General features: G+C 72.5%; 218 protein-coding genes, 5 tRNA genes and 1 pseudogene (2 of these 224 cut by a window edge). 100 read left to right on the forward strand and 124 right to left on the reverse strand.

Annotated elements, in window-relative coordinates:
* Window positions 1-1018, reverse strand: partial view of an NAD-dependent DNA ligase LigA gene (gene ligA / locus ABUL08_RS17150; RefSeq protein WP_350930916.1) — the 5' end (the start) only. Its footprint begins 1118 nt before the window's first position; the window shows 1018 of its 2136 coding nt (coding positions 1-1018); the start codon lies at window positions 1016-1018; its stop codon lies off the left edge, out of view.
* A gap of 206 nt (window positions 1019-1224) precedes the next feature.
* On the opposite strand from ligA, the gene ABUL08_RS17155 reads away from it, so the two are divergent.
* On the forward strand, window positions 1225-1788 hold the full coding sequence (locus tag ABUL08_RS17155) for a type II toxin-antitoxin system PemK/MazF family toxin (RefSeq protein WP_350930917.1): 564 nt from the start codon (window positions 1225-1227) through the stop codon (window positions 1786-1788).
* Between the two features lie 19 nt (window positions 1789-1807).
* Here the strand turns inward: ABUL08_RS17155 and ABUL08_RS17160 are convergent, their stop codons facing one another.
* The 7 genes from ABUL08_RS17160 to ABUL08_RS17190 form a co-directional block, all read right to left on the reverse strand.
* On the reverse strand, window positions 1808-2821 hold the full coding sequence (locus ABUL08_RS17160; RefSeq protein WP_350930918.1) for an ADP-ribosylglycohydrolase family protein: 1014 nt from the start codon (window positions 2819-2821) through the stop codon (window positions 1808-1810).
* Window positions 2822-2852: 31 nt separating this feature from the next.
* Window positions 2853-3221: a VOC family protein gene (locus ABUL08_RS17165; RefSeq protein ID WP_350930919.1), complete on the reverse strand. Its 369-nt coding sequence runs from the start codon at window positions 3219-3221 to the stop codon at window positions 2853-2855.
* Window positions 3222-3256: 35 nt separating this feature from the next.
* Window positions 3257-4261, reverse strand: a complete 1005-nt coding sequence (locus ABUL08_RS17170) for a methionine synthase (RefSeq protein ID WP_350930920.1) — start codon at window positions 4259-4261, stop codon at window positions 3257-3259.
* A 704-nt stretch (window positions 4262-4965) separates the two neighbouring features.
* Window positions 4966-6039, reverse strand: a complete 1074-nt coding sequence (mnmA, locus tag ABUL08_RS17175) for a tRNA 2-thiouridine(34) synthase MnmA (protein ID WP_350930921.1) — start codon at window positions 6037-6039, stop codon at window positions 4966-4968.
* Window positions 6040-6075: 36 nt separating this feature from the next.
* Complete coding sequence (locus tag ABUL08_RS17180) at window positions 6076-7251, reverse strand: cysteine desulfurase family protein (protein ID WP_350930922.1); 1176 nt, start codon at window positions 7249-7251, stop codon at window positions 6076-6078.
* A gap of 112 nt (window positions 7252-7363) precedes the next feature.
* Window positions 7364-8035, reverse strand: coding sequence for a class F sortase (locus tag ABUL08_RS17185; RefSeq protein WP_350930923.1), 672 nt, complete (start codon window positions 8033-8035; stop codon window positions 7364-7366).
* Entirely contained in the window at window positions 8032-8862 is an 831-nt protein-coding gene (locus tag ABUL08_RS17190) for a DUF4397 domain-containing protein (RefSeq protein WP_350930924.1), read from the reverse strand. The genes ABUL08_RS17185 and ABUL08_RS17190 overlap by 4 nt, the downstream gene beginning before the upstream one ends.
* A gap of 241 nt (window positions 8863-9103) precedes the next feature.
* Here ABUL08_RS17190 and ABUL08_RS17195 point away from each other — a divergent pair, with 241 nt between their 5' ends.
* Both ABUL08_RS17195 and ABUL08_RS17200 read left to right on the forward strand, forming a co-directional pair.
* The gene (locus ABUL08_RS17195) at window positions 9104-9709 is read left to right on the forward strand and encodes an RNA polymerase sigma factor (RefSeq protein ID WP_350930925.1); all 606 of its coding nucleotides are present in this window, start codon (window positions 9104-9106) and stop codon (window positions 9707-9709) included.
* Window positions 9663-10439, forward strand: coding sequence for an anti-sigma factor (locus ABUL08_RS17200; RefSeq protein WP_350930926.1), 777 nt, complete (start codon window positions 9663-9665; stop codon window positions 10437-10439). Before ABUL08_RS17195 ends, ABUL08_RS17200 begins: the two co-directional genes overlap by 47 nt.
* A gap of 179 nt (window positions 10440-10618) precedes the next feature.
* Here ABUL08_RS17200 and ABUL08_RS17205 read toward each other — a convergent pair whose 3' ends face one another.
* From ABUL08_RS17205 to ABUL08_RS17220, 4 genes are all read right to left on the reverse strand, one after another.
* Window positions 10619-11578: an electron transfer flavoprotein subunit alpha/FixB family protein gene (locus tag ABUL08_RS17205; RefSeq protein ID WP_350930927.1), complete on the reverse strand. Its 960-nt coding sequence runs from the start codon at window positions 11576-11578 to the stop codon at window positions 10619-10621.
* A gap of 12 nt (window positions 11579-11590) precedes the next feature.
* On the reverse strand, window positions 11591-12370 hold the full coding sequence (locus ABUL08_RS17210; protein ID WP_350930928.1) for an electron transfer flavoprotein subunit beta/FixA family protein: 780 nt from the start codon (window positions 12368-12370) through the stop codon (window positions 11591-11593).
* Window positions 12371-12757: 387 nt separating this feature from the next.
* Window positions 12758-13162, reverse strand: coding sequence for a hypothetical protein (locus ABUL08_RS17215; protein ID WP_350930929.1), 405 nt, complete (start codon window positions 13160-13162; stop codon window positions 12758-12760).
* A gap of 2 nt (window positions 13163-13164) precedes the next feature.
* Complete coding sequence (locus tag ABUL08_RS17220; RefSeq protein ID WP_350930930.1) at window positions 13165-13962, reverse strand: GNAT family N-acetyltransferase; 798 nt, start codon at window positions 13960-13962, stop codon at window positions 13165-13167.
* Window positions 13963-14003: 41 nt separating this feature from the next.
* On the opposite strand from ABUL08_RS17220, the gene ABUL08_RS17225 reads away from it, so the two are divergent.
* The 3 genes from ABUL08_RS17225 (at window position 14004) to ABUL08_RS17235 (ending at window position 15212) form a co-directional block, all read left to right on the forward strand.
* Window positions 14004-14390 (forward strand): YidH family protein, encoded by a 387-nt coding sequence (locus ABUL08_RS17225; RefSeq protein WP_350930931.1) that lies wholly within the window; start codon window positions 14004-14006, stop codon window positions 14388-14390.
* Entirely contained in the window at window positions 14387-14686 is a 300-nt protein-coding gene (locus ABUL08_RS17230) for a DUF202 domain-containing protein (RefSeq protein WP_350930932.1), read from the forward strand. Before ABUL08_RS17225 ends, ABUL08_RS17230 begins: the two co-directional genes overlap by 4 nt.
* A gap of 118 nt (window positions 14687-14804) precedes the next feature.
* Window positions 14805-15212 carry a PLD nuclease N-terminal domain-containing protein gene (locus ABUL08_RS17235; protein ID WP_242797459.1) on the forward strand — a complete coding sequence of 136 codons (408 nt, stop codon included), beginning with the start codon at window positions 14805-14807 and terminating at the stop codon, window positions 15210-15212.
* Window positions 15213-15218: 6 nt separating this feature from the next.
* Here ABUL08_RS17235 and ABUL08_RS17240 read toward each other — a convergent pair whose 3' ends face one another.
* The 4 genes from ABUL08_RS17240 to ABUL08_RS17255 all read right to left on the reverse strand — a co-directional run bounded on the left by ABUL08_RS17240 (window position 15219) and on the right by ABUL08_RS17255 (window position 19670).
* Window positions 15219-16028, reverse strand: a complete 810-nt coding sequence (locus ABUL08_RS17240; RefSeq protein ID WP_350930933.1) for an ABC transporter permease — start codon at window positions 16026-16028, stop codon at window positions 15219-15221.
* The gene (locus tag ABUL08_RS17245) at window positions 16025-16999 is read right to left on the reverse strand and encodes an ATP-binding cassette domain-containing protein (protein WP_350930934.1); all 975 of its coding nucleotides are present in this window, start codon (window positions 16997-16999) and stop codon (window positions 16025-16027) included. Before ABUL08_RS17245 ends, ABUL08_RS17240 begins: the two co-directional genes overlap by 4 nt.
* A 153-nt stretch (window positions 17000-17152) precedes the next feature.
* Window positions 17153-18775 (reverse strand): acetolactate synthase, encoded by a 1623-nt coding sequence (locus tag ABUL08_RS17250; protein WP_350930935.1) that lies wholly within the window; start codon window positions 18773-18775, stop codon window positions 17153-17155.
* Window positions 18776-18896: 121 nt separating this feature from the next.
* The gene (locus tag ABUL08_RS17255) at window positions 18897-19670 is read right to left on the reverse strand and encodes an enoyl-CoA hydratase-related protein (RefSeq protein WP_350930936.1); all 774 of its coding nucleotides are present in this window, start codon (window positions 19668-19670) and stop codon (window positions 18897-18899) included.
* Between the two features lie 98 nt (window positions 19671-19768).
* Between ABUL08_RS17255 and ABUL08_RS17260 the strand changes: the two genes are divergently transcribed.
* From ABUL08_RS17260 to ABUL08_RS17280, 5 genes are all read left to right on the forward strand, one after another.
* Complete coding sequence (locus ABUL08_RS17260) at window positions 19769-20359, forward strand: DUF6232 family protein (RefSeq protein ID WP_350930937.1); 591 nt, start codon at window positions 19769-19771, stop codon at window positions 20357-20359.
* Window positions 20360-20919: 560 nt separating this feature from the next.
* Window positions 20920-21402, forward strand: coding sequence for a DUF6232 family protein (locus tag ABUL08_RS17265; RefSeq protein WP_350930938.1), 483 nt, complete (start codon window positions 20920-20922; stop codon window positions 21400-21402).
* Window positions 21399-21770, forward strand: coding sequence for a DoxX family protein (locus ABUL08_RS17270; protein WP_350930939.1), 372 nt, complete (start codon window positions 21399-21401; stop codon window positions 21768-21770). The genes ABUL08_RS17265 and ABUL08_RS17270 overlap by 4 nt, the downstream gene beginning before the upstream one ends.
* 92 nt (window positions 21771-21862) lie before the next feature.
* Window positions 21863-22798, forward strand: a complete 936-nt coding sequence (locus ABUL08_RS17275) for an alpha/beta hydrolase family protein (RefSeq protein ID WP_350930940.1) — start codon at window positions 21863-21865, stop codon at window positions 22796-22798.
* 81 nt (window positions 22799-22879) lie between these two features.
* Entirely contained in the window at window positions 22880-23641 is a 762-nt protein-coding gene (locus ABUL08_RS17280) for a hypothetical protein (RefSeq protein WP_350930941.1), read from the forward strand.
* Window positions 23642-23655: 14 nt separating this feature from the next.
* On the opposite strand, the gene ABUL08_RS17285 is transcribed toward ABUL08_RS17280, so the two are convergent.
* Entirely contained in the window at window positions 23656-24555 is a 900-nt protein-coding gene (locus ABUL08_RS17285) for a ribokinase (protein WP_350930942.1), read from the reverse strand.
* Between the two features lie 17 nt (window positions 24556-24572).
* Window positions 24573-25367: an ABC transporter ATP-binding protein gene (locus ABUL08_RS17290; protein WP_350930943.1), complete on the reverse strand. Its 795-nt coding sequence runs from the start codon at window positions 25365-25367 to the stop codon at window positions 24573-24575.
* Window positions 25368-25498: 131 nt separating this feature from the next.
* Between ABUL08_RS17290 and ABUL08_RS17295 the strand changes: the two genes are divergently transcribed.
* Together ABUL08_RS17295 and ABUL08_RS17300 are read left to right on the forward strand one after the other, a co-directional pair.
* A complete protein-coding gene (locus ABUL08_RS17295) occupies window positions 25499-26524 on the forward strand; it encodes an ABC transporter ATP-binding protein (RefSeq protein ID WP_350930944.1) in 1026 nt (341 codons plus the stop codon).
* Window positions 26521-27531: an ABC transporter permease subunit gene (locus tag ABUL08_RS17300; RefSeq protein ID WP_350930945.1), complete on the forward strand. Its 1011-nt coding sequence runs from the start codon at window positions 26521-26523 to the stop codon at window positions 27529-27531. The genes ABUL08_RS17295 and ABUL08_RS17300 overlap by 4 nt, the downstream gene beginning before the upstream one ends.
* A gap of 150 nt (window positions 27532-27681) precedes the next feature.
* On the opposite strand, the gene ABUL08_RS17305 is transcribed toward ABUL08_RS17300, so the two are convergent.
* A complete protein-coding gene (locus tag ABUL08_RS17305; RefSeq protein WP_350930946.1) occupies window positions 27682-28857 on the reverse strand; it encodes an ROK family transcriptional regulator in 1176 nt (391 codons plus the stop codon).
* A gap of 177 nt (window positions 28858-29034) precedes the next feature.
* On the opposite strand from ABUL08_RS17305, the gene ABUL08_RS17310 reads away from it, so the two are divergent.
* Window positions 29035-30486: a glycoside hydrolase family 3 protein gene (locus tag ABUL08_RS17310; protein WP_350930947.1), complete on the forward strand. Its 1452-nt coding sequence runs from the start codon at window positions 29035-29037 to the stop codon at window positions 30484-30486.
* A gap of 80 nt (window positions 30487-30566) precedes the next feature.
* On the opposite strand, the gene ABUL08_RS17315 is transcribed toward ABUL08_RS17310, so the two are convergent.
* Window positions 30567-30923 carry an STAS domain-containing protein gene (locus ABUL08_RS17315; protein ID WP_350930948.1) on the reverse strand — a complete coding sequence of 119 codons (357 nt, stop codon included), beginning with the start codon at window positions 30921-30923 and terminating at the stop codon, window positions 30567-30569.
* A gap of 168 nt (window positions 30924-31091) precedes the next feature.
* Here ABUL08_RS17315 and ABUL08_RS17320 point away from each other — a divergent pair, with 168 nt between their 5' ends.
* From ABUL08_RS17320 to ABUL08_RS17330, 3 genes are read left to right on the forward strand one after another with little or no spacing between them, the layout of a single operon-like run.
* Window positions 31092-31553, forward strand: coding sequence for a hypothetical protein (locus ABUL08_RS17320; RefSeq protein WP_350930949.1), 462 nt, complete (start codon window positions 31092-31094; stop codon window positions 31551-31553).
* Window positions 31550-32065, forward strand: a complete 516-nt coding sequence (locus ABUL08_RS17325; RefSeq protein ID WP_350930950.1) for a thiol-disulfide oxidoreductase DCC family protein — start codon at window positions 31550-31552, stop codon at window positions 32063-32065. Before ABUL08_RS17320 ends, ABUL08_RS17325 begins: the two co-directional genes overlap by 4 nt.
* Entirely contained in the window at window positions 31992-32705 is a 714-nt protein-coding gene (locus tag ABUL08_RS17330) for a TetR family transcriptional regulator (protein ID WP_350930951.1), read from the forward strand. Before ABUL08_RS17325 ends, ABUL08_RS17330 begins: the two co-directional genes overlap by 74 nt.
* 28 nt (window positions 32706-32733) lie before the next feature.
* Here ABUL08_RS17330 and ABUL08_RS17335 read toward each other — a convergent pair whose 3' ends face one another.
* From ABUL08_RS17335 to ABUL08_RS17360, 6 genes are read right to left on the reverse strand one after another with little or no spacing between them, the layout of a single operon-like run.
* Window positions 32734-34173, reverse strand: coding sequence for a cation:dicarboxylate symporter family transporter (locus ABUL08_RS17335; protein WP_350930952.1), 1440 nt, complete (start codon window positions 34171-34173; stop codon window positions 32734-32736).
* A 46-nt stretch (window positions 34174-34219) separates the two neighbouring features.
* Complete coding sequence (locus ABUL08_RS17340; protein ID WP_377521756.1) at window positions 34220-34909, reverse strand: GNAT family N-acetyltransferase; 690 nt, start codon at window positions 34907-34909, stop codon at window positions 34220-34222.
* Between the two features lie 41 nt (window positions 34910-34950).
* Window positions 34951-35481 (reverse strand): DUF4396 domain-containing protein, encoded by a 531-nt coding sequence (locus ABUL08_RS17345; RefSeq protein WP_350930953.1) that lies wholly within the window; start codon window positions 35479-35481, stop codon window positions 34951-34953.
* Window positions 35482-35539: 58 nt separating this feature from the next.
* Entirely contained in the window at window positions 35540-36211 is a 672-nt protein-coding gene (locus tag ABUL08_RS17350; protein WP_350930954.1) for a class I SAM-dependent methyltransferase, read from the reverse strand.
* Complete coding sequence (locus ABUL08_RS17355) at window positions 36208-36981, reverse strand: TIGR04282 family arsenosugar biosynthesis glycosyltransferase (protein WP_350930955.1); 774 nt, start codon at window positions 36979-36981, stop codon at window positions 36208-36210. The genes ABUL08_RS17350 and ABUL08_RS17355 overlap by 4 nt, the downstream gene beginning before the upstream one ends.
* Window positions 36978-37649 (reverse strand): glycosyltransferase family 2 protein, encoded by a 672-nt coding sequence (locus ABUL08_RS17360; RefSeq protein ID WP_350930956.1) that lies wholly within the window; start codon window positions 37647-37649, stop codon window positions 36978-36980. The genes ABUL08_RS17355 and ABUL08_RS17360 overlap by 4 nt, the downstream gene beginning before the upstream one ends.
* Before the next feature lie 146 nt (window positions 37650-37795).
* Between ABUL08_RS17360 and ABUL08_RS17365 the strand changes: the two genes are divergently transcribed.
* The 5 genes from ABUL08_RS17365 to ABUL08_RS17385 all read left to right on the forward strand — a co-directional run bounded on the left by ABUL08_RS17365 (window position 37796) and on the right by ABUL08_RS17385 (window position 41831).
* Window positions 37796-39154, forward strand: coding sequence for a hypothetical protein (locus ABUL08_RS17365; RefSeq protein ID WP_350930957.1), 1359 nt, complete (start codon window positions 37796-37798; stop codon window positions 39152-39154).
* 77 nt (window positions 39155-39231) lie between these two features.
* On the forward strand, window positions 39232-39927 hold the full coding sequence (locus ABUL08_RS17370) for a response regulator transcription factor (RefSeq protein WP_350930958.1): 696 nt from the start codon (window positions 39232-39234) through the stop codon (window positions 39925-39927).
* A complete protein-coding gene (locus ABUL08_RS17375) occupies window positions 39920-40948 on the forward strand; it encodes a sensor histidine kinase (RefSeq protein ID WP_350930959.1) in 1029 nt (342 codons plus the stop codon). The genes ABUL08_RS17370 and ABUL08_RS17375 overlap by 8 nt, the downstream gene beginning before the upstream one ends.
* A gap of 64 nt (window positions 40949-41012) precedes the next feature.
* Window positions 41013-41201: a DNA repair protein gene (locus ABUL08_RS17380; RefSeq protein WP_350930960.1), complete on the forward strand. Its 189-nt coding sequence runs from the start codon at window positions 41013-41015 to the stop codon at window positions 41199-41201.
* A gap of 111 nt (window positions 41202-41312) precedes the next feature.
* Window positions 41313-41831, forward strand: a complete 519-nt coding sequence (locus ABUL08_RS17385; RefSeq protein WP_350930961.1) for a hypothetical protein — start codon at window positions 41313-41315, stop codon at window positions 41829-41831.
* A 111-nt stretch (window positions 41832-41942) separates the two neighbouring features.
* Here ABUL08_RS17385 and ABUL08_RS17390 read toward each other — a convergent pair whose 3' ends face one another.
* From ABUL08_RS17390 to ABUL08_RS17405, 4 genes are all read right to left on the reverse strand, one after another.
* Window positions 41943-42665 carry a Clp protease N-terminal domain-containing protein gene (locus tag ABUL08_RS17390; RefSeq protein WP_350930962.1) on the reverse strand — a complete coding sequence of 241 codons (723 nt, stop codon included), beginning with the start codon at window positions 42663-42665 and terminating at the stop codon, window positions 41943-41945.
* A 112-nt stretch (window positions 42666-42777) separates the two neighbouring features.
* A complete protein-coding gene (locus ABUL08_RS17395) occupies window positions 42778-43326 on the reverse strand; it encodes a DUF305 domain-containing protein (protein ID WP_350930963.1) in 549 nt (182 codons plus the stop codon).
* A gap of 53 nt (window positions 43327-43379) precedes the next feature.
* Entirely contained in the window at window positions 43380-44132 is a 753-nt protein-coding gene (locus ABUL08_RS17400; protein ID WP_350930964.1) for a lytic polysaccharide monooxygenase, read from the reverse strand.
* A 101-nt stretch (window positions 44133-44233) separates the two neighbouring features.
* Entirely contained in the window at window positions 44234-47323 is a 3090-nt protein-coding gene (locus ABUL08_RS17405; RefSeq protein ID WP_350930965.1) for a VWD domain-containing protein, read from the reverse strand.
* A gap of 284 nt (window positions 47324-47607) precedes the next feature.
* Between ABUL08_RS17405 and ABUL08_RS17410 the strand changes: the two genes are divergently transcribed.
* The gene (locus ABUL08_RS17410; protein WP_350930966.1) at window positions 47608-48000 is read left to right on the forward strand and encodes a TIGR03618 family F420-dependent PPOX class oxidoreductase; all 393 of its coding nucleotides are present in this window, start codon (window positions 47608-47610) and stop codon (window positions 47998-48000) included.
* An 84-nt stretch (window positions 48001-48084) separates the two neighbouring features.
* On the opposite strand, the gene ABUL08_RS17415 is transcribed toward ABUL08_RS17410, so the two are convergent.
* The 3 genes from ABUL08_RS17415 to ABUL08_RS17425 form a co-directional block, all read right to left on the reverse strand.
* A tRNA-Thr gene (locus ABUL08_RS17415) sits at window positions 48085-48160 on the reverse strand.
* 89 nt (window positions 48161-48249) lie between these two features.
* Window positions 48250-49236: a GNAT family N-acetyltransferase gene (locus tag ABUL08_RS17420; RefSeq protein ID WP_350930967.1), complete on the reverse strand. Its 987-nt coding sequence runs from the start codon at window positions 49234-49236 to the stop codon at window positions 48250-48252.
* Between the two features lie 235 nt (window positions 49237-49471).
* Window positions 49472-49547: transfer RNA gene (locus ABUL08_RS17425), tRNA-Lys, on the reverse strand.
* A gap of 406 nt (window positions 49548-49953) precedes the next feature.
* Here ABUL08_RS17425 and ABUL08_RS17430 point away from each other — a divergent pair.
* The gene (locus ABUL08_RS17430) at window positions 49954-50763 is read left to right on the forward strand and encodes a YHYH protein (protein WP_350930968.1); all 810 of its coding nucleotides are present in this window, start codon (window positions 49954-49956) and stop codon (window positions 50761-50763) included.
* Between the two features lie 149 nt (window positions 50764-50912).
* Here ABUL08_RS17430 and ABUL08_RS17435 read toward each other — a convergent pair.
* Window positions 50913-50985: transfer RNA gene (locus ABUL08_RS17435), tRNA-Lys, on the reverse strand.
* 186 nt (window positions 50986-51171) lie between these two features.
* Here ABUL08_RS17435 and ABUL08_RS17440 point away from each other — a divergent pair.
* The gene (locus ABUL08_RS17440) at window positions 51172-52452 is read left to right on the forward strand and encodes a L,D-transpeptidase (RefSeq protein WP_350930969.1); all 1281 of its coding nucleotides are present in this window, start codon (window positions 51172-51174) and stop codon (window positions 52450-52452) included.
* Window positions 52453-52667: 215 nt separating this feature from the next.
* Complete coding sequence (locus tag ABUL08_RS17445; protein WP_350930970.1) at window positions 52668-53990, forward strand: L,D-transpeptidase; 1323 nt, start codon at window positions 52668-52670, stop codon at window positions 53988-53990.
* 109 nt (window positions 53991-54099) lie between these two features.
* Here the strand turns inward: ABUL08_RS17445 and ABUL08_RS17450 are convergent.
* Both ABUL08_RS17450 and orn read right to left on the reverse strand, forming a co-directional pair.
* Window positions 54100-54172: transfer RNA gene (locus ABUL08_RS17450), tRNA-His, on the reverse strand.
* A gap of 102 nt (window positions 54173-54274) precedes the next feature.
* On the reverse strand, window positions 54275-54865 hold the full coding sequence (orn, locus tag ABUL08_RS17455; protein WP_350930971.1) for an oligoribonuclease: 591 nt from the start codon (window positions 54863-54865) through the stop codon (window positions 54275-54277).
* 73 nt (window positions 54866-54938) lie between these two features.
* Here orn and ABUL08_RS17460 point away from each other — a divergent pair, with 73 nt between their 5' ends.
* Window positions 54939-56213 (forward strand): glycosyltransferase 87 family protein, encoded by a 1275-nt coding sequence (locus ABUL08_RS17460; protein WP_350930972.1) that lies wholly within the window; start codon window positions 54939-54941, stop codon window positions 56211-56213.
* A gap of 275 nt (window positions 56214-56488) precedes the next feature.
* On the opposite strand, the pseudogene ABUL08_RS17465 reads toward ABUL08_RS17460, so the two are convergent.
* The 4 genes and pseudogenes from ABUL08_RS17465 to ABUL08_RS17480 form a co-directional block, all read right to left on the reverse strand.
* Window positions 56489-56805 (reverse strand): annotated as a pseudogene (locus tag ABUL08_RS17465) (hypothetical protein); the annotation flags it as partial.
* Between the two features lie 672 nt (window positions 56806-57477).
* Window positions 57478-58203, reverse strand: coding sequence for a YcnI family copper-binding membrane protein (locus tag ABUL08_RS17470; protein WP_350930973.1), 726 nt, complete (start codon window positions 58201-58203; stop codon window positions 57478-57480).
* 18 nt (window positions 58204-58221) lie between these two features.
* Window positions 58222-59901 carry a copper resistance CopC/CopD family protein gene (locus ABUL08_RS17475; protein WP_350930974.1) on the reverse strand — a complete coding sequence of 560 codons (1680 nt, stop codon included), beginning with the start codon at window positions 59899-59901 and terminating at the stop codon, window positions 58222-58224.
* Window positions 59902-59936: 35 nt separating this feature from the next.
* Window positions 59937-60581: a zf-HC2 domain-containing protein gene (locus ABUL08_RS17480; protein ID WP_350930975.1), complete on the reverse strand. Its 645-nt coding sequence runs from the start codon at window positions 60579-60581 to the stop codon at window positions 59937-59939.
* Window positions 60582-60688: 107 nt separating this feature from the next.
* Between ABUL08_RS17480 and ABUL08_RS17485 the strand changes: the two genes are divergently transcribed.
* Genes ABUL08_RS17485 through ABUL08_RS17500 form a run of 4 tightly spaced genes read left to right on the forward strand, consistent with a single transcriptional unit; the run spans window position 60689 to window position 63623 of the window.
* Window positions 60689-61273, forward strand: coding sequence for a sigma-70 family RNA polymerase sigma factor (locus ABUL08_RS17485; RefSeq protein WP_350930976.1), 585 nt, complete (start codon window positions 60689-60691; stop codon window positions 61271-61273).
* Window positions 61274-61304: 31 nt separating this feature from the next.
* Entirely contained in the window at window positions 61305-61823 is a 519-nt protein-coding gene (locus ABUL08_RS17490) for a MauE/DoxX family redox-associated membrane protein (RefSeq protein WP_350930977.1), read from the forward strand.
* Complete coding sequence (locus tag ABUL08_RS17495; protein WP_350930978.1) at window positions 61816-62532, forward strand: DsbA family protein; 717 nt, start codon at window positions 61816-61818, stop codon at window positions 62530-62532. Before ABUL08_RS17490 ends, ABUL08_RS17495 begins: the two co-directional genes overlap by 8 nt.
* Window positions 62529-63623 (forward strand): hypothetical protein, encoded by a 1095-nt coding sequence (locus tag ABUL08_RS17500; RefSeq protein ID WP_350930979.1) that lies wholly within the window; start codon window positions 62529-62531, stop codon window positions 63621-63623. The genes ABUL08_RS17495 and ABUL08_RS17500 overlap by 4 nt, the downstream gene beginning before the upstream one ends.
* A gap of 12 nt (window positions 63624-63635) precedes the next feature.
* On the opposite strand, the gene ABUL08_RS17505 is transcribed toward ABUL08_RS17500, so the two are convergent.
* The 4 genes from ABUL08_RS17505 to ABUL08_RS17520 are packed head-to-tail and all read right to left on the reverse strand — an operon-like array spanning window position 63636 to window position 66283.
* Window positions 63636-64409, reverse strand: a complete 774-nt coding sequence (locus ABUL08_RS17505; protein ID WP_350930980.1) for an energy-coupling factor ABC transporter ATP-binding protein — start codon at window positions 64407-64409, stop codon at window positions 63636-63638.
* Complete coding sequence (cbiQ, locus tag ABUL08_RS17510; protein WP_350930981.1) at window positions 64406-65176, reverse strand: cobalt ECF transporter T component CbiQ; 771 nt, start codon at window positions 65174-65176, stop codon at window positions 64406-64408. Before cbiQ ends, ABUL08_RS17505 begins: the two co-directional genes overlap by 4 nt.
* 13 nt (window positions 65177-65189) lie before the next feature.
* Window positions 65190-65567, reverse strand: a complete 378-nt coding sequence (locus ABUL08_RS17515; RefSeq protein WP_350930983.1) for a PDGLE domain-containing protein — start codon at window positions 65565-65567, stop codon at window positions 65190-65192.
* Window positions 65564-66283: an energy-coupling factor ABC transporter permease gene (locus ABUL08_RS17520; protein WP_350930984.1), complete on the reverse strand. Its 720-nt coding sequence runs from the start codon at window positions 66281-66283 to the stop codon at window positions 65564-65566. The genes ABUL08_RS17515 and ABUL08_RS17520 overlap by 4 nt, the downstream gene beginning before the upstream one ends.
* 161 nt (window positions 66284-66444) lie before the next feature.
* On the opposite strand from ABUL08_RS17520, the gene bcp reads away from it, so the two are divergent.
* The 3 genes from bcp to ABUL08_RS17535 all read left to right on the forward strand — a co-directional run bounded on the left by bcp (window position 66445) and on the right by ABUL08_RS17535 (window position 67650).
* On the forward strand, window positions 66445-66915 hold the full coding sequence (bcp, locus tag ABUL08_RS17525; protein ID WP_350930985.1) for a thioredoxin-dependent thiol peroxidase: 471 nt from the start codon (window positions 66445-66447) through the stop codon (window positions 66913-66915).
* Between the two features lie 54 nt (window positions 66916-66969).
* Window positions 66970-67056: transfer RNA gene (locus ABUL08_RS17530), tRNA-Leu, on the forward strand.
* A gap of 63 nt (window positions 67057-67119) precedes the next feature.
* Window positions 67120-67650, forward strand: coding sequence for a GNAT family N-acetyltransferase (locus tag ABUL08_RS17535; protein WP_350930986.1), 531 nt, complete (start codon window positions 67120-67122; stop codon window positions 67648-67650).
* Between the two features lie 702 nt (window positions 67651-68352).
* On the opposite strand, the gene ABUL08_RS17540 is transcribed toward ABUL08_RS17535, so the two are convergent.
* The 4 genes from ABUL08_RS17540 to ABUL08_RS17555 form a co-directional block, all read right to left on the reverse strand.
* On the reverse strand, window positions 68353-69414 hold the full coding sequence (locus ABUL08_RS17540; protein WP_350930987.1) for an expansin EXLX1 family cellulose-binding protein: 1062 nt from the start codon (window positions 69412-69414) through the stop codon (window positions 68353-68355).
* 54 nt (window positions 69415-69468) lie between these two features.
* A complete protein-coding gene (locus ABUL08_RS17545) occupies window positions 69469-69786 on the reverse strand; it encodes a hypothetical protein (RefSeq protein ID WP_350930988.1) in 318 nt (105 codons plus the stop codon).
* Window positions 69787-69856: 70 nt separating this feature from the next.
* Complete coding sequence (locus ABUL08_RS17550; protein ID WP_350930989.1) at window positions 69857-70672, reverse strand: MOSC domain-containing protein; 816 nt, start codon at window positions 70670-70672, stop codon at window positions 69857-69859.
* Complete coding sequence (locus ABUL08_RS17555; protein WP_350930990.1) at window positions 70669-71502, reverse strand: O-methyltransferase; 834 nt, start codon at window positions 71500-71502, stop codon at window positions 70669-70671. Before ABUL08_RS17555 ends, ABUL08_RS17550 begins: the two co-directional genes overlap by 4 nt.
* A gap of 83 nt (window positions 71503-71585) precedes the next feature.
* On the opposite strand from ABUL08_RS17555, the gene ABUL08_RS17560 reads away from it, so the two are divergent.
* Genes ABUL08_RS17560 through hutH form a run of 6 tightly spaced genes read left to right on the forward strand, consistent with a single transcriptional unit; the run spans window position 71586 to window position 79438 of the window.
* Window positions 71586-72440: a MurR/RpiR family transcriptional regulator gene (locus ABUL08_RS17560; protein ID WP_350930991.1), complete on the forward strand. Its 855-nt coding sequence runs from the start codon at window positions 71586-71588 to the stop codon at window positions 72438-72440.
* A gap of 12 nt (window positions 72441-72452) precedes the next feature.
* Window positions 72453-74114 carry a urocanate hydratase gene (gene hutU / locus ABUL08_RS17565; protein WP_350930992.1) on the forward strand — a complete coding sequence of 554 codons (1662 nt, stop codon included), beginning with the start codon at window positions 72453-72455 and terminating at the stop codon, window positions 74112-74114.
* Window positions 74111-75310, forward strand: a complete 1200-nt coding sequence (locus ABUL08_RS17570) for an allantoate amidohydrolase (protein ID WP_350930993.1) — start codon at window positions 74111-74113, stop codon at window positions 75308-75310. Before hutU ends, ABUL08_RS17570 begins: the two co-directional genes overlap by 4 nt.
* Window positions 75301-76656: a formimidoylglutamate deiminase gene (locus tag ABUL08_RS17575; RefSeq protein WP_350930994.1), complete on the forward strand. Its 1356-nt coding sequence runs from the start codon at window positions 75301-75303 to the stop codon at window positions 76654-76656. The genes ABUL08_RS17570 and ABUL08_RS17575 overlap by 10 nt, the downstream gene beginning before the upstream one ends.
* Window positions 76657-76694: 38 nt before the next feature.
* Window positions 76695-77906, forward strand: a complete 1212-nt coding sequence (gene hutI / locus ABUL08_RS17580) for an imidazolonepropionase (RefSeq protein ID WP_350938684.1) — start codon at window positions 76695-76697, stop codon at window positions 77904-77906.
* Window positions 77903-79438, forward strand: a complete 1536-nt coding sequence (gene hutH, locus ABUL08_RS17585) for a histidine ammonia-lyase (protein WP_350930995.1) — start codon at window positions 77903-77905, stop codon at window positions 79436-79438. Before hutI ends, hutH begins: the two co-directional genes overlap by 4 nt.
* A gap of 245 nt (window positions 79439-79683) precedes the next feature.
* Here hutH and rdgB read toward each other — a convergent pair whose 3' ends face one another.
* From rdgB to ABUL08_RS17630, 9 genes are all read right to left on the reverse strand, one after another.
* On the reverse strand, window positions 79684-80301 hold the full coding sequence (gene rdgB, locus ABUL08_RS17590) for an RdgB/HAM1 family non-canonical purine NTP pyrophosphatase (RefSeq protein WP_350930996.1): 618 nt from the start codon (window positions 80299-80301) through the stop codon (window positions 79684-79686).
* Window positions 80302-80353: 52 nt separating this feature from the next.
* Window positions 80354-81079, reverse strand: coding sequence for a ribonuclease PH (gene rph, locus ABUL08_RS17595; protein WP_350930997.1), 726 nt, complete (start codon window positions 81077-81079; stop codon window positions 80354-80356).
* A 55-nt stretch (window positions 81080-81134) separates the two neighbouring features.
* The gene (locus ABUL08_RS17600) at window positions 81135-81881 is read right to left on the reverse strand and encodes an MBL fold metallo-hydrolase (protein ID WP_350930998.1); all 747 of its coding nucleotides are present in this window, start codon (window positions 81879-81881) and stop codon (window positions 81135-81137) included.
* A gap of 224 nt (window positions 81882-82105) precedes the next feature.
* A complete protein-coding gene (locus ABUL08_RS17605; RefSeq protein ID WP_350930999.1) occupies window positions 82106-83071 on the reverse strand; it encodes a PLP-dependent cysteine synthase family protein in 966 nt (321 codons plus the stop codon).
* A 10-nt stretch (window positions 83072-83081) separates the two neighbouring features.
* The gene (locus ABUL08_RS17610; RefSeq protein ID WP_350931000.1) at window positions 83082-83453 is read right to left on the reverse strand and encodes a MoaD family protein; all 372 of its coding nucleotides are present in this window, start codon (window positions 83451-83453) and stop codon (window positions 83082-83084) included.
* Window positions 83454-83521: 68 nt separating this feature from the next.
* Entirely contained in the window at window positions 83522-84010 is a 489-nt protein-coding gene (locus ABUL08_RS17615; protein ID WP_350931001.1) for a M67 family metallopeptidase, read from the reverse strand.
* Between the two features lie 55 nt (window positions 84011-84065).
* Window positions 84066-84575: a DUF2017 domain-containing protein gene (locus tag ABUL08_RS17620; protein ID WP_350931002.1), complete on the reverse strand. Its 510-nt coding sequence runs from the start codon at window positions 84573-84575 to the stop codon at window positions 84066-84068.
* Window positions 84572-84862: an ATP-dependent Clp protease adapter ClpS gene (gene clpS / locus ABUL08_RS17625; RefSeq protein ID WP_242797346.1), complete on the reverse strand. Its 291-nt coding sequence runs from the start codon at window positions 84860-84862 to the stop codon at window positions 84572-84574. Before clpS ends, ABUL08_RS17620 begins: the two co-directional genes overlap by 4 nt.
* Window positions 84863-84977: 115 nt before the next feature.
* Window positions 84978-86534 carry a P-loop NTPase family protein gene (locus ABUL08_RS17630; protein WP_350931003.1) on the reverse strand — a complete coding sequence of 519 codons (1557 nt, stop codon included), beginning with the start codon at window positions 86532-86534 and terminating at the stop codon, window positions 84978-84980.
* 200 nt (window positions 86535-86734) lie between these two features.
* Between ABUL08_RS17630 and ABUL08_RS17635 the strand changes: the two genes are divergently transcribed.
* From ABUL08_RS17635 to ABUL08_RS17650, 4 genes are read left to right on the forward strand one after another with little or no spacing between them, the layout of a single operon-like run.
* Window positions 86735-89413, forward strand: coding sequence for a LuxR C-terminal-related transcriptional regulator (locus tag ABUL08_RS17635; RefSeq protein WP_350931004.1), 2679 nt, complete (start codon window positions 86735-86737; stop codon window positions 89411-89413).
* Between the two features lie 16 nt (window positions 89414-89429).
* On the forward strand, window positions 89430-90716 hold the full coding sequence (locus tag ABUL08_RS17640) for a nicotinate phosphoribosyltransferase (RefSeq protein ID WP_350931005.1): 1287 nt from the start codon (window positions 89430-89432) through the stop codon (window positions 90714-90716).
* 16 nt (window positions 90717-90732) lie between these two features.
* Window positions 90733-91314 carry an isochorismatase family protein gene (locus tag ABUL08_RS17645; RefSeq protein WP_350931006.1) on the forward strand — a complete coding sequence of 194 codons (582 nt, stop codon included), beginning with the start codon at window positions 90733-90735 and terminating at the stop codon, window positions 91312-91314.
* A 41-nt stretch (window positions 91315-91355) separates the two neighbouring features.
* A complete protein-coding gene (locus ABUL08_RS17650; RefSeq protein ID WP_350931007.1) occupies window positions 91356-92603 on the forward strand; it encodes an MFS transporter in 1248 nt (415 codons plus the stop codon).
* A gap of 497 nt (window positions 92604-93100) precedes the next feature.
* Here ABUL08_RS17650 and ctaD read toward each other — a convergent pair whose 3' ends face one another.
* Window positions 93101-94858 carry an aa3-type cytochrome oxidase subunit I gene (gene ctaD, locus ABUL08_RS17655; RefSeq protein WP_350931008.1) on the reverse strand — a complete coding sequence of 586 codons (1758 nt, stop codon included), beginning with the start codon at window positions 94856-94858 and terminating at the stop codon, window positions 93101-93103.
* Window positions 94859-94997: 139 nt separating this feature from the next.
* Window positions 94998-96104: an FAD-dependent monooxygenase gene (locus ABUL08_RS17660; RefSeq protein WP_350931009.1), complete on the reverse strand. Its 1107-nt coding sequence runs from the start codon at window positions 96102-96104 to the stop codon at window positions 94998-95000.
* A 248-nt stretch (window positions 96105-96352) separates the two neighbouring features.
* Between ABUL08_RS17660 and ABUL08_RS17665 the strand changes: the two genes are divergently transcribed.
* The gene (locus ABUL08_RS17665; RefSeq protein WP_350931010.1) at window positions 96353-97531 is read left to right on the forward strand and encodes a GH12 family glycosyl hydrolase domain-containing protein; all 1179 of its coding nucleotides are present in this window, start codon (window positions 96353-96355) and stop codon (window positions 97529-97531) included.
* Between the two features lie 61 nt (window positions 97532-97592).
* Here ABUL08_RS17665 and ABUL08_RS17670 read toward each other — a convergent pair whose 3' ends face one another.
* Window positions 97593-98378, reverse strand: coding sequence for an aldo/keto reductase (locus ABUL08_RS17670; RefSeq protein WP_350931012.1), 786 nt, complete (start codon window positions 98376-98378; stop codon window positions 97593-97595).
* Window positions 98379-98474: 96 nt separating this feature from the next.
* On the opposite strand from ABUL08_RS17670, the gene ABUL08_RS17675 reads away from it, so the two are divergent.
* Both ABUL08_RS17675 and ABUL08_RS17680 read left to right on the forward strand, forming a co-directional pair.
* Window positions 98475-99515 carry a DNA polymerase ligase N-terminal domain-containing protein gene (locus tag ABUL08_RS17675; RefSeq protein WP_350931013.1) on the forward strand — a complete coding sequence of 347 codons (1041 nt, stop codon included), beginning with the start codon at window positions 98475-98477 and terminating at the stop codon, window positions 99513-99515.
* Window positions 99516-99523: 8 nt separating this feature from the next.
* A complete protein-coding gene (locus ABUL08_RS17680; RefSeq protein ID WP_350931014.1) occupies window positions 99524-100711 on the forward strand; it encodes a threonine synthase in 1188 nt (395 codons plus the stop codon).
* Between the two features lie 11 nt (window positions 100712-100722).
* Here ABUL08_RS17680 and ABUL08_RS17685 read toward each other — a convergent pair whose 3' ends face one another.
* The 4 genes from ABUL08_RS17685 to ABUL08_RS17700 all read right to left on the reverse strand — a co-directional run bounded on the left by ABUL08_RS17685 (window position 100723) and on the right by ABUL08_RS17700 (window position 105185).
* On the reverse strand, window positions 100723-102507 hold the full coding sequence (locus ABUL08_RS17685; protein WP_350931015.1) for a glycoside hydrolase family 15 protein: 1785 nt from the start codon (window positions 102505-102507) through the stop codon (window positions 100723-100725).
* Window positions 102508-102549: 42 nt separating this feature from the next.
* The gene (locus tag ABUL08_RS17690; protein WP_350931016.1) at window positions 102550-102942 is read right to left on the reverse strand and encodes a cupin domain-containing protein; all 393 of its coding nucleotides are present in this window, start codon (window positions 102940-102942) and stop codon (window positions 102550-102552) included.
* Window positions 102943-103213: 271 nt separating this feature from the next.
* Entirely contained in the window at window positions 103214-103618 is a 405-nt protein-coding gene (locus tag ABUL08_RS17695; protein ID WP_350931017.1) for a hypothetical protein, read from the reverse strand.
* 205 nt (window positions 103619-103823) lie between these two features.
* Complete coding sequence (locus ABUL08_RS17700) at window positions 103824-105185, reverse strand: cellulose binding domain-containing protein (RefSeq protein WP_350931018.1); 1362 nt, start codon at window positions 105183-105185, stop codon at window positions 103824-103826.
* Between the two features lie 223 nt (window positions 105186-105408).
* Between ABUL08_RS17700 and ABUL08_RS17705 the strand changes: the two genes are divergently transcribed.
* Window positions 105409-106488 (forward strand): beta family protein, encoded by a 1080-nt coding sequence (locus tag ABUL08_RS17705; protein ID WP_377521766.1) that lies wholly within the window; start codon window positions 105409-105411, stop codon window positions 106486-106488.
* A gap of 2 nt (window positions 106489-106490) precedes the next feature.
* Here ABUL08_RS17705 and ABUL08_RS17710 read toward each other — a convergent pair whose 3' ends face one another.
* On the reverse strand, window positions 106491-106772 hold the full coding sequence (locus ABUL08_RS17710; RefSeq protein WP_350931020.1) for an iron-sulfur cluster biosynthesis family protein: 282 nt from the start codon (window positions 106770-106772) through the stop codon (window positions 106491-106493).
* Between the two features lie 272 nt (window positions 106773-107044).
* Between ABUL08_RS17710 and ABUL08_RS17715 the strand changes: the two genes are divergently transcribed.
* Together ABUL08_RS17715 and dacB are read left to right on the forward strand one after the other, a co-directional pair.
* A complete protein-coding gene (locus ABUL08_RS17715) occupies window positions 107045-107761 on the forward strand; it encodes an MIP/aquaporin family protein (protein WP_350931021.1) in 717 nt (238 codons plus the stop codon).
* A 74-nt stretch (window positions 107762-107835) separates the two neighbouring features.
* Entirely contained in the window at window positions 107836-109419 is a 1584-nt protein-coding gene (gene dacB / locus ABUL08_RS17720; protein ID WP_350931023.1) for a D-alanyl-D-alanine carboxypeptidase/D-alanyl-D-alanine endopeptidase, read from the forward strand.
* Window positions 109420-109462: 43 nt separating this feature from the next.
* On the opposite strand, the gene ABUL08_RS17725 is transcribed toward dacB, so the two are convergent.
* From ABUL08_RS17725 to ABUL08_RS17750, 6 genes are all read right to left on the reverse strand, one after another.
* Window positions 109463-109789: a hypothetical protein gene (locus tag ABUL08_RS17725; RefSeq protein WP_350931024.1), complete on the reverse strand. Its 327-nt coding sequence runs from the start codon at window positions 109787-109789 to the stop codon at window positions 109463-109465.
* 89 nt (window positions 109790-109878) lie between these two features.
* The gene (locus ABUL08_RS17730) at window positions 109879-110856 is read right to left on the reverse strand and encodes a hypothetical protein (RefSeq protein ID WP_350931025.1); all 978 of its coding nucleotides are present in this window, start codon (window positions 110854-110856) and stop codon (window positions 109879-109881) included.
* 78 nt (window positions 110857-110934) lie between these two features.
* A complete protein-coding gene (locus ABUL08_RS17735) occupies window positions 110935-111279 on the reverse strand; it encodes a DUF1330 domain-containing protein (protein ID WP_350931026.1) in 345 nt (114 codons plus the stop codon).
* Between the two features lie 89 nt (window positions 111280-111368).
* Window positions 111369-111806, reverse strand: coding sequence for a nitroreductase family deazaflavin-dependent oxidoreductase (locus ABUL08_RS17740; protein WP_350931027.1), 438 nt, complete (start codon window positions 111804-111806; stop codon window positions 111369-111371).
* A gap of 92 nt (window positions 111807-111898) precedes the next feature.
* Window positions 111899-112783 carry a hypothetical protein gene (locus tag ABUL08_RS17745; protein WP_350931028.1) on the reverse strand — a complete coding sequence of 295 codons (885 nt, stop codon included), beginning with the start codon at window positions 112781-112783 and terminating at the stop codon, window positions 111899-111901.
* Between the two features lie 205 nt (window positions 112784-112988).
* Entirely contained in the window at window positions 112989-113441 is a 453-nt protein-coding gene (locus ABUL08_RS17750) for a pyridoxamine 5'-phosphate oxidase family protein (RefSeq protein WP_350931029.1), read from the reverse strand.
* Window positions 113442-113592: 151 nt separating this feature from the next.
* On the opposite strand from ABUL08_RS17750, the gene ABUL08_RS17755 reads away from it, so the two are divergent.
* Window positions 113593-116370, forward strand: a complete 2778-nt coding sequence (locus ABUL08_RS17755) for a tetratricopeptide repeat protein (RefSeq protein ID WP_350931030.1) — start codon at window positions 113593-113595, stop codon at window positions 116368-116370.
* Between the two features lie 6 nt (window positions 116371-116376).
* Here the strand turns inward: ABUL08_RS17755 and ABUL08_RS17760 are convergent, their stop codons facing one another.
* The gene (locus ABUL08_RS17760) at window positions 116377-116970 is read right to left on the reverse strand and encodes a pentapeptide repeat-containing protein (RefSeq protein WP_350931031.1); all 594 of its coding nucleotides are present in this window, start codon (window positions 116968-116970) and stop codon (window positions 116377-116379) included.
* Window positions 116971-117035: 65 nt separating this feature from the next.
* Here ABUL08_RS17760 and ABUL08_RS17765 point away from each other — a divergent pair, with 65 nt between their 5' ends.
* Together ABUL08_RS17765 and ABUL08_RS17770 are read left to right on the forward strand one after the other, a co-directional pair.
* A complete protein-coding gene (locus ABUL08_RS17765; RefSeq protein ID WP_350931032.1) occupies window positions 117036-118268 on the forward strand; it encodes a serine hydrolase domain-containing protein in 1233 nt (410 codons plus the stop codon).
* A gap of 66 nt (window positions 118269-118334) precedes the next feature.
* Entirely contained in the window at window positions 118335-118976 is a 642-nt protein-coding gene (locus ABUL08_RS17770) for an NAD(P)-dependent oxidoreductase (RefSeq protein WP_350931033.1), read from the forward strand.
* Window positions 118977-118979: 3 nt separating this feature from the next.
* On the opposite strand, the gene ABUL08_RS17775 is transcribed toward ABUL08_RS17770, so the two are convergent.
* Both ABUL08_RS17775 and ABUL08_RS17780 read right to left on the reverse strand, forming a co-directional pair.
* A complete protein-coding gene (locus ABUL08_RS17775; protein WP_350931034.1) occupies window positions 118980-119444 on the reverse strand; it encodes a PPOX class F420-dependent oxidoreductase in 465 nt (154 codons plus the stop codon).
* Between the two features lie 46 nt (window positions 119445-119490).
* Window positions 119491-120132, reverse strand: coding sequence for a DUF6642 family protein (locus ABUL08_RS17780; RefSeq protein WP_350931035.1), 642 nt, complete (start codon window positions 120130-120132; stop codon window positions 119491-119493).
* Between the two features lie 311 nt (window positions 120133-120443).
* Between ABUL08_RS17780 and ABUL08_RS17785 the strand changes: the two genes are divergently transcribed.
* Window positions 120444-121226: a D-Ala-D-Ala carboxypeptidase family metallohydrolase gene (locus tag ABUL08_RS17785; protein WP_350931036.1), complete on the forward strand. Its 783-nt coding sequence runs from the start codon at window positions 120444-120446 to the stop codon at window positions 121224-121226.
* A gap of 132 nt (window positions 121227-121358) precedes the next feature.
* Here ABUL08_RS17785 and ABUL08_RS17790 read toward each other — a convergent pair whose 3' ends face one another.
* Complete coding sequence (locus ABUL08_RS17790) at window positions 121359-121817, reverse strand: hypothetical protein (RefSeq protein ID WP_350931037.1); 459 nt, start codon at window positions 121815-121817, stop codon at window positions 121359-121361.
* A 182-nt stretch (window positions 121818-121999) separates the two neighbouring features.
* Between ABUL08_RS17790 and ABUL08_RS17795 the strand changes: the two genes are divergently transcribed.
* Entirely contained in the window at window positions 122000-122563 is a 564-nt protein-coding gene (locus ABUL08_RS17795; RefSeq protein ID WP_350931038.1) for an SOUL family heme-binding protein, read from the forward strand.
* Window positions 122564-122633: 70 nt separating this feature from the next.
* Window positions 122634-123605: a hypothetical protein gene (locus ABUL08_RS17800; protein WP_350931040.1), complete on the forward strand. Its 972-nt coding sequence runs from the start codon at window positions 122634-122636 to the stop codon at window positions 123603-123605.
* An 86-nt stretch (window positions 123606-123691) separates the two neighbouring features.
* Here the strand turns inward: ABUL08_RS17800 and ABUL08_RS17805 are convergent, their stop codons facing one another.
* The 5 genes from ABUL08_RS17805 to ABUL08_RS17825 are packed head-to-tail and all read right to left on the reverse strand — an operon-like array spanning window position 123692 to window position 127698.
* Window positions 123692-124369 carry a 4Fe-4S single cluster domain-containing protein gene (locus tag ABUL08_RS17805; RefSeq protein ID WP_350931041.1) on the reverse strand — a complete coding sequence of 226 codons (678 nt, stop codon included), beginning with the start codon at window positions 124367-124369 and terminating at the stop codon, window positions 123692-123694.
* On the reverse strand, window positions 124347-125396 hold the full coding sequence (locus ABUL08_RS17810) for a ComEA family DNA-binding protein (protein ID WP_350931042.1): 1050 nt from the start codon (window positions 125394-125396) through the stop codon (window positions 124347-124349). Before ABUL08_RS17810 ends, ABUL08_RS17805 begins: the two co-directional genes overlap by 23 nt.
* Window positions 125380-125592: a DUF2997 domain-containing protein gene (locus ABUL08_RS17815; protein ID WP_350931043.1), complete on the reverse strand. Its 213-nt coding sequence runs from the start codon at window positions 125590-125592 to the stop codon at window positions 125380-125382. The genes ABUL08_RS17810 and ABUL08_RS17815 overlap by 17 nt, the downstream gene beginning before the upstream one ends.
* Window positions 125589-126044: a hypothetical protein gene (locus ABUL08_RS17820; protein ID WP_350931044.1), complete on the reverse strand. Its 456-nt coding sequence runs from the start codon at window positions 126042-126044 to the stop codon at window positions 125589-125591. Before ABUL08_RS17820 ends, ABUL08_RS17815 begins: the two co-directional genes overlap by 4 nt.
* A gap of 31 nt (window positions 126045-126075) precedes the next feature.
* Window positions 126076-127698, reverse strand: coding sequence for an AAA family ATPase (locus ABUL08_RS17825; protein ID WP_350931045.1), 1623 nt, complete (start codon window positions 127696-127698; stop codon window positions 126076-126078).
* A gap of 122 nt (window positions 127699-127820) precedes the next feature.
* On the opposite strand from ABUL08_RS17825, the gene ABUL08_RS17830 reads away from it, so the two are divergent.
* The 12 genes from ABUL08_RS17830 to ABUL08_RS17885 all read left to right on the forward strand — a co-directional run bounded on the left by ABUL08_RS17830 (window position 127821) and on the right by ABUL08_RS17885 (window position 138967).
* The gene (locus tag ABUL08_RS17830; RefSeq protein ID WP_350931046.1) at window positions 127821-128753 is read left to right on the forward strand and encodes a ParA family protein; all 933 of its coding nucleotides are present in this window, start codon (window positions 127821-127823) and stop codon (window positions 128751-128753) included.
* A complete protein-coding gene (locus ABUL08_RS17835) occupies window positions 128750-129166 on the forward strand; it encodes a Rho termination factor N-terminal domain-containing protein (protein ID WP_350931047.1) in 417 nt (138 codons plus the stop codon). Before ABUL08_RS17830 ends, ABUL08_RS17835 begins: the two co-directional genes overlap by 4 nt.
* Before the next feature lie 472 nt (window positions 129167-129638).
* Window positions 129639-130205, forward strand: coding sequence for a DUF1697 domain-containing protein (locus ABUL08_RS17840; protein WP_350931048.1), 567 nt, complete (start codon window positions 129639-129641; stop codon window positions 130203-130205).
* Window positions 130206-130245: 40 nt separating this feature from the next.
* Window positions 130246-131430, forward strand: coding sequence for an endonuclease (locus tag ABUL08_RS17845; protein ID WP_350931050.1), 1185 nt, complete (start codon window positions 130246-130248; stop codon window positions 131428-131430).
* Window positions 131431-131493: 63 nt separating this feature from the next.
* Complete coding sequence (locus tag ABUL08_RS17850; protein WP_350931051.1) at window positions 131494-132348, forward strand: aldo/keto reductase; 855 nt, start codon at window positions 131494-131496, stop codon at window positions 132346-132348.
* 188 nt (window positions 132349-132536) lie between these two features.
* Window positions 132537-133103, forward strand: a complete 567-nt coding sequence (locus ABUL08_RS17855; protein ID WP_350931052.1) for a snapalysin family zinc-dependent metalloprotease — start codon at window positions 132537-132539, stop codon at window positions 133101-133103.
* A 141-nt stretch (window positions 133104-133244) separates the two neighbouring features.
* Window positions 133245-134132 (forward strand): cellulose binding domain-containing protein, encoded by an 888-nt coding sequence (locus tag ABUL08_RS17860; protein ID WP_350931053.1) that lies wholly within the window; start codon window positions 133245-133247, stop codon window positions 134130-134132.
* Window positions 134133-134178: 46 nt separating this feature from the next.
* The gene (locus ABUL08_RS17865; protein ID WP_350931054.1) at window positions 134179-134400 is read left to right on the forward strand and encodes a hypothetical protein; all 222 of its coding nucleotides are present in this window, start codon (window positions 134179-134181) and stop codon (window positions 134398-134400) included.
* A gap of 1 nt (window position 134401) precedes the next feature.
* Window positions 134402-134722 (forward strand): GYD domain-containing protein, encoded by a 321-nt coding sequence (locus ABUL08_RS17870; protein WP_350931055.1) that lies wholly within the window; start codon window positions 134402-134404, stop codon window positions 134720-134722.
* Window positions 134723-135614: 892 nt separating this feature from the next.
* Window positions 135615-136088, forward strand: a complete 474-nt coding sequence (locus tag ABUL08_RS17875; RefSeq protein ID WP_350931056.1) for a helix-turn-helix domain-containing protein — start codon at window positions 135615-135617, stop codon at window positions 136086-136088.
* Window positions 136085-138115, forward strand: a complete 2031-nt coding sequence (locus tag ABUL08_RS17880) for a DEAD/DEAH box helicase (RefSeq protein WP_350931057.1) — start codon at window positions 136085-136087, stop codon at window positions 138113-138115. Before ABUL08_RS17875 ends, ABUL08_RS17880 begins: the two co-directional genes overlap by 4 nt.
* Before the next feature lie 216 nt (window positions 138116-138331).
* Window positions 138332-138967, forward strand: coding sequence for a hypothetical protein (locus ABUL08_RS17885; RefSeq protein ID WP_350931058.1), 636 nt, complete (start codon window positions 138332-138334; stop codon window positions 138965-138967).
* A gap of 186 nt (window positions 138968-139153) precedes the next feature.
* Here ABUL08_RS17885 and ABUL08_RS17890 read toward each other — a convergent pair whose 3' ends face one another.
* A complete protein-coding gene (locus ABUL08_RS17890; protein WP_350931059.1) occupies window positions 139154-140464 on the reverse strand; it encodes an AAA domain-containing protein in 1311 nt (436 codons plus the stop codon).
* 236 nt (window positions 140465-140700) lie between these two features.
* Between ABUL08_RS17890 and darT the strand changes: the two genes are divergently transcribed.
* The gene (gene darT, locus ABUL08_RS17895) at window positions 140701-141351 is read left to right on the forward strand and encodes a type II toxin-antitoxin system toxin DNA ADP-ribosyl transferase DarT (RefSeq protein WP_350931060.1); all 651 of its coding nucleotides are present in this window, start codon (window positions 140701-140703) and stop codon (window positions 141349-141351) included.
* Window positions 141348-142433, forward strand: coding sequence for a type II toxin-antitoxin system antitoxin DNA ADP-ribosyl glycohydrolase DarG (darG, locus tag ABUL08_RS17900; protein ID WP_350931061.1), 1086 nt, complete (start codon window positions 141348-141350; stop codon window positions 142431-142433). The genes darT and darG overlap by 4 nt, the downstream gene beginning before the upstream one ends.
* Window positions 142434-142469: 36 nt before the next feature.
* On the opposite strand, the gene ABUL08_RS17905 is transcribed toward darG, so the two are convergent.
* Window positions 142470-143336, reverse strand: a complete 867-nt coding sequence (locus ABUL08_RS17905) for a helix-turn-helix transcriptional regulator (RefSeq protein WP_350931063.1) — start codon at window positions 143334-143336, stop codon at window positions 142470-142472.
* Window positions 143337-143436: 100 nt separating this feature from the next.
* On the opposite strand from ABUL08_RS17905, the gene ABUL08_RS17910 reads away from it, so the two are divergent.
* The gene (locus ABUL08_RS17910; RefSeq protein WP_350931064.1) at window positions 143437-144201 is read left to right on the forward strand and encodes an SDR family oxidoreductase; all 765 of its coding nucleotides are present in this window, start codon (window positions 143437-143439) and stop codon (window positions 144199-144201) included.
* Between the two features lie 6 nt (window positions 144202-144207).
* Here the strand turns inward: ABUL08_RS17910 and ABUL08_RS17915 are convergent, their stop codons facing one another.
* The gene (locus ABUL08_RS17915; RefSeq protein WP_350931065.1) at window positions 144208-144468 is read right to left on the reverse strand and encodes a DivIVA domain-containing protein; all 261 of its coding nucleotides are present in this window, start codon (window positions 144466-144468) and stop codon (window positions 144208-144210) included.
* Window positions 144465-145295, reverse strand: a complete 831-nt coding sequence (locus ABUL08_RS17920; protein WP_350931066.1) for an FAD-binding oxidoreductase — start codon at window positions 145293-145295, stop codon at window positions 144465-144467. Before ABUL08_RS17920 ends, ABUL08_RS17915 begins: the two co-directional genes overlap by 4 nt.
* A gap of 33 nt (window positions 145296-145328) precedes the next feature.
* Here ABUL08_RS17920 and ABUL08_RS17925 point away from each other — a divergent pair, with 33 nt between their 5' ends.
* From ABUL08_RS17925 to dbpB (ABUL08_RS17965), 9 genes are all read left to right on the forward strand, one after another.
* On the forward strand, window positions 145329-146516 hold the full coding sequence (locus ABUL08_RS17925; RefSeq protein WP_350938686.1) for a helix-turn-helix transcriptional regulator: 1188 nt from the start codon (window positions 145329-145331) through the stop codon (window positions 146514-146516).
* Window positions 146513-147022, forward strand: coding sequence for a flavoprotein (locus tag ABUL08_RS17930; protein WP_350931067.1), 510 nt, complete (start codon window positions 146513-146515; stop codon window positions 147020-147022). The genes ABUL08_RS17925 and ABUL08_RS17930 overlap by 4 nt, the downstream gene beginning before the upstream one ends.
* Before the next feature lie 218 nt (window positions 147023-147240).
* The gene (gene queC, locus ABUL08_RS17935; protein ID WP_350931068.1) at window positions 147241-147942 is read left to right on the forward strand and encodes a 7-cyano-7-deazaguanine synthase QueC; all 702 of its coding nucleotides are present in this window, start codon (window positions 147241-147243) and stop codon (window positions 147940-147942) included.
* A complete protein-coding gene (gene queE, locus ABUL08_RS17940; RefSeq protein WP_350931069.1) occupies window positions 147939-148586 on the forward strand; it encodes a 7-carboxy-7-deazaguanine synthase in 648 nt (215 codons plus the stop codon). Before queC ends, queE begins: the two co-directional genes overlap by 4 nt.
* Entirely contained in the window at window positions 148586-148945 is a 360-nt protein-coding gene (gene queD, locus ABUL08_RS17945) for a 6-carboxytetrahydropterin synthase QueD (RefSeq protein WP_313722841.1), read from the forward strand. The genes queE and queD overlap by 1 nt, the downstream gene beginning before the upstream one ends.
* Window positions 148942-149946 carry a hypothetical protein gene (locus ABUL08_RS17950; protein WP_350931070.1) on the forward strand — a complete coding sequence of 335 codons (1005 nt, stop codon included), beginning with the start codon at window positions 148942-148944 and terminating at the stop codon, window positions 149944-149946. Before queD ends, ABUL08_RS17950 begins: the two co-directional genes overlap by 4 nt.
* Window positions 149946-151088 (forward strand): DGQHR domain-containing protein DpdB, encoded by a 1143-nt coding sequence (gene dbpB / locus ABUL08_RS17955; RefSeq protein ID WP_350938687.1) that lies wholly within the window; start codon window positions 149946-149948, stop codon window positions 151086-151088. Before ABUL08_RS17950 ends, dbpB (ABUL08_RS17955) begins: the two co-directional genes overlap by 1 nt.
* The gene (gene dpdA, locus ABUL08_RS17960; protein WP_350931072.1) at window positions 151085-152326 is read left to right on the forward strand and encodes a tRNA-guanine transglycosylase DpdA; all 1242 of its coding nucleotides are present in this window, start codon (window positions 151085-151087) and stop codon (window positions 152324-152326) included. Before dbpB (ABUL08_RS17955) ends, dpdA begins: the two co-directional genes overlap by 4 nt.
* Entirely contained in the window at window positions 152310-153509 is a 1200-nt protein-coding gene (gene dbpB, locus ABUL08_RS17965; RefSeq protein WP_350931073.1) for a DGQHR domain-containing protein DpdB, read from the forward strand. The genes dpdA and dbpB (ABUL08_RS17965) overlap by 17 nt, the downstream gene beginning before the upstream one ends.
* Before the next feature lie 178 nt (window positions 153510-153687).
* Here dbpB (ABUL08_RS17965) and dpdD read toward each other — a convergent pair whose 3' ends face one another.
* Genes dpdD through dpdE form a run of 9 tightly spaced genes read right to left on the reverse strand, consistent with a single transcriptional unit; the run spans window position 153688 to window position 171147 of the window.
* A complete protein-coding gene (gene dpdD, locus ABUL08_RS17970) occupies window positions 153688-155832 on the reverse strand; it encodes a protein DpdD (protein WP_350931074.1) in 2145 nt (714 codons plus the stop codon).
* Window positions 155833-155834: 2 nt separating this feature from the next.
* Window positions 155835-156365, reverse strand: a complete 531-nt coding sequence (dpdK, locus tag ABUL08_RS17975) for a phospholipase D-like domain-containing protein DpdK (protein ID WP_350931075.1) — start codon at window positions 156363-156365, stop codon at window positions 155835-155837.
* On the reverse strand, window positions 156362-160789 hold the full coding sequence (gene dpdJ, locus ABUL08_RS17980) for a protein DpdJ (protein WP_350931076.1): 4428 nt from the start codon (window positions 160787-160789) through the stop codon (window positions 156362-156364). Before dpdJ ends, dpdK begins: the two co-directional genes overlap by 4 nt.
* Window positions 160782-161447, reverse strand: coding sequence for a hypothetical protein (locus tag ABUL08_RS17985; protein ID WP_350931077.1), 666 nt, complete (start codon window positions 161445-161447; stop codon window positions 160782-160784). The genes dpdJ and ABUL08_RS17985 overlap by 8 nt, the downstream gene beginning before the upstream one ends.
* Before the next feature lie 20 nt (window positions 161448-161467).
* The gene (locus ABUL08_RS17990) at window positions 161468-164131 is read right to left on the reverse strand and encodes a hypothetical protein (RefSeq protein ID WP_350931078.1); all 2664 of its coding nucleotides are present in this window, start codon (window positions 164129-164131) and stop codon (window positions 161468-161470) included.
* Window positions 164131-164541: an ATP-binding protein gene (locus ABUL08_RS17995; RefSeq protein ID WP_350931079.1), complete on the reverse strand. Its 411-nt coding sequence runs from the start codon at window positions 164539-164541 to the stop codon at window positions 164131-164133. Before ABUL08_RS17995 ends, ABUL08_RS17990 begins: the two co-directional genes overlap by 1 nt.
* Window positions 164538-165449: a protein DpdG gene (dpdG, locus tag ABUL08_RS18000; RefSeq protein WP_350931080.1), complete on the reverse strand. Its 912-nt coding sequence runs from the start codon at window positions 165447-165449 to the stop codon at window positions 164538-164540. Before dpdG ends, ABUL08_RS17995 begins: the two co-directional genes overlap by 4 nt.
* On the reverse strand, window positions 165437-167989 hold the full coding sequence (gene dpdF / locus ABUL08_RS18005) for a protein DpdF (protein ID WP_350931082.1): 2553 nt from the start codon (window positions 167987-167989) through the stop codon (window positions 165437-165439). Before dpdF ends, dpdG begins: the two co-directional genes overlap by 13 nt.
* Complete coding sequence (dpdE, locus tag ABUL08_RS18010) at window positions 167986-171147, reverse strand: protein DpdE (RefSeq protein WP_350931083.1); 3162 nt, start codon at window positions 171145-171147, stop codon at window positions 167986-167988. The genes dpdF and dpdE overlap by 4 nt, the downstream gene beginning before the upstream one ends.
* A 496-nt stretch (window positions 171148-171643) precedes the next feature.
* On the opposite strand from dpdE, the gene ABUL08_RS18015 reads away from it, so the two are divergent.
* Window positions 171644-171847: an FxLYD domain-containing protein gene (locus ABUL08_RS18015; RefSeq protein ID WP_350938688.1), complete on the forward strand. Its 204-nt coding sequence runs from the start codon at window positions 171644-171646 to the stop codon at window positions 171845-171847.
* Complete coding sequence (locus ABUL08_RS18020; RefSeq protein WP_350931084.1) at window positions 171825-172055, forward strand: hypothetical protein; 231 nt, start codon at window positions 171825-171827, stop codon at window positions 172053-172055. Before ABUL08_RS18015 ends, ABUL08_RS18020 begins: the two co-directional genes overlap by 23 nt.
* A 219-nt stretch (window positions 172056-172274) precedes the next feature.
* Here ABUL08_RS18020 and ABUL08_RS18025 read toward each other — a convergent pair whose 3' ends face one another.
* Genes ABUL08_RS18025 through ABUL08_RS18035 form a run of 3 tightly spaced genes read right to left on the reverse strand, consistent with a single transcriptional unit; the run spans window position 172275 to window position 175704 of the window.
* The gene (locus tag ABUL08_RS18025) at window positions 172275-174515 is read right to left on the reverse strand and encodes an ABC transporter permease (RefSeq protein ID WP_350931085.1); all 2241 of its coding nucleotides are present in this window, start codon (window positions 174513-174515) and stop codon (window positions 172275-172277) included.
* Entirely contained in the window at window positions 174512-175183 is a 672-nt protein-coding gene (locus ABUL08_RS18030) for an ABC transporter ATP-binding protein (protein ID WP_350931086.1), read from the reverse strand. The genes ABUL08_RS18025 and ABUL08_RS18030 overlap by 4 nt, the downstream gene beginning before the upstream one ends.
* Window positions 175180-175704: a PadR family transcriptional regulator gene (locus ABUL08_RS18035; protein WP_350931087.1), complete on the reverse strand. Its 525-nt coding sequence runs from the start codon at window positions 175702-175704 to the stop codon at window positions 175180-175182. The genes ABUL08_RS18030 and ABUL08_RS18035 overlap by 4 nt, the downstream gene beginning before the upstream one ends.
* A gap of 167 nt (window positions 175705-175871) precedes the next feature.
* Here ABUL08_RS18035 and ABUL08_RS18040 point away from each other — a divergent pair, with 167 nt between their 5' ends.
* From ABUL08_RS18040 to ABUL08_RS18065, 6 genes are all read left to right on the forward strand, one after another.
* Window positions 175872-176240 carry a VOC family protein gene (locus ABUL08_RS18040; RefSeq protein ID WP_350931088.1) on the forward strand — a complete coding sequence of 123 codons (369 nt, stop codon included), beginning with the start codon at window positions 175872-175874 and terminating at the stop codon, window positions 176238-176240.
* A gap of 87 nt (window positions 176241-176327) precedes the next feature.
* Entirely contained in the window at window positions 176328-176786 is a 459-nt protein-coding gene (locus ABUL08_RS18045; RefSeq protein WP_350931089.1) for a hypothetical protein, read from the forward strand.
* Entirely contained in the window at window positions 176780-177004 is a 225-nt protein-coding gene (locus tag ABUL08_RS18050; protein WP_377521774.1) for a helix-turn-helix transcriptional regulator, read from the forward strand. The genes ABUL08_RS18045 and ABUL08_RS18050 overlap by 7 nt, the downstream gene beginning before the upstream one ends.
* Window positions 177001-177966, forward strand: coding sequence for an NAD(P)-dependent alcohol dehydrogenase (locus tag ABUL08_RS18055; RefSeq protein WP_350931090.1), 966 nt, complete (start codon window positions 177001-177003; stop codon window positions 177964-177966). Before ABUL08_RS18050 ends, ABUL08_RS18055 begins: the two co-directional genes overlap by 4 nt.
* An 89-nt stretch (window positions 177967-178055) precedes the next feature.
* Entirely contained in the window at window positions 178056-180305 is a 2250-nt protein-coding gene (locus tag ABUL08_RS18060; RefSeq protein WP_350931092.1) for a catalase, read from the forward strand.
* A gap of 104 nt (window positions 180306-180409) precedes the next feature.
* The gene (locus ABUL08_RS18065; protein WP_350931093.1) at window positions 180410-181144 is read left to right on the forward strand and encodes a YqjF family protein; all 735 of its coding nucleotides are present in this window, start codon (window positions 180410-180412) and stop codon (window positions 181142-181144) included.
* Between the two features lie 4 nt (window positions 181145-181148).
* On the opposite strand, the gene yidD is transcribed toward ABUL08_RS18065, so the two are convergent.
* Complete coding sequence (gene yidD / locus ABUL08_RS18070) at window positions 181149-181541, reverse strand: membrane protein insertion efficiency factor YidD (RefSeq protein ID WP_350931094.1); 393 nt, start codon at window positions 181539-181541, stop codon at window positions 181149-181151.
* A 316-nt stretch (window positions 181542-181857) separates the two neighbouring features.
* Here yidD and ABUL08_RS18075 point away from each other — a divergent pair, with 316 nt between their 5' ends.
* Window positions 181858-182718 (forward strand): AraC family transcriptional regulator, encoded by an 861-nt coding sequence (locus ABUL08_RS18075; protein ID WP_350931095.1) that lies wholly within the window; start codon window positions 181858-181860, stop codon window positions 182716-182718.
* Between the two features lie 6 nt (window positions 182719-182724).
* Here the strand turns inward: ABUL08_RS18075 and ABUL08_RS18080 are convergent, their stop codons facing one another.
* The 3 genes from ABUL08_RS18080 to ABUL08_RS18090 form a co-directional block, all read right to left on the reverse strand.
* On the reverse strand, window positions 182725-183114 hold the full coding sequence (locus ABUL08_RS18080) for a GntR family transcriptional regulator (RefSeq protein WP_350931096.1): 390 nt from the start codon (window positions 183112-183114) through the stop codon (window positions 182725-182727).
* Window positions 183111-183974 carry a hypothetical protein gene (locus tag ABUL08_RS18085; protein ID WP_350931097.1) on the reverse strand — a complete coding sequence of 288 codons (864 nt, stop codon included), beginning with the start codon at window positions 183972-183974 and terminating at the stop codon, window positions 183111-183113. Before ABUL08_RS18085 ends, ABUL08_RS18080 begins: the two co-directional genes overlap by 4 nt.
* A gap of 64 nt (window positions 183975-184038) precedes the next feature.
* A complete protein-coding gene (locus ABUL08_RS18090) occupies window positions 184039-185214 on the reverse strand; it encodes an aminoglycoside phosphotransferase family protein (protein ID WP_350931098.1) in 1176 nt (391 codons plus the stop codon).
* Between the two features lie 75 nt (window positions 185215-185289).
* Between ABUL08_RS18090 and ABUL08_RS18095 the strand changes: the two genes are divergently transcribed.
* Complete coding sequence (locus ABUL08_RS18095) at window positions 185290-185721, forward strand: VOC family protein (protein WP_350931099.1); 432 nt, start codon at window positions 185290-185292, stop codon at window positions 185719-185721.
* A gap of 4 nt (window positions 185722-185725) precedes the next feature.
* Here ABUL08_RS18095 and ABUL08_RS18100 read toward each other — a convergent pair whose 3' ends face one another.
* Complete coding sequence (locus ABUL08_RS18100) at window positions 185726-186889, reverse strand: hypothetical protein (protein ID WP_350931100.1); 1164 nt, start codon at window positions 186887-186889, stop codon at window positions 185726-185728.
* A 265-nt stretch (window positions 186890-187154) separates the two neighbouring features.
* Between ABUL08_RS18100 and ABUL08_RS18105 the strand changes: the two genes are divergently transcribed.
* The gene (locus ABUL08_RS18105) at window positions 187155-188693 is read left to right on the forward strand and encodes a gluconokinase (RefSeq protein WP_350931101.1); all 1539 of its coding nucleotides are present in this window, start codon (window positions 187155-187157) and stop codon (window positions 188691-188693) included.
* Between the two features lie 46 nt (window positions 188694-188739).
* Complete coding sequence (locus ABUL08_RS18110) at window positions 188740-190257, forward strand: GntP family permease (RefSeq protein ID WP_350931103.1); 1518 nt, start codon at window positions 188740-188742, stop codon at window positions 190255-190257.
* Between the two features lie 970 nt (window positions 190258-191227).
* Here the strand turns inward: ABUL08_RS18110 and ABUL08_RS18115 are convergent.
* From ABUL08_RS18115 to ABUL08_RS18160, 10 genes are all read right to left on the reverse strand, one after another.
* Window positions 191228-191512 (reverse strand): putative quinol monooxygenase, encoded by a 285-nt coding sequence (locus ABUL08_RS18115; RefSeq protein WP_350931104.1) that lies wholly within the window; start codon window positions 191510-191512, stop codon window positions 191228-191230.
* A gap of 50 nt (window positions 191513-191562) precedes the next feature.
* On the reverse strand, window positions 191563-192321 hold the full coding sequence (locus ABUL08_RS18120) for a MerR family transcriptional regulator (protein ID WP_350931105.1): 759 nt from the start codon (window positions 192319-192321) through the stop codon (window positions 191563-191565).
* 141 nt (window positions 192322-192462) lie between these two features.
* Window positions 192463-193101: a hypothetical protein gene (locus ABUL08_RS18125; protein ID WP_350931106.1), complete on the reverse strand. Its 639-nt coding sequence runs from the start codon at window positions 193099-193101 to the stop codon at window positions 192463-192465.
* Window positions 193102-193227: 126 nt separating this feature from the next.
* On the reverse strand, window positions 193228-195519 hold the full coding sequence (locus ABUL08_RS18130) for a putative bifunctional diguanylate cyclase/phosphodiesterase (protein WP_350931107.1): 2292 nt from the start codon (window positions 195517-195519) through the stop codon (window positions 193228-193230).
* A 245-nt stretch (window positions 195520-195764) separates the two neighbouring features.
* The gene (locus ABUL08_RS18135) at window positions 195765-197324 is read right to left on the reverse strand and encodes a glycosyl hydrolase (RefSeq protein ID WP_350931108.1); all 1560 of its coding nucleotides are present in this window, start codon (window positions 197322-197324) and stop codon (window positions 195765-195767) included.
* Window positions 197325-197438: 114 nt separating this feature from the next.
* The gene (locus tag ABUL08_RS18140; RefSeq protein WP_350931109.1) at window positions 197439-198077 is read right to left on the reverse strand and encodes a class I SAM-dependent methyltransferase; all 639 of its coding nucleotides are present in this window, start codon (window positions 198075-198077) and stop codon (window positions 197439-197441) included.
* A gap of 29 nt (window positions 198078-198106) precedes the next feature.
* Window positions 198107-198727 (reverse strand): hypothetical protein, encoded by a 621-nt coding sequence (locus ABUL08_RS18145; RefSeq protein ID WP_350931111.1) that lies wholly within the window; start codon window positions 198725-198727, stop codon window positions 198107-198109.
* 86 nt (window positions 198728-198813) lie between these two features.
* On the reverse strand, window positions 198814-200289 hold the full coding sequence (locus ABUL08_RS18150; RefSeq protein ID WP_350931112.1) for a hypothetical protein: 1476 nt from the start codon (window positions 200287-200289) through the stop codon (window positions 198814-198816).
* On the reverse strand, window positions 200286-201362 hold the full coding sequence (locus ABUL08_RS18155; protein WP_350938692.1) for a hypothetical protein: 1077 nt from the start codon (window positions 201360-201362) through the stop codon (window positions 200286-200288). Before ABUL08_RS18155 ends, ABUL08_RS18150 begins: the two co-directional genes overlap by 4 nt.
* Before the next feature lie 249 nt (window positions 201363-201611).
* Window positions 201612-201845 carry a zinc-ribbon domain-containing protein gene (locus tag ABUL08_RS18160; protein WP_350931113.1) on the reverse strand — a complete coding sequence of 78 codons (234 nt, stop codon included), beginning with the start codon at window positions 201843-201845 and terminating at the stop codon, window positions 201612-201614.
* 122 nt (window positions 201846-201967) lie between these two features.
* On the opposite strand from ABUL08_RS18160, the gene ABUL08_RS18165 reads away from it, so the two are divergent.
* The 3 genes from ABUL08_RS18165 (at window position 201968) to ABUL08_RS18175 (ending at window position 204088) form a co-directional block, all read left to right on the forward strand.
* The gene (locus ABUL08_RS18165; protein ID WP_350931114.1) at window positions 201968-202297 is read left to right on the forward strand and encodes a YciI family protein; all 330 of its coding nucleotides are present in this window, start codon (window positions 201968-201970) and stop codon (window positions 202295-202297) included.
* Between the two features lie 5 nt (window positions 202298-202302).
* Entirely contained in the window at window positions 202303-203505 is a 1203-nt protein-coding gene (locus ABUL08_RS18170) for an RNA polymerase sigma factor (protein ID WP_350931115.1), read from the forward strand.
* Between the two features lie 208 nt (window positions 203506-203713).
* The gene (locus ABUL08_RS18175) at window positions 203714-204088 is read left to right on the forward strand and encodes a VOC family protein (RefSeq protein ID WP_350931116.1); all 375 of its coding nucleotides are present in this window, start codon (window positions 203714-203716) and stop codon (window positions 204086-204088) included.
* A 55-nt stretch (window positions 204089-204143) separates the two neighbouring features.
* Here the strand turns inward: ABUL08_RS18175 and ABUL08_RS18180 are convergent, their stop codons facing one another.
* The 4 genes from ABUL08_RS18180 to ABUL08_RS18195 form a co-directional block, all read right to left on the reverse strand.
* Window positions 204144-204995, reverse strand: a complete 852-nt coding sequence (locus ABUL08_RS18180) for an SRPBCC family protein (RefSeq protein ID WP_350931117.1) — start codon at window positions 204993-204995, stop codon at window positions 204144-204146.
* Window positions 204988-205548 (reverse strand): helix-turn-helix domain-containing protein, encoded by a 561-nt coding sequence (locus ABUL08_RS18185; protein ID WP_350931118.1) that lies wholly within the window; start codon window positions 205546-205548, stop codon window positions 204988-204990. The genes ABUL08_RS18180 and ABUL08_RS18185 overlap by 8 nt, the downstream gene beginning before the upstream one ends.
* Before the next feature lie 90 nt (window positions 205549-205638).
* Complete coding sequence (locus ABUL08_RS18190) at window positions 205639-206982, reverse strand: class I SAM-dependent methyltransferase (protein ID WP_350931119.1); 1344 nt, start codon at window positions 206980-206982, stop codon at window positions 205639-205641.
* Entirely contained in the window at window positions 206979-208361 is a 1383-nt protein-coding gene (locus ABUL08_RS18195) for an FAD-binding oxidoreductase (protein WP_350931120.1), read from the reverse strand. The genes ABUL08_RS18190 and ABUL08_RS18195 overlap by 4 nt, the downstream gene beginning before the upstream one ends.
* 95 nt (window positions 208362-208456) lie before the next feature.
* Here ABUL08_RS18195 and ABUL08_RS18200 point away from each other — a divergent pair, with 95 nt between their 5' ends.
* Entirely contained in the window at window positions 208457-208741 is a 285-nt protein-coding gene (locus ABUL08_RS18200) for a DUF427 domain-containing protein (RefSeq protein WP_350931121.1), read from the forward strand.
* Between the two features lie 58 nt (window positions 208742-208799).
* A complete protein-coding gene (locus ABUL08_RS18205) occupies window positions 208800-209525 on the forward strand; it encodes an RICIN domain-containing protein (protein WP_350931122.1) in 726 nt (241 codons plus the stop codon).
* Window positions 209526-209544: 19 nt separating this feature from the next.
* Here ABUL08_RS18205 and ABUL08_RS18210 read toward each other — a convergent pair whose 3' ends face one another.
* Window positions 209545-210903 (reverse strand): MFS transporter, encoded by a 1359-nt coding sequence (locus ABUL08_RS18210; RefSeq protein ID WP_377522305.1) that lies wholly within the window; start codon window positions 210901-210903, stop codon window positions 209545-209547.
* A gap of 19 nt (window positions 210904-210922) precedes the next feature.
* On the opposite strand from ABUL08_RS18210, the gene ABUL08_RS18215 reads away from it, so the two are divergent.
* A complete protein-coding gene (locus ABUL08_RS18215) occupies window positions 210923-211888 on the forward strand; it encodes a GlxA family transcriptional regulator (protein ID WP_350931124.1) in 966 nt (321 codons plus the stop codon).
* A 417-nt stretch (window positions 211889-212305) separates the two neighbouring features.
* Here the strand turns inward: ABUL08_RS18215 and ABUL08_RS18220 are convergent, their stop codons facing one another.
* From ABUL08_RS18220 to ABUL08_RS18250, 7 genes are all read right to left on the reverse strand, one after another.
* On the reverse strand, window positions 212306-212782 hold the full coding sequence (locus ABUL08_RS18220; protein ID WP_350931125.1) for a hypothetical protein: 477 nt from the start codon (window positions 212780-212782) through the stop codon (window positions 212306-212308).
* Between the two features lie 64 nt (window positions 212783-212846).
* Window positions 212847-214799, reverse strand: a complete 1953-nt coding sequence (locus ABUL08_RS18225; RefSeq protein WP_350931126.1) for a VWA domain-containing protein — start codon at window positions 214797-214799, stop codon at window positions 212847-212849.
* 2 nt (window positions 214800-214801) lie between these two features.
* Window positions 214802-216244, reverse strand: coding sequence for a sigma 54-interacting transcriptional regulator (locus ABUL08_RS18230; protein ID WP_350931127.1), 1443 nt, complete (start codon window positions 216242-216244; stop codon window positions 214802-214804).
* 50 nt (window positions 216245-216294) lie between these two features.
* Window positions 216295-216945, reverse strand: coding sequence for a response regulator transcription factor (locus tag ABUL08_RS18235; RefSeq protein ID WP_350931128.1), 651 nt, complete (start codon window positions 216943-216945; stop codon window positions 216295-216297).
* Window positions 216942-218219 carry a sensor histidine kinase gene (locus tag ABUL08_RS18240; RefSeq protein ID WP_350931129.1) on the reverse strand — a complete coding sequence of 426 codons (1278 nt, stop codon included), beginning with the start codon at window positions 218217-218219 and terminating at the stop codon, window positions 216942-216944. The genes ABUL08_RS18235 and ABUL08_RS18240 overlap by 4 nt, the downstream gene beginning before the upstream one ends.
* 149 nt (window positions 218220-218368) lie before the next feature.
* The gene (locus tag ABUL08_RS18245; protein WP_350931130.1) at window positions 218369-218866 is read right to left on the reverse strand and encodes a hemerythrin domain-containing protein; all 498 of its coding nucleotides are present in this window, start codon (window positions 218864-218866) and stop codon (window positions 218369-218371) included.
* A gap of 5 nt (window positions 218867-218871) precedes the next feature.
* The gene (locus tag ABUL08_RS18250; RefSeq protein ID WP_350931131.1) at window positions 218872-219894 is read right to left on the reverse strand and encodes an aldo/keto reductase; all 1023 of its coding nucleotides are present in this window, start codon (window positions 219892-219894) and stop codon (window positions 218872-218874) included.
* Between the two features lie 112 nt (window positions 219895-220006).
* On the opposite strand from ABUL08_RS18250, the gene mgrA reads away from it, so the two are divergent.
* Window positions 220007-220996, forward strand: a complete 990-nt coding sequence (gene mgrA, locus ABUL08_RS18255; protein ID WP_350931132.1) for an L-glyceraldehyde 3-phosphate reductase — start codon at window positions 220007-220009, stop codon at window positions 220994-220996.
* Between the two features lie 34 nt (window positions 220997-221030).
* On the opposite strand, the gene ABUL08_RS18260 is transcribed toward mgrA, so the two are convergent.
* On the reverse strand, window positions 221031-221954 hold the full coding sequence (locus tag ABUL08_RS18260; protein WP_350931133.1) for a lytic polysaccharide monooxygenase: 924 nt from the start codon (window positions 221952-221954) through the stop codon (window positions 221031-221033).
* A gap of 184 nt (window positions 221955-222138) precedes the next feature.
* On the opposite strand from ABUL08_RS18260, the gene ABUL08_RS18265 reads away from it, so the two are divergent.
* On the forward strand, window positions 222139-222176 hold the start of the coding sequence (locus ABUL08_RS18265; protein ID WP_350931134.1) for a DUF4153 domain-containing protein. Its footprint extends 2206 nt past the window's final position; only the first 38 of its 2244 coding nucleotides appear in the window; the start codon lies at window positions 222139-222141; the stop codon falls past the right edge of the window.

Below are 222176 nucleotides of genomic sequence, written 5' to 3' on the forward strand. Positions count from 1 at the left end.
GCGGATATTTGAAGGCGATCGCCCAGCGCGGGGCGCGGCTGGTCGAGCCGAGGCGGCCCTGGATGGAGACCGGGTCGACCTTGACCACCACACCGTCGATCTCGTGCTCGACGTCGTGCCGGTGCTTGCCGTAGTAGGCGATGTATTCCGCGACGCCGGCCAGGTCGGGCACCACCCGGACCCGGTCGCTGGTCGGCAGCCCCCACGCCTTGAGCGCCGCGTACGACTCGGACTGCGCCGCCGGCTGGAAGCCCTTGCGGGCACCGATGCCGTGCACCACCAGGCGCAGTGGCCGGGACGCGGTGATCCGCGGGTCCTTCTGCCGGAGGCTCCCCGCGGCGGCGTTGCGCGGGTTGGCGAACGGGGCCTTGCCCTGCTCGACCAGGCTGGCGTTGAGGTCGGCGAAGCCGGCGACCGGGAAGTAGATCTCGCCCCGGACCTCCAGCAGCTCGGGCAGGTCGGGGAAGTCGGCCGACGGGGTCAACCGGGCCGGGACGTCGCGGATGCTGCGGACGTTGGCGGTGACGTCCTCACCGGTGCGCCCGTCGCCCCGGGTGGCCGCCCGGACCAGCCGACCCTTCTCGTACGTCAGGTTGATGGCCAGGCCGTCGACCTTCAGCTCGCACAGGTAGGGCACCGGACCGCCGGCGTCCCGCTCGACCCGCTCGGCCCAGGCGGCCAGCTCCTCGTCGGCGAAGGCGTTGTCGAGCGACAGCATCCGCTCGGCGTGCGCGACCGGGGTGAAGTCGGTGGAGAAGGTGCCGCCGACCCGCTGCGTCGGCGAGTCGGGGGTGCGCAGCGCGGGGAACTCCGCCTCCAGCGCGGCCAGCTCACGCAGCTGCGTGTCGAACTCGGCGTCGGAGACGGTCGGCGCGTCGAGGACGTAGTAGCGGTACTGGTGTTCGGTGAGCTCCTGGCTCAGCGTGGCGTGCCGCTCCCGCGCCTCCGGGGTCGGCTCGGCACCCGCCGCCGCCTCCTGCGCGGGGCTGACCTGCTGGGGAACCGCTTCTTCGGACACCCTGCCGCCTTCGGACACCGCTGTCGACCTCCCGTGATCGTGCTACCCCCGCACCGTAGCGGTCGGGTGGGACAGCCGTCCGGGCACCCGCCTTGAGCAGGCACGCCGGGTGCCCGCCGCGCCACCGGGCGGACCGGCCGGGGCCGTGCGACGATCGCCGCACGGCGGCGACAGGTGCCCGCCACGGGCGAGAGGCAGGGGTACGGATGCCGGACTGGGTGCTCTGGGCGGTGGCGGTGGTGGCCGCCGTCGCGGCCGGCTGGCTGTGGAGCGAGTGGCGCCGCCGGGTGGCCGACCGTCGCTCCGGATCCCGCGACGGCACCCGCGATCGGGGCCCGGGAACCCGCCCCGGTCGCGGCGGCACCCGCCCGGGACGCTCCGGCACCCGCCCCGGCGGGCGGAGCACCACCGCCCCGCCCCGCCCCCGCGGGGCGGACCGACGGCCGGCCGGCACACCGCAACCCGGCGAGATCTGGTGGGCCGACGTGCCGTACGCCGACGGCACCGGCTCGAAGGTGCGCCCCTGCCTGGTGCTGCGCGCCGACGACCGGGGCGCGGAGGTCCTGAAGATCACCAGCCAGGACAAGTCCGACCGGGACGACCACGTCCGGATCCCCACCCGGAGCTGGGACGCCGACGCCGACCACGACAGCTTCCTCGACGTCAGCGAGCCGATCCACGTCGCCGCGGCTGCCTTCGCCGACCGCGCCGGCACCTGCGACCCCACCCTCTGGCGTCAGCTCCGCAAGCTCCCCCACCTGGCCGGCTGAGCGCCCTCGCGGGGGCGGGTCAGTCGGCCGCCCCCGCGAGGGCGGTGAGCTGGTCGGCGTACTCGATGCGGGCGGCCCATCCGGCGGGCCAGGCGGCCATGCCGTGGGCCGCGCCGACGAAGGCGCCCGCGAGCGCGGCGATGGAGTCGGAGTCGCCGGCGGTGGTGGCGCCCCGGGCCAGCGCCCCGACCGGGTCGTCGGGGTGCCGCAGTACGCAGAGCAGCGCCGTCGCCAGCGCCTCCTCGGCGATCCACCCCTCCCCGGTGTGCCGGCACGGGTCACCGCCGTCGTCGCCACGGTGAAGCGCGGCGTCGAGCCGGCCGAGGGCGTGCAGGCACTCGTCCCAGCCCCGGGCGATGAACTCCGCCGGCGTCGACACCCCCGGACGCTGCCAGAGGTCACCGAGCCAGTCGCCCCGGTAGACCCCGCGCTGCTCGTGGGCCCGGGCCGTGAGCAGGCCGGGCAGCTCCGCCGGTGCCGCGCCGTCGCGCAGCAGCCGGACGGCGTACGCGGTCAGCTCGCTGGCCGCCAGGCCGGTCGGGTGACCGTGGGTCAGCCCGGCCTGGAGCTGCGCCAACCCGGCCAGGGTGTCCAGGTCGACGTCGAGCAGCCCGACCGGGGTGACCCGCATGTTCGCGCCGCAGCCCTTCGAGCCGGCCACGGTGGCCGCCTGCCACCGGGTGCCCAGCGCCAGCTCGGCGCAGGCCCGCAGGCAGGTCATGCCGGGTGCGCGGTTGTTGTCCGGGCTGACCGACCAGGCGACGAAGCGCTGCCGCAGCAACGGCTCGACCGCCTCCGGCGAGTACGCGGGCGCGTCGTGCAGCGCCCACGCCACGGCGAGGGCCATCTGGGTGTCGTCGGTGACCAGGGCCGGGTCGCCGACCAGTTCCCGGGGACCGGTCGGGCCGTACCGACGGACGATCTCGGCGACGGTGAGGAACTCGGTGGGCTTGCCCAGGGCGTCACCGTAGGCGAGGCCGAAGAGCGAGCCGGCGGCGCGGCGCGGCGGAGAGTCGATCACGGTGGCGATCATGCACCCTGCCGGCAAGCGCTGTCCGCCCTGGTCAGTCCCAGCAGAGGCAGAACGGGTGGCCGGACGGGTCGGCGTAGACCCGCCAGCCCTCGCCCTGGCCGGGCAGTCGCCGGGCACCCAGGGCCAGCGCCGCCCGCTCCGCGGTCTCGATGTCGTCGACGGTGACGTCGAGGTGGAACTGCTGCGGCCGCTCCGGATCGGGCCAGGCCGGGGGTCGCAGGTCCGGCGCCTTCTGGAACGCGATCCGCGGTTGGTGCCCGGGCGGCCCGCCGAGCACCACCCAGTCGTCGCCGTCGGACTCGCTCTCGGCCACCGGCAGGCCCAGCAGCTCGGCGTAGAAGCCGGCCAGGGCGCGCGGGTCCGGGCAGTCGATCACCACTGAACGCAGCTGTCCCACCATGGCTACACCGTGCCCCACGGGTACGACGGAAAACGTCACTCCTCGACGAGTCGCCGACCGGCGTCGCGACAGGCGGCCAGCACCGCGCGGGCGTACGCCGGGGTGGCGCCGGCCAGACCGCAGGCCGGGGTGACCACCACCTGCTCGGCGAGGCGGCGGCGGGGGAAGCCGAGGCGGTCCCAGAGGGTGCGTACCCGGTCGGCGACCTGGGCCGAGGTCGGGGCGCGACCGCTCGACGGCGGCAGCGCCGGCGCGGCGCCGGCCAGCAGCCCGAACCCGGCGTCGACGGCCTCGCCCAGCGGGTCCAGGTCGGTGATCAGGCCGAGGTCCAGCGCGACACCGACCGCCCCGGCCGAGCGGATCAGCTCCAGCGGCACGTCGGGGGCGCAGCAGTGCACCAGGGTCGGCACCCCGGCGGCGTCGATCACGGTTCGCAGCAGCGCGCGGGCCACCTCGGGCTCCACCGGCCGGTGGGTGCCGAAGCCGCTCTCGGTGGGCACCCGGCCGGCCAGCACCGCCGGCAGGGACGGCTCGTCGAGCTGGAGCAGCACGGACGCCCCGGGCAGCCGCCGGGACACCGCCGCGACGTGGCCGCGCAGCCCCTCGGCCAGCGAGCCGGTGAGGTCCCGGACCGCGCCGGGGTCGCGCAGCAGCCGGCCACCGATCGGCAGCTCCAGCGAGGCGGCGAGGGTGAACGGGCCGGCCGCCTGGACCTTGACCGGCCCGGTGTACCCCTCGGCCTGCTCGGCGAGCTGGTCCAGGTCGCGCTCCATCAGGTCACGGGCCCGGCGCAGGTCCCGCCCCGGGCGCGGGGCGATCCGCCAGCGGGCCGCGTACAGCTCGACCGGCAGTTCGACCAGCAGGCCGCCGGTGCGCCCGATCAGGTCCGCGCCCGGGCCACGGTCGGGCAGTTCGGGCAGGTGCGGCAGGGCGGGCAGCTCACCGAGCACCACCCGCTGCGCCTCGGCGATGTCGGTGCCGGGAAGCGAACCGACACCGGTCGCCGCCCCGGCCGGCCATGGCCACGCCTGTTCAGTCACGGCCGAAGACTATCCGCCGCGCCACGCCCGCTCGCCCGGACGCCCCGCCCGGCGGACCCGGTCGGTCCGCCACGCCCGACCGACCGGCCCGGCCGCCGGCCGCACCCGACCGCCCCATGAGCCCGAGCGCCGGTCGCGCCCGGCCGCCATGCCCGCCCCACCAGCCCGAGCGCCGGTCGCGCCCGGCCGTCATCCCCGGCCACTACGTACAGGCTGGTCGACCGAGGCGACAGGTCTGCCCGGCAGGCCCGGCCGCTTCGGGCAGCATGGTCACGGCACGCTACGAACTTGATTACACAAATGGATCGGTGACGCCTCACGACGACTCCGCAGGGCGGCACCACCGTTGGTCGGGGCGAGGTCGGGCAGCGCGCCCAGAGGTTCTCTCCGTCCACCTCGACGGTGATTCATTCATGTAATCAAGTTCGTAGCGTCCGGAAGCACCCGGCACACCTTCTGCCGAGCGGCACCGCACCGCGACCCGAGAGCCAGGAAACCCACCGGGTGCACCAGCACGGGCAGACCGGCAGACCGGCAGACCGGCAAACCGGCAGACCGGCAGACCGGCAAACCGGCAGACCGGCAGACGCGCAGCGCCGACCTGGTGCTCGAACCGAACCGGCCCACGGCGGGCCCGGGACGCGGGCACGGGCGTGGGCGTGGGCGGGGGCGTGGGCGGGGGCGTGGAGGTGAGGGTGAAGTGCTCAGCCGGCGATGGTGGCCGAGCCGAGGACCACGTCACCGGCCGGGTCGGGGCGGTAGGCGACGATCGCCTGACCGGCGGCGACGCCGCGCACCGGGCGGCGCAGCTCGGCGTGCAGCCCGTCGGCGTCCACCGCCACGGTGGCGGGCACCACGTCGCCGTGCGCCCGGAGCTGCACCTCGCACTCGATCGGCGCGTCGGGCCGCTCGCCGCCGGTCCAGACCGGGCGGGTGGCGCGTACCTGCGACACCTCCAGCGCCTCGGCGGGGCCGACGGTCACCGTGTTGGTCTTCGGCGTGATGGAGAGCACGTAACGGGGGCGGCCGTCCGGGGCGGGCCGGTCCAGGTGCAGGCCGCGCCGCTGGCCGACGGTGTAGGCGTACGCGCCGCTGTGGCTGCCGACCACCGCGCCGGTGAGTGCGTCGACCACGTCGCCGGGGGCCTCGCCGAGCCGCTGGGCGAGGAAGCCGCGGGTGTCGCCGTCGGCGATGAAGCAGATGTCGTGCGAGTCGGGCTTGTCGGCCACGGCGAGACCGCGCCGGGCGGCCTCCTCGCGGACCTGCGCCTTGGTGGAGTCACCCAGCGGGAAGACCGACCGGTCGAGCTGCGCGCGGGTCAGCACCGCGAGGACGTACGACTGGTCCTTGGCCTCGTCGACGCTGCGCCGCAGCAGCCCGTCGGCGCCCAGCCGGGCGTGGTGGCCGGTGACCACCGCGTCGAAGCCCAGGGCCACGGCCCGGTCCAGCACCGCGGCGAACTTGATCTTCTCGTTGCAGCGCAGGCAGGGATTAGGGGTACGACCGGCCGCGTACTCGGCGACGAAGTCGTCCACCACGTCCTCGTGGAAACGCTCGGCCATGTCCCAGACGTAGAACGGGATGCCGATCACGTCGGCGGCCCGGCGGGCGTCCCGGGAGTCCTCCAGGGTGCAGCAGCCGCGCGCCCCGGTCCGGTAGGTCTGCGGGTTGCGGGCCAGCGCGAGGTGCACCCCGGTCACGTCGTGCCCGGCCTCCACCGCACGCGCCGCCGCCACGGCGGAGTCCACCCCGCCCGACATCGCCGCCAGAACCCTCACCAGCCCACTCCCTTCATCCCACCGAGCGTAGCCGGGTCAGCGGGGCGTGCGGAGGGCGGCGGCGCGGCGGGCCCGTTCGACGGCGCCCGGGAGCGCGGCGATGAGGGCGTCGACGTCGGCGCGGGCGCTGGTGTGGCCGAGGGTGAACCGCAGCGAGGACCGGGCCCGGTCGTGGTCGGCGCCCATCGCGAGCAGTACGTGGCTCGGCTGGGCCACCCCGGCGGAGCAGGCCGAGCCGGTGGAGCAGGCGATGCCCTGGGCGTCGAGCAGGAGCAGCAGCGCGTCGCCCTCGCAGCCGGGGAAGGAGAAGTGCGCGTTGCCGGGGAGCCGGTCGGTCGGATGGCCGTTGAAGATCACCTCGGGCACCGCCTGCCGGACCCGCTCGACCAGTTCGTCGCGGAGGGCGGCGACGCGGGCCGCGTACTCCTGCTGGCCCTTCACCGCGGCCTCGACGGCGACCGCGAAGGCGACGATGCCGGCGGTGTCCAGGGTGCCGGAGCGCACGTCGCGCTCCTGGCCGCCGCCGTGCAGCAGCGGGGTGGCGGCGGTCTCCCGGGCGAGCAGCAGCGCGCCGACCCCGGTCGGGCCGCCGAGCTTGTGCCCGGTGACGGTGAGCGCGGCGACGCCGCTGGCGGCGAAGTCGACCGGCACCTGACCGACCGCCTGCACCGCGTCGGTGTGGAACGGCACGCCGTGCTCGGCGGCGACGGCGGCCAGCTCGGCAACCGGCTGCACCGTGCCGACCTCGTTGTTCGCCCACATCGCGGTGACCACGGCGACCCGGTCGGCGTGCGCGGCCAGCTCGGCGCGGAGCCGGTCCGGGTCGAGCCGGCCGGTCGCGTCCACCGGCAGCCAGCCCACCTCGGCGCCCTCGTGCCCGGCGAGCCAGTCCACCGCGTCGAGGACGGCGTGGTGCTCGACCGCGCTGGAGACCACCCGGATCCGGTCGGCGCGGGTCGCCCGGCGGGCCCAGAAGATGCCCTTCACCGCGAGGTTGTCACTCTCCGTGCCACCACCCGTGAAGATCACTTCGGACGGGCGGGCGCCGAGGACGGCGGCGACCCGCTCACGGGACTCCTCCACCCGGCGGCGGGCGCGACGGCCCGCGGCGTGCAACGACGACGCGTTGCCGACCTCGCGGGCGGTGGCGACGTACGCCTCCAGTGCCTCGTCGAGCATGGGAGTGGTCGCCGCGTGATCCAGGTATGCCATCACCATTCAGCGTAACGACCAGCCGTGGACCCGTCGGACGCCGGAGGTCCCGCCGGGACGGGGGCCGTGGCGGAGCGTGCACCCGCTCCGCCCCGGCCCCGTCCCGTACGCATCAGGCGGGCACCGCCGTGACGACGATGTTGTCCCGGTAGTGCCGCGTCTTCGGGTCGAACGGGCCGCCGCAGGTGATCAGCGTCAGCCGGGGTTCGCCGTCCCGGGCGAAGTACCGGTCCAGCGGGATCTTCGTCTTCGTGTACTCCTCCCGGGCCACCACCCGGTATCCCCGCTGCCTGCCGTCCGCACCGGTGACCGTGAGGGTGTCGCCCTGGTCCAGCTCGCGGAGCCGGAAGAACGCCCCCTTGCCCTGCTCGGCGCTGTCGACGTGCCCGGCGATCACCACCGAGCCGCCCGTGGTCTCCAGCCCCGGCCCGTAGCGGTACCAGCCGACCTGGTCGACGCTCGGCGGCACCTCGAACTCGCCGGTACGCCGGTTGACGCCGACCGGGTTGACGGAGGCGACCACGCCGATCGGCGGGATGGCGAGCTTCACCGGCGGCACGGTCTTCCCGTCGGCCGGGAGGGTGCCGGCGCTCACCGGCACCGACGCGCCACCGGCGGCCGTGGTCGTCGGGGCGGCGCTCGGCGTGGTGCCGGCCAGCGCCGCCGCCTCGTCGGAGCCGACGTTCTCCGCCGGCTGCGACCCGCACGCCACCACGCCGGCGACGGTGAGCGCGGCGACGCCGGCGGCCATGGCCGCCAGCGCCCCGCGGTTGCGCACCGTCACTTGCGGCCGGTCCGGGCGGTGGCCACCCGCGCCCCGCCGCCGACCAGCAGGAGCACGCCGGCCCCGGCGAGCACGTACCACCAGGTGTCCACGCCGGTGCCGGCCTGGCCGCCGGTGCCGCTGGGCACGCCGCCCGGAGCGGAGTGCAGACCGGTGATGGTCTGGGCGACCAGCTTGAGGTTCTTGCCCTCGGCGGAACCGATCGCGTAGACGATCGTGGCGGTGCCCTCCTTGAGGTTGAGGTCGGCCGGGCCGATCGCCACGGTGTCCGTGCCGGCCAGCACCACGTCGGCCTTCACGGTGCCCGCGTCGACGTCCGCCTTGGCCTCCTTGGGGTTGGTCAGGCCCTCGAAGACGGGCTTGCCACCGGCGCGTACGTCGACCGCCGGGGCGGCGGCGGTGTGCCGGACGATCAGCCGGGCCTTGCCCGCGCCCACCTTCGAGGTGTCGTTGACGAACGGGGTGATCTCCGGCTTGCCGTCGGCGCTGAGGTGGGCGGCGAGGCTGATGTTGGCGCCACCGGGCACCTTGGCGTCGTCCACCTTGAGGATGGCCTTGTCGACGGCCTCGCCCGGCTTGGTCAGCGCGATGTCGTAGTCACCGGCCGGCAGGCTCAGCGGGCCCGCCACGTCGCCCGGCTTGAAGTTGTCCAGCGTCTTCTTGCCGTTGACGTAGACGTCGACGGGGGTGTCCGGGATGCCGTGCACGACGGAGACCTTGGACGAGGCGGCGTACGCGGGGCTCATGGTGGCCGCGCCGACGCCGGCGAAGGTCAGGGCGGCCACCGCGCCGCCCGCGGCGACCCGACGGAAGATCGAAAGCTGCATTGTCTGCCTCCTGCTGGTTGATGCTGATTCGTCAGGCCTGGCTTGCAGAACGGGATACGCCACCGTCCGGACCCCCGGATGCAGCCGGATCCAATTTCTTTTTCTTCGCCCCGGACGCATCCGGACCGGCCCTCGGCGACGAAGAACAGGTGAGACGGCTGGGACACGGAGGCACCGGGAAAGTGGGGCGGAGGCTGTGGGAGTTACAGTCGGGCATGCCCCACGGAAGGCGAACCGCCCGGTGACGGCGGTACGACAGGAACCTGAGCCTCCACCCCCGGACGACCTGGCGGAGCGGTTCCGCGCGGGCGACGAGTTCGCCCTGCGGGAGGCGTACGACCGCTTCGGCCGGGCGGTGCTCCACCTGGCCACCAGCACGCTGGCCAACCGCAGCGACGCGGAGGACGTGACCCAGGCGACGTTCGTCGCCGCCTGGCTGGGGCGGGACACCTTCGACCCGGCCAAGGGGTCACTGATCGGCTGGCTGCTCGGCATCGGTCGGCGCAAGGTGATCGACCGGCTCCGCGCGGCGGCCCGGGAGACCCGGGTGGTCGAGACGGTCAAGCAGCTGCCCGAGCCGGTCTCCACCGGCCCCGACCCGGACACCGTGGTCGACCGGCTGGTGGTCGCCGACGAGCTGGCCCGGCTCCCCGACGACCAGCGCCGGATGCTGGAGCTGGCCTTCTACGACGACCTGACACACCAGCAGATATCGACCGTGACCGGAGTGCCGCTCGGGACGGTCAAGAGCCACATCCGACGCGGCATGGCGAGCCTGAAACGCAGATGGGAGGTGGACGGTGCAGCACCTGGATCACGACCGGCTGGTCTTTCTGGCGCTCGGTGAGAGCGGGGCGGAGGACGGTGAGGCCGCCCACCTCGAGGGCTGCGACCACTGCCGGACGGAGCTGGAGAGCCTTCAGCATGTGGCCGGGATCGGCGCGGAGACCCAGGGTCTCGGCGACCTGCCCGAGCCGCCGGACCACGTCTGGCAGGGCATCATGGCCGAGATCCGGGCCGCCGAGGAGCTGCCGTCGCTGAGCGAGCGGCGGGGACCGCAGGCCCCGGCCGCCGCGGAGGGCGCGTCGGCTCCGGCGGTCACCCCGGTACGTCCCCGGCGGCCGGGCCGCTGGTCGCGCTGGGCGGTCACCGCGGTCACCGCCGCGGCCGCCGCCGCGATCGGTGTGGTCGGCACGGCCGCCGTGCTGCGGTCGACCGACGTCGACCAGCCCGCTCCGGCGCCGGCGGTGCTGGCCAGCGCGCCGCTGTCGGCGTACGGGTCGACGCCGAAGGACGCCAACGGGGACGCGCGGGTGCTGGGCGACAACCAGTTGCACCTGCACGTCGCGAATCTCCCGAAGGTTCCGGGGTACTACGAGGTCTGGCTGATCGATCCGACGACGATGAAGATGTTCTCGGTCGGTACGCTGAGCAAGGACTCGGGAGACGAACTTCTGCCGATACCATCGAACGTGGATCTCCGCAGGTTCACGGTCGTCGACGTCTCCGCCGAGCAGTACGACAACAAGCCCGCCCACTCCGGCGACAGTCTGCTGAGGGGCACCCTGACGGGCTGATCGGCGGGCCGGCTCAGCTCCCCGGCCCGCCGATCAGCTCCCTTCCCACCGCACCGGGAAGGGAACCGGCACGCAGATACACGGAAAGAGTGGCCATCCCATGCGGAATGGCCACTCTTTCCGTGTATCTGGCAGGTCCGGTCGGGGCGTCGCCGACGGCGGCGCCCCGACCGGGTGGGTCACTTGCGCTTGCGGATCTCGTCGGCGGCCTGCGGGACGATCTTGAACAGGTCGCCGACCACGCCGAAGTCGGCCAGCTCGAAGATCGGGGCCTCGCCGTCCTTGTTCACGGCGACGATCGTCTTCGAGGTCTGCATGCCGGCCCGGTGCTGGATCGCGCCGGAGATGCCCAGCGCGACGTAGAGCTGCGGGGAGACCGTCTTGCCGGTCTGGCCCACCTGGAACTGGTGCGGGTAGTAGCCGGAGTCGACGGCCGCGCGGGACGCGCCGACGGCGCCGCCGAGCAGGTCGGCCAGCTCCTCGACCAGCTTGAAGTTGTCGGCGTTGCCGACGCCGCGACCACCGGAGACGACGATGCCGGCCTCGGTGAGCTCCGGGCGGGAGCCCTTCTGCTCGGCGACCCGCTCGACGACCTTGGCCAGCTTGTCGGCGTCGGTGACGGCGACGGTGAGCTGCTCGACGGCCGGGGTGGCCGGCGCCGGGGTCGGGTTGACCGAGTTGGGCCGGACGGTGACCAGCGGCAGGCCCTTGGTGACCTTGGACTTGACGATGGTGGAGCCGGCGAAGGCGACCTGGGTCGCGGTGCCGTCGGCGTCCAGGCCGACCACGTCGGTCAAGATGCCGTTGTCCAGCTTGACGGCCAGCCGGGCGGCGATCTCCTTGCCCTCCTGGGCGGAGGCGAGCAGCACGGCGGCGGGCTGCACCCGCGTGACCAGCTCGGCCAGCACGGTGGCCTTGGGGGCCACCAGGTAGCCGTCGATCTCGTCACCCTCGGCGGCGTAGATCTTCTCCGCGCCGTACTCGCCCAGCTTGGCGCTCAGCGCCTCGGCGGCACCGGTGCCACCGAGCACCACCGCGCTGGGGGTGCCCAGCTCGCGGGCGAGGGTGAGCATCTCCAGGGTGACCTTCTTGACGCCGAATTCCTTGGTGGCTTCGACGACGACGAGAACCTCAGACATGGTTCAGACCTCTCACACGAACTTCTCGGTGGCGAGGAACTCGACCAGCTTGACGCCGCCCTCGCCCTCGTCAGTGATCTTGGCGCCGCCGGAGCGCGGCGGACGCTTGGTGTGCTCCAGCACGGCGCTGGTCGCGCCGTCGAAGCCCACCTCGGCCGGGGCGACACCGAGGTCACCCAGGGAGAGGGTCTGCACCGGCTTCTTCTTGGCGGCCATGATGCCCTTGAAGGACGGGTAGCGCGGCTCGTTGATGGTGTCCCAGACGGAGACCACGGCGGGGGTCGAGGCGGTGACCACCTCGTAGCCCTCCTCGGTCTGCCGCTCGACGGTCAGCGTGCCGCCGTCGACGGTGAGCTTGCGCGCGCCGGTGAGGGCGGCGACGCCCAGCCGCTCGGCGATCATGTGCGGCATGACCTGGACCCGGCCGTCGGTCGACTCGGCGCCGCAGATCACCAGGTCGGCACCCAGCTGACCGAGCGCGGCGGCGAGCACCTTCGAGGTGGCCACGGCGCAGGATCCGTGCAGGGCGTCGTCCACCACGTGCACGGCCTTGTCGGGGCCCATGGAGAGCGCCTTGCGGATCGACTCGGTCGCCCGGTCCGGACCCATGGTCAGGATGGTGACCTCGCCACCGTGCGCTTCCTTGATCTTCAACGCCTCTTCGATGGCGTACTCGTCCATCTCGTTGATGACGTTGTTCGCCGAACCGCGGTCGACGGTGTTGTCGTCAGAACGCAGGTTGCGGTCCGCGCCCGAATCGGGCACCTGCTTGACGAGTACGACGATGTTCATCGCGCTTCGACGACCCTCCTGTTGGTGTTGCGATCACTCGCCCGGTCTCGGGCGCAGCCTCCCGCGTGACTTAACGGTCGGTCAACCGCGGGCTGCTGTGCAGTTGCCCACGGCGCAATGTTACCCGCAAGTAGCATTGCCTCCCCGGAGCCTCAGGGTGACACAGCTCACCGCCGCCTGCCGCGCGGGGTAAACTCCCAATTCGGGAGGTTACGCACATGTCGGAAATCAGCGACCGCTCGCCGGCCGGACGGACGGCGCGCGGTGTGGACGCCGCCCGCCAGGCCTGTCGACGGATGCTGCCGGACACCTACCGGTGCGCCTGCGGTCGGATCCGCGACCGGTGCGTACGGGCCAACGTGCGGGCGCTCTGGTCCCCCGGCCAGGTCACGCCGGCTCGGCCAGCGCGGACCTGATCCGCTCGATGACCGCCGCCTCCGCCGGCACCACCCCCCGGTGCACCTCGGCCACCCGGTCCGCGGCGGCCAGCACCACCGACCGGTACGCGTCGAGGTCGGCCGGGGACTTCGCCCGCAGGATCTCCACCGCCCGCCCCAGCGCCGCCAGCACCACCGACTCGATCTCCAGCGCGGAGTCCCGCGACAGCTGCGGCAGCGGACCGGTGGTGAGCGCCTGCTTCACCACCCCGCTGGCCGCGTCGAGGGCGCCGGAGGCGGCGATGCTCTCCCGCACCATGGCCAACATCCCGGGGTCGGCGTTCGAGACCAGGAAGACGGCGCCGAACGCCCCCGTCTTCAGGGTCAACTGCTCCTCCGCCGTCAACGGCTCCATGATCACGGAGTGTAGACGTACGGGGTGGTCGTGGTGACCGCTACGAGCCCGAGCCGCTCCAGGATCGGCCGGCTGTCCGGTGAGCAGTCCACCTGGAGCAACGTCTTCCCGCGCTGCTCGGCCAGCCGCGCCCGGTACGCCACCAGCGCCCGGTAGACGCCCCGGCGCCGCCACTGCGGCAGCGTCAAGCCGCCCCAGAGGGTGGCGAAGCCGGTGCCGGCGATGTATCGGATCCAGCCGGCGCTGACCACCGTCTCCCCGGCCTCGGCCACCACCACCGTGATCGACTGCGGGTCGGCCGCGATCTCCTTCGCCAGCCCGGTGACCAGGTGACTCCGGTCGTCGTGCCAGACCTCCTCCTCCATCGCGGCGATCCGCTCCAGGTCCTCCCGGGTGGTCACCTCGCGCAGGCGTACCCCGTCGGGCGGGGTCGGGACGGCGCCGGCCAGGGCCGCGACCGGGCCGACCACCACGGTCTCCTCGTCCTCCGGGACGAACCCGGCGGCGCGCAGCCGGTCGGCCAGGTCGGCGGGCTCGTCGTGGCCGTTGAGCTTCCACTCCACCGCCTCGCCACGCCCCCGGAAGAACTCCACCTGCCGGGCGATCAGCGCGTCCAGCTCCGCCCCGGCCAGCCCGTCCAACGTGCGGTACGTGAGGAAACCGCGCTGGTCGAGGCCGAGGATCCGGACCAGCGGGCCGTCCCGCTCGACGGTCACGCCCGCCGGCAGCGGGTCCGGGATCTCCGGGCGGATCTGGCTGTCATAGGCGTCCCGCAACGTACGCGCGTCAAGATCGGTCATCCCTCCAGGCTAGGCAGCGGGCAAAGCGGATAATCGACGATGTGTGGGAGGCGATCAGGCGGTGGTTCGACCCGCGCGAGCTGCGGTCGGTGGGCACCACCCCCGACTACCGCTTCTCGCTGGCCAACGAGCGGACCTTCCTCGCCTGGCTGCGCACCGGCCTGGCGTTCATCGCCGGCGGGCTGGCCGCCGCCCAGTTCCTGCCGCCGTTGCCGTTGGCCCACCTGCGCGAGGTGATCGCCGTCGCGCTGCTGCTGCTCGGCGGCGCGGTCGCGGTGCGCGCCGTGGACCACTGGGCGCGGACCGAACGGGCCATCCGGCTCGGCGAGGAGCTGCCCGCCTCCCGCTTCCCCGCGGTGCTGGCCCTCGCCGTGGCGCTCGGCGCGCTGCTCCTGATCGCCGCCGTGCTGGCCCGGGCGATCGGGTGACCGGCGACCCGGGGCTCCAGCCGCAGCGCACCCGGCTGGCCTGGCGGCGCACCCTGCTGTCGTTCACCGTCGTCGCCGCCCTCCTGGTCCGGCTCGCCGCCACCGGCTCCACGACGGGCGCGCTGCTGGCCGGGGCGAGCGTGCTGACCTGGCTCGGCGTGCTCGTCGCGGACTGGCACCGGGCCACCGGCGCCGGGGCACGCCGGGTCCGGCGCTGGTCCTTCCCGCTGACCGCGCTGGCCGCCGCCGGGATGGCCCTGCTCGGGGTGCTGGTGGTGCTGGTCCGCACGCCCTGACCGGACCGGCCGGTGCTGGTCCGGGCACGCTGACCGGACCGGCCGGTGCCGAGCCGGACGCGGCGACCGGTCGGCCGCGGGCTGCGCCGGACCGCCCCGGTGGTCCATGATGTCCGGCATGGTTCGCCTGTACGGGCTTCTCTTCCTGGCCGAGGTCGTGCTCGGCATCTGCGCCCTGATCAGCTGCCTCTCCGCCGAGGAGGGCCAGATCCGGGCGCTGCCCCGGATCGCCTGGGTGCTGATCATCCTGATCTTCCCGCTGGTCGGGTCGATCGCCTGGTTCGTCGCCGGCCGGGAGCCGGCCGGCGACCGCCCGCGCACCGCCCGGCCGGTCGGGAACGGTTTCGCCGAGCCCGACCGCCGCCGCCAGGTCGCCCCGGACGACGACCCCGAATTCCTCAGCTCTCTCGCCGAGCGGTCCCGGCAGCAGGACCGGGAACTCTTCAGCCGCTGGGAGGAGGACCTGCGCCGCCGCGAGGACGAGCTGCGCCGCCGGGACGGCGAGCAGGACCGGCCGGAGGTCTGAACCCGCTCACACCCGACGTCGGAGGCCGCGTACCGCCAGCGGGGCGAAGACGGCGAGGATGACCGCGGCCCAGAGCAGCGACCTGACGGTCGGCCCGGCCACCGGACCGCCGATCAGCATGCCGCGCAGCGCGTCGGCCAGGATGGTCACCGGGTTGACCTCGACCCACCGCTGGAGCCAGGACGGCATGGTGTCGGTCGGGACGAAGGCGTTGCTGGTGAAGGTGAGCGGGAAGATCACCATGAAGCCGAAGATCTGCACCTTCTCCGGCTCGCTGACCAGCACCCCGACCAGCACCGAGAGCCACGAGAAGGCCAACGAGAAGGCCAGCAGCAGCGCGAACGCGCCCAGCAGACCGACCGGCCCGTTGCCCAGCCGGAAGCCGAGGATCGCGCCCACGCCGATCAGCAGCGACACCGACCAGGCCTGCTTGACCGTGTCGGCGAGGATCCGGCCGGCCAGCGGCGCCCAGCGGGCGATCGGCAGCGCCTGCAACCGGTCGAAGACCCCCTTGGTCAGGTCGTTGTTCAGCCCGAACCCGGTGGTCATGGTGGCGAAGAAGGCGTTCTGCACGATGATGCCGGGCAGCGCGAACTTCAGGTAGTCGCCGGGGCTGCCCGAGATCGCGCCACCGAAGACGTACGTGAAGAGCAGCACGAACATCACCGGCTGGATGCTCAGGTCGAGCAGCTCCATCGGGTTGTGCTTGATCTGCACCAGGCTGCGCCAGGCCAGGGTGAGGGTGTGCCGCACCCCGGCGGCGAGGCCCGGCCGGCGGGCCGAGGCCAGCGGGGCGGCGACGGTGACGGCGGTCATGCCGGGATCCTCTCCAGGTCGGTATCGGCGCGGCTCTCCTGCTCGGCCCGGTGACCGGTCAGCGAGAGGAAGACCTCGTCCAGGCTGGAGCCACGCAGGGCCAGCTCCGCGACGGTGACCTCGGCGGCCTCCAGCCGACGGACCACGGCGGGCAGCACACCCGGGTCGGTGACCGGCACCGAGACGGTGGTCTGGGCGACCTCGGGGGTCGCGCCGGTGACCTCGCCGGCGATCGCCACGACGGTGGGCAGGTCGGCCGGGTCGGTGGGGCGGACGGCGAGGACCTGGCCGCCGGTGCGCGTCTTCAGCTGCTCCGGGGTGCCCTGGGCGATCACCCGGCCGTGGTCGACGACCGCGATCTCGCCGGCGAGCTGGTCGGCCTCCTCCAGGTACTGCGTGGTCAGCAGCACGGTCACCCCGTCGGTGACGAGGCCCCGGACGATGTCCCACAGCTCGTTGCGGCTGCGCGGGTCCAGCCCGGTGGTCGGCTCATCGAGGAAGAGCACCTGCGGCCGGCCGACCAGGCTGGCGGCGAGGTCGAGGCGGCGACGCATGCCGCCCGAATAGGTCTTGGCCGCCCGGTCGGCGGCGTCGGTGAGCTGGAAGTCGGCGAGCAGCTGCCGGGCCCGGGCCCGGGCGTCGCCCCGGCTCAACCCCAGCAGGCGGCCGATCAGCAGCAGGTTCTCGGTGCCGGTGAGCGTCTCGTCGACCGAGGCGTACTGACCGGTCAGGCCGATCAGCTGGCGCACCCGGTGGGCGTCGCGGCGGACGTCGTACCCGCCGACGGTGGCGTGCCCCTCGTCGGCGGCGAGCAGGGTGGCCAGCACCCGCACCGCGGTGGTCTTGCCCGCTCCGTTCGGGCCGAGCAGACCGAACACCGTCCCGGTGGGGACGGCCAGGTCGACTCCGGCGAGGGCGGTGGTCGCGCCGAAGCGGCGGACCAGTCCCTCGGCGCGGATCGCGTACGTCATCGAAACTCCCGTCTGTGTCGCTGGTGGCCCAACGATGAACGAGGGGTCTGACGTTACGGTGCCGGCCGCCGACATTCCGCTGATTTAGCCGGGGACAGAAAAGCCGCGACCGCCGTCGCCGGTCACCCGGCGACGGCGGTCGGAGGTCCGTGGTCAGGCCAGGTTGGACGACCGGGGGTACGCGTCGGCGGGATCGGTCAGCACGTTGACCAGGTACGGCACGCCGGCGTCGAAGGCGCGGGCCAGGGCGGGACCGAGGTCGGCGGCCTTCTCCACCGTCTCCCCCGCGCCGCCGAGCGCCTCGACGACCTTGTCGTAGCGCAGGCCGGGCTGGAGGTCGGCGGCCACGTCGTAGCCGTACATGGCGCGCATCGGGTGCTTCTCCAGCCCCCAGATGCCGTTGTTGCCGACCACGATCACGACGGGGAGCCGCTGCCGGGCCAGCGACTCGACGTCCATCAGGCTGAAGCCGGCGGCGCCGTCGCCCATCAGCACGCAGATCTGCCGGTCGGGGTGGCTGACCCGGGCCCCCATGGCATAGCCCAGACCGGTGCCGAGGCAGCCGTACGGGCCGGGGTCGAGCCAGGTGCCGGGCTGCGAAGGCTCCAGGTACTTCCCGGCGTACGAGACGAAGTCGCCGCCGTCGCCGATGGTGATGGCGTCGGGGGCGAGGACCTTGCGCAGTTCGCCGTAGACCCGGGCCGGGCGGATCGGGTCGGTGTCGGCGGCCATCGCCTCGCCGTCGCGGGCCTTCGCGGCGTCCTCGGCGACCCGCAGCTGGGCGATCCAGTCGGCGTGGTCGGCCCGGTCGCCGGGGTGCTCGGCGAACGCGGTGAGGACGAGTCGCAGGTCGCCGGCGGGCGCGGCAGCGGGCTGCACGTGCCCGGCGCGCTGGCTGGGCGCGTCCACGACGTGCACCACCTGCGCGTCGCCGAAGTCGCCGAAGCCGAGCCGGAAGTCCAGTGGGGTGCCGACGACCACGACCAGGTCGGCGCCGGAGAGCGCGACCCGGCGGGCCTTGGCGAAGGCGAGCGGATGGCTGGGCGGCAGCGCGCCGCGGCCCATACCGTTGGTGAAGACCGGCACCTGCAACGCCTCGGCGGCGGCCCGGAGGGCGTCGACCGCGTCGGCGGCGTACACGTCGGAACCGGCGATGATCACCGGCCGGCTCGCGCCCGCGATCAGGCCGGCGGCCCGGGCGACCTCGTCCGGGTCGGCCTCGATCGGCGCGATCGGCGATGCCGCCGGCAGTTCCGCGTCCCCGACGGAGAAGACCGCCTCCAGCGGAAAGTCGAGGAACGCCGGGCCGCGGTGCGGGGTGAGCGCGGCGGTCAGGGCGGCGGTGACGGCACGCGGGATGTCGTCGGCGCTGAACACCGTCTCGGCGTGCTTGGTGACCGGGGCGACCAGCGGCAGGTGGTCCATCTCCTGGAGGCTGCCGGAGCCCCAGCGGAACTGCGGGGCGCGACCGCCGAGCACCAGCACCGGGGAGGCGTTGAAGAAGGCGCTGGTCAGTCCGGAGACGCCGTTGGTGACGCCGGGGCCGGCGGTGAGCACGGCCAGGCCGGGGCGGCGCTGGAGCTTGGCGACCGCCTCGGCGGCGAAGACCGCCGACTGCTCGTGCCGCACGTCGTAGATCGGGAAGCCGGTCCGGTGCGCGGCGTCGTAGAGCGGGAAGACGTGCCCGCCGGAGAGGGTGAACATCTCCCGTACGCCGTGCGCGCGCAGCGCCGCCAGCGCCAGCTCTCCGCCGTGGCCCTCGACCCGTTCCGTCATCGCCGCTCCCCTTCGTCGCCTGACCGGTGTCACACGCTACTGGCCGGTAGACGGGATGTGAACCACTCTCGGGTCGGCGGCGGGTGAGCGCCGCCGACCCGGGGTCGGCGCAGCGGCCGGATCAGCGGCCGGTGAAGTCGGGCTTGCGCTTCGCCACGAACGCGGCCATGCCCTCGCGCCGGTCGTCGGTGGCGAAGAGCGCCGCGAAGAGCTGACTCTCCCAGGCGAGGCCGGAGTTCAGGTCCATGTCCAGGCCGCCGTCCACGGCCAGCTTCGCCGCCCGCAGCGCCTGGACCGGGCCGGTCAGGTAGGGCTGGACCAGCGCGACGGCGGCGTCGTAGACCTCGGCGGCGGGAACCACGCGGTCGGCCAGGCCGATCCGCAGCGCCTCCTGCGCGTCGACCATCCGGCCGGACATGATCAGGTCCTTGGCGCGGGCCGGGCCGACCAGGCGAGCCAGCCGCTGGGTGCCGCCGGCGCCGGGGATGATGCCGAGCTTGATCTCCGGCTGGCCGAGCTTGGCGTCCTCGGCCACGATCCGCCAGTCGCAGGCGAGCGCCAGCTCGCAGCCGCCGCCGAGGGCGTACCCGGTGATCGCGGCGACCACCGGCTTGGGGATCCGGGCGATCGCACCGAGCGCGCTGGACAGGTCGGCGGCGCGCTCCGCCATGTCCACGTAGGACATGTCGGCCATCTCCTTGATGTCCGCGCCGGCGGCGAAGACCTTCTCCCCGCCGTACACGATGACCGCGCGGACCTGCGGGTCGGCGGTGGCGGCGGTCGCGGCGGCGCGCAACTCCTCCTGCACCTGGGTGTTGAGCGCGTTCATCGGCGGCCGCTCCAGCCGGATGGTGCCGATGCCGTCCTTGGTTTCCAGCCTGACGAACTCGCCCACGCTGCCCTCACTTCCTCGTCGAAGTCGCGTGCCAACCTTACGACCCGGGTCGTTGGGGTAAGTAGGCTGGTGTCCGCCCCGCCACCGGGAGTCAGGCCATGATCACGTATTACGACGACAGGTCGGTGCAGGTCACCTCCACCGCCGTCCGGGTCGACGGGCGGGCCTTCCCGCTCGACGAGATCGGCATGGTGTGGCACCGGCGCGGCAGCCGGTCCTGGCGGGTGCTCGCCGGTCGGGGCGCGCTCGCCGCCGCGCTCGCCGGTCCACTGGTCGCCGCGCTGCTCGGGGTCGCCCTGGCGGTGCTGCTGCACCGCTCCCCCACCGTCACGGTCGCCATCGTCGGGGCGTCGGTGCTGATCGGGCTCGGGGTCGGCCCGCTCGCCGACTTCCTCTTCGAGCACCTCGACCGCTCGTACGCCCGGGGCAGCCGGCAGCTGGAGATGTGGGCCCGCTGGCGCGGTGAGCCGGTCCGACTGCTCGCCACCGGCGACGCGCTGCGCTTCGGCCAGATCTACCGGGCCGTCCAGCGGGCCATGGAGTCCGTCCCCGCACCGGCTCCGGCCGGCCGGTCCGGCCGGTCGGGCGGCTCTCGTCCTGCCGCCGGTCAGCGCAGCGGGGCGGTCGGCCGGGGTCGGCGGGCGATCGGTCCGGCCGACAGCGACCCGAGGCCGCCCGCCGGGCGGTAACCGTCCTGCGCACCTCACCGCACCGCATGGCACCGCATGGCGACGACGCGGAGCTCGCCTCGGAACCGGCCGCCGCGGCGTCCGGGCCCACGGCGCTCGGCCGCTACGAACTTGATTACATTCTTGAATCACCCGAGGAACACGCGAGCTACCGGACACCGCAGGGCCACCGGCATCCCGGGATCGGAAACCCGGGCCCGAAGGCGGGCCGCCGTCGCGTCGCGCCTCCGCCGGGTGGCGTCCGCCGGCCTGCCGACGATCTCACCGTCGAACCCGAGCACCTAATCGCAGCCCGGCAGCGGCGTCCGTTCGTCCAGCGGGGTGATTCAGCAATGTAATCAAGTTCGTAGCGTCGCGGCAGACCACCCGGCGCCCCGACCGGACGGCCCGCTGGACGCGAGCGGGCGGGCGCGGGCGGACCGATCTGGGCGAACCCGAGGAAGGACCGGCTTGGGCCGACCCGAGACCGGACCCGAGGGCGGACCCGAGGGGCGGCCGGCGGGGTCGGACGCGCCGCGTCGACGTGGCCGGCGGTTGCCGGTGGGTGGTTAGGCTTAGTGATGACCCTCTATTACCGGGACGACGCGGTACAGGTCACCTCCGAGTCGATCCACGCGGGTGGACACGTCATCACGCTCGCCGACGTGGCGTACGTCTGGCACGCCCGGGGCGCGACCACCCTGGCGGTCCGGGGCCGGGTGCTGGGGCGCGGCGTACTGGTCCTGCTGCTGTCCCTGCCGCCGCTGGTCGCGCTGATCTGCGTGGTCTCGCTGGCCTGGGCCGCACAGGACCGGGGCAACTGGAAGCTGGCGCTGATCATCCTGGCCGCCTTCGTCGTCGTCGGCCTGGCCCTCACCCCGTTCCTGGAGGTGCCGCTGAGCTGGCTCGACCGCTCCTACGAGCGCGGCAACCGGGTGCACGAGCTGTGGGTGCAGCACCACGGGCAGGAGGTGATGCTGCTGCGCACCCCCGACGCGTTACGGTTCGGGCAGATCTACCGGGCCGTGCAGCGCGCCGTCGAACAACAGGGGGACCATCGATGACCACTCGTCGCGGCGAGGCGACCGCACTGGCGGGGTTGCTCGCCGTCGCCGGCGTCACGCACCTCGTGCGGCCCGGCTTCTACGACCCGATGGTGCCGCGTGCGCTGCCCGGTCCGGCCCGCTTCTGGACGTACGCCAGTGGGGTCGCGGAGCTGGCGGTGGCGGCGGCGGTGGCACGCCCGGCGACCCGCCGGACCGGGGCCCTGGCCGCGGCCGCCCTCTTCGTCGCCGTGCTGCCGGCCAATGTGCAGATGGCCCACGACTGGCGGCGGCGGAGCCCCGCGCAGCGGGCCGTCGCCTACGGCCGGCTGCCGATGCAGGCCCCGCTGATCTGGTGGGCGGTCCGGGTGGCTCGCAGCCGGTCATAACTCCCCGGTTATGGCGGAACCGGGACGTGGGCAGCACCCGGCGGCTCTGCTCTCCTGATTGGACAGACGTCCGTCGATCCCGGGAGGCTGTCATGTTGAGGAAGTTGATCGTCGCGGCAGCGGCGGCGCTCGCCCTGGTGCCACCGGCATCCGCGCAGGCCGCCCCGGCCGGCACCACCGCCGGCCCCGCCGGCGCGGTCGCCGCCGACCCGTCGGCCCCCGGCGCCCACCCCGCCGGCTACGTGGACACCACCGTCAGCGCCGCGGGCCGTTCCTTCTCGGCCCGGATCTACTACCCGGCCAGCACCGCCGGCAGCGGCCAACCGGTGGCGGCGGGCCGGTTCCCGGTCATCGCCTTCGGCCACGGCTTCCTGCAGGGCGTGTCGAAATACCAGTCGACCATGTCGCACCTGGCGACCTGGGGCTTCATCGTCGTCGCCCCCACCTCCCAGGGCGGCTTCTCGCCCGACCACAGCGCCTTCGCCGACGACCTCAACGCCGCCCTCACCTGGACCGTCACCCAGGACACCACGAGCGGCTCGCGGTTCGCCGGGCACGTCGACGGCAACCGGCTGGGCCTCTCCGGGCACTCGATGGGCGGCGGCGCGAGCATCCTCGCCGCCGCCCGCAACCCGAAGGTCGTCACGGTGGCGAACCTGGCCGCCGCCGAGACCAACCCGTCCGCGAAGACGGCCGCCGCCACGCTCACCGTGCCGGTCCGGCTGATCGCCGGCGACCGGGACGGCATCGCCCCGGTGGCCGACCACCAGCGGCCCATCTACACCGCGAAGCCGGCCGCCAAGCAGCTCCGGATCATCAAGGGCGGCTTCCACTGCGGCTTCCTGGACAGCACGTCGTTCTTCTGCGACAGCGGCTCGATCAGCCGGGCGACCCAGCTCACACTGAGCCGGCGGCTGCTCACCGAGTGGTTCCTGCGCTACCTGGCCGGCGACACCACGTACGACGACGCGGTGTGGGGCGCGCCGGCGCAGAACGACCCGCAGGTCACCTTCGAGGGCGTGCGCTGAGGCTCCGGCGCGGGGCGGGACGTGACGCGCACCGCCCCGCGCCGCCGGGCGCCGCTGGCCGGCCCGACGCACACTGGTGACATGGCGATTCCCCTCCCCCGGCCCGGCGCCGTCGTCGGTCTCACCCGCTCCGCCCTGGACCAGGCGTTCGGCTCGGCCGCGTCGTTCGCCGGCGTACCGGCCCGTGCCTTCGCGGTGCTCGACGGGGTGGAGACGCTGCTGCACCGGATCAACGGGGTGGTGGACCGGATCGAGGGCACCCTGGACCGTACCGACCGGGTGCTCGACGACGCCGAGACCGCGGTCCGCGAGGTCGCCGTCATCAGCGCCGCCGCCACCGGCGCCATCGAGACCGCGACCGAGGTCGCCACGGCCGCCGCCGTGGTCGTCGGCGAGGCCGAGCGGGTCTCCGCCGCCGCGGCCGTCGTGGTCGGCGAGGCCGAACGGGTGGCCGGCGCGGCCGGTGCCCTGGTGGTCGAGGCGGACGCGGTGGCCGGTCGGGCGGCCGGCACGGTGCTCGCCGCCGAGCAGGCCGCCGGCACCGCCACCGAACTGCTGGCCGCGTACGAACCGGCGCTGCGCCGGGCCGCGCCGATGGCCGCCCGGTTCATCGAGCAGCTCAGCCACGAGGAGGTGACCGCGGCCATCCGGCTCGTCGACGAGCTGCCCAAGCTCAAGGAGCACCTCACCGCGGACATCCTGCCGATCCTGGCCACCCTCGACCGGGTCGGCCCGGACCTGCACGATCTGCTCGACGTCACCCGCGACCTCAAGCTGGCCGTCGCCGGCATCCCCGGGCTGGGCATGCTGCGCCGTCGGGGCGAGAAGCTGACCGAGGACTGATCAGCCGCCGCGGGTCAGGCCGGTGGGGCGTACAGCTCGTCGATCTCGACCCGGCGGGGCAGCGACACCGAGGCGCCGAGTCGGCGTACGCAGGCCGCCCCGGCCGCCGCCGCCCAGTGCACCGCCTCGATCAGCTCCCGTCCCTCGCCCCAGGCGACGGCGAGGGCGGCGGTGAAGGCGTCCCCGGCGGCGGTGGAGTCGACGGCGTCCACCTTGACCGGCGGCACGTGCACCGTCGCGCCGTCCCGGTCGACGTACCAGGCGCCGTGCCCGCCGAGGGTGAGCACCGCCCGGGGCACCAGGTCGAGCAGCGCGCGGGGGTCGTCGCGGCCCCGACCGGTGAGCGTCACGGCCTCGGTCTCGTTGACCACGAGCAGGTCCACCGCGGCGATCAGCTCCGCCGGCACCGGGCGGGCCGGCGCGGCGTTGAGCACCACCCGGGTGTCTGCGGCACGGGCGGCGACGACCGCCTCGGTCACCGTCTCCAGCGGCACCTCCAGCTGCGAGATCAGCACGTCCGCCTCGCGTACGGCGTGCAGCTCGCCCTCGGTGAGCCCGGTGAAGGTGCCGTTCGCGCCCGGGCTCACCAGGATCGCGTTCTCCCCCTCGCCCCCGACCATGACCAGGGCCACCCCGGACGGGCCGTAGACCACCCGGAGCTGGCCGGTGTCCACCCCGGCGGCGGTGATCCGGGCCTTCAGGGTGACCCCGAAGGCGTCCGAGCCGATCGCGCCGAGGAGGACACAGGACGCCCCGGCGCGGACCGCCGCGATGGCCTGGTTGGCGCCCTTGCCGCCGGGCAGCATGACGAAGTCGCTGCCGAGCACGGTCTCCCCGGGCCGGGGCAGGGCCGGCGCCGTCCCGACCAGGTCCATGTTGGCGCTGCCCACCACGGCCACCCGGGTCTGGCGCATGCTCGGTCTCCTGTCGCTCAGGCGGCGCGGGCGGTGTACCGCTCGCCGTGCCGCTCGACCACCAGCGGCAGGCCGAAGGTCTTCGAGAGGTGGTCGCCGGTGAGCGTCTCGGCGAGCAGGCCCTGCGCCACCACCCCGCCCTCGCGCAGCAGCAGCGCGTGGGTGAAGCCGGGCGGGATCTCCTCGACGTGGTGGGTGACCAGCACCAGCGCCGGCGCGTCCGGGTCGTACGCCAGCTCGGCCAGCCGGGCCACCAGGTCCTCGCGACCGCCCAGGTCGAGCCCCGCGGCCGGCTCGTCGAGCAGCAGCAGCTCGGGGTCGGTCATCAGCGCACGGGCGATCTGCACCCGCTTGCGCTCCCCCTCCGACAGCGTCCCGTACGCCCGCTCGGCGAGGTGCCCGATGCCGAGCTGGCCGAGCAGCGCCCGGGCCCGGTCGGTGTCACTGCGGTCGTAGCTCTCCCGCCAGCGGCCGACCACCGACCAGGCGGCGGTGACCACCACGTCGGTGACCAGCTCGTCGGCCGGCACGCGTTCGGCCAGGGCGGCGGTGGAGAAACCGATCCGGGTGCGCAGCTCGTTGACGTCGGTGCGGCCGATCCGCTCGCCGAGCACGTGCGCGGTGCCGACGGTCGGGTGCAGCCGCCCGGCGGCCAGGTTGAGCAGGGTCGTCTTGCCGGCGCCGTTCGGCCCGAGCACCACCCAGCGCTCGTCCAGCTCGACCCGCCAGTCCACGTCGTGCAGCAGCGCGGTGCCGGAGCGGCGTACGCCGACACCGTCGAGGCTGACCACCAGATCCGCGTCCACGTTCACCCGCCCATCCAACCACGCAGCGCCGAGGTGCCCCCCACGGGCGGCCCGGCGGCCATAGGGTGGGGCGCCGTGTCGTTCGTCACCAATCCCGGAGGACGGTTCATGCCCGACCGCTGTCAGGAGCCACGCCGATGAGCGCGGTGATCGAGATCGACGGCCTGCGCAAGACGTTCCACAGCGTGCGGCAGGGGCACCGGGTCGCCGTGGACGGTTTCGACCTGCGGGTCGACGCCGGACAGATCCACGGTTTCCTCGGGCCGAACGGCTCGGGCAAGACGACCACGCTGCGCGCCCTGCTCGGGCTGGTCCGGGCCGACGCCGGCCGGATGAGCGTCTTCGGGGCCAGCTCGCCGCAGGAGCTGCCGGCGGTGGCCGGGCGGGTCGGCGCGATCGTGGAGAGCCCGCAGTTCTTCGGCAACTTCACCGCCCACCGCACGTTGCGGCTGCTCGCCCTGGCCGGCGGCGTCCCCACCACGCGGGTCGACGAGGTGCTGGAGCAGGTGGGGCTGCGCGACCGGGGCGACGAGCGGGTCAAGGGCTATTCGCTGGGCATGAAGCAGCGGCTGGCGGTGGCGTCGGCGCTGCTGAAGGACCCGGAGCTGCTGATCCTCGACGAGCCGGCGAACGGGCTGGACCCGGCCGGCATCCGGGAGATGCGCGACCTGATGCGGTCGCTCTCCGCGGCCGGCGTCACGGTGCTGCTCTCCAGCCACATCCTGGCCGAGATCCAGCTGATCTGCGACCACGTCACGATCATCTCGCGGGGCCGCCGGGTGGCCGCCGGTCGGGTGGACGAGGTGCTGGCCGGTTTCGACCAGCACGAGTTCGCGGTCCGGGTGGCCGACCCGGAGCGCGCGGCGCAGCTGCTGCGGGCCGGCGGACTGGCGGTCACCGAGCACGACGACCAGCTGGTGGTCGGCGGGGTGGACGAGCCGGAGCTGATCACCCGCACGCTGGGCGAGCAGGGGATCTGGGTACGCGAGCTGGTCCCGCTCCGGCCCGACCTGGAGAGCGTCTTCCTGGAGCTGACCGGCACCACGCCACACCCGACGGTGCCCCGGCAGGTGGACGGCTCGGTGCTGCCGGACGCCGCACCGCGGGACGCGGTCATCGACCTCGACGTGCGCGCCGACGAGACCCGGGAGGTGCAGGCGTGAACCTGGTCCGTGCCGAGCTGGAGCGGCTGACCGCGCGCCGCTTCGTGCAGTTGATGGTGGTGCTGCTGCTGGTCGCCTTCGCGGTGACCGCGGCGACCACGCTGGCCGGGTCGCACCGGCCGTCGACCGGGGAGCTGGACCGGGCCCGCGCCGCGGCCAGCGAACAGGTCGCCAACATGGAGGCGGCGCACGACAAGTGCCTCCGGGTGAAGGCCGGCACGCTCGCGCCGGAGGAGGGCGACTACCTGCCCGCCGACTGCAGCGAGATCGACCCGGCCCTGATGGACCACCTGCCGGTGATGTCCGACTACCTCAACGGGGTCCTCGTCTTCGCCAACCAGGCCCGGCCGCTGCTCTACTTCGTCATCGCCTTCCTGGTGCTCTTCGGGTTCCTGGTCGGCGCCTCGTACGTCGGCGCCGACCTGAACTCCGGCGGTGTGGTCAACCTGCTGCTCTGGCGACCGCGCCGGCTGGCGGTGCTCGGGGCGAAGCTGGGCACCCTGCTCGGTGCGCTGCTGGTCTTCGCCGCGCTGGCGGCGGCGGCGTTCCTGACGGTGTTCTGGCTGATCGCGCAGACGACGGGGCTGCCGGGGCGGCTGGACGGGGACTTCTGGCGGTCGCTGGGCGGGACGTACGGGCGGGGGTTGGTCCTGGTGCTGCTGGCGGCGGCGGTGGGCTTCGCGATCGCCACGCTGGGCCGGCACACCTCGGCGGCGCTGGGCACCGTGGCGGCGTACCTGGTGGTGTGGGAACTGGGGGCGCGGCTGGTGTTCCAGATCCTCGACACGGCCCGACCGGACCAGTGGATGCTCTCCAGCTATGTCGGTGCCTGGCTGAGCGGGGAGGTGCGGTTCGTCGACCGGCACGCCTGCCGCGGCGGGGTGAGCGACTTCTGTGAGGGCCTCTACACGCTGACCTGGGCGCCGGGGCTGGCGGTGCTGCTCGGCCTGACGGCGGTGCTGGTGGTGGCCGCGTTCACCACGTTCCGTCGCCGCGACCTGATCTGAGGCCCGGCGTACGGCCCCCGTCCGGCGCTGCGGCGGCGACGGGGGCCGTACCCGTTTCCGGCAACTCCTTGCAAGGGCGACCCACCTCGTGAAGAATTCCTTCACATGGCGGCGGCGCGGGCGACGACGGCCGGCGGGGTCCCCGCCCGGTCAGCCGACCGTCGACCCGAACAGCTCGTCCCGGACGGCGTCCAACGCGGTACGCAGCGCGCCGCGCAGGATCGGCTCCTCGGTCAGCCCGGTCGGCACCACCCGGGGCCGGACCAGCGTGATCGCGGCGACCTCGTGCTGCACCCGCTCGGCCAGCGCCGCGCCGCCCGCCTGACCCACCTCACCGGCGAGCACCACCAGCGGCGGGTCCAGCACCACGCAGGTGCTGGCCACCCCGAGGGCCAGCCGCCGGGCCAGCTCGTCCAGCAGGGGCCCGCCGGCGGTGCCGGCGGCGATGGCGGCGCGCACCGCATCCGCGGCGGTGTCCGCGGCGAAGCCGTGCTCGGCGGCGACCGCGCGTACCGCGTCCCCGCCGGCGAGCTGCTGGAAGGCCGGCTTGGCCCGCTTGGCGACGTCCCGCGGAATGGGCACGCCGGGCACCGGCAGGTAGCCGATCTCGCCGGCCGCCCCGGTGCTGCCGTGGTGCAGCCGACCGCCGAGCACGATCGCCAGGCCGACGCCCGCACCCACCCAGACCAGCACGAAGTCGCCCAGCCCCTGCGCGGCGCCGGACTGCGCCTCGGCGACCGCGGCGAGGTTGACGTCGTTCTCGAAGACCACCGGGGTGTGCAGGTCGTCGCGGAGCGCCGCGAGCAGGCCGCTGTGCCAGCGCGGCAGGTTGAAGGCGAAGGTGATGTCGCCGGTGCCCGGGTCGACCAGGCCGGGGGTGCCCAGCACGATCCGCCGTACGCTCGACAGCTCCGCGCCGGCGCTGCTCACCGCCCGGACCACGGCGTTGTGCACCACGCCCACCGGGTCGTCGGTGTCCCGGGTGGACTGCTCCACCCGGCCGATCACCGCGCCGGTGATGTCGGCGCACGCCGCCACCACCCGGTCCGCGCCGACGTCCACCCCGACGACGTGGGCGCTGCCCGGCCGGACGGCGTAGAGCTGGGCGTTCGGGCCCCGCCCACCGGCCTGCTCGCCAACCCGGGTGACCAGGCCGCGCTCCTCCAGCCGCTCCACCAGCTGGCTGGCGGTGACCTTGGACAGCCCGGTCAGCTCGCCGAGCCGGGCCCGGGTGAGGGGACCCTGTTCGAGGAGCAGCTCCAGCGCCGCGCGGTCGTTGAGCGCCCGCAACAGGCGGGGGGTGCCGGGCAGCCGGGTCGCACTCATGCCACGTCCTCTATTTTCAGTAAACCTTGTTAATCACAAACGACCTGCAGAACGGGTGTCCGTAAGCGTATCGGCCGCCCGGAACCGGAGCCCTCGGACGACCCGTCAGCGACACCACCCGGGACGGCCGCCTCCGGTGCGACACTCGTGCCGTCCGGCACCGGAAGGGGAGATCACGTGGGGCTGGATCCAGGACTGCGTCGGCTCGCGCTCGGCACGCTGCTCGCCGCGTACCCGGGGCCGGTGCCGCCCGAGTGGGCGGTGCGGCTGCTGGCCGACGGGCTCGCCGGGCACACCCTCTTCGGCACCAACGTCCACGACCCCGCCCAGCTGGCGGCGAGCACCGCCGCGCTGCGTACCGGGCGGGCCGACGCGATCGTGGCGATCGACGAGGAGGGCGGCGACGTGACCCGGCTGGCGCACGCCACCGGCAGCCCGTACCCGGGCAACGCGGCGCTCGGCGCGATCGACGACCCGGCACTGACCCGCGAGGTCTACGCGGCGATCGGCGGGGAGTTGGCCGCCCTCGGCATCACGGTCGACCTGGCGCCGACGGTGGACGTCAACACCGCCGACGAGAATCCGGTCATCGGCACCCGTTCGTTCGGCGCCGACCCGCTCCGGGTGGCGGTGCACTCGGCCGCCGCCGTGGCCGGCCTCCAGGCGACCGGGGTCGCCGCCTGCGCGAAGCACTTCCCTGGCCACGGCGCGACCGTCGCCGACTCCCACCACGAGCTGCCCACCGTCGACGTCTCCCCCGCCGTGCTGCGCGAGCGGGACCTGCCGCCCTTCGCCGCGGTGATCGACGCCGGGGTCCGGGCGATCATGACCGCGCACATCCGGGTGCCGGCGCTGACCGGCGACGGTCCCGCCACCTTCAGCCGGGCCGTCCTGGTCGACCTGCTGCGCGCCGAGTACGGCTTCACCGGCACGGTGATCACCGACGCGCTGGAGATGAAGGGCGCCGCGCTCGCCGCCGGTGGGGTCGGACCGGCCGCCGTCCGCGCCCTGGCCGCCGGGGCGGACCTGCTCTGCATCGGCGCGCAGGTCGACGCCGAGCTGGTCGAACGGGTCGCCGCCGAGATCGTCGGCGCGCTCGGCGACGGCCGGCTGGACCGGGCCCGGGTGGAGGAGGCCGCCGGGCGCGCCGCCGCCCTGGCCGCCTCGTCGGGCCCCGTCGGCCCGCCGACCCCCGCCGTGGACGGGCTCGGCTACGCCGCCGCCCGGCGCGCGGTCCGCGTCGAGGGCGACCTCGCCGGGCTGGTCGCGCCGCTGGTCGTGCAGCTGCACGCCGCCTCCACCATCGCGCAGGGGCGGGTGCCGTGGGGGCTGGGCCCGCACCTCGTCGGCGCCGAGGAGGTCCGGGTGGTGGCCGGCGAGACCGACGCCGCGCAGCTGCGCCGGCTCGCCGGGGTACGCCCGATCGTGCTGGTCGGCCGGCACCTGCACCGGCTGCCGGGCGGGCCGGCGCTGGTCGACGCGCTGGCCGCCGCGCACCCGGTGACGGTGGTCGAGATGGGCTGGCCGGGCAGCTGGCGACCGACCGGGGTCCGCGCCTTCGTCACCACGTACGGCGCCAGCCACGCCAACGGCCGCGCGGCGGCGCAGGTCCTGGGTCTCGCCGACTGAACCGGTCCGACCGGGGCCGACGGCGGGACGACGACGGGGGTGGAGTGGTCGGGCGGGGGCCCTGGGTCGGGTGAGCCGGGTCAGCTGAGCCGGCGCCAGCCCGGCTGGACGGTGGACCGACCGTCGCCGTCGGTGAGGCCGAGCAGGCCGTCCACGGCGGTGATCCGCAGGACCCGCGCGACCACCGGCCGGGCGTTGGTCACCCGGAGGGTGGCGCCCCGGCCGACCGCCTCGGCGGCTCCGCGCAGCAGCGAGCCGACGCCGGTGGAGTCCAGGTAGGGGACGTCGGTGAGGTCGACGACGATCTCCACCACACCGGCCCGGCGGAGCACCTCGTCCAGGGTCTGGTCGAGCCGCGCCGCGCTGGCCATGTCGATCTCACCGGTCGGGGCGACCGTCAGCTGACCGGGCCCGGTGTCCCGCGTGCCGATGTGCATGTCCCCCCCTGCCCGGAACCGACCCCCGTCCACTGCCGAGGGCGACCATACCGGGCCACCACCCCGGCCCACCACGGACGGACCGGCGACCCCGCTATTGAACGCGTTCAAGTTTCGTCCTACAGTGAGTCCCGACGGTATTTGAACGTGTTCAAGGGGAGCGACGGGATGGACGTCAAGGTCTGGATGTACCTGGTCTATCTGGCGATAAGCATCGGCCTGACCGTGTGGGTGGCGCGGGCGCTCGCCCGCAACGGCCTGGTCTTCCTGGCCGACGTCTTCGCCGACGAGCGGCTGGCCAACGCGGTGAACAGCCTCCTCGTGGTCGGCTTCTACCTGCTCAACCTCGGCTATGTGACGGTGGCCATGAAGCACGCCGACCCGGTGCTCGGCGCCAGTCAGGCGATGGAGGAGCTGTCCCTGAAGATCGGCGCCGTGCTGCTGGTGCTCGGCGCCCTGCACTTCTTCAACGTCTTCGCCCTCGGGCGCTACCGGCGGGGTCGGCTCCGCGCGACCAGCACCCACCCGCCGATCGCACCGGTGGCCCACCTGCAGGTAGCGCCCGAGGCCCGCCCGGCCCAGCCCGTCGGGGCGCAGGCCGGGCCCACCCCGCCCGTGCCGGCGCGATGACCGCTCCCACCGGGGGCGGGAGGAACGAGCCGGCGGACCCCACCGGGCACGGGGCCGGTGGGGTCCGCTGGTTCACCGTCCTCTACGACGCGTACTGCCCGGTGTGCCGGGCCGCCCGACGCTGGCTGGCGTCGCGCGCCCAGCTCGTACCCCTGGAGTTCGTGCCGGCCGGGTCGGCGGAGGCCCGGCGGCGCTTCCCCGGCCTCGACCACGACGCGACGCTGCGGGACCTGACCGTGGTCGCCGACACCGGCGCGGTCTACGCCGGGGACGGCGCCTGGTTCGCCTGCCTCTGGGCGCTGGCCGACCACCGCGGGACCGCCGAACGCCTGTCCCGCCCGCACCTGCTGCCGCTGGCCCGGCGGGTGGTGACCACCGCCTCCTCGGTACGGGAGCTGGTCCGGGAACCACGGCCCGACCCGGGATACGGTGACGACGATGACCGAGCAGACTGCGCCGACGACCGCTGCGGACTCCCCGACCACCGGAGAACCGGCGACCCCCCGTGGTGAGCAGACCCGGCAGCTCATCCTGGACACCGCGATGCGGCTGTTCCGCGAACGCGGCTACGCCCGGACCACGATGCGCGGGATCGCCCAGGAGGCGGGCGTGGCGGTGGGCAACGCCTACTACTACTTCGGCTCCAAGGACCACCTGATCCAGGAGTTCTACACCGGCACCCAGGTCGAGCACCGGGCCGCCGCCCGGCCGGTGCTCGACCGGGAGCGCGACTTCGCCGCCCGACTCGGCGGGGTGCTGCACGCCGGGGTGGACGTGCTCACGCCGTACCACGCCTTCGCGGCGACCTTCTTCAAGACCGCGGCCGAGCCGACGTCGCCGCTGAGCCCCTTCTCGGCGGAGTCCTCGGCGGCCCGGGACGCGTCGATCGCGCTCTTCCGCGAGGTGCTGGAGGGCTCCACCGCACGGGTCGACCCCGAGCTGCGCCCGGAGCTGCCGGACCTGCTCTGGCTCGCCTACCTGGGGATCGTCCTGTACTGGGTGCACGACCGCTCGCCGGAGCAGGCGAAGACCCGGCGACTCATCGACGGCGTGGTCCCGCTGATCGACCGGCTGGTCGGGCTGTCCCGGCTGCGGGTGCTGCGGCCGGTCACCCGGCAGGCGCTCGACCTGATCCGCACCCTGCGGCACTGACCCGACCGCCGTCGTCGACCCCGGCGGCTCACCGCGGGGCGGGCAGCACCGGGTCCGCGGCCCGGGCGTCCGCCTCGGTGCCGTCGGCCGGCACCCCGGGCCCGTGCTCGTCGTCGAGCATGGTGACCTCGTCGAACGGGTCGTCGCCGCGCAGCACCGCCAGCGCCCGCTCCCGGTCGAACTGACCGGTCCAGGTGCCGACGAGCACTGTGGCGACGGCGTTGCCGGCGAAGTTGGTCAGCGCCCGCGCCTCGGACATGAACCGGTCGATGCCGACGATCAGGCCCACCCCGTCCACCAGGTCCGGCCGGTGCGACTGGAGGCCGCCGGCCAGGGTCGCCAGGCCGGCACCGGTCACCCCGGCCGCGCCCTTGGAGGCGATCACCATGAACAGCAGCAGCGAGATCTGCTCGCCGACGGCGAGCGGCTTGCCCATCGCCTCGGCGATGAAGAGCGACGCCATGGTCAGATAGATCGCCGTGCCGTCGAGGTTGAAGGAGTAACCGGTCGGCACGGTGATCCCGACGACCGGCCGGGCGACGCCGACGTGCTCCATCTTGGCGATCAGCCGGGGCAGCGCCGACTCCGACGACGAGGTCGACAGGATCAGCAGGAACTCCCGCCCCAGGTAGGCCAGCAGCTTGAAGATCGAGATCCGGGCCACCAGCCAGAGCAGCGCGCCGAGCACCAGGAAGACGAAGATCGCGCAGGTGGCGTAGAAGCCGAGCATGATCTGGGCCAGGCTCTTCAGCGCGTCCACACCGGTCGCGCCGACCACGGCGGCGATCGCCCCGAACGCGCCGATCGGGGCCAACCACATGATCATCGCCAGCACCTTGAAGACCACCCGCTGCAACGCCGCGATCGCGTTGATCACCGGCTCGCCCCGCCGGCCCAGGCTCTGCACGGCGAAGCCGACCAGCAGGGCGACCAGCAGCGCCTGGAGCACGTCACCCTGGGTGAGCGCCGAGAAGAGCGTGGTCGGGATGATGCCGAGCACGAAGTCGACGGTCCCCTCGGACTCGCCGCTCGCGGCCTTCTGGCCCGCCCCGGCCAGCGCCTCGTTCAGGTGCAGCCCCGCCCCGGGGTGGATCAGGTTGCCCACCACCAGACCGATCGCCAGCGCCACCGTCGACATGGTGAGGAAGTAGCCCAGCGCCAGGCCGCCGACCTTGCCGACCTGGGCGGCCTTGCGTACCGAGCCGACGCCCAACACGATCGTGCAGAAGATGACCGGCCCGATCATCATCTTGATCAGGTTGACGAAGCCCGTGCCGAGCGGCTTCAGCGACTCACCGAAGTCGGGGAAGAGCAGGCCGACGGCGATGCCGGCCAGCACGGCCAGGATCACCGCCAGATAGAGGTAGCGGGTCCGGTCCCGCCGACGCGTCGGCTCGACGACCGGGTCCGCGCCCGGCGGATCGGCGGGCACGCGGGGCGACGGTGCGGGTACGTGCTGCTCAGCCATGCGGCCACCCCTACCCAGTGGCGCCGCTCACCCAAACCGGGCCGGCTCAGGGCGGGTCGACCCCGTACGACCGCCAGCCGCGGTCCGGGAAGCCGGCGGCCTCGGCGACCCGCGCCGACGCGGTGTTGTCGGGATCGTGCCGGTAGGTGGGGATCGCCCCCTCGTCGAGCACCCGCCGGGCCGCCTGGGCGACCAGCCGCCGGGCGAGTCCCCGCCCCCGGGCCGCCTCGGCCGTGCCGACCGTCAACTCGTGCCCGTGCACGTCGTGCCGCTTGACGCCCACGCCCGCCAGATAGCCGCCGTCGGCGTCGCGGGCCACCAGCACCGGCCGGTCGAAGAGGCCCAGCCAGGCCGGGAGCCCGGGCGTGGTGGGCGCGATCCACTCCCCGGCGTCGGGCAGCGGGGCCGGGGCGGCGCTCCACCGGTAGACCGCCCGGTTGGTGGGCCAGTCGGGCAACCCGACCAGCGCCGGCAGGTCGGGCAGCAGCCGCTCGATCGACCGGTCGACGGCCCGGGCCCGCACCGCCGCCACCCGGTCGGGCGGCACGGAGAGGAGGGCGCACCCCGGGGCGACGACCGCGACGGCCGGGCGGAGCCGACCGTCCCAGGCCGGCCGCGCGCGGCGGTGCGAACCGACCACGTGCAGCCCGGGACCGGCCGGCCACTGCCCCAGCCAGGTCGCCAGGTGCAGGAACACCCGCCGGTCCAGCACCGGGGCCATCTCGTCGTCCGCCATCGTGATCATGGTACGCCCGGTGACCGGATCGAGGTCGGCGTTCACCGCCCCGCGTGGTGGTCGTGGCCGGCGGGAGCACCGGGGTGGTCCGCCCCCGTCCCCGAGGACGCGGAGTCGTGGTCGGCGCCGTGGTGGTAACGGTGCGCCACGGCGTGCCCCCGGCCGCGCCCGATCAGTGCCCGATTGACCGGCACGGTCACCACGAACGCCACCGCCAGGGCGAGCAGCAGGCTGGCCCAGAAGAGCCAGTCGGCCAGTCCGGCGGTCAGCGCACCGGGGACGGCCAGCATGACCGCGTTGTCGACGATCTCCATCACCGCGATGCTCACCGTGTCGGCGGCGAGCGCCACGCCGATCGCCGTCCGCAGCGGCAGGCCCGAGCGGAGCACCGGACGGACGGTCAGCGCGTAGCCGAAGAGGAAGGCCAGCGCGACCGAGAGCAGGACCGTGGCGAGGGCGGACCAGCCGAGCGCAGTGCCGACGACCATGCCCAGCACCTCGCCGATCGCGCAGCCGCTGAGGCAGTGCAGGGTCGCCGCGATCGCCAGCCGGGTCAGGTTCGAGTTCTGCATGCCGTGGACCATATACCCCCAGGGGGTAACAAGTGAAGCGATGTCCGTCACTCCCCGGTCAGCGGCGGACCAGCTCGACGAACCACCGGCGGTGCGCCGGCAACACGTCGGCGACCCGGAAGCCGGCCGCCGACGCCAGCGGCTCGGCCAGTTCCACGCCCACCCGGGCCCAGCGGAACGACGGCCCGCGCGCCTCGCGGCCGTCGCCACCGCCGGAGACGACGTGCGCCCGGCCCCGCCACAGGCCCGCGCCGGGCGCCGCCAGCTCCACCAGGGCCGTACCGCCCGGGCGGAGCAGGTCGGCGCAGCGGCGCAGCAGCCGCAGCGGGTCACCGCCGATGCCGATGTTGCCGTCGACCAGCAGCGCGTGCGCCCACCGCCCCTCACCGGGCAGCGGCCCGAGGACGTCCCGGCACAGCGCCACCGCGCCCCGCTCCCGGGCCAGCCGGACCGCCCCGGCGGAGACGTCCACCCCGAGGGCGACCAGCCCCCGGGCGGCCAGCGCGGCGGTCAACCGGCCGGGACCACAGCCCAGGTCGACGGTGGGTCCGACGCACCGCTGGACCAGCCGCTCCAGGGCCGGTTCGAGTGGACCGTGCCACCGCCGCACCGGCAACGGCAGCCGCTCACCGTCGGCCAGCACGAGCCAGTGCCGGTGCTCCCCCACCCGGCCCGCCGGCTCGGCCAGGGCGGCGTCGAAGCCACCGGCGAGGACCGCCGCCCCGGTCACCGGCCACCCCTCGATCCCACCGGGGGCACGACGCGCTTTGCACCGGCCGCCAACCGCACGTCGGGCTCGGGACCGGCGGCCGACCGCCCGACAGGCTCGGGACCGAGTGGCGGCCGGGCGGCGAGGCGGCGGACCACGTCGGCGAAGCGGCCGTCCGGCGCGGCGGCGGCGACCGCCAGTGCCGCCGGCCACTCGTCCACGTCGGCCAGTTCGGGCAGCGCGGCCACCCGCAGCCCGCGCCCGGTCAGCGCCGCCCGGGTCAGCCGGCCGGTCGCCGGGGTCGACATCGGCACGTCGCGCAGCACCACCGCCGCGCCCGGGTCACGCAGCCCCAGCGCCCACCAGCCGCCGTCCACCGCCGGACCGAGCACCGCCTCCGTCTCGGCCGACCCGGCGAGCGCGGCGGTGAGCAGCTCGGGGCGGACCTGCGGGGTGTCCATGCCGAGCTGGAGCACCGGCCGGCCGGGGGCCACCGCCCCGGCGTCGGCGTGGGCGGCGGCCAACCGCTCGCCCAAGCCCCGCCCGCGCTGCGGCAGCAGCGTCCAGCCGGTCAACGCGGCGCGGAGTTCCGCACCCCGCACCGCGTCGGCCAGCCGACCGGCGTACGCCAGCACCGGCACCGCGCCGGGCACCGCGCGGACCGCGTCCAGGGTGTCCAGCAGGGCGGCGGCCGCCACCTCGGCGGCGTCCGTCGGCGTCAACGGCGGGCAGAGCCGGGTCTTCACCCGCCCCGGCACCGGCGCCTTCGCCACCACCAGCAGCACCGTCATGACCCGACCCCGGCCCGGAGGACCCCCGTCATGTCCCGGACCGCCCGGGCGGTGCCGCGCACCGACCCGGAGACCTTCGAGCGGGTGCCGGCGGCGCGCGGGGCGTACGCCACGTCCAGCTCGACGATCCGCCAGCCGGCGGCGGCGGCGCGCAGCAGCAGCTCCAGCGGGTAGCCGAAGGCCCGGTCCGCGACGCCCAGCTCCAGCAGCGCCGCCCGGCGGGCCACCCGGATCGGGCTCAGGTCGTGCACGGGTACGCCCCGGCGGCGCAACCCGGCCGCGATCACCGCGTTGCCGACCCGGGCGTGCCACGGCCAGGCGCCCACGGAGACCGGTCGGCGGCGCCCGGCGGTCAGGTCGGCCCGCCCCTCGGCGACCGGCCCGGCCAGCCTCGGCAGCTCCCCCGGGTCGAAGGAGCCGTCCGCGTCCAGCACGCAGACCAGCTCGGTACGGGCGGCGAGCAGCCCGGTGTGCACGGCCGCCCCGTAACCGCGCCGGGCCTCGCGCACCACCCGGGCGCCGTACGCCTCGGCCACCTCGGGCGAGCCGTCGGTGGAGCCGTTGTCCACCACGACGGCGCGGTACCCGGGTGGCAGCGCGCTGAGCACCCCGGGCAGGGCGGCTGCCTCGTCGAGACAGGGCAGCACCACGTCGACCTCTGTTCCCATGACCGGGACGCTAGGCCCGCCGCACCCTGTCGGGAGGCGCTGCGGCGGTTACGGAACCCTTACGCCGCAACGGGTTGTTACGAAACTCTGACGAGCCCGCGGAAGTGCCCCCGCACCCCCCGGCGACCCCGTAGCCTCCGCTCACCATGACCCGCCACCCCAGCGCCGGCCGCCGACGCGACCTGACCGTGCTCGCCGTCGAGGCGGCGCTGCTGGCCGTCGCGGTGGCCGTCGGCGCGCTGCTCAACCAGCGCGGCGTCGGGCTGCACGCCGACGCCGCCCCGCTCTATGCCAGCTGGGGGCCGCACGTCGGCGCCGGCACCCTCCCCGCGCTGGCCCTCGCCGTCGCCGTCGTCCGGCACGGCCCGGAACTGGCCCGGCGGCTCCCGTGGGCGCGGCTGCTGGCCGTCGGCTGGCTCGCCGGCGCCGCCTGGACGCTCTGCCTGGCGCTGGTGGACGGCTGGTCGACCGGGCTGGCCGGACGGCTCACCGTGCAGGCCGAGTACCTGCACGAGGTGCCCCGGGTGCACGACGTGCGGAGCATGCTGGCCGGGTTCACCGACCGGATCATCGACTTCCAGCCGGACTCCTGGTCCACGCACACCGCCGGACACCCGCCGGGCGCGCTGCTGATCTTCGTCGGGCTGGACCGGATCGGATTGGGTGGCGGCGCGGCGGCCGGGCTGGCCTGCGTACTGATCGGGGCGACGGTGTGCGTGTCGGTGCCGGTGGCGCTGCGCGCACTCGGCGACGAGCCGGCCGCGCGGGTGGTGCTGCCGTACCTGGTGCTGCTGCCCGGGGCGGTCTGGGTGGGGGCGTCCGCCGACGGGATCTTCGCCGCCACGGTGGCCGCCGGGCTGGCCCTGCTCGCCCGCCCCGGCAGGTGGTCGCCGGCGCTGGGCGGGCTGCTGCTCGGCGTCGCGCTGCACCTGTCGTACGGGCTGGTGCTGGCCGGGCTGCTGGCGTTGACCGTGCTGGCGCTGCGGCCGACCGGCCGGCTGGCCGCGCTGCTCGCCGCCGGTCTGGGCGTGGTCGCGGTGACCGCCGCCTTCGTGGCCGCCGGGTTCTGGTGGCTGGACGGCTACCACCTGGTGGTGCAGCGCTACTACCAGGGCTGGGCCGCCGACCGCCCGTACGCGTACTGGGTCTGGGCGAACCTGGCCGCCCTGCTGCTCAGCGCCGGGCCGGTGGCGGGACCGGCGCTGGCCCGTACCGTCGGACCGGCGCTCGCGGCCGTCCGTGCGCGCCTCGGCGGGCGGACCGGGGCGGCGGAGGGGCGGCCCCGGGGTGCGGCCGTCTGGCTGCCGGTGGCGGCGGCCGGGACGGTGGCCCTGGCCGACCTCTCCGGGCTCTCCAAGGCCGAGGTGGAGCGGATCTGGCTGCCCTTCGTGGTCTGGCTGCTGGTCGCCGTGGTGCGGCTGCCGGCCGCCGACCGGCGCTGGTGGCTGGCCGGCCAGGCGGCCACCGCCCTCGCGGTCAACCACCTGCTCCGGACGGTCTCCTGACCCCGGTCGTAAGAACCTCGCAATAGATCCACTCGACCTCCCGTCGTTACGCTGGCCCCCACCGAGGGAGGTACGCCGTGGCGCAACGGGTGCTGGTCGTCGACGACGACCGGACGGTCAGCGACGTGGTGTGCCGCTATCTCGAACACGCCGGCTACCAGGTGGACCACGTGGGCGACGGGGCCGCCGCCCTCGCCGCCGTCGCCCGGCAGCCACCCCACCTGGTGGTGCTGGACCTGATGCTGCCGGTGCTCGACGGGCTGGAGGTCTGCCGTCGGCTGCGGGAGCGGCCGGACGGCGTACCCATCGTCATGCTCACCGCACGCGGCGACGAGGCCGACCGGATCCTCGGCCTGCAACTGGGCGCGGACGACTACCTGAGCAAGCCGTTCTCCCCGCGCGAGCTGGTGCTGCGGGTGCGCTCGGTGCTGCGCCGGGCGGGCGGCGAGCCGGCCGACGCGGTGCCGGAGGTGCTGGCCGACGGCGGCCTGGAGGTGGAGACCGGGCCCCGGGTGGCCCGGCTGCACGGCCGGGAGCTGACCCTGACGCTGCGCGAGTTCGACCTGCTGGCCCACCTGATGCGGCATCCGGCGCGGGCGTTCCGCCGGGCGGAGCTGCTGGAGCGGGTGTGGGGCTGGAGCTTCGGCGACGAGTCGACGGTGACGGTCCACGTGCGCCGGCTGCGGGAGAAGATCGAGGCCGACCCGGCGAGTCCCCGCCGGATCGTCACCGTCTGGGGCGTCGGCTACCGGTACGAGCCGACCGATGCGTGACCTGGCGCTGATCTTCGCCGCCGCGCTCGTCGCGGCCTGCGCGGTCGGGCTGGTCGGCGCGGCGGCGCTGCGGCTGCTGCGCGGCCGGTCCATCACCCTGCACATCTTCGTGCTGCTCACCATGACCGTCGCCGCGGTGGTCGCCGGGGTGGCGGTGATCGCGGAGGCGATGTTCCTCTCGCCGCACGACCTGGAGGTGGTGCTGATCACCGTCTCCGCCGCGGCGGTGGTGAGCCTCGCGGTGGGCTGGCTCTTCGGGCGGCGGCTGGCCGCCGCGGCGGTCTGGGCGGACCAGGCGCGGGAACGGGAACGGCGGATCGAGAAGGGCCGCCGGGACCTGGTCGCCTGGGTCTCGCACGACCTGCGGACCCCGCTGGCCGGGCTGCGGGCGATGGCGGAGGCGCTGGAGGACCGGGTGGTCCGCGACCCGGAGACCGTCGACGAGTACCACCGCCGGATCCGGGTGGAGACCGACCGGATGACCCGGCTGGTCGACGACCTGTTCGAGCTGTCCCGGATCAACGCGGGGGCACTGCGCCTGTCCCTGTCGGCGGTGCCGCTGGGCGACGTGGTCTCCGACGCCCTCGCCGGCACCGCCCCGCTGGCCGCCGCCCGCCGGATCCGGCTGGTGGCCGCCGAGTCGGGCTGGCCGACGGTGGCCGCCAGCGAGCCGGAGCTGGCCCGGGTGGTCGGCAACCTGCTGCTCAACGCGGTCCGCTACACCCCGGAGGACGGCACCGTACGGGTGGACGCCGGCCGGGACGCGGACACGGCCTGGCTGGCGGTGGCGGACACCTGCGGCGGCATCCCGGAGTCCGACCTGCCGCGCGTCTTCGACGTGGCGTTCCGGGGCGAACCGGCTCGCACCCCGCGCCCCGGCAACGGTGGCGTGGAGGGGTCGGGCGGGCTGGGGCTGGCGATCGTGCGCGGGCTGATTGAGGCGCACGGCGGGCGGGTAGACGTAGAGAACGTCACCGATGGCTGCCGGTTCGTGGTCCGGTTGCCGGTGGCGGGAACCTGAGACATCGATCGAGCGTCATATCTATTTCCATACATGTACAACTTTCTCTGGGACGGTAATGGTCATGCCTCAGAAGCCGAATGACCGGTACCAGCAGGACACCGAGCAGAGCTGGCGGGCGGCCGGTGCCGCCGGTCGGTTCCCGGCGCAGCCGCCGTACCGGGAGTCACGGACGACGGCGACGCTCTCCTGGGCCGAGCTGAACGCCCTGCCCGCCGGCGCCTCGACCCGGCGCGGCCTGACCGCCCGGTGACCGGGACGACAGCGGCGACACACCCGGGCGCTCCAGCCGCACCGTTCGCACAACTGTCCGGTAGCGTCTCCTGGTCCGAAAAATCGGCTCACCACAGGAGATGCTCCGCGCATGGGCAAGAAGACGATCCACGTCTCCGACTTCAGCGGCACGGTTCTGCAGCAGGATGACGAGGTGGTCCGCGTCGTCGTGCTGGAGCACCCGGACCTGGTCGCCGGCCCCGTGCAGCTGGACGCCACCCCGGTCGAGGTCGAGAGCATCGACGACGCGGCGCTGGACGTGGCGGTGGTGGAGATCCACGACAAGCACGGGTACGGCGAGCCGCGCCGGGTGGTGCTGACCGCCAGCGAGTTCGACGCGATGGCCACCGACGTGCCGATGGCGCAGTTGCTGCGTACCGCCGAGCGGGTGAAGCCGCCGAAGGCCCGCAAGAGCGCCGAGAAGATCGACTACGGCACCCTGGAGCACGCCGGGAAGCCGCACCGGGGCCGGGTCACCGAGGAGGAGTCCCGGCTGGTGCGGGAGCACCTGGACGAGGTCAACAAGCGCCTCGCCGACGCCGGTCTCCGCCAGGTCGACCCGACCGACCCCGAGCACGCCCTCCGCTACGGCTTCCCCACCGCCGACTGACGCGCGGCACGGGTGCGCGCCCCCGTGCCGCGCACCCGCACACCGGACTCTGCCGGTCGGGAGCGCCCGGGCGCTCCCCGGCGCGGGGGATTCGCTCCCCCGCGCCGGGGGTCACCGCCCGGTGACCTCCGCGAGGGCCGCGGCGACGGCCTCCTCGACGCCGGCCTTCGCCAGCCCCAGGCCGGCGAGCACGCCGTCGCCGCCCTCCTCCTCCAGCAGGGCGAGCAGCAGGTGCTCGGTGCCGACGTAGTTGTGGCCGAGCCGCAGCGCCTCCCGGAAGGTGAGTTCCAGGACCTTCTTGCCGCGCGCGTCGTAGGGGATCAGGTCGGGGACCTGGTCGGCCGGCGCGGGCAGCGTCGCGGTGACGGCCTCCCGGAACCGCTCCAGGGGTACGCCCCGGGCGACGATCACCCGCGCGGCGATCGCCTCGGGCTCGGCGAGCAGCCCGAGGGCGAGGTGTTCGGGGCGGATCTCGGGGCTGCCGGCGGCCCGGGCCTCGTTCTGCGACGCCACCACCACGTTGCGGGCGCGCGGCGTGAAGCGGCTGAACCCGGCGTTGGGGTCGAGCGCGGCGGCCGTCTCGGCCTTGGCGGCGGAGCGCTTCTGGGCGGCCTGCTTGGTCACCCCCATGCTCCGGCCGATCTCCGTCCAGGAGGCACCGGAGCGGCGGGCCTGGTCGACGAAGTGGCCGATCAGGTGGTCGGCGACGTCGCCGAGGTGGTCGGCGACCAGGACGGCGTTGGCCAGTTGGTCCAGCGTGTCGGTGTGCACCTTCTTGATGCCCTCGATCAGCTCGTCGAGCCGGACCTGGGGCATCGGAACCGGATTCGTCATGCGTCAACCGTAGGTTGACGACACCGATTCGTCAACCACCGGTTGACGCACGGCACCCCTCTCCGCTGCCCGCCGGATCCGGGAGCCTTTCGACGACGGGTCGATCCCACCGCTATCCGGCGGAGAGCTTCGCCAGTAGCGCCACCTCGGCCGACCGGGACCGCTCGATGCGCCCGGCCAGCTCCCGGACCCGGTCGCTGGTCCCGGCGGCGACCTGGGCCCGGGCCAGGCCGGCGGCCGTCCGCTGGTGCGCGCCGAGCACCTCGGCGAGCACCCGGTCGACCTCCCCGGCACCGGCCGCGCGGAGCCGGGCCAGCCCGGCGACGGCGTCGCTGTGTCCCGAGTGGTCGTGTCGTGCGGCGGCGGCCACCGCCTCGGGTCCGGCGTCGCGCAGCCAGCCCCGCATGGTGGCGATCTCGTCGGTCTCGGTGACCTTGACCGCGGCGAGCAGCCGGCGCAGGTCCGGGTCCGTGGCCCGGGTGAGCCCCAGCTCGGCGATCTCCAGTGTCTGCTCGCTGTGCGCGACCATCATGGCCAGGAAGAGCACGTCCACGGTGCTGGCCGAGGGGGCGGGGCGCGGCGGCGGGTCGGCGGCGGCGACACAACCGGCGGTGGCGAGCTGCGCCACCAGCACGGCGACGGCGAGCAGCAGGCGGGCCACCGGGGTCCTGGGTGCGGCGTGGGGCGCAGCCCCGGAGGACCGCGCCCGCGCCGTCAGACCTGGGACCACAGCGCCGGCACGTTCGGCGGCTCCCAGCCGGGGAGCGCGGTGTGCGCCTGGATGCAGCGGTACGTCAGCCCGCCGTAGGTCACCCGGTCCCCGACCTGGTAGGTCCGGCCGGCGGTCCAGGTGCCGGTGGGGGCGGGCGAGCCGGTCGGGCTCGCCGTCGGGCTGGGCGTCGGCGACGGGGCGGTCGGGGTGGGGGTCGGCGACGGGCTGGGGGTCGGGGTGCCGCCCCCGCCGATCTGGAGGTCCACGCAGGAATAGAAGGCGTTGGCGGTGTCGGCGATGTTCCAGATCGCGAGGAGCTTCTGCCGGCCGGTGAACGCGCCGAGGTTGACGGTGTGCGAGACGGTGGCGTCCGGCTGGCGGCCCCCGCCGTCGACGACCGCCACCCGGGTGTTCCCGATCCAGTACTCCCAGTTGCTGGTGGCGTGCCGGGCGGTGTTGACCCAGGTGAACGTGACCGAGCTGCCGACCGGGGTGGCGGGCCAGCCGCGGCTGTCGTCGTTGAGCACGGCGAACTGGGTGATGCCCGCGTTGCAGCTGCGCAGCCCCTTCGGGCCCTCGACGCTCTGCGGCTCGTAGGCGATCTGGCCGCAGTCCGGCACCCGGCCCTGGGCGCAGAGCGCCTGCCGGCTGGGCGGTCCCGAGACGTAGCCGTGGGCCTGGGCGGGCGCGGCGACGGCGAGGGTCGCGGCGACGACGCCGGTGCTGAGCAGCGGGACGGTGATTCTTCGACGCATGACGGCCACTCCTTCGATCGGCACGTGGGGGCGTGCCCATGAAGGTACGTTAAACATTGTTAACAGTAAAGACTCCTATCGATTCCTTCCCGGGATCGGGCTCACCGCAGCGTGAGCGTCACCGACCCGGTCGCCGGACCGGACGGGTCCACCACCACGGTGTACGTGCCGGTCTCCGGCAGCACGGTCGCATCGATCCCGCCCGAGCCGAGGATCACGCACCCGCTGTTGATCCGCCGGCCGCCCGGGTCCCGCAGCTCCAGCGGGGAACACTGGTCGGGCAGGGTGCCGGCGGTGGCGACCAGGCTCACCGACGTCCCGGCGGTGGCCGTGAAGCGGTACGCGCGGATCGCCCCGGGCTGGTCGACGGTGGCGACGACCGGCGGCCCGCCGACGTCGATGTCACCGGTCCGGTCCCGGGTCGCCACCAGCCGCAGCGTGACGGTGCCGATCGTCCGGTCCACCGGGTCCACCAGCACCGTGTACGCCCCGTCCGCCGGCAGCAGCGTGCCGTCGACCTCGCCGGAGCCGTTGATCACGCACCCGCTGCTCAGCGTCCGGCCGTCCGGGCCGCGCAGTTCCAGCGGGGAACACTGGTCGCGCAGGCTGCTCTCCGGCACCTCCAGATAGATCCGCTGCCCGGCGCTCCCGGTGAACCGGTAGCGGGCCACCGCGCCGGGCTGCTCGATCGAGGCCGACACCGCCGGGCCGTTCGGCTGGAGGGTGCCGACGGTGTCCCGGGCGGCATAGACCCGTACGGTGGCCCGACCGGTGCCGGCGGCGTCGGCGTCCACCAGCACGGCGTACGTGCCGTCCACGGTCAGCTCGGCGCGGTCGATGTACCCCACGCCGTTGATGTTGCAGCCGCTGGCGATCTCCTTCCCCGCCGGATCGACCAGCCGGTACGGCGAGCACCGGTCCGGCAGCCCGGGAGCGACGACGTCGACGAAGACGGCGTCGCCACGGTGCCCGGCGAAGGTCAGCCGCCCCTCGCCCGGCGTCAACGCGGCGGTGGCGATCGGCGGCGCGACGATCGGCGCGCCGGCCGGCGGGGCGACCCGCTCCGTGGCGGCACCGCTGACCGCGAACTCGGCGCGGCCGGTCACGCCCACGTCGAAGACGCACTCCGCGAACTGCCACGGATCGGTCAGGCCGGCCCACCGGCACACCTGCTCCGCCCGCGCCCGCCGGTCCGGGGAGAGGTCGGCGGCGGTCGCCGCCCGGTCGGGGAAACCGCGGTCGGTGAAGGTGCCCGTGTCCTCCCCGTCGGCATAGCTGAACAGGGAGTTCTGCCCGGTGACCCGCCAGCCGTCCGCGTACGCCGGGTAGAGCTTCTCGAAGGGCACTGGCGGGGTCAGCGCGGTGCCGGACGCGGTGGCGATGTCGTCGCTCGGGTCACCGTCGAAGTCACCGAGCAGGCCGTGCACCTTCCCGGCCCGGTCGGCCGCCAGCTTCATCAGCAGCCGGTAGCCGTACGGGCCGATCTGGTCGATCGCGGCGGCGGAGCCGTCGGGCCAGCGCAGGTCGTAGCCGTCCGCCGCGCCGGTGTCGGAGGGCCGCCGGGCGAGCGTCCCGCCGCCGGGGATGCCCAGCTCGGCGGGGGGCGCGGCGACGACCGCGCCGTCCACGCGTACCTCGGTGGCGCCGTGGGCCAGGGTGAGGGTGACCCGGTGGTCGCCGAGCCGGAAGGCGACGGCGGAGTTGACCGACACGGTCCGCGAGTCACCCATCGGGGTCTGCCGCACCTGCACGGTGAGCGGGTCACCGGCTGTCGAGGCGACCAGCACGAACTCGCCGACGGCCTGGAAGTCGTAGTAGTGGCGGTCGAAGGTCACCAGGTGCGGGTCGCCGTTGGTGCCGCCGCAGCCGGGACCGCCGTCCTCGCAGAGCTTCTTCGGACCCTTGGCCGGCGGCTCCTTCTTCTTGGGCTTCCGGCACTCGTCCATGCTCTTCGGCAGCGGGTTGCCCTTGTACTCGGTGCGGGGCGACAGGCCCTTGGCCGTCCGGTACCGGTTCTCCGCGAGGGTCGCCTTGACCTCGGCGGTCGGGATCCCGGTGCCGCCGCACTGGCCCTGCGGCACCGCGTCGCGGGAGATGTCGTCGGCGTGGTTCAGCTCGTGGTAGAGCGCCGCGCAGGGATCCCGGGGCACCCCGTCGCCGTACGGGTCGACGGAGGTCGGGTTCCAGGTCACCGTGGACGAACCCTTGCCGGCGGGGCTGTCCGGGGTCTCGAAGGCACCCGATTCCCCGACGTGCGGGATGATCCGTACCCGGGGGGTCTTCTTGTCCTTGAGCCGGGGCAGGATGCCCGCCGGGTCGCCACCGGCCGCGGCGAAGCCGGCGAGGCAGCCGTCCACCGCCTTCTGGAAGTCGACGCCACTGACCGGGACGCCGGCGTTCGGGTCCACCTCGTAGTCGGCCCGCGCCGGTCGGCCACCCGCGCCGACGGCGACACCGACACCGAGCAGCAGCAGGGCGACGGCGGCGGCCACCGGCCGGCGGCGGCGCCGCACCAGCACGATCACCAGCGCGCCGACGACGAGCAGTGCCAGCAGGAGCAGCGCGCCGCCGCCGAGCAGCCACCGCCGGTCGACGCCGGGTCCGGTGCCGCCACCGACGGTGAAGGTGGTCGCGCGCAGGGCCGTCGCCCCCGGGCAGAGGGTGGCCGCGCCGGTGACCGGCAGTGCGACGTAGCCGGCGGTCACCTCGTACCGGCCGGGCACGCCGACCGGCCAGAGCATGTCGAGCCCGGCGCCGTCCTCGGTGGCGGCCACCGAGCGCAGCACGACGTCACCGGCCGCCGTACCTGAATGCACCCGGAGGCCGGCCAGGGTGACCGCCGCCTTCTCCCCCGGCTGCACGGTCCGCAGGCCGGCGGTCGCGGCGGCGCCGATGCCGTCGTCGTGGAAGCTGCGGGCGAGGACCGGGACCAGGTCCCGGCCGTCCCGGCGGACGCCGGTCACCTGGACGGTGCCGTCGGCGGCGGTCGCCAGCCCGCAGGCCGCGCCGGTCGAGTTGGTGACGGTGAAGGTCAACCGGACCGCGTCGCCCGTCGCGTACCCCGACCGGGTGGGACGCAGGTCCAGGCCGAGGCCGCCGTCGGCCGGCGCGGCGGACGCCCCGGCCGGCCACGCCACCAGGGCCGTCACGAGTACGGCGAGGCCGCCCGCGAGTCGCGCGATGAGCTTCATGGGCCGGACTGTAGGACAGCGACGCCGCCGTTCCCGTCGACTGTCGGGCACCGGTCCCGGCCGGCCGCGTCGGGTAACCGACGAAGCTCCGGCCGGTGGGGGGAACCACTGGCCAGAGCCCCGGTACGTGGTGCGCCGCCTCGGGCGCAGCGCCGGTGGGTAGCGTCATGGACGCCTCCCACACCTTCGCCTCCGCAGCTGTGGCGCCGGACTCTCCGGCGCTCCGCCGGATGAGACGGTCAACGACCACCTCCACCACGACCAGACGAGATGAAGGCCCGACCATGACGGCTCTGCCCGACGACCTGATCGCTGTCCTCAACGCCAAGGCGATCTGTTTCGTGACCACGCTCATGCCCGACGGATCGCCGCAGATCTCCCAGACCTGGGCCGGCACGGACGGCACCCACGTGCTCATCAACACGGTGGACACCCACCAGAAGACCCGCAACGTCCGACGCGACCCCCGCGTCGCCATCGGCATCGCCGACCCGGCCGCGCCGTCCCGGTACTGGGCTCTGCGCGGCAGCGTCGTCTCCGTCACCACCGACGGTGCCCGAGAGCACATCGACGAGCTGTCCCAGAAGTACCTCGGTCGCCCCTATCCCGGGTTCGGCGGCGGTCGGCAGCAGCGCGTCCTGCTCACCGTCAAGGTCGACCGACTGCACACGCCCTGACCCGGGTCCGGCAGGACCCAGCGCAGCCACCCGACACGAAAAGGCCCCGGCCCGGTGGAACCACCAGGTCGGGGCCTTGCTCGTTGGTGCGCCGCCAGGGACTCGAAGCCCGAACCCGCGGATTACGAGTCTGCTGCTCTGCCGGTTGAGCTAGCGGCGCTCGCCGGCAACGGGATGAAACGTCAGCATCATCCCGACCGGGCCTGCGTGGGGTCGGCCACCCGGCCCGCAGGATGAGCGCGTAGGTGATCATGAGGTCGACGCGGAATCGACGACACGTCGGCTGAGCTGATCCGCCCACCCCACGCGGGCGAGAATGTCGGCGGCGACCTCAGCGGGGGTGCGGTCGTTCGTGATCGTGAAATCCTCAACGGCGGTCCCGACCGGTGCGGGTTGAGGCTGGGCCAGCGCCGCCAGGTGCCGTTCGAGCTTCGGTCCCGTGTCCCGCTGACGCAGCCGGCCACGAACGGTGTCGCTGTCAGCGATCAACCTGACCACACTGAGGTCACAACCCGCCAGACTCTCCGCATATCGATGCCGCTGGGCCACGCTCTCCATGGCGGCTGCGGCGACGACGAAGCGCGCGCCCGCAGCCCTGAAATTTGCCCACACCGCGGCCAGATTCACGCACTTGAGCTCGTCGTACACTCGCCCGCCGGCAGGGCCGAGGGGCCGGGGCGGCCCGAACTGAGCCAACAGGTCCGTGTCGACGACGGCCGTGACGTGGCCGGCTTCGGTCAGGAGCTGTCCGACAGCCTCCGCGACGGTCGACTTTCCCACCCCGGCCACCCCGGTGAGCAGCACGGCTCGACAGCCGGAGGGTTCCACAGCCCCGGGTTCCAACTGGAACCAGTAGCTGACCGTGGCGCCCTGTGCGGACGGGCCACCGCCCAGCGACTCGTACAGCGCCCGGGCGGGGGCGTTGGCTTCGCCCGTCGTCAGGAACATCCGGCTGGCGCCGGCCTGCGCGCCAGCCGACATGAACGCCCGGAGCAGGGAACCGCCGAGTCCCCGCCGACGGTGCTCAGGCGTCACCTCCAGTCGATGGAGATAGAGCATTGAAGAGGCGTCCGGTCGGATCAGGTGATAGCCCCAGCACCACCCGACGACCTCTTCATCCTCGGACGCCACGAAGGCCAGAGCGCCCGGACTGCCCAGGAACGCCTGGCCGCCGCCCGACACCGCCCCGAACCTGCCCATGGCACGATCGAAGAGCCAGACGTCGGCCGCTTCCACACGACTCGTCACGCATCATTCTGACCCGCGGCCCGTCCTGATCTCGACCCTCGGGGAGCGGCGGATCTGCCGCAGATCGCGCGGCTCCCTCCGTGCGCGGTACGGCGTCCGCCAGGCGGGCGAGATGGCGTTGTGGGGGTGCAGGCAGGGCTAGCTTGGCGGAGGGAGAGCCACCACCCGGACGCAACTGCAAAAAGGCCCCGCCCCAGTGAGAACACCAGGTCAGGGCCTTCTTTGGTGCGCCGCCAGGGACTCGAACCCCGAACCCGCGGATTAAGAGTCCGCTGCTCTGCCAGTTGAGCTAGCGGCGCTCGCCGGCAACGGGATGAAACGATAGCAGCCACCCGGGCGGCCGTTCCACGGGGACGGCACCCACGACCGCCCGGTAGCCGGTCGTCACGGGGTGATCTCCGCTCGCCGGCCGCGCAGCCCAGCCCGTCTCGCTCCGCCTTCCGCCTTCTTACCTGCTTCTTACCGTGTTTCCACGCCGCCCTGACGAGGACACGGACTACTGGACGCATGTCGAATAGACGCCTTCTTGGCAAGCGCGCGGCTGTCACGGCCGGGGTCCTCCCCATCCTGCTGGTGTCGGCCTGCGCGGGAGGGTCGAGCAACGGCCCCGCATGGACCGAGGCCGGCTCGACCGCCATCGGTGCCACCAGCCCTCCGGCTCCGCCGTCCCACCCGGACACGGGGGTTCCGGTCGCCTGGTCCGCCGTGACCGACCCGAAGGCGATACCCCTCGGGGACGGCAATATCGTCACCACCCCGGTCGCCGGTTCCCTCTACTCGTGCAAGACCGAGTTCGGTGGGCGCGGCGCACCGCACGACGGCCCGTGGATCGACCCGACGAACAAGACCTGGGACGCGACCGCGAAAGTGCAGGTCTCGGGCCACCACACCTGGCCGCAGGCGACCTACCAGGAATCGACCCAGGGGGACGTCAGGGTGATCAGATCCGACGACCTGCCGACGAAGCAGAGCACCGGCAGTTTCCCCATCGCGCAGGACGACCCCGCGTACCAGTACGACCGTAACCCCAACGGCATCCAGCGGAAGGTCGTCGAACTACGCCTGCCGCTGCGGCCCGCACCGGCGAGCGAGCCCAGCTGCGTGGGCATGGGTGCGGTCGGCGTACTCAAGAACGGTGTATTCGTCTACAACGCCCTCGACGCCGCGGGCGGGGACGCCGCGGCGCACGAGACCCAGGACGCCTGCGACGGCCACCCCGACGGCACGGAGGCGTACCACTACCACGACGTCCCCTCCTGCCTGCTCTCCGCGGCCTCCGCCAAGGGCGCGACCCTCGTCGGGTACGCCCTCGACGGCTACGGCATCTACGTCGAACGCGACGAGAAGGGAAACCTCCCGACCAACGCCGATCTCGACGCCTGTCACGGGCGCACCAGCACCGTGCTGTGGAACGGCACGATGCAGCGGATCTACCACTACGACGCCACTCTGGAGTTCCCGTACACGGTCGGCTGCTACCGCGGCACCCCGGTCACCCCGCCGGCCCACAGATAGTCCCGGCCCCTCGGGCGGCGCCGGTGTCCGTGCCTGTCGGCTCCGGCTGCGGCAGGTCGGCTCCGAGCGACCGCACGCCGGGAGGACACCCATGAACAGAAATGCTCTGACCTGGCGCGCGAACGCCAGGTCAGAGCATTTCTCACAGGTGCGCCGCCAGGGACTCGAACCCCGAACCCGCGGATTAAGAGTCCGCTGCTCTGCCAGTTGAGCTAGCGGCGCTCGCTGACAACGGGGAGAACACTAGCACGCCCTCCGACCGGGCATCCAATCCGATCCCCGCTCCACCCTTCGGCCGAGCTTAACGGGCAAAAACCCCTGAACGACGCGTCTCGTCCGGCGAGGGGACCGAGGCGATGGCAACGATGCGGCACGATGTGCGCCAGGCACGCGAGAACAGAGGTGGGGATGGGCAGGTTCGCGCGGACCGGGGCGATGGTGGGCGCCCTGGTTCTGACGGCGTCACTGGCACTGACCGGGTGCGGTGACGACCAGAAGAAGGCGGAGTTCGTCGGTGGCAACCAGCCGGCGGGGGCGTCGGCGGCGCCGGAGACGACCGCCGGACCGACCGGGTCGACCCCGACAGCGGGGGCCGCGGCCGGCCCTGCACTGCAGGTCAGCCCGGCGGACGGGGCGCAGAAGCGGCCGGTCAGCACCGAGATCAGCGCGAAGATCCCCGGCGGGGGCAAGGTTTCCGAGGTCGTGCTGACGGCGGCCGGCGGCGACAAGGTGGAGGGCCTGATGCGCCGGGACGGCTCGTCCTGGGTGCCGTCCAGCCCGTTGAAGTACGGGACCCGTTACACGGCCACCGTCACCGGGACCGGCACGGACGGGCAGACCCATCAGGGCAGCAGCACCTTCACGACCATGGCGAAGCCGAAGTCGATGATCGGCTCGGGGCTCTACCTCTTCGACGGCAAGACGTACGGGGTGGCCATGCCGGTGGTCGCCGAGTTCTCCCCCGGCATCCCGGAGAAGGACCGGGCCGCGGTGCAGAAGCGGATGTTCGTGCGGACCGACCCGCCGCAGCCGGGCGCCTGGCACTGGCTCTACAACGGCACCCAGGCGTACTACCGGGCACCGGAGTACTGGCAGCCGGGCACCACGATCACCGTCCGGCTGGCGCTGGCCGGGATCCCGTTGAGCAACGGCCGCTACGGCAACCTCGACCGGACGGCGACCGCCAAGATCGGTCGCTCCTTCGTGATGAAGGTCGACAACGCCACGAAGAAGATGACCGTCTTCGAGGGCGGCGTGCTGACCCGCACCCTGCCGGTGAGCCTGGGCAAGAAGAGCACTCCCTCCTCCAGCGGCACGATGGTGGTGATGGAGAAGAAGGAGTCGACGGTCTTCGACACCCGGGACGAGCCGGATCCGGACAACCAGTACGTCACGAAGATCGACTTTGCGCAGCGACTCACCTGGGGCGGCGAGTACATCCACTCCGCGCCCTGGTCCGAGGGCGTGCAGGGCCGGCGGAACGTCTCGCACGGCTGCGTCAACGTCTCCGCGGCGAACGCGAAGTGGCTCTTCGAGCGGACGCTGATCGGCGACCCGATCACCGTCACCGGCACCGAGCGCAAGCTGGTGCCGGGCAACGGCTGGACGGCGTGGAGCATGAGCTGGTCGGAGTTCGTTAAGGGCAGCGCCCTGCCGGTGCCCGACGGCGGCGCCGAACCCGCCTTCTGACCACCACGCGGTGACCGTGGCCCGGTGCGCCGGGCCACGGTCGTCGCGCCGCGAGGCGCGCCGCGACGGAGCCGAGCCACACTCGCAGAGTGTCGCGGCGCACCGCGATCGGGTCATCATGGTCGGGGTGTTCCGCTTCACTTCCGGCAACCGGCACCGCTGCGCGCGCGTCAGTAGGGGACGATGGGCCCGGGATTCACGACTGTGAGGGAATCATGCGCACTGGCCAGGACGAGCTGATCCGGCGCGGGACCGCCCGGCGGGGCGGCCGTCGCCGCATGGTGGCGGCGGGGGTGCTCGCCGCCGCGTTGGCGTTCACCTCCGCGTGCACCGGCGGCGGTGGCGGCGACAAGCCGTCGAGCTGGCAGGGCGGTGGGGAGAGCGGGCCGAAGGCGTCCGCCACCATCACCGAGCCGGCGGCCGACGCCAAGGACGTGCCGGCGTCGACCGGCATCACCTTCACCACCAAGGACGCCCGGGACACCAAGGTCGAGCTCAAGGACGCGGCCGGCAAGGCCGTCGAGGGCACTCTCGCCGAGGACGGGAAGAGCTGGCTGCCCGCCGGCGCGCTGGAGTACGGCGAGACGTACACCGCGACCGTGACGGCGACCGGCGAGGACGGCAAGCCGGCGACGACGACCAGCCACTTCACCACCATGGCGCGTCCCGGCAAGCAGGTCCGGATCAGCAGCTTCCTCGCCGACAACCAGGTCGTCGGGGTGGGCATGCCGCTGATCGTCAAGTTCAGCCGGGCCGTCCCGCAGGACTACCGGGACGACGTCCAGCGCCGGATGACGGTGACGGCCACGCCGGTCCAGGAGGGCGTCTGGCACTGGGTGAGCCCCACCGAGGTGCGCTACCGCCCCAAGGAGTTCTGGAAGGCCAACTCCACCGTCTCGTACCGGATCCAGGCCGGCGGTCTGCCGCTCGGTGACGGCTGGTACGGCCGCTCCGACCTGACCGTCGACGTGAAGATCGGCCCCTCCTTCGTGATGACCGTCGACAACCGCACCAAGAAGATGACGGTCACCAGGGACGGCAAGGTGATCAAGACGATCCTGGTGAGCCTCGGCAAGAAGACCACCCCGTCGTCGAGCGGGACGATGGTGGTGATCGAGAAGCTCCGTAAGACGGTCTTCGACACGCTGGAGGAACTGGGCCCCGAAGAGGGCTACCGGACCAAGATCGACTACGCCCAGCGGCTCACCTGGGGCGGCGAGTACATCCACGCCGCGCCCTGGTCCGAAGGCGTGCAGGGCAAGGTGAACGTGTCGCACGGCTGCGTCAACGTCTCGATGGCCGACGGCGCCTGGCTCTTCGCCAACACCCGGGTGGGTGACCCGATCACGGTCTCCGGCACGGAGCGCAAGCTCCAGAACGGCAACGGCTGGACCGACTGGAACATGAGCTGGGACGAGTACGTCAAGGGCAGCGCCGTGCCGTACGAGCCGCCGACGACCGACGACGCCAGCCCGAGCGCCGACCCGGGCACCGGTGCCACGCCGACCGACGAGCCGAGCCCCACGCCGACCGCCTGATCCCGCCGCGACGACGAGAGCCCCCTGCGTACACCGGAGAGGGCTCTCGCACGTCCAGGACCGGAAACGGCGGAAGCCCCCTCCCGCAGGAGGGGGCTTCCGTCACCGGGGTGACTGATGGGAATTGAACCCACGACAACCGGGACCACAACCCGGTGCTCTGCCAACTGAGCTACAGCCACCATGCTCTCCGCGCCGGTCGACCCGGGCGGGGCGCGGACCAATAATAGCCACACCCCTCCGGGGCCCGTCCAGCGGGTTCCCCTCCGGACGGGCCGGGCCGGTCAGAGCTGCGCGGCGATCGCCTTCGCGGTCTCCACGTCCGGCCCGGGCAGCGGGACGAAGAGGGTCCGCCGGTAGTACTCCAGCTCGCGGATGCTCTCCCGGACGTCGGCCAGGGCCCGGTGCGCGAGCCCCTTCTGCGGCTGCCCGAAGTACACCCGCGGGTACCAGCGGCGGCAGAGTTCCTTGATCGAGGAGACGTCGATCATGCGGTAGTGCAGGTGGGCGTCGAGGCGCGGCATGTCGCGGGCGATGAAGCCACGGTCGGTGGCGATCGAGTTGCCGCAGAGCGGCGCGCTGCGCGCGTCCTTGACGTGGCTGGTGACGTAGTCGAGGACCATGTCCTCCGCCTCGGCCAGCGTCACGGTGGAGCGCCGGACCTCCTCGGTCAGCCCGGACTTGGCGTGCATCGTGCGCACGATCTCCGGCATCCCCTCCAGCGCCGCCTCGTCGGCGTGGATCACCACGTCGACGCCCTCACCCAGCACGTTGAGATCGGGATCGGTGACGAGCGCGGCGACCTCGATCAGCGCGTCGCGCCCGAGGTCCAACCCGGTCATCTCACAGTCGATCCAGACGAGAAGATCAGCCACCGGATCAGACTACGCGCAGCCCACCTGCCCGCGCCTCGGCACGGTGGCCGGAGGAGACCGCTAGGGTTTCGGAGTGCCAGCCGAATCCGTCGCGCCACCCGCCGTCACCGAGGACGACCGGGGTGGGCGTACGGCACGTCGGGTGGTCACGGTGCTGGCGCTGGTCGCGGTGCTCCCGGCGCTCTATCTGCCGGGGCTGGTGCACGACTTCTTCGACCTGAAGATCTACATGCGGGCGATGGACTGGTGGGCGGCCGGCCACCCGCTCTACGACTACGTGCAGCCGGACCGGGTGCAGGGCGAGCTCTACTTCACCTACCCACCGTTCAGCGCCCTGCTGCTGCGGCCGTTCGCGTTGTTGCCGTTGGGCGCCACTGTGGCGATCTTCACCGCGCTGACCGTGCTCGGCGTGGTGGTGACGACGCGCTGGCTGGTGCTGCCGCTCGTCGCCCGGCACGACCTGCCCCGGCTCTTCACCGTCACGGTGGCGGTGCTGCTCGCCTTCGCGGTGGAGAGCACCCGCGAGACGATCACCTTCGGTCAGATCAACATGCTGCTGGTCGTGCTGATCCTGGCCGATCTGCTCTTCGCCGTACCCGGTGCGCGGCGGTGGGCCGGGGTGGGCGTCGGGCTGGCCACGGCCCTCAAGCTCTTCCCGGGCATCTTCATCGTCTATCTGCTGGCCACCCGGCGGTGGCGGGCCGCGGCCGTGGCGTCGGCGACGGCCGCGCTGGCGACCCTGCTGGCGGCGGCGGTCGCGCCGGCCGACTCGTGGCGGTTCTGGACGCACGAGCTGTGGGCGACCGACCGGGTGGGACGCACCGACTACACCGGCAACCAGTCGCTCTTCGGCCTGCTGAGCCGGATCACCGCGCCGGAGAAGCCGAGTCAGCTTCCCTGGCTGCTGCTGGTCGTCGCGGTGACCGGGTACGGGTTGTGGCGGGCCGCCCGCGCGGCCCGGGCCGGTGACGCGCTGGCGGGTCTCACCCTGACCGGGCTGGTCGGCGGGCTGGTCAGCCCGATCACCTGGACGCACCACCTGTACTGGTTCATCCCGGCGGTGGTGGTGCTGGTGGACGCGGCGCTGGGCGCCGACCCCGGCACGCCGGAGGGTGCCCGCCACCGGCGGTGGATGTGGACGCTGGCCGCCGGCACCGCCTTCGTGATCATCTACGGGGTGGTGACGTTCCAGGACTGGGGTGTCGCGCCGGCCCGGACGGACAACCTCGGCGAGTTCGTGTCGCGCAACGCGTACGTGCTGCTGAGTCTGGTGCTGCTGGCGGCGCTGCCGACGCGTCCGGCCGACACCTCGAACAGCAGCAGCCCCGGAGAGCTGACCACGCCCTGAAACTTGCACCAAATGGACAGATGTCCCGCCACGCCGCGATCGGCGCTAATCTGGTCCCAACTACCTCAAGTGTCTCCCAGGTAGCACCGATCCCCCGGTGACGGTGGCCCTCCGCGTCGGCAGCGCGGAGGGCCATCCGCCGTACGGGGGCAGCTCAGTCGGTCCCCTCCGGATCGTCGGCGGGGTCGTTCGGCCGGTCCACCGGCATCGGCCCGATCGTCCGTTCCATGCTCTGCGGCGGCCAGGACCAGGCGGCACCGCCGGCGGGCAGGTCGGCCAGCGTCGCGGGGCGACGGGCGGGGACGGCGCCGATGGCGGCCGGGGTGGCGCCGACGGAGGCGAGCTGCCGCTCGGTCAGCACCGACCGCTGCGCCCCCAGGCCGCTCAGCGAGGTCACGCCGAGCCGGCCGGCGAGCACCGGCACCTGGTCCGGTTCGACCACGAAGACGACTTCCCGGGGGCGGACCGGGCGCAGCAGCAGCACGAGCGCGAGCACCACCAGCAGGACGCCGCCCGCCAGCAGCGCCCAGGCCACGCCGGGGAACCAGCCGGCCCGCACCTCGGCCCGCACGGCCAGGCTCAGGTCGGCACCACCGTCGGGACGCATCACCACCAGGCTCAGTCCCCGGCCGGCCAGCTCACCGGGGGTCCACTCCAGCGCGCCGACTCCGGTGCGTACCCAGAAGGTCTGCTCGCCGGGGACGGCGGGGGCGGTGCCCGGGGCGGGCGGCGCGGGCTGGTCGAGGCGGACCGGGAGCGGGCCCCGGGCCAGGGCGACCCGCCGCACGGTGGCGTGCGGTACCGGGTCGAGCCAGCGCCGCACCGCGTCGGTGGGTGCCAGCCCGACGAAGGCCGGGCCGTCGGGCGTGCCGGCGGTGAGGCGGAGTCGGGCCCGCCCGGCCCGGACGAACGGGGCGTCGGCGCGGAGCAGGTCGTCCACGTCGGTGACCAGCACGGCGCGGCCGGGGGTACGGATGCTCTCGACGCGGGCGCCGAAGCCACCGTCGGGGTCGGCGTGCCGGGCCACGGCCCAGAGGGCACCGCCGGTCAACAGCGCCGGCACCCCCATGGCCAGGAGCAGCATTCCGGCGATCGTCCGCACGAACCGCATTCGCGTCGTTCCCCCTCGGTAGCCGATTTACCCGGCCGACCTTACCGACGCGAACCGCACATTCACCGGATATCCACGGCAAGCACGCGAACTACCCCGGAAAGCCCGCCGACCCGCCGGAAGAACCGACGGGCCGGTGGACGTCGACGCAGGTCAGGACCGGGACGCGGGCTCCCGACGGGTGCGCAGGAAGGCCAGGCCACCGAGGACCAGACCGGCCAGACCGGCGACCAGGCCGGCGACGCCGAACGCCGTCCCCGCACCGTCGGAGTCGTCGTCACCGGCGGCCGTGGCGGCGCTGTTCGGTGCCGCCGACGCCGACGCCGAGGCCGAGGCCGCGCTCAGGGTGAGCACCGGCGCCGGGTCCTCCGGCTCCGGGCCGCCCGGCGTCGGCTCCTCGATCCACCGGGACACGTTCTTGTCCGAGTACGTCTGGAGCACCTTGAACACCATCCGGTCCACCTGCGGCAGCGGCCCCATCGAGACCGGGAACTCCTGGAACTCGCCCGGCTTCACCCCGGCGTTCGCCGCCGCCGTCCAGGTCAGCTTGGAGACCGCCTCGGTGAGCTGACTGCCGTGCACCTCGACCGGCGGGTCCACCTTGCGCTTCTCCACCGTCACCGTCCACCCCGCCACCGGCATCGTGGAGACCGAGCCGACCGGCGCGTTCTCCGGCAGCACCACCTCCACCTTGACCGTCGAGGCCTGGTCGCTCTCGTTCGGCACCCGGAAGGCGAACCGGCCGTAGCCGCCCTGGGTCGCCTGCTGGGGGTCGATCGTGACGTGCGCCGAGGCGGGCCCGGCCAGGCCCAGCACGGCGGCGGCCACGGCAGTGAGCGCGAGCGCGGCGGCGGTTGCGGTACGCCGGAGACGGATCATGTGTCGAGGAACCTTCCGTTACCTGATCGGCACGGTGACGGTCACCGTGGCCTGGTCGATGTCGGACGTACGGACGGTGAAGCGGAGCTGCCACTCCCCCGAGGCGGGCAGGCTGATCTCCCCCGTCGCGTGGTTGTCGGTCAGCGGCAGCAGCGGGATGGTGATCGGCTCGATCCCCGCCGACGGCAGGGCGGCCGTCCCCTTCCACTCCTGCACCGGCTGCGGCCGGTTGTCCTTCGTGTACGCGTAGAGGTGTACGGAGTTGCTGCCCCGCTCGGCCGGGTCCAGCTCCACCTGGATCGACGCGACCGGGCTGGAGACCGTGGTGGAGAAGTAGCCGGCGGGCGTACCGGCCACGTCGGCGGCGGCGGTGCGGGCCGGGGTGGTCTGCACCAGGGTCGCCGAGACGCCGAGCACCACCGCGGTGATCGCCAGCTCCGCCCAGACCGCCCGCCGCATCCGGCCGGGACGCCCCGCGGCGGTCCGCCGTCGCACCAGCGCCCGGGAGTACGCGGCCACCCCGATCACCACCGCGAAGAGCGCGATCTTGGCGAGCAGCAGCCGCCCGTACGTGGTCTCGACCAGGGCCTTCGGGGTGGCCACCTCGATCAGCCCCTGCACGGTGCCGGCGAGCAGCAGCGCGGCGACGGCCAGCGCCGCCCAGCGGGACCAGATCGGCAGGATCGCCCCCAGTTCCCGCTCGTCGGCGCGGGGCAGCAGGAACCCGGCGAGCATCACCAGTCCGCCCAGCCAAACCGCCATGCTGCCCAGGTGGACCGCGTCGACCACCACGGAGACCGCCGGCGCGGGCGACGCGGCCGGGTGCCCGGCCAGCGGCCAGGTGAACAGCGCCGACCCGCCGAGGATGGCCAGGATGAGCCCGTCGGTCCGGCCGACCGGGCCGGCGACGAGCGGCCGGAGCAGGAACGCCGCCGCGGCCAGCAGCCCGAGCCGGACCAGGTGCGCGGTGCCGAAGGCGCTGCCCAGCACGTCACCGACACCGGCCCCGGTCACGTCGAACAGCCCACCCCCGGCGGTGTACGGCACCTGCAACCACAGCTCGGCGACGGTGGCGAAGGCCAGCAGTCCCACCCCGGCCCAGGCCAGCCGGGCCGGCCCTCGACGGGACAGCCGCCGGGGCCAGAGCGCGGCGAGCACCAGCGCCGGGCCGACCAGCAGCAGCAGACCGACGTAGCCGAGGTACTTCGCCACCTTGACGGCGTTGACCACCACCGGGTCGGCCCGGTTGTCGCCGCCGGAGTCGACCGGGGGCGTGGACGGGGCGCCCACCGAGTAGGTGAACGCGCCGGAGACCGGGTGGCTGTCGGCGGAGATCACCCGGTAGCTGACCAGGTAGGTGCCGCGCGCGCCGGCCGGGTCGACCGGAATGGTCACCACCGCGCCACGGAACGACGGCTCGCCGCGGTCGGCGCGGGAGCCGTCCGGGGCGATCACCCGGATCTTGCCGGGCACCTTGCGGACGCCCTCGCTGAAGGTCAGCACCACCTCGGCAGGCCCGCTCGGCACCACCGCCGACGCGGTCGGACTGCTGCTGACCAGCACGGCGTGGGCGCTCGCCGGGGTGGCCGGGGCGAGCAGCAGGGCGACGACGGTGAGCAGCAGACCGGCGGCGGCACCCACCTGGGCGAGCCATCGACGGTCGTGCCGGCGCGAAACGGCAGCAGTCATGCCCGTCATGCTCGCCGACCGGGGGCGCGAACGGCCAACCGGAGTCACCCGCGTCCCGCCGCGAGCACCGCCGGCAGCCGGCGCTCCCGCTCGCCGCTGACCCGGCCCAGCGCCCAGAGCAGCGCGGCCTGGACCACCGCGGCCAGGTGACCCACCTCGTGCACCAGGGCGGTGGTCGAGTTGGCGATGTCCACCGCGCTCGTGCCGGCCAGGCAGACCGCCAGCACCAGCGCCACCGGCAGGAAGGCCCGGGCCCGCTCCGGCCGCCAGGCGGCCAGCGCGAAGCCGACGGCCAGGGCCGCGTCGAACGAGGCCATCTCCCGGCTGGTGTGCGGGTCCGCGTCGACACCCAGACCGGCCAGCAGGATCGGCAGCGCCACGGCGAGCTGGGCGACCGCGGCGACCGCCACGGCCACCCGCAGCACCTGGCGCCGGGCCCGCGCGGTCACCGCCGCCGCCTGCCGGGCCGCGTCCTGCTCGGCGGCCACGGCGGCCAGCACCGGCGCGGTCAGATCGGGTACGACCACCGCCTGCAACCGGGTGAGCCGGGTCACCCGCTCGGCGCGGGCCAGCCAGGAGCGGCAGCCGGGGCAGGAGTCGGTGTGGGCGTCGAGCGCCGTCGACGACGCCCCGGGGTCCTCCCCGTCGAGCCGCGCCGACAGCGCCGCACGTACGTCGTCGCATGTCATGAGGGGGTAGTCGGCCCGGACGACGGAAAAGTTCCCGGCGTGGCGCGGACCATCAACGGGCCGAAGGACCCTGTCCGGTCGGTGCGCGCCGCGTAACCTTGGCTGTCGTGATCCCCGCCCCGCGCGACACCGCCGCCGCGACCGACCCGGTGGGCGAGCCTGCGCGGGAGACGGCGACCCGCTGGGCGCTCGCCGCCCGGGACGGGGACCCGGTCGCCCAGGCCGCCTTCGTCCGGGCCACCCAGGCCGAGGTGTGGCGCTTCGCCGCCGCGCTGGTGGATCCGGACAGCGCCGACGACCTCACCCAGGACACCTACCTGCGGGCGTTCCGGGCGCTGCCGTCGTTCGAGGGACGCTCCAGCGCCCGGACCTGGCTGCTCGGCATCGCCCGCCGGGCCTGCGCCGACCATCTGCGCACGGTGGTCCGGCGGCGGCGACTCGACGAACGGCTCGCCGCGCACGCCTGGACCGACCGGCCGCACCCGGACCCGGCCGGGCACCTCGGTGCCGCCGACCTGGTCCGCCGGCTCCCCGCCGAGCGGCGGGCCGCGTTCGTCCTCACCCAACTGCTCGGCCTGTCGTACGCGGAGACCGCCGAGGTGGAAGGGGTGCCGGTGGGCACCATCCGCTCCCGGGTGGCCCGGGCCCGCTGCGAGCTGGTCGAGGCCGTCGACGACGCCCTCACCGGCTGATGCGGAACTTTCCTCGGAAACAGGACGACCAATGACCGTGACCGCACCGAGCATCCGACGCTGGCCCACCCTGCGGCCCTGGCTCGGCACCGCCGCCCGCCTCGGGCTGGCCGCCGTCTGGCTGATCGCCGGCGGCGCCAAGGTCGGTGACCTGGCCGGCTCCGGCCGCGCCGTCAACGCCTACCGGATCCTGCCGTACGACGCGGCCACCGCCGTCGGCGCCGCGCTGCCCTTCGTGGAGCTGGCGCTCGGCGTACTCCTGCTCCTCGGGCTGGCCACCCGACTGGCCGCCGGGGTCTCCGCGGCGCTGCTGATGGTCTTCATCACCGGCATCGCCTCGGCCTGGAGCCGTGGCCTGGCCATCGACTGCGGCTGCTTCGGCAGCGGCGGGCAGCTCGCCGCCGGGCAGGCCCCGAGCTATCTCCCGGAGATCCTCCGGGACCTGGGATTCCTGGCGCTCGCCGGATTCCTGCTGAGCTGGCCCCGCACCCCGTTCTCGGTGGACGGCTGGCTGGCGGGCGAACCACCCGTGGAGGACGAGGATGAGTAGTCGCAAGGGGCAGCGGGACGCGGCGCGGGTGGTCCGCGAGCAGATCGCCCGGGAGAAGCGGCGCAAGCGGACCCTCTGGACGTCGGTGGCCGCGGTGGCCGTGCTGATCATCGCCGGCCTGATCGGCTGGTCGGTCTTCCGCAGCCAGAAGTCGGACACGTGGACCGCCCCGCCCGGCGCGAACGACCCCGGCACCGGCATCGTCGTCGGCAGCGGCCCGGTCACCATCGACCTCTACGAGGACTACCTCTGCCCGGTCTGCAGGCAGTTCCAGCAGACCACCGGCCCGACGATCAACCAGCTCGTCAGCGCCGGCAAGGCGAAGGTGGTCTTCCACCCGGTCGCCTACCTGAACCGCTACTCCACCACGGAATACTCCACCCGGGCGTCGGCCGCCTCCGGCTGCGCCGCCAAGGGCGGCAAGTTCAAGGAGTTCACCGACCAGCTCTTCGCCCGGCAGCCGGCCGAGGGGAGCGCCGGGCTGAGCAACGACGAGCTGATCGACATCGGGGTCGGCGTCGGACTCGACAGGGACGACTTCGGCTCCTGCGTCAAGGACGGCACGTACAAGCCGTGGACCGAGCACGTCACCGACGACGCGAGCAAGGCCGGGGTGACCGGCACCCCGACCATCAAGGTCAACGGCAAGGACGTCGAGGACCGCAGCCCGGAGGGCGTCACGGCGGCGGTGGAGGCGGCCGGCAAGTGATCCCCGTACCGCTGCGTCGGGCGGGACTGGTCGTCACCGCCGCGCTCGCCGCCCTGCTCGCCCTGGCCACCCCGGCCGCCGCGCACGGCGCGGACGCCCCCGACGGCACCGACTACCGGGTCACCCTGACCGGGCTCAGCCCCGCCCCGGCCGGGCTGACCGTACGGGTCGTCGAGGCCGGCGCCCGGCTGGAGCTGACCAACCGCACCGGGCGGGACGTCGAGGTGCTCGGCTACTCCGGCGAGCCGTACCTGCGGGTGGGCCCCGGCGGGGTGTACGAGAACAGCCGCTCCCCGGCGACGTACCTCAACCAGACCCTGGCCGGCGACACCAGCCTCTCCAGCGAGGCCGACCCGGCCGCCACCCCGGTCTGGTACCGGCTCGACCCGGGACGGTCGGTGCGCTGGCACGACCAGCGGACCCGCTGGCTGGAGTCGTCCCCGCCGCCCCAGGTCAGCGCCGACCCCGGCCGGGAACAGCGGATCCGCGACTGGGTGGTGCCGCTGCGGGTCGGTACGGAGACGGTGGAGGTCCGGGGCACCCTGGACTGGGTGCCGCCGCCCGACGCGTACCCCTGGTGGGTGGCCGCCACCCTCGGCTTCCTGGCGATCGGGGCGGCCGGGCTGGCACCCGCCGGCACGACGGCCGGCACCCGGGCCCTGCGCGGGGTGGGCGCGCTGCTCGCCCTCGGTGGGGCCGCCGCCGTGGTGTTCACCGTCGGCCGGGAACTGGACGCCGGATCCGCCGGGATCGGTGGCGTGCTGGTCGGACTGGTCGGCGGGCAGATCTGGGCGCTGCTCACCGGGTTCGGCGCGATCGCCGCCGGCGGGTACGCGCTGACCCGCCGCGAGGCCGCCGACTTCGCGCTCGCCCTCGCCGGCGCCTGCCTGGCGATCTTCGGCGGATTCGCCAACGTCGCCGTGCTGTCCCGGTCGGTGGTGCCGGTGGCGTGGCCGCCCACCACCGCCCGGATCCTGGTGACCCTGGTGCTGGCCACCGGGGCCGGCGCGGTCGCCGCCGGGGTCCTGCGGCTGCACGCCGCCGCCCGCACCGCGCCGCGTCCCGCGCAGCCGGTGCCCACGCCCCGCTGAGCGTCGGGGCCGTCAGACGGGACGGGCGACCGCGCGGGGGTCGAAGCCGTACGGCAGTTCCAGCCGGTGCGCGGCCAGCAGCGCCGGGTCGGTGAGCAGCTCGACGGTGGGGGCGTCCGCGACGATCCGGCCGGCGTCCAGGATCACCGAGCGGTCGCAGAGTTCCGCCGCGTACGGCAGGTCGTGGGTGACCATGAGCAGGGTCACCGGCAGGTCGCGCAGGATCGCCGCCAGCTCCCGCCGGGCCGCCGGGTCGAGGTTCGACGACGGCTCGTCCAGCACCAGGATCTCCGGGTGCATGGCGAGCACGGTGGCCACCGCCACCCGGCGGCGCTGCCCGAAGGAGAGGTGGTGCGGTGCCCGGTCCCGGTGCGCGGTCATCCCCACCGCGGCGAGCGCCTCGTCCACCCGGGCGGCCAGTTCCGCGCCGCGCAGCCCCAGGTTGGCCGGGCCGAACGCCACGTCCTCGGCGACGGTGGGCAGGAAGAGCTGGTCGTCGGGATCCTGGAAGACGATGCCGACCCGGCGACGGATCTCGGCGAGCGTCGCGCGGTCCCGGCTGACCGGCAGGCCGCCGACGGTCACCGTTCCCTCGGTGGCGGCGAGGATGCCGTTGAGGTGCAGCACGAGGGTGGTCTTGCCGGCGCCGTTCGGCCCGAGCAGCGCCACCCGCTCGCCGCGCGGCACGGTCAGGTCCACCCCGTGCAGGGCGACGTGACCGTCCGGGTACGCGTACCGGACGCCACGCACGTCCAGGGAGGGCGGGCTCTGCACGGCTCCGATCATGTCAGCACGACGGCGGTGGCGGCGATGGTGGTGGCCAGCAGCGGCACGGTCGCCGCGGTGGCCCACTGCCCGGCGGTGGCCGCGCCCGCGCCCTGCCAGACGCCCGGCATCCGGCCCGAGTAGCCCCGGGACACCATCGCCAGATAGACCCGCTCGCCCCGCTCGAAGGCGCGCAGGAAGAGCGCGCCCACCCCGGCGGCGAAGCCGCGCAGCTGCCACAGGAACCGCGGGTCGTCGCCCCGGGACACCCGGGCCACCCGCATCCGCCGGGCCTCGCCGACCAGCACCTCCAGGTACCGCAGCATGAAGGTGGCGATCTGGGTGAGGATCTGCGGGCAGCGCAGCCGGTCCAGGCCGACGATCAGGTCCCGGGTCGTGGTGGTCGCGGCCAGCAGGAGCGACACGAGTACGCCGAGTGTGCCCTTGGCGAGGATGTTCCAGCCGCCGAGCAGCCCGTCGACGGAGAGGGGCAGCCCGGCCACCTCGACCCGCTCCCCCGCCCCGAGGAACGGCAGCGCGAAGGCGAAGAGCACGAACGGCAGCTCGATGAGGGCCCGGCCGAGCAGCCAGCCGGGGCCGACCCGGGCCAGCGCGGCGACCACGGCCACCAGCAGCGCGTACCCGCCGAAGGCCCAGTACGCCTCGCGCGGGGTGGCCACCACGGCGATGGTGAAGACCACCATCGCGGCGATCTTGACCTCGGGCGGGAGGCGGTGCACCGGCGAGGTGGACTCGCGGTAGAGGACGTGCCCGTGTCCGGCACCCATCCGACGTACCCCCTCAGCTCTTCGGGGCGGCGCGGTCGTCGCCGGCGGTGGGCGCGGGGGCGCGGCGGCGGGCCAGCCAGAAGAGACCGCCACCGAGGGCGAAGGTGATCAGCACGCCGAGCACCCCGGAGAGGCCGGTGGAGAGGAACCGGTTGTCGACGCCGTGGATGCCGTAGCCGGCCAGCGGGCTGTCGGACAACTCGTGCTGTTTCGCCTGCTGCGCGGGGCAGCTACCCCCGGTGATCTCCCCCCGGGCGTCGACGGTGCAGCCCTTGAGCAGGGACGAGTCGAGGCCGTCCGGGTGCGATGAGGCGTAGTTGCTGACCACGCCGGCGAGCAGCAGCGCGACGAGCAGACCGCCGACGAGGAACCACCGGGACCGCCGGTTCATCGCACTCCTCCGGCGACCGGGACCGGGGTGACCGGCGCGACCGGCCGGCGGTTACGCAGCGCGTACACCAGGTCGGGGCGGACCTTGGCGACGGTGAGCACCGTGGTCGCGGTGATCAGGCCCTCGCCGACGCCGATCAGCAGGTGTACGCCGGCCATCGTGCCGGCCAGCCCGGCCAGGTTGCCGCCGAGGTCGGTGGTGCCGCCGAGCCAGTACTGCAGGACGAAGCCCTGGCTGGCGACGACGACGCTGACCAGCGCGGAGACGAAGGCGGTGACCGCCAGGCCGGCGTTGGTGCGCGGCAGCACCCGCAGCAGCAGCGCGATCAGCAGGTACGCGGCGGCGGTGCCGATGATCGCCATGTTGGTGATGTTGAGGCCGAGCATGGCCACCCCGCCGTCGCCGAAGACCAACGCCTGCACGACGAGGACCACGGCGACGCAGAGCGCGCCGACCCAGGGGCCGACCAGCAGCGCGGCGAGCGCCCCGCCGAGCAGGTGACCGCTGACCCCGGCGGTGAAGATCGGGAAGTTGAGCATCTGCACGGCGAAGATGAACGCGGCCACCAGGCCGGCCATCGGTGCCAGCCGGTCGTCGAGGTCGCGTCGCCCCCGCAGCACGCAGAGCGTGAGCACGGCGAGCGCGAACGCGGCGAAGACCGCGGCCACGGGACCGTCGATGATCCCGTTCGAGATGTGCATCGCGAGGGTTTCCACTCGACCTCCCCGGGCGCGGCGGGTGGGTCCACGCCTGCCGGCTCAGCTTATTTGTGGCGGCTCTTTGTTGCCAATCCCTTGCAACAAGGCATGGTGATCATCACGAGCCACGGCGCGTCGCCGTCCCCGACGGCTCGTACGGCGGCGGTATCGTCTGCGCCATGACCGACCGCCTGAACCCCGGCGACGCCGCACCCGAGTTCACCCTTCCGACCGACAGCGACGGGACGCTCTCCCTGGCCGACCTCCGGGGTCGCCGGGTGATCCTCTACGCCTACCCGGCCGCCATGACGCCCGGCTGCACCAAGCAGGCCTGCGACTTCCGCGACTCGCTCGCCTCCCTCCAGGCCGCCGGCTACGAGGTCGTCGGCATCTCGCCGGACAAGCCGGCGAAGCTGGCCAAGTTCCGCGAGCGCGACGCGATCACCTTCCCGCTGGTCGCCGACACCGACAAGGCGGTCCTCACCGCCTACGGCGCGTACGGCGAGAAGCAGATGTACGGGAAGACGGTCACCGGGGTGATCCGGTCGACCTTCGTCATCGACCCCGACGGAAAGATCGAGCGGGCGTTCTACAACGTCAAGGCCACCGGGCACGTCGCCAAGCTGCGCCGCGACCTCGGGCTGGACTGAGCGGGGAACAGCCGCTCCACGCCGTGGCGGCGACGTTCTAGACTCAGCGGGTCCGCGGGAGTGGCGTAATAGGCAGGCGCGATAGGTTTAGGTCCTATTGTCCGAAAGGACGTGGGGGTTCGACTCCCCTCTCCCGCACCAGCAGCGGTGTCGCAAGGATCACGGCCCCCACCCCGGACCGGCCCGTTCGCCGAAGATGGGGCCGTGAACCTGCGTTTCGTCCTCGACCCCGAACTCACCACCGAACTGCGGGAACGCGTCATCTCGCTCTGGGTGGACGTCACCAACGCCGGTGGCGCGGTCGGCTTCGTCGCCCCGGTGACGGCGGCCGAGGTACGGCCCGTCGCCGAGGCGACCTTCGGCGAGATCGCGGCGGGACCCGACCGGCTGCTGGTCGGCTACGAGGGTGACCGTCCCGTGGGCGTCCTGATCATCACGGACAACCGGTTCCGGCTGAAGGCCCACTACCGGGTGCTCAAGCGCGTGATGGTCCATCCCGACACCCAGGGACGAGGCCACGGCGCCGCGCTCATGCGCGAGGCCGAACGGATCGCCCGCGAGTCGGGCCTGGACGCGTTGCACGTGACCGTCCGCAGCGGGCTCGGCCTGGAGTCGTTCTACGAGCGGCTGGGCTACCGCGAGGTCGGTCGCCTACCGGGTGCGCTCCGGGTCGCTCCCGGCGACGACCGGGACGAGATCTTCATGTGGCTCGACCTGGCGACCCCCGCCGGCTGACGCCCCTCTCTTCACACGACCCGACCACCACCCGCACCGTTCCATCCGGCCGCCGCATCCCCACCGTTCCGCCCGGCGAGCCGGATCGAACGCGCTTGCCGGACCCGGGCGTGTGAGGCGGACTCGGGGTCTGAGTCGGACCCGGAGTTCGGAGCCGCGCCCGAGTTGCGAGCCGGACCGGAGTTGCGAGCCGGACCGGGGCGCAAGCCCGACCGGAGTTGCGAGCCGGACCGGGACGCAAGCCGCACCAGCGGGCGTCCGGCGGGCAGCTCGGTGGCGTCGGGTTCCGCCGGGAGGGGACACGGTCGGGACGCTACGAACTTGATTACAAAGATGAATCACGGATGGAGTGGACCGAGCGCAGGTTCGCTCGTCGACGAACCGGGATCAGGACCAGCACCGGACGGAACGGGGGACCAGGACCGGACCGGGGACGACGGCCCGACCGGGGACGACGGCCCGACCGGGGACGACGGCCCGACCGGACCAGGACCGACACGGAACCGAGAACCGGACCAGGACTGGGCCAGGCAGGACCGCGGGGCCGGGACCGAAACCACGGACAGCGCCAAGACCGGGACCAGTGCCAGTGCCAGTGCCAGTGCGTCGATAGACCGTGGGTGACCCATCTTTGTAATCAAGTTCGTAGCGCGCTTAGTGCACCCCTATCCCTCCGTGGTGACTCCAGGAGGCGGGGCCAGCTCAGTGTCCGCAGCCGGTACGTACCAGGGCGGGCGTCGGGGGTGCGACCGCCGCGTCCACGACCTGGCGGCGATCGGTGGACGAGGTGAGCGGGCTGACCGTGGTGCTCGGCGGGGCGGTCGGAGCGGCACTGGCGGAGGCGCTGGGTGAGGCCGACGGGGAGCGGGTGGGCGTCGCCGACCGGGAGGCGGCCGGGGTGGCGCCGCCGTACATCCGGACGGCGCTGCGTTGGACCTGGCCGGGGGCCATCCGGATGCCGGTGGCGGTGGCGCGGTGGCCGTACACGTCGGTGACCCGGATGGCGTACGGGCCGGGGCCGGCACCGGAGTCGATCAGCCAGTAGTTGTAGTCCTGCCGGGTCGCGCCACGCCAGTTTCCGCCCTGGCGCACCTCGACCGAGCGCAGCGGGTTGCCGTGCTCCCCGACCAGCACGGCGAACCACCACTGGGACGCGCCCTCCTTCATCCGGAAGGTGAGCGGTCCGGGCAGCGGCGGGTTCACCACCGCCCGGTAGCTGACCGGGACGACGCCCTTGACGGGGTCGGCGATGCGGGCGAACGCCTCCGCCGAGAGGTCCAGGTGACCGGGCTCGCACTCCGGGCACTGGTCCATCACCAGGACCCGGACGGTGCCCTTCGGGCCGGTGACGTCGAGGAAGCCGCCGCAGGCCGCGCCCTCGGCGTACTCGCCGGGGCCCAGCGCGACATACAGCCGGTTGGTGGGGGCGGCCGGGCGGGAGCAGTTGCCGCCAGCGCCCTGCGAGTCGTAGAAGGTGGCCTTTCCCTGGTGGACGGTGCCACCGAGCGGCGGAGCGGCCAGTGCCCGGGGCGCGGCGGCGGCCGGCGCGTTGCGGGCCGGGGCAGCCGCGCAGGCGGGTTCGGCGCCGGTGCGGACGGCGAGGACCAGGCCGGTGAACGCGGCCAGCGCCACCAGCCCACCACCGGCCAGCCAGCGTCCGGTGCGGACGGCCGCCCGTCGGCGCCCCCGCCCGGAGCGCACCTGAGGGTCGGGCTCGGTGGAGGGGGAACTGTCGGGGCCGGTGGGAGCGCTGCCGTCGGTCACGACGATCGATCGTGCCGGACCGCAGCGGCACCGGACAAGCCGGCTAAGCGAAAGCTAAGACGCGGGGGCGACGGACCGGGTACGCAGCAGGCCGGCGGTGATGACGGCGAGCGACCGCAGCTCCTCGGCGACCTCGGGCCGGTCGCGCAGGGTGTCCTCCAGGCGTACCCGCCACCTGCCGGCTTCGATCGGTGCGTGGTGGTCGCCCTGGCGGAGGCGGAGCCGGGTGAACTCCAGCGCGTCCTCGACGGTGGGGCCGAGCAGGTCACCGACGCGCTGGCTGAACCAGCGGAAGACCTCGTCGTCGCGCGCCGCGTCGACGATCACCCTGGCCGTGTCCCAGGCCACCCGGGGTTGATGGATCACCGGCATCTCGACTCCCCTGTCGACGGACCGCTCCCCCCATCATCTGTCCCGGGCTGACCAGGGACAAGGCCGGTGGTCAGTCGACCAGGGTCACCGGGTCGCCGACGGCCACCCGACCCGGACCCTCGGGGACGAGGTGCAGTCCGAAGAGGAGCTTCTGCCCGATGTTGCGGTGCCGGGCCAGGGTGCGCAGGGGCTCCTTGCCGCGTACCCCGGTCTCCTGGTCGGTGGTGGTGACCACGCAGCGGTCGCACGCCCCGGCGGCCCGCAGGACGACCCCGCCGACGCGGAGCCGGCGGCCGACCCACGCGTCCTCCTGCCAGGCGGCGGCGCCGTCGACCACCAGGTTGGGACGGAACCGGGTCATCTCCACCGCAGGCTCGCCAGCGTCGGCGAGCCAGCCGTTGAGCGCGTCGAGGGAGGCGGCGTTGGCCAGCAGCAGCGGGTACTCGTCGGCGAAGCTGACCTGGTCACCGGTGTCGTGGTCCCGCTCGTCGGGGCGCACGTGCCGGGTCGGGTCGCGCAGCCAGACCAGCCGGACCGGGCGGCCGAGCAGCGCGCCGAGCCAGTCGTCGGCGGCCGGCCCGGCGGGCAGCGCGGCGACCGGCAGCCGGCTGCGGAAGACCCGCACCGGGACCGGCTCGGCGGTCGTCGGCTCCGGCACGTCGAGGTCCGGACGGCCGGGTGCGCGCAGCAGCAGGCCGCCGTCGCGTGGGGTGGCGTGGAGGGTGACCAGCTCGGTCGCCTCGCGCTGGGTGACGCCGACGCCGTGCTCGTCGAGCACCATCCAGCGGCGGTCGCCGGCCAGGCCCCACGGCTCGACCCGGGCGCCGTCGTGGTCGAGGCGGTGGCAACCCTTGACCGGGTACGTGTGCACGGACGCGAGCTTCACCAGGCCACCCCGATCCCGTCGCCCGGGTACCAGTGCCCGGCGGGGGTCTCACGGTACGCGAGGAAACGCCGGCCGGTGCGCTCCGCGTGCTCGGCCAGGACATTGGTGGCGGTCACGTTGTCGGTGAGCAGCATGGCCCCCGGGGCGAGCTTCGCCTCGACCGCCTCGAACTCGCGCTTCTCGTGGACCCGGCTGTGGTCGCTGTCGTGCAGGAACAGGTCCACCGGGCGGTCCAGCGCGCCGATCGAGGCGACCGAGTCGCCAATCACCAGGTCGATCACGTCCGCCCACGGGGTGGCCCGGGCCAGGTAGCCGGCCTCGGGGTTGATGTCCAGCGAGGTGAGCCGGCCGGGGTGCCCCTCGGCCGCGTTCCGCAGCAGGGCGGCGGCGAGGACGCAGCTGCCCAGCCCCTTGTCCACCCCGGTCTCGACCACGTGCGCGGGGCGGCGGGCGCGGACGATGGCGTACCAGCCGATGCGGCGGGCGTACCGGACGTGCCTGTCGGCGAGGCCGCGACGGGGGGCGGCGGCGGTGGCCCGTTCGATGTGCCGGCGCAGCTCCTGGTCGCCCTCGATCTCGGCGAGACAGGCCCGCACCCGCGTCACCGGCACGTCGCAGACCACGCTGACGAACCAGGCCAGGTGGTGTCGGCTCAGGGTGGTCAGCTCGTACGTGTAGTTGTGGTGCTCACGGGAGGTGACCAGCCAGCGGGCCGAGGTGCGCAGCACGCGCGCGTCGTGCCGGGCGACCCGGGCCAGCCGCTTCGGGAACGCGGCCACCGGCGCCAACGGGGTGCGGGCGATGGCCCGCCGAAGCTTCGTTGCGTCCACGGGAGCGTTCTACCAGGCGATCGGGACGCCTGACGAGGATTGTTCGGGTTGTCTTTGAAATTCTTCATGCATAGAGTCGCGTCATGAATGAAAGCGGTGTCGTCGCGGCGCCGACCGAACGCGTGCTGGACCTGTTCCACGGAGTCCGGCTCACCCCCACCCAGCGGCGGATCGCGCACTGCCTGGTGCAGCACGCCGGAGCGGCGGCGTACCTGTCGGCGGCCGAGGTGGCCGAACTGGCCGGAGTCAGCCAGCCGTCGGTGACCCGGTTCGCGATGGCGCTCGGCCACGACGGCTACCCGGCCCTGCGCCGCCGGCTGCGCGAGCTGACCGCCACCGGGGCGGGCGGACCGGTCGACACCGACAACGAACTCCAGCGGGCCGTCCGCACCGAGTCGGGCAACCTCGACCGGCTGGCCGGGCAGCTCGCCGACCGGGAGCGGATCACCGAGGTCGGCGCGCTGCTGGCCGCCAGCCGGCCGCTGCCGGTGCTCGGACTGCGCGCCGCCGCGCCGCTCGCGGCGTACTTCGCCTTCTTCGCCGCGAAGGTGCATCCGGACGTGCGGGTCCTCGACGACGGCGGCAGCCTGCTGGCCGACCGGCTCGAACAGGCCGCCGCGGCCGGCGCGACCGCCCTGCTCGCCTTCGTGCTGCCCCGCTACCCCCGGGAGACCCTCGACGCGCTGCGCGAGGCCCGCACCGCCGGGCTGACCGTCGTGGCGATCACCGACTCCCCGGTCAGCCCCGCCGCCGAGCACGCCGAGGTGGTGCTCCCCGCCGCCGTCGGCACCGACCTGGTCTTCGACCTGCACACCGCCCCGATGACCCTGGCCATGGTGGTGCTCCAGGCGATCTGCGACGCCACCCCCGCCGAGACCCAGGCCCGACTCGAGGCGTTCGAGTCGTCCGCCGCCCGCCGCCAGTTGTTCCTCGGCTGAGAGGAGTACGAGATGCACCAGCCCGTCCGCGCCGCCCGCGGCACCGTACGCACCGCGAAGGGGTGGCCGCAGGAGGCCGCCCTGCGCATGCTGATGAACAACCTCGACCCGGAGGTGGCCGAGCGCCCCGACGACCTGGTCGTCTACGGCGGCACCGGCAAGGCCGCGCGGGACTGGCCGTCGTACCACGCGCTGGTGCGGACGCTGACCGAGCTGCGCGACGACGAGACGATGCTGGTGCAGTCCGGCCGCCCGGTCGGTGTGATGCGGACCCACGAGTGGGCGCCCCGGGTGCTGCTGGCCAACTCGAACCTGGTCGGCGACTGGGCCACCTGGCCGGAGTTCCGCCGCCTCGAACAGCTCGGCCTGACCATGTACGGGCAGATGACCGCCGGTTCGTGGATCTACATCGGCACCCAGGGCATCCTCCAGGGCACGTACGAGACCTTCGCCGCGGTGGCCGCCAAGCGCTTCGGCGGCACCCTCGCCGGGACGTTGACGCTGACCGCCGGCTGCGGCGGGATGGGCGGGGCGCAGCCCCTCGCGGTCACCATGAACGGCGGCGTCTGCCTGATCGTGGACGTGGACCGGACCCGGCTGGACCGCCGGGTGCACGACCGCTACCTCGACGAGGTGGCCGACTCGCTGGACGACGCCGTCGAGCGGGTGCTCGCCGCGAAGCGGGACCGTCGGGCGCTCAGCGTCGGCGTGGTCGGCAACGCGGCGACGGTCTTCCCGGAGCTGCTGCGCCGGGGCGTCGAGATCGACGTCGTCACCGACCAGACCAGCGCGCACGACCCGCTGTCGTACCTGCCGGAGGGGGTGGAGGTCGCCGACGCCCGGGACTACGCGACAGCGAAGCCGGCGGAGTTCACCGACCGGGCGCGGGCGTCGATGGCGAAGCACGTCGAGGCGATGGTCGGCTTCCTCGACGCGGGCGCGGAGGTCTTCGACTACGGCAACTCGATCCGCGGCGAGGCGAAGCTCGGCGGCTTCGAGCGGGCGTTCGACTTCCCGGGCTTCGTGCCGGCGTACATCCGGCCGCTGTTCTGCGAGGGGAAGGGTCCCTTCCGGTGGGCGGCGCTCTCCGGCGACCCGAAGGACATCGCCGCCACCGACCGGGCGATCCTGGACCTGTTCCCGGAGAACGAGTCCCTCGCCCGGTGGATGCGGATGGCCGGCGAGCGGGTCGCCTTCCAGGGCCTGCCGGCGCGGATCTGCTGGCTCGGCTACGGCGAGCGCGACCGGGCCGGGGTGCGGTTCAACGAGATGGTCGCGTCGGGCGAGCTGACCGCCCCCGTGGTGATCGGCCGGGACCACCTGGACTGCGGCAGCGTCGCCAGCCCCTACCGGGAGACCGAGGCGATGGCCGACGGCTCCGACGCGATCGCCGACTGGCCGCTGCTCAACGCGCTGGTCAACACGGCCAGCGGGGCATCCTGGGTGTCCATCCACCACGGCGGCGGGGTGGGCATCGGCCGGTCCATCCACGCCGGGCAGGTCTGCGTCGCCGACGGCAGCGCCCTGGCCGGGCAGAAGATCGAGCGGGTCCTGACCAACGACCCGGCGATGGGCGTCATCCGGCACGTCGACGCCGGCTACGACGACGCCCGCGAGGTCGCCGCGCGGACCGGCGTGCGGGTGCCGATGACGGAGACCGGGGCCCCGGCGTGACCGACCTGGCCGAGCGGTTCCGCAAGCTCTGGGACGAGATCGCGTCCGTCGGGCGGGACGCCGGCAGCGGCGGCTACCTGCGCTATGCGCTCACCGAGCCGGAGCTGACCCTGCGCGCCTGGTTCCGCGAGCAGGCCGACGAACGCGGGATGCCGGTGCAGGAAGACGGCAACGGCAACCTCTTCGCCTGGTGGGGTGACCCGGCCGCCGGAGAAGCGGTGCTCACCGGCAGCCACTTCGACTCGGTGCCGCACGGCGGGGCGTACGACGGGCCGCTCGGCATCGTCAGCGCGTTCCTCGCCGTGGACGAGCTGCGGGCGGCGGGCGTCACGCCCGACCGGCCGGTGGCGGTGGCCGCGTTCGTGGAGGAGGAGGGGGCGCGGTTCGGCGTACCCTGCCTGGGGTCGCGGCTGCTCACCGGGGAGATCGCGGTGGACCGCGCGGCCGGGCTGCGCGACGCGGCCGGGGTGAGCTTCGCCGAGGCGCTGGGCGACCGGCCGGCGGGCGCCGACCCGACCCTGCTCGGCCGCTTCGCGGCCTTCGTGGAACTGCACGTCGAGCAGGGCCGCGCGCTGGTCGAGCAGGCCGCGCCGGTCGCGGTGGCCAGCGCGATCTGGCCGCACGGCCGTTGGCGCTTCGACTTCCACGGCGAGGGCAACCACGCGGGTACGACCCGGATGGCCGACCGCCGCGACCCGATGCTCACGTACGCGTTCACGGTGCTCGCCGCGAACAAGGAGGCCCGGCTGCGCGACGCGCACGCCACCGTGGCCCGGGTCGCCGTCGAGCCGAACGCCACCAACGCCATCCCGGCGAAGGTGACCGGCTGGCTGGACGCCCGGGCGGCCGAGCCGGCGACGCTGCACGGCCTCGTCGAGGCGGTGCAGGCCAAGGCCACCGAGCGGGCGAGACGGGACGGCACGGCGCTGACCTGCACCGAGGAGTCGGCGACCCCCCTCGTCGCGTTCGACGGCGGGCTGGCCGACCGGCTGGCCGCGCTGCTGGACGCGCCGGTGCTGCCCACCGGGGCCGGGCACGACGCGGGGGTGCTGGCCGCGCACCTGCCCACCGCGATGCTCTTCGTCCGCAACCCGACCGGGGTGTCGCACTCCCCGGCCGAGTCCGCCACCGACGTCGACTGCGCCGCCGGGGTGACCGTTCTGGCCCGGGTGCTGGAGGAGCTGGCATGCCGTTGAGATGGCTCGCCGAGTACGCCTGGCTGCCCGACCACGCCGAGCCCACGCCCGACGTGCTGATCGAGGCCGACGCGGGCCGGATCACCGCCGTCACGCCGTTGACTGCCGGGGGCCGGCCGGCCGCCGGCGTCGAGGTGCTCGGTGACGCGACCCGACTGCCGGGGCTGACCCTGCCGGGGCTGGCCAACTCCCACTCGCACGCCTTCCACCGGGCGCTGCGCGGGCGTACCCACGCCGGTCGGGGTGACTTCTGGAGCTGGCGGGACGCCATGTACGCCGTCGCCGCCCGGCTCGACCCGGACAGCTACCTGGCCCTGGCCCGGGCCGCGTACGCGGAGATGGCGCTCGCCGGGGTCACCTGCGTCGGCGAGTTCCACTACCTGCACCACGGCCCCGACGGCACCCCGTACGACGACCCGAACGCGATGTCGGCGGCGCTGGTGGAGGCGGCGGCGCACGCCGGCATCCGGCTCACCCTGCTGGACGCGTGCTATCTGACCGCCTCGGTGGACGGTGCGCCGCTCGCGGGACCGCAGCGGCGGTTCGGCGACGGTGACGCGCTGCGCTGGGCGGCGCGGGTCGCCGCGTTCCGCCCGGAGAACGAGCACGCCCGGGTCGGTACGGCCATCCACTCCGTCCGCGCGGTGCCGGCGGAGCAGTTGGCGACCGTCGCGAACCTGGCCGACCGCGCCGGGGTGCCGCTGCACGTGCACCTGTCGGAGCAGCCCGCCGAGAACGACGCCTGTCGGTCCGTGCACGGCGTCACCCCGACCCGACTGCTCGCCGAGCACGGGGTGCTCGGCGCGCACACCACCGCCGTGCACGCCACCCACCCCACCAGCGCCGACGTCACGCTGCTCGGGGACAGCCGGACCGGGATCTGCCTCTGCCCCACCACCGAGCGGGACCTGGCCGACGGGATCGGGCCGGCGCGGCGGATGGCCGAGGCGGGCAGCCCGCTCACCCTGGGCAGCGACAGCCACGCCGTGGTCGACCTCTTCGAGGAGGCGCGCGCCGTCGAGCTGGACGAGCGGCTGCGGACCCGCCGACGCGGGCACTTCACCGCCGCCGAGCTGCTGACCGCCGCCACCGTCGCCGGGCACGCCGCACTGGGCTGGGGAGACGCCGGCCGGCTGGCAGTCGGCGACCGGGCCGACCTGGTCACCGTACGGCTGGACAGCGCCCGCACCGCCGGGGTGCCGCCGGTCGGGGCGTTCTTCGCCGCCACCGCCGCCGACGTGACCACCGTGGTGGTCGACGGCCGGACGGTGGTCGCCGAGGGCCGGCACCTGACCGTCGACGTGCCGACCGAGCTGCGGCACGCCATCGCGGAGGTGGTCTCGTGAGCGGCTTTCCGACCCGCCCGGACGGGCCGACGCGGCGGATCGCGCGCAACACCGGCAGCCTGCTCGTGGACGACATCGGCGAGTTGGTCACCAACGACGGCCGGGCGGGCGACCCGCTGGGGATCCGGCGGGACGCCGCCGTGCTGATCGAGGACGGCGAGGTGGCCTGGGTCGGGCCGGCCCGGGACGCCCCGGCCGCCGACCGACGGATCGACGCCGGGGGCGCGGCGGTGCTGCCCGGCTTCGTGGACAGCCACGCCCACCTGGTCTTCGCCGGGGACCGGGCCGCCGAGTTCGCCGCCCGGATGGCCGGCGAGCCCTACACCGGCGGCGGCATCCGCACCACCGTCGGCGCCACCCGGGCCGCCTCCGACGACGAACTGCGGGCCACCGTGGGCAGGCTGCGTGCCGAGGCCCTGCGGCAGGGCACCACCACCATGGAGATCAAGAGCGGGTACGGCCTCACCGCCGCCGACGAGGCCCGCTCGCTGCGGATCGCCGCCGAGTTCACCGACGACACCACCTATCTCGGCGCGCACGTCGTCCCCGCCGAGTACGCGAACCGCCCCGACGACTACGTGGGCCTGGTCTGCGGCCCGATGCTCGCCGCCGCCGCCCCGTACGCCCGGTGGATCGACGTGTTCTGCGAGCGCGGCGCGTTCGACGTGGACCACGCCCGGGCGATCCTCGCCTGCGGGCAGGCCGTCGGACTGGGCCTGCGGGTGCACGCCAACCAGCTCGGCCCCGGGCCGGGCGTGCAACTCGGTGTGGAACTCGGCGCGGCCAGCGTCGACCACTGCACCCACCTGACCGACGCCGACATCGACGCGCTCGCCGCGCACCGGATCGACTGCATGTGCGCGGACGGCTCACACACCACCACGGTCGCCACCCTGCTGCCGGGGGCGGAGTTCTCCACCCGGTCGCCGTACCCGGACGCGCGGCGGCTGCTCGACGCGGGCGTGACGGTGGCGCTCGCGACGGACTGCAACCCCGGGTCGTCGTACACGTCGTCGATGGCGTTCTGCGTCGCGCTCGCCGTACGCGAGATGCGGATGACCCCGGCGGAGGCGGTGTGGGCGGCGACCGCCGGCGGGGCGGCGGCGCTGCGCCGCACCGACGTCGGCCGGCTGCGGCCCGGCGCCCGGGCCGACCTCATGATCCTCGACGCCCCTTCCCACCTGCACCTGGCCTACCGGCCGGGGGTTCCCCTGATCCGCCAGGTTCTGCACAACGGAGTGCCGCAATGACCGTGACCATCCAGCCCACCGGGGTCTCCCCCGCCGACGTGCTCGCCGTCGCGCGCGGCACCGCCAAGGTCGTCCTCGACCCGTCCACCGTGGACGCGATGGCGACCAGCCGCGCCATCGTGGACGGCATCGAGGCCGCCGGCCGCCCCGTCTACGGCGTCTCCACCGGCTTCGGGGCGCTCGCCAACACCTTCGTCGCGCCGGAACGGCGGGCCGAACTCCAGCACGCGCTGATCCGCTCGCACGCCGCCGGGGTGGGCGCGCCGATGCCCCGCGAGGTGGTCCGGGCGATGATGCTGCTGCGGGTCCGCTCCCTCGCGCTGGGCCGCTCCGGCGTCCGCCCGCTGATCGCCGAGGCGCTGGTGGACCTGCTCAACCACGAGGTCACCCCGTGGGTGCCGGAGCACGGCTCGCTCGGCGCCTCCGGCGACCTGGCCCCCCTGGCGCACTGCGCGCTGGTGCTGCTCGGCGAGGGCTGGGTGCTCGGGCCGGCCGGGGAACGCCTCGACGCCGCCGAGGCGCTGCGCCGGGTCGGGCTGGCCCCGATCGAGCTGGCCGCCAAGGAGGGGCTGGCGCTGATCAACGGCACCGACGGCATGCTGGGCATGCTGCTGCTCGCCATCCACGACGCCCGGCACCTCTTCGCCATGGCGGACGTCACCGCCGCCCTCGCCATCGAGGCGATGCTCGGCTCGGAGCGGCCGTTCCTGCCCGAGCTGCACGCCATCCGGCCGCACCCCGGGCAGGCCGTCTCGGCGGCGAACATCCACCGGCTGCTCCAGGACTCCCGGGTGATGGACTCGCACCGCGACGACCTGGCGCACGCGGTGCAGGACGCGTACTCGATGCGCTGCGCGCCCCAGGTGGCCGGCGCGGCGCGGGACACCCTCGACTTCGTCGAGACGGTCGCCGGCCGGGAACTGCGCTCGGTGGTGGACAACCCGGTGGTGCTGCCCGACGGGCGGGTCGAGTCCACCGGGAACTTCCACGGCGCGCCGCTCGGCTTCGCCGCCGACTACCTGGCCATCGCCGCCGCCGAGGTCGGCGCCATCGCGGAACGCCGGGTCGACCGGCTGCTCGACGTGGCCCGCAACCGGGAACTGCCCGCCTTCCTCTCCCCCGACGCCGGGGTCAACTCGGGGCTGATGATCGCCCAGTACACGGCGGCCGGGATCGTCGCGGAGAACCGGCGCCTCGCCGCGCCCGCCTCGGTGGACTCGCTACCCACCAGCGGCATGCAGGAGGACCACGTCTCGATGGGCTGGGCGGCGACCAAGAAGCTGCGTACCGTGCTGGACAACCTGACCAGCGTGCTCGCGGTGGAGCTGCTGGCCGGGGTACGCGGCCTCCAGCTGCGCACCCCGCTGGAGCCGTCGCCGGCCGGTCGGGCCGCGCTCGCAGCGCTCGGCGAGGTGGCCGGCGAACCCGGGCCGGACGTCTTCCTCGCCCCGGTCATGGAGACCGCGCGGGAGGTGCTGCGCGGCCACGCCCTGCGCGCCGCCATCGAACGCGAGATCGGCCCCCTCGGCTGATCACCCCACCCGGCATCGTCCGCCCCGCCCGCCCGGCGTCACGCCTCCCGCCCGGCGTGGCCACTCCCGCCCGGCGTGGCCACTCTTTCCGGGAAAGAGTGGTTAATCCGCGCAGGATAAGCCCTCTTTCCGGGAAATTGCGGGGCGAGGACGGGCGGGCGAGGACGAGGCGGGGCGAGGACGAGGACGGGCGGGCGAGGACGGGCGGGCGAGGAGGAGGCGGGGCCAGGACGGGCGGGTCGGGGTCAGGGGGTTGGGGGGAGGACCTTGGCGGCGAGCTTGGCGAGGTCGCGCAGGGCCTTGCCGCGGTGGCTGATGGCGTCCTTCTCCTGCGGGGTCAGCTCCGCGTTGGTGCGCTCCTGACCGTCGCCGAGGAAGATCGGGTCGTACCCGAAGCCGCCCTCGCCGCGCGGCGCGCGCAGCAGCCGACCGGTCTGCCGGCCGTCGACCAGGTGCTCCTTGCCGCCGGGCAGCACCAGCGCCACCGTGCAGACGAAGGCCGCGCCCCGGTGCTCGTCGGGCACGTCGGCCACCTGGTCCAGCACCAGCTGGAGGTTGGCCTGGTCGTCGCCGTGCCGGCCGGCCCAGCGGGCGCTGAACACGCCCGGCATGCCGTTGAGGGCGTCGACCGCGATGCCCGAGTCGTCGGCGATGGTGGGCAGGCCGGTACGCCGGCAGCCCTCCCGCGCCTTGATCAGCGCGTTCTCGCCGAAGGTCAGGCCGGTCTCCGGCAGCTCCGGGTATTCCTCGACGTCGTCGAGGCCGAGCAGGGCGATCCGGTGCGCGCCGAGCGCGCCGTCGAGGATCCGCTGGAGCTCGACCAGCTTCTTGCGGTTCCGGGTGGCGAGCAGGACCTTGTTCATGCGGTGACGTCTCCGTTCACGACTGCGGGGCTCGCAAGCTCACTCCTCGCGTTCACTGGAGTGCCTTCCGCTGCGCGTCCGCCAGTTCCAGGCAGCCCAGCACGCCGAGGTCGAGCAGCGCGTCGAGCTGCTGACGGGAGAAGACGCCGTCCTCACCCGTCCCCTGCACCTCGACGAAGTCGCCCGTCCCGGTGCAGACCACGTTCATGTCCACCTCGGCGGCCACGTCCTCGGTGTAGCAGAGGTCCAGCCGTGGCTCACCGGCGATGATGCCGACGCTGACCGCGGCCACCGACCGGTGCATCACGTTCTCCACCTTGCCGGCCAGCGACTTCCGCCCGGCCAGCCAGGTCACCGCGTCGTGCAGCGCCACGTACGCGCCGGTGATCGCCGCGGTACGGGTGCCGCCGTCGGCCTGGAGCACGTCGCAGTCGAGCACGATCGAGTTCTCGCCGAGCGCCTTCAGGTCGATCGCGGCCCGCAGGCTCCGCCCGATCAGGCGGGAGATCTCATGGGTACGCCCACCGACCCGCCCCTTGACGCTCTCCCGGTCGGAGCGGGTGTTCGTGGCGCGGGGCAGCATCGCGTACTCGGCGGTCACCCAGCCCAGCCCGGAGCCCTTGCGCCAGCGGGGCACGCCCTCCGTCACGCTCGCCGTGCAGAGCACCCGGGTGTCGCCGAACTCGACGAGGACCGAGCCCTCCGGGTGGGTGCTCCAGCCCCGGGTCAGGGTCACCGGTCGGAGTTGGTCGGGCAGCCGCCCGTCAGGTCGCGCCATCCCTGCACCCTATGCGGTGCCGTGATCGATCCGCTCCCGGGTGTGCCCGTGCGGGTCAGACGTCGTAGGAGGCACCGGGGCGGGCCACCTCGAGCGGCCCGTCATAGGCGGACGCGGCCGACGCGACGGTGTGCGCCTCGCTGCCCCAGGCCGCCACCAGGTGGGTGAGCAGCAGCCGGCCGACGCCCGCCTTGGTCGCCACCTCGCCGGCCTCCCGGCCGGTCAGGTGCAGGTCGGGCGGGTTGTCCACCCCGTCGAGATAGCTGGCCTCGCAGAGGAAGAGGTCGGCGTCCTGCGCCAACCGCAGCAGCGCCTCGCAGGGCGCGGTGTCGGAGGAGTAGCAGAGCACCCGGCCGTCGTGCTCCAGCCGCACGCCGTACGTCTCGACCGGGTGGTTCACCCGGTCGACGGTGACCGCGAAGGGGCCGATCGGGAAGGTCCCCGGTTGCAGGGCGTAGAACTGGTAGACGTCGTCGACGGTGCTGTCCTCCTGCCCGTACGCGGCGGCCAACCGGTCGGGCGCGCCGGCGGGCGCGTAGACCGGCAGGGGCGGGTACGGTCCGTCCGGGGCGTACCGGCGCACCACCACGTACGACACGGCGTCGAGCATGTGGTCGCAGTGCAGGTGGGTGAGGAGGATGGCGTCGGGGGCGTGCAGCCCCACGTACCGCTGGAGGGTCGAGAGCGAGCCGGAGCCGAAGTCGACCAGGAGGCGGAAGCCCGCCACCTCCACCAGGTAGGCGGAGCAGGGGGACTCGGGGCCGGGGAAACTGCCCGCGCAGCCCAGCACGGTCAGTCGCATCACGTCATCCCGTTGTCACGCAACGTAGTCCACACGCCGGCACCCGCCTCGTCGATGATCTTTACCGACGCGTACGCCACGCTGCGCAGCCTACGCTGACGCGCTGCGGCGCAAGAATCATCTACCGGAAGATGTCATCAACGTGACACCCGTACACGTCCGGTGACCGGCCGGGAACGGCGCGGGGCCGGCGACGCTCCGTCGACCGGCCCCACGCTGCGTCGTCAGGCCCAGAGCTGACCCTCCAGGGCGTCCTCGGCATCCGCGAGGGTGCCGCCGTACGCGCCGGTGGAGAGGTATTTCCAGCCGCCGTCGCAGACCACGAACGCAACGTCGGCCCGGCGGCCGTCCCGCACCGCCTCGTGCGCCACGGCCAGCGCCGCGTGCAGGATCGCCCCGCTGGAGAAGCCGGCGAAGATCCCCTCCACCTCGACGAGCTGCCGGGTACGCAGCACCGCGTCCCGGGTGCCCACCGAGAAGCGCCGGGACAGCACCGTCGCGTCGTAGAGCTCCGGCACGTATCCCTCGTCGATGTTGCGCAGCCCGTAGACCAGCTCGCCGTAGCGGGGCTCGGCGGCGACGATCTGGATGCCGTCGACCTTCTCCCGCAGGTAGCGGCCGGTGCCCATCAGGGTGCCGGTGGTGCCGAGCCCGGCCACGAAGTGGGTGATCGTGGGCAGGTCGTGCAGCAGCTCCGGCCCGGTCGTCTCGTAGTGCGCCCGGGCGTTCGCCTCGTTGCCGTACTGGAAGAGCATCACCCAGTCGGGGTGCTCCGCGGAGATCTGCTTCGCGGTGGCGACGGCCTGGTTGGAGCCACCGGCGGCGGGCGAGAAGATGATCTCCGCGCCGTACATCCGGAGCAGCTGCACCCGCTCGGTGGAGACGTTCTCCGGCATGACACAGACCAGTCGGTAACCCCGCAGCTTGGCCACCATGGCCAGCGAGATGCCGGTGTTGCCGCTGGTCGGCTCCAGGATGGTGTCACCCGGGCGGAGCCGGCCGGCCTCCTCGGCCGCGCGCACCATGAACAGGGCCGCCCGGTCCTTGATGCTGCCGGTCGGGTTCCGGTCCTCCAACTTCGCCCAGAGCCGCACCGGCGGCGCCCCGTCGGGCACCGTCGGCGAGAGCCGCGGCAGCCCGACCAGGGGTGTGCCGCCGGAGGCGTCGAGCAGGCTGTCGTACCGCGCCATGACGCCGCCCTCAGCGGGCAGCGACGGCCGGCCGCGCTACGCGCGGCGCGATCGCCGCCGCCGCCGCACGGTGCTGGCTGATCGCGGCTGCCGCCGCGAAGCCGAACGCGCCGCCGGCCACGGCCGGCAGGATGGTGACGCTGTCGCCGTCGCTGAGCTTGGCGTCCAGCGCACCGAGGAAGCGGACGTCCTCGTCGTTGACGTAGACGTTGACGAAGCGGTGCAGCGTGCCGGTCTCGGTGACCAGGCGGCCCTTCAGGCCGGCGTGCCGGGCGTCCAGGTCGGTGAGCAGGTCGCCCAGGGTGTCCCCGGCGCCCTCGACGACCTTCGCGCCGCCGGTGTAGCTGCGCAGGATGGTGGGGATGCGAACCTCGATGGCCATGATGTCGTGCTCCTTGGTCGGGTCGTGCCAGGTGACGGGAAGAAAGAAAAGGTGCCGGCGCTGAACGGTCAGCTGCCGGAACACTCGTAGTCGACCGTCGCCGGGCTCTGCCCGAACATGTAGGACTGGACGGCGTGCGGGTCCACGGCGGCATCCACGATCCGGACCGGCTCCTCGGTGACCACGCCGTCGACGATCCGGAAGGAGCGGATCTCCTCGGTGTCGGGCTCACGGGTCGAGACGAGCAGGTAGTGCGCTCCCGGCTCACCGGCGAAGGAGACGTCCGTCCGGGACGGGTAGGCCTCGGTCGCGGTGTGCGAGTGGTAGATGACGACCGGTTCCTCGTCGCGGTCGTCCATCTCCCGCCAGACCCGCAGCTGCTCCATCGAGTCGAACTCGTAGAACGTCATCGAGCGGGCGGAATTCTCCATCGGGATGTGCCGGGTCGGGGTGTCGCTGCCCACGGGACCGGCGACCACGCCGCACGCCTCGTCCGGGTGGTCGCGGCGCGCGTGGGCCACGATCGCGTCGACGATCGACCGGTCGATGCTCAGCACGTCGCCCAGCCTAGCGCCTGCCGGTCGTCACCGGCGAGGTGGCGACCGTCACGGGTCAGTCGATCAGGGCGTTGAGCAGGGATTCCTGGAGATAGCCCAGGTAGGCGTAGACCGACAGTTGGAACACCCGGGACGAGGACGGGTCCTCGGCGACCGCGTCGTCCAGCTCCTCCCCCAGGTCCGTGCCGTCCTTGATCTCCAGCCGGACGCCCATCGCCAGCCGGGCGTCGTTGAGCGCCCGCAGCCACGCCTCGGCCGCCTCGGCGTCGAGGCGTACCTCGCCGCCCGCGCCGCCGGCCTCGTCGGGCAGGGCGGCCAGGATCGCGCCGGCCTGGTCGATCTTCGCGGTCTTGAGGTCGCCCTCGGTGTACCGGCGGAACTCGGCGGTGCTCGCCGAGTCGTCCGGATAGACCTCGGGGAAGAGCCGGCCGACCACCGGGTCGGTGTGGTCGAAGCCGTCGGTGAGCAGGCCGACCACCTCGGAGGCGACCTTGCGCAGCACCCGCACCTCGTCCACGGCGAAGGTGGCGACGTAACGGTCGCCCTGGCGCCGGAACATGCTCATGACCGGTCCACCGTGGCCCACAGCCCGTACGCGTGCAGCTGCGACGCGTCGTGCTCCATCCGCTCCCGGGCGCCGCTGGAAACCACCGCCCGCCCCTTGTGGTGCACGTCGAGCATCAACTGCTCCGCCTTCTCCTTGCTGTATCCGAAGAGCTTCTGGAAGACCCAGGTCACGTACGTCATGAGGTTGACCGGGTCGTCCCAGACGATCGTCACCCACGGCCGGTCCGAGACCGGCACCTCGTCGGTGTCCGGCGTCTCGACCGGTGCAACCTGTGGAGCCGCCATGCCCCCCATCGTGCCACCGGTTCCGGGGAACCGATGAACCGGAACGCCGGGTGGGCGCGGATCACCCGCCCGGGCGGCGGGAAACGGCCCGGGGCGACGGTCGGCCGCGCCGCCCTCAGGCGAGCAGGATGCCGTGGTCGACAGCATCGGTGAGCACCGCGCCCAACGAGAGACGGATCACCTCGAAGCGGCGGGACACCTCGCGGCACAGTTCGAGTTCCACCTCGCGCAGCGCCCGCTGCGCCCAGGACCGCGCGGAGTTCGGGTCCTCGTTGCCGGGGCTGCGCCAGTGCTGCCAGCAGCCGCCGGAGAGCGCCACACCGACCGGTGGCAGCACCTCGTCGCGCGTCGCGCCCGGGAAGCACTCCAGCGCCTCCATCGCCCCGGTGCCGCTCAGGCCGGCCACCCCGGCGGTGCTGGTGACCAGGAGCACCCGGTCCAGTTCCCGGCCGGACGGGTGGTCGCCGAGCCCCCAGCGCACCGCCTGGGTGATCCGGCGGCGTACGCCCTCGGCCAGCGGCGCGCCGAAGACCCGCGCGGCGGCGTCGTCGACGATGCCCCGGACGGCCTCGTCGCACTGCGCCGTGGCCAGCAGGGACAGGGCCGCCATCTCGCCGTCGAGCAGCTGCGGCAGGCCGGCGCAGCCGACCCCGAAGACGATCTCCTGCACCACCCGCAGGTGGATGTTGGCCAGTTCCAGGGCGAGGTGCTGGCGGATCCGCCGGGCGCAGGACCGCGCCTGCCGGTCCAGCCCCTCGACGAGGTCGCCCGGGTCGAGCCCGGGCAGGACGTTGACCCGGCCGTGCGCTCCGGCCGGCACCGGCGGCTCCGCGCTGGCCCGGCGCAGTCCCTCGTCGGCGGCCCAGCCGACCAGCGCCCGACGCAGGGCGGCGTGCTCGGCCGGACGGACCGGGTGCCAGCGGGCACCGGCGAGGCCGGGCACGGCGGCGAGCAGTGCGGCGCGGTGGGCCGCCACGCAGACCTCGACCGGGTCGACCCGACGGGTGACACCGCGCGGGGCGGGTGGCCCACCGCGGCCGGGGGCGCCGGCCTCCCCCGGCCCCGCGCCGTCCGGCCCGGTCGGCCAGCCGTTCGCTCCCGGGGTGACGGCGAAGACCACCTCCACCGGGGCGCGGGAGATCTCGGTCAGCAGGTGCAGCTCGGCGGCGGTGAAGGCCTGGTCCGCGGAGATCACGAAGAGCAGCGCACCGGCCCGGCGGACCGCGTCGAGCAGGATACGGCCGCCGGCCACGCCGAGCGCACCGGTGTCGGGCGTGTCCAGGACGGCGAAGTGGCGCAGCAGCGGGTCGGGCAGGCTCAGCTCCACCCGGCGGGGCGGGCGGGCCAACGCCGGACCGGCCGCCAGCGGGTCGGCGCCGTACGAGTGCGGCTGGCGGTAGCCGGGGACGTACGCGGCGCGGGTCGGCACCCGGGCGTGGTTCACCACCAGGCAGCTGCCGGCGGGCACGGCGAGCATGCCCGGTTCGAGTTCGAGCAGGGCGGCGAGCACCTCGCGCCGGCCGGCGCCGGCCGGACCGGCGGCCACCACGGCCAGCGGTTCGTCCGGCCCCGGGGTGGTCTCGATCCGGTCGGGGCGCGGCGTCGCGCGTGGCCGGTCGGTCGACCCGCCCGGGCCGGGCACGTCGACCGAGGGGAGAGGACCCGGCTTCATCAGCGGCCTCCCGGTCGGGCGATCGGGTTGCGGTCCGATCGCGGGGAATGATCCGGCGTCGGGGCCCGGATGCGGGAAGAGTACGGGCGATGCGGACGCATCGCTGAACACCTCGGATACTCACCAGTAATGGCCAGATTACTCAACTTCAGAGCGTGACGGTCCCCCTGCGGACGGAATTCCATCGATATGCTGCTCGGATGAGTCGGTGGGACTTCGTCGGCCGAACGGATGAGCTCAACCGTCTGTTGTCGGCGGTCGGCCGCCCCCAGGGGCGCGGACTGCTCTTCAGCGGCAGCGCGGGGGTCGGCAAGAGCCGACTCCTGAGAGAGGGAGTCGCCGCCCTTCCGACGGACCGGTACGCGGTCTGGTCCGCCTCCGCCAGCGCCACCACCGCCGCCCTCCCGTTCGGCGGGATGGTCCAGGTGCTCCCGGCCGACCAGCCGCAGGGGCTCTCCCCCGCCGGCATCCTCCGGTGGGCGGTGGACGTGCTCCAGGAGCAGGCCGCCGGGCGCCCCATCGTGCTGGCCGTCGACGACGCCCACCTCCTCGACCCACCCTCGGCCGCGCTGGTGCACCTGCTCGCCCGGGCCGAGAACACCACCGTCGTCGGGACGCTGCGCAACGGCGAACAGCTCCCCCTGCCGATCCGTGCACTCTGGACCGACGACCTGGTCGAGCTGGTCGAACTCGGCCCGCTCGGCGCGACCGAGACCACCGGGCTGCTCGCCGCCATCCTCGGCGGCCCGGTCGACGCCGGATCGGCCGAGCGGCTGTTCCGGCTCTCCGCTGGCAACCCGCTGCTGCTGCGCGAGCTGGTCCTCGCGGCGGCCGGCGGCGGCGAGCTGACCCGCACGTACGGGATCTGGAAGTGGACCGGCCGGCTGGAGCTGGCACCGAGCCTCACCGACCTGATCGACACCCGGATCGGCCAGCTCACCGACGGGGTCCGTTCGGTGGTCGAACTGGTCGCCTTCGGTGAACCGCTCGGCCTGCACCTGCTGGAGCGGGCGGTCGACCCGGCCGACGTGGAGACCGCCGAGGAGCGCGGCCTGATCAGCCTGGTCCACGACGACCGGCGGCTCAACGTCCGGCTGGCCCACCCGCTCTACGGCGAGGTGATGCGCCGGCAGTGCCCGGTGAGCCGGACCCGCCGCCTCCAGGCGACGCTGGCCGAGCTGCTCCAACAGGTCGGCACGCGGCGCCGCGACGACCTGCTCCGGGTGGCCGTCTGGCGGCTCGCCTCCGGCACCGCCCAGGACCCGGCCCTGCTCCTCGACGCCGCCGCGCAGGCCTTCGGCCGGTACGACGTACCCCTGGCGACCCGGCTGGCGCGGGCGGCGCTGGACGCCGACGGCGGGTTCGACGCCGCGGAGCTGCTCGCCACCATCCTGATGTTCGGCGACCGGCCGGACGAGGCGATCCGGGTGCTCGACTCGGTCGCCGGGGAGATCCGGTGCGACAGCCGGCGCAGCCGCTGGCTGACCGTGCGCGGCATGGTCAGCTACTGGGGGCTCAGCCGGGAGTCCACCGTGGAGGAGATCGCCGCGCGGGCCGACGAGCTGGCCGACCCGGCCCACCGGACCAGGGTCCGGGCGTTCGAGGCGATCATGCGGCTGCACCGCCTCGACACCGACACCGCGGTCCGGCTCGCCCAGGCGGTGCTGGACCGGCCCGCCGCCCCGGTCGCCGCCCGCGAGCTGGCCCGCTGCACGCTGGCCCACCTCCAGGCGGCGCAGGGCCGGTTCCGGCGCAGCGCCACCGCGATCGCCCGGGTGCAGGCCGAGGTGACCCGCTGGCGGGGCGACATGCCCTACCTCCAGCTTGCGATGGAGCTGGCCCGGGGCACCCGGCTGGCGCTCGCCGGCGACCTGGCCGGCATCGACGCGATCGTGGCCGACGAGTTCGCCGACCTCGCCGGGGCCGGCGACTTCCGGCTCGGCACCGGCTACCTGGCCATCCTCCAGGCGTACGCGGCGCGGCTGCGCGGGCAGAGCGACAGCGCCCTGAAGACCAGCCTGGGCGCGTGCGCGGTGCTCGCCACCAGCCGGGTCTACGCCGGGCTGGCGCACGCCGAGCGGGCCCAGGCGGCCGCCCAGCGCGGCGACGCGGCGCACGCCGCCGAGGCGATGGCGGAGGCGGACCGCACCCACGCGCCCGGGATGGCCGTCCTCTATCCGTGGCTGGAGCAGGCCCGGGGCGCGGTGCTCGCCGCCGGGGGTGACCTGGCCGGTGCCGCCAAGCACCTCGCCGCCCTCGCCGACCGGCTGCGCGCGGACGGGCTCGCCGGCCACGAGGTGCTGGCCCTGCTCGACCTTGTCCGGCTCGACCAGGCCACCACGCCGGTCGGCCCGACCTGCACCGACGGCAGCCGGCGTACGGTGGCGCAGCGGTTGACCGAGCTGTCCGAGCAGGTGGACGGGGTGCTGCCGCCGCTGCTCGCCCGCTACGCCCGGGCCGCCGCGGACGGCACCGCCGCCGAGCTGCTCGCGGTGGCCGACGGGCTCGCCGCCCTGGAGCTGACCGTCTACGCCGCCGAGGCGACCGCGCTGGCGCTGCACCGGCTGACCCGGGACCGCTCCGTCGCCTCGGGTGCCGCCCGGGAACGCCTCGCCGTCCTGCTCGGCGGCGCGGACGAGATCTCCACCCCGGCGCTGCGGCTGCTCCGGCCGGCGCTCACCGACCGGGAGTGGCAGGTGGCACGGCTCGCCGCCGACGGGGTGACCAGCCGCGCGATCGGGGAGCAGCTCTTCCTGTCCAGCCGGACGGTGGAGAACCACCTGCAACGCGTCTACAGCAAGCTGGGCGTGGCGGGGCGGGGTGAGCTGCGGGCCGCCCTGCGGTCGATGCCGGGCCACGACGGCGAGGATCCGGTCTGAACTCTAGGCTGGCACGGTGAGCACCCTTCGCCCCGCGCTGCTGACCGACCACTACGAGCTGACCATGGTCAGTGCCGCCCTGCGGGACGGCACCGCCCACCGCCGCTGCGTGTTCGAGGTGTTCAGCCGGCGGCTGCCCGCGGGCCGTCGCTACGGCGTGGTCGCCGGCACCGGCCGGCTGGTCGACATGATCCGCGAGTTCCGGTTCGACGCCGAGGAGGTCGACTTCCTGCGCCGTACCGGGGTGGTCGACGGGCCGGCCGCCGAGTGGCTGACCAACTACCGCTTCACCGGCGACGTCGAGGGGTACGCCGAGGGTGAGCTCTTCTTCCCCGGCTCCCCGATCCTCACCGTCTCCGGCGGCTTCGCCGAGTGCGTGGTGCTGGAGACGCTGGTGCTGTCGGTGCTGAACCACGACTGCGCGGTGGCCGCGGCGGCCGCCCGGATGGTCACCGCGGCCCGGGGCCGGGCGCTGATCGAGATGGGTTCCCGGCGGGCGCACGAGGAGGCGGCGGTGGCCGCGGCGCGGGCCGCGTACCTGGCCGGCTTCCGGTTCACCTCGAACCTGGCCGCCGGCCAGCGGTACGGCATCCCGACCGCCGGCACCGCCGCGCACGCGTTCACACTGCTGCACGACGACGAGAAGACGGCGTTCGCCTCGCAGGTGGCCACCCTCGGCAAGGACACCACGCTGCTGGTCGACACGTACGACATCAGCCAGGGCATCCGGAACGCCATCGAGGTGGCCGGGCCGGAGCTGCGGGCGGTCCGGATCGACTCCGGCGACCTGGCGGTCATCGCCCAGCAGTCCCGGGAACTGCTCGACTCGCTCGGCGCCACCGAGACGAAGATCATCGTCTCGGGTGACCTCGACGAGTACGCCATCGCCTCGCTCGCCGCCGAGCCGGTCGACATGTACGGCGCGGGCACCGCGGTGGTCACCGGCTCGGGCGCCCCGACCGCCGGCCTGGTCTACAAGCTGGTCGAGGTCGAGGGGCGGCCGGTGGTCAAGCGGTCCGAGCACAAGGCCACCATCGGCGGCCGGAAGGTGGCCGTCCGCCGGCACAAGCCGACCGGCACCGCCACCGAGGAGGTCATCGTGCCGCAGGGGGTGCCGGACCGGCAGGCCAACGACCGGCTGCTCCAGCGCTCGTTCGTGGTCGACGGCGAGCCGGTGGCGCTGCCCACCCTCGACCAGTCCCGGGAGCACCTGCGGGAGTGCCTGATCTCCATCCCCTGGGAGGGCCTGAAACTCTCCGGTGGCGACCCGGCCATCCCGGTGACCGTCGTACCCGCGAGCTGACAAGGAGCCGCTTCGGATGAGCAACGCGCTGATCATCGTGGACGTGCAGAACGACTTCTGTGAGGGCGGCTCCCTCGCGGTGGCCGGCGGGGCGTGGGTGGCCGCCGGCATCTCCCGGCTGCTGGCCGCCGAGCCGGACCGGTGGGACCACGTGGTGGCGACGAAGGACTACCACGTCGACCCGGGCGCCCACTTCGGCAACCCGCCGGACTACGTCGACTCCTGGCCCCGGCACTGCGTGGTCGGCACGCCCGGCTCCGAGTTCCACCCCGAGCTGGCGACCGCGCGGGTGGAGGCGATCTTCCACAAGGGCGAGCACGCCGCCGCGTACTCCGGTTTCGAGGGGCACGCCGACGACGGCGAGGGCCTGGCCGACTGGCTGCGCCGGCGCGGGGTGGACCGGGTGGACGTGGTGGGCATCGCCACCGACCACTGCGTGCGGGCGACCGCGCTGGACGCCGCCCGGGAGGGCTTCGCCACCACCGTGCTGCTCGACCTGACCGCCGCCGTGGCGCCGGCGACGCTCGACGTCGCGCTGCGGGCGTTCGAGGGCGCCGGGATCACCACGGTCGGCGATCCGGTGATCCGTACCGCATGACCCGGTAACTGGTTTGCCGGTTGTCGTACCCGGCGTCGAGGATGACGCCGGAGGTACGGACCGTCATGAACCTGAAGCCTTACCGGGAGGCGCTCGCCCTGCCCGGTCTCCGGTCGCTGCTGCTGGTGTCGGTGCTGGCGCGCATCCCGCTGACCGCGGCCGGGGTGGTGCTCACCTTCCACGTGGTCCTCGACCTCGGGCTGAAGTACGCCGCGGCCGGCCTGGTCGGGGCCGCGTCGACCGTCGGCGCGGCGCTGGGCTCGCCGCTGCTCGGTCGGCTGGTGGACCGGCGTGGGCTGCGACCGGTGCTCGCCCTGACCACGGTCGCCGAGGGCGTCTTCTGGTTCAGCGCCCCGACGCTCTCCTACCGGGTGTTGCTGCCGGCGGCCTTCCTCGCCGGGCTGCTCGCCCTGCCGGTCTTCTCGGTGGTCCGCCAGTCGGTGGCCGCGCTGGTCCCGGCGCAGCGGCGTCGCCCGGCGTACGCGCTGGACTCGATGTCGGTGGAGCTGTCGTTCATGGTCGGCCCGGCGCTGGCCGTGGCGCTCGCCACCGCCGTCTCCCCGCGTACCACCCTCTGGGCGGTCGGTGCCGGGATGGTCGCCGCCGGGGTGGGTTTCTGGCTGCTGGACCCGCCCATCCGCAGCGCCGACGAGCCGGCCGGCCCGCACCGGAAGGTCCCCCGCCGCGAGTGGCTGACCCCGCGGCTGCTCGCCGTGCTGGCGGTCAGCCTGGCGGCCACCCTGGTGCTCGGCGGGACCGACGTGGCGGTGGTCGCCGTGCTCCGGGCGGGCGGCGAGCTGAGCTGGACGGGCGTCGTCCTGGCCAGCTGGGCGGTCGCGTCGCTGATCGGCGGCTTCGCGTACGGGGCGGTCAGCCGCTCCTTCTCGCCGCTGCTGCTGATGGCCGCGCTGAGCCTCTGCACCATCCCGGTGGGGCTGGGCGGGGCGCACTGGTGGCTGCTCTGCCTGGCGCTCGTGCCGGCCGGCGCGCTCTGCGCCCCGACCATCGCCGCCACCTCCGACGCGGTGAGCCGGCTCGCCCCGGCCGGCGTACGCGGTGAGGCGATGGGCCTGCACGGCTCGGCGGTCACCGTCGGCATCGCGGTGGGCGCCCCGCTCGCCGGTGCGGTGATCGACGCCTCGGTGCCGCTGTGGGGGTTCGCGGTGACCGGCGCGATCGGTGCGCTGGTCGCGTTGGCGGTGCTCCCCGTCGAGCTGCGCCACCGCCGGTCCGCGCCGCCCACCGACGCAGCAGCGCCGGAACTGGCCCCCGCCCCCGCCTCGCTCTGACCCCACCCGCCCGCAGCGGCGGCCTCCACCCCGCACCATATCCGGCGTGCCTCGGTGCGCCCCGACGTGCCCCGGCGTGCCCCGCAGCACCACGGCGGGCCTCGCCGCACGCCGCGACGGGCACCCCACCCGCCGGACGCCCGAGCCCCGCCCGCCGCCCGCCGAACGCCACGCGCCGCATGCCACCCGCCGGACGCCGCACGCCAGCCGCCGGACTCCGGACGCCGGCCCAGATCGTGCTCGATCCAGGAACTAGTGGCCTCCGGGCCCGTCCGACACCACTCGATCCCGGATCGAGTGCCAAACTGCGGACGCCACACGGACGCCACACGGGAGCGGGCGGACGCCACACGGACGCCACACGGACGCCACGCGGGAGCGGGCGGACGGCGCGCGGGAGCGGGCAGCGGGTGCGGGGAGGGCGCGCAAGGAGGCACAACGGCGACGGGCGCCGCACCCGGTTGGGATTGCGGCGCCCGTGGCGCGGTGAGTGCGGGTCAGCGCTGGTCGAGGTTCCCGACCGTGTCCTCGCGGTAGCTGGCGCCACCGTTGGACTCGCTGGTCAGCGGCTTGGCGCCGCCCTCCGGCGGACCGGCCAGGCTCTGCCCGGCGGCCAGCTCCGGGAACTTCAGGTCGAACGCGGGCCGCTCGGAGCGGATCCGCGGCATCCGGTCGAAGTTCCGCAGCGGCGGCGGGCAGCTGGTGGCCCACTCGAGCGAGTTGCCGTGACCCCACGGGTCGTCGACCTCGACCACCGGACCGGTCTTGTACGACTTCCAGCAGTTCCAGATGAACGGCAGGGTCGAGATGCCGGTGATGAAGGCACCGATGGTGGAGATCGTGTTCAGCGTGGTGAAGCCGTCGCTGGGCAGGTAGTCGGCGTACCGACGCGGCATGCCCTCGTTGCCCAGCCAGTGCTGCACCAGGAACGTGGTGTGGAAGCCGATCATGGTGAGCCAGAAGTGCACCTTGCCGAGCCGCTCGTCGAGCATCCGGCCGAACATCTTCGGGAACCAGAAGTAGATGCCGGCGAAGACGGCGAACACGATCGTGCCGAAGAGCACGTAGTGGAAGTGCGCCACCACGAAGTACGAGTCGTGCACGTGGAAGTCGATCGGCGGGCTGGCCAGCAGCACACCGGTCAGACCACCGAAGAGGAAGGTCACCAGGAAGCCGATGGAGAAGAGCATCGGCGTCTCGAAGGTGATCTGGCCCCGCCACATGGTGCCGATCCAGTTGAAGAACTTCATGCCGGTCGGTACGGCGATCAGGTAGCTCAGGAAGCTGAAGAACGGCAGCAGCACCTGGCCGGTGGCGAACATGTGGTGCGCCCAGACGCTCATCGACAGCGCGGCGATGGAGATGGTCGCGGCGACCAGTCCCTTGTAACCGAAGATCGGCTTCCGGGAGAAGACCGGGATGACCTCGGTGACGATGCCGAAGAAGGGCAGCGCGATGATGTAGACCTCGGGGTGCCCGAAGAACCAGAACAGGTGCTGCCAGAGCATCGGCCCGCCGGTGGCCGGGTCGTACACGTGGGCGCCGATCAGGCGGTCCGCGGCGAGCGCGAAGAGCGCGGCGGCCAGCAGCGGGAAGACCAGGATCGCCAGCAGGCTGGTGACCAGCATGTTCCAGGTGAAGATCGGCATCCGGAACATGGTCATGCCGGGGGCGCGCAGGGTCAGGATCGTGGTGATCATGTTGACCGCGCCGAGGATGGTGCCCAGACCGGAGATGGCCAGGCCGACCACCCACATGTTCGCGCCGACGCCCGGCGAGTGCTCGCCGGTGCTCAGCGGCGTGTACGCCGTCCAACCGAAGTCGGCCGCGCCACCCGGGGCGATGAAGCCCGCGGTGGCCATCGTGCCGCCGAACAGGTACAGCCAGTACGCGAAGGAGTTGAGTCGGGGGAACGACACGTCGGGCGCGCCGATCTGCAGCGGCACCACGTAGTTCGCGAAGGCGAACACGATCGGCGTCGCGAAGAACAGCAGCATGATCGTGCCGTGCATGGTGAAGAGCTGGTTGTACTGCTCGGGCGAGAGGAACTGCAGGCCCGGCCGCGCCAGCTCGGCCCGCATGATCAGGGCCATCAGGCCGCCGATCATGAAGAACGCGAACGCGGTGACCATGTACATGATCCCGATCTGCTTCGCGTCCGTGGTGCGCAGCAGCCGCGCGATGGCCGACCCCTTGACCGGCTCTCGGACCGGCCAGGGCCGGGTCACGACCGGCTTGGGTGCGACGGTGGTCACGAGTGGCCTCCGGTTCTCGGTTGTCCCGCTCGGCGCGCGCTGAATCTGCGAGCCGTCATCCGCAAGGAGGATAGTCCCCGGTAGGTGGGGGTGCTGAGTGGGGTGGGCGGCTACGATCGCCGGCCCGCGACCCGGGGAGTCAGACCGGGTCGACCAGCAACCGGTAGTGCTCCTGGAAGATCCGTCCGCCGCGTCCGCGCAGCAGGGGGTCGCGCAGCGCCGGGGGCACGTCCCGGGTGCGGTTGCGGTCCCGGGTCCGGTCCCGCACCCATCGGGTACGCGGCCGGCGACGACTCTCGTACGCCAGCAGCGCGGCCTCGACGCTGCCGGCCGCCGTCAGCGACTCGGCGAGCACGACGGCGTCCTCCAGCGCCATGGCGGCCCCCTGGGAGAGCGTCGGCGCGGTGGCGTGGGCGGCGTCACCGACGAGCAGCACCCGGCCGTGGAACCAACGCCCCAGTTCGACCTCCTCGGTGGTCCCGACGTGCACCCGCTCCAGCGCCGTGAGCGCCTCGGGGACCGGGCCGCCGTAGTCGCCGAAGAGGTCGCGGAGCCGGGCGAGCGGGTCGGCGGGCGGTACGGTGCCGGCTTCGTCGGCATAGCAGTAGAGCCGGCCGGCGCCGATCGGCACCAGCAGGAAGCCGGCTCGCTGGCCGAGCAGGGCGGTCCAGTCGGCGACGCGCGGGCCGTCGCGCAGCACCGCCCGGTAGACCACCTGACCGGCGGGTCGGGGCGGGCCGCCGAGCGCGGCGAGGGTACGCACCGCCGAGCGCGGCCCGTCGGCACCGATCACCAGGTCGTACTCGGCGTGGGTGCCGTCGGTGAAGCCGACCCCGACGCCGGCCGGCAGCGGCTCGACGCGGCTCACCTCGGCGCCGTGCCGGACGGCGCCGCCGGCCCCGGTGAGCAGCACCCGGTGCAGTTCGGCGCGGGGCAGCGCCCGGCACTCCCCCACCCCGCCCCAGAGGGCGTCGAGGTCGACCTCGCAGAGCGGCGCCCCGGTGGCGTCGAGGAACCGCTGCCGGTGGATCACCTGGCCGAGGGGGCGTACCGGGCCGTCGAGGTCGAGCCGGCGCAGCGCCCGGGCGGCGTTGCCGGGCAGATAGAGACCGGTGTCCACCAGCTCGGCGGGGGGCAGCTTCTCGGTGACGTCGGGCCGGAACCCCGCCAGCCGCAGCGCCCGGGCCACGGCGAGACCGGCGATGCCCGCGCCGACGACGAGGATGCGCAGGGGGAGACCACCCATCGTGGTGTACGCCTCCGGAGGGGTTCGGCACGCGTTGGAGGCAAGACCTTACTCGCCGCAATTGCCGCACGGTAGAGCCCATCCGGCGTGTCGAGATCCTCACGGTGGGTCGATTTTATAGATCAACTTAACCGGTACAGTTGCGCAACTGTTTCAGGCATGTAAATGTGTCCGATGAACCTGGGAGCGCTCCCGGCCGTATCCCCCGTCATGTCCCCGGCGCCCCCGCGCCGAAGCCAAGGAGCATCATGAAGCGTCCACTGAGGGCCATCGCGGCCGCCGGCCTGCTGGCCGCCGGCTCGATCGTCGCCGTCGTTCTCGGCGGCAACGCCTCCGCCGACACGCAGATCTGCGACCAGTACGGCTCGACCGTCATCGGCAACAAGTACGTCGTGCAGAACAACCGCTGGGGCACCACCGCCCAGCAGTGCATCAACGTGACGTCGACCGGCTTCTCGATCACCCGGGCGGACGGCTCGTCGCCGACCAACGGCGCGCCCGTCTCCTACCCCTCGATCTTCGCGGGCTGCCACTACACCAACTGTTCGCCCGGCACCAACATGCCGGTGCAGGTGAAGAACATCAGCAGCGCGCCGAGCAGCATCAGTTACAACTATGTCAGCGGCGCCATCTACGACGCCTCGTACGACATCTGGCTCGACCCCACGCCCAAGAAGGACGGGGTGAACCAGATGGAGATCATGATCTGGCTCAACCGGCAGGGCTCGATCCAGCCGATCGGCTCCCCCGTCGGCAACACCAACCTGGCCGGCCGGACCTGGGAGGTCTGGCGGGGCAGCAACGGCCAGAACAACGTCATCTCGTACGTGGCGCCGTCCGCGATCCCGAGCATGAGCTTCGACGTGCTCGACTTCATCAACGACACGAAGAACCGCGGCGCGATCACCAGCGACTGGTACCTGACCAGCATCCAGGCCGGTTTCGAGCCGTGGCAGGGTGGCGTCGGCCTCGCGGTGAACTCGTTCTCGCAGAGCGTCAACACCGGCGGCAGCACCACCCCGCCCACCACGACGCCGCCGACGACCACGCCGCCGACGACCACCCCGCCGACCACGACCCCGCCGACCACCAACCCGCCGACCGGCACCGCGTGCTCGGTGAAGTACACCCCGACCAGCATCTGGAACAACGGCTTCACCGCCGAGGTGGCGGTCACCAACACCGGCAGCAGCACGGTCAACGGCTGGACGATGACCTTCAACCTGCCCTCCGGGCAGACCATCACCGGCTCGTGGAACGCCAACGTGACCCAGAGCGGGTCCGCGGTCAGGGCGACCAACGTCAGCTACAACGGCACCCTCTCGCCGGGCGCCTCGACCAGCTTCGGCTACCAGGCGACGCTGAGCGGCGCGTTCTCCGCGCCCAGCAGCTTCGCCCTCAACGGGGTCACCTGCGCCAAGGCCTGACCCGTACGCACGACGAGGGGGCGCGGTCCGGTCGGACCGCGCCCCCGCCGTGTGTCCGGGCTCAGCCGCCCAGGGCGTCGATGTCGCGCATCTCCTCGGCGGTGAGCGAGAAGCCGAAGATGTCGGCGTTGGCCCGGATCCGCTCCGGCGTCACCGACTTGGGGATCACCACGATCTCGTGGTCGATGTGCCAGCGCAGCACCACCTGCGCCGGGGAGACGTCGTGCGCGGCGGCGATCCGGACCAGCACCGGGTCGGCCAGGTCGCTGGTCTTGAACGGGCTGTAACCCTCCAGCACTACGCCCCGGTCCCGGTGCGCGGCGTGCGTCTGCCGGTCGTACAGGGACGGGCTCCAGCGGATCTGGTTGACCGCCGGGGTCTCCTCGGTGGACTGGATCAGCTCGTCGAGCTGACCGATGCCGTAGTTGCTCACCCCGACCGCGCGGGTCAGGTTCTCGTCCCGGGCGGCGAGCAGCTCCCGCCACATCGGGATGCTGTCGCCCGAGGCGGACGGCGGCCAGTGGATCAGCCACAGGTCGACGTGGTCGGTGTCCAGGGCGGCCAGGCTCGCCTCGATGGTCTCCCGCTCCCGGCCCACCCGGTCCGGGGGCAGTTTCGTGGTGATGAAGACGTCCTCGCGGCGCAGGCCGCTCTCCTTGAGCGCCCGGCCCACCTCCCGCTCGTTGCCGTACATGGTGGCGGTGTCGAGGTGGCGGTAGCCGGCGTCGAGGGCGGCGAGCACGGCGTCGTACCCGGCCTCACCGGTGGCCTGCCAGGTGCCGAAGCCGAGCAGCGGCATCCGGACATCGCCGGAGAGGGGGACGCTGGGCTGTTCTGGGCTGCTCATGACGGCTGTTCTACCCGTGATCACGCCCGACATGCCGGCGACCCGCCGCCAGGGTGGCACGCTGCGGGACGGGCCGGGGTGCCGCAGAATGCGGGCATGGCTGACCGGCTGGAGGAGTACCGGCGCAAACGGGACGCGCGGCGTACGCCCGAGCCGGTGCCGGAGCGGACGCCCGGGGCGAAGCGGTCCGGCCGCGGCCGGGCCCGGTTCGTCATCCAGCAGCACCACGCCCGCAGCCTGCACTGGGACCTGCGGCTGGAGCACGAGGGGGTGCTGGCCTCCTGGGCGGTGCCGCGCGGCCTGCCCCGCGAGCCCGGCCGCAACCACCTCGCCGTGCACACCGAGGACCACCCGATGGAATACCTGACCTTCCACGGCGAGATCCCGGCCGGCGAGTACGGCGGCGGGCGGATGACCGTCCACGACACCGGCACGTACACCTCGGAGAAGTGGCGCGACGACGAGGTGATCGTGGTGCTCGACGGGAAGCGGACGAAGGGCCGTTACGTGCTCTTCGCCACCGGGGGGCGCGGCCGGGACTGGATGGTCCGCCGCACCGACCCCGCCCCGGCGGGCTGGACGCCGATGCCCGACCTGGTCCCGCCGATGCACGCCACCGCAGCGAAGCGGTTGCCGAAGGACGCCGACGCCTGGGGATACGAGCTGCGCTGGGACGGTGTCCGGGCGATGGCGTACGTCTCCGGCGGCCGGCTGCGGCTGCTGTCGGCGACCGACGAGGACGTCACCGGGGCGTACCCGTGGCTGCGGGAGCTGGCGGAGGAGCTGGCGCCGACGGAGACCGTGCTGGACGGCGTGCTGGTCCGGATCGACCCGGCCGGGCGGGTGAAGGCGCCCACCGCGCGGGACGGCCAGTTCCTCGCCGTCGACCTGCTCTGGCTGGAGGGCGTGACCAGCCTCGACCTGCCGTACGCGCAGCGCCGGGAGCTGCTCGACGGGCTGGCCCTGACCGGCCGGCACTGGCAGACTCCGCCGTGGTTCCCGGGTGTCGGCGCGGACGCCCTGGCCGCGGCCCGCGAGCAGGGGCTCCCCGGAGTGGTGGCGAAACGCCTCGACTCCCCGTACGAGCCGGGCCGGCGCAGCCGGCACTGGCTGAGCATCGACACGAGCGGATCCTGAGGAGCATCGTGCACCTGACGCACCTGGAGTGCCCGCGCTGCGGCACGGAGCACCCGGCGGAGAAGCTGCAGAACCTCTGCGGTTGCGGCTCGCCGTTGCTGGCCCGCTACGACCTGGCCGCGGTGGCCGCGTCGGTGACCCCGGAGCAGTTCGGGCTCCGCCCGGCCGACCTGTGGCGCTACCGGGAGCTGCTGCCGGTCGCCGACCCGCGCTTCGTCACCACGTTGGGCGAGGGCTGGACGCCGCTGCTGCGCGCCCCGTCGTACGGCCACGAGATCGGCATCCCGGACCTGATCGTCAAGGACGAGGGGCTCACGCCGACCGGGTCGTTCAAGGCGCGGGGCGCGGCGGTGGGTGTCAGTCGGGCCCGCGAGCTGGGCGTGCAGCACATCGCCATGCCGACCAACGGCAACGCCGGCTCGGCCTGGGCGACGTACGCGGCCCGGGCCGGGATGGCCGCCACCATCGCGATGCCGCTTTCCGCGCCGACCATCTGCCGTCGGGAGTGCGTGGCCGCCGGGGCGGACCTGCGGCTGGTGGACGGGCTGATCAGCGACGCCGGCCGGTGGGTCGCCGGGTTGGTGGCCGACTCGGGCGGGCGGATCTTCGACGCCGGCACGCTGCGCGAGCCGTACCGCCTGGAGGGCAAGAAGACCATGGGGTACGAGATCGTCGAGCAGCTCGGCTGGCAGGTGCCCGACGTGATCATCTATCCGACCGGCGGTGGGGTCGGGCTGATCGGCATCCACAAGGCCCTGCACGAGCTGCGCGAGCTGGGCTGGGTCGGGGACAAGCTGCCCCGCCTCGTCGCGGTGCAGTCCACCGGCTGCGCGCCGATCGTCCGGGCGTTCGCCGCCGGGGAGGCGCGGGCCACCCCGTGGCAGGACGCGCAGACCGTCGCTTTCGGCATCACCGTGCCGTCGCCGCTGGGCGACGAGCTGATCCTGGCCGCGTTGCGGGAGAGCAGCGGCACCGCGCTGGCCGTCGACGACGCGGAGATCCTGGCGGACCTGCGGGACTTCGCCGCCCGGGAGGGACTGCTGCTCTGCCCGGAGGGGGCGGCCTGCCTGACGGCCGCCCGGCACCTGCGGGCCGGCGGCTGGATCCGGGCCGGCGAGCGGGTGGTGGTGCTCAACACCGGCGCCGGGGTGAAGTACCCGGAGACGATCGACGTCTCCGGCGTACCCATGGTGTGAGACGGGCGCGGTCAGTCGGTGGACGGCTCGGTCAGCCGCCAGGCCGCGTTGATCAGCCCGATGTGGGACAGCGCCTGCGGGGTGTTGCCGAGCTGGGCGCCGCTGCGCAGGTCGATCTGCTCGGCGAAGAGGCCGAGGTCGTTCGCGTGCGCCAGCACCTTGTCGAACAACGCCCGGGCCCGGTCCTCCTCCCCCGCCAGCACCAGGCACTCCACCAGCCAGAACGAGCAGAGCACGAAGCCCGCCGGGTCGGTGTTCCAGCGCCGCACCAGCCCGGCGTCGGTGCCCAGCTCACGCTCCACCACGTCGATGGTGGAGCGCATCCGCGGATCGGTGGCCGGCAGGAAGCCCACCACCGGCAGGAAGAGCGCCGAGGCGTCCAGCTCCGCCGACCCGAAGGCCCCGGTGTACGCCCCGATCCGGTCGTTCCACCCCTCGCGCAGCACCGTCGCCCGGATCTCGTCCCGGATCGCCGCCCAGCGCCGCGGGTCGGCCCGGTCGCCGAGGCGGGGCGCCAGCTCCACCGCCCGGTCCAGGGCCAGCCAGCAGAGCACCTTGGACGACAGGTAGTGCCGCTCGGTGTCCCGGGTCTCCCACATCCCCCGGTCCGGCAGCTGCCAGGTCGTGGCGACCTGCTCGGCGAGGCCCACCACCATCTCGCGCAGCTCCACGTCGAACGTCGTGCCGAGATAGTCGTGCAGCCGCCACACCGCCGAGATGACCTCGCCCGGCACGTCGAGCTGCCGCTGCCGCCAGGCGTCGTTGCCGATCCGCACCGGGCGGCTGTCCGCGTACCCGCGCAGGTGGGCGCACTCGTGCTCGGAGAGGTCCCGCTCCCCCTCCAGCCCGAAGAGCACCGGGACGGGTGCGTCGCCGATCCGTCCGATCGAGCGGGCCGCCCAGGAGAAGAGCCGGTTCGCCTCGTCGGGGCAGGCCGCCACCCAGAGCGCCCGCAGGGTCATGGCGAAGTCGCGCAGCCAGGAGTAGCGGTAGTCGTAGTTGCGGTCGCCGCTGAGGCGTTCGGGCAGGGAGGTGGTGAGGGCCGCGGCGACCGCGCCGCTGCGGGCGTACGTGAGGCCGGTCAGCACCACCGCGCTGTGCCGGACCTGGGCGGGGTACCGGCCGTCGTACCGGTGGGTCTCCCGGTAGCCCTCCCAGGCGCGGACGGTCTCGGCGAGCGCGTGGACGGGGTCCAGCCGGGCCGCCCGTCCGCCGTAGACCTGGGCGTACGCGAGGTCGAAGCCGACCCGCTGGCCGGCGGCCACCTCGAAGGTGTCCGTCACCCGGTCGTCGTCGACGCGCAGCGTCCGGCCGGTCCCGCGCAGGTGCAGCGCGACCGGCCCGGCGGTCGCCAGCACCCCGCCGTCCGGCTGCTCGTGCAGGTACGGGGTGAGCAGCCCGTACTCGGGGCGGGGGGCGAAGTCGAGGTGCATCCGCACCCGGCCGCTGAGCCCCTCGACCACCCGTACCAGCACGGCGGGTGAGTTCATCCCGAGCTGGTGGCCGCGGGCGCCCGGTTCGGCGGCGAGCGCGTCGGTGACGGCGACGCTCCCGTCCGGGGTGTGGTGCACGGTGCGCAGCACCAGCGTGTCCGGCCGGTACGCCCGCTCCACCCGGCCGGCGGCCAGTGGCGCGAGCCGCCAGTGCCCGGCGGCCGGGTCGAGGAGTCGGCCGAAGACCGACGGCGAGTCGAAACGGTCCGGGCACCACCAGTCGATCGACCCGTCCCGGCCGACCAGGGCGCCGGAGCGGCAGTCGGAGAGGAATCCGTAGTCGGAGATCGGCGGCTGGTCCACGCGCCCCGGATACCCGGACCGGTCCGGTTCAGGCCGCGCCGGTCACGCCGTGGGGGGTTCGTCCCGGCCGGCCGCCTCGGCCGCGTCGGCCTCCTCCTTGGTGCGGTGCACGGCCTGGTCGGCGTGGTCCGGCGGGCCGTAGACGGTGTAGAGGACCAGCGGGTTGGGGCCGGTGTTGACGAAGTTGTGCTTCGTGCCCGCCGGTACGACCACCAGGTCTCCGGCGACGACCTCCTTCTTCTCGCCGGCCACCCGGGCCTCGCCGGTGCCGCTGACGAAGGTCAGGATCTGGTCGATGCCCTCGTGGACCTCCTCGCCGATCTCGCCGCCCGGCGGGATGGTCATGATCACCAGCTGGGTCTGCTGGCCGGTCCAGAGCACCCGACGGAAGTCCGGGCTCTTCTCGGCGACGGTCGCGATCGTGAAATGCTCCATGCCGCGCACATACCCGGCCGGGCGGGCCGTCACGCCGGGAGTCGCAGATGGCGGAATTCTCTTCGGGCGGCCGGTTTGGATCCCTTCAGGACGGGCATCTGGAGCGCCAGGACCGGTGCGGTTGACCGGTCGAGCCAGGTCCCCGCTGTCGTACCGCCGTACGGCTGCGGTGGTGGGAGACGGCCAGAGCGCGGCGACGTGACGACTTCGGTCGGGCGGCGCCGTGCGCTCGTCTGTGCGGCGAGCACGCCCGGGCTGACCGGCCCCGGTGTCAGGCGAGGACCGCCAGGTGGAACGGGCGGTCGGCGTGGCCGCCGGTGACGGCGAAGGTCTCCACGAAGACGCCGTTCGGGATGCCGGTCCGGCCCGCCACGGTCAGCGCCCCGGCCGCCGCCACGCCGCTGCCGGTCAGACCGATCGTGCCCAGATAGCCCGCCCGGGTCACGTCCTGGTCGAAGAGGACCTGGTACATCCCGGGGGCCAGCCGCGCCGACGAGGTGACGCCGAGGCCCCGGACCAGGGTGCCGTCGGCCCGGACCACGGCGAAGAGCATCCGCGCGCTGGGCGGCAGACCGACCGGCCCGCAGGTGGTGATCTCGGCGTCGGCGTCGGCGAGGTCCTCCGCGCCGGAGGCCGGCTGGGCCCCCGGGCCCCGCCGGGGTCTGGTGCTGGCCATCGGGTCCTCCCTGCCGCCCGCCGGGCGGGACGACGCGACACACGTGGTGAGCCGGGTGATCAGCCTCGATCAGTGCCGGTGCGCCGAACGTATGTCGTGGACGGCCCTCCCAACCAGGGACAGAACTGTCCGATCATGGACAGCCGACCCCGCTGAGCTGCGACGACGCGGTCCGGGCCGGTGCTGCCGGCCCGGACCGCGCGGGTCATCGCGCCGTGCAGGTGAGCCCGGTCGGGGGCTGGTTGTCGCCGGTCACCGTGAGGCCCCAGCTGGTGCTGCCACCGGCCGGCAGGCTGCCGTTCCAGCTCGCGTTGGTCGCGGTCACCTGCTGACCGGCCTGGCTGGCGGTGGCGTTCCAGGCGCTGGCGAGCCGCTGGTTGCCGGGAAAGCGGAAGCCGCTGGTCCAGCCGGTCACCGGGGCGGTGCCGGTGTTGCGGACGGTCACCTCGGCCTGGAAACCGCCCGTCCACGAGCCGGTGACCCGCCAACTGGCCGCGCAGCCCGCGCCGGGCGCGGGGGTGGTCGGGCTCGGCGACACCGTCCCGGTCGGGCTCGGCGAGACGGTCCCGGTCGGGCTCGGCGACGCGGTCGGGCTGGGCGTCGGGGACGCCGTCGGGCCGGTGCCGTCCGAGGTGGTGTAGCTGACCGGGGTGTACGCGGCGGAGCAGGTACCGCCGCAGGAGGTCGGCAGCGAGAACCGGTAGACCCGGCCGTTGTTGATCAGGGTGTCGGCCGCGTCCCGGACCCGGATCTGGAAGTCCGTGCCGCCGGAGGCGGTGGCCCCGATGACGTACGACTGGCCCATGTCGCTGTTCATCGTGGCGGAGCGCCACGCCCCGTCGACCAGGTAGTCGATCCCGTGGATGCCGTTGGCCAGGTGGGACACGGCGATCGCCGGCCAGTACTTCTGGGCGCCCTGCATGAAGCCGATCCGGATGTCGCCGGTGTAGCTCGGCGCGGGCACGAACGACCAGGAGACGTGCCGGTTGTTCCAGTGCGCCGGGTACAGGTCGCCGACCGGTGTGCCGTTGCGGGCGAAGCGGTTCAGCGACGACGTCGCCAGGTCCAGGTGGTACGGGTCGTCACGACACCAGGCGTTGCCGTCGCCGCAGCTGTCGGCGACCAGCATGGTGAGGGTGGCCCCGTTGTAGCCGTCGGCCACCCAGGAACCGTTGCGGCAGAACGGCTGGCCGGCCGCGCCGTCGTTGATCCCGGTGCAGTAGTCGCCGATGGAGACCTTGACGTACCGGCCGCAGTTGAGGCCGTTGTTCCACAGCCCGATCCTGTCCGCCTGGGACGGTGGCAGCGGCCGGGCCGGGTACGACGAGTAGTCGCCGGGCAGGTGGTAGACGTTCAGCGCGACGAAGTCGGGTGAGTCCAGTTGGTTCTCCGGCAGGCCGCAGCCGCCGTACGGGGAGCCGAGCCCGTCGAAGTGGGTGGCGTTGCCGGTGACCGGTGACGGTGGATCACCGACCGCCTGGGCGGGGAGCTGGCCGGCGAGCAGCAGCGCGGCGGCAGCGGCGGCCAGGGCGGCGAAGAGCGGGGCGCGTAGGCGCGGGGTCGACATGGGAAAGCCTTCCGGGCGGGGGTCGACCGAGCGCTTTTCGGGCAGGGTCGACCGAGGAGGGTGGTCATGGTGCCCAACCATGCCCGGCGGTGCCCGCCCGCCCATGCCATCACCCGGCGTCGATCGCTGTCAACGACCACCACGAACCGCGGTCGGCGGAAACGCTGTGAGTAATGCGAATGAGTCGTTAGATTGAAGTATGGTGCCCGCCCACGGGGGTCGGGTGGCGGAACCGGTCTACCGCCCCATTCTGGTCGGTCGGCGGGGTGAACTGGAGGCACTGGTCCACCTCGACGAGACGTCCGCTCCGCTGCTCGCTCCGGTCCTCGACGTTCGCGCGATCGACGCGTGCACGGTGGACCTGCTCGGCCGGCTGCCGTCCGGGTTGCTCCCCGCCGTCGACGTGACCGCGCTGCCGGACGTCCCGGAGAGCGAACTGGTCCGCTGGGGCGTACCCCTGGTGCCGGTGATCGGGCTCGCGGAGAGCGACCGGCGGCTGGTGGCGCACGGCGTGGCGGCCCGGGCGTACGCGCGGCGGGCGGTGGTCCGGCTGCGGACCGGGCAGGACCGGGCCGGCGCGGACGCCACCACCACCGCGGCGGAGCGGGTCTGGCGGTTGGCCCGCCTGGTGCCGGAGCAGTGCGACCTGCTCGTCGACGCGGGGGACGTCTGCTGCCCGGCGGACGTGCGGATCGCCGAACCCCGCGTCCGGCGGCTGTTGGAGTGGGCCCGCCGGCACGCCTGGCGCTCGGTCACGGTCGCGGCCGGTGGGATGCCGCCGACGGTGGCCCGCCTGCCGGTCGACGAACCGGTCCGCGTCGACCGTTACGACTGGCAGCTCTGGGGGCGGCTGACCGACCTCGACGTCGGGTACGGCGACTACGGGGTGAGCTGCGCGCTGCCCGACGCGGACTCCCCGGGCGACCGGCTGCCGACGTTGCGCTACACGGTCGACGGGGCCTGGTGGATCCTGCGCTGGTCGCGGCGGGGCGGCCGGGGCGACGAGCGCTTCGCCGACCTGTGCCGGACGGTGGTCTCCGCCCCGTACTGGCCGCCGACGGGGGCGGCGTTCTCCTGGGGTGACCACGAGATCCTGCGCCGGGCCCGGCGCGGTGCCGGTGCCGGCTCACCGACCAACTGGACGGCGTGGAGCACGTCGCACCATCTGGCGCACGTGCTGGGGGCGCTGTCGCGGCCCGCCCGGGACGAGCGTCCCGGGCCGTGGCGCGCCGGCCACGACACGCCCGAACGCGGACGCTCGGGGCGCCCGCAGCGCGGCGGTGAGACCCGGCGGGCCGGCTGAGTTCACTCCTTCTCGGTGAACCCGAACTGGACGACGCCCTCGTCGTCCACGCTGGCGTCGACCGAGGTCTCGTTGAGCAGTTCGGCGGCGTCGGCGTCGAGGAAGATCCGGGCACCCTGGGTGTCCACCACCTGGTCGCCCTGCACCGGCTGCGGCACCAGCTCGATGGAGAGCGAGCCGGCGTCGGTGTCGGCGGCGATGCGCAGCCCGCCGCCCTCGGCGACGTCCTGCTGGGCGGCGAGGTCGCGGATCACCATCACGGCGTTCTCGGTCATGGTCAGCATGGGAACTCCTCAGTGCGTACGAGTCGTGGGCGGGTCGGCGCAGCCGTGTCGGCCGGGCCCGGAACCCTGGGAGGGCGAAATCGGTCTTCGCCGCGCAAACCGGGGCGGCTGATGCGCCCCTCACCACCTACCGTGCCCCCTCGGCGGGCATCCGTCAAATAGAACCGGGTCAGTCGACATCGGGGGGACCAGCCCGGACGGGGACCGGCGTCCAGGGCGCTGAGCAGGCATTTCACCGCCTGCCGGCCCGGTGGGTCCATATGCTCGACGACATGGACGATGCCAGGCGCTACTTCGCCGAGTTCCTCGGCACCCTGCTGCTGGTCTTCTTCGGCGTGGGCAGCGTGATCGCCGCGCGGGTGCAGGGCGGCGTGGTGGTGGTCGCGCTCGCCTTCGGTTTCGTGATGCTCGCCCTGGTGTACGCGATCGGGCCGCTCTCCGGCAGTCACGTCAACCCGGCGGTGACGCTGGGTGTGCTGCTCTCCGGCAAGATCTCGCTCCTCGGGGCGGTCGCCTACTGGGTCGCCCAGTTCGTCGGGGCGACCGTGGCCGCGTTCATCCTCTGGGGGCTCACCCGGTGGGGTGACGTGGTGGACCAGTCCGGCGCGTTGGGCACCAACGGCTACGGGGCGCACATCAACGCCGGTGGCGCGGCGGTGCTGGAGACGGTGCTGACGTTCCTCTTCGTCCTGGTGGTGCTGGTGGTGACGAGTCGCGTCGAGTACGCCGCCTTCGCCGGGGTGCCGATCGGGTTGGCGAACGCCGCCGCGCACCTGGTCGGCGTCACCCTGGACGGCACCTCGATCAACCCGGCCCGGTCGTTCGGGCCGGCCGTCTTCGAGGGCGGGACGGCGCTGCGCCAGCTCTGGGTGTTCATCGTCTTCCCGCTGCTGGGCGGGGCACTGGCGGCGCTGGTGGCCCCGCTGGTCACCAGCCGCAACCCGCGGTACCGGGCGGAGCCCGAGGAGCCGGCGCCGCACCGCCCCTGAACCGACCCGAGATCTGGCAATAAGTTTCGTCTTGGTGGGTTCTCCGCAGGAAACCTCCGTGACAGCATCTACGCATGCATCGTCGTCTCTTTCCGCGGGCGCTCGCGGTGCTGGCGTTGGTCGCCACCGCGGCCACCGCCGGCGCACCCGACGCCACCGCCGAGTCCCCCACCCCCGCACAGACCCGGCTGCACGCCACCATCGACGCGGTCCTCGCCGACTCCCGGCTGGCCGGTGCGCAGGCCGGCGTCGTCGTGCTGGACACCACCACCGGTCAGACCCTCTACGACCGCAACGGCGACCGCAGGTTGGTGCCCGCCTCGAACACCAAGCTGCTCACCTCCAGCGCGGCACTGGAACTGCTCGGCCCCGGCCACCGGTTCACCACCGACGTCGCCACCGACGGGGTCCGGCGCGCCGGACTGGTCTCCGGGGACCTCTACCTGCGCGGCGGCGGCGACCCGACGATGCTCGCCGCCGACTACGACGCGCTGGCCGCCCAGGTCGCGGCGGACGGCGTACGGGTGGTGACCGGAAACCTGGTCGCCGACGACACCCGCTACGACACCGCCCGGCTGGGCCCGGACTGGACCTGGGACGACGAGTCCTACTACTACGCCGCGCAGGTCTCCGCGCTGACCGTCGCCCCGGACACCGACTACGACGCCGGCACGGTGATCGTGAACGCCGCCCCGGCCGACAGCGCCGGCACGCCGCCGGTGGTGACGATGGACCCGCCCAACGGCTGGCTGCGGATCGACAACCGGGCCGAGACGGTCGCCGACGGGGAGACGACGATCTCGTTCGAACGGGAGCACGGCGGGAACACCATCGTGGTCACCGGCCAGATCGCCGTCGGCGCGGACCCGGAGAACGACTGGATGACGGTCTGGGAGCCCACCGGCTACGCCGCCGACATCTTCCGGGCGGCACTGCGCCGGCACGGCGTACGGGTGCTCGGCCGGACCGTCCTCGGCCGGCCCACCCCGGCGGAGGCGAAGACGGTCGCGCGGCACGACTCGATGACCCTCGGCGAGCTGATGGTGCCCTTCCTTAAGCTCTCCAACAACGGGCACGCGGAGGTGCTGACGAAGGAACTCGGTCGGGTCCTCTCCGGCTCCGGGAGCTGGTCGGCCGGGCTCGCCGCGATCGGTGAGTACGTCGGGGACAGCGGCATGAACACCGGCACGCTGCGCCAGCGGGACGGCTCCGGGCTGTCCCGGCGCAACATGATCCCGCCGGCCGAGTTCGTCGCCCTGCTCGCCGCCGTCCGCGCCGAGCCCTGGTTCGACACCTGGTACGCCGCCCTGCCGATCGCCGGCAACGCCGAGCGGCTCGTCGGCGGGACGCTGCGCAGCCGGATGCGGGGCACCCCGGCGGCGAACAACGTGCACGCCAAGACGGGCAGCCTGACCGGTGCGTCCGGCCTCTCCGGCTATGTCACCGACGCCGACGGCCACCTGCTGGCCTTCTCGATCGTGCTGAACAACTACCTGACCTCGTCGGTGAAGGGCCTGGAGGACCAGATCGCGATCGCGCTGGCGTCGTACACCGAGAAGGGGGCGACCACGGCGCGGCTGACGGTGCCGGCGGCGCCCGAGGCACCGCGGGTGCCGGAGGGTCTGGAGTGCTCCTGGGTGAAGCCGGTGCGCTGCTGAACCGGCGCGGGTCCCACCCGGGGTGGGTGGGACCCGCGCCCGGTCAGGCGCCGGGCCGGTAGGGCTTCGGGTCGGCGGCCGGGTCACCCTGCTCGATCAGCGCGTCGATCGCCGCGGGCGGCAGCCCGCGCAGGGTGAGCACCCGCCGACCCCACCGGTGCAGCCGGCACGGGTGCGGGCTGGCGTCGTTGCGGCAGATCGTCCCGCCGGACCAGCGCCGGGGCGCGTGCACCACCACGGCGCGCACCGCGAACTGGGCGTCCTCACCGGTCACGTACGGCGGCAGCGGGATGTCGCGCAGCGTGTCGTCGGCCTCCTCACCCGCCCCCGGCTGCACGGCGGGACGGACGACGCGGGCACTGCTGCTCATCGGTGGAGCCTCCACAAGGGATGGACGGACCGGGACAACCGGACGGTACGCCGCCCCCGGCTCGGTGCGACGGACAAACTGTCCCGCCCTCAGCGCCCACACCGCCGGCACGGGCGGCGGGTACGCAGGTGGTGGTCGAGGGCGGCGACGCCCAGTCCCCACCCCCACACCCAGTAGGCGGGCTCGGCGACCCAGAAGAACCAGAGCGGGTAGCGCCCGTCCCCCGGGTCGAAGGTGCCGGTGACGGTCTCGACGGTGAGTTGGGCGATGCCGACGCCGAAGTAGCCGACGAGACCGACCGAGAAGAGCGCCGCCGGCACGAGCAGCAACCCGCGCGGAACGGTCCGGCCGGCCAGCAGCGGCACCCAGCGCGGCCAGACCCGCCCCCACCGGTGCACCAGGGCCAGCGGCAGCAGCACCCCGGCCAGCAGGAAGCCCACCTCGAAGAGCGCGGCCGAGAACCCCTCGGCCATCGGCAGCTCACCGGAGCCCACCGCCACCTGAGCGGCCAGCCGCAGCAGGCAGCCGACCACGGCGGCCCACGCCGCGATCCGGGCCCAGCCCGGCACCGGCCCCACCGACCAGCGCCCGGGGCGACCGGTCCGGCCGCACCCTCCACAGTCGCCCCGCAGCCGCCGACGGTGGTCCAGCACCGCGAGGTGCAACAGCACCGCGCCGGTGAGCGCACCGACCCGGCTGAGGAAGCCGGCCACGGTGAACGCCGGGCTCAGCTGCAGGATCAGGAAGCCGACCACGTCCAGCAGGAACAGCGCGCAGGAGACCAGGAGCAGCGCGCAGACCGCCCAGGCGAGCGCGGCGACACCGGGCCGCCAGGTGCGGGCCCGGGCCAGCACCCCGGCCGTGCCACCGGCGGCGGCGCAGAGCGCCACCGACCACCAGCCGGTGACGACCACCAGATCGGTGTGCAGCGGCCCGAACCCGGGCGCGCCGCCCACCGTCCAGGCCATGCGGAGGGCGCCGTAGACCAGGGCCCAGGCGATCACGGCGTACGGCAGCAGGGGCGGCCGGGTCCGTGCGGGGTCGGACGGCGACAGGGTGAGGGTCATGCCGTCCACCCTGCCGCCGGCCGGCGCCCGGTCACTCCCGCGCGCGAGTGGCGCGACTCCCCCCGGGGTGGGAGCGGCTCAGCGGTCCCCGACGGCCCCGGCGTCGCGGACCCGGGTGGCCGGGTCGTAGTTCGGGCCGACCCCCTCCACGATGATCGCCGAGCCCTCGATGTGCCGCAGCCGCAACGGCAGGATCTCCTGGTACGCCGGGGAGGCGTACCAGGCGCGGGCCCGCTCGGCGTCCGGGAACTCGATGATCACCACGGTGCCCGGCCACTCGCCCTCGATCACCTCCGGCTCGGGACCGTGCACCCGGAACACCCCCTGGTACGGGTCGAGGGTGGCCTGGATCTTCTCCAGGTATTCGACGATGTCGTCGTTGACCTGCGGGGTACGCAGGTGGGCGAGCGCGAACGCGGACATGGTCCCTCCCCTGTGACGTGCGCCGACTCGGACGCAGGGCCGAGCCCCATTCTGCGTCCGAGTCGGCGACCGCACCGCCCCGTGTGGGGTCAGATCCGGTCCAGCACCACCACCGGGATCTCCCGGTCCGTCTTCGCCTGGTATTCGTCGTACGCCGGCCAGGTGGCGGTCATCGTTCGCCACATCCGCGGCTTCTCGTCCGGGCCGGCGGTCCGCGCCCGGGCGGTGAACGTCTCCGCGCCGACCTGCACCTGCACCTCCGGCTCGGCGAGCAGGTTCAGATACCAGGCGGGGTGCTCCGGCGCGCCACCCTGGGAGGCGACCACCAGGTACGCGTCCCCGTCCCGGCCGTAGATCAGCGCGGTACGCCGCAGCTTGCCGGAGCGCCGGCCCCGGGTGGTCAGCAGCAGGGTGAAGACGCCGGGCCGCCACTCGTGCCCCTCGGCGCCGTCGGTCTCGACGTACCGCCGGATGTGGTCGGCGACCCAGCCCTCGGGGCTGTCCAGCACCTGCTCGTTCGCCGTCATGGCCCCTCCACACTCGTCGGCCGGTCGTCGCGCCCACGCTACTCCGGGAGCACGGCCGGTACCCGGGGAACGCCCGGGCGGGCCGGACGGGTTCAGCGCAGCGCCGCCGCCTGGAGGCCGACGATGCCGCAGTCCCCGAAGGACTCCTCCACGGTCCAGCTCACCAGCAGCTTCGCCCCCTTCGGGGCGCGGAAGCGGACGGTGAACTCGGCGGTGTGCTGGGTGTGCGGGTCCTCCAGTCGTACGCTGCTGGTCGGGCCGCCGTCGGAGAGCCGGACGTCGAGGCGGGCCCGGGCCGCCCACAGCCCGGCATAGAGCCGCAGGGTACGGGCGGCACCGTCGGCGGTGACGGAGAGCGCGAAGCCGTTGCCCTTGCCGCAGGTCTGCACCCCCGCCGTGGTGCCGCTGGCCGAGCCGACCGGCGCGCCGTCCCGCCAGGCGTACGCCTCGGGGTTGCTGCTGAAGCTCTCCCGCGCGCCCCGGCCGCCCTCGTCACGGATCTCCCCCGACCCGCCCCGCTTCCGGACCGGGGTGGCCGCGCCGAGCAGTCCCCAGTGGACCCAGTCCACGGCACCGACCGCGGTGAGGTCGACCAGCGCGGGGATGTCGGCGCGGGTGACCGTGAGCAGCGGCTCGACCGTCGGCGTCGAGGGCGCGGCCGTCGGCGACGGGGGCCGCTCCCGGGGATGCAGGCCGGGGGTGACGAGACCGTCGCCCGGCGGCACGGCCACGCCCGGTCGCAGGCTGGGCAGGCCCACGGTGCTCGGCGGTCCGGGGAGGACGGCACTCTCCTCGCGGGGCGCGGCGTGCTCCTCGGTGCCGAGATAGGCGACCATGGCGGTCAGGGCGACGACCGCGATCAACGCCTCCACGGCCAGCTTGCGGCGCTGCCGGGCGCGGGCGAGCCGGCGCAACGTCGAACGGGTCGGCCCGTTCGGTGCGGGCCCGTCGATCCCACCACGGTCCTGCTCCGCCACCGCACCTCCCGCTCCCTCGCCCGCGCCCGATCGGCAGGAGCGGACGAATCGTGACCCGCTTCACGTTTCCATCGGGGCGGCCGGTGCGCCATATGTCGGCGGCGGGGCGTTTCCAGTTCGTTACCAAACGGTAGGAGGACCCCGTTCGGCACGATCGGTGGACCTACCCCCGTCCGAACGGTGATCCGGCTGGTGGGAGGGGGTGTCAGCGGCGCTCGCGCCGCCGCAGGCCGCGTCCCGGGTGCCAGCTGAGGATCACCAGATGGTCCGGCGGATCACCCACCCGGGTCAGCACCACCTCGGTCAACTCGACCCGGAACAGGTGCGACCCGTCCTCGGCCGGCGGTTCCTCGTGCGCCAACCCGGCGATCTTCGCGTCCCCGCCCCAGGCCGCCGGATCGTCCTCGGGGGTGTCCTCCGTCGGACAGTGCAACGCCACCCGGGGATCGCGCCGCAGGTCCAGCGCCTTCCTCGCGCCGGCCATGCTGCCCAGCCGGAGCTGGCCGTCGGCGGAGAAGTCGAACTCCGTACCGCTGATCCGGGGCGAGCCGTCCCGGCGCAGGGTCGCCATCGTGCCGTGCTTGCGTACCGCGAACCGGTCGCGGACGCGCGCCGCGAACTCTGGCTCGGACTCCACCAGGTCGGACCACCATGCCATGACCGCGAGCTTGGCAGGAAAACCTGACAGGGTACGACGCCTTTCGCGCCCCGGTGCCGGGAACTCGCTCGCATTCTCGTTTCCCGGTCCGTCCCCGGCCGGCTGCCTAGCCTGAAACAGCAGGCCAGGCGGCTATGCGAGGGGCAGCCAGATGTTGGACCGGAAGCTACGGCGGGCGGCGTGCACGTTCGACCGGCCGCTGTCGTGGGACGTACGCAACCCGCACCGGGTCACCCGGACGTCACGGACGGCCCCTTCGCAACTGCCGGTCCCGCACCCGGGCCCGTCACTCGGCCTGGCGCTGCTCAGCACGGCCCTCCTGCTCGTCGCGCTGGGCGCGTTCGGCCGGATGTCCGGCCGGCCCGCAGGGGAGGCGCCGTCGTCCTGGTGGGACCGGGTCTGGCTGGTGATCCAGTTGGTGCTGCACGGCCTGGCGAAGACGGTCTTCGGGGGGCCGCGCCCGGAGCGGTGGGCACAGCTCGGGGTGCTGATCCTGGTCGGCTGCACCTTCTTCACCTGGCGCCGCTGGCGGCAGGACTGGTACGTGTACCTACCGGGACCGGTCAACGTGCGGACCTTCGACGACGCCGCGGGCACGGACCAGGGACGATCGGTCTACCTGCGGAGTCGGTTCTGCCGGCAGCTCGCGGAGACCAGCGTCTACCCGCCGTACTCGGGACCGGCGGACCCACCTCCGGACGGGTTCTTCGACGTGCTCGCCAAGGAGCAGGGTGACCTCTCCAACGCCCCGTCCTTCCTGCCCCGCGTGCTGGCCGCCCTCTGGCCGAGGCAGGCGTACCAGATCAGCGGGACCCTCCAGCGCCGCAAGGTGGAACCCCGGTACGGGCTCTCCGTGACCGTCACCTCCTTCCTCGGTCGGACCGGTAGCGCCACCACGACCTACTGGGGCAACAGCTGGGAGGACGCCACCTGCAAGGCCGCCTACTGGGCGATGGCCAAGATCGTCCCGGTCACCCGACTCGCGAAGACCCCGCCCTGGCGGAAGTGGCGGGGCCGGGACATGCCGGCGGAGCTGTTCGAGGCGTACAACGAGGCGAAGAAGCGGCACGACGACCTGAAACTGGACGACGCCCTGTGGTGGTACCGCGAGGCGCTGCGGCTGGACCCGTTCAACCTCGACATCCGGCTGATGGTCGGCAGTGTCCAGGAGGACCTGGGCCTCTTCCTCGACGCGTTGCAGACCTACCAGGGCGCGCTGGCCGTCGGGCAGCTGGAGGCCCACTACACCGGCGCGCTGTGGAGCCGCAAGCGGCGCCGGCTGCGCCGTCCCCTGCGCTACACCGGCGCGACGGTCCGGCAGCTCCGGCGCCACCCGGAATGGATCAAGCTGCGCTTCCAGTACGCCCGCACCCTCGGGTACGCCGAACGGGTGATGGCCCAGTGGCTCCCGCACAACCCCGGCGCGAAGCTCGACGCCAACACCCCCTACCACTGGGAGAGCCGGCAGAACCGGGAACGCCTCTGCGCCGCGCTGGCCGAACGCTACTGGCCCGCCGTACTGACCTGCACCGGCGCCGGCACCCGGGACGAGGCCAAGCAACTGGTCCGGGAGATGCTCCGGCACCGGTCGTCCGCGCCGGTGGTGCTGCACCTGGCGGCCTGGCAGGAGTTCCATCGGCTCTACGAGGACCTGACGATCGCCGCCTTCGTACCCGGGGCCGGCGCGGGTTTCGACCGCCGGCTCGTGCGGCTCATGCGGGACGTCTGGGCCCCGCTGCGGTTGATGCGTACCCTGCACGACGCCCGGTACGACTCGCCCGAGGGGAGCCGACTCGAACTGCCGGCCGTCGGCTGCCTCAGCGACTGGTGGATCTGGTGGCGCCGCCGTAAGGCCGACCGGGCCCTCGGCATCGGCTGGCCGGCCTCGCCGATGCTGCTCGGTGACGCGATCTTCGCCGCCCAGCGCCGGTGGAACCGGGCCGCTCGCCTGGGTTACCTGGACTACTACCACGCCGGCTGCCTGTACGCCTTCGCCCTGCAGGGCTACCCGCTCACGGCTGGCACCGGCCCCTCCGCCGAGCGGGCACCCGTCGACCGTGCGGCGGAGACGTTGACCTACCGGGCCGTGGAGAACCTGCGGGAAGCGCTGATGTGCACCGAGAGCGGGCGGGCCGGCCGGCTCACCGTCCAGTCCGACACCCAGGCGGGCACCGCCTCCCGGCTACGGACCTGGATCGCCACCAGCGACCCCGACCTGGCCCGGCTGCGCAACCGCGCCGAGTTCCGGTTCTTCCAGCAGGACGCCTACCAGCCGATGAAGCCGGTGCCGCTGCGGCCGGAGGACGTCTCGGAGGTCCGGGTCGTCGCGTACGCCAAGAACCTGCTCTGCGAGGGGGCCCGCCTGCTGGAACGGCACTGGCACCGCCAACGGCTCCGCCGTCGTCAGCCGCGCTATCTGCACGACCTGGTGCTGTGGCTGCGGCTGGACGACCGCACCTGGGAGGTGGTGGAGCGGATCGCGCTCGACGGGGCGCGGTACTGGGCGGACCGGGCCGAGTTCTCCCGGCTCGTCACCCGGACGGTGGCGCTGCAACGGACCACCGGCCACCACTTCCCGCCGCCGGTGCCGGTCTACGACGACCTCCGCCTGGACGAGGTGGAGCGGCTGACCGACGACCAGATCCAGCTGCCTTGGGTGGTCGACGACGCGGTCGCCCGGCAGGTGGAGCGGATCGACCGCTGCCTGGCCAGGCTGCTCCAGCTCGCCAGGGCCGCGAAAGCCACCGCCCATCGCAGCGACCAGTTGCTGCGCCAGCTGGACGTCGATGACGTCGACCTCAGCTCGGAGGACTACACGTGGATCTGCATGGCGCGGGCCGCGCTGTGGCAGGAGGTCATCGAGCTGCTCGACGACACCGACCTCGTCGTCGACGCCACCGCCCCCGAGGACGAGCAGACCGAGCCCTGACCGTGGTCAGCGGATCTCGAAGCCCAACGCCTGGGCCAGCACGATCGCCTGCTCGGCGTCGATGATCGCCCCGGCCCGCTGCACCGCCGTCGGGTCGAGCGCGGTGAGGTCGCTGCCGCGCAGGTCGGCCGCGGTCAGCCGCAGGCCGTCGAGCTGCGCGCCGGACAGGTCGACCCCGGTGACCGTGGCGTCGGTGAGGTTCGCCCCGGTCAGGTCGGCCTCCCGCATCCGGACGTCGGTGACCCGCACCCCGCGCAGATCCGCCCCGGGCAGCGCGACGAAGGACCAGTCCCCGCCGTCGATCCGCAGCGGCCGCAGGTCGCACTGGTCGAAGCTGCTGCCCACCAGCTTGCAGCCGGTGAACTCGGCCTCGAAGAAGTTGCACCGCTTGAACGTGCAGCGGGTGAAGGCCGAGTCGGTGTGCCGGGACGCGTTGAAGGCGACGTTGCCGAAGACGCACTCGGTGAAGACGGCGCCCCGGCTGACCGCCTCGGTGAGGTCGACGTGGAAGAACTCGCAGCGTACGAAGTGCCGGTCGGCCAGCTCTTCGGCGTACCAGTCCTGGTGGCGGTAGGTGACGTCCTCGGTCGGCTCCGGCATCGGGTCAGACTAGTGGCGCCGGCCGACACTTCCCGGTTGCCCTACCGACTAGTAGCGTCGACGGGGTGAGCGTGGCAGTGAGCACCGACCCGGACCGCATCGGCTTCGACCCCGCCCGGCTGGCGCGGATCGACGAGCACTTCGGCGCGTACGTCGACGACGGCCGGCTCGCCGGCTGGCAGATCGTCGTCACCCGCCGGGGCGAGATCGCCCACTCGGCCACCTACGGCCTGCGGGACCGGGAGGCCGGCACCCCCGTCGAGTCGGACACCCTGTGGCGGATCTACTCGATGACCAAGCCGGTCACCTCGGTCGCGGCGATGATGCTCTGGGAGGAGGGCCGGTTCGAGCTGAACGACCCGATCAGCCGCTGGCTGCCCGAGTTCGCCGACGTCCGGGTGTACGACAAGGGTTCGGTGCTCAAGCCGTACACGGTGCCGGCGGTCGAGCCGATCCGGGTCTGGCACCTGCTCACCCACACCGCCGGCCTGACGTACGGCTTCGCCCAGACCTCGGTGGTCGACGGCCTGTACCGCAAGGCGGGCTTCGACCTGGGTGTGCCGGCGGGCGCGGACCTGGCCGAGGCGACCCGGGGCATGGCCCAACTGCCGCTGCTCTTCCAGCCGGGCACGAGCTGGAACTACGGCGTCGCCACCGACGTGCTGGGCCGGCTGGTCGAGGTGGTCTCCGGGCAGCGCCTGGACACCTTCTTCGCCGAGCGGATCCTCCGGCCGCTCGGCATGACCGACACCAGCTGGTGGGTCGACGAGCCGGACGGGAAGCGCCTCGCCGCCCTCTACACGCCGCACCCGGCGACCGGGCAGGCGGTCCGCCTCGACGCGGTGGGCCGCTTCGCGCTCACCGAGCCGGAATGTCTCTCCGGCGGCGGCGGGCTGGTCTCCACGGCCGCCGACTACCACCGGTTCACCCAGTGCCTGCTGCGCGGCGGCGAACTGGACGGCGTACGCCTGCTGGGGCCGCGCACGGTGCGCTTCATGACCCGCAACCACCTGCCCGGCGGGCGTGACCTGGCGTCGTTCCACCCGGAGGGCTTCGCCGAGACGGTCCTCGACGGGATCGGCTTCGGCCTCGGCTTCGCGGTCGTGCAGGACCCGGTGCCGGCCCGGGTGCCGAGCAGCGTCGGCGAGTTCTACTGGGGTGGCATGGCCAGCACCGCCTTCTGGGTGGACCCGGTGGAGGAGGTCACCGCCCTGCTGTTCACCCAGCTCATGCCGTCGAGCACCTATCCGCTGCGGTCACAGCTGCGTCAGCTCGTCTATTCGGCGCTGGTCGACTGACCGGCGTCGCCGCCCGGGATCGGCGGAACGCCACCCGCCGGCCGGTCCGCTCCCTAGCCTGGGGGCATGAGCAACATCGTCGTGTTCGGCGCGGGCGGGACCGCGGGGTCGCGGATCACCGCCGAGGCGGTTGAGCGGGGGCACCGGGTCACCGCGGCGGTACGCCGTCCCGAGGCGACCAGCTATCTGCCACCGGGCGTGCGTACGGTCACCGGCGACGCGACGTCCGCCCGGAGCGTGCGGGAGCTGGCCGAGGACGCCGACGTGTTCGTGGTGGCGATCGGGGGCGGCGAGCGGGAGCTGTGGCGGGACGCGGCGCAGACGCTGGTGTCCACGCTGCGGGAGCTGCCCGACCCGCCCCGGGTGATCCACGTGGGGGGCGGTGCGACGCTGCTGACCCCGAAGGGCACCCCGTTCCTGGACGAGCCGGACTTCCCGGCGGAGTACCGGGACGCGGCCGAGGGTCAGGCCGACGCGCTGGGCGTCTACCGGTCCTCGGCCGACGGGGTGACCTGGACGTACGTCTCGCCGCCGCCGCTGGAGTTCCACCCGGGCGAGCGCACCGGCCACTACCGCACCGGCACCGACCAGCCGGTGACCGACGCGCAGGGCCGGTCGGTGGTGACCTACGAGGACCTGGCGGTGGCGATCGTCGACGAGATCGAGAGCCCGCGCTTCCCGAACGCCCGGTTCACCGCCGCGTACTGACGCTCAGTCGGCCAGCCGGGCCGGGAAGCCGCCGGTGGCGATCGGCCCCCAGGCGTCGACGGTGACCCGGATCAGGGACTTGCCCTGCTTCACCATCGCCGCGCGGTACTCGTCCCAGTCGGGGTGCTCGCCGGAGATGCTGCGGAAGTACTCCACCAGCGGCTCCAGCGCCTCGGGCAGGTCGAGCACCTCGGCGGTGCCGTCGACCTGCACCCACGGCCCGTTCCAGTCGTCGGAGAGCACGCAGGCCGAGACCCGCGGGTCGCGCCGGATGTTGGTGACCTTCGCCCGCTCCGGATAGGTGGAGATCACCAGCCGGCCCTCGCCGTCCACCCCGCAGGAGACCGGCGAGGACTGCGGCCGGCCGTCGGCGCGGGTGGTCATCAGCACCACCCGGTGCCGGGGACGGAGGAACTCGATCAGGGCGGCCCGGTCGACCCGGGTGTTGCTCGCGATGCTGCGTGCCATGCTCCTGGTTCTACCAGGCCCGCACCGGTGGCCGTCGGGCGCGGGCTCAGCGGGGGCGGCCGGCCGCGCGACGCGGCGCCGCCTGCGCCGGCACCCGGGGCCGGGTCGCCGGCCGCCACGCCCGGCCGTTGGCATAGATCACCCGGAAACCGAGGTACGACGCGAGCGGCGCCCAGTGCGCCGAGCCCATCCGCTGTTCGGCGGCGTTGTGCCGCTGCCCGTTGGCGAGCACGTCGAGCAGCACGGTCTCGAAGGCGGCGGACTCCACCCAGTCGACCTCGCGGGTGAAACCGCAGATCAGGGCCGCGCCGGTCACGTCGAGGAAGTCGCGCAGCGTGGCGTCGGAGGCGCGCAGCACCGAACAGCTGCCGAAATAGAGCCGGCGTCCCTCGCACCGGCCGGCCATCCGCTCGGCCACGTCGGTCAGGTCGACCGAGTCCCAGTCGGTGAGGCAGAGCCGGCTCGGTTCGCCGTGCATGGCGAAGAACCCGACCCGGTAGTCGGCGTACTGCTTGAGCAGCCAGCGGTCCAGGAAGTAGAAGAGCTCGTCGCGGGTGGCGGCGTCCTTGTGGATGAAGCGGATCCGGCCGAGGCGTTCGAGCAGTTCGAGGGTGGGCAGGACGGAACCCCGCTCGTTGAGGTCCCGATGCCACTGCCCCTCGATGCAGAAGACGCCACCGCGCGCCACGCCCACCTCCCCCGTGCCTGGAGCCCGGCGCAGACGTTACCGGGCCGGGGTGACACATCGACATCACCCTCGGCGTGCCGGGACGGCACTTTCCGTCACGTTTCTGCACCTCCGTCCCACCCGAAGAAAGTGGAGTGCAGGTTTTCGCAATCAGCCCGATCCACAGCCGATGCTCAGGAACAACCATTTGTGAGGGCGATTCTGGTTAAAGGCCGCTCATTACCCGTCGCGCTGCGAAGGTGGAGTGCACAGGCACGTACCGGTCGACGCCCCTGCGGCTCACCCACTCGCACTCTCATCGGGAGACTTCCGTGCGTATCAACACTGTGAAACGGGCGCTCGTCGCGTTGGCCCTGGCGTTGCCGGGGGCCGCGATCGCCACGGTGGTCGCCGCGCCGGCGGCCCACGCCGACGGCTGTTTCACCTGGACCCGGCCCCTGTTCCAGGGGCGGTCCGGCACCGACGTCCGGCAACTCCAGATCCGGGTGGGCGGCTGGGCCGCCTACCGGGACATCGTCCGCGTCGACGGGATCTACGGCCCGGAGACCGCCGCCGCGGTCACGCGCTTCCAGGCGGCGTACGGGCTGCGCGCCGACGGGGTCGCCGGGCCGCAGACCTTCGCGAAGATCTACGCCCTGCAGGACGACGACTGCACGCCGCGGCACTTCAGCTACACCGAGCTGGACAACGGCTGCGGCAAGGGCGGGTGGAGCGGGGGCCCGCTGTCGCCGACCGCGACGCGGGAGAACGCGGTCCGCACCATGTGGAAGCTGGAGGCGCTCCGTCGCAGCCTCGGCGACCAGCCGATCTACGTGACCAGCGGGTTCCGCAGCATCGCCTGCAACAGCCAGGTCGGCGGGGCGTCCGACAGCCAGCACCTCTACGGCAACGCGGCCGACGTGACCTCCCGCAGCTCGTCACTGTGCCAGCTGGCTCGCTCGGCTCGCAGCCGCGGCTTCAGCGGGATCTACGGCCCCGGCTACCCGAACCACTCCGACCACGTTCACCTCGACTCCCGTCGACAGAACACCGCCGACCGTTCCTCGGACACGACGAGTTGGTCGGCCCCGGACTGCGGGGTCGGCGACGACTGACCTGTCGAGGTCGACGACGGCCCGGCGTGGGAGTGGGGGGTGCCCGCGCCGGGCCGCCGCCGTCGCCCCGGGACTCGGACTGTCGGGCGTACCCCCGACAGGACCGCGCCGGCTCGACGAGTCGGAGGGTCGTCAGCTCGCCCGGGGCCAGCGCGGCCTGGTGGCGGGGGACGCCACCGGTCGACCGGTTCCGCCGGGCCGGATGGCGGGCCGCACGCCGGGTGCGGCGACCCGGCCGGCCTGGCCGCGCGGGGACGGGGTGCCCGGGGCGGTGGGTCGCGCGGACCCCGACCCGGTCAGCACGAACGGGAACGGCACGTGCACGAACGGGTTGCCGTGCCGCACCAGTGCGTCGACCTGCCGTTCGTTGAGGCCGTGCGCCGTCAGCACGCGCCGACCCCACCGGTGCAGGCGGCAGGGGTACGCCGCCCCGTCGTTGCGGCACTTCGGTCCGGCGGGCCACTCCTCGGCGGCGTGCACCACCACCGCCCGGACCGCGAGCCGGACATCCTCGGGGGTCAGGGTCGCCGGGACCGGCACCTCGCCCAGGATCTGATCGATGGGATCCGTCGACTGCTCACCAACTCGCACGGCAGGCCTCCCGCAGCTCGGCAGCGGTGCGGCTGACCCGCCGCACCACATCCTCGCCCAGTGGTACGGGCCCCGGCCGGCAGGAGTTCAATCCCCGGATCTCCGCCGCCGGGCGTTCCGCTGCCGGCGGCTGTTCAGGCCGGTAGCGTGTCCGGCGAGACCGCGAGGCCGGGGAGCGTGCCATGACCGAGCAGCAGCCGTATCGGGTGGTGTCCCGGCATCCGGGCTTCGAGCTGCGCCGCTATCCGGCCCACCTGGTCGCGGAGGTGCGCGTCGAGGGGCCCTTCGACCGGGCCGGCAATGAGGCGTTCCGGCCACTTGCCGGCTTCATCGGCGGGGCGAACCGGTCCCGTCGGCAGATCGGCATGACCGCGCCGGTGGTGCAGGAGCCCGCCGGGTCGCAGAAGATCGCGATGACCGCGCCGGTGGTCCAGGAGGAGGGCGACCGGGCCGGCAGCTGGCTGGTGCGGTTCGTGATGCCGGCGAGCTTCACCGCGGCGACGCTCCCCGAGCCGGAGGATCCGCGGATCACCGTCCGGCAGATCCCCGAGGAGCTCGCCGCCGCGGCCCGGTTCTCCGGGCGGTGGACCACGGAGGCGTTCGAGCGGCGGGCCACCGCGCTGGGCCGGGCGGTCACCGACGCCGGACTCAGCCCGGCGGGCGCCGTCCGGTACGCCCGGTTCGACCCGCCGTGGAAGCCGTGGTTCCTGCGCCGCAACGAGGTCCTGCTCCCCGTCACCGAGTAGTTCTTACGAGCCGAGGACGGTTCACCGCCCGGGCTGGCTTGCCGGGCACCGGCCTGGTGGGGTCGGTGCCATGAGACGTCTACTGCAGACCCTCGCAACGGGGATCACCACCGCCACTCTCCTGCTGGTGCCGGCGCTGCCCGCCGGTGCCGCCACCGGGCCCGTACGGCTCGCCTCCGGCTCGGTCTCCCCGGCGGTGATCACCGCCGGGGAGACCGCCACCCAGACCATCACCCTCACCCGCAAGGCGCCGCGCGGCGGCGTGGACGTGGCCCTCTACGGCGACGTGGTCTACCAGAGCTTCACCGGCGGGCACGTCGTCGTGCCGGCGGGTCGCAGGAGCGTCAGCTTCCCGATCCGGGTGGCGTCGCCGGAGGTGACGACCGTCGTCCCGCTCTACGCCCAGGTCCCCGGCAGCGACCTGGTACGGATCGCGGAGGTCACCGTGCTGCCCGGTGATCCGGCGGCGCAGGGCGTGGTCGACCTGCGCTTCAGCCCGGCGGCGGCCGTCGAGGGCAGCTCGGTCACCGGCACGGTGGTGCTGGCCGCACCGGCCGCCACGGGCGGGGTCGCCGTGACGCTGTGGAGCAACACCTCGTACGGACCCAACGTGTACGTCCCGCCGTCGGTGGTGGTGCCGGCGGGTCAGACCAGCGTCAGCTTCACGGCCGTGGTCAACCAGGCCCAGGTCCCCGCGGTGGTCCGCCCGTCGGCGCACCTGGGCACCACCCGCGCGACCGGTCGGCTGGCGGTGGTGCCGCCCACCTTCGCCGTCGGGCCCGGTTACGTCGCCCGGGGCGCGGTCAACGACGTGGTGGTCGGGATCGGCACCGCGGCGAACCCGACCGGGGTGACCATCGCCCTGCACAGCGACCGGCCCGACGTGGTGGTGCCGGCGACCGTCCAGGTGCCGGCCGGCAGCCCGGGTGTGATCTTCCCGGTGACCGTGGCCGCGGACGCCTCGGTCAGCGAACCCGGCACGATCACCGCCACCTGGAACGGCACGACCGTCAGCAACACCTTCGTCGTCGGCTACAACTGACCACCCCGCTCGGTGGGCGGGCGCGTTCCGTCGTGCCCGCCCGCCGACCTGCGCGATGCGGGGGCCCGCCGGGCCCGGCCGGTCGGTCAGGGCCGCTCGACCCGCAGCTGCGCCGACGCGAGCAGCTCGTCGAGCGCGTCCAGCTCCGCCCAGCCGTTGACGGCGACCCGGCCGGCCGCGTCGACCACGACCTCGACCCGGTCCGGCGTGTGCGGCAGGTCGTCGAGCAGGTCCGGGAACCGGTCGCTGAGCAGCGCGAACTCCTGGTTGGTGGAGCCCACCCAGGGTCGCTCGGTGTCGATCAGGTCGGCCCGGAACGGACCGGCGACCAGCAGGTCGGTCTCGGCCAGCAGCGCCGCCACGTCCTCCCGGCCGCTGTCCACCGCGCGCCGCAGGCCGTCCCGGCTGTAGCCGGTGAAGGTCATCACCGAGCGGCCCGCCCGGCGTACTCCGGCGGCCACCTCGGCCAGCGCGGCGGCCTGGTCGAAGGGCTCCCCACCGAGCAGGGTCAGTCCGTCGGTGCCCGCGTCGAGCACCCGCCGCACCAGCTCGGCCGGGGTCGTCCGCTCACCACCCCGGAAGCCCCACAGCTGCGGGTTGAAGCAGCCCGGGCAGCGGATCGCGCAACCCTGCACCCAGACGGCCGTGCGGTTGCCCGGGCCCTCGGCCCGGGTGGCGGCGAGGAACCGGGCCAGCACGACCAGCTGCGACCCGGACGCCGGCCGCCGGACCGGGCCGGCCTCAGAGATCGAGTACGCGTCCATGCGGCTGACCGGGGAGCGTGGCGGGACCGGCCGGGGGCACGCAGACCAGCACGTCCCGCAGCCGGGCGTACTCGTGCGGGGCGAGGTGCGCCGCGGCGACGAACTCGGCGACGCTGCCGTAGCCGCCCCGGGCGTCCCGCTCGGCGAGCACCCGGTGCACCCGGGCCGCGTCGAAGCCGGGCAGGGCGGCGAACTGCTCCGCCCCGGCGGTGTTGACGTCCAGCGTGGAGCCGGCGGGCGACACCGGTGCGGGAGCCACCGGCGATCCGGGCGGCGTCGGTGCTGCCCACGGCTGCTGCGGCACCGCCGCCGTGGGGTCGGCCGCCGGGAAGCCGGCAGCGGTCGGGTCGCCCGGCACGCCGCCGACCGGCGGATAGGCCGGGGCGACCGGCTGGCCCGGCGCTGCGGAGACCGGCGGAAAGGCCGGCTGGCCCGGCGGCGCCGAGACGGGCGGAAAGGCCGGAGCGGCCGGGTGACCCGGTGCCGCGGAGACCGGCGGGAAGGCGGGGGCGGCCGGGGCGGGATGACCGCTCCAGCCGGTGGCGGCCGGCGGGGGCGGCCACCCCTGGAACGGCGGCGAGCCGGTCCAGCCGGTCGGCTGCTGGTACCAGGGCCGGTAGGCGGCCCGCCAGCGCAGCCAGGCCGGGTTGATCACCAGCGCGTGCACGAAGCCGGCGATCCAGATCGCCAGCCACGCGGCGACCGCCACGTTGATCAGGACGGTGCCCTTCTGGGCCTCGCCGACGATGACGAAGGTGGCCCAGCCCAGCACCAGGTAACCGATGCCGGCGATCCACCAGCCCGGCCGCCGGGCCCGCACCCCGACGTAGACGAGACCGATTCCGCCCAGGCAGCCGAGGCCCAGCGTGGGCAGGAGCAGCCACCAGCTGTGCAGCAGCCGCCACTTCCAGCTGGCCGCCTTGTTCGGGGTGACGGCGACCGGGGTGGCGGCGGCGCCCGGGCCGTACGCACCGGGTGGTGGGCCGGACGGGAACGGCGGCCAACCCCCGTCAGGCGCGGTCGACATCGCGTTCCTCCTGCCACCCGGTCACGCCGGTCCGGGTCAGGTCGGCGGTGTACGCGCTCTCGACCGCCCGCGCGGCCAACAGGTCCTCCAGGACCGCCACGTAGTCCAGGCAGCGCTCGCCGAGCACGTCGTGGGTCTGCGCGGTCACCGAACCGTCCGGGTGCACGGTCACCTCGACCCGGGGCCGGTCGCTCATGCCGACCGCCCCTCGACGGCGAAGACGAGGCGTACCGAGGCGTCCTCGGTGACCTGCTCGGATTCCAGCCGCAGCCCGGCGGCGGGGGCCTGGGCGCGCAGCCGGTCGAGCACCGCCCGCTGCACCTGCCGCCCGTACGCGGCGTCGACCGACTGCACGATCGCCACCGCCCGTTCCTCGTCGACGTCGCCGGTGAGGTGCGCGGTCCAGACGCCGTCGGCGCCGCGCCGGAACTCGGCGCGTACGCCGTCCCAGTCGGCGGTGATCGCGGCCTGGTCGGCGGCGACGACCGCGCCGGTGTCGCGCAGCGCGCCGGCGAGCAGCGTCTCGTCCCGCATCCGGGTCTGCACCTGGCAGATCGTCCGGCCCTGGTCGTCGCGGTCGGCGCCGGCGGTGTGCGCGGCGGCCACGGTGGCCACCGCGAGCGGTAGGAGTATCAGCGAGATGCTCACCGGAGCACTCCCCTCGGTTCGGTGGCGGACATCAGAACTCCACGGCCCGTCCGCCGTGCGGGCCGCCCGGGCGGCCCGGGCCGGTGGCGGTCCGCGGGTCGAGGTCCCAGTCCTCGGCGGCGGTGGCCGCGACGGCCCGGTTCTCCGCCCAGCTGCGGACGGCGTCCAGCTTCTCGGCCTGGGTGACGCTCAACGGGACCATGTTGACCAGTGCGCGCAACAGGTCGTCGCGGCGCAGCGGCCGGCGCTCGGCGTACGCGTCGTAGAGCCCGCCGACGACGGCCTGTTCGATCTCGGCGCCGGAGTAGCCGTCGCTCAGCTCGGCCAGCTCGCCGAGGAGGGCGTGGTCGACGGTGAGTTCGCCGGCCACCGCCGGGTGCCGCAGTCGGCGTCCGACGTGCAGCGCCCAGATGGCCGCGCGTTCCGCGCGGGTCGGCAGGTCGACGAAGAAGATCTCGTCGAAGCGTCCCTTGCGGAGCAGTTCCGGTGGCAGGCCGGCGAAGTCGTTGGCGGTGGCGATGACGAAGACCGGTCGGGTCTTCTCCTGCATCCAGGTGAGGAAGGAGCCGAACACCCGGGCGGAGGTGCCGGAGTCGCCGCTCCCGCCGGCGAATCCCTTCTCGATCTCGTCGAGCCAGAGCACACAGGGCGCGACGGCCTCGGCGGTACGGAGCGCGGCGCGCATGTTCTGCTCGCTGGAGCCGACCAGGCCGGCGAAGACCTTGCCGATGTCGAGCCGGAGCAGCGGCAGGTGCCAGGCGGCGGCGACGGCCTTGGCGGTCATCGACTTGCCGCAACCCGGTACCCCGGTGATGAGCACCCCGCGCGGCGCCGGCAGCCCGTACCTGGCGGCCTCGGCGAGCCAGGAGCCGTCGCGTCGGGCCAGCCACCGCTTCAGGTTCTCCAGGCCGCCGACGTCGGTGAGGGCGACGCTGTCCTCCACGAACTCCAGCAGCCCGGAGCGGCGGACGGCCTGCCGTTTCTCCTCGTGCACCACGCTCAGGTCGCGGGCGTCGAGCACGCCGTCGTCCACCATGGCGCGGGCGAAGGCGTTCTCCGCCTCGTGCAGGGTGAGGCCGAGGGCGGCCTTGGCGAGGCGTTCCCGGCCGGCCTCGTCGAGGTCGACCCGGATCCGGCCGCTGGTCGCGTTGGCCGCGATCATGCCGTCCAGCACGGCCCGGATCTCCGGCTCGCTGGGGAGCGGGAAGTCGACCACGGTGACGTCCTTCGCCAGCTCCACCGGCAGGTGCGGCACGGGCGTGACCAGCACGAGGGTGCGCGGCACCGGGCCGGTGCGGAAGGCGACGGCCAGGTCGCGCAGCCGGCGTACCACCCCTGGTTCGGCGGGCCGGCCGGCGGCGCCGAGGGCGGGGTGCAGGTCGCTGAGGACGACGACGGCGGGCTCGTCCAGCCGCAGGATCGCGTCGAGGGCCGCCGCCGGGTCGGTGGTGCCCTGGCGGGCGGCGCCGTCGGGCGACACCAGGCCGCGGGTGGTCGACCAGGTCCAGAGCCGGCGCGGGGTCCGCACGCGGGCGGCGTCGTGGGCCACCGCGGTGATCTCGGCGATCACCCGCTGTTCCTCGTACGACTCGACGAGCAGCACCGGGATCCGGGCCTTGAGAAGCTGAGCCAGGGTGTCACGGAACGTGGCCATGGTGGTTGCCTCCCCCCGCAAGCGCCCGAGCCGCGCAGACTTTAGCACCGGCCGTCCGGTACGGCGGTCTGTCGCCGGACCTGGCCGACCGTTACCGTTCCCCGTCTGGGGAGGTGCCGTCGGTGTACGTCGTATCGGTGATCAACTACAAGGGCGGGGTGGGCAAGACCACCATGACCGCCAACCTCGGGGCCGAGTTGGCCAACCGGGGGATGAAGGTGCTGCTGATCGACCTGGATCCGCAGGCCAGCCTGACGTTCAGCTTCTACGATCCGGACGACTGGCGGGAGCGGCTGCGCGACGGCCGGACGGTCAAGCGCTGGTACGACGGACTGCGCGGGGACGGCCCGAAGGTCACCCTCGGTGAGCTGGTCGTCTCCCCCGGCCCGGCGAACGCCCACCTGAAGGGCGCCGGCCGACTCGACCTCATCGCCTCGCACCTGCAGCTCGTGGACATCGACCTGGCGCTGGCCCGGGGCGTCGCGGACGGCGACGAGTACGACGCCGAGCTGTTCCGGGTGCGCGGCTCCCTCGCCGAGGGACTGCACGACGAGGCGCTGGACCCGTACGACCTGGTGCTGATCGACTGTCCGCCGAACTTCAACGTGGTCACCCAGTCGGCGATCATCGCCAGTGACCACCTGCTCATCCCGGCGAAGGCCGACTATCTCTCCACCCTCGGCATCGACTATCTGCACGGCAACGTCCGGGAACTGGTCGACCGCTACAACGCCGACGCGCGGCGGTTCGCCCGGATCCGCCGGCACCACAAGGTCGCCCCGGACATCGCGGGCGTGGTCTTCACGATGATCCAGCTGATGGCGCAGCGGCCCATCGCCGCCCATCAGGGCTACATGGACCAGGTGCGCGCGCTCGGCGTACCGGTGCTGCCCACCGCGCTGCGGGAGAACGTCACCCTGTTCGCCACGAACACCCCGCGCGGGGTGCCGGTGGTGCTGCGGGACCGGGTCACCGCGCCGCCGGTCCGCGACGAGCTGCGGCAGATCACCACGGAGTTCCTGGCCCATCTCCAGCCGGCGGGGGCGACCGCATGACGGATCCGTCGCTCGCCGTGCTGACCCGGGTCGCCGAGTTCCTGACCGCCCTCTCCCCGGCCGAGGTGACCGACCTGGCCGCCGGCCGCGCCCGCCTCGCCCTGCTCCCGACCGTCTCCCCCGCCCCCTCGACGTCGTCCCCGGACCGGCCCACGCCCGCGTCTCCCGTTCCGGCCCGCGCGGCGACGTCCGCCGTGGACCCGGCCGTCGCGCACGCGGCGCTGGTCGCCATGTCGGACCGCGCCGACGGTACGGCCTACCTGGCGTCGTGGACGACCCGGGAGCTGCGGGCGCTCGCGGCACACGTCGGGCTGCGCGGCATCGGTGGGCTGCGCAAGTCCGACCTCGTCGACCTGATCGTCGACCGCACCATCGGCTTCCGGCTCAACTCCAGCGCCATCCGTCAACGGTGACCACGACCGGACCGGATTCCCGGGCCGTCAACTCTTCCGACCTTCCAGGAGACTCGCTACGAACTTGATGGCAAAGATGAATCACCCGGGCACTGCGCGTCCCGGTCCGCCGAGGAGACTCGCCGACACGACCGGCTGGCGCAAGCCGTCAGGAGCACCGCCGGGACCACCCGTTGGGAGAACGCACGGAGGCGCCCATCGGGCTGATCCACCTCCCGGCTGATCCACCTCCCGGCTGATCCACCTCCCGGCTGATCCACCTCCCGGCTGATCCACCTCCGGGGGACCGCCACCGAGCTGGTCCGACTCCGGCTGCTCACCGGGGTGATTCATCTTTGCCATCAAGTTCGTAGCGGGTCTGGCACGTACCCCGAACCCCGCCCCCACCCACCCCAGCCACGGCGCGGAGCAGGGCCTACCCCGACCAGGGCCTTAGGCTGGCGGCCGGGACCAGTGACCCGAGGAGGCTCGGATGGCCGAGGACACCAACCGGTACGCCGCCCTGCTGCGGGGCGTGAACGTCGGCAGCACCCGGCTCGCGATGGCCGACCTGCGCCGCCTCGTCGCCGATCTCGGGCACACCGACGTCCGGACCTACCTGCAGAGCGGCAACGTCGTCTTCACCAGCCCGGCGACGGACCCCGACGAGCTGGCCCGGGGGATCGAGCGGGTGCTCACCGACGAGCTGGGTCTGACCGTGCCGGTGCTGGTCCGCAGCGGCACCGAGCTGGCCGCGCTCACCGCCGCCGGCCCGTACACCGGGAAGCAGGACGATCCGACGCGGCTGCTGGTGGCCTTCCTGTCGGCCGCGCCGCCGGCGGCGCGGGTCGCGGAGCTGACCGTGCCGGACGGCGAGAACATCGAGTACGCGGTGGACGGCCGCGAGATCCACCTGCACTTTCCCGACGGCGGGTACGGGCGGACGAAGTTCACCAACGCCTATCTCGAGAAGAGGCTCGGCGTGGTGGCGACCACCCGCAACTGGAAGTCGGTCTGCGCGCTGCGGGATCTGACCGCCGTCGAGAAGTTGTCCTCATGATCTCGCGGAGTTCACTCCGGCACCGCTAGCATCGCCAGTCATGAATATGAAGAGCGTCACTCGCTCGCGACCCGGGCGGCTGATCGCGGCGTTCGCGTTGGCGGTCACCATCGTGACCCCCGTGGTGGTGGCCACCTCGGCGTCGGCGGCGACCACCTTGACCGTCGCCCAGGCGTTGGCCACCCAGGACGGCCGGTCCGCCACCGTCACCGGGTACGTCATCGGCCAGCCGACCGCCTCGACCACGGTGATCACGTCCAACTACACCGCCGACACCGCGATCGCGATCGCCGACACGGCCACCGAGACCAGCACGAGCCGGATGCTCTACGTCCAGATCACCACCGCCTGGCGGACCACCTTCGGGCTGCTCAGCAACCCGTCGCTGCGCGGGAAGCAGGTCACCGCGACGGGGACGCTGACCGCGTACTTCAGCCACGGCGGGCTGAAGAACCCGACGGCGATGAGCCTGGGCGGCACCGCCCCCTCGCCGACCAGCTCCCCCACCCCGGGCCCCACCTCCACCAGCGGCCCGTACGACTCGACCTACTACGCGAGCGCGGTCGGCAAGTCCGGTACGGCGCTGCGCAGCTCGCTGCACGCCATCATCAAGGTGCAGACGACGCTCTCCTACGACCAGGTGTGGGAGGCACTGAAGGACACCGACCAGGACCCGGCCAACGCGAACAACGTCATCCTGCTCTACACCGGACGGTCGCAGAGCAAGACCAGCAACGGCAGCGGCGTCGACGACTGGAACCGGGAGCACGTCTGGGCGAAGTCGCACGGCGACTTCGGCACCGCCAACGGGCCCGGGACCGACGTGCACCACCTGCGCCCGGAGGACGTGTCGGTCAACTCGCTGCGCGGCAACAAGGACTTCGACGCGGGCGGCAGCGCGGTCTCCGAGGCGCCCGGCTGCTACACCGACGCGGACTCGTTCGAGCCGCGGAACGCGGTCAAGGGTGACGTGGCCCGCATGATCATGTACATGGCGATCCGCTACGAGGGCGACGACGCCTGGCCGAACCTGGAGATGAACGACTCGGTCAGCAACGGCACCGCGCCCTACCTGGGCCGGATCTCGATGCTGCTGGCGTGGAACAAGCTGGACCCACCGGACGCCTTCGAGCAGCGCCGCAACCAGCGCATCTACGAGCGCTGGCAGGGCAACCGCAACCCGTTCGTCGACCACCCGGAGTGGGCCACCGCGATCTGGGGCTGACCGGCTTGTCGCAGATCACCCGGCCGGGTCGTGAGGAAACGGCCCGGCCGGGTACTAGGCCGCATGACCGCGAACAGCATTCCCGACATCCCGCTCAACGACGGCAACACCATCCCGCAGCTCGGCTTCGGCGTCTTCCAGATCGAGCCGAAGGACACCGCCGAGGCGGTGGGCCGCGCCCTGGAGATCGGCTACCGGCACATCGACACCGCCGAGATGTACGGCAACGAGGCCGAGGTCGGTCAGGCGGTGCGCACCTCCGGGCTGGACCGGGGTGACGTCTTCGTCACCAGCAAGCTGAACAACGGATTCCACCGCCCCGACGACGCCCGTGAGGCGTTCGAGTCGACGCTGCGGGAGCTGAAGTTCGACTACCTCGACCTGTTCCTGATCCACTGGCCGCTGCCCACCCTCTACGACGGCGACTTCGTATCCACCTGGAAGGTGCTGGAGGAGTTGCAGCGCGACGGCCGGATCCGGTCGATCGGCGTGTCCAACTTCCAGGTCGCGCACCTGGAGCGGCTGGCCGCCGAGGCGGACGTGGTGCCGGCGGTGAACCAGATCGAGGCGCACCCGTACTTCGGCAACGAGGAGGTGCGCGCGTACGACAAGGCGCACGACATCGCCACCGAGGCGTGGTCGCCGATCGCCCAGGGCAAGGTGCTCGACGACCCGACCCTGCTGGACATCGCCGAGCAGGTCGGCCGGACCCCGGCCCAGGTGACGCTGCGCTGGCACGTGCAGCGGGGCGACATCGTCTTCCCGAAGTCGACCACCCCGAAGCGGATCGAGGAGAACTTCCGGATCTTCGACTTCACGCTGGACGACACGCAGATGGAACGGATCACCGGGCTGAACAAGGGCGAGGCCGGTCGACAGGGGCCGAACCCGGACACCTTCGACTACGTACCGAGCTGAGCCGGCGCGACGACGGCGGGGGCCCGGCGCGCCGGGGCCCCGCCGTCGCGTAGGCGCGGATCCTGACATTCAGTAAAGTCAATCCGGAAGTCGTGAATACTGTTTCCAGTTACACCCTTGATATTCATCTACGTCTATCAATAGGCTGACCTGGTTCCCACTCGACCCCGACCCCCGGAGTGTGAGCCATGCGTCTGCCCAGGCTGTCCCGAATCCTCGCCACCCTCGCCGCCACCACGCTGGCGGCCCTCGGCGCCGTCGCCGTCGACTCGGCGCCGGCCTCCGCCGCCGTCCGCAACGTCTGCTACAACACCAGCCAGGCCGGGCCCTTCGCCACGTACGCGAACCAGGCCGCCGCGATCTGGAACAACTACACCAACAACATCAACATGGCCCAGTGCGGCTCGAACCTGATGATCTACTACACCTACGGCGGCGGCTCGTACGCCCAGGTCAGCAGCCTCGGCAACGGCCGGGTGGTCATCGACTACTACCAGGCCCAGCAGTACTCGCCGCTGCGGATCATGACCCACGAGATCGGGCACATCCTCGGCCTGCCGGACAACTACAACGGCAACTGCGCCATCCTGATGTCCGGCGGCAGTGCCGGCACCAGCTGCACCAACCCGTACCCGAGCAGCACCGAGGCCGCCCAGGTCGACCGGAACTTCGGCTTCGCCGCCCGCAGCGCGGCGACGCCGCGGGTCTTCACCGGCAGCTGGCCGGCCCCCGCGACGGTCGGCGCCCAGCGCTGACGCACCCCGGCCGGGGCCGGCAGCGATGCCGACCCCGGCCGGACCGTCGGCCCTTCTGTCGAGGTGCGCCGGCACCGGCGGGTCCCGAGGCGTGGACTTAGCGATTGATAAGGATGACTGCGTCTCCCTACCATCCGGACCATGCGTGCCCGCCGCGTCACCCTGAGCACCGCCGCCGCCGTACTGCTGAGCCTGGCCGCCGTCGGCGTGGCCCGCGCCGACGAGACCCCGGCGCTGACCACCCCCGGCGCACCCGCCGTGGTCAGCAACGAGCCGCACCGGCTGGTGCTCTCCTGGACCCCCGCCACCTGGCGTGACCCGGCCGTCCAGGACCCGATCACGTACGACGTGGTGTCCCCCGTCGGCACCAACGTCTATCGCGGCCTCGGTGCCAGCGACACCCCCGGCGTCGCCCTGACCGGTCTCGGCCCCGGCACCACCTACCGGATCGCCGTGCAGGCGTACGGCACCACCGGATACTCCGACCACTCCCCGGTGACCACGGTCCGCACCGCGTACGGCAGGGCGAAGGTCGACTACCTCAACCTGGACTGGTCCCCCACCGACAACCAGGCCCAGTTCGTCCTCCAGGTCACCAACACCGGCACCGCGCCGCTCGACCTCACCACCGTCCGGGTCCGCTACCACGTACGCCTCGAAGACGGCAGCACCTCGCTGGTCGCCGAGTGCGACTGGGCCGCGCTGGGCTGCGGCACCATTCGCCGTACGCTGCAGTTCTTTCCCGTCCCCGCGCCGCCGCCCGGCCCGACCCCGGGCCCCACGCCCACGGTCCACCCGATCCCCGGCACGCCCGTCCCCGGCTGGCTGGAACTCACCTTCACCACCGGCGTCCTCGCCCCCGGCGCCACCTCCGGCCCGATCCAGCTCCGCCTGCACCGCACGAACTGGGCGGCCATCGACGAACGGGACGACCCGAGCTGGCGGGCCGCCACCGGCGCCTGGACCGGGAACGACCACGTCACCCTCGACGTCGACGGCACCCGTGAGTACGGCGACCCGTGGTCCTGAGCCTGAATCCGGGCCTAGCCCCGCAACCAGCGGGTATGCGCGGCGCATGGGTAGCCACAAGCAGAACAAGCATGATCCCGGTGGCGAGTCGGCGCGGGCCGGCCGGCACCCCGGCAGCGGCGCGCGGGGCCGCCAAGGCGCGGAGGTCGAGCGGTCCCCGCAGCAGCGGCACCTGCGCGCGGCGACCGGGACATCCGGCACCGAACGCGACCACGGCAGAGGCAAGGTCGAAGGGTCGCAGCGGGTGCAGCGGCAGGGAAATCGCTGAGGTGGCCGCGTTCCTGCTGAAGTCGACCTACACGGTCGACGGGCTCGGCGGCCTGGTCCGCGACGGCGGCACGAAGCGCGCCGAGGTGGTCCGCGCCCTCATCGAGGACGCGGGTGGCCGGGTCGAGTCGATGTACTTCGCCTTCGCCGAGCAGGACACGTACGTCGTCTGCGACCTGCCCGACCACCGCACCGCCGCCGCCCTGGCCATCGCGATCGGGGCGGCCGGCGGCCTGCGGGTGCAGGTCACCCCGCTACTGACCCCCGCCGAGGTCGACGCCGCCACCCGGGAACGCACCGCCTACACACCCCCGGGCGACTGACCGTACCCACCACCACCCCCTGCGCCGCCTCGGTGGGCCACACCGGCAGGTCCAGCGCCTAGCGCAATGGCGCCGGTGGTGCAGCTGCTGCCAGCGCTACTCGCGAACCATCCAACCGCCGTCACGCGACGCCGCCGGCCGGTGAACCGCGCCGGTCCAATCCCCGCGTAGGTAGGACGCCGGACCCCGGTTGGCCACAACCAGCGCAGCACCGCGTCGCGCATGCCGATTCGGTCCAGCCAAGCGCGTAGGTTGCCGGGAGACAGGCACCGTTCCATCATCCCCACGTGCACGGGTCCGACCATCGACGGCCACCAGTCCACCCGGCTTCACGCACCGAGGTACGAGACCACTGCCGCAGGAAAGACCCGCGCTCGGTCGAGATCAGAGAGCCGACCGAGGACGTCGAGCACGTCGACGTAGTCGATGCTCAGAGCCTTACGGCGTACACCGGTCGAGCGCCGAAGACCGGCAACCTCGAGATTCACGATCTCGATTGGCCGATCGGGTTGCCGCTGGCGGCTCGGCGAACTCGTACAAGGGAGAATCACCACCTCCCGGCCCCGGCAGCCCAGGACCACAACGGGACGGATCTTGTACCGAACCCCGTCCTCGAAGGGCACTCTCGCCCAGACGAGCACCCCGGGGAGCAGACGGTTCCGCGCCACCGGGTGGACCGCCCACAGCTTCGACTCGCGATACTCCGTAGGGGATGCGACCCGCCATCGGCGTACGCCAACAGCGGAAAGCTGACGCTTCTGATGCCTAGTAAGCTTGTTCACGAGCGTAGTCCTTCTGCTAAGAACCCAAGCGGTCTGACACGAGCAGAATTATTACGCTATAAGCGTTGTTGAGTCAACGCCTGCGTCAAAACTACGCCGGAGGACGAGAGATGGACCAGCAACCAGGAGGCCTCGGTCGGGCCATCCAGGTCAGACGTGCCGAACTCGGCCTCAAGCGCAAGGAAGTCGCCGAACGCGCCCTGCTCAGTTACCCGTACCTGTCCGAGCTGGAGAACGGCTCCAAGATGCCGTCAGCCAAGGCGCTACGGCAACTCGCCGCAGCTCTCGAGCTGTCCCAGTCCGAACTCCTGCGGCGAGCCGACCACTCCCCTGCCCACGGAGCCTCGCATGACGACGCCGGAAGTAGCCGGCTCACTGAAGCGTCGGCCCTCAGCCCCAACCTGTCCGACGGAAGCGGCATCCGCGGTGACGCCATAGACCCGGACCAGTTGGGACGGCTGGCCGATGTGGTCGCGGCGACTGTACGGGCAGAGTTGTCCGCATGGGCTAGGACATCCCTGCCTGCGCTCATTCGGGAAGAGGTTCGCCGGGCCCTCGATGAGGAAGGCCGTGAGTATCGATGATCACCACTCGCGGGTTCGCGCTTGCCCCTTGGCAGACCGAAGCCGTAGAAGCCTGGGAGAAGGGTGATCCGGCAGGCGCGTACCGTGGGACGCTGGAGATCGTCACCGGCGGTGGAAAGACCCTCATCGCCCTGGCCTGCGCAGCTGTAGCGGCCGCCAAGGATCCGGCACTGCGAATCGCGGTCGTGGTCCCGACCGAAGCACTTGCCCGTCAGTGGCGGGTGGCCATTCAGCGGTATACCAGCCTGACAGCGGCCGAGATCGGTCTGCTCGGCGCCGGTAGGGACGATGGGTTCGACACCTGCCGGGCGATCGTCGCGGTACTGAACACGGCATCGAAGCGGCTGCCCTCCCTGGGGAGGACGGCTCAACCACTGATGCTCATTATCGATGAGTGCCACCGTGCCGGCGCGCCTAGCTTCGCCAAGGTCCTCGACACCAAGGCCGCTTACCGGCTCGGCCTGTCCGCCACACCTGACCGGGAAGAGCTCGACGCATCAGGTGAACTTCTCCGGTACGACGAACAGTTGGTAGGACAAGCCCTCGGCGCGGTCGTCTATCGTTTCACTCTCAGAGACGCACGACTGGCCGGATGGTTGCCGGACTACGACATCCATCATCACGGCATCCATCTGACGCCCGACGAGCAACGCCAGTACGACCAAATCAGCAGGCAGGTCGACGACCTCGCCGACGAACTGCAGAACCTCGGCTTTGAAGCGGGCCGAGTGCAGCAACTCCAGCGCCGCCAGGACGAGATCGGTCAGGTGGCCCGCAGGTACATGGCTGCGACGGCTCGCCGCAAGGACCTGCTGTATCGGGCCACGGATCGAAGCCGGGTGGCCAGAGAGATTCTGGCGCAGACCCTCGACGCAAGCCGAGCTCGACGGATTCTCCTCTTCCACGAACGGGTCAGCGAGGCCGTCGCGCTCTACGACAACCTGACCTCGTCGCTACCGGACGTCTCCATCTCACTCGAGCACTCCCGGCTCGGAGATCGCGCGAGGATTCACGCGCTGGAATCCTTCCGCACGGGTGCCACACAGGTCCTGGTTTCCGTGAAGTCGTTGGTCGAGGGGATCGACGTACCTGAAGCTGACGTGGGTGTCTCCGTGGCATCGACGTCGAGCGTGCGGCAACGCATCCAGGCGCTGGGACGGGTGTTGCGACGCCGATTCGACGATGACGCCCCTCGTAAACATGCCGACATGCATCTGATCTATGTCGCGAAGACTGTCGACGAGCAGATCTACACCAAGGAGGATTGGGCGGATCTCACCGGCGAGGGCTCCAATCGATACTGGTTCTGGCCGGCCGATCCCGCGTTACCGCCGCAGCAGATGCCCGGCCCGCCGGCTTCGCCGAGACCTACCGAGCAGCAGGAATGGGAACGGCTCGGACAGCGCCCTCCGGACAGGCCCGAAACCTGGAGGGGTTCCGTCACGGGTCAGGAGTATTCGGTGGACACACTCGGGACGGTCACGAACAGCGCGGGTGCCATCATGCGCAACCCACAGAACGTGGCAGCCATCGTCGAACTGGTCCGGGGCAGGCCGGGGGGACGATTCCGGGTGACACCGGAGCACCGGCTCGTTCTTGTCTGGGGCGAGAGCCGAGACGGTCTCGTGCCCTATGTCGCAGGCCAGTTGGCAGAGCCTTTCGAGCCGGAGACGGTCCCCCTGCACGACGATCACCCGGTGCCGGCAGTCGACACCAGCCGTTTGGAGCCCGGCACCCCGATCGCCGGCTCTCCCGACAAGGGCGGCGGCTCGTACCGACTCCGGCAAAAGCAGGGTGGAGTTATCGAGCGCCGGACAGCCGACGGGACCACCGAATTCGCGCTGGTGGACGGGGAGGCGCCTGCGGAGTTGGCGGCCAATGCCCGACAGGTGCTGGAGAACTGGCGTCAGCTGTTCGATCGGGGCATCGGCTTCTTTCTCAGCGAGCAAGGGCAGGCGTGGTACGTAGAGGGCGGTAAGAAGTTCCACCTGGCCCACGTTCCGGGCGGTTTCGCCTGGCCCGCCTGATCGCCCGCTCCACACTTCGCTCCACCGAGCAAAGGCGAATCGCGAGAGTGTCTCCGATCCGACAGTCGGGCAACAATCACAACAAGGCCTCCTAGTCTCATTCACGAGACTGCCGCCCGCCATACGACGGGCCGGTCGAGAATCCCACCCGATCCCAGTCAGGGACGCCGAGAGGTCTTGATGTTTACCTTTTATCCAGGACTGTGCCCCTCCAACGTGAACAAGGATGCCAAGTACTCGATCGTGCACAGTCCCAAGGGCGGCATGGAGGTACGACTGGTATACCGGATCAGCGCCCGAGAGAAGGAACTGCTCACCAACGATCGACACGAACGCCTCGTCGCGATGGTCAACGCTGTGAAGGAGAAGATCAACGGCGTTCCCGGCGGCGCCTTCTACATCAACGAATTCCACGACGTGCTGGTGCCGCACCCCGATGGCGGCTCCGTGTACGCCGGAACGTACGGGGACATTCTCGAGTTCGACTACGACGGGCAGATTGTCGGACCGGTTCCACCGTCCGATCTGGAGGCCGGCGCTGCCTGGCCCGGCCCCCACGCGGGCATCCCGTACGTACTGCGCGCCGGGGGAACGGACATCAAGTACGACCATGTCTCCGGCCGGCGGGTGCGCGAAGTTCGGCTCTCCGACGAGGTCGGTACCCAGCCCGCACGCCTGCTCGCGCGCCGTCTGGCAGCGTTCAAGGGTGACGCCGGCGGCCGGGTCTACATCAACGAGGCCTCCCACTTCTTCGCGCCTATCACCACCACTACGGGGACCAGCTACGTCTACCTCGGCGGCATCGACGACGACGCCTGGTTCGCGGCCCCGGACGTGCCGGGACGGGAGTAACACCGCCAGCGAGAACGCCCACCTCCCGGACCGCTCAGCGTAGCTGTGGAGGTGGGCGACCACCGCCCATACCCGCTGTCATCAGCCACGCCGCGGATCTGGTGCCGTAGGCGAATCACGCGGCGAAGTCCCGCCTGCCTGAAAGGGGTCCGCCAAAGTGAAGGGGGCGCCGCCCCGCTGGTACGGCTACGTCGCGCCGAGGTGGGCGAGCATCGTCTGGTTGGCGACCCAGCCGTCCGGGAACTTCACCGGCACGTCGAGGTGCACCCGGTCGGTCGACGGGTGCGCGTCCAGCAGCTCGCCGATGCCGGCCCGGGCCACCACGACGCAGGCGTGCCGGTGCCGCGACGCGAGCACGCAGAGCCGCCCCGACTCCAGGTGGAACGCGGTCGCGTCGCGCCGGCCGGAGAGCGGGTGCAGCACGATCGTCACGTCGTACTCCCGGCCCTGGAGCCGGTTGGCGGTGTCGACGGTGATGCCCGCCCCGGCCTCGCCGAGTCGCGCCCGGATGGCCGCGACCTGGTCGCGGTGCGCGGCACCGACGGCGATCCGGTCCGCCGTCACCGGCGCGCCCTGCGGGGCCTGCTCGGAGACGGCGACCGCGCCGCGCCGCAGCACCCGCAACGCCAGCTCCGCGCAGGCCGCGGCGGCCTCCGCATCGGTACGCACGGTGTGCCGGGCGGGCAGCTCGTAGAGCCCCCAGCCGGTGCGGGCGGCCACCTCGACGGCGGCGTCGACGGCGTCGCCCCGGCCCGGCTCGGTGAACGACAGCGCGCGGTCGGCGAGCCCGGTGCCGGCCCGGAACCCGGTGAACGGATAGAAGGCCGCCGCCACCACCGGCGCCGCCGTGGCGGGCAGCCGCCACGACACCGGCAACCGGTGTACGGGCAGGTCCGGGTTGTGCCGCAGCAGCACCGCCACCGCAGCCTGCATCGGATCCCAGGTCAGGCCCGTCCAGCGCACGGTCTCGACGGTGGAGAACGGGTCGAGCTGCCCGGGATCCCCCACGAAGAGCGCCCGTTCGAAGCGTCCGGCCACGCGCAGCAGGGCGTCCGAGCGCATCTGGTACGCCTCGTCGACGATCGCCCACGGCCAGCAGCCCTCGGCGACGGTGGCCCACTTCGCGGCCGTACCGATGATGACGGCCGACCCGCCGAGGTCGGTGACCTTCGCGGCGACCCGGACCGTCTCGTGGTCCTTCACCCGGTCGGACGGCCGGTAGTCGGCGGCGGAGAGCCGGCCGATGGACAGCTCGGGGGCCTTGCGGACGAGCCGGTCGATCAGGTCGTCGACCTGCTCGTTGGTCTGCGCGATGATGATCAGCGGCTCGCCGGCGGCGGCCAGCTCGACGGCGGCTCGGACCACGAGGGTGGACTTGCCGGCACCGGGCGGTGAGTCCACCACCACGCCCCGGTGGTCGCCGGAACGCAGGTCGGCCAGGACGGCCGTGATGACCTGTTCCGCCTCGACAGCGGGCGGCACGTCGAGCCCGAGCAATTGCGTCCCCTCCCACCAGGCACTGCGCAGCCTACTGGCCGGAGAGGGCATTCGGCGGGACGGCCCAACGGCACGCCAGACAGTAGAGTGACGGCTCAATTACTTATTGCGATGATTGGATCGATGTGGGTTTCTCCATTGAGCCGTGGCGCCTCTCGCACCAGCACCCTCGATCGACGTCGAACAGCAACTAGGCCGTGACGGGACCGGTCGGACGGCGGAAGCCGACCCTGATCATGCACTTCACCCACATCGAGAACCTCCCGGCGATTCTCGATGCCGGCCGCCTCTTCGCCGATGCTCTGGTCGGCCAGCGCCTGGCGACCAACGTCGGCGCCGTCGACATCAAGGCCAGCCGGCGAGTGAGGGCCGTACCTTGCCCGCCGGGTGGCTTCGTTGCTCAGTACGTGCCCTTCTACTTCGCCCCGCGCTCCCCGATGATGTACCGCATCGCCCGGGAGCATCAGCAGGGAAAGGTCGGGCGCTACCCGGGCGGCGACGACCCCCTGGTCTATCTGGTCAGCTCCGTGGAGCGGGTACACAAGGCGGATCTCGCGTGGGTGGCGAGCGACGGCAACTGCGCGGCGACCCTGACCCGCTTCTCTCCCCTACTCGATGATCTGGCGGATCTCGTCGACTGGCCGCTGCTACGGGAACGGGTCTGGCGGGACACCACGGAGGACCCGGACCGGGTGCGAAGGAGAGCGGCGGAGTTCCTGGTGCATCGCGAGTTCCCGCTCGATCTGCTGGTCGGCTACGCCGTACGGACGCCGGAACGGCGGGATCAGCTGAGGCGGGTGCTGGCCGACGCTGGCATCATCGACCAGTACGTTCGTGTCAGACCGGACTGGTACTACGGGTTCCAACGGGGGGAGGTGCAAGAATGATCATCGTTAGTCACGGAAATCTGCTGACCGCCGACGCCGAGGCCCTGGTCAACACCGTCAACACGGTGGGCGTGATGGGCAAGGGGATCGCTCTCCAGTTCAAGCGCGCCTTTCCCGCGAACTACGTGGCCTATCGGAATGCCTGTGCGGCTGAAGAGGTCCGGCTGGGCCGGATGTACGTTTTCGACTCCGGCCGACTCGGCCCCCGCCGCTATGTGATCAATTTCCCCACGAAGGGACACTGGCGGTCCGCGTCGAAGATGCCCGACATCCGGGCCGGTCTCACGGACCTCGTCAAGGTGGTCCGGGAGCGGAGCATCTCTTCCGTCGCGGTACCGGCCCTGGGATGCGGCAACGGCGGTCTCGACTGGGACGAGGTCAAGCCCCTCATCGAGCAGGCCTTCGTCGACCTTCCCGAGGTTCGCGTGCTGCTGTTCCCTCCGGAGGGTGCGCCTGCCCCGTCGGAGATGCCCGTGGCCACACCGAAGCCACCGCTGACCCCGGGGCGAGCCACCCTGCTGCGCACCATTGAGAGATACCTCGAACAGGCCCGGGCGCTGGAGCCGCGGGAGGGCATCACCTCGCTGGAGATCCAGAAGCTCGCCTATTTCCTGCAGACCTTCGGTGAGCCGTTACGCCTCTCCTTCGTGCGCGGACGCTACGGGCCCTACGCGGAGGGCCTCAACCACGTCCTCGATCTTCTCGAGGGGCATTACCTGGTGGGCTTCGGCGACCGAAGTGCACGGGTCGAGGAGTTGCGCCCCATTCACCTGACGGTGGGGACGAGCAAGGCGGTGTCCGCCTGGTTCGGCTCATCTCATCGACCCGTTCCGGCAACGGTCGACCGGCTGGCCGAGCTCGTGCGTGGGTTCGAGTCGCCGTACAGTCTCGAGCTGCTCGCGACCGTGCACTATGCGGCTCAGGCCGACCCACCGACGCACCAGCTGGATCAGCTGATCGAACGCGTCCAGGCATGGAGCGGGCGGAAGGCCCGCCTCTTCACGCCGTCACACGTGTCGACGGCATACGACCGGCTGAACGCCCATGGGCTCCTACCGACCGTGGCGACGTCTTCCACCTGAGGCGGCGGCAGGGGCGCCTGACAACGGTCGACCCGGTCAGCCGAGGGCGGGTGGGGCAGCCGTGTGGGCGGGGAAGCGTTCGTGGCCGAGTACGGCGAGCAGCCGCAGTTTCTCCTCGGCCTCGCTCCGCGGTGGCGCCGTGAGCACCAGCAGGGCCTGCGACTGGTCCTCGGTGAAGAGCACCTGGCAGTCGACCTCGATGGGGCCGAGTTCGGGGTGCAGGAGCGTCTTGTGGTCGGCGAAGCGCTGCGCGACCTCGTGCCGCTGCCACAGCTCGACGAACTCGGGACTGCGGCTGCGCAGGGCGCGCAGCAGCTCACCCGCGCGGGACTGCGGGCCCAACGAGGCGTACGCGGCGCGCAGGTTGGCGACCTGGGCGCGGCTCTGCCGCTCGCGGTCGTCCTGCGGGTAGCGCAGCCGCTCGGCCGGGTCGGTGAACCAGCGGTAGATCTCGCTGCGGGCGAGACCGGTGTGGTGGGACCGGTCGCCGAGCAGCGCTGCGGCCAGCCGGTTCTGCACCAGGGTCTCGCCGAGGTTGGACAGGATCAGCGCGGGGGTGTCGTCGAGCCGGTCCAGGACGCGCAGCAGCGCCGGGGCGACGTGGGTGGCCACCGCCACCGGGTCCGGGGCGGGGTGCCCGGCGACCCGGAACAGGTAGTCGCGTTCCTGGCCGGTGAGGCGCAACGCCCGGGCGAGCGCGGCGAGCAGTTGCGGGCTGGGCTGCGGGCCGCGCCGCTGTTCGAGGCGGGTGTAGTAGTCGGTCGACATGGCGGCGAGGGCGGCCACCTCCTCCCGCCGCAGGCCGGGCGCCCGGCGGCGCGCCCCCGGGGGCAGCCCGACGTCGCTCGGCTGCAACGCCTCCCGGCGGCGGCGCAGGAAGTCGGCGAGGGCGGCGCGGTCCATGCGCCCAGTATCCGCCGGCCCGGCGGGCCATCCAGGGATCGGCGATCCCCCGACAACCGATCCCTGCCCCCCACCCCGGGCGATCGGCCAAGCTCGGGGCATGGACATCTCGGGTAACACGATCTTCATCCCCGGCGCGACGAGCGGCATCGGCCTGGCCCTCGCGCTCGAACTGAAGGCCAGGGGCAACACGGTGATCATCGGCGGCCGGCGTACGGAGCTGCTGGAGAGTCTCGCCGCCGCGCAGCCGGGCCTCGACACGGTCACCATCGACACGGCGGACGCCGCCAGCATCAGGGCCGCGGCCGGGGAGGTGCTGGCGAGGCACCCAGATCTCAACGTGCTGGTCGCCATGGCCGGGATCATGCGGGTGGAGGACTGGCACCAGCCGGAGACGTTCCTCGCCGACGCCGAGGCGGTGGTGACGACCAACGTGCTCGGCCCGATCCGGCTGATCGCCGCCTTCGTCGAGCACCTGCGGTCCCGGCCAGCCGCGACGATCATGACCGTCTCCTCCGGGCTGGCCTTCGCCCCGCTGCGGGCGACTCCCAGCTACAACGCCTCCAAGGCGGCGATCCACCTGCTCAGCGAGTCGCTGCGGCTCCAGCTCGCCGACACCGGCGTACGGGTCGTGGAGCTGGTGCCGCCAGCGGTGCGGACCGGGTTGCTGCCCGGGCAGGAGGAGAGCGAGTTCGCCATGCCGTTGGACGACTTCGTGGCCGAGGTCGTCGGGCTGATCGAGTCGCAGCCCGACGCGCGGGAGATCCAGGTCGAGCGGGTGAAGTTCCTCCGGTACGGGGAGGCGCGCGGCGACTACGACCAGGTGGTGGCGACCCTCAACCAGGCCGACCCGCACGGCAAGTAGTCACCCCTACCGGCGGCACTCGGCGGCGTCCCGGGCCCGGGCCTGCTCGCTCTGCCATCTGCGCAGCGCGCCGCTGATCCGCCGGGTCTCGGCGCGCTGGTCGACGAGCTGGCGGGTCCGCTCGGCCAGTTCGAAAGTGAGCCGGTGCAGCAGGGCGTCCACGTCCTCCACCCGGTAGCCGCGCCGGGCCACCGGTAGCCGCAGCGCGGCGATCCGGTCGGGCGTGAGCGGCCCGGCCAGGGCGTGGCGGCTGCGGTGGACGGTCATCGCCACGGGACCCGGTCGGGCAGATGCAGCCGGTCGGCGGGGATCCCGGCGGCGAGCAGCCGCCGACGGGTGCCGGCCAGCATCGCGGGCGGGCCGCAGACGTACACCTGCTGGTCGGTCCAGTGGTCGAGGGCGACGGTGAGGGCGTCGCCCTGGTCGGCCGGCTCGGCGAAAATGTCGTGGGAGAACGCGGGCACGATCGTCAGCCAGTCGCGGGCTGCCTGGAGCTTGTCGAGGGTGACCGCGTCGTACAGGTCGGCGAAGGTGCGGGCGCCGACGACCAGGGTCACCCGGCGGCCGGTGGGGTCGGCGGCGACCTGCTCGACCAGGGCGCGCAGCGGGGCCAGCCCGGTGCCGCCGGCCACCAGCAGCAGGTCACCGCCGGTCACTCTCAGGCCGGTGTCGACGGGCGGGCCGAGGTGTAGCAGCTCGCCGGGGCGTACCTCATGCACGAGGGTGGTGGAGACGGACCCGGCGGGGACGGCGCGGACGTGCAGCTCCACGGTGCCGTCGGGGCGCGGCGCGTTCGCCGGGCAGAGCCAACGCCACCGGCCGGGCCGGCGCGGCGTGCAGACCGGCACCGCCTGACCGGGTCGGAACGGCAGCCGCCGCCAGGGACGTACGGTGAGGATGGCGACGCCGTCGGCGGCCCGATCGTGGTCGACCACCTCGGCCGGCCACCAGGCCGGGCCGTCACCCACCCGCGCCGCGGCCTCCTCCACCTCCCGCCACCCGGAGGCGCAGCCCAGCACGGTCAGCAGCGCCGACCGCTCCGGGGGGTCGTCCGTCGCGGCGAGCCGGCGCAGCGCGGCCACCGACTCTGTCAACGACGCAAAGCCCTGGGCTACAGCCAGGAGAAACTGGCAGACCTTCTCGGCGTAGAACGGTCAACGGTTGTGCGCTGGGAAAACGCCGAGACAGACCCCCAGCCGTGGCATCGAACTCGAATCGCCTCCGCATTGGGCGTTACGCTCGAACAGCTCGACGACATGCTCGTCGACGTGTCAGTGGCAGCACATCGAGGGCAGGCCATGGGAGACGACACTCGCAGTCCCGCGTCCGGTGCCACCCGCCCGGAACTGCTGGACAGCCTCCGCGCCTTTCTAACGACCTACCTGCCGACCCATCTGCCCGAGCCGTCCCTCACGCTTCTCGACGTGCGGCGAGCTGTCGGCCGGGTGCATAGCCGCTACCAGCGGGCGAGCTACACCTCAGCGGCTCGGCTCCTACCCGATGTGCTCGGTCAGGCGACCAACCTCACCAGCAACGCTGCGGGGATGCACCGAAGCAGCGCGTTTCGGCTGCTCGCCGCCGCCTACATCGCCGCCTCGAAGCTGGCCGCCAAGGTGGGTGACGCTGACACCGCCCTGTTGACCGCCGATCGAGCCTCCACCGCAGCGCGTATCGCCGAGGACCAGGCGTTGACGGCGGTAGCGGCTTACCAGGTGGCGTGTGGGCTCATGCGGCTGCCAGGTCGCGCCGCCGAGGCAGAGCACGTCGTGCGATCCAGCATCGAACGACTGGCAGCCTCCGGTTCTCCCGTCGGCCCTGACCTGCTCTCGGCTCGCGGCGCTCTGCTGCTGTTGGCGGCGGTGATGGCCGCCGGGCGGGGCAGCGCCAAAGAGGCAAGTCAGCTCCTTCAGGAGGCCGAGGGGCTGGCGGCGATGCTTGGTGCGGACCGGAACCGGCTGTGGACCGGGTTTGGCCCTACCAACGTCGTCATTCACGCCGTCTCCGCTGCAGTTCGTGCTGGCAACGCTGGCCAGGCGCTGGAGATCGGGACGCTGCTCGACACATCGCGGCTGCCGGCGGTGCTGGTTGGTCGGCGGGCGCAGGTGCACGTCGATTTGGCGGCTGCGGCGCTGATGTCGTCGGGTGACCGGTCCGTCTCCGTGTTGCACCTGCTGGAGGCGGAGCGGGTAGCTGCCGAGATGGTGCACGCCAACGTTCAGGCTCGTACGTTGCTACTCGAACTGCTGGCCAAGGAGCGGCGGGTGGGGACGCCGGGGCTACGAGCGCTGGCAGAGCGGGCCGGGCTGCTGGCGTGAGCGGTCGGGGCGTTCTGGCGCTAGTCGCCTGTGCCGCGCCGCCGGTGCTGCGAATCGGCGAGCTGATTGAGCTTTTGCAGGAGGACGGGTGGACCGTCTGCCTGACGCTCACGCCTACTGCTGCTACCTGGATCGATCGAGAGGCGCTGGCGCGGCAGACGGGGTACCCCGTGCGGGTGGAGTGGCGCAAGCCGCGCGAGCCGGAGCCGCATCCGCCGGCGGATGCGGTTGCCGTGGTACCGGCGACGTTCAACGTCATCAACAAGTGGGCGCTGGGGATCAACGACACACTCGCGCTCGGCGTCCTCAACGAGGCGCTCGGCGCTGGCATTCCGGTGTACGCGTTCCCCAACGTCAAGGCGCAGCTTGCCTCGCATCCAAGCTACAACGCGCACCTCCGACTACTCCAAGCAGCGGGCGTTGGCGTGAGGCCGCTTCCCGCCGCACCGGCATGGCGGACGGTTGTGGACATGCTTCGAGCCCTTGTGCAGCCCTTCCGGCCGTAGCTGCCTCCCGCTGACCTCCCGCACTGCCCCAGCTAGCCGATGTGTCGGCGGGCCGTGTCCTGGGAGCGGCTGCTGGATGTCGATTGACACGCCCTGACCACCTTTCGACGACGCGCAGTACTCGGGTAACGTGACGCAACCTGCGAGCAATAACTGCGCATCAGCTGCGGAGTAACCCACTGCAGTTTCTCGGCCATCGACCAAGCGAGGAGCCTCAGATGTCGGCATCCAAGCCGCAAGCGGTAGTACTGCTCAGCGGTGGACTGGACTCAGCCACCGCCCTCGCTGTGGCGGTCAAGGAGGGGTTCGAGGCCAACGCCCTCAGCTTCCGCTACGGTCAACGTCACACGGTAGAACTCGAAGCCGCCGCACGGGTTGCTAAGGCTCTCGGGGCGACACGACACGTTGTTGCAGACATCGACCTTAGGGTCTTCGGCGGTTCCGCGCTGACCGACGACGACCTCGCCGTGCCCCACCACGACAGCGCCGACGCTATCGGGAACGAGATCCCGATCACCTACGTGCCGGCTAGGAACACCATTTTCTTGTCGTTCGCACTTGCCTGGGCAGAAACCCTCGGAGCAGCCGATGTCTTCATCGGCGTAAGCGCGCTCGACTACAGCGGCTACCCGGACTGCCGACCCGAATACATCGAGGCGTACGAGCGGATGGCAAACCTAGCCACCAAGGCAGGTGTCGAGGGCACCCAGCGGATGAAGATTCATACTCCGCTTATCGACCTGACGAAGGCAGACACCATCCGGCTGGGCCTCAGCCTCGGCGTTGACTACTCGCTGACCCACAGCTGCTATGACCCCGTTGAAGGCCGGCCCTGTGGCACCTGCGACTCCTGCCTGCTCCGCACCCGCGGCTTTGCTGAACTCGGCATGTCAGACCCTGCTGTCGGCAGCACCGCATGAGACCCGCGTACCGCGTTAAGGAGATCTTTTATACCCTCCAGGGGGAAGGCACGCATGCCGGACGGCCTGCGGTCTTCTGTCGGTTCACCAGCTGCAACCTCTGGACGGGCCGTGAGCCCGAGCGCCATCGCGCCATCTGTCAGTTCTGCGACACAGACTTCGTAGGCACTGATGGGCCAGGAGGGGGGCGCTTCCGGTCAGCTCAGGACCTGGCGGCAGCGGTGGCGAAGGCGTGGGCCGGTGCAGCCCACCCGAGGAGCAAACCATACGTTGTCTGCACTGGCGGAGAGCCGCTACTGCAACTCGATGCTGCTGCTGTCGACGCCCTTCATGAGGAAGGCTTCGAGGTGGCTATCGAGACGAACGGGACGCGGCCCGCACCCGCTGGCATCGATTGGATCTGCGTTAGCCCGAAGGCCGGCAGCGAACTGGTCCTCACCGAGGGTCATGATCTCAAGCTTGTCTACCCCCAACCGGGAGCGGAGCCTGAACGATTCGAAGGTCTGAACTTCGCCAACTTTCTCCTTCAGCCGATGGATGGGCCCGACCAAACGGCGAACACCCGGGCCGCCATCAGTTATTGCCTCGCCCATCCTCAATGGTCGTTGAGCCTGCAGACACACAAGTACATCGGGATTGCTTGATGGAAATCTTCCGTGAGTTCACCTTCGAAGCTGCTCATCGCTTGCCGCACGTGCCCGAGGGGCACAAGTGCGCTCGCCTCCACGGGCACTCCTATCGCGTTGAAGTACATGTGCGGGGTGAAGTCGGAGCGTCGTCCGGATGGGTGATGGACTTCGGCGACATCAAGGCAGCATTCCGGCCCCTCCTCGACCAACTGGACCACTACTACCTAAACGAGGTGCCGGGCCTCGAGAACCCGACCAGCGAAGTGCTGGCGCAATGGATCTGGGCGAGACTTGTCGATCAACTGCCACTGTCGGCCATCATGGTCAGGGAGACCTGCACCTCGGGCGCCGTCTACCGGGGCGATGCCTCGTGACGGAGGCGACGGCCGACGAGCGTTCGCCGGGTGTCCCTGCAGATAGCAACAGCCCGTCGCAGGCACCAGCCCGCGTTCATATCGTCGTCACCTGCGCAAACCGCAAGAAACTGGCAGTGCCTGCGGCGCTTCAGATCAGAGCACTGTCGAACTACGCACCTAGACAGAAGCTCGCAGAGTGGACCCGACGACTGTCCGAACCTAGCCAGCCTTCCATTGCCGCAACGTCGCTCTATGCTGGCGAGCACTGGGCCGTGGCACGTCAGCTGGTCAACCCGAGAAGCGTCGAGACGCAACTCTGGATCTGCTCCGCGGGGTACGGACTGATCCCCGCCACCGCGCAGCTTCGCCCCTACGGCGCGACCTTCGCGTTGCGCGAAGCAGACTCGGTCGGACAAGCTTCGACCGAGAACCGCGCCTGGTGGCGGGCACTAAGCGAGTGGGTTGGCCCAGAACCCGGTACGCCCCGATCGTTCTACCACCTGGCCCGAATGAATCCCGACGACACGATCATCGCCGTTCTATCGGATACCTACCTTCGGGCGTGCAGTGATGACCTCCTGAGGGCGGCGGGGCGGCTACGGGACCCGCAACGGCTGACAATCGTTGGGCCGGCTCAGGCGGACCCAGACTTGGACGAACTGGTCGTCGGCGTGACCGCTCGCATGAGACCGGCAGTCGGCGGCAGTCTGCTGGCCCTTAACGTCCGCGTTGCGCAGCGCCTCCTGGGCCGAGTCACCGCGGAGCCTCGCACCCACCACCGCTCGTACTTCCGGGTGTTGGCCGACGAACTGGCAGCCGCCGCGCCCCCGCCGCCGCCTCCGACTCACCGTGAGCGCATGACCGACGACGAGGTTAAGGCCTTCATCCGGCCACTGGCGGCGGCCGGGCCGACCTCGGCAACGCGCCTGCTCAGACAACTACGAAACTCCGGCAAGTCATGTGAGCAGGCACGTTTTAAGCAACTGTTCGATGAGATCTCGCTGGAAGTGCAGTGCTGATGGCGCCCTCACATGATTCGAAGAACATCGCACGCCGTGCGCTGCGAATCGCTCAGCCGGGCACTCCAGCCCTCTACCTCTTCGCACTACAGGCAGAAGAGGTACTCCAAATCGCAGACATCTCCCGCGTCAGCCGGGACGACGCCGGGAAGCTAATCGGCTACCAACGCCCGCAGGTGCGGAAGCACATACAAGAGATCGTCGAGTACCTCGACACCGAGGCTGCCGTCTTCCCCAACCCCATCATCTTGGCCCTATCGTCCAGCGTCCGGTTTCAGTCGAGCAGAGGGCCAGGTGCTGCAGATGGACTCGCGACCTCCGGGCTACTTAGCATTCCCCTGCCGCAATCCGGCAAGCCGAAGCCCGCATGGATCGTCGACGGACAGCAGCGAGCCCTAGCGCTGTCCCGCACCCAACGGCAGCAGTTTCCGGTACCAGTGACGGCGTTCGTAGCGGACAGCGTCGGTTTCCAGCGCGACCAGTTCCTACGCATCAACAACACCCGCCCACTGCCACGCGGCCTGGTGACCGAACTCCTGCCGGAGGTCGACAGCCCGCTACCACCTCGACTCGCAATGCGGAAGGCACCCTCGGCGCTGTGCGACGTACTTAATGCCGACAAGGCGTCGCCGTTCTACGGGCTGATTAAGCGGGCATCGACAAACCGGCAGCAGGCACCGAACGCTGTGATCACAGACACCGTCGTTGTCGAGATGATCCAAGAGAGCCTCATTTCGCCGGCGGGCTGCCTCTTCCCCTACCGCGACGTCACCCGCAACGAGACTGACTTCGACGGGATCCTCCAGGCGCTCTGCACCTATTGGTCAGTAGTGCGTGAGACGTTCCCCGAGGCATGGGGCAAGCCGCCCACTAAGAGCCGCCTCATGCATGGGGCCGGCATACGGGCTATGGGACGGCTGATGGATCGCGTGCTGGGCACGGTTGATCCACGCCTCCCCGAGGCGCCCGAATTGATCAGCAAACACCTCGCCGTGGTCGCGCCGCATTGCCAATGGACGGGAGGAAGGTGGGACGAACTCAACCTTCGTTGGAACGAGATTGAGAACGTGTCCCGCCATGTGCAGGAATTGTCCAATTACCTCATCCGCGTCTACCTGAACGAACGGGCGGGAATTCGATGAAGTTCTTCTTTCCCGACAGCCAGGACCAGGTAGACCCCACGTTCGACTTTCAAACCGAGGAACGCGACCCGTTCCGAGTGCGTCAACGCGATGACCTGTACGCCCACGAAGTGCTCAAGCCGCCGCCGTTCAACGGTCTCTTGGTCTCCAAGGCAATCGTGGACGGTACTGCCGGCTCCAGCACCGGCAAGTACACCCTGCCCCAGCGCCACCGGCTTTACCGGCAAGGGGCACGTGAGTTCTTCCGTCTCGACCATGGCAGCGCACCGTTAAAGATCATGGGTGACTGTGGAGCCTTCTCGTACGTTGGCGAGGAGTACCCCCCCTACACCGTCGAAGAGGTCGTCAGCTTCTACGAAGGGTGCGGGTTCGACTACGGCATCTCCGTCGACCACGTCATCTTCCAGTACGAGCCGAAGGTCCTTCGTACCGACGAGGCAGCCAAGGAGTGGGTCCGACGGCAACAGATCACCCTCGATCTCGCCGCAGAATTCTGGCAACGTTGTTCAGCCAGCGACGTTCACTTCACACCCCTCGGGGTGACTCAGGGTTGGAGCCCGGAGTCATACGCCTATGCGGTGGTGGAGTTGCAACGGATCGGGTACCGACGGATCGCGGTCGGCGGCATGGTGCCGCTGAAGACGAAGGAAATCCTCGCCTGCCTCCGCGCCATCGACGATGTGCGTGCGCCCGACACCCAGTTGCACCTCCTAGGCATCAGCCGCGTCGACGAAATTCCGACGTTCGCTGGCCACGGCGTAACGAGCTTCGATAGTACGTCGCCCTTCCGCCAGGCGTTCAAGGACGACCGGGACAACTACTACGCGCTCGACCGGACTTATGTGGCGCTTCGCGTCCCTCAGGTCGACGGGAACGCGAAGCTCAAGGCGCGGATTCGCTCCGGTGAAATCAGCCAAGGGCGAGCCATGCAACTGGAACGGGCCGCGCTGGCCCGCCTTCGCGAATTCGATAGGGGCGAGATCGCCGTCGAGGCCGCCCTGGAGGCGTTGGACGCCTATAGCGCGGTGTGGGACGGCAAGGCAAACAGGAGCAGCCAATACCGCGATACGCTCGAAAATCGGCCGTGGCAGGCCTGCGACTGCTCGATCTGCAAGAAGGTCGGCATCGAGACAATCATCTTCCGTGGGGCGGAGCGCAATAAGCGCCGCGGCTTCCACAACCTACACGTATTCGGCCAGCGACTGCGCAGGCATCTTGGAGATGACGATCGTGACTAACCATGGAGACAAGAGCGCCGTGGCCGCGGGCTATGGGAACGTTCTACATCTTCCGGCTCTTGAGATTAGGCAGGGACCGAACCGCCGTCTGTACACGTTCGCGGTGGACGGCAAGCAAGTTCCGTCGTTCGCCGCCGTCTCGCGGGTCCGGCGCGACAGTCAGCAGCAACTGCACGGGTACCAACGGCCTGAGGTCCTGGCGCACGTGGCTGCGATCCGCCGCTACGTGGAGTCGGACGACAGCCCACTGCTGCCCAACGCGATCGTCGTGGCCTTCGACGACCGAGTTCGCTTCCTCCCTGCCGACACCGCCGGCGACGGACCCGCCTACGTCCGTATGGGAACCCTCGTGGTACCCGTGAGTGAGGACTGGGAGGACGCCGACAAGCCTGGCTTCATCGTGGACGGCCAACAGCGTTGCGCGGCCATCCGCGATGCGGAGGTCTCGGCATTCCCGATCTGCGTCACCGCCTTCATCACCGTCGACCAGGCCGACCACCGGTCGCAGTTCATCCTCGTCAACTCCACTAAGCCACTGCCCAAGGGCCTGATTCACGAGTTGCTCCCGGCCGCGTCTGGGCCGCTGCCGAACCAGCTACGCGTGCGGCAGCTCCCCGCGACGGTCCTTGAACGACTGAACTTCGAAGAGCGTTCGCCGCTACGTCACATGATTCAGACGCCAACCAATCCCACGGGCGTCATCAAGGACAACTCCATGCTGCGCATGCTCGAGAACAGCATCTCGGATGGTGTCCTGTACCGGTTCCGCGGAAGTGACGGGGTACTGCCCAACATTGGACTGATGGTGACCGTGCTGAGCGACTTCTGGACAGCCGTGCGGGAGGTATTCGGTGAGGATGCCTGGGGCAAACCCCCTCGCAAGTCGCGCCTGATGCACGGCGCCGGGATCATCAGCATGGGCTATCTGATGGACGCCATCGCCGACACAATCGGCAGCGGCGAGGACGTGCCGGACACTCAGGGATTCGCCGCCGGACTGAAGACCGTAAAGGATTACTGTCGCTGGACCGAGGGCACGTGGGATCTGGGCGACGGAATTCCGCGCCGCTGGAACGATGTCCAGAACACTCCTCGGGATATTCAACGAATCACCGACTTCCTGGTTTCCACATATTATTCTAAGCAGGGAAGGCGGCACGACCGGTCAAGCCGGCTCTTTTAGCCGCACCCCCCGTCGACACCAAGGTTCAGGAAGCTAGCGCCGGACTGGCTGCGACCAGACGCTAAAATTTGCCGGTTGTCCTTGGCCCTACTACTGGGCAGGGCAAAGGACAAGCATTGCCCGGCGGAATGCGGGGCAAAGAGGGCAAACAGCAGGGATCCGCGCACGACTTGGCGTTCTAGGAGTTAGTTGCAGCCAGGGGAAGCGATTGCTCTAACGCCTGCAGGAATGAAGTCACCCCACGCCCCCGCGGCAATATCTGTCTGCTTCTTGGGCGTGCGGCATCGATGGCGCCGGTAGCGGAATGGGAGGCATGCCAGGTGTCAACGATCAGATAGTCAGCGCGACGCGCGAGCGACTGCAGGGCCGTTGTGGAGACCGTGTCGGCATTTCCCTCCACCGCTTTAGGCGAGCACAGCCGCGACAGCCGCTTCTCAAGGGATTCTGCCGCTCTCGGTAGGAGCGAATACAGCCCGACTACTCGACCATCAAGCTGTCGCCACGTTCCGTCGGTCTCCTCTGTCGGCTCCTGCACGATCTGAAGCGGCATGCCAACCTCTTCGGCCAGCACCTCCAACTCCGAGCGCTGTCGGAGGTTGAGCCGCTTCTGGAAGTCCTGGCCCCTACCCAGGACCGCCATCGCGGTGGCGGCCCGGCTGCCGAGATCAGGAGCAGGAGTACTAAGCAGGACTTCGACCAGGCCGAGACCCCAGTCGAACACCGTTGGCGAGGCAACCCGCCGCCAGAGCGCGTCCACCTGGTCCAGCAGCTCCCGATAACGCGTCTCCGCTGGCGCCGCCTGCAGTAGTTGATCGAGCAGAACGAGGTACGCCTCGCGTACGGGCGCGCTCATGTTTTCCTGGTCCGCTAGCACTACCAGGACGGTGTCGCAGAACTCCAAGGCCTGTGGGGCCGAGCACGCGTCGGCAGCGGCCAGACAGAGGAGGTCAAGCACGATCGCCACCTGGTCCGCATTGACACCAGTCCAGGCATCCAAGACGCCGCTCGCAAGCTCGCTCAGCTTGGAAGCCTGCAGCGTTCCTAGTCCCTCCCACTGTGCGTGCTGCGAACGCAGGACCTCCGCCGCCTCCGGCCAGCGTTCGTCCTGGCTCAGCCGGGCGGACCATTCGACCCAGCCCTTGCATGTGCTGTCGACGAACCGGGTAAGGTCCTCGATATCGCGGCTCAGCCGCCGGTCGAGGCTTACACGTTCCTCCGCAACGAGCGTCTGAACGACGTCCAGCACGGTGGACCCGTTGGCGCTGTCCTCGATGTCGAGGACGGCCTGGACGGCGAACTCTGCGATGTCAGGGGCGGCGGTGTTGAGGAACGCTTGAATAACGGCCTCGTACTGTCCGTCTTCGAACAAGGCGCGGACATCGGCGCCGCCGGTTGTTGTTGGCGCGACATGCTGCGCGAGCGCGGCCAACCGTTGCAGCCGCTCCCGTTCGCCCTCGTCAGCAACGTGCAGCAATCGATGAAGTCGCTCGTCGTCACCTCGGGTCAGCGCGTCGATGGCGGCGACAGCACGGCCGCCTGCGCTGCCCGGGACGTCGACCGCGGCGGTAAGGGAGCCGTAGCGGGCGCCGAGTCCAGTGCTTTCGTACACGTCCTGTGGAGTGACACCGGCCGCGCATAGGTCGGCTACCTCGGTCCACCACAGCATTTCGAGGAGAACTTCGTTGACCGCACGAGACCGACGCGTCCGCAGCAGTTCGGCCAGGTACGGCAGCTCGCGGAGCTCGGTCCACCGCCCGAGTTCGCCGAGCAGTTCGATGCGCAGGAACCGGAGATTTTCGGCGCTGAGTTGCCCGGTCAGGCGCAGGTCCTGCAGCGCCTGCTCGGCAAGTCGGCTGTCCCGCTGCAGCAGAGCAAGTCGGAAGTCACGCAGCAGGTCGATGTGCGAGTGCCGGATCGGGCGTACCCGTGCGTCCCTCCCCCTGACGGTCGCGACGGCGTCTTCCAGCCGGTCGAGCAACTCCACGGGGGCGACAGCGGCACGGCGCACGTACGACACCTGCCCTAGGCCCGCCACCCGCAGTGACCGGTCGGCCTGCTCCGCGGTGGAGAGTTGTACCGCCTCGATGGTGGCGGTCGCCGGACCGAGGAACGCCTGTAACACCTCGCGTCCCCGGCGCTGCCCCTCCCGATCCTCGGACAGCAGGTAGAACCCCTGAGGGTCGCGCTGAAGCGGGATGACCAACCAGCCGCCGATACCGCTGACCCAGTCGCTTGCCTGTCCCTCTACAAGCATCTCCACGCGCTGGCCGAGGCCCTTGAAGCGGGTCAGGTCTCCCAGGCCAGCCCGCAGCGCTTCCAGCACCGTCACAGTGCACCCCCGAAGCGGTCGAAAGCGTCCATTCGCGCCTGGGCGACGTAGGCGGGATCGCGTCTCAACTCCACCTGCTCCTCGTTGAGGAGGATGCCGTTGTAGGTGATGTTCATGCTGCCAGCCAGGGCGTAGTCATCGCCGGTCAGGGCTTTGGTGTGCAGGCCGCGAGTGGCATTCATGATCATGGAGACCTGGTCGGTAACCCGCATGTCGACGGTGAGCCGTTCAATGCGACGGCGGAAGGCATCGTTGTGTGCGTCGGACGTCGTGGCAATCACGACCTGCGTCTTTTCCGCAGCCAAGCTGGTGACGACCTCGGCGAGCCGGATCCACCGGCGGCCGTAGCGGGTCAGGGCCGGATAGGTGCCGCCGCGGTTGTCGACGATCTCAACGTCGGAGATCCACGGCGACACCAGCCAGAGACATTTGCTGGGGCTGACGAGTTCCGCAGCGAACAGCGCGCCGAGCAGGTCCAGTACCTCGCTCGCGCTCTGCGCCTTGGACTTACGAATGATCCTGTTCACGGTGCCTCCCGTAGCAATACCCGGGCTTCCAGGAAGAGACCGGTCTTCCGTACGCCGAGGACCACCGGATGGCACAGGAGGGCCCCGACTTCGATCGGTTGGGTCTGTAGGTCCAGGAGGGTATTTCGCAGTACCGTTCGACTGGCGTGCCCGACCCGCAGCGCCACCTCACGCTGCTCAATCAGCAGTTCGTGGAGTTCCTTACGCCGCTTGTCATCCCACGGCGCGACGTCGAACACGACCGGTCCGAGGTCCACGTGGTCCCGCACGAGGGGAAACGACGCCGCAAGGCGGGGAGCATAGGAGTTTGATGCGACAGTCGGCTGGGCGGTCTGGCCCCACGGCCACAGTACGTTGGATACCGCGCGAGCCCGTCGCTGGGCGGTCACCCCGGCTCCAAGGTGCAGCACCTCGTCGAGGTATACGTGGTCGGCCAGGAGTGCCCCGAGCGTCCGGGCACTCACCTCGATTCCAGTCTGCTCGGCCGCCTGATCTCGCAGATCCAGCCATGACGCGACTTCCGTCAAGAGACGAGGATGGGCACCCGGCCCGGCAAGGCGGGTGCTCAGCGCGGAGCGGGCTGCGCCACCCAGGGCCAGCCCGTACGCCTGTGCCGCCTCGTCCACGCGCTCAATTGCCCGGGCGACAACAGCGTGACCGTTACGCCAAGAGACCCGGAGCTCGTCAAGCGCCGACCGGACCTCCGCTGCCCCCGTATGGACCAGCAGGCTGAGCTCCTCGTCCATCGTCTCCGCCTCAGACGGGGTGAGTGCGTCCTCGAGCGCGTGAGCGAACGCCTCGGGATTTTCCGCCAGTAGCCGCTGGAATGCCTCGACGTGGCCCGTCCCACCAGGTGAGGGCTCCGAAATCCAAAACACGGTGTCGTCTTCGGAGGACAAGTCCACCATGAGGTCATCGGTGTCGACGCCGGGACATAGCGTCGAGAGCGCAGCCAGGGCGAGTTGAGCCACCGATAGGGTGAATCGCCTGCGCCACCACGTGGTCCATGCCGGCGAACGGACATCGCCCGGAATTTCCCGCAACGCGTCGCGCACAGCAGAGAGCAGCGCGGAATCGCCGAGCCAGTTCTCCCAGCGCCGCTCGTCGTTCTCGTTTCGCTCGCCGGTCTCGTCATCAACCGTCAGGCCCAAAGTCTCGGCTGCCTGCCGCAACGCACCCTCTAGACCTGGCTCGTCCAACGGCTTCCCGTTCTCGACCTGCTCCGATGCAGCGGCGAGAAGCACTACTTCAACGAAAGTGTCGCGGTCAAAGATTGACATGGTGTCCGGGAAATCAGCTTCGACCTCGAGCCGGTGCCGTAGGCGCTGCGACCGCTCCTGGGCAGTGGGAACTTGGATCTCGTCGGGGATCCGGACCTTGCCTTCCATGGCGTCGCACTGCACGTCCACGCCCACGGCGGCCGGCAGCCATCCGCGCTCCCCGGCAATACGGAAGCTCAGGGCGACCGGTCGAGGGCGGGGCTCCCACACCGTCCCGCGTGCTGTCCTGGCGTACCGCACTGTCCGAACCCCACCGCCTTGGACATGGAGGTGGGCGGTGAGCGCGTCGAGCAACCGACTAACACGCCGGGTCAGCCTGACCGGGGAGCCAGCGCCGAGGGTTGACACGTGGAACTGCCACTCGGGGCGGACGCTGGACGCGTCCCGGACGCTGTTCGGGACAGGCTCCAAGGCTGCGGCCGTCGGCGCATAGACGGCGACCCGGTCGTCGCCCTCGTCGATCAGGTCCACCAGCGCCGCACGGTAGGTGCTCTCCACGTCGACCAGCAACTCCTGGTCACCGGCAGCAATAGTGGGCAGCGGCAGCCAGTGCCGCTTGTTCGTCGCCCACACGCCGAAGTGCCTGCTCACGTTGCCCGGGCAGAATTCGTTCAGCGCCCTCAGTGCCGGGAGGTGCGCGACCTCCAATTCGCCACCGCGCCCGGGTACCTGCAACTCGACATCGGGGACCAGCAGATCGTCGAAAAGGTTGCCCGGCACAAACTGCCGCAGAGGAGTGCGCGTCCGCAACCCCGCGTCGTCTTCCAGTGGCTCCTCGCCACGCCACTGGTCTCGCAATTGACGACGCATCGTCGGCACCACCGCCAGCAGCAGGGGCCGGGGCGCGTCCCACAGGAGGGTGTCGACCACGCTGTCCGCCCACTCGCCCTTGCCGATGGCGAGCGCATCCCGGAGGTGGCGCCGGAGCCGCTCTCGTTCCGGGCCAGGGCGCAACAGCCGATCGAGCAAAGTCGACAGGGCCGCCTGCCGGCTACACGCCTCTGACTGCTTCTTGGGATTCTCGCGGAACAGCGCTGCGGCGGGACCCGCCAGGTCTTCCCAGGTCGATTCACCGGCGGCGTAACCCAACTCTATGGACAGCCAGTCGAAAAGAGCGTAGACCGCCTGGATCCGCAGTACGTAGAAGTTCTCGATGGGAAGGTTTCTCGGCGGTAGGTCCGGGTCGAACAGGGCCTCGTACGCGTCCCACGCCTGGCGGTCCCGGCCCCAGTCGCTAAGCACTACCGCGGTCCACGGGCGCATCGACGGCACTCGTCCGGCGCGGCCCTTGCGCTGCAGGAACTGCGCGGCGTCGTGTGGCGCCTTGTGCTGCAGGACCGCGCCCACCCGGTCGTCGTCAAACCCGACCTCGAGGGTTGCGGTCGCGACGATCACCTGGGCGGTGGTGGCCACTCCCCGATCCTGCGAACTGGTACGTCCGATCTGCAAGGGTCGATCCGCCTCCACGCCGTGACCCAGGTGGTCTGCCAGCCACCACCATTGCCCGTCGGGATCGCGGTCACCGCTGGCCTCCCGTTGGTTCGCCGCCATCCGTCCCTGCTTTGCCCCGCGCAGGTGCGCGAGGGTCTGCGGGCGACGTGTGACAAGCTTCCCGGGCCACCGCCAGCCTTCGGCGTCCAAAAGATCCCAGTAGAGACGGTTGGTGCTGTCTAGCTTGTCGGTGAAGGCGAACAGCCGACTGCCGAAAGCGCCGCCGGACGAGGGCGGTGGGTTGAACGGGTCATCCCCGGTGGAATCGAGGCATCGGGCGAGCGCCATGCAGGCCTGAATGGTGGTGGAAAGCGTACCGGTCCCGGAGTGTGGGTCGTGGCGAAGCGCTAGGAGGTACTCAGCCCCTGACTCCTCCAGTTCGCCGACGTCTGGCTCGACGACAGTGACGGCGTTGGGCGGCAGATCCACGAGCCGGGAGAAGAAGTCACCCGCGTGACGCAGCGTCGCCGACAGGCCAACCCACACCGGAGTACGGCCGAGCCGGTGTTTGAGCCGGCGCAGCAGGAGGGCGTTCTGCGCCCCGGCGGTGCCCTCATACGTGTGAACCTCGTCCAGCAGGACGGCGGCGAGGGTGGCCGGACGAATACCGAACGCACCGAGGTTGCCTGGAGCGGCAAGTTGCCGGTTGAGCGACTCGGTCGTGCTGAGCATGAGATCGGCTGGCTGCTGCCGTGCCCGATCGCGCGTCAGCCTGAGGTACTTACCCTCCACCTCCGCCTTGCAGGAGGAGGAGGCGCAGACCAGCCGCTCATCGCCAGCACGACAGTCAGCCTCAGGCCATACCAACTCCGCGTCGCACTCGAGGCATCGCAGATACGGGCAAACGTAGCCTCTTCCGCGCTTCTCCCAGCCCTCAGCCCAGCCCTTCTGAACGTGGTAGGCGGAGGCGGGCGTGGGACCAAACCAAGTCGCGACGCTCAATGTCGCGCCCTCTGAACGGTCGGTCTCGCCGAGGCGCTTCGCGTACCCGACTAGCGTTCGCAGTTGGTCCTTCAATAGCTCGTTACGGGGATAGAGGGCCAGAGCGAGTGTGCCGACTCGTGACCCACTCCGCCTCGCGGCCGTCTGGTCAGCCAACCAACTGATCAATGGCAGGTAGAAGGCCAAGGACTTCCCACTGCCGGTCCCAGCGGTGACCATCGCTCCCGCCTGCTGACCGCTGACCAGCGCCTCCAGCACGGCCGCTGTACTCCGCTGCTGGAATCCGGACAGCCACGCCGGGATGATCCGCTTCGCCGTGGCGAGGCCTGCATGACCAAGCGACCCGCGGATTTCCGTGAGTACTTTTCCGGCGGCTACGTCCCGCTTGGGACGCCTACGCGGCCGATGGAGGAACCGATAATCCAGCACTAGTGGCCGGCCGTCGGTAACTCGCCTTCCCGGGAATGCCTGACGCAACATGGAGAGCAGACGTACGGTCTCGGCACTGCGGGACCGGTAGCCGCCGGCCGGGGAGCGGACAACGAGCGCGGCATCAACCAGGTCACTTAGCAACTGGGTCGGTTCGCCATGGTCCGCCAGCAGCGCCAGGAGTTCGTCTTCAGTCCACTCGGCGCCAACTGCTCCCCACGCGAGCAGTTCCGCCTCATGAAGCTCGATGGCCGTGAGCGCCTCGAGCGCCGGTTCACCCACTGTTGCCATCCTGAGGCCGCCCCGGCACCACCCGGAAGTTGTGAAGAGCGTTGTTGTCGACAAGCCAACTTCGCACGTCATCGTCGAGGAGGTCGAGTGCGGCGCCGCCCCGTGTCGCTGCAGAGACAAACCCCTTCACCGCTGCAGGCAGCCGCTGCTCAAGCAGTATCAGGAGTTGGGTGACCTCCGCGAGCACCCGCACCGCGTCAGCGTCGGGCGGCTTACGTTGAAGCCGCGCCAGGTGGACGAGGGCTGCATCCAATTTGGGCGCTACAGCCTCGAGACCCTCGACGCCGGCGAGTGCCTTCACCAGGTCTCGGAGTTCGAGTGCATTACCGGCCTGCGACGCGACGTGATCGCTCCACCCGTCTCGTACAGCCTCCCGTACCTGACTCCTCAACCCGTTGAGCAGGCGTAGGACCGAACCCAACTGCCGTGTGTCCAGCTCACGTTGTGCCGACCTAAGTTGAGTCCAGAGGTCCGGTGTGGGGTCCACGGGAGCCCACCAGTCGCCACTTCCGAGGGCTGCAGCCTGAGCCAATGCCGTGAGCTCCCGTAGGGCATCGTCAAGTTGCTCGTCGAACTGGCGAAGCGCGTCAAGGTCGGCCTCCAGCCGCAGGGTGCCGCTGGCCTGGTCGACCGCTACGCGGGTTTCCAAGATCCACTTCGTGGCGTTAGTCACTCTTCGCCTCTGGGGTTACTCAGCGCCTGGAGCAGGACCTCAAGCTGACCGAGCTTCCGGCGCACTGTCGCCGACAGGTGGTCCAGATCGCCGGCCTGCCCTCCGCTGTGCGTGCACTCCCGACGAGTCGCTGCCATGTTTTGCCGGACCAATCGGAGGTCCTGGGCTCCCGAGACCGCCTTTCGTGCCCAGTGCTGGACGTTTAGGGCCTCTTGCACGGCTGACGCTCCCAGGTTTGCGTGCCAGTCGAGCGGAAGGTCGGCTGGTAGTTCCTCGAGCCGGTCCAGCGCGTTGCTGAACGTGAACCAGCCGTCATGAGGACGGAACAGGTGGTTGTCGAGAGCACGCTTTCCTACCTCCTTCGCGGCCTGGGCAACGGACCTCGGCGCCTGCCCTTCGAGGCCGCCGGCCAACTCCTTGACGGCCGCAGCCACCTCCGCCAGGAAACCTTCGGTCTCTCCCTCCATGGCGGAAAGCAGGTCCCGGGCCGCCTTGGCGACGACTGGCGCAGCGTCGACGTATCGCGTCGCCACAGCGTTAAGGTGCTCTGCAGGTGCGTTGAGCACTCGTTGAAGGCCAGCCTCTAGCTCCGCAGCATCGATGAGTTGTGGTTTGCCGGTCGGTCCCTGCCGCACCGCCGCGAGTTGTCCCACCAGGTCAGTCGCCCGTACATCGCGCAGCACATCGCGTGCGACGCTATCCACACCCGCCCAGCCCGATGTGCTCTTGATGACCGCTCCGGCGGTCCCAGTCAGCACAGCGCCGACGTCGCGAAGTTGGTCGGGCGAGGCTCCGGCGGCGAGTAGCGCCACTGCTCGGGTGCCCACCGCCGCGCACGCCAGGTCCCGTCCACCGACGTAATCCCGGAACGCCGTCCGGACGAGCTCAGCCCAGTAATCCAGCCGCTCCTCGAGGCTGATCATCATCTCGACCGGATCGTAGCCCTCTGGCCACGGCCATCCGCCCTTGTCTGAGAGCCAGTGCCCGTGGTCCACGAACCACCGCGCCGCGATCAGGACCCGGATGTCCTCCGCACTGCGATGTAGTTCGAAGCGAAGTTTCCCGGCACCGGCAGATCGACCACGAGCGTCCGAGCCGAAGTCGAACGTTTGCCGGCTAATGAGACCGCTCAGAATTTCGGCACCCGCGGTGTTCGCAGTCGCAGTGTGGAACAAGTCCTGGTCAAGATCGAGGCGGGAGGACACGAGACGGTGAAGGATGTCCCTGTAGAGGTCTACCTGGCTATCCGGAAGCCGCTCACCGTTCTGCCACTGAAAGAGATGCAAGAGGGGACTCGGTTGCGCCTGCGGGGGTTCCTCACGGCGCTTGGGCGGGATGATAGGCGTTGGCTGCTGCTGGCGTGCCGCGCCGTTGTCGAGCCCGAAGGCCTCGGCAACGGCGGGCGGTAAGGGCTCTTCGTCTCCCCAAATCACGAGGGCTCGATACAGCCGCTCTGCCTCGTCACCGATTCGGCCACCGAGCAGAATCTCCTTCCCACGTTGGACCTTGAAGTCGAAACGCTCGCGCACGCGCTCGTGGGGATAGGTGCCGCGCACGATGTGGGGTTCGGCCTCGACGAGCGCCTCTGAGACGCAGATGTCCAGGATCTGCCTCGGCGTTGCACCTGAGCCACGGGCCTCAAGAGACCGCCGTAGTGCAGTGCTGTTGTACGGATAGAGCCCGACCTCGCCCAGTCCTGGAACATACGTGTTGCCGAAGCCCACGTGGCATTGACTGCGGAACCGACACGGCAACCCCTCCTCGCGAGTATCACAGGCGTTGGGCACCCAGTCCTCTGTTCCACTGCTGCGCGCCGCAGACCAGGCAGAATCGACATTCTTACGCCCGAGGCGGACGAGGTTCAGGTAGCGGGCCAGGAAGGCGTCACGATCCTCGAGGGGGAAGTTGCCGACCTTGAACTGATGTGTGATGCGCGTCTGTACCGTCTCTGGGAAGTCTGCGTAGCGGTCCTCGGTCACCGCGAAGAGGACGCGTAGCGGAGCCATGTCGGGCCCGGGTTGAATGACGAACTGGTCGTACAGTTCACCGTCGACCAGACCGAACTGGGCGAGGTCCTCGAAGAGGAGGACCAGTTCGCGCCCCTGTTGGCGGAGCGCTTGCCGGGAGCGCTGGAACAGTAGGCTCAGGGTCTCGCCCGTGTGGTCGTGCAGGCCGATGGTCCTGGGTAGGGCCTTGCGCAGTGCCTCATCCAGCAACCGCAATGCCGGCTCGGGATCCAACGTGATCTGATCCCACAGAACGCGAAGGTTACCGTTTCGAGCCAATTCTCTGCGCACACCCGGCACACGCAATGGTAAATCCGCGTCCTCGAACCGCTCCTGCTGTTCGTCCCGACGGGATGTCTGCGCGAAGATCGACTGTACGACGTGATCGAGTAATCCACCTGACCGGAGAAGGGCTCGGTTCACCTGCGTCAGGACCAGAAGGTCGGCCAGGCCGTCCCGGCGCTTTCCGTTCTCGTCCGACTCTCCGAGGAGGTTGTTGCGCTCTTCCCGAGCGCTCCGCTTGTCCGGGTCCTCGTCGTTGCTTCCTGCTTGCAACTCGAGCGTCCAGGTAAGGGCGAGCCGCATTTCCTCCAGGAGTCGGTCCTGCAACTCGGCGGGCGTCGTCTTCCCCACGGCCGCGTCGATGCGTTTCATCAGGTCCTGCCCCCACTGCCGGGGAGACCAGCGACGATACGCCGGAGTAGGTCGCGGATGGTCTGCACTGCACGCGGCACGTAGAGGACGTGATAGCGAGGACTTGGGTCTAGGTGTGCGTTGACCCACCGCACCACATGGCTCTTGCCCGCTCCCGATTCACCGGTGACCGCGATTAGCGTATTCCGGTCGGGATCTCCGATGTGCGCCTGAAGGGCGCCCAGGACCTGACGCTCGTCGGAACCATCGCCCGGTAACTGTTCCCCCCTGCGGTGCGACACGACCATGGGCGTGTGCGCCGCGAGGAAGACTGCGCCTGCATCGATGGGCAATGCACCGATGTCGGAGTAGACCGTCTGGCGGACGTCCGCGTTTGTCCAGCAGCGGAAACCTTTCATCGTGCTGGTCATGCGGCCACCTCCGCAACAAGTACCTGCCCAATCCGCCAACTCTGGTCGCCGATCCGGAGGACGGCTGCGGTGCTCGCGTCGGCCGATGGGGCGAGATCGAGGATTCCTCGGCGCTTCAGCTTCTGTGCGGCTAGCGCTACCGAGGCGGAAATTCCCTGAGGTCGTACGCTGCCTTGCGGCAGGGCCGAAATGAGGGCCGGATGGCCGAGCACGGGCAGGATCTCATGTAGTTGACGGAACCACTGCTCCGCGCGTTCCTGCCGCGGCAGTCTGTCGAGGACGTCAAGCAGTGCCCTGGTGGGGTCTACCAGAAGGTAGGCATCCTGCCTGCCGACCTGTGCGACCGTCGCTATCCCGAGGGACCGGATCCACCGCCGAAAGGCTCCCCACTGCTCAACGTTCTCAACAGCGTTGCGCATGCCGGCCTTCTCGAACGCGGTCTCCGGCCCCTTGTCCCAATTCAACGAAAGAGGTTCCATTGGATCCCGTAGCAAGATCCAGGTTAGGGCGAGCGCAACGTCGGACGGCTTGTTCCCGGCCCTCACCTCTTCCAGCGCTCGCGATGAGAGCAAACGGAGGACCAGGCTGCGAAAAACGCGGGAGTCTGCGGATGGGAGTGGTCCAACCTCCCTCCGGATGCTGTCTGTCAGCTTCCATATGCGTCGCCCACGCCCGCCGCGCTCGCTGTCGAACAGCCCCAGGTCCTCGCCAACGCTCAAAGATGAAGTGAGGACGCTTGAGGGGTCGTCGCCAGCGGACGAGACGCCACGCGTCTCGGCCATGGCCACTGGTCGCAGCACCCTCTGCAACTCGTTCTCTTCCACACCGTCGAGTTGCGTCGCCAGATACCGGCTGATCACTAGCAATGCGGGAACGCTTGCGAGTACGTGCCGCTTCAGATAGTCCACGAATTGCTCCCCAGAATGTGCAGGGCGGTGTCGGCGTCGAGCCCCGCGAGATCCCGCCCCACCTCATTACTTCCGATGGTGGCCCCACTCGCCACCAGCAGCACATCGAATGCCGGAGGAGCGGCGAGCCGCCGAGACATTCGGGCTCGCGGGCTCAGCCAGGATCTCGGGATGCGGCGTCCTGGTGGCCAAACCACAAAGGAAGAGCAGGGCGTCAGGTCGCTTGGAGTGACAGGCGAGGGGTCGACAAATAGCCAATCAGGGTCCTCTACAAGACCTCCGACAGTCCCGGCGATGTGCCGGACGCCTCGGCGGACCAGTGCGCGAGCGAGCGGTGGAGTGACTCGCTCATGGTCGTCCGTCAGGAGGAAGATGAGACCGTCACGGGCGCCCGCGGCGTCCGCGAGGTCTTTGAGGTCAGCCATCATATCGCCTGGAAGTGGCCACGCCTGGGGCGGCCAAGGCGGCCGTTCGTCCGCCCTGTTCTCCCCGCATGCTCGGCAACCTGGGCACCGCCCGCACGGCGAGGCGGGCTCGACGAAGTGGGCTGCCTGGCCGAACAGCGCATAGAGTTCCTTGTCTGGACGGTACGCCTGCGCGATCGCCTCGCAAGCCCGTACGTCTCGCCTGGCGACCGACTCCATGAGTTCCAGGGCTTGGATAGAGCGCCCAGCCTCAGCCTTCTGCCATGGCGTCCACTCCTGCGACCAGAACTGAGCGGTGGCGAGGTCGCCCTGAGTCAGATTCACGGCCGTCCAGTCGGCCTGCTGATCGTCCCCGTCCCCGATCAACTCGGCCAGATCCTCTGCGTCGACCTGGAAGCGGCCAATCCGACGCAACTCTACGAGGCCCTGAACGAGTTGGGCATTCCAGCGGCGGTTGTACGATCCCCGGCCGACACCGCGGCTGCCTTCCAGATCGAGGAAAGACGTCCCGCGCAACTCTCGACGGTGGCGCCAGAGGTCTGACCATCGCTCTCGAGCAGTATCGGCGGTGAGCACCGTGATCCCGAGACTTGCAGCCTCTCGACGGTCCTGCGGGGCAGTCGCCAGGAGCGCAATCGAGGCGTCGCCGTCGCGCCCACCCCGACCCAACTCCTGGTACCACCGGTCAACCGTCTCGGGCAGGCAGGCATGCACGACGGCCCGAACATGTCCGTAATCAATACCGAGGCCGAAGGCCGACGTGGCGACGACGAGGTCTACCTTGCTTGGCTGGCCGTCTGTTGCACGGAGGTCGGCCAGCACGCGGGCGCGATCGTCAGACTTGGTCTCGCCCGTCACCGTCGCAACCCGTCGATACCCCGCGTGGCGTAGGCGAGTCAGCCAGCGCTGGGCGATTTCCGGAGCGGTGACATAGAGCACGGCTGGCCGCGGCAGGTGCGCCAGGGCCTCAAGCACCCTTTCCTCGCGCTGCTGGTCGTCGTCCGCGTCGCTGATCCACATATCGGGCTCGGCCCGGAGGGAGTTGGCCGCGATCAAGGTGCAGGTGTCCGCGGATCCGAAGAGGTCCCGCAGGTCCCGCAGTTCGTGCTCACCCAGAGTTGCGCTGAGTAGCAGTGTCGTCGGGCTGGGATGTCCTACTTCCCCGGCCCGCTTCACGAGCTCATCCCGAAGGTTGCCAAGCGTCCGGAACTCGGGGCGGAAGTCTCGCCCCCACTGAGTGACCAGATGGGCCTCGTCAACGACGAAGCCTCCGAGGCGACCGCCGGACGCAGCCTCCATCAACAGTGAGCGCAGTGCCCTGCTGACAGACTCTGGCGAGGTGACGAGGATCGGTTGTTTGCCATCAAGGACCCGACGCCGCAGGCTTTGCCTCAGATCCTCGTTCGTGCTGGCAGTCCATGCGAAATGCAGGGCGGACTTGTCCACCCGGGGGTTCCTGCGCGCGTAGTGATCTCGGAACCGGCGTTCGAAGTCGTAGGCCAGCGCCACAGTCGGCACGACGATGATGGTTACGGCGTCCGGGTACCGTTCCGCCAAGCAGAGCGCTACCTCCGTCTTACCGGAGCCCGTGGGCAGCATGGCGATGATGCTGCTGCCGTCCGGAACCGACACTACGGCCCGGCAGGCGGCACGTTGGCCAGCGGTGCGGTACTGCGAATGTCCGGTGTAACGCTCGAAGAACGGGTCGGCTGGCAGGTCGTCCTGGTGAAAGCGTTGCCCCAATTCGGTGCCAGCCGCAGCTGCGGCGTCCGGTGCTCCTCCCGACAGATCGAGCCACTTGGGCTGCCAGGCAGGCGCGAACCAGATGCCACCCCACTCCTCTCGTAGGTCTACGACGCCAGCCACTCGGCATAGCTGGGCGGAGATCTCTGGGGAGACGGTGACTCGCACGTTCCGTTTGGCTACCAGAGACCACCGCCGCAGGAGATGCCGGATGAGCACAGCGAGGTCGAGGTCAGCGCTCTTGGCGTCGCCGACAACTTGCGCCACCCGGGCATAGAGATCGTCCTCGAAGACCGGTGCACCGACCGCGGGGGAGGCCAGGAGTTGACGAACCTGCTCGTCCTGATCGAGTGATGGCCCGCGCTCTGTCATGAGGCCGGCCAGAGGACAATCGCGCCGCAAGCAGTCATGATCGCAGCGGGCTTCCCGATCCCCCGCTCCAGCGCCTGGCCGAGAGCCTCCTCGCGCTGAAGGTCCAACTGCGCGCCAAGACGTTCGGCAGCTGAACTTAGCCGCTCCGATCTGGCACGCAGCACAGCGAGGCGCCCCGCTACCTCCTCCTGTGCCCGCTTCGCCGCGGCCGCCGGTGCGCTCGCCAGCGCCGGCGACCTCTGCAGGGTGTCATAGGCTGTCTCTCCGGCCATCTGGCATAGTTGCTGCCAGTCAGGGAGAGCGGACAACACCTTCTCCCACAGTTCGCCCCTCAACACTTCGTCGGATCCCGGGTCGAACGGTAAGCCCAGTACATTCCGCACGAGGCCTGCTGGGGCGTAGCCGGAGGCGCTCGTCCAAGTGCGAACGATAGCTGGTGGCAGCAGGGCATCAGCCCGGCGCCGCAAACGCCGGCGCTCGGCTTCGCTGGTGACCTGCGCGTGGGAGGCGTCAAATTCCACCAGGAAGTCGCAATGCAGCCAGAGAGTTGGTACTTCGACCGCCGAGCAGAGTCGGACGAAGGCGTGTGCCCGTCCCCTCTCGTCCCGCTGAAGGTATCCGGCAAGCCAGTCGACGAGGGGGTCCCCGAGTCGTAGCGGGGCAGCACCTCTTCGGGCGATGGCCGCGTCACGAGAGTACGCGCGGGGCCGTTTGAGCAGTGGGCGTACCTCGTCTACTGCATCGGCGGGAAGCCCGTGGATCTCCGGGCCGAAATGCACGAGGCTCTTGTTCGGGTCCCCATGAGTGTGAAGCCCGACGCCTCCTCGCCTCCCGACAAGGCGCGAGAACGCTTCGCGCAACTCGGCGACATCCTGTTCCGCTTCGCGAAGCTCAACCACGGCTGCCTGGTCGAAGTGGGATGTAAGAGCGCCGGACTCGACTTCCTCAAGAAGGTCGACCTCTTCGCGCTCCTCCTCAAGGTTGGCCCGCAGTTCGGCGAGGTCGAAATCGAACGCATGCCTGCCGGACTGCTGCAGCCGCTGGGTCACCTCATCCAGAAGTTCGGCCAACCTGTGCTGTAGCGTCGCGGCGGACTGCTCGAAAATTCCGATTCCGTCGGCCAGTAGGCGTAGATGTGCGCTGACCCAATCGCTGTCCGGCTCAGAGAAGACAACTATCTCAGCAGCACCTGGACGCTGGCTGTATCGATCCAAGCGCCCAATCCTCTGCTCTAGTCGGTTCGGATCGAGCGGCAGGTCCAAGTTCACGAGTACGTGTGCATCCTGCAGGTTACGGCCTTCTTCGAGTGACTGGTCTCCGACCAGCACCTGGCCGGCCGACGCTGACAGGAAATCCCACACGACCTCTTCGTGGTCGCTCTGACCCGCACCGCCGAAGTGCCTGCCGACCTGCCCCGGCCAGCGAGCGGTGGCATGCTCGTAGAACTCCCGAGCCGTGTCAGGCGATGTCGCCACCACCACAACCTTCAGGTCCTGGTCGAGCCGACCTTGTACTGCCTCGAGACTGGAGCGCAGGCGCACGTTCGTGTCCATCAGTTGGAGGCGAGCCACGGCTGCCTTCAGCAGTGCCCGGTCGTTCGGAGGCACGAACTCATGAGTCCCGGCCGATGCCGCGAGCCGCAACTGCAGGTGACGTAGAAGCGCTCGTGGTCCGCCTAACCCGTTGAGGACCGCCCTCGCGTACAGGCTTCGACTGGCTCGGCTCCCCAGATGTTCCTGGTATCGCTCTAGGAACGCATCCACTGTTGGGCGGGCGGGGTCATCAAGCCGGACGAAGACCGTGCGCCGGCCAGCCACTGGGTAGTCTTCAGTGGCTGGCGTATTCCGGCGATGTCGGACCATCCTCCTGCTGACGCGGTACGTTTCCCGCACGTAGTTGACCAGGTCGGACCAGCGGGGAGACGCCGCGTTCTCCTCCGCTCGGCACTCCTGCACGAGGCGGAGAACTGTCAAGTCCGTTCCGTGCAGCAGTTCCAGATTGTTCAGAACGCTGAGACGATGGCGCCTGGCAGTGCGGGGCGACGAAAGCAACTGAAGCCCGGTGGCCTCTCTCTCGCGTTGTTCTACTCGCTCTCGGAAGCCCTCTATGTCGTTCCTCGGGAATGCGACGGGATCAATGAGGTTGAGCAGGTCGAGGAAGGTAGCGTGATTCCTCCGCATTGGCGTCGCCGACAGCAGCAGGAGGGCATTTGTTTGCAAAAGGTTAATGCGGAGTGCGGGCGTTCGGTCGAGAAGATCGGCGGTTCGATGCGCCTCGTCCACAACAACAAGCGCAAAATGCCCAAGTGATCGGTAGCCTGCTAGTTGCTCGTGGGAGGCCAACTGCAGCCTTCCTGCGTCAATCTCCTCCTCCAGGAGGAACCGATCGGCCAACTCCTCCTCCCATTGACTCGTCAACTCGGCCGGTGCGGAAACCATCACGATCGCCGCGGGGTCATCGAGGAGCATCTGGCGGATAACAAGGCCGGCTTCAATGGTCTTGCCTAGCCCCACCTCGTCTGCTAGAAGATAGCGTGGCACTGGATCTGCCAGCACCCTGGCGGCAGTGTCGAGTTGGTGCTGGTAAAGCCCGATGGGCGCCGACAGCGCGGCGGTAAAACCTCGGGCGACACCGCGCTGATGGACCAACTGATCAAGGAAGCGATAACGCGCCTCGTAGTACTCGGGTGAATCACAGAATCCAACTGCGACGGCAGCGACCAGGTCGACCAGTGGCTGGTTCCACCGCACCAACAGGTGCTGCTCTTCAAGCGCGATGTCGCCCGACACGGCATGTAGTCGCACGAGGTAGCGGCCGTGGCTCAGATGGCCGGCCACCTCGCCTGCCATCCAGCCGTATGTCGTGCTCCTGACCCAGACCCGCGCGCCGTGGCTGAGCCTCGCCAGACGAACCCGGGCTACAGGTACTTTCCGAACTTCCTCGCGAACGCCCGGTAGGTCGACGTAGCGGAGGTGCGCCCGTCCACCCTCGACTGCCTCACACCACGCAAGGCCATCATGGCCTTCGAGATCGCGCACGATCCGTCCGACCAGATGCGATTTTCCTCCATCGCTCGCAAGCCTCGGCCGGCCGAAAGCGTTCGACGTGGTAGGCAATCCGGACAAGGGGCGCCTTTCAATACAGCAATCCAGACACATGGAGAGGTGTCACGAATAATCGCCCACCCGCGTCCAACCTGGACAGCACCTTCAGCCCGCGAGCATCGCCCCCACCTCCCCACAAGGTGTGCCGGGAAGATTACCGGGAGAGCTCCTAGCAGCGGGACCCCCCGGCAATCACCCGTTCAGCCGGTCCCACATCATCTCTCTGCACTGTCAATAACCTACGAAGTTGAGATTGCCCGAGGGCAACTACTTGCGGCGCTCCGGGATCCTCCCCAGCTCAGGGCACGGGTTATAGAAACTGGAGGTCTACCGTGGGCCAGCCAGCGGCAGGTGACGGACTGAGGTGACCCTCTGAGGCCGGGACACTGGACATACATATGAGGCTTCGGATCAGTGGACTTGTAGCGTGCTCGGTGCTGCTCCTCGCCGGCTGCGGCGGCGAGGCCGACAAGACGGCGCAGGCATCCTCGGCTGATGGCGCATCAGCCCCCCACAGTCGGCGGAGTCGGCCAAGCCGACGGGAGCCATTCTGGAGACCGGATTCGGTCAGCACGACGAGTACGTCGCGGTCGTCGCCCTGGTGGAGAACACCTCCGAGAAGGTCGGTCAGACCGTGACGGTGCAGTTCAACGTCTCCGACGCCGCCGGGACGCTACTCAAGAGCCAGTCCCAGGTCGAGTCCTTCACCCGGCCGGGGGCAGAAACTGGCCGTGACCACGCAGGTGGACCTTGAGAAGGGGCAGAAGGCCGCCAAGGTCGAGGCGACCCTACTCGTCGAGGATCTGGGCGCCTTCTCCGATGAGCCGTCCCCGGAGGTGCCCACCGGCCCAGCGAAGATTACCAAGTCGGAGTACGGCGACAAGGAATACAACGCCACCTTCGAGGTGCGCAATCCGAAGGCCGAGCCGCTCAAGGATGTCCGGATCGGGGTCATCTGCTAGAACGCGGCGAAGAAGATCGTCGGCGGCGGTTCCGACTACCCTGACCTCATTCCGCCGTCGGGCAAGATCGTGGTGAAGAGCACGCCGATCACCACCGGCAAGCCCGCATCCTGTGTCGCGTACGCCGCTGCTGCTGGTTGTTAGCGCCATCCGCTGAGGTGGTCCCTGCCGCAGGGGTGCAGCGGTGGACCTGCGCGGGCAGGTCCACCGCTGCCCGGCTCAGTCGTTGCGGGCGGTCTCCGGGCCGGTGATGCGGCGCAGCAGCGGCAGCGTCGAGGCAACGATCCCCAGCGACACCGCCAGCCCACTCGCGACCATCAGATAGAACGACCCATCGGGCGGCAGCAGCGTGTAGTGCAGCTGGGCCCGCAGGAACAGGTGCGCGGCCAGGAAGCCGATCCCGATGGCCACCGCCGAGACGGTCAGCAGCGGCACCACGGTCTCCAGCGCGACCACCCGGCGCAGGGTCGCGAGCTGGGCCCCGGTGAGGCGCAGCATGCTGAACGGGCGCTTCCGGTCGCTGAGCCCGCCGGCCACGCTCACCGCCAGGCTGCAGCCGGCGATCGGCAGGCTGGCCAGCATGATGACGTTGGCGAGCTGTTGGAACTGGACCAGTTGCCGCGCGCTGTCCGACTCCCACTCGGCGGTGCTGGACGGGAACCGGGCCGCCGGAAAGGCGTTGATCAGCATGGTGCGGGCCTGTTCGAAGGCGGCGCGGCTGGTGGTGTCGACGACCACCGACCGGATCGGCTGCCGGTCGACCTGCGCGGGGCTGGCGTCGGCGGCGGGCCAGACGTAGCTGTCGTTGGTCAGGTCCCAGGCGCGTTCGCCGATGAGGTCGTCGGCCACGGCCACGACCTGCGCGCCGGCGGCGCACCTGCCGAACACGGCCAGGCGTTCCAGCTCGGCGCAGGTGATGATGCCGGGCCACCAGCTCCGATAGGCGGCGGTGCCCGCCCGGAACTCCATCGGAGGTGGCGTGTCGACCGGGTTGGCGTGGACCAGAGTCACGCTGCGTACCCCGGGGATGGTCGACAGGGCGGGGAACCGGTCGGCGGTCGGCGCGGGTCCCTCCTCAGGTGGGAACCACGTCGACAGGGAGGTGGCGGCCACCGAGTCGGTGCGGGGCTCCCCCCGGTTGGCGACGTAGGTGGTGATGACCCCGGTGGCGACGCTGGTGACGAAGAGCGCCACGATCAGGCCGCTGACCGCCCGGAACGCTCCCTTGGGGTTGTCCGCGAGGCGCCGACCGGCGATGAGGGTGGCGGGCCGGCTGGCCCGCCCGGCGAGCAGGCGGGCACCGAGCATGGTCAGCCACGGCCCGGCCAGCACCAGCCCGGTCAGGATCAGGACGAACCCCGAGAGGTACGCGGTGATCTGCCCGTTGGTCGTCGGGGGACGCCGCCCGATGAAGTACGCCAACTCGGCGACCCCGGCCAGCAGCGGGACGACCCGCCAGGCGCCGGGCGGTGCCGGGGTGACCCGCCGGGTCACGCCCAGCGGTGAGATCTGCACCCGACGCAGGGCCAGCCAGGCGGCGACGACGGCGCCGAGCGGGATGCCGATCGCGACGGCCAGGGCGTCGACGAGGTTGAGCGACAGGTCGGCGGTGAAGAACCGTTCGCCGGTGAACGGGATCGCGGCGAGTGCCGGGCGGAGCGCGAGGAAGAGGCCGAACCCGACGGCGGTGCCGGCCACGGCCGCGACGGTCGACTCCACCGCCGAGATGACGGAGATCTGCCGTGGGGTGGCGCCGATCAGGCGCATCGCGGCGAAGCGCTGCTCGCGTCGGGTGGCGGCGAGCCGGGTGGCCGTACCGATGAAGATGAGCACCGGGAAGAGCAGCGCGGCGGCGACGACGGAGAGCACGAGGGTCATGCCGTCGGAGTCGATCCCGACGTAACAGCCGTGGCTGCAGTCGCTCGGTGAGGTGGTCATGATCTGGTCGACGCGCCGGGCCCCGAGCGGCTCCAGGTCGGCCGGGGTGCGGCCGATCAGGATCAGCAGTGAGTCGGGTGAGGGCAGCGCGGCCGGCCCCATCGTGCCGATCCGGTGGCCGGGGAAGCGGTCGCCGAGCTGCGCGGCCGGGGTGGTCCGCAGCAGGTCGTCCAGCGCGGGCGAGACGTAGAACTCACCCGGCCCGGGCAGCCGCGGCAGGCCCGGCGGGACGGGTGCGTGCGGGCCGAGCGCGGCGACCTCGACCCGGCCGATGGACCGGCCGTGGAAGTAGTCCTGGCGGATCAGGAACCACATCGGGTCGGCGGTCGGGTCGGCGGCGGCCGGGGCGACGGCGGTGTTGAGCCAGGCGTACCGCTGGTTCTGCGCGTCGACCGCGTTCATCCCGGCGAGGGTGGTCAGCAGCATGCCGACGCCGAGCGCGACGGCGGCGGCGATGATGACGAGCCGGACGGCGGCCTCCCGGCCGCCGGAGAGGGCCAGCCGCAGGCCGAAGCGGATCATGCGCCCACCAGCGCGTTCACCTTGCCGTCGCGGACGATGACCTGCCGGTCGGCGTACGCGGCGATGCGGGCCTCGTGGGTGACCAGGACGACGGTGGTGCCCTCCTCGTGGGCGGAGGTGACGAGCAGGTCCATCACCTGCTCGCCGGTGAGCGAGTCGAGCGCGCCGGTCGGCTCGTCGGCGAAGAGCACCTTGGGCCGGGCGACCAGGCCGCGGGCCAGTGCGACGCGTTGCGCCTGCCCGCCGGAGAGTTCGCCGGAGCGGCGGCGTTCCAGGCCGTCGAGGCCGAGCCGCGCGAACCAGGGGCGCGCCTCGGCGAGGGCGGCGGCCCGTCTGGCGCCGGAGAGCAGCAGCGGCAGCGCGACGTTCTCCTCGGCGGTCAGCTCGGGCACGAGCTGTCCGAACTGGAACACGAAACCGAACCGGTCCCGGCGCAGCATGCTGCGCTCCTGCTCGCTCAGGGTGTCGATCCGGTGGCCGTCGAAGTGGATCTCACCTGTGTCGGGCACCAGGATGCCGGCCAGGCAGTGCAGCAGGGTGGACTTGCCGGAGCCGCTGGGGCCCATGATGGCGACGATCTCGCCCGGGTCGACCGCGACGCTGGCACCGCGCAGGGCCGGGGTCTCGCCGAAGGAGAGGACGACGTCGCGCGCCTCGATGGCCGTCATCCCTTCACCACCTTTCGTAGCGCGTCCAGCCGGGCGACGGTGGTGTCGATCCAGTGCAGGTCGGCTTCGAGGTGGAACAGGCCGTGGTCGGCGAGCATGACGTCGACCAGGTTGCCGCCGCGCTTGACGGCGGTGAGTTCCTTCATCCGCCGCAGGTGGGTGGCGCGCTGGGCGTCGAGGTATTCCTCGGCGGGGCGGTCGAGCATGAGGGCCAGCACGACCTTGCTGAACAGCACGGTCTGCAGGTTGGGTTCGGCCTCGACCGGCTCGGTCAGCCACGACTCGAACTCGGTCGCGCCCTGGTCGGTGATGACGTAGCGCTTGCGCTCGGGGCCGACGCCCGGCTCGACCTCACCGACCACGATCTTGCCGTCGCGGGCGAGCCGGCCGAGGGTCGCGTAGACCTGGCCGAACGGGAGCGGCTTGCCCCGGTTGAAGAAGGAGTCGTAGTCGCGCTTCAGGTCGTAGCCGTGGCTGGGCTCGCGTTCGAGCAGGCCGAGCAGGGTCATGGGGACGCTCATGCCGTCACCCTACACCGGAGGTATACACCGCGTATATACACCGGGGGTAGGAGGGTGGATCCGGCGACACACCACGCGGCGGCGCGACGGCCCGGGGCGGAGGCGGCGAAGTTGTCACCGGGTGGCCCTAGCCTGGCGCGATCAGTGACAGCTCAGGAGGTAGCAGCATGCTCGACCACATGTCCGTTCCGGTCCGCGACCTGCAGGCCAACGCGGCCTTCTACGACCACGTGCTCGCGCCGCTGGGCGGACGCCGGATGATGGATTTCGGCGAGGCGATCGGCTATGGCACCGACCACGCGGACTTCTGGCTCACCCCCAACGGGACCGATGGCGAGGTCCCCGAGTCGCACATCGCCTTCACCGCGCCGGATCGCGCCGCGGTACGCGCGTTCCACGAGGCCGCCGTGGCGGCCGGTGCGGAGGTGCTGCACGCGCCCCGGGTGTGGCCGGAATACCACCCGACCTACTACGGCGCATTCGTCCGGGACCCGGACGGCAACAACGTCGAGGCCGTCTGCCACGCCCCGGAGTGACCTGAAGGGCCACCCCTCCAGAGCAGTCAGGGCAGAACCCCAGGTAAAGAATTCTTGACATCGTGTCGGCTGCGCTTGACACTGACGATGTCAAAGATTCTTTACCTGGGGAGTGTCGTGGCCTTCGAGGAGAAGCGCGCCTGGATCCTGGCGCTGGTGGCGGTCGCCGGCTGGGCCGCGTACGTGATGGTGGTCCTCGGCCGCGCGGGCGGCGGACCGCTCGCGGACGTCGCCTACGCGGGCCCGCTGCTGACCACGATCGGCGCGGCCATCGTCACGTCCATCGTGCTGAACATCGTGGTCTCGATCGTCTCGCCCGAGGGGGCGAACCAGAAGGACCAGCGGGACCGGGAGATCCACCGGGTCGGCGAACACATCGGGCAGTCCTTCGTGATCGTCGGCGGGGTGGCCGCCCTGGCGATGGCCCTCGCCGACTGGGACCAGTTCTGGATCGCCAACGTCATCTATCTCTGCTTCGTGCTGTCGGCGGTGGTCGGCTCCGCCGCGAAGATCGTCGCCTACCGGCGGGGATTCCAGTCGTGGTGAAGCCGACCCGGATCACCAACGCCATCCGGGCGCTGCGCTTCGCGCACGACGAGATGACCCAGGCCGAGCTGGCCCGCCGGATCGGCGTGACCCGACAGACCGTCATCGCCATCGAACAGGGCCGCTACTCCCCCTCGCTGGAGATGGCGTTCCAGATCGCCACCGTCTTCGGCGTGCCCCTCACCGACGTGTTCCAGTACCCGCAGGAGGAATCGTGAAGGCAGTCGTCCAGGACCGGTACGGCCCGGCCGAGGTGCTCCGCGTCGCCGACGTCGACCGGCCGACCGCCGGACCGGGTCAGGTGCTCGTGCAGGTCCGGGCGGCCGGTGTCGATCCCGGCGTCTGGCACCTGATGACCGGCCTGCCCTACCTGCTGCGCCTCGGCTACGGGCTGCGCCGCCCCCGCAACCAGGTCCCCGGGCTGGACCTCGCCGGCGTGGTCACCGCCGTCGGCCCCGGCGTCACCGGGTTCACCCCCGGCGACGCCGTCTACGGCACCGGCGCCGGCACCTTCGCCGCCTACGCCGTCGCCCCCGCCGACCGACTCGCCCTGAAACCCGGCAACCTCAGCTATACCGAGGCCGCCGCCGTCCCCGTCTCCGGGCAGACCGCGCTCACCGCCGTCCGCGACGCGGCCCGGGTCCGGCCCGGCCAGCGGGTCCTCGTCATCGGCGCCGGCGGCGGCGTCGGCACGTACGCCGTCCAGCTCGCCCGCGCGGCCGGTGCGCACGTCACCGGCGTCTGCGGGCCCGGCAAGCTCGACCTGGTCCGCGCCCTCGGCGCGACCGAGGTGGTCGACCACACCCGCGCCGACCTCCCCGACCAGCGGTACGACGTGGTGATCGACACCGGCGGCAACCGTCCACTGTCCCGGCTGCGCCGGGTGCTCACCCCGTCCGGGACGCTCGTGCTCGTCGGCGGGGAGGCCAGCGACGGGAAGTGGTTGCAGGGCTTCGACCGGCAGCTCCGGGCGTTGGCCCTGTCGCCGTTCGTCGGCCCCCGGCTGGTGCCGCTGGTCGCGAAGGAGAGCACCGCGAACCTGACGGCGCTGACGGAACTCATCGAGGCGGGGCAGGTGCGCCCGGTGGTCGACCGGACCTTCCCGCTGGCCGGAGTGGCCGACGCGATCCGGCACGTCGGGAACGGACACACCACTGGCAAGGTGGTCATCACTCTCTGACAACGACATCGACACGGCGTGTTTGCTGCCCCAGTCGTCGGGTACGGGCGAAATGCCGGCTCGTCAACGCTGCACGGAGGAACACGTCCATGGATTCCAGCAAGCCCGCCAAAGTGGTCAAGGACGTCGTGGAGAAGGTCGCCGACGTCCTCACCCCCGACGTGCCCGGTGTGCCGGGCAGCGCCCCGCCGTCCCTCGCCGAGCCCACCACCCCGCACGACCCCCTGCCGCCGAAGCCGGAGCAGGGGGCACCGGAGACGCGTACCCCGACCGGCGCGAAGACCGGCGCGCCCGCCAGCGCCAAGGCGCAGCAGGGCCGGTTCCTCACCACCGCGCAGGGGGCCCGCCTGCGCGACACGGACCATTCGCTGAAGGCCGGGCCGCGCGGCCCGGTCCTGCTCCAGGACCACCACTTCCGCGAGAAGATCACCCACTTCGACCACGAGCGCATCCCCGAGCGCGTGGTGCACGCGCGGGGCGCCGGGGCACACGGCGTCTTCACCGGGTACGGCACCGCTGACGCGCTGACCCGGGCCGGCTTCCTGAAGAAGGGCAAGGAGACCGACGTCTTCGTCCGCTTCTCCACGGTGCTCGGTTCGCGCGGTTCGGCCGACACGGTCCGCGACACCCGCGGCTTCGCCACGAAGTTCTACACCGACGAGGGCACGTTCGACCTGGTCGGCAACAACATGCCGGTCTTCTTCATCCAGGACGCGATCAAGTTCCCCGACATCATCCACGCCGCCAAGCCGCACCCGGACCGGGAGATCCCGCAGGCGCAGAGCGCGCACGACACCTTCTGGGACTTCGTCTCCCTGCACACCGAGGCGCAGCACCACACCATCTGGAACATGTCCGACCGGGGCATCCCCCGCTCCTACCGGACCATGGAGGGCTTCGGCGTCCACACGTTCCGGCTGGTCAACGACGCCGGGGAGACCGTGCTGGTCAAGTTCCACTGGAAGCCCAAGCTCGGCGTGCACTCCCTGGAATGGGAGGAGGCGCAGCTGCTGGCCGGCATCGACCCGGACTTCCACCGCCGCGACCTGTACGACGCGATCGAGGCCGGCGCGTACCCCGAGTGGGAACTCGGCATCCAGGTCTTCCCCGACACGCCTGAGGAGACCTTCGCCGGGATCGACCTGCTCGACCCGACGAAGATCGTGCCGGAGGAACTCGCCCCCGTGCAGCCGGTCGGGCGGATGGTCCTCAACCGGACGCCGACGAACTTCTTCGCCGAGACCGAGCAGGTCGCCTTCCACCTCGGCCACCTGCCGCCGGGCATCGACGTCACCAACGACCCGCTGCTGCAGGGGCGGCTCTTCTCCTACCTGGACACGCAGCTCACCCGGCTGGCCGGGCCGAACTTCCCGCAGATCCCGATCAACCGGCCGCACGCGGCGGTCAACGACATGCTCCGCGACGGCTACCACCAGCACGCCGTCCACGCGGGAGTCGCGCCGTACCGGCCGAACTCGCTGGACGGGGGCAACCCCTTCCCGGCCGGCGACGCCGACCACGCCTTCGTGGACGTGCCGGTCACGGTGGCCGAGGCGCCGAAGGTACGCGCCAACCCGGCCTCCTTCGACGACCACTTCAGCCAGGCCCGGCTCTTCTGGCAGAGCATGTCGCCGGTCGAGAAGGAACACATCGTCCGCGCCTACACCTTCGAGCTCGGCAAGTGCTATCACCAGGCGATCAAGGAACGGCAGCTCCAGTGCCTGGCCGACATCGACCCGGTGCTCTGCGCGCAGGTCGCCACCGGCCTGGGCCTGCCCGCACCGCAGTCCACCCGGCCGCTCGCCGAGGTCACGCCGAGCCCGGCCCTGTCGCAGGTCGGCCGGGAGTGGCCGGCCGACGGCCGCATGATCGGCATCGTGGTGGACGAGCACAGCGACCTCGACGGCCTCGGCACGCTGCGACGCGCGGTCTTCGACGCCGGCATGGTGCCGCTGCTGATCGCCCCGCACGGCGGCATGATCGGCGGCCTGCCGGTGCAGCGGACCTTCGCCACCGGCCGGTCGGTCGAGTTCGACGCGCTGCTGCTGGCGGGCGCGCCCGCACCGGCACCGGACGCGCTGCCCGCCCGGGACGCGAAGGCCGGCGCACCCGGCCCGGCGAACGTCGACCCGCGCGTGCTGCTTTTGGTCCAGGAGTGCTGGCGGCACGCCAAGGCGATCGGCGCGTGGGACGGCGGCGTCGACGTGCTGCGGGCGGCCGGGGTGGCCGACACGCCCGGCGTCGTCACCGGTGAGTCCGCGAGCGACGTGCTCGGCACCGTGCAGCAGTTGATGGCGGCGCACCGGGTCTGGCAACGGTTCCCGGCGTCGATCGCCTGACCCACCGATCAGCAGGACGGGTCGTGACCAGCGGAGGCGTTGGTCACGGCCCGTCTTCCTGCCGGGAGCGCGGGTCCCGGTCGCCCGGCTGGCACGATGGGCAGGTGGACATCGAGCCGGTCGACGCCGCGCCCAGCCGGGCGTTCCCGTGGGCGGTGCTGGGGCAACGCTGGCAGGACCTGACGTTCCTGCACTGGGCGGTCGCGCCGGAGCTGGTCGCGCCGCTGCTGCCCGCCGGCACCCGACCCGACACCCTCGACGGCCGGACGTACGTCGGGCTGATCGGTTTCCGGATGGTGGGGCTGGGCCTCGGCCGGGGGCCGGGTGTGCCGTACTTCGGCACCTTCTGGGAGACCAACGTCCGGCTGTACTCGGTGGACGGCACCGGGCGGCGGGCCGTGGTGTTCCGCTCCCTCGACGCGTCGCGGCTGGTGCCGGTGCTGGTGGCGCAGGCCGCGCTGCGGCTGCCGTACAAATGGTCGTCGATGCGGCTGGAACGCGACGGCGACCGGCTCACCTACCGCTGCCGGCGGCGGTGGCCCGGTCCGGCGGGCGCGACGAGCCGGATGGTGGTCCGGGTCGGCGCACCCGTCGCCGACCCGACGCCCCTCGATCACTTCGTCACCGCCCGCTGGGGGCTGCACACCCGGGCGTACGGGCGCACCCTGCACCTGCCGAACTGGCATCCGCGCTGGCCGCTGCACCGGGCCGAGCTGCTGCACCTCGACGACGAACTGGTCACCGCCGCCGGGCTGCCGCCGATGGCCGGCCCGCCGGTGAGCGTGCTCTACTCCCCCGGCGTACCGGTCGTCTTCGGGCCCCCGACGACGCTGCGCTGACCGGTCAGCGCACCGGGTCGTGGGTGCCGCGCGGCACGTCCGGCCTGCAGCGGCGCAACCGGTCGGCGGCCATCCGCCCGCCGGTCGCCAGGCCGTGACGTTCCACCGCCGCCAACCCGTACGCGCTGCAGGTGGGGGTGTAACGGCACTGGCCGGGCCAGCGGTGCGACAGCCAGCGCCGGTAGCCGAGGATCGCCGCCCGACCGGCCCGGTCCACCACCGGCGCCCGGGTCGCGCCCGCCGCCACCGAGCCGAGGGTCAGCAGGAACGAGAAGAGCCCGAAGTCGCAGCAGGGGACGTCGTCGCAGAACTGGATCCCGTCGCAGCCGTCGCAGTCGTTGGAGCTGTGCTTCTTCTTGTGGTGCCGCTTCCGCCAGAGGTTGATCACGCCGCACATGATGCGACACCCACGCCAGTGCCCGGCAACCCGATCCGGGTCAGGCGGCGTCGACGTCGGGCGAGAAGCGGACATCGAGCCGCATGTCGAGGGCCCGCGCCAGGCGCTCCCGCACGACCAGCGTGGGGACCTGGTGATCCGCCGGCCCTGCCGCCTCGCACGGCGTGGACCCGGACGGCGCCTGTCGGCTGGGGCCCCGAGCAGCCAAGGCCGCTGCCGCGGCTGGCCGGGACCCGATCGGAGCGGGTTCTCCCGGGTCGGGTGGGAGCCCGCGGTGACGCCTAGCGTCGGTGGCGGAAGACGGAAGGAGCACCGGGTGCTGGAGCGACTCAATCAGGCCATGGAGCACATCGAGCGCCACCTCGACCAGCGGATCGAGGTGGCCGAGCTGGCCCGGATCGCGGTCACCTCGGAACACCACTTCCGGCGGCTCTTCTCCGCGCTGGCCGGCGTACCGCTGTCGGAGTACGTCCGGCGGCGACGCCTCACCGTCGCGGGCGCGGAGGTGCTGGCCGGTGAGAAGTCGCTGCTCGACATCGCGGTCCGCTGGGGCTACGGCTCGAACGAGGCCTTCGCCCGGGCGTTCCGCGCCGTGCACGGGATCGGTCCGCGCGAGGCCCGGCGTACGGGGGCGACGCTGCACTCCCAACCCCGGATGTCCTTCCGACTCGTCGTCGAAGGGAGCACCACCATGCGATACCGGATCGTGGCGAAGGACGCCTTCCATCTGGTCGGGCGGAAGGCCCGCGTCCCGCTGGTCCACGAGGGGATGAACCCGGACATCGTCGCCTTCGTCCGGGGCGTCGAGCCGGCGACCGTACGCCGGATCGAGGCGCTGTCGGACCAGGAGCCGCGGGGCGTCGTCAACGTCAGCGACAACCTGGTGGGTGACCGGGCGGAGGGCTCCGAGCTGGACTACTGGCTCGGCGCGGTGACCGGTGCCGACGTACCCGGAGACCTGGACACGCTGCCGGTGGCGGCGGGCGACTGGGCGGTCTTCGCGACGGCCGGCGAGTTCCCGCAGGCGGTGCAGCACCTGTGGCGGGACGTGTTCACCCAGTGGTTCCCGTCGAACCCGTACGAGAGCCGGCCCGGCCCGGAGATCTCCAAGGTGCGGGTGTCGGCGGACGGGCGGCACGCCGACGCCGAACTGTGGATCCCGGTGCGCCGGGCCTGACCGGGATCACCCCTGCGCGGCCCAGGCCCGCCGGACGGCGTCGAGGGCCGCCTCGCGGTCGACGCCGAGCAGCCGCGCCTGCCGCAGGTAGGCGGTGGCGTGCCGGTCGAGGGCCTGTCTCCGCTCGTCGGCGGGCTCGGGGACGGCCCGTTCGGCGACCCGGGTGCCGCCGCCGCGGCGGGAGCGCACCAGCCCGCCGGCCTCCAACTCGCGGTAGGTGCGGGCCACGGTGCCGACGGCGAGGCCGAGGTCACCGGCGAGCTGGCGCAGCGGCGGCAGCCGGTCCCCGGGGGCGAGCACCCCGGCGCCGATCAGTTCGGCGAGCTGCCGCCGCAGCTGCTCGTAGGGCGGGGTGGGGTCGTCGGCCCTGACCTGGAGGGTCGGGGGTGCGCTCACGCCGGCACCGGGACGGGTCGGGTCGGTCGGGTGCCGGCGGTCAGCAGGGCGGACCCGCTCCAGCCGAGCAGCGCGAGCCAGCCGGGAACCAGCAGGATCAGCAGCCAGGCGGTCGCCGTCCACCACACCGGCCGGCACGGGCTGGCCAGCAGGCCGGCGGCGGTGACCAGGGAGACGCCGATCAGCGGGACGGTGAGCAGCAGGCCGGCGGCACCGGTGACGGCGGCTGCGGAGCGACGCCGCTCGGCGTCGTCGGGCACCAGGTCACCGACGGCGTCCTGGGGGCGGGGCCGCCCGACCACCCGGCGCAGCGCCAGCCCGGCGAGCAGCACGCCGACACCGACCACCGCGGCGAGCGGCAGGCTGTAGAAGGAGCCGGCCCAGGGGCCGTGGGAGCCGGCGTACCGGCCGCAGTCGTACGCCAGGGAGCGGCCGGCGCGGCCCAGGTCGTCGGCGGAGGCGGCGGTGGTGGTCGCGGCCAGCAGGGCGGTGAGCGTGCCACCGGCGGCGACGACCGTCCACCCGGGAACGCGCGGCAGGTAGTCGCGGACCCGGCGGGTCTCCAGGGCGGCCCGGCGGGTGCTGCCGGCGGCGCGGACCGCGCGGGTCTCCCCCACCACCACGCCGGCCAGGACGCAGAGCGCGAGCAGCGGCGCGGCGAGCAGCACGCCCCGGCCCAGCGGGTCCCGGTCCCAGGCGACGGCGGCGACGACCACGCCCAGCAGCAGCCCGGTCCACCGCCAGCGCCGGATGGTTCGTCGGACGGCGGCGGGCGTGGTGTCGGCCTCCGCCGACGGTCGGGCCAGCAGGGCCACGAGCAGGAACCCGAGCACGGGTCCGAGGGCCAGCACGGTCGCCATGTCGCCACTCCCAGCTTGTATGAGTCGTCTGACACAAAGAGCATGATCGACCGAAGCTGTTGTGTCAATCAATTGATACAAGCGTCGCCACTGCGGCGTCGAGGCAGGCGGGCACGTCGTGGACGTGGAAGGGGTGCTCGCTGGGCTCGATGCCGGCGAGGAACATCGCGTACACGGCGGCCATCCGCAGCGGCGCGACCGGCCGGAGCAGCGCCACCGCCCGCTCGGGGTCGCAGCCGGGCACGTCGGCCCGCCACCGGGCGGCCCACTCCGCCGCCAGCCGACCGGCCGCGGCCGGGTCGAGGGTCTCGGTCAGCCGCAGCAGGTCGAAGGCGGGATGCCCGACGAAGGCGTCCCCCCAGTCGATGACCACCCGCCGCCGGCCGTCCCCGCGCACGTTGCCCGGGTGCAGGTCGCCGTGCACGAGGGTGTCCGGCAGGCCGCAGCGACGTACCTGGTCGAGGCGGTCGTCCAGGTCGGCCAGGAGACCGGCCACGGCGGAGACGTCGTGCGGGGCGAGCATCGTCCGGATCCAGCCGGCCAGCGCCGGCCCCCGACGATCGGGTACGCCGTCGGCGACCAGCCCCGCCACGTCGGCGGCGGCACGCACCTGGAGGACGTGGTGGTCGGCGGTGATCGCGGCGCGTTCGTCGACGTCGGCCGCGTAGCGGTCCTCGCCGGGCACGTGGTCCAGCAGCATCCGGCCCGAGTCGTCGGCGGCGAGCAGGGTGGGGGTGACGCCGGAGGCGGCGAGGCGACGCAGCACCGCCGCCTCGTGCCGGAAGAAGAGCGGCACCTGCTTGAGCCAGGCGCTGCCCCACTCGCCGTCGAGCCGCCAGATCGCCGACAGGTTCCAGGTCCGCTGCTGCGCGACGCCGGTCACCGGTCGGCCGATCCGCCGCAGCTCCCCGGCCGCCCAGGCGAGGCTGCGCGCCGGGCCACCCGGTCGGGCCCACGCGGCGCGCAGCGGCTCCTCCGACAGGTCGAACGTCGGCGGGCTCAGCGGCACGGCCGGCCGCTCGGCGACCTGCGCGAGGTAGGTGAGGTGGCCGCCGGGCGGCTCCGGCCGGTCCGCCGCGAGCAGCCGCAGCACCGCCACGTCGAGGTGGTGCCGCCGTCGGGCCTCGGTGACCACCGAGGCGACCTCCTGCCACCAGGGCTCCGGCACGTCGTACGGGGGCAGGCTGCCCAGCGGGACGCCGTCTGCGTCGACCAGGGCGAGGGTCACGGTGCGGGACACGCCGGGGACGGTAACCCCGCGGCGCGCGACGGGCGAGCGGTTAACCCGGTCGGCCCGGGGCGGTACGGTCCGGCCATGGAGCAGAGGATCAGCCTGGTCACGCTCGGCGTGGCCGACCTGGGTCGGGCCCGCGCCTTCTACGAACGGCTCGGCTGGCGCGGCCAGGAGGTCGAGGAGACCGTCTTCTTCCAGGCCGGCGGCCTCGCCGTGGTGCTCTGGGGGCGCGGCAAGCTGGCCGACGACGCCGGCCTGACCGACCAGGGCGGTGACGGCTTCGGCGGCCTGAGCCTGGCGCAGAACGTCCGCAGCCGGGCGGAGGTCGACGAGATCCTCCGCCAGGCCGCCGACGCGGGTGCCACGGTCACCCGACCGGCCCGGGAGACCTTCTACGGCGGCTACGCGGGCTGCTTCACCGACCCGGACGGCCACCTGTGGGAGATCGCCTGGAACCCGGGCTTCCCGCTCGCGGCGGACGGCAGCCTCACCGTCCCCGACTTCGGCGCCTGACCGGTCAGCTCCACAGCGTCCGGCGGACGCCCCGGTGGTCGGCGCACGCGTCGGGCTGCCCGCCGGTGAGACTGATCCGCCCGTCCCGGCACTGCACGAGATAGCCCCGGCCGGACCAGAAACCCGGGGCGCAGCGGAAGACGTCGCACACCGTCCGGGCGGGCCGGCTGATCCTGGTGTCGCCGCAGTAGTCGTACCCGAACGGGTTGACCGGGGCACCGCAGGGGGCCGCCACGGCGGGCTGCGGTGCGGCGGTGCGGGAGGGCTGCGCGGTCGGCGCGGTGGTGTGCCGGCGCGGTTTCGGCGCGACCGCCTCCTCCATCCGGACGGCCGGGGGGACCGGCGTGGGCGGGACGGTGGCCGCCGGGGTCGCGGCGGAGGCGACGTCGGAGCCGGGCCGGACCGGCGGGTCCGACTCGAAGACCATCGCCGGCACGATCAGCGCGAGGGCCGCTCCCACCGCGACGGTGCGCCGGCCGCCGGGCACCCGCGCGAGCCGCCGGGCCTGCGCCGGGGTGGCGATCTCCGGGCGGAACGGCCTCGTCTGCGCGTGTTCGGCGATCAGCTCGTCGAGCTGGGCGACCACCGCCGCGCGCTGCTCGATGGCGTCGGCGAAGGCCAGGGTGAGCTTGAACCGGAAGTCCGCGACCGCGCCGGTGGGCAGCAGCAGGCCGGAGGTGCGCTGCCGGTCCAGGACCTGGATCAGCGTCACCGGGGCCGCCGGGTCGTGGGCCAGTCCGGTCATCCTCCCGTACGCCCAGTCGCGCCGGCCGCGCCCGCCGAGCAGGACCAGCCGGCGGTTGGTGAGCACGGCGAGTCCCGCGTCGGTGACCTTGACGCCCTCGGGCCGGCGCGGGCGCACCGCCGGCGGCTCCGGGTCGACGGTCAGCTCGGGGGCGGGCAGCACGGCGGTGTGCCGTACCTCGACCAGTTGCGCGGCCGGGAGCGTCCAGAAGACCACCTCGCCGGGGGCCAGCTCCATCGGCAGCCCGGCGCCCGCGTCGACGGAGCCCTGGAAGGACCCGGCGAGGGTACGCAGCCGCCGCAGCTCGTCGGCGCGCCGCCGCCACGCCTCGTCGGCGCCGCGGAAGGACCGCTGTCGTCGTTCGTTCTGCCGGTGCACCCACCGGTACCGCCACGTGGAACCCGTCGAATCCGTCTTCGCCACGCCGACTCCTCCGCCGCGCGAGCCACCATCCGGGGTGTCATTCACGTCAACTGGGGTGGAAGGCCCCCAAGACACGCGTAAGTCGCCAATCTGACCGATCGGCTGATTGACCCGAACGATAGTCGTAACCGGCTGCGTCGATTCCGGCCCGCCGACCCGCGATCTCGACCGTCCCGCTTCGCCGTGCGGGCACCCCCGGGCGTCGGTAACGTCAGCCGCAGCGAGTGGCACCGACGCCACCGGCGGCGCGCGAGGAGGTGGATCCGTGGACCCGACCGTCGTGGTGGGGGTGGACATCGGCACCACCAGCACCAAGGCCGTCGCGTACGACACCGACGGGCAGCAGCTCGCCAGCCACTCCGCCGGCTACCCGCTGGACGAGCCGCACCCCGGGTACGCCGAGCAGGACCCGCAGCTCATCCTCGACGCGGTGCTGGAGTGCGTCCGCGCCGTGGTCGCCGAGCTGCCCGGGCCGATCGCCGGGCTCTCCTTCAGCACCGCCATGCACAGCCTGATCGGGCTGGACGCCGACGGCACCCCGCTCACCCCGTCGGTGACCTGGGCCGACTCGCGGGCCAGCGCGCAGGCCGAACGGATGCGGGCCGTGCCGTCCGGGCTGGCGTTGCACCGACGCACCGGCACCCCGGTGCACCCGATGGCGCCGCTGCCCAAGCTGGTCTGGTTCGCCGAACAGCAACCGAAGCTCTTCGAGCGGGTCGCGCACTGGGTCGGCATCAAGGACTGGATCCTGCTGCGGCTGGCCGAGACGCTGGTCACCGACCACTCGGTCGCCTCCGCCACCGGGCTGATGAACATCCACACGCTCACCTGGGACGCCGAGGCGCTCGGCATCGCCGGCACCACCGAAGAGCAGCTCCCGCAGCTGGTGCCCACGACGACCGTGCTGCCGGGGCTCACCGCCGCCGCAGCCGAGGCGACCGGGCTGCCCGTCGACACCCCGCTGGTGGTGGGGGCCGGCGACGGGCCGCTGGCCAACCTGGGGCTCGGCGCGGTGAAGCCGGGCGTGGTGGCCTGCTCGATCGGCACCTCCGGGGCGATGCGGGTGGCCGTGGAACGCCCCGCCGTCGACCCGCTGGGCGGTGTCTTCTGCTATGCGCTCACCGCCGACCGCTGGGTGGTCGGCGGCGCCATCAACAACGGCGGCATCGTGCTCCAGTGGGCCGGCGACGCGCTCGCCCCCGAGCTGGGCGAGCACGCCGAGGATGAGCTGCTGGCGATGGCCGCCCGCGCACCGGTCGGCTCCGGCGGGCTGATCATGCTGCCGTACCTGCTCAGCGAGCGGGCGCCGCACTGGAGCGCGCTGCCGCGCGGCGCATACGTCGGGTTGACCCACGGTCACCGGCGCGAGCACCTGGTCCGGGCCGCCCTGGAAGGCGTCTGTCAGCAGCTCGCCCTGGTCCTCGCGTCGGTCCGCGCCGCCGGCAACGAGGTCCGCGAGATACGCGCCAGCGGCGGCTTCGCCCGCAGCCCGCTGTGGCGGCAGATCCTCGCCGACGCGCTCGGCATGCCCGTCCGCTTCCCCGCCGGCCACGAGGGGTCGAGCTTCGGGGCGGCCCTGCTCGGCATGCAGGCCCTCGGCCTGATCACCTCCATCGACGTCGCCGCCGACCTGGTCGAGATCGACGAGACGGTACGCCCCGACCCCGCCTCCGCGGCCACCTACGCCGCCCTGCTCCCCCTCTTCTCCGAGTTGTACGACGCGCTCGTTCCGACGTTCGCGTCGCTGCGGCGGCTGGCCCCGAGCCTGCCGCCGGAATCCGCACCCACCGCTCCTCCCATGTGATCGCCCGGCCTACCGGCCCGGACGACTACCGAAGGTCGTGATAGCCGTGGTCACACTGCTCGCCGCACCGGCGGAACCACTGACGAACGCCGGCAACACCCAGCTGGTCATCGCGGCCGTGCTGGGCATCGCCGCGGTGGTGCTCCTCATCGCCTGGGGCAAGGTGCACCCGTTCCTGTCCCTGATCCTCGGCGCGGCCGTGCTCGGCGTGGTCGCCGGCGTGGCACCCGACAAGATCATCACCTCGTTCAGCGGTGGGGTCGGCTCCACCGTCGGCGGCGTCGGACTGCTGATCGCCCTCGGCGCGATGATCGGCGGTCTGCTCGCCGAGTCCGGCGGCGCGGACGGCATCGTCGAACGGGTGGTCAACCGGGTCTCCAGCGGCGCCCTGCCCTGGGCGATGGCCGGGGTGGCCGCCCTGATCGGGCTGCCGCTCTTCTTCGAGGTCGGCGTGGTGCTGCTGGTCCCGATCGTGCTGCTGGTGTCGCGGCGGACCGACGTACCCCTGATGAAGATCGGCATCCCGGCGCTGGCCGGCCTGTCGGTGCTGCACGGCCTGGTGCCGCCGCACCCCGGCCCGCTGGTGGCGATCGACGCCCTGGGCGCCAACCTCGGCCAGACCCTGGCGCTGGGCCTCCTGGTCGCCATCCCGACCGTGATCATCGCCGGTCCGGTCTTCGGCAACTTCATCGCCCGTTACGTGCCCGCCACCGCGCCGGAGGCGCTGCTGCCCACCCGGCGGCCGGTCTCGGTCACCGGCGACCGGCGACCGACCACGCCCGGCCGTGGCCCGGTCGACGCCGACGGTGACCTGGTCACCGAGGACGACCTGGTCAACCCGGGCGCCGGCCGCCCGGGCGAGCCGATCGACGAGGCCCCCGACGTCCGCGCCCGGCGCGGGCCGGCGCTCTGGGCGGCGGTGGTCACCGTGCTGCTGCCGGTGGTGCTGATGCTGCTGCGCGCGATCGGGGAACTGACCCTCGCCGAGGGCACCGGCGGCCGCAAGACGCTCGACATCATCGGTACGCCGATCGTCGCGCTGCTGGCCGGCGTCATCTTCGCCATGATCTTCCTCGGCTACCGGACCGGGTTCAGCCGCAGCCAGGTCTCCGGTTTCCTCGGTGGGTCGCTGCCGGCGATCGCCGGCATCCTGCTGATCGTCGCCGCCGGCGGCGGGTTCAAGCAGGTGCTGGTCGACGCCGGCGTCGGCAACCTGGTCGCGGACGCGGCCAAGAACGCGGACCTGTCCCCGCTGCTGCTGGGCTGGCTGGTCGCCGTCGGCATCCGGGTGGCGACCGGCTCGGCCACCGTCGCCACCATCACCGCCGCCGGCATCGTCGCGCCCCTGGCCGCCACCCTCCAGGGGCCGGAGGTGGCCCTGCTGGCCCTCGCCGTCGGCTGCGGCTCGCTCTTCTTCTCGCACGTCAACGACGCCGGCTTCTGGCTGGTCAAGGAGTACTTCGGGCTGACCGTCGGGCAGACCATCAAGAGCTGGTCGGTGATGGAGACGATCATCTCGGTCGTCGGCTTCGCCGGCGTCCTCCTGCTCGACCTCATCCTGTAGCCGACCGCTCGGCCCCGCCGGCCAGCCGCGACCCGGCCGCCGCACAGGTCCCGCTGCCCGGTGTACGGGGTCACCGGGCCGTCCACCCTCCAGGTGGTCGGCTCGGACGACACGGCCACGGCCGGCGCATCCTCGGCCGGCATCAGCCAGCCCGGCTGGTCCGGCGGGTCCGGCTTGGTCCGGCTTGGTCCGGCTGGTCCGGCGGGTCCGGCGGGTCGGCCTGGACGGCCTGGGGCGGCGGCCGCCCGGGGTAGTCCCCTTCAGTGCCTACGAACTTGATGGCATTGATGAATCACCCCCACGGAAAGCCGCCGGGGCTCTCCCGTGCGGGCGCGGCGCGGCGCGGTGCGGGCGGGGCGGCGCGGGGCTGGGCGGGGCGGCGCGGGGCGGCGCGGTGCGGGGCGGTGCGGTGCGGGGCGGTGCGGGGCGGTGCGGGGCGGCGCGGGGCGGGGCGGTGCGGGGCGGCGCGGGGCGGCGCGGGGCGGCGCGGGGCGGCGCGGGGCGGCGCGGGGCGGCGCGAGGCGGCGCGAGGCGGCGCGAGGCGGCGCGAGGCGGCGCGAGGCGGCGCGAGGCGGCGCGAGGCGGCGCGAGGCGGCGCGAGGCGGCGCGAGGCGGCGCGAGGCGGCGCGAGGCGGCGCGAGGCGGCGCGAGGCGGCGCGAGGCGGCGCGAGGCGGCGCGAGGCGGCGCGAGGCGGCGCGAGGCGGCGCGAGGCGGCGCGAGGCGGCGCGAGGCGGCGCGAGGCGGCGCGAGGCGGCGCGAGGCGGCGCGAGGCGGCGCGAGGCGGCGCGAGGCGGCGCGAGGCGGCGCGAGGCGGCGCGAGGCGGCGCGGTTGGCCAAGCCCCGCTCGGCCTGGCCAGGGTTGATTACAGGAATGCCATCAAGTTCGTAGCGTGCGCAGGGCGGTCCCGTGGCGGTCCCGTGGCGGTCGCGCACGGCGGCCGATCCGGTGCGCTCCGCCGCGCCCGGCGGTCAGGGGGCCTCGACGCCGGAGATGCGGAACTTGTGCACCTCGGCGCCGAGGATCGCCGTCGCCTGCTCCTCCGACGGGCCGGAGCCCCGGAACGCCAACAGCTGCTCGTCGGACTCCCACCGCTCGTACACGTTGATCCGGCCCGGCTCGACCAGGTCCGCGCTGACCGCGAAGTCGACGCAGCCGGGCGCCGAGCGGGCCGCCCGTACGGCCTCCACACAGGAGGCCAGGTAGGCGTCCCGCTCGGCGGGGTCGACGTAGAGGGTGCCGGCGACGATGAACACGTGACCTCCCGTGGCGGAGCCGTCCGACCCATCCTGTCAGCTCGGACGAGTCACGCCCGGGTGATCGCGTTGGCGTGGATCGCCTCGCTCACGTACGCCGCCATTCCCGGCCGGATCTTCTCGAAGTACGCGGTGAACCGCTCGTCGGCCACGTACATGTCCGCCAGCCCGGTGTGGATCTCGTACGAGCAGTCGTAGAACCAGCGGCTGATGAGCTGCCGGTGCTCCTCGGCCAACGCCATCGCCTCCGGACCGTCGGCCGGCGCACCCGAGTCCACCAGCGCGGTGATCCGCCGCGCCCAGTCCTCGTTCTCGGCCTTGTTGCGCAGCCAGTCCTCCTTCGAATAGCGCGCCGTCCGCTCGGCCGACTGCCGGTACGCCTCCGTGCCGCCCCAGCGCCGCTCCGTCTCCTCGGCGTACTGCTCCGGGTCGTGGTCGCCGAAGACCTCGAACCGCTCCCGCGGGGTCAGTGGGATGTTCAACTTCCTCGCCTCCATCGCGAACTCGATCGCCGCCACGATCTCCCGGAGCTTCCCGATCCGCCCGGTCAGCAGCTCGTGCTGCCGCCGCAGATGCGGCAACGGGTCGCCGTCCGGGTCGTCGAGGATCGCGGCGATCTCCTCCAGCGGGAACCCCAGCTCCCGGTACGCGCGGATGAGCTGCAACCGCTCCAGGTCCGCGTCGTCGTAGCGGCGGTAGCCCGCCGCCGTGCGACCGCGGGGCGACAACAGCCCGATCTCGTCGTAGTGGTGCAGCGTCCGGACCGTCACCCCGGCCGCCCGCGCCACCTGACCCACCGTGTACGCCATGGTCCCCTCCCTTCCACGACCAGGCTCCCGCCTGCCGCAGCGTGAGGGTCAAGGCCGATTCTGCCCTCGGACGCGCACGACACCGCCCCGCTCGCCCGAGGGGGGATTCGGGCGAACGGGGCGGGCGGTGGAGCGGCGGGATCAGGTGGTGACCTTCTCCTTCGTCCGCTCCGGGGCGGCGAACGTCTCGCTGGTCGGGGTGCGGAAGGCGTGCACCAGGCCGGCGAGCGAGAGCAGCAGGAGCAGCGCCGCACCGAGGTACATCGCCAGCGCGCCCTGCGCGGCCTTGCGGCCGAACTCGCTGAAGCCGTACGAGGTGAGCAGCAGGCCGCGCAGCGTCTCGCCCTTGAAGACGGTCTCCCGCTGGGCGGTCACCTCGGCGAGCTGCTTCTGCAGGTCCGGCAGGTTGGCGGCCTTGGCCTGCTCGGCCTGGGCCACCTGCTCCTTGAGCGCGGTCTGCGGCTCGCCCAGGTCGGCGTACGTCTTGCCGCCGCCGATCGCCTTGAGGTGCAGGCCGATGAACTCGTTGGCGTAGCACTCGGCCTGCTTGCCGGTGGTGAGCTTCTGACCGGCGTACTCGCGCAGGCAGTCGGCCTTCTTCTCCTCGTCGGTCAGCTTGTCGGCCGGCTTGAAGCTGATGTGCTGGGCGCTGAGCTGGTCGTGCACGTAGGTGTTGGCGAAGTTGGCGTTCGTCGTCAGGACGATGCCGACGACGAGCAGCAGGACCGCGAGGCCCAGCCCGCCGATGCTGAACAGCAGGTCCAACGTCCGTCGCTTCATGGGGTGCTCCTGGGGGATGTGGCGGCTTCTCGGTGACCGTCTCATCGTGGCGGTCGGCGGGCCGCCGCCAGCAGGGCCGAACCCCCTGTCCCGGTCGGGACCTTCGGCCTCCGTCGGCCGGGCCGGTCAGCGGGGCATGTCGACCGGGGTGAGCGTGGCCAGCAGCTCGGACAGGGACACCGGGCGGCCGTACCGCCAGCCCTGGCCGTGGACGCAGCCGATCGCGGTGACCGCCGCGTGCTGCCCGTCGGTCTCCACCCCCTCGGCCACCACGGTCAGGTCGAACGCCGCCGCGAGCCGCGTGACCATCTCCACCGTCGCGTACGCCCGGCTGTCCTCGGCGTCGAGTCGGGTGACGAAGGACCGGTCGATCTTCAGCTCGGTGGCCGGGATCCGGTGCAGGTAGCTCAGCGAGGAGTAGCCGGTGCCGAAGTCGTCGATGGCGATGCCGACGCCCAGCTCACGGAGCTGGTGCAGGCGCGCCAGCACCGCGTCGCTCCCCTCGATCAGGGCCGACTCGGTGAGTTCCAGGGTGAGCGCGTGCGGGGGGAGCCCGGCGCCGCCGGTGGCGTCGGTGACCAGGGCGACCAGTTCCGGCCGGCGCAGGTGGGCGGCGGCGATGTTCACCGCGACGGTCGCCTCCGGCGCGTGTTCCCGCCAGACGGCGGCGGCCCGGCACGCCTCGTGGATGACCCAACGGTCGATCGGCAGGATCAGCCCGGTCTCCTCGGCCACCGGCAGGAACTTCGCCGGGGTCAGCGTCCCGAGCCGGGGGTGCCGCCAGCGGACCAGCGCCTCCGCGCTGCGGACCACACCGCTGGCCAGATCCACGATGGGCTGGAACTCCAGGTGCAACTGCCGCTCGTCGACGGCACGGCGCAGGTCGGCGATGAGTTCGGCCCGGGACACCGCCGACTCGCGCAGCGCCCGCGTGCACGTCCGGTAGGCGGACTTGCCGGCCGCCTTCGCCGCGTACATGGCGATGTCCGCGTCGCGCAGCAGGTCGGTGTGGGAGGTGTGCTGCGGGCCGTACTCGGCGATGCCGATGCTGGCCGACGGGTGCACGCCGAGGTCCTCCTCGCCGGGCAGCGGTTCCAGGGCGGCGAGGAGCCGGTCGGCGAGTTGCTCCGGCGGCACCGGCCGTGCGGCGTCGACGAGCACCGCGAACTCGTCCCCACCGAGGCGGGCGATCATGCCGTCGTCGCCGACGACGTCCCGCATCCGTTCCGCGATGCCGGTCAGCAGCCGGTCGCCGGTGGCGTGCCCGAAACGGTCGTTGACCTGCTTGAACCCGTCGAGGTCGAGCAGCAGCACGGCGACCGGGGCGTCGTCGCGCAGGGCGCGGCGCAGCCGACGGTTGAAGGTGAGCCGGTTGGGCAGCCCGGTGAGCTGGTCGGAGTAGGCGAGCCGACGCAGCCGGGCCACGAGGCGCAGGTTCTCGTTGGCGGCCAGGCCCTGTCGTACCGCGAGGACGCCGAGCAGCGTCATCATGCCGAGGAAGATCAGGTGCGGGGTCTGCCCGGTGGGACGACGGGCGAGGATCACGGCGACGATCGCCCCGCCGACCGGCAGGTAGGGCAGGGCCACCCGCCACCAGGGCGGCAGCGGCGACTCGGCGGTCTCCTCGGTGCCGGCACAGCTCGGCGGCGGTGGATATCGGGTGGCGACCCCGATCAGCAGGTAGCTCAGCGGCCAGCAGACGTCGATCGGGTGGCCCGGGGCGTAGGCGTCGTGTGCGAAGAGCGACACGTAGGCGGCGTCGGCGGCGGCCCGGGTGGCGAGGCTGGCCCCGATCATGGTCAGCGCCGGCCACATCGGCCGGGACGGGCCGGCGACCGCGACCAGGATGGTGAGCTGCATCAGGTCGAACATCGGATAGAGCAGGCCGAAGGTGCGTACCGGGTCGGCGAGGTCGGCGGCGGCGATGTCGCGGAAGACCACCACCCAGCCGATCGGGATCAGGGCCAGCCCGACGATCACCCCGTCGAGGAGGGTCCGGGCCCGCCCGACCACGCTGCGCGGTGCCGCCAGCGAGGAGAGCAGCGCGGCGGTGCCGGTGAGGATGCCGGCGGTGAAGAGGCCACCGATCAGCGGTGTGTGCGGCAGCTCGGTGCCGCCCAGCCGCTCGACCGTCCAGAGTGTCCGGCCGAGCGCGGCGAGCGCCATGGTGGCCGTCAGCAGGCCCCAGAACCGTCGCAGCGGGGCGGGGTGTCGGCGGGCCGCGCCGACGCAGGCCACCGCCGCCCAGGTCGCCACGGCCACCGCGCCGAGGTCGCTGACCAGGGCGGCGCCGGGCAGTCGGGCCACCAGCCAGGCAGCTTCCCCGAGTACGACGAGACCGGCCACGACGAGACCGACGCGGCCGGACAGCGTGGGCCGGGCCGGTGCCACGGCGCGGCTCACGTCTCGGGGCAGCACTAATTCGCTCCGGCTCTCTCTCAGACGTGCACCCTCGACGATGAGGACCGGTCACGGGCGGCGAACGGCGCAAGCGTAGCCACCGGCCGGGGCCGCCGCCAGAGTCCACCGCCCCCCGTCACCGTGCCGGTGCGAGCCGGTGACACGGCGTTCCGACGGGGGGTCGACGGACGCGGCGGAGAGGAGACGGAGCGACGGAGGCCCGGTCCGGCGGGACGGTGCCGGACCGGGCCTCGCGGGTGTCGCTACTGGATGGTCACGTTGTCGACGTACACGGCGGAGGTGCCGCCGGCCCCGCTGCCGGGGACGAACTGCACGCCGATCTCGCGGACGTCACCGAGGTTGGCCACCCCGCCCAGGTTCAGCGAGAGGTTGGCGCCGGAGGAGGTGACCGCGACGGAGCCGCCGTCGAACCACTGCCAGCCGGTGCCGGTCTTGACGTACAGCTTGGCCTGGCTGCCGGTGCCGAAGGTGCCCCACGGGGCGACCCGGGCGGTGGCCCGCAGCGTGGTCTTCCCGCTGAGGCTGGTGGTGGCGGTCTTCTTCAGGTACGCGGCCCCGGCCCCCAGGTTGACGTCGGACTTCAGCGAGTACGTGCCCTGGGACGCCCACTCGTTGACCTGCCACGGCCCGCCGGTTACGTTGGCGCCGGTCCACCCCTCGGTGCCGGACTCGAAGCCGTTGAGCAGGGTGCCGCCGGTGGGCGGGGGCGGGCTGGAGGTGCCACCGCCGCCGGGCTCGGTGATGCTGCCCAGATCGACCTCGCCCCGGTTGGCGATCCAGGAGTTGTTGAACAGCGTGCTCGCGCCCTGGTTGCGCGCCGGGCTCCAGCTGTCGTTCCAGGCCAGGAAGTAGCTGGTCTTCGGATAGCTCTGCTGGAACGCGGTGACCCACTTGCCGTAGTCGAAGGAGCCGGTGGTGTCGGGGCCGATCTCGGCGAAGGCGAACGGCTTGCCCAGCCCGACCAGCTCGCTGTACGCGGACTGGATGCCGGAGACCTGCGGGTTGTCGTCGTACGCGTCCATCCCGACGATGTCCACGTAGGAGCCGCCCGCGTAGTAGGCGGTGCGGTTGCCGCGGCTGAAGTCGGCGGAGTAGACCCAGATCAGGTTGTCCAGCCCCTTGGTGCTGGTGAAGTAGGTGTACATCTGCTGCCACACCTGCTTGAAGGTGTTGGGGTCGCGGTTGCCCCACCAGAACCAGTCGCCGTTCATCTCGTGGAACGGCCGGAACAGCACCGGCACCCCGGCGTTCTCCAGGTCCTGGAGGCCGGCGGCCATCTTGTCCTCGAGCTGTCGCCAGCGGGCCCCGGCGGCGGTGGACGGGTTGAGCAGGTCGCTGAAGTTGCTCATCGCGGTGTTCAGTCCGCCGCCGTTGGCGTTGGCCGGGCTGGGCGAGTGGACGCTGACGGTGACCAGGCCGCCGCTGGACCACCAGGACTTCAGGCTGGAGTTGCAGGAGTAGTCGACCAGCGCGGTGATGTCGCTGTTGGTGGCCCAGCCGGAGCCGTAGTCGCAGCTGAGGATGGCCGGGTACTGACCGGTGGCGGTCTTGAGCTCCTCGGTCTGGCTGAGCGAGAACCCGCTGTTGCTGTAGCCGCCGAAGAAGCCGGAGGCGATCCGGTTGCTGCCGCGGTTCGGCAGGTGCGCGAGCCAGTTCAGCACGCTCTTCGTCGAGGCGGAGGCGTTGGTGTTGGCCGGTGTGACGGTGTGCGCGTCGGCGGGGCCGATGACGGTCAGGACGGAGGCGGCGGCCAGGGCGGTGGCTGCGGCGCTCAGCGCGAGGCGGAGTCTTCTGCTTCGCATGGTCACCTTTTCGGGTCGGGGGTGGGTGGTACGGCTTCCCGGGAGCCGCGGTTCATTCCCCCCACTGAACTACTGAACCGTTTAAGTTTCAAGCATGTAAATACATTGTTGCGACTACCCTGCGTTACGGGCCAGCAGATAGAGCCGACGGGTCTCCACCTCCTGCGGATAACTGACCCGCTCCAACCGGGCCTCCACCGCGAAGCCCGCCCCGGCGAGCGCCGCCACCACCGTCTCCGCCGCGAAGAAGTGGAAGTCCACGTCCACCGGATGACCCCACCACTCGTCCAGATGCCGCACCTCGCCGCCGAGGTGGACCGCCACCAGCAGCGGCGCCCCCGGACGCAGCACCCGACGCAGCTCGACACCGGCCGCCGGCAGCTCCCCGGGGCTCAGGTGGATGAGGGAGTAGAGCGCGACCGCCGCGTCGAACTCGCCCGCCGTGGCAGGCAGCCGCAGCAGGTCACCCTCCCGGAACTCCGCCTGCGGGCACGACCGGCGGGCCACCGCCACCATCCCCGGCGACAGGTCGATCCCCACCGCCCGGACCCCGCGCCCGGCCAACCAGGCCGTCACGTGCCCCGGCCCGCAGCCCAGGTCGGCGACCGTCGCCCCCGCGCCGGCCTCCTCCACCAGCGCCGCCAGCAACGCCCGGTCCAGCGGCTTGCCCGCCAACTCGTCAGCCAGCCGACTCCGGTACTCCTCGGCCACCGTGTCGTAGCTGCGTCGGGTCCGCGAGCGCTCGTCCACCATGGATCGAGCATCGCACCGGCCGGCGCGGCTCAGGCCGGCAGGTCGCAGTTCTCCCCGGCCAGCTCCGCCATCGCGCCCCGGAACCGCGACCACCCCGCCGCGCCCTGCGCGGTCGCCGGACCGGTCACCGCGTCGAGCTGCTCCTGGGTGAAGGCCGAGGGCAGCGCGCGGATCCGCTCCAGCAGCCGCCGCATCACCGCCTCGCTCTCCGTCCACGCCGCCCGCGCCGCGTCCCGCTGCCCCCGCAGGTCAGCCGGTGTCTCCCGGGCCCAGAGCTGCGCCACCGCCGCGTCCTCCTGGGCGAGCTGCCGCTCGAACAACGCCACCATCGGGTCCCGCTGGATCCGGCCCCGGTCGTCGAGGCGCACCGCGCCGTCCCCCAGCCGCCGGGTCGACGAGACCGCGACGCAGGTCGCCAGCACCTGCCGCTGATAGGTCGCCCGGGCCTCCTTACGGTTCGCCGCCGCGGTGCCCGGCAGGGGCGCGACGAAGGCGGCCACCACCGCGACGACGCCGACCACGCCCAGCGCGACCCGCACCCGCCGGTCGCGCAGCGGCGGGATCCGGAAGCCCAGCGCCTCCACCTCCCCGAGGGCGGCCGCCAGGAGCAGGACGACGCCCAGCCCGAGGTAGATGTTGAGACCGTCCATGCCAGCCACCCCGGGAGAAGACGTTTCGCGAAGCGTCCGGCCCGGCCGGACGGGACACAAGCGTCCCGTCCGGAAGTTGACGCCCGTCAGCCCGGCGACCCCTCCACCGGCGGCCCGCCGTGCGTCCACGGGGTCTCCTCCGGCGCGGGGAAGTTCCCCGCCGGCATGAAGGCGTCCGACAGGGTGGTGAAGCAGAGCCGCTCCCCCACCTCGGGGACCGTGCCCGGTGGCGCGGTCAGGCCGCGCCCCATCCCGCCGGAGAGTTCCAGCACCACCTCGGTCTTGCCGTCCGCGCCGGGGGTCAGGAAGACCACCCGCGCCTTCTGCGCCGGCCGGGCCGGCGAATACAGCGTCGCCCCCACCGGCACCGCCACCGGCTCGGTGGTCACCACCTGGATGCGGGGCCGCAGCACCGGCCGCTTCCCGCTGTCGTCCACCCGCTTCGGGTCGGCCAGCGTCACGTCACCGACGAACGCCTCCCCGGTCAGCCGGTGCTCGGCCATCACCAGGGGATCGTCATAGGCGCGCTGCACGGCGTAGGAGGTGAGGGCCCGTTCCAGCCGGTGCAGGCGCAGGGCGGCGGCCACCGCACCGTCGCGGCGGGGCTGCGGGCCACCACCGGCGTCCACGTGCTCCGCGTAGCCGGTGAAGGCGTCCCGGTCGCCGTCCCAGCGGCCCGCCACCCGGGCGCCGGGCGGCAGGGCACGCAGCAACCCCACGCCGCGCCACATCAGCTCCCAGGTGGGCGCGAGCTGGCCGCGCAGCAGGGCCTCCAGCTCCGCGTACGCCGCCGCACGCGCCACCGGGTCGTCGCCGGCCTCGGCGTACGCGGCGATGGCCGGGGCGAGCCGGCGGTTGTCGAAGTCCGGGTCGGTGGCCGGACCGGCCGGCGGGCAGACCGACGGGTCCTCCGCCCGGGCCGCCGCCTCCGCGCCGGTGAGCCCGGCCGGCGGGTCGATCCAGCCGAGCAGCGCCGGCAGGTGCAGGTCCTCCACCGCGCTCTGCCCGGTCGCCCAGTGCAGGGTCAACGCCTCGGTCATCGCCAGCAACGCCGACGAACCCGGCTGCTCGGCCCGCTCGGCGAAGAAGGTCAGCCAGCGCCCCAGCAGCGGCACCGACGGGTGCACCGGATGATCGCCGTCCGGCCGACGGAACCGGGTCGACCGGCCGAGCAGCCGCAGGAAGCCGATCCCGGCCGGGTTCGGCACCAGCAGCTGCGGGGCGTCGACGTACCGGTGTCGCACGTCCCGGCCCCGGTCCACCGGCACCGCCTCGGTGACGGAGCGGAACGAGTCCAGGTAAGGCAGGAGCAGCGCGGCCAGCTCGGCGGCGAACGCGAAACGCTGCTGCCGGTTGCGCGGCTGCGGCACGATCAGCAGCCGCCCCTCGTCGGGCGCCGCCCCGACCAGGACGGCCAGCGGGGCGTTCGCCTCACCCGCCATCGCGAGCGGCACCAGCACCAACGGGCGCTCCGACAGCCACAGATGCCGGACGGTGGCCACCGGCTGGGCCACTCCGGCGGCGACCGCCTGCGCCTTGGCGAGGGCGCGCAGCGTACTCATGCGGGGTCTCCGGTCAGGGCCTCGGCACGCAGCCGGGCGGCGGCGCGCAGCAGCGCGGCGGCCTCGCCCCCGGCCGGGTCGGGGGTCTGCTCGCCCGTGGCGAGCGCCAGCACCTCCGCCACGTCGGCGACCCCGCCGAGCGCCTCGCGCACCGGGCGGCCCAGGGCCGTGGTGTGGCCGCGCGCCTCGTGCCGGCAGAAGTACGCCAGCTCGCAGGCGGCCAGGCAGTCCGGGGCGTAGCGGGCCTCGACGGTACGCAGCGCGGCGGTCAGGGTGGCCGGGTCGGCGGTCGGATCGGCGGTGAACTCCGCCGGCACCCGGTCGAGCAGGTCGTCGATCCGGGCCATCCGGTCCAGCTGGCGACGCAGCACCAGGAGCTGTTTGCGCACGTCGACCAGGCTGGCCACCGGCTCGTTGGCGAAGTCGCGCGGGCAGACCAGCACCACGTCGTGGGAGACGAGTTCCGGGTCGCGCCCGGCGGCGGCGAGCAGCTCCCGCAGCGCCAGCACGTAGACGGCGGACTGGGTGGCGGCGGCGGAGACCTTCGCCGGGTCGGCCTGCCCGTCGATCACCGGGAACGACTTGATCTCCACGACGTGGAAGCGGCCGCCGAGCCGGGCGGCGACCAGGTCCGGTTCCAGGTGCACCCGCCGGCCGGCCACCTCCAGCCCGAGCAGCGGGTGGTCGAAGAGCGCCGCGTCGTCCCCGCCGTCGGTCAACGCCACCCGGGAGCGTTCGTGCCGGTCCGGCAGGTCGTCACCGCCGAGATCGGTCCAGCTCGCCCGCGCCGGCACCGGTACGCCCAACCGCTCCGCGACCAGCCGCAGCAGCTCCACCCCGCCGTCGGCCTTGACCTGCGCCTCGAACGCGTGGCCGCGGGTGATGGCGAAGCGGGACTGGCCGAACCGGGCCGGGAAACCGATCCGCTCGGCCAGCTTCGGCTTGTCCACCCCGGCGCTGTCCAGCACCGCCCGGCGGGTGCAGCCGGGGTTGCCGGTCAGCGCGGCGATGGTCCGGGCGTTGTGCCGCCGAGGTGGCACGCCACCCCGGATCTCCGCCAACCGCTCCCCGATCTCCGCCACGCCCGCCACCCTAGCCGGGCAGCACGGCGTTTCCTGCCGACGCCCGGCCCGTGGCGGGGTCAGCGCCCGGCGGAACGGTTCCAGGGCGAGCGGGGTGAGCCGGCACCCGCCGACGGCCGGCTACGACGGCGGTGCCGGCGACCGGGCGTGCACGGCGGACGGGAGACGGTGTGCACCGGGGCCGGCGGCGGGACGACCGGCTGCCGGCCGATCAGCCAGCAGAGGAAGCGGGCCATGCTCTCAGCCGACCGGGAGGCGCTGCGCCTCGGCGCGGGAGATGTCGTACTGGGCGCCGCAGACGGTGCACTGCTGCGCCCAGCGGGTCCGGACCGGGATCAGCGGAATGAAGAAGAGGCTGAACTTCGTGGCCCGCCGCGTGATGACCTGCGCCGCCCGGTTGCCGCAGTTACGGCAGACCTGCGTGACGACACCGGACTGGGTGACCTTGGTCCGGAGCCCGAAGATGAAGAACATCGCCCGGCAGTACCCAGCCCGGGCCCGGACGACACCTGCGATTTTTTTTCCGGCCCCGGCTGTCCGGATGCGCCACCGGCGTTCGTCACGCTTGATGGAAGCCCGACCGGAGGAGTGACCTGATGAAGTACATGATGTTGGTCTGCACCGACACCGAGCCCGACCGGAACCCGGACGCCGCCCCGGACATCGAGCAGTGGGTGGCCGAGCGGGACGCCAAGGGGCAGCGGGTGACGGGCAGCCGGTTCGCGCCCGCGTCGGCGGCCACCACCGTCCGGGTACGCGACGACGAGCTGCTGCTCAGCGACGGGCCGTTCGCCGAGACCAAGGAGGTGATCGTGGGCTTCGACCTGCTGGAGTGCGCCGACCTGGACGAGGCGATCGAGGTGGCCCGCGCGCACCCGATGGCGTACCGGGGCCGGATCGAGCTGCGCCCGCTGATGGAGGACTGACCCCGATGACCGACGCGGCCGGGGCGGTCGCCGACGCGGGCGCCGAGGCGTACCCGCGGATCGTGGCCGCCCTGATCCGCGTCACCGGCGACTGGACGCTCGCCGAGGACTGCGCCCAGGAGGCGCTCGCCACCGCGCTGGAACGGTGGCCGCGCGACGGCGTACCGGGCAATCCGGGCGGCTGGCTGATGACGGTGGCCCGGAACCGGGCGCTGGACGTGCTGCGCCGGGCCGCCGTGGAGCGCCGCAAGCTGCGCGACCTGACGCTGCTCACCGACCCCGAGCCGCCACCCGTGGAAGGGGGCATGGTGGACGACCGGCTCCGGCTCATCTTCACCTGCTGCCATCCGGCGCTCGCCCTGGAGGCCCGGGTCGCGCTGACCCTGCGCACCGTCGCCGGGGTGCCCACCGCCGACATCGCCCGCGCCTTCCTGGTCAGCGAGTCAACCATGACCCGCCGGCTCACCCGGGCCAAGGCGAAGATCGCCGCCGCCCGGGTGCCGTACCGGGTGCCGACCGGGTCCGCGCTGGTCGAGCGGCTGCCGGGCGTCCTGGCCGTGCTCTACCTGCTCTTCACCCGGGGGTACGACGCCGACGGCGAACCCGCCTTCGCCACCGAGGCGCTCCGGCTGACCCGACTGCTCGACACGCTGCTGCCGGGGCAGCCGGAGGTGGCCGGGCTGCTCGCCCTGATGCTGCTGCACCACTCGCGCCGGAGCGCCCGCCGGGACGGCGACGGCAACCTGCTCACCCTCGACGAGCAGGACCGGTCCCGCTGGGACCACGCCGCCATCGCGGAGGGCGTCGCGCTGCTGCCCCGGGCCGGCGACGGCCCGTACGCCCTCCAGGCCCGGATCGCCGCCTGCCACGCCACCGCCCCGACCGCCGGGACCACCGACTGGCCGGCGATCGCCCGCTGCTACGACGAGCTGGCCCGGCTGCGGCCCACCCCGGTGGTCCGGCTCAACCGGGCGGTCGCCCACGGCTACGCGTACGGCCCCGGGCCCGGACTGGCCCTGCTCGCCGAGGCCCGCACCGGCGGCGCGCTCGACGACTATCCCCCGGCGCTGGCCGCCGAGGCCGAGTTGACCGCCCGCCTCGGCGACCCGGTACGCGCCGCGGCCCTGTTCCGGGCGGCGGCCGACGCGGTGCGCTCCGAACCGGAACGTCGCGCCCTGCTGCGGCGCGCGGCCGACCTCTCCGGCTGACGGCCCGCACGGGACAGCCGCCGGGCCCACCGCCGGCTAGGCTCACACCGTGAACACCGGACCGGCATCCCGCCACGCACGGATCGGCGACCCGGTGGACGACTGATCCGCCCCCGGACGCCCGACCCGCGTCCGGCGCGTGGACCGCCACGGCGACTCGCACCCACGAGTCCCTGTGTCGTCACCACGTGAGCGAGGTCAACCGAAGATGTCAGTCAGCTTCAACCACACCATCATCGCCTCGAAGGACCGCGAGGAATCGGCCCGGTTCTTCCGTGAGCTGCTGGAGCTTCCGGCGGCGCCGTCCTGGGGCCTCTTCACCAACATCCAGCTCGACGACGGGACGCTGCTCCAGTTCGCCGAGCCGCCGGTGGAGATCCAGATGCAGCACTACGCCTTCCTGGTCGACGACGAGCTCTTCGACCGGGCGTACCGGCGGCTGCGTGAGGGCGGCGTCACGCACTGGGCCGATCCGCAGATGCGCCGCCCCGGTGAGATCAACGACGAGCACGGCGGCCGGGGCGTCTACTTCAAGGACCCGGCGGGGCACGCCATCGAGCTGATCACCCGGCCCTACCTGTGAGCTGCGCGGTCCCTGCCGTCCGGCCGACGCCGACGGCAGGGACCGGGCGGCCGGGTCAGACCCCGCTCGGCATCTCGACCGCGAGCCAGATCGGCCGCCAGTCCGCCATCTCGTGGAAGCGGCGCAGCTCGGAGAGCCCGGCCACCGACCCGCACCACGACGCGTACGGCGGGTTGCCCTCGTCGAAGCCGCTCTGCACGAAGGTGAGCTTCGTCCGCCCGCCGGATTCGGCCAGCTCCCAGGTCTGCACGCCCACCGGTCCCCAGTCGACGGAGAGCTTCCGGCCCGGGTCGAGGTCGACCACCTTGGCCGCGTGGCCGGTCTCGAAGCCGCCCATGGCGTACCGGCCGCCGACCCAGGGCTCGATGCCGATCGGGTAGCCGAACCAGGCGCTGGCCTGCTCGGAGTCGGTCAGCGAGGCCCACACCCGGTCCACCGGCGCGTCGATCACCAGCTCGCCCCGCAGGTCGGCCGAGGTGAAGTCGGTACGCGGCAGCAGCGGCCGACCCTCCAGGTGGGCGGCGAGGTTGGCGATCGACAGGGCCCAGAAGGTCTGCAGCACGCCGCGGATGCTGCTGCCGCTCATCGCCTCGGCGAAGACGAAGTGGCTCTGCCGCAGGGTCAGCTCGGTGCTCTCCTGCGCCGGGGTCAGCTCCAGCTCGCTGGTGGTCTCCACCCCGTCGAGCAGCCAGGCGAAGCGCAGTGTGCGTTCGTCGGCGTGCAGCAGGCGCTGGTGCGGGGCGTCGCCCTCGGGGGTGTGGCGGCCCCAGAACGCGTACCGCTGCGGCAGCTCGACCTCGGCGTGCTCGGCGAACCAGACGCGCAGCTCGGCCGGGTCGGTCAGCGCGCGCCGGACGGCGTGGACCGGCGCGGCCAGCCGGGCGCGGTAGGTCAGCAGATCACTCATCTGTGTCACCTCTCGGATAGCAGGCCACGGCGAGCTTGAAGGCGTCCCCTTCGGCGCCCCCGTAGCGGGTGAACAGGTCCTGCAGCGTCGACTGCAGGTCGTGCAGGAACTCCTGCCGCCGCTCGGCGGGCACCCGGATCTCGCCGGAGACGCCGATCGACGGCAGCTCCGGTGCGGTGCGGTCGAGGGCGGCGACGTCGGCCTGGACCTCCTCCACGAGGTCCAGCAGGTAACCGAGGCTCAGCTCGTCGCGCATCCGCCGATCCCCGCCGAGCCGGCCGACGAGCCGGGGCGAGAGCCAGTACGACCGGGCGACGGCCTGGTAGATGCCCTCGCTGATGCCGCGCACCGGGCGCGCCGCCACCTGCTCGGCCAGCCCGGCGGCGACGAGCTGCTTGACGTGGTAGTAGACGCGCTGCGGCGTCTGGTCCAGCGCGGCGGCGACCTCGGTGCAGGTGTGCGGCTCGGCGAGCTGCCGCAGCACCTCGATCCGCTGCGGCTTGAGCAGGGTCTCGGCCTGCGCGCGTTCTTCCAGGTACAGGACGTCTCTCATGGCAAAATCAGTTTGTACGTACAAAACTTCTTTGTCAATGGGATCGACGAAAGGCCGCGCCGGTCGCGCGGCCTTTCGTCGCGACGAAGGTCAGGGCGTCCAGTCGGGACGCAGCGGATAGCCGTTCACCCCGTCCGGGCCGTTGCGGGTGGCGAGCACCTGGTGCAGCTGGATGCCGTTGCGCTCGAACGCCATCCGCGAACCCGCCATGTAGAGGCCCCACACCCGGGCGGTGCCCGGCCCCACCTCGTTGACGCAGAAGTCCCAGTGCTCGACCAGGTTGCGGCACCAGCCCGCGAGGGTCAGCGCGTAGTGCTGCCGCAGGTTCTCCTCGTGGTGCACCTCCAGGCCGGCGTCGTGCACCTCGCTGATCAGCCGGCCCGGCCCGGCCAGCTCGCCGTCCGGGAAGACGTACCGGTCGATGAACGCGCCGGAGCGGTGCGGGGCCCGGTTGTCCGCCCGGGTGATGCAGTGGTTCAGCAGCCGCCCGCCGGGCTTCAACCGCTCCCGCAGCGCGCCGAAGTAGGCCGGATAGTTGCGCACCCCGATGTGCTCGGTCAGCCCGATCGACGAGATCGCGTCGAACTGCTCGCGGGGCGCGTCCCGGTAGTCCAGGTGGCGCACCTCGGCCAGCTCACCCAGCCCCTCCCGCTCGATCGCCGCCTGCGCCCACTGCGCCTGCTCCCGCGACAGGGTCACGCCCAGCGCCTTCACGCCGTACTCCCGGGCGGCGTGCCGGACCATGCCGCCCCAGCCGCAGCCCACGTCGAGCAGCCGCATCCCCGGCTTCAGCGCCAGCTTGTTCGCCACCAGGTCGTACTTCGCCCGCTGCGCCTGCTCCAGCGTGTCCTCCGCCGAGTGGAAGACCGCGCAGGTGTACGTCATCGACGGGCCGAGCACCTTCTCGTAGAAGGCGTTCGAGACGTCGTAGTGGTGCGAGATCGCGGTGCTGTCCCGGGTACGCGAGTGACGCAGCCCGTTCATCACCCGCTTCCAGCGCGGCGACGCCTCCTGCGGCGGGGGCGGCGGTGGCATCAGCCGCTCCCAGCCGAGCCCCTTCACCAGGGCCAGCGCCTCGGCCACCGGCGGCATCCGCAGCGGCATCCCGTCCTTGAGCACCCGCAGCGCCTCGTACGGGTCGCCCGGGTGCACCCCGTCCAGGCCGAGGTCACCACTGACGTACGCCCGGGCCATGCCCAGGTCGCCGGGGGCGGTGAGCAGGTAGGACAGACCCCGCTCGGAGCGGATCGACAGGGTGATCCCGGCGTCGGTCGGGCCGACGGCGCTGCCGTCGTAGCCGGTCACCCGGACCGGCAGCGCTCCGGAGGTCACCGCGCGGACCACGTCCGCCACGGTCGGTCCCGTACGCCGGCCTCCCGCCGGCGGGCTGGACGGGGCGTCGGCCGCCCCCTGTTCACGGTCGATCAGGCTCATTGCCGCGCTACCGCCTTTTCGTAGAGTCCGGTGAGCCGGTGGTCCGGGTCGTAACGGTCCTTCACCGCGCGCCACGTCTCGCCGCCGTAGAGCCGGTCGAACGCCGCACGGTCGTAGTACGCGTCGGAATAGAGCGACTTGTGTCCGCCCGCCTCCGACACCGCGCGCTCGATGGCCCGGTTGACGTCGCCGTCGGCGGCGCCCTCGGCGATCGGCACGCTTCCCCAGAAGCCGATGTTCACATACGTTTCGTCCGGTTGCAGCGGATATAGCGGCCACGCCCGGGCGGATCCGGGACCGGCCGGCTCCCGCAGCCGCAGCGGGCAGAGCCACACCGGGGTCATCCCGACGTGCTTGTCGAACCAGCGCAGGAAGTCGGCGGTGCGGTCCAGCGGGATCTCGACGTCCTGCACCACGCGTTCCCGGGCCGGCCGGCCACGCCAGCGGTCGACCCGGGCGGCCACCTGGTGGCGGTGCTCCAGCCGGACCAGTCGGTGATAGAAGTCGCTGCGCCGGTAGCGCGCCGGCCAGAGCCGACGGACCACCGGGTGCTGCACCCCGAAGGCCGCCGAACACCAGAACCAGTCGGTGTCCCAGCGCCAGAGATAGTCGTACGTGGTGAGGGCGTCCCGGGTGCGCCGGCGCAGCGAGCGGTAGTAGATCTCCTGGCCGGTGTAGTCGCTCGGCCGCTCCGCCTCGTCGCTGAAACTGCCGAGCACCAGATAGGCCTCGCCGGGGCTGAAGACCACCCCGTCCATCGCGTCGACCGGCTCGCCCGCCCACTCCCCCTTGGCGACCACGTCCCGGATCGCGTCGGCCAGCTCCTCCAGCCGGGTGAAGCGGATGTTGCGCAGCGCCACGTGCCGGCGGACCGGCTGGAGCTCGATGCGCAGCCGGGTGGCGTAGCCGAGACTGCCCAGCGAGTTGGGGAAGGCCCGGAACAGGTCGGCGTGCTCACCCGTCGGCCGGACGGTGAGCAGCTCGCCCGCGCCGGTCAGCACGTCCAGCTCGGTGACCGACTCGTGCGGCAGGCCGTTGCGGAAGGAGGTGGACTCGATGCCCAACCCGGTCACCGCGCCGCCCAGCGTGATGGTGCGCAACTGCGGCACCACCAGCGGCATCAGCCCGTGCGGGAGGGTCGCGTCGACCAGGTCCTCGTACGTGCACATGCCCTGCACGTCGGCCGTGCGGGCGGTCGGGTCGACCGCGAGCACCCCGGTGAGGCCGCTGACGTCCAGCCCGGGGACGCGCGGCGCCGACCTCGGGCGGAACAGGTTGGAGGTGCGTTTGGCCAGCCGCACGGGCTCACCGGCGGGCACCGCGGCGTAGGAGCGCCGCAGCGTGTCCACCGCCCGTTCATGATCACGGACAGCGTGCATGAGATCACCTTACGCCGATGCCGGCGGATCGGTGGGACGTCCACGATGGCCGTTGCGTGGTGGTCGCGGCGGCGTGCGCGGCATAGCGTGGGGGCATGCCGAAAGCCGTCTGGAACGACCTGGTCGTCGCCGAGAGCGACGACACCGTGCTGGTGGAGGGGAACCACTACTTCCCGCGCGCGGCGCTGCGCGAAGACCTGATCACCGACTCCGCGACGCACACCGTCTGCCCGTGGAAGGGCACCGCGTCGTACTACTCGCTGTCCCACGACGGGAAGACCACCAGGGACGCCGTCTGGTACTACCCCGAACCGAAGCCGGACGCGGAGATGGTGCGCGACCGGGTGGCGTTCTGGAAGGACGTCCGGGTCGTCGACTGAGACACCCCACCGCCGGGGCGACTGGCGATCGACCGTCGCCGTGGGTGAGGATGCCCGCATGTCCGAACCCGCGCCGCGTCCCGCTCCGCCCGGCACCGTGTACGGCGGCCGCCCGGCGGCCCGCCCCGGGCTGCCGCGCGACCCGCTGATGCGGATCGCGCTCGGCGTCGCGGTGGTCGGCGTACTCCTGGGGCTCTTCTTCGCGACCGGGGTGCTGGGTGGCGGCGGCGACCAGCCGGTGCTGCCGGCGGCGGCCGCGCCGACCCCGGCGGGCAGCGAGCCGGCCGCGCCCGCGACCACCGAGGCCGCGCCCACCACCCCGGCCGAGCCCACGCCGACCCCCGCCGCGACCACCCCGGCGGCGCCGGCACCCCCGGCGGCCGGACCGAAGGTGATCCGGGCGGTCGCCTCGGGGCTCTGCGTCGGGGTCACCGACGACGACCCGGAGGGCGCCGACGCGCAACTGGCCGCCTGCACCGGCGGCCCCGAACAGCAGTGGGTGGCGAACCCGGTCGCGGCCGACGTGTGGACGCTGACCAACGCCGCCAGCGGCCGGTGCCTCGACGTGGACGGGCAGCGCACCGACGACGGGGTCGACGTGCAGCAGTGGTCCTGCAACGGCCAGCCCAACCAGCAGTGGCGGCTCACCCCGACCGGGGCCGGGCCGGTGCTGCTGGTCGCCGTGCACAGCGGCAAGTGCGCCCGGGTCGGCACCGCACCCGGCGACCAGCTCGAACAGGTCACCTGCACCGGAGCCCCCGACCAGCAGTGGTCACTCGCCTGACCCCTGCCCGCCGGCCGGCTCAGCCCCGGTAGCTCCACGCCCGCCGGCCGACGGCGACCGGCACGGCGACCGGCTGCGGTACGGCGTCACCCCGGCGACGACGCAGCCGCAGCGACAGCCCGGCCGCGCCGATCGACAGGGCACCGGCCACGTACCAGGCGACGGCGTAGTCGCCGAGCTGGTCGCGGACCAGCCCGGCGGCGGTGGCCGCGAACGCCGCGCCGAACTGGTGGGCGGCGAAGACCCAGCCGAAGACCACCGCGCCGGACGCGCCGAAGTACTCCCGGCACAGCGCCACCGTCGGCGGCACGGTGGCCACCCAGTCCAGGCCGTAGAAGACCATGAAGACCAGCATGCTGGGCCGGGCGGTGTCGGCGAAGAGGCCGGGCAGCACCAGCAGCGACGCCCCGCGCAGCGTGTAGTAGGCGGCGAGCAGCAGCCGGCTGTCCATCCGGTCGGTCAGCCAGCCGGACGCGATGCTGCCGGCGATGTCGAAGAGCCCGACCAGGGCGAGCAGCCCGGCCGCGGTGGTCTCCGGCATGCCGTGGTCGTGCGCGGCCGGCACGAAGTGAGTGCCGACCAGGCCGTTGGTGGTCGCGCCGCAGATCGCGAAGCCGCCGGCCAGCAGCCAGAACGGCCGGGTCCGGGCGGCGGCGGCCAGCGCGCCGAGGGCCCGGCCCGCCGCCCCACCGGCCGGCGGTGGCGCCGGCGTCACCTCGGTCGCCCCGTAGGCGGGCAGTCCCAGCTCCGCCGGGTGCTCGCGCAGCAACCACCCCACCAGGGGTACGACCGCCAGCGCCGCCCCGGCGACGACGAGCGCCGCCACCCGCCAGCCGTGGTCGCGGACCAGCACCGCCAGCAGCGGCAGGAAGACGAGCTGGCCGGCGGCCCCGCCCGCGGTCAGCACCCCGGTCACCAGGCCGCGCCGGGCGACGAACCAGCGGCCGGTGACCGTCGCCACGAAGGCCAGCGCCATCGAGCCGGTGCCCAGCCCCACCAGCACGCCCCAGCAGAGGATCAGCTGCCAGCTCGCGGTCATGAAGACGGTCAGGCCGCTGCCGAGGGCGACCAGCGCCAGCGCGCCGGCCACCACCCGGCGGATGCCGAAGCGGTCCATCAGCGCGGCGGCGAAGGGGGCGGTCAACCCGTACAGCAGGAGGTTGACCGAGACGGCGGCGGAGATGGTGGCCAGCGGCCAGCGGAACTCGGCGTGCAGCGGGTGCAGCAGGACGCCCGGCGTGGCGCGGAATCCGGCCGCGCCGACCAGCGCGACGAAGGAGACGGCGGCCACGGTCCAGGCCGGGTGGAAGCGACGGTGTCGGGTCACGCTCCGAGTCTCGGCCCTGTCGGTCGGGCGGACGAGTGGCCGGAAAGCCATCCTACGCAATAATCGGGCCATGACCGTTCCGCACCGGATCGCGGTGCTCGCCCTCGACCAGGTGGTCGGCCTCGATCTCGGCACCCCCAGCCAGGTCTTCGGCGCCGCCCGCACCGACGACCTGCGCCGCCTCTACACCGTCGCCACCTGCACGGTGGGTGGCCGGCCGGTCCGCAGCACCGGCGGCTACCAGGTGCTCCCCGACCACGGCCTGGAACTCGTCGAGACCGTCGACACGGTGATCGTGCCGGGGGTGCACGTCGGCTCACCCGGCTTCGACGGCACCGTCGACCCGGCCGTCACGGCGGCGCTGCGGGCGGCCCACGCGCGGGGCACCCGGATCATGTCGATCTGCACCGGCGCCTTCGTGCTGGCCGCCGCCGGGCTGCTCGCCGGCCGCCGCGCCACCACCCACTGGGCGTACGCCGACCTGTTCCGCCGCCAGCACCCGGACGTCGACCTCGACCCGGACGTGCTCTTCATCGACGACGGGGTGCTCACCTCGGCCGGGGTGGCCGCCGGCATCGACCTCTGCCTGCACGTGGTCCGCAGCGATCACGGCAGCGAGGTGGCCAACCGGGCGGCCCGGCGCTGTGTGGTGCCGCCGTGGCGGGACGGCGGGCAGGCGCAGTACATCGAGCGTCCCGTCCCCCGGACGGCCGAGAGCGGCACCGCCGCCACCCGGGAGTGGGCCCGGCAACGGCTGCACGAGCCGGTCGCACTGCGCGACCTCGCCGCGCACGCCCGAATGAGCGTCCGCACCTTCACCCGGCACTTCCGCGCCGAGACCGGGCTCAGCCCCGCGCAGTGGCTGCTCCAGCAGCGCACCGACGCGGCGCGGCTGCTGCTGGAGACCACCGAGCTGACCGTCGACCAGGTGGCCCACCGCTGCGGATTCGGCACCACCGCCGCCCTCCGCCAGCACTTCCACCAGCGGGTCGGCGTCGCCCCCGCCACCTACCGCCGCACCTTCCGGCACGCCTGATCCGCCACCCCACCACGCTGCCCGGCGGCCCCGCCTCCGCCGTCGGGCGCGGCTCGGTGCACCCCGCACACAGCCCGGCCACGAACCACCGAGGCCCAACCCCGCCGTCCACGGCCGGAGCGCAACCCGCCACCCACGCCGAAGCGCAACCGCGCCTCCCGGCCGAGCCGCGACCCGGTCGGGCGGCCACGGCGCAGCGCGGGCACCAGCGCAGCGAGGGAAGGAGGGCAGAAACAATGGAGCGACATGCCTCCGCGTCATGAATATGACGCAGAGGCATATCGCTTGTCGCCATGAGGGCGGTCAGCCCCGTCACCTTCTGTGACGGAGGGCGTCTCTCGGCACCGTCCGTGGACCCGCGTGGGAGGCGGGCGCGCGACCTCACGCCCCCGGACGGTGGTCAGGCGGGAGCGGTGGTCAGGCGGGATGGGGCTGGCGGCGGAGGGCGCGCAGCTCGGCCAGGTGCATCGGCAGGTGGACGCGGGTGTGCAGGTCCAGGACGCGACCCCAGGGCAGCGAGTCGTCCACGTCCAGGTCGAAGCCCTCGCGCAGCACCGTGTCCACCGGCGTCTCCGCGGCCGCACCGAGCCGCTCGGCGAGCGCGCAGAGCTTCTGGCTGGTCGCCCGGAGCAGGGCGGCCAGCCCGTCCAGCCCGCCGCACTCCGACACCAGCGCGTCGAGCTGCGGCCGGTGGATCGTCTCCAGGTCGTAGTAGGCGAACGGCGACCCGGCCAGCACCGCCTCGGTCGCCTCGCTCATCAGCTCGTCGTTGGCCGCCAGGTGGGCCACCACCTGCTCCGCGCTCAGCTCCCCCTCGGGCGGCGGACCGAACCCGCCCCGGTCCACCTCCGCGAACACCTGGTCGTACGCCCGTCGCAGCTCCGCGCTGTCCATCCGCCCAGCCAACCCCGCCACCGGGCACCGCCCGACCGCAACGCGCCCGGATCACCCGGTCGGGTCAGCGGCGCCCGTGCCGGGCGCGCAGATAGTCCGAGACCACGTACTCGCCGAGGTCGTCCAGGTCGGGGGTGAAGACCCGGCCCTTGGAGCGGCGGGCCACCGCGTCCATGAACCGGCGCAGGCCCGGATCGTCGCCGAGCATGAAGAGGTTGAGCGTGGCGCCGTAGCGGGTGAGTTTGTCCACCTCCCGGACGGTCGCCTCGATCGTCTCCGGCAGCGGCGGCCAGTGGAAGTACGCCTCCCCGTCCTCCGGGTCGAGGTGCGCGGTCGGCTCGCCGTCGGTGACCACGAGGACCACCGGCTCGGCACCCGGATGGCGGCGCAGGTGCCGACCGGCCAGCCGCAGCGCGTGCTGGAGGTTGGTGCCCTGCTCCAGGTCCGGCTCCACCGCCGCCAGCTCCTGCTGGGTCAGCGGTGCCGCCTCCCGACCGAAGCCGACGATCTGCAACGCGTCCTGCGGGAACCGGGTCGCCACCAGGTGCGACAGCGCGAGCGCCGTCTGCTTCATCGGCCCCCACCGCCCCTGCGAGACCATCGAGTACGACAGGTCCACGCAGAGCGCCACCGCCGCCGACGCCCGCCGCTCGGTCTCCACCACCTCGAAGTCCTCGACCGCGAGCTGCACCGGCACGGTGGGGCCGGTACGGCGTACCGCGCGGGTGAGGGTGCGCACGACGTCGAGGGGCTGCTCGTCGCCGTACTCCCACTGCCGGGAGGCACCGCTGACCTCGCCCGCGGCACCCGCCGTGCGCAGGTCGTGCTGGCCGCGCGGCCCGGCGGTCAGGTCGGCGAAGACCCGGCGCAGCGCGGTGCCGGCCAGCCGGCGCAGCGCCTTCGGGCTGAGCGTCAACCCGTCCGCGTCCCGGCTCACCCAGCCCTGCCGGCGCAGCTCCCGCTCCAGCTCCCGCAACCGGCGTACGTCGTCGGCGGCGTCCCGGCCCAGCGTCCGGGCCACCGCGTCCACGTCGACGTCGTCCAGGGTGGCGCCGGGCTGGTCCGGGTCCAGGGAGTCCAGCAGCTCGTCCAGCTCGGCGATCTCGCCGAGCGCGCCGGTCGCCTCGCCGTAGCCGAGCGGCTGGTCACCGCGGACCCGCTCGCCGCGCTGCCAGTTCAGGTCGGGGCGCAACGAGCGCAGGTGGTCGTCGAGCGCGGCCAGCTCCCCGGCGAGCCCCTCGCCGAGCGACTGGCGCATCAGCCCGGCCAGTTCCTCCCGCTGCCGGTCCGACAGCGACCGCATCAGCCGCTCACCGGCCGCCGCCCGGCGGGCCAGCACGTCGACCAGCTCGTCGACGTTGCGCGGCTGCTCCGGGAAGAACTCGCCGTGCCGGCGCATGAACTCGGCGAACGCGTCCGTGGTGTCCTCGGCGCGGGCGTGCCGCGCCAGCAGCTCGTTGAGGTCCCGCATCATCTCGGCGAGCTGCCGCTGCACCGCCGGGTCCCCGGCCGCGCGGGCCGCGTCCCGCAGCCCGGCGAAGCGCTGCTCCAGCACGTCGCCGCGCAGCCCGTCGAGGATCCGCTGGTACGTCTGCCGCGCCTCGTCGCTGGCCCACTCGTAGCCGGCCAGCTCCTGCACCGCGCGGGCGGTGGAGCGGGGCAGGTTGTCCAGCACCGCCTCGGCGAAGCGCGCGTCGTCGCCGTCGCGTCCGCGCAGCTCGTCCCGCTCGGCGGCCAGGGCCTGGTCGAGCAGGGAGCGGGCCCGGGTCACCGCGCCGTCCAGGTCGCCCCGGCGCAGCGCCTCGCGGCGCATCCGGCGGGCCCGGGCGGCCAGCTCGTCGAGGCCGCCCCGCCCCTGCGGGCCCCGCCGCAGCAGGTCGCGCAGCGCCTCGCGGAGGCTGCCGCCGTTCAGCACCTCCGCGCCGACCGCGTCCACCGCGGCCCGCACGTCGTACGGCGGGGCGAGCGGGTCGGGGCCGCCGCGCCACTGGCCGTACCGGAACCGGTTGCCGGCCATGGTCAGCCCCGGCCGCCGTAGACGGTGCGCCCGGTCTCGGTGACGTCCTTGCCGAGCCGGCGGGTCAGGTGCAGCCCCTCCAGCACGAACTCGATCCCGGCGGCGGCCTCCCCGGGGGTGGGCGCGTCCCCCATGCCGAGCCGGTCGAGCACCTTGGCCAGCCCGGGCACCGGGCCGACCTGGCGCAGCAGCTCGGCTGCGGAGACCAGCTCCCCGGTCTCGATCACCGCGCCCTCGGCGACCAGCCCGGTGAACCCGGACAGGTCCAGGCCGGCCAGTCGGGCCAGGAACGTCTCCGCCGTGGCGGTACGCAGCAGGTGGGCGAGGACCTCGATCTCCCGCCCCTCCTCGCCGCTCTCGAACTCGACCTTGCCGCGCAGCGTCGAAGCCACCGACACCGCGTCCCCCACCCGGGCCACCGGCGCGGCGGTGCCGGTGTCGTCGTCGGCGAGGAGACCGGAGCGGCGCAGCGCGGCGGCGGCGACCGTCTCGGCGGCGGCGATGGCGAAGCGGGCGGAGACGCCGGAGCGCGGGTCCACCGACGGCGACTCGCGGACCGCGCGGGCGAACCGCGCCAGCACCTCCAGCACGTGCTCGGGCACCTCGGCGACCAGGTCCGCCTCCTGCCGGATCAGCGCCAGCTCCAGGTCGAGGTCGACCGGGTAGTGGGTGCGGATCTCGGCGCCGAAGCGGTCCTTGAGCGGGGTGATGATCCGGCCCCGGTTGGTGTAGTCCTCCGGGTTGGCGCTGGCCACCAGGAGCAGGTCCAGCGGCAGCCGCAGCTGGTAGCCGCGGACCTGGATGTCCCGCTCCTCCAGCACGTTGAGCAGCGCCACCTGGATGCGTTCGGCCAGGTCGGGCAGCTCGTTCACGGCGAAGATGCCCCGGTTGGTGCGCGGCACCAGTCCGAAGTGGATGGTCTCCGGGTCGCCGAGGGTACGCCCCTGGGCGATCCGGATCGGGTCGACGTCACCGATCAGGTCGCCGACGCTGGTGTCCGGGGTGGCGAGCTTCTCGCCGTACCGCATCGACCGGTGCAGCCAGCCGATCGGCAGGTCGTCGCCGGCCTCGGCGACCAGCGCCCGGGACGCCGGGGTGAGCGGGTGCATCGGGTGCTCGTTGAGCACCGAGCCGGGGATCACCGGGGTCCACTCGTCGAGCAGCGCGCCGAGCGATCGGATCAGCCGGGTCTTGCCCTGGCCGCGCTCGCCGAGCAGCACCATGTCGTGGCCGGCGAGCAGGGCCCGCTCGACCTCGGGCAGCACGGTGTCGTCATACCCGACGATGCCGGGGAAGCGGTCCTCGCCGGACCGCATCCGGGCGAGGAGGTTGGCGCGCAGTTCTGCCTTGACCGTCCGGTGGTGGTGGCCGGACGCCCGCAGCTCGCCGAGCGTGGAGGGCAGATCGGCGGGCGGGACCGGGGAAACCTGGTTGGGCGCAGTCACCCGGCCAACGCTAGCGCGGCCCACCGGGCAACCGCCCCTTTCGCGTCGACTCAACCCGTGGGCACCACGAAACCCGACTCGTAGGCGGCGATCACCGCCTGGGTGCGGTCCCGGACACCCAGCTTGGCCAGCACGTTGCCGACGTGCGTCTTCACCGTCTCCACCCCCACCACCAGCCGGACGGCGATCTCGGTGTTGGACAGCCCGGTGGCCATCAGCCGCAGCACCTCCCCCTCCCGCTCGGTGAGCCGCGCGGAGCGCAGCCCGTCCCCACTCCGCCCGCCGTACGCGCCGACGAGCTGCCGGATCGCGGCGGGGAAGAGCAGCGAGTCGCCGGCCGCCACCACCCGGACCGCCTCCACCACCTCGGCCGGGCGGGCCCGTTTCAGCAGGAAGCCGCTCGCACCCGCGCGCAGCGCGTCATAGACGTACTCGTCGTTGGCGAAGGTGGTGACGACCAGCACCTTCGGCGGGTCGGCGGAGGTGGCCAGCAGCCGGCGGGTGGCCTGGATGCCGTCGATGGCCGGCATCCGGACGTCCATCAGCACCACCCGGGGGCGCAGCTTCGCCACCAGCGGCGGCACCTCCGCGCCGTCGGTGGCCTCGCCGACCACCCGCAGGTCGGGCTGGGCGTCGATGATCGCCCGCAGCCCGAGCCGGATCAGCTCGTCGTCGTCGACGATCAGCACGTCGATGGTCACCTCGTACCGTCCTTCCCGGCCACCGGCAGCCGCACCCGGACCTGCCAGCGGTCCCCCTCCGGGCCGGCGGTGATCCGCCCGCCGAGCAGCAGCACCCGCTCCCGCATGCCGTCCAGGCCGCGTCCGCCGCGCCCCGGCCCGGTCGCGCCGCGCACCGCGTTGACCAGCTCGATCTCCAACCACCGACCGGGCCCGTCCGGCTCCTTCTCAGGCACGTCGACCCGGAGCGTCACCGGGCCACGGCCGTAACGGGCGGCGTTGGTGAGGCCCTCCTGCACGATCCGGTAGCCCTCCCGGGACACCGCCGCCGGCAGCTCGACGAGCGGACCGCTGACCCGCGACTCCACGGTCAGGCCGGCGGCCCGGGTGTCGGCGACCAGCCGGTCGAGCTGGCTCAGGGTGCGCTGCGGCGCGGTGCCGGCGGAGCCGCGCACGCCGCCGTCGCTCTCCCGGAGCAGCCCCAGCACGTGGTCCAGGTCCTCCATCGCGTGCCGGCTGGTCTCCTCGATGGCGCGCAGCGCCCGCCGGGCGAACCCGGGATCCGCGTCGAGCAGCTCCCGGGCAGCGGCGGCCTGGAGGGTGGCCACGGTCAGCGCGTGCCCGACGGAGTCGTGCAACTCCCGGGCCAGCCGGTTCCGTTCGGCGAGCCGGGCGGCCCGCGCCTCCAGGGCGGCGATCCGCTCCCCCTGCGACGGGCCGAGCAGCACGGGCGCCATCGAGGCGGCCAACGCACCCAGCCCGGCGACCGCGTATCCCAGCCCGACCAGCAGCAGCACCCCGGCCAGTGCCGTCCAGCCCGGGGCGTGACCGGCCAGCGGACCGACGCCGAACGCCTCCGGCGGGCCGGTGCGCAGGCCGAACTGCTGGGCGATGAAGACCAGCGCCATCGGGAACGCGCTGATCGCCGCGAAGAGCACCAGCCCCCCGCTGACCAGGTGCAGGGCGATCCAGAGCGCGGAGCGCAGCCGGGTCTCCCGGTCCAGCCGGTGACCGGCCGCCGGCTCGGGCAGGTCCGCGCCGAGCAGCGCCCGCGCGGCAGCCACCTCCAGCGCCCGGCTGCCGGCCAGGAAGACCGGCACGACCGCGAGCACCACGGCCACCAGCAGCAGCCCGGCGGCCAGCGGCCGGGGTACGTCCTGGTTGGTCAGCAGTTGCGCGAAGGCCGCCGCGATCAGCGCGTACGGCAGCAGCAGCACCCCGCCGAGGAGCAGGAACACGGCCCGTCGCCACGTGCTCCCCCGCACCAGCGGCGCCAGCACCCCCGCAACCGTCACCCGGCCATTCTCGCGCCGACCACCACCCGCCCGACTCCCCCACCCAGGGGAGATCCCGTCGCCGCCCACCACCGGCTCCGGGTGCAGCTGTTGTCGCCGGAACCACCACAGCCGCACCCAGAGCGACGCACGACGGGTCTCGGCCGGCGTCAGCGGTGGTCGGCCACGTAACCCGACGGGTCCTTGTCGGAGAAGGTGAGGTTCCGGCCGCCTCTGTGCTCGCCGTAGAAGGTGAGCCAGCGCGCACCCAGCTCGGCGCGCAGCTCCACCCCGGCGTGCCGGCGGAAGTCGGGCAGCGCCTCGTCCTCCTCCTCGGCGAGGTGCTCGCTGTTCTCCCGGCGGGCCGTCCAGACCGCCGCCCACCACTCGTCCGAGCCGACCGGGTGCCGCTTCGCCTCGGCGATCGCGTCCCGGATCTTGTTGTGGTCGCCGATGGCGTCCTCGGTCTCCTCCTCGCCGTCGTCGCCGTGCCGGACCAGGTGCGGATAGAGGATCGTCTCCTCCGCCTCGGCGTGGATGTCCAGGTGCAGGCTGAGCGCATCCCAGATGGCCAGCAGCTCGTCGTCGTCCCGGGCGTCGTCGAGCCGGGCGAAGCCGCGTCGGAAGGCGGCGTGGTCGTCGAGGATCAGCGCGGTGATGTCGTCCATCGTGGTCACTTCCCGGTCCGGGCGCGGATCAGCTTCGGCACGGCGGCGAGGCCGGTGATCGGGCGGAACTGCCGCGCGGCGGCACCGAGGGCCGCGTACTCGTCGTCGGCGAGGTCGATCTCGGCGGCGGCGGCGTTGCGTTCCATCTGCTCCACGCTGGAGGCGCCGGGGATGGCCACCACGTTCGGGTGGTGCAGCAGATAGGCCAGGGCGATCTGGCTGGGGGTGGCGTCGTGCGCGCCGGCCACCTCGCGCAGCGTGGCGATCAGTTCGGTGCCGCGTTCCAGGTTCTCCGGCAGGAAGTACGGGTTGGCCCGGCGCACCGCCCCGCTGGGCGGGTTCTTCGCGTCGTACCGGCCGGAGAGGAACCCCTGCGCGAGCGGGCTGTACGCGATGACGATCCGGCCGGCCTGCTCCGCGTACGGGATCAGGTCCTCCTCCGGAGCGCGGTCGATCATGCTGTAGCGGACCTGGTTGCTGAGCACCCGGCGGCCCAGCGCGGCCTCGGCGAAGCGCCACCGGCGCAGGTTGTAGTTGCTGACGCCGACCTCGCCGACCAGCCCGACGTCCTGGAGGGCCCGCATGCCGCGCATGGTGGTGGTGTCGGCGACCACCGGGTTCGGCTGGTGCACCTGGTAGAGGTCGATGCTGCTGACGCCGAGCCGGGCGGCGGAGGCGACCGCGCGCTGCTGCACCACCGGGGCGATCGGGAGCACCGGGAAGATCTTGCTGGCCACGACGACCTTGGCCAGGTCGTCGCCGACGGCTGCGCCAGGTCGCGGCGCGGTGTCGGACGCGCCGGACTGGCGTGGTCGCAACGCCGCGCCGAGGATCCGCTCGCTGCGGCCGAAGCCGTACAGCTCGGCGGTGTCGAAGAGGGTGACGCCGAGGTCGAGCGCGCGCCGGACGATGTCCGCCGCCCGGCGCTCGTAGTCGGGGCCGTAGCCCCACTCCTTCGAGCCGAACTGCCAGGTGCCGAGACCGATCTTGGAAATGGGCTTCGGGGTGTCGAGCGGGACGAATCGCATGGCCTCGAAGCTACCCCGCCGGCCCGCGTGCCACGCCGGATCCGCGCGGGCCGCCGTCCGGGCGGTGGGACGCGACGTGGGAGCGCGGCCGGCAGGGCTAGGGTGGTCTTCCGTGACCTACCTCGCGGCTGATGAGCGCTACGACTCGATGACCTACCGGCGCAGCGGACGCAGCGGGCTGCGCCTGCCGGCGATCTCCCTCGGGCTGTGGCACAACTTCGGGCCGGACCGGCCGTTCGACCGGCAGCGGGACATCGTCCGACGCGCCTTCGACCTCGGCATCACCCACTTCGACCTGGCCAACAACTACGGCCCGCCGCCCGGGGCGGCCGAGGAGAACTTCGGCCGGCTGCTCGCGGGCGACCTCAAGCCGTACCGGGACGAGCTGGTGATCTCCAGCAAGGCCGGCTACGACATGTGGCTCGGCCCGTACGGCGAGTGGGGCTCCCGCAAGTACCTGATCTCGTCGCTCGACCAGTCGCTGCGCCGGCTGGGGCTCGACTACGTCGACATCTTCTATTCGCACCGGTTCGACCCGGACACCCCGCTGGAGGAGACGATGGGCGCGCTCGACGCCGTCGTCCGCTCCGGCCGGGCGCTCTACGTGGGCATCTCCAACTACACCTCCGAGCAGACCACCCGGGCCGCCGCGATCCTCCGCGACCTCGGTACGCCCCTGCTGATCCACCAGCCGTCGTACTCGATGCTCAACCGCTGGACCGAGGACGACGGGCTGCTCGACACGCTGGAGCAGGTCGGCGCGGGCTGCATCGCGTACAGCCCGCTCGCGCAGGGCCTGCTCACCGACCGCTACCTGGGCGGCATCCCCGCCGACTCGCGGGTCCGCACCAGCGTCTTCCTCAACGAGAGCGACCTCGACGCGGAGAAGATGGCCACCATCCGGGCGCTCGGCGCGATCGCCGAACGGCGTGGCCAGTCACTGGCCCAGCTCGCGCTGGCCTGGGCGTTGCGCGACCCGCGGATGACCAGTCTGATCATCGGCGCCAGCAGCGTCGGGCAACTGGAGGGGAACGTCGCCGCGCTGGACAACCTCGACCTCAGCGCCGAGGAACTCACCGAGATCGACCGTCACCTGGGCTGATCCCGGGTCGGTGCCGGGCAGGCGACCGTCCGGGTCACCAGATGCGGCGGCGGCCGGCGCGGTGGTTGCGTACCCCGCAGGGCCGGCCGACCGGCGCGGTGCCGGCGCGCCGCAGCCGCCGCCCGACGACGGTCGCCAGGAGCACCGTGACCACCGCCGCGGCGCCGCCCAGCAGCGGCCAGCGGACGCCGCCGAGGTCGGTCACCGCCGCCACCGGGACCCCGGCCCCGGCCGCCGGGTCGGCGGGGGCCGACCGGACGGTGGACCCGGCGGCGCGCCCCCGGGTGGCCGTCGGGCCGGCCGACGCCCGGGTGCGCGCCGAGGCGGCGCCGCCCGGGGCGGGCCGGAACACCACGTCCGAGCAGGAGTAGTAGGTGTCCTGGGTGTCGGAGTTCTGCCAGATCACATAGATCAGGTGCCGCCCGTCGCGCCCCGTCGGCAGCCGACCCGCCATCTGGTACGCCCCACCGCGGATCGGCGGGTCGGTGGCCGTCAGGAACGGCTTCCGCTCCAGATCGGACCAGGCCAGGCGCCGGGTCGGGTCGTAGGACGAGGTGGTGACGTAGAGCCGGAACGTCCCCTTGTGCGGGATCGTCGTCCGGTAGCGGAAGGTGAACTTCGCCCCGGCGGTCAGCTCGGTCGCGGGCCAGTCGGCGCGGGCGAGGTTCAGCCCCTGGTAGGCGGAGAGCCCACCGCCGCACAGCTCACCGTCGGGGATCCGCTCCCGGTCCCGCCCGTCGACCCGGGCGACCCGGATGTTGTCCCACTCGCGTACCGCCGCGCCGGCCGCGACCGCCGCGCGGCAGGCCGGCGTCGTGGCCTGCCCGCCCTCCGGGCCGCAGGCCGCCGCCCGGCTCATCGGAGTGGTCGAGGCGCCGTGCGCGGCGGCCGGAGCGGCGCCCACGAGCAGGGTCGCGGCGACGGCCGCGACGGCGGCGAGCATTCGGCGTACGGCCATGAGATCGACCTCCCGGGCAGTGGTACGGCCCGCAGCCGCCAAAGGTTCGACGGGTGCCACGCGCCACATCCCGTCCGACCGCTGGCCTGGGACGGACGACGCGGGGCGGCGCAGGGGTCGAGGGGCGGCGGGCGGGCCGGGACAGGCCCTACAGTGACGGCACCTCGTGATCTAGGAGCGTGCCGTGTCCGAGCCGCCGTCGGCGCCAGATAGTCCCCGGAC

It is taken from the genome of Micromonospora sp. CCTCC AA 2012012, from assembly GCF_040499845.1.
GTDB lineage: Bacteria > Actinomycetota > Actinomycetes > Mycobacteriales > Micromonosporaceae > Micromonospora > Micromonospora mangrovi.

Excerpts from the sequence above, each read along its gene's own strand:
- cbiQ (WP_350930981.1), bottom strand. The coding sequence starts at position 65,176 with ATGGGTGCCGGACACGGGCACGTCCTCTACCGCGAGTCCACCTCGCCG.
- dbpB (WP_350931073.1), top strand. The coding sequence starts at position 152,310 with ATGACGATCGTGACTAACCATGGAGACAAGAGCGCCGTGGCCGCGGGC.
- bcp (WP_350930985.1), top strand. The coding sequence starts at position 66,445 with ATGACCGACCGCCTGAACCCCGGCGACGCCGCACCCGAGTTCACCCTT.
- ABUL08_RS17480 (WP_350930975.1), bottom strand. The coding sequence starts at position 60,581 with ATGACATGCGACGACGTACGTGCGGCGCTGTCGGCGCGGCTCGACGGG.
- ABUL08_RS17740 (WP_350931027.1), bottom strand. The coding sequence starts at position 111,806 with ATGACGGCGAACGAGCAGGTGCTGGACAGCCCCGAGGGCTGGGTCGCC.
- ABUL08_RS17875 (WP_350931056.1), top strand. The coding sequence starts at position 135,615 with ATGGACCAGCAACCAGGAGGCCTCGGTCGGGCCATCCAGGTCAGACGT.
- ABUL08_RS17275 (WP_350930940.1), top strand. The coding sequence starts at position 21,863 with ATGTTGAGGAAGTTGATCGTCGCGGCAGCGGCGGCGCTCGCCCTGGTG.
- ABUL08_RS18175 (WP_350931116.1), top strand. The coding sequence starts at position 203,714 with ATGTCAGTCAGCTTCAACCACACCATCATCGCCTCGAAGGACCGCGAG.
- ABUL08_RS17795 (WP_350931038.1), top strand. The coding sequence starts at position 122,000 with ATGACCGAGCAGCAGCCGTATCGGGTGGTGTCCCGGCATCCGGGCTTC.
- ABUL08_RS17710 (WP_350931020.1), bottom strand. The coding sequence starts at position 106,772 with ATGCTGACCATGACCGAGAACGCCGTGATGGTGATCCGCGACCTCGCC.
- ABUL08_RS17325 (WP_350930950.1), top strand. The coding sequence starts at position 31,550 with ATGACCGCTCCCACCGGGGGCGGGAGGAACGAGCCGGCGGACCCCACC.
- ABUL08_RS17825 (WP_350931045.1), bottom strand. The coding sequence starts at position 127,698 with ATGGCCACGTTCCGTGACACCCTGGCTCAGCTTCTCAAGGCCCGGATC.
- ABUL08_RS17695 (WP_350931017.1), bottom strand. The coding sequence starts at position 103,618 with ATGGCCAGCACCAGACCCCGGCGGGGCCCGGGGGCCCAGCCGGCCTCC.
- ABUL08_RS18195 (WP_350931120.1), bottom strand. The coding sequence starts at position 208,361 with ATGCACGCTGTCCGTGATCATGAACGGGCGGTGGACACGCTGCGGCGC.
- ABUL08_RS18245 (WP_350931130.1), bottom strand. The coding sequence starts at position 218,866 with ATGGACGACATCACCGCGCTGATCCTCGACGACCACGCCGCCTTCCGA.
- ABUL08_RS17440 (WP_350930969.1), top strand. The coding sequence starts at position 51,172 with ATGGGCAGGTTCGCGCGGACCGGGGCGATGGTGGGCGCCCTGGTTCTG.
- ABUL08_RS17280 (WP_350930941.1), top strand. The coding sequence starts at position 22,880 with ATGGCGATTCCCCTCCCCCGGCCCGGCGCCGTCGTCGGTCTCACCCGC.
- ABUL08_RS17850 (WP_350931051.1), top strand. The coding sequence starts at position 131,494 with ATGACCGCGAACAGCATTCCCGACATCCCGCTCAACGACGGCAACACC.
- ABUL08_RS18035 (WP_350931087.1), bottom strand. The coding sequence starts at position 175,704 with ATGAGCGTCCCCATGACCCTGCTCGGCCTGCTCGAACGCGAGCCCAGC.
- hutU (WP_350930992.1), top strand. The coding sequence starts at position 72,453 with ATGCACCAGCCCGTCCGCGCCGCCCGCGGCACCGTACGCACCGCGAAG.
- dpdF (WP_350931082.1), bottom strand. The coding sequence starts at position 167,989 with ATGACAGAGCGCGGGCCATCACTCGATCAGGACGAGCAGGTTCGTCAA.
- ABUL08_RS18120 (WP_350931105.1), bottom strand. The coding sequence starts at position 192,321 with ATGGCGTACACGGTGGGTCAGGTGGCGCGGGCGGCCGGGGTGACGGTC.
- ABUL08_RS17330 (WP_350930951.1), top strand. The coding sequence starts at position 31,992 with ATGACCGAGCAGACTGCGCCGACGACCGCTGCGGACTCCCCGACCACC.
- ABUL08_RS17545 (WP_350930988.1), bottom strand. The coding sequence starts at position 69,786 with ATGCCGGTGATCCATCAACCCCGGGTGGCCTGGGACACGGCCAGGGTG.
- ABUL08_RS18220 (WP_350931125.1), bottom strand. The coding sequence starts at position 212,782 with ATGGACAGCGCGGAGCTGCGACGGGCGTACGACCAGGTGTTCGCGGAG.
- ABUL08_RS18170 (WP_350931115.1), top strand. The coding sequence starts at position 202,303 with ATGACCGACGCGGCCGGGGCGGTCGCCGACGCGGGCGCCGAGGCGTAC.
- ABUL08_RS17915 (WP_350931065.1), bottom strand. The coding sequence starts at position 144,468 with ATGACCGTCCACCGCAGCCGCCACGCCCTGGCCGGGCCGCTCACGCCC.
- ABUL08_RS17575 (WP_350930994.1), top strand. The coding sequence starts at position 75,301 with ATGCCGTTGAGATGGCTCGCCGAGTACGCCTGGCTGCCCGACCACGCC.
- darG (WP_350931061.1), top strand. The coding sequence starts at position 141,348 with ATGATCATCGTTAGTCACGGAAATCTGCTGACCGCCGACGCCGAGGCC.
- ABUL08_RS18095 (WP_350931099.1), top strand. The coding sequence starts at position 185,290 with ATGGAGCAGAGGATCAGCCTGGTCACGCTCGGCGTGGCCGACCTGGGT.
- ABUL08_RS17235 (WP_242797459.1), top strand. The coding sequence starts at position 14,805 with ATGGTTCGCCTGTACGGGCTTCTCTTCCTGGCCGAGGTCGTGCTCGGC.
- ABUL08_RS18225 (WP_350931126.1), bottom strand. The coding sequence starts at position 214,799 with ATGGCCGGCAACCGGTTCCGGTACGGCCAGTGGCGCGGCGGCCCCGAC.
- ABUL08_RS17865 (WP_350931054.1), top strand. The coding sequence starts at position 134,179 with ATGGGTAGCCACAAGCAGAACAAGCATGATCCCGGTGGCGAGTCGGCG.
- ABUL08_RS17730 (WP_350931025.1), bottom strand. The coding sequence starts at position 110,856 with ATGACCCTCACCCTGTCGCCGTCCGACCCCGCACGGACCCGGCCGCCC.
- ABUL08_RS18210 (WP_377522305.1), bottom strand. The coding sequence starts at position 210,903 with ATGGCTTTCCGGCCACTCGTCCGCCCGACCGACAGGGCCGAGACTCGG.
- ABUL08_RS17635 (WP_350931004.1), top strand. The coding sequence starts at position 86,735 with ATGAGTCGGTGGGACTTCGTCGGCCGAACGGATGAGCTCAACCGTCTG.
- dpdA (WP_350931072.1), top strand. The coding sequence starts at position 151,085 with ATGAAGTTCTTCTTTCCCGACAGCCAGGACCAGGTAGACCCCACGTTC.
- ABUL08_RS17645 (WP_350931006.1), top strand. The coding sequence starts at position 90,733 with ATGAGCAACGCGCTGATCATCGTGGACGTGCAGAACGACTTCTGTGAG.
- ABUL08_RS18215 (WP_350931124.1), top strand. The coding sequence starts at position 210,923 with ATGACCGTTCCGCACCGGATCGCGGTGCTCGCCCTCGACCAGGTGGTC.
- ABUL08_RS17835 (WP_350931047.1), top strand. The coding sequence starts at position 128,750 with ATGACGGATCCGTCGCTCGCCGTGCTGACCCGGGTCGCCGAGTTCCTG.
- ABUL08_RS17265 (WP_350930938.1), top strand. The coding sequence starts at position 20,920 with ATGACCCTCTATTACCGGGACGACGCGGTACAGGTCACCTCCGAGTCG.
- ABUL08_RS17805 (WP_350931041.1), bottom strand. The coding sequence starts at position 124,369 with ATGGACGCGTACTCGATCTCTGAGGCCGGCCCGGTCCGGCGGCCGGCG.
- ABUL08_RS18140 (WP_350931109.1), bottom strand. The coding sequence starts at position 198,077 with ATGGTGGACGAGCGCTCGCGGACCCGACGCAGCTACGACACGGTGGCC.
- darT (WP_350931060.1), top strand. The coding sequence starts at position 140,701 with ATGCACTTCACCCACATCGAGAACCTCCCGGCGATTCTCGATGCCGGC.
- ABUL08_RS18060 (WP_350931092.1), top strand. The coding sequence starts at position 178,056 with ATGGATTCCAGCAAGCCCGCCAAAGTGGTCAAGGACGTCGTGGAGAAG.
- ABUL08_RS17240 (WP_350930933.1), bottom strand. The coding sequence starts at position 16,028 with ATGACCGCCGTCACCGTCGCCGCCCCGCTGGCCTCGGCCCGCCGGCCG.
- ABUL08_RS17760 (WP_350931031.1), bottom strand. The coding sequence starts at position 116,970 with ATGCCGGAGCCGACCGAGGACGTCACCTACCGCCACCAGGACTGGTAC.
- ABUL08_RS18125 (WP_350931106.1), bottom strand. The coding sequence starts at position 193,101 with ATGAAGCGACGGACGTTGGACCTGCTGTTCAGCATCGGCGGGCTGGGC.
- ABUL08_RS18030 (WP_350931086.1), bottom strand. The coding sequence starts at position 175,183 with ATGACGGCCATCGAGGCGCGCGACGTCGTCCTCTCCTTCGGCGAGACC.
- ABUL08_RS18200 (WP_350931121.1), top strand. The coding sequence starts at position 208,457 with ATGCCGAAAGCCGTCTGGAACGACCTGGTCGTCGCCGAGAGCGACGAC.
- ABUL08_RS17295 (WP_350930944.1), top strand. The coding sequence starts at position 25,499 with ATGAGCGCGGTGATCGAGATCGACGGCCTGCGCAAGACGTTCCACAGC.
- ABUL08_RS17995 (WP_350931079.1), bottom strand. The coding sequence starts at position 164,541 with ATGACCAGCACGATGAAAGGTTTCCGCTGCTGGACAAACGCGGACGTC.
- ABUL08_RS17690 (WP_350931016.1), bottom strand. The coding sequence starts at position 102,942 with ATGGAGCATTTCACGATCGCGACCGTCGCCGAGAAGAGCCCGGACTTC.
- ABUL08_RS17220 (WP_350930930.1), bottom strand. The coding sequence starts at position 13,962 with ATGACCGATCTTGACGCGCGTACGTTGCGGGACGCCTATGACAGCCAG.
- ABUL08_RS17355 (WP_350930955.1), bottom strand. The coding sequence starts at position 36,981 with ATGACGGTGCTGCTGGTGGTGGCGAAGGCGCCGGTGCCGGGGCGGGTG.
- ABUL08_RS18250 (WP_350931131.1), bottom strand. The coding sequence starts at position 219,894 with ATGCGATTCGTCCCGCTCGACACCCCGAAGCCCATTTCCAAGATCGGT.
- ABUL08_RS17515 (WP_350930983.1), bottom strand. The coding sequence starts at position 65,567 with ATGAACCGGCGGTCCCGGTGGTTCCTCGTCGGCGGTCTGCTCGTCGCG.
- ABUL08_RS17725 (WP_350931024.1), bottom strand. The coding sequence starts at position 109,789 with ATGAGCAGCAGTGCCCGCGTCGTCCGTCCCGCCGTGCAGCCGGGGGCG.
- ABUL08_RS17335 (WP_350930952.1), bottom strand. The coding sequence starts at position 34,173 with ATGGCTGAGCAGCACGTACCCGCACCGTCGCCCCGCGTGCCCGCCGAT.
- ABUL08_RS17215 (WP_350930929.1), bottom strand. The coding sequence starts at position 13,162 with ATGGAGCCGTTGACGGCGGAGGAGCAGTTGACCCTGAAGACGGGGGCG.
- ABUL08_RS18160 (WP_350931113.1), bottom strand. The coding sequence starts at position 201,845 with ATGTTCTTCATCTTCGGGCTCCGGACCAAGGTCACCCAGTCCGGTGTC.
- queE (WP_350931069.1), top strand. The coding sequence starts at position 147,939 with ATGAGACCCGCGTACCGCGTTAAGGAGATCTTTTATACCCTCCAGGGG.
- dbpB (WP_350938687.1), top strand. The coding sequence starts at position 149,946 with ATGGCGCCCTCACATGATTCGAAGAACATCGCACGCCGTGCGCTGCGA.
- queC (WP_350931068.1), top strand. The coding sequence starts at position 147,241 with ATGTCGGCATCCAAGCCGCAAGCGGTAGTACTGCTCAGCGGTGGACTG.
- ABUL08_RS17205 (WP_350930927.1), bottom strand. The coding sequence starts at position 11,578 with ATGTCTGAGGTTCTCGTCGTCGTCGAAGCCACCAAGGAATTCGGCGTC.
- ABUL08_RS17630 (WP_350931003.1), bottom strand. The coding sequence starts at position 86,534 with ATGAAGCCGGGTCCTCTCCCCTCGGTCGACGTGCCCGGCCCGGGCGGG.
- ABUL08_RS17770 (WP_350931033.1), top strand. The coding sequence starts at position 118,335 with ATGAGCAACATCGTCGTGTTCGGCGCGGGCGGGACCGCGGGGTCGCGG.
- ABUL08_RS17560 (WP_350930991.1), top strand. The coding sequence starts at position 71,586 with ATGAATGAAAGCGGTGTCGTCGCGGCGCCGACCGAACGCGTGCTGGAC.
- hutH (WP_350930995.1), top strand. The coding sequence starts at position 77,903 with ATGACCGTGACCATCCAGCCCACCGGGGTCTCCCCCGCCGACGTGCTC.
- ABUL08_RS17190 (WP_350930924.1), bottom strand. The coding sequence starts at position 8,862 with ATGCAGCTTTCGATCTTCCGTCGGGTCGCCGCGGGCGGCGCGGTGGCC.
- ABUL08_RS17315 (WP_350930948.1), bottom strand. The coding sequence starts at position 30,923 with ATGCACATCGGCACGCGGGACACCGGGCCCGGTCAGCTGACGGTCGCC.
- ABUL08_RS17775 (WP_350931034.1), bottom strand. The coding sequence starts at position 119,444 with ATGGCACGCAGCATCGCGAGCAACACCCGGGTCGACCGGGCCGCCCTG.
- ABUL08_RS18135 (WP_350931108.1), bottom strand. The coding sequence starts at position 197,324 with ATGCGAAGCAGAAGACTCCGCCTCGCGCTGAGCGCCGCAGCCACCGCC.
- ABUL08_RS17155 (WP_350930917.1), top strand. The coding sequence starts at position 1,225 with ATGCCGGACTGGGTGCTCTGGGCGGTGGCGGTGGTGGCCGCCGTCGCG.
- ABUL08_RS17375 (WP_350930959.1), top strand. The coding sequence starts at position 39,920 with ATGCGTGACCTGGCGCTGATCTTCGCCGCCGCGCTCGTCGCGGCCTGC.
- clpS (WP_242797346.1), bottom strand. The coding sequence starts at position 84,862 with ATGGCGGCTCCACAGGTTGCACCGGTCGAGACGCCGGACACCGACGAG.
- ABUL08_RS17390 (WP_350930962.1), bottom strand. The coding sequence starts at position 42,665 with ATGACGAATCCGGTTCCGATGCCCCAGGTCCGGCTCGACGAGCTGATC.
- ABUL08_RS17490 (WP_350930977.1), top strand. The coding sequence starts at position 61,305 with ATGACCGTGACCGCACCGAGCATCCGACGCTGGCCCACCCTGCGGCCC.
- ABUL08_RS18040 (WP_350931088.1), top strand. The coding sequence starts at position 175,872 with ATGCTCGACCACATGTCCGTTCCGGTCCGCGACCTGCAGGCCAACGCG.
- ABUL08_RS17320 (WP_350930949.1), top strand. The coding sequence starts at position 31,092 with ATGGACGTCAAGGTCTGGATGTACCTGGTCTATCTGGCGATAAGCATC.
- ABUL08_RS17800 (WP_350931040.1), top strand. The coding sequence starts at position 122,634 with ATGAGACGTCTACTGCAGACCCTCGCAACGGGGATCACCACCGCCACT.
- ABUL08_RS18190 (WP_350931119.1), bottom strand. The coding sequence starts at position 206,982 with ATGAGCCTGATCGACCGTGAACAGGGGGCGGCCGACGCCCCGTCCAGC.
- ABUL08_RS17855 (WP_350931052.1), top strand. The coding sequence starts at position 132,537 with ATGCGTCTGCCCAGGCTGTCCCGAATCCTCGCCACCCTCGCCGCCACC.
- ABUL08_RS17360 (WP_350930956.1), bottom strand. The coding sequence starts at position 37,649 with ATGGGAACAGAGGTCGACGTGGTGCTGCCCTGTCTCGACGAGGCAGCC.
- ABUL08_RS17810 (WP_350931042.1), bottom strand. The coding sequence starts at position 125,396 with ATGTCGACCGCGCCTGACGGGGGTTGGCCGCCGTTCCCGTCCGGCCCA.
- ABUL08_RS17755 (WP_350931030.1), top strand. The coding sequence starts at position 113,593 with ATGTTGGACCGGAAGCTACGGCGGGCGGCGTGCACGTTCGACCGGCCG.
- ABUL08_RS17160 (WP_350930918.1), bottom strand. The coding sequence starts at position 2,821 with ATGATCGCCACCGTGATCGACTCTCCGCCGCGCCGCGCCGCCGGCTCG.
- ABUL08_RS18145 (WP_350931111.1), bottom strand. The coding sequence starts at position 198,727 with ATGGACGGTCTCAACATCTACCTCGGGCTGGGCGTCGTCCTGCTCCTG.
- ABUL08_RS17340 (WP_377521756.1), bottom strand. The coding sequence starts at position 34,909 with ATGGCGGACGACGAGATGGCCCCGGTGCTGGACCGGCGGGTGTTCCTG.
- ABUL08_RS17285 (WP_350930942.1), bottom strand. The coding sequence starts at position 24,555 with ATGCGCCAGACCCGGGTGGCCGTGGTGGGCAGCGCCAACATGGACCTG.
- ABUL08_RS17905 (WP_350931063.1), bottom strand. The coding sequence starts at position 143,336 with ATGGACCGCGCCGCCCTCGCCGACTTCCTGCGCCGCCGCCGGGAGGCG.
- ABUL08_RS17445 (WP_350930970.1), top strand. The coding sequence starts at position 52,668 with ATGCGCACTGGCCAGGACGAGCTGATCCGGCGCGGGACCGCCCGGCGG.
- ABUL08_RS17250 (WP_350930935.1), bottom strand. The coding sequence starts at position 18,775 with ATGACGGAACGGGTCGAGGGCCACGGCGGAGAGCTGGCGCTGGCGGCG.
- ABUL08_RS17715 (WP_350931021.1), top strand. The coding sequence starts at position 107,045 with ATGGACGATGCCAGGCGCTACTTCGCCGAGTTCCTCGGCACCCTGCTG.
- ABUL08_RS17270 (WP_350930939.1), top strand. The coding sequence starts at position 21,399 with ATGACCACTCGTCGCGGCGAGGCGACCGCACTGGCGGGGTTGCTCGCC.
- ABUL08_RS18085 (WP_350931097.1), bottom strand. The coding sequence starts at position 183,974 with ATGGCGACCGTGCTGGCCCTCGGACCCGTGCTCGGGTTCCTGCTCGTG.
- ABUL08_RS17470 (WP_350930973.1), bottom strand. The coding sequence starts at position 58,203 with ATGATCCGTCTCCGGCGTACCGCAACCGCCGCCGCGCTCGCGCTCACT.
- ABUL08_RS17990 (WP_350931078.1), bottom strand. The coding sequence starts at position 164,131 with ATGAAACGCATCGACGCGGCCGTGGGGAAGACGACGCCCGCCGAGTTG.
- ABUL08_RS17400 (WP_350930964.1), bottom strand. The coding sequence starts at position 44,132 with ATGCGTCGAAGAATCACCGTCCCGCTGCTCAGCACCGGCGTCGTCGCC.
- ABUL08_RS18045 (WP_350931089.1), top strand. The coding sequence starts at position 176,328 with ATGTCAAAGATTCTTTACCTGGGGAGTGTCGTGGCCTTCGAGGAGAAG.
- ABUL08_RS17475 (WP_350930974.1), bottom strand. The coding sequence starts at position 59,901 with ATGACGGGCATGACTGCTGCCGTTTCGCGCCGGCACGACCGTCGATGG.
- ABUL08_RS18260 (WP_350931133.1), bottom strand. The coding sequence starts at position 221,954 with ATGGCCGTACGCCGAATGCTCGCCGCCGTCGCGGCCGTCGCCGCGACC.
- ABUL08_RS17345 (WP_350930953.1), bottom strand. The coding sequence starts at position 35,481 with ATGCAGAACTCGAACCTGACCCGGCTGGCGATCGCGGCGACCCTGCAC.
- ABUL08_RS17210 (WP_350930928.1), bottom strand. The coding sequence starts at position 12,370 with ATGAACATCGTCGTACTCGTCAAGCAGGTGCCCGATTCGGGCGCGGAC.
- ABUL08_RS18180 (WP_350931117.1), bottom strand. The coding sequence starts at position 204,995 with ATGAGTGATCTGCTGACCTACCGCGCCCGGCTGGCCGCGCCGGTCCAC.
- ABUL08_RS17600 (WP_350930998.1), bottom strand. The coding sequence starts at position 81,881 with ATGCGACTGACCGTGCTGGGCTGCGCGGGCAGTTTCCCCGGCCCCGAG.
- ABUL08_RS17610 (WP_350931000.1), bottom strand. The coding sequence starts at position 83,453 with ATGGCCATCGAGGTTCGCATCCCCACCATCCTGCGCAGCTACACCGGC.
- ABUL08_RS18025 (WP_350931085.1), bottom strand. The coding sequence starts at position 174,515 with ATGATCCGCTTCGGCCTGCGGCTGGCCCTCTCCGGCGGCCGGGAGGCC.
- ABUL08_RS17910 (WP_350931064.1), top strand. The coding sequence starts at position 143,437 with ATGGACATCTCGGGTAACACGATCTTCATCCCCGGCGCGACGAGCGGC.
- ABUL08_RS17260 (WP_350930937.1), top strand. The coding sequence starts at position 19,769 with ATGATCACGTATTACGACGACAGGTCGGTGCAGGTCACCTCCACCGCC.
- ABUL08_RS17660 (WP_350931009.1), bottom strand. The coding sequence starts at position 96,104 with ATGGGTGGTCTCCCCCTGCGCATCCTCGTCGTCGGCGCGGGCATCGCC.
- ABUL08_RS17700 (WP_350931018.1), bottom strand. The coding sequence starts at position 105,185 with ATGTCGACCCCGCGCCTACGCGCCCCGCTCTTCGCCGCCCTGGCCGCC.
- ABUL08_RS18150 (WP_350931112.1), bottom strand. The coding sequence starts at position 200,289 with ATGAGTACGCTGCGCGCCCTCGCCAAGGCGCAGGCGGTCGCCGCCGGA.
- dpdE (WP_350931083.1), bottom strand. The coding sequence starts at position 171,147 with ATGTGTCTGGATTGCTGTATTGAAAGGCGCCCCTTGTCCGGATTGCCT.
- ABUL08_RS17735 (WP_350931026.1), bottom strand. The coding sequence starts at position 111,279 with ATGTCCGCGTTCGCGCTCGCCCACCTGCGTACCCCGCAGGTCAACGAC.
- ABUL08_RS17405 (WP_350930965.1), bottom strand. The coding sequence starts at position 47,323 with ATGAAGCTCATCGCGCGACTCGCGGGCGGCCTCGCCGTACTCGTGACG.
- rdgB (WP_350930996.1), bottom strand. The coding sequence starts at position 80,301 with ATGAACAAGGTCCTGCTCGCCACCCGGAACCGCAAGAAGCTGGTCGAG.
- queD (WP_313722841.1), top strand. The coding sequence starts at position 148,586 with ATGGAAATCTTCCGTGAGTTCACCTTCGAAGCTGCTCATCGCTTGCCG.
- ABUL08_RS17665 (WP_350931010.1), top strand. The coding sequence starts at position 96,353 with ATGAAGCGTCCACTGAGGGCCATCGCGGCCGCCGGCCTGCTGGCCGCC.
- ABUL08_RS17650 (WP_350931007.1), top strand. The coding sequence starts at position 91,356 with ATGACGCCGGAGGTACGGACCGTCATGAACCTGAAGCCTTACCGGGAG.
- ABUL08_RS17670 (WP_350931012.1), bottom strand. The coding sequence starts at position 98,378 with ATGAGCAGCCCAGAACAGCCCAGCGTCCCCCTCTCCGGCGATGTCCGG.
- ABUL08_RS17180 (WP_350930922.1), bottom strand. The coding sequence starts at position 7,251 with ATGGCATACCTGGATCACGCGGCGACCACTCCCATGCTCGACGAGGCA.
- ABUL08_RS17860 (WP_350931053.1), top strand. The coding sequence starts at position 133,245 with ATGCGTGCCCGCCGCGTCACCCTGAGCACCGCCGCCGCCGTACTGCTG.
- ABUL08_RS17880 (WP_350931057.1), top strand. The coding sequence starts at position 136,085 with ATGATCACCACTCGCGGGTTCGCGCTTGCCCCTTGGCAGACCGAAGCC.
- yidD (WP_350931094.1), bottom strand. The coding sequence starts at position 181,541 with ATGTGCGGCGTGATCAACCTCTGGCGGAAGCGGCACCACAAGAAGAAG.
- ABUL08_RS17605 (WP_350930999.1), bottom strand. The coding sequence starts at position 83,071 with ATGGCGCGGTACGACAGCCTGCTCGACGCCTCCGGCGGCACACCCCTG.
- ABUL08_RS17750 (WP_350931029.1), bottom strand. The coding sequence starts at position 113,441 with ATGGCATGGTGGTCCGACCTGGTGGAGTCCGAGCCAGAGTTCGCGGCG.
- ABUL08_RS17675 (WP_350931013.1), top strand. The coding sequence starts at position 98,475 with ATGGCTGACCGGCTGGAGGAGTACCGGCGCAAACGGGACGCGCGGCGT.
- ABUL08_RS17245 (WP_350930934.1), bottom strand. The coding sequence starts at position 16,999 with ATGACGTACGCGATCCGCGCCGAGGGACTGGTCCGCCGCTTCGGCGCG.
- ABUL08_RS17385 (WP_350930961.1), top strand. The coding sequence starts at position 41,313 with ATGGGCAAGAAGACGATCCACGTCTCCGACTTCAGCGGCACGGTTCTG.
- ABUL08_RS17620 (WP_350931002.1), bottom strand. The coding sequence starts at position 84,575 with ATGAGCATGTTCCGGCGCCAGGGCGACCGTTACGTCGCCACCTTCGCC.
- ABUL08_RS18165 (WP_350931114.1), top strand. The coding sequence starts at position 201,968 with ATGAAGTACATGATGTTGGTCTGCACCGACACCGAGCCCGACCGGAAC.
- ABUL08_RS17165 (WP_350930919.1), bottom strand. The coding sequence starts at position 3,221 with ATGGTGGGACAGCTGCGTTCAGTGGTGATCGACTGCCCGGACCCGCGC.
- dacB (WP_350931023.1), top strand. The coding sequence starts at position 107,836 with ATGCATCGTCGTCTCTTTCCGCGGGCGCTCGCGGTGCTGGCGTTGGTC.
- ABUL08_RS17380 (WP_350930960.1), top strand. The coding sequence starts at position 41,013 with ATGCCTCAGAAGCCGAATGACCGGTACCAGCAGGACACCGAGCAGAGC.
- ABUL08_RS17845 (WP_350931050.1), top strand. The coding sequence starts at position 130,246 with ATGAATATGAAGAGCGTCACTCGCTCGCGACCCGGGCGGCTGATCGCG.
- ABUL08_RS17495 (WP_350930978.1), top strand. The coding sequence starts at position 61,816 with ATGAGTAGTCGCAAGGGGCAGCGGGACGCGGCGCGGGTGGTCCGCGAG.
- ABUL08_RS17305 (WP_350930946.1), bottom strand. The coding sequence starts at position 28,857 with ATGAGTGCGACCCGGCTGCCCGGCACCCCCCGCCTGTTGCGGGCGCTC.
- ABUL08_RS17840 (WP_350931048.1), top strand. The coding sequence starts at position 129,639 with ATGGCCGAGGACACCAACCGGTACGCCGCCCTGCTGCGGGGCGTGAAC.
- ABUL08_RS18205 (WP_350931122.1), top strand. The coding sequence starts at position 208,800 with ATGTCCGAACCCGCGCCGCGTCCCGCTCCGCCCGGCACCGTGTACGGC.
- ABUL08_RS17815 (WP_350931043.1), bottom strand. The coding sequence starts at position 125,592 with ATGAGCGACCGGCCCCGGGTCGAGGTGACCGTGCACCCGGACGGTTCG.
- ABUL08_RS17365 (WP_350930957.1), top strand. The coding sequence starts at position 37,796 with ATGACCCGCCACCCCAGCGCCGGCCGCCGACGCGACCTGACCGTGCTC.
- ABUL08_RS18185 (WP_350931118.1), bottom strand. The coding sequence starts at position 205,548 with ATGAGAGACGTCCTGTACCTGGAAGAACGCGCGCAGGCCGAGACCCTG.
- ABUL08_RS17505 (WP_350930980.1), bottom strand. The coding sequence starts at position 64,409 with ATGATCGGAGCCGTGCAGAGCCCGCCCTCCCTGGACGTGCGTGGCGTC.
- ABUL08_RS17410 (WP_350930966.1), top strand. The coding sequence starts at position 47,608 with ATGACGGCTCTGCCCGACGACCTGATCGCTGTCCTCAACGCCAAGGCG.
- rph (WP_350930997.1), bottom strand. The coding sequence starts at position 81,079 with ATGGCGCGACCTGACGGGCGGCTGCCCGACCAACTCCGACCGGTGACC.